This is a genomic window from Canibacter zhuwentaonis (assembly GCF_018531145.1).
Lineage (GTDB): Bacteria > Actinomycetota > Actinomycetes > Actinomycetales > Microbacteriaceae > Canibacter > Canibacter zhuwentaonis.
Genome location: NZ_JAHDSZ010000004.1, coordinates 1 through 164,841 on the forward strand (window position 1 = coordinate 1; position 164,841 = coordinate 164,841).

The following is a 164,841-nucleotide window of genomic DNA, read 5'->3' on the forward strand; positions in this document are numbered from 1 at the left end:
GCTTACCCTGGCGAATAGCAAACCAGGCAATAACCGAAATGTTCATAAAGGTAAACGCGATTAGCGCACCGAAGTTAATAACCGACGCCACAGTATCTAGGTCAAGGAAAATCGCACCAAGGCTCACCAGACCAACAATCAGCACGTTGGTCAGCGGGGTGTGAGTTTTCGGGCTAACGTGACCAAAGACGCGCTTTGGCAGCACACCCTTGCGACCCATAACCATGAGCATCCGCGACACCGAAGCGTGTGAAGCAAGCCCTGAAGCCATCGTTGCCGCAAAACCAGCCGCAGTGAAGAACCACATAAACACGTCACCACCGGCAATAAAACCGAAGTGTGGCAGCGGATTGCCAGTGTACTCTGCAAACTCGCTCACATCTGGCCAGCGCTGCTGCGCAAAATAGCTGCCGAGCAGAAAAATAGCGCCGCCAATCAAAACTGTGATCAGAATTGCGCGCGGCATCACGCGCTGATCTTTCGCCTCCTGCGCATACACTGTGACCGCGTCAAAACCGATAAAAGAGAAGCATACGAGCGTTGCGCCGTAAATAATGTTGGTCATATCAAAATCAGTTCCCACAAACGGAGCACCGCTTAATAAACTACCTGTGCCACTTCCCTTAGAAATTTGCATCGAAATCAACACTGTGAAAATAACCATAACTGCCAGTGAATAGGCAAGCAGAATCTCGTTAAAATTAGAAGTACCGCGCATCGACAGCGCAACCGATCCCGTAATAATCACAGCGAACACCACCACGAACATCCACCCGGGCACATCCGGGAATACATATTCCATGTACAGACGCAGAATTAGCACGTTCGCCAGCGGAAATAGCAGGTGACCAAGCAGTGCTATCCAACCCACAAGGAAACCCACGTTCGGGTGAATTGCTTCGCGCGTATAGGTGTATGCGGATCCCGCACCCGGAAAAGCACGCACCAATTTACCATAGCTAATAGCCGTAAACGTCATTACAACGAGCGCCATAAGATATGCGGTTGGCACCGCGCCGTTAGTACGCTCAGAAACCAGGCCGAATGTGTTATAAACAACCATTGGGGTCATATATCCTAGACCCAGGAAAACAATCGCCCGAAGGTCGAGGCTGCGCTTCAGCTGCCCCTGTTGTGCTTGCTGTGACATCGTCACTCCTATTCTTGTAAACGCCTTTACCCTTTACTGAAAAGAGCAATTACCATTTTTCACCACAGCTAATAGTAGTACCAGATTCACGGACATTTCTTATCGTTTTTAAGAAAACTCTAAGTATAGTTTTTAATTTTTCAATCTACTATGAAGTTGGACGCGCTAGAGTTTATGCATTATGACAAAATTATTATCTTTAGCGGATGCTAACAGCCGCGGTTACACTCGCGGCACGGTCAAACAGCACCGGCAACGCTAAACCCAATCACGTACAATTGAGTTTAATAAGCGGATCACCCAGGCAGACTCCGTTTCCTAGTCGTATCACAGTAAATTGAGGGCGGTACGGAGTCGATGCGCAACAGCGGCTGGCGGATTCGCTCAAAACACCGTCTAACTACCACGCAGTGCCGGATACGCCGGTTAATGCTAACTTTCGGAGGATACAATGCGAATTGCAGCGCTGATTATCGGAACAGCTTGTGCTGCGAGCATCGCGTTCGGCAGGCACACCTTCGGTTTTGCGGGAGCAACAGCGCCCTTGTATTTTGCGATCGCCGCAGTGTATTTAGCGCTCACAATTATGCTCGTGTTGCGCCTGCACAAAAACGCTCGCGCGCAAATTAGGGCAAGGGGTCGCGCGCTAACAATCTGGCTGCTGATTTCGTGGGGGTGCGCGCTCGCTTTCGCCGTAACTGCGCCCGATGCCCAAGCGGATCAGACCCTCGCCACAATCACTGCCCCGCCCGGAGCGAGTGCTTTTGCGCTGGATATGTCAATCGCGTTCAGTAATCCCGCTGCAATTATCTCTTTTTCCGCAATAATCGGCGCGAATATTGTGGCGTATCTAAAAGGTCGCCAGGCGCAAAAACCGGGTAGCAATCTTTAAGTGGCGGAGGATAGGGGATTTGAACCCCTGAGGGCGTTAACCCAACACGCGTTCCAGGCGTGCGCCATAGGCCGCTAGGCGAATCCTCCAGGTGGCGCAAAAAAGCGCCTCTCCTATTTTAGCCTAGTTTAGCGCCGGACGCGATGTGACAGACACCACAGGGGCAACGTAGCAGGCGCGCAGATGCGATAAGAGCGCGTGCTGTAGGTGGTGCATCACAGCTCAGCGGCGATAACCAGCGCCACGGCTTAGATGTGACAACCAGCGCAAATTATAGACCCCACGGCGGCGGGGTAATCCACTACACAAAAAGGGAGCGGGGGCTTGCACACCGTGCTCACCCCGCTCCCTAACAGCGCTTAACTAGGCTTCGTCAGCAACCTTATTAAAACCGGTCACAGGCTCCGACTCATCAAAACCCTTAGGCTGTTTGTTGAAACCACCGGTGATAAACGCCAAGTAAATCACACCAACTCCCAGCCAGATAAAACCAACCGTGAGCGAGATTTCATCAAGATTAACCCACAGCATAACCGTGAGCAGCGTTGCGATAACAGGCATCACGATGTAGTTGAAAATATCCTTGCCGTTTTTATGCTTACCCTGGCGAATAGCAAACCAGGCAATAACCGAAATGTTCATAAAGGTAAACGCGATTAGCGCACCGAAGTTAATAACCGACGCCACAGTATCTAGGTCAAGGAAAATCGCACCAAGGCTCACCAGACCAACAATCAGCACGTTGGTCAGCGGGGTGTGAGTTTTCGGGCTAACGTGACCAAAGACGCGCTTTGGCAGCACACCCTTGCGACCCATAACCATGAGCATCCGCGACACCGAAGCGTGTGAAGCAAGCCCTGAAGCCATCGTTGCCGCAAAACCAGCCGCAGTGAAGAACCACATAAACACGTCACCACCGGCAATAAAACCGAAGTGTGGCAGCGGATTGCCAGTGTACTCTGCAAACTCGCTCACATCTGGCCAGCGCTGCTGCGCAAAATAGCTGCCGAGCAGAAAAATAGCGCCGCCAATCAAAACTGTGATCAGAATTGCGCGCGGCATCACGCGCTGATCTTTCGCCTCCTGCGCGTACATTGTGATCGCGTCAAAACCGATAAAAGAGAAGCATACGAGCGTTGCGCCGTAAATAATGTTGGTCATATCAAAATCAGTTCCCACAAACGGAGCACCGCTCAGCAGGGTGCCCGTGCCGCGTCCTTCAGAAACCTGCATTGAGATCAGCACCGTGAAAACAATCATTACTGCCAGTGAGTAAATAAGCAAAATGCCGTTGAAGTTGGAGGTACCGCGCATCGACAGCGCAACCGATCCGGTAACAATCACGGTGAATACTACCGCGAACATCCACCCGGGCACGTCAGGGAATGCGTATTCCATGTACAGACGTAGAATTAGAATGTTCACCAGCGGCAACAGCAGATAGTCGAGCAACGCGATCCAACCAACTATGAACCCCAGGTTTGGGTGAATTGCTTCTCGCGTATAAGTGTATGCAGATCCCGCGCTCGGGAAGGCACGCACCATTTTGCCATAGCTAATAGCGGTGAACGCCATTACAACGAGCGCCACCAAATATGCGGTCGGCACCGCGCCGTTAGTACGCTCAGAAACCAACCCAAACGTGTCGTAAACAACCGTTGGGGTCATATAACCAAGACCCAAACCAACAATAGCCCAGAGACCGAGATTACGCTTCAGCGACCCCTGCCGTACCTGCTTTGACATCAGCACTCCTAATCTCTTGTAGACGCCTTTACCCTTTAGTGAGAAGACAACTATTAGTTTTGCCCCACAGTCACTATGATACCGCCTACGCAAACGTCTCTTAACCAATTTTAAGAAAACTAAATATAGTTTACTTAATTTTTCCAAAATATATAAAGTTTGGCAGGGTATGATTAGTATGTTATGGTAAAATTCTCATCACTAGCGGATGCTAACAAGCACGGTTACACAATCACGCACGAGCCTGCGCAAAGTCGCTTTGCACTCTATGATCAGGCGGAAAACCTGCTCGGCGAGGCACACTACACGCTCCTTGGCGAAACTGAGATTGACTTCGATCACACTGTTATTTCCCCAAACCTACGTGGCACCGGGCTGAGCGCAATTCTAGCCGAGGTCGCAATCACCAGCGATCTTGCTAAAACTCACAAAATCGCGGCCAGCTGCTGGTTTATCGCAAAATATCTAAACCGCGCTACACAGCAAAATGCTGTCGCTGCGCCAAATCACGATACAGCGGAACGTTCTTAATCAGCTCGTGATGAGTTCCCGAGCCAATAACTCGCCCGCCATCTATTACGATAATTAAATCCGAATCCACAACCGTAGCAAGCCGGTGCGCAACAACCAGCACCGTGCGATCGTTTGCGACCGCATCTATCGCTTCACGCATTTTCGCCTCATTAACACCGTCAAGGCTAGCGGTTGATTCGTCAAGCAGCAGCACAGGTGTCTGCGCCAACAGTGCGCGGGCAATTGCCAAGCGCTGCTTTTCACCGCCAGAAAGCATAATTCCATGCTCACCAACCTCCGCGTTAAGCGCCTCAGCTATGCTCTCAGAACGATCAAGCAACTTACCCAAATTCACCTCACTCAAAACGCGCTCGCATTCTGCATCCGATGCCTTAGGATTCGCCAGCAGTAGATTCTCGCGCAGCGAGCCCGCCAAAACCGGCGCGTCCTGCTCAACATAGCCGAGCTGTGCACGCAAGTGCTCGCGCTGCAGGGCGCGGATGTCATAACCGGCAAAGCGGATTGTACCCGCATCGGGATCACTAAAGCGCTCGATCAGGTTTAGCACAGTTGATTTTCCCGAGCCAGACGGGCCGACAATAGCCACGCGCTGGCCTTTTTTAACGGTGAAGGAAACCCCGTGTAAAACGGCTGTTTCAACGATTTTAGGGGGAACATAGACGTTTTTGGCCTTCCGGTCAACGATTTTACGCGCATCCACCCGATCGGGGGCAGCAGAGCGGTATGTGAAGTACACATCGTCGAACTCGATCAGCGTCTCACCCGACCGCATCTGGTTCACAGCCTCCCACACATCGAGCTGCAGCACCTGCTGTGGCACTGGAGACCGCGCAACCAGCGGCGCGGGAGCAGGTGTCACGTCAGGCAATGCGTCCGTTGCAACCGGCTCAACTGGCTGCGGCACAAACTCGGTCGCCACCTGTGACCGCGCGCTGTAAATATCGGTGCTCGCGTTAATCGCGTCAAGTTCTGGCTCGGTTTGCAGTCTAATAATCTCCTGGATTCTGCCGAGCGCACCCAGCGCCTGGCTCACCGCAGCAACCGCACCAAAAATCTGCCCGAGCGGCACTATTAAAAAAAACACGAAAATAATAAAGCTCACAAGCTGCGCAATCGTAATATGCCCAGCGGCAACGCGATAACCTCCTAGTCCCAGCACCACAAGAAAAGAAAGCTGCAGTGCAATAAACGACACCGGCACAACAAGCGCCGAGAGTTTTGCAACCCGCAGCCCCAAAAAGTAAGCCTTTTCCGCCTGCCCGTAAAGCACTTCCGCCTCACGCTCGCCAGCTCCGGCGGCGCGAATCGTGCGGATTCCACTCACGGTGCGATCCACGCTCGCAGCAAGGTCACCAACCTGCTGCTGCGTTTGCGCCACCAGCGGGCGCATTTTAAGCGAAATCATAACAACCACGAGCGAGCCAAAAACAACCACGGCAATTGTGCTCGCAAACAGCGCCGGATCAATCACAGCCATCGCAATTAGCGCGCCAACCAGCAGCAACGAGCCGCCCAGGGCCTCCACAAGCCCCTGAGTTAGCACCGCGCGCAACAGGGTTGTATCACTACCGATCCGCGACACAAGATCGCCGTTGCGCCGCCTGTCAAACTCCGGAATCGGTAAAAACACGAGCTTGCGGATCAGCGAGCGGCGCGAATACAGCACCACCGCCTCACCCATCCGCTGCAGCAAATAGTGCTGAAACCCACTTAACAGTGCGCTGCCAACAACACACAGCAAAAGCGCCACAATCAGCAGCCCCAGCGCCTGCTCGTGCTGCACGCGCCTAATAACCTCGCCCATAATAAGCGGCTGCAAAAGCGACACAACTGCGCCAATAACGCCCAGCGCAATCGCCAGCACAAGCACCTTGCGCTGCACAAACAAATACGGCAGCAGCTCCCGTAAACTAGCCTTTAACAGGTCGGGGCGAGCGGATTTTCTGGCCATTATCAGCGCGCAAACTGTGCAATGTTTTTTAACGTGCCGACCAGGTGCAGCGCGGCTGCCGCCGCCTCACGCCCTTTAGCTTCGGCGGATCCTGACGCACCCGAGCGCGCCACCGCCTGCTCCACGTTGTCAACCGTGAGCACGCCAAAACCAACCGGTTTGCCAAAATCAAGCTGTACACGGGTCAGTCCGCCTGTCACCGCGTCGCACACGTAGTCAAAGTGCGGCGTGCCACCGCGCACAATCACGCCGAGACACACAATCGCGTCAAATCCTGCCTGCGCGGCTGCCTGCGCGGCGAGCGGCAGCTCAAACGAGCCTGCCACATGAAACAGCTCAGCTGTTGCCCCGGCTTCAGTAATCGTTGCGAGCGCATCCGCCACCATCGAATCGATAATGTGCGTATACCAGCTTCCCGCTATCACCGCGACATTCAAACCTGGCGCATGAACTTTCAACTCTGCCGCACCGGCACCTGACATAGTAGGACTCCCTAAACCGTTTTGTTTTACACCATAAATCTAGTGCCATTATTTTTATAAAGCCTGAGTTAATTAGACAGCCGGTGGCGCATTTTTTCACCCTTAACACGCAGGTAATCTAGGCTCTCTGGCGGGGCTTCAACGATTATCGGCAAACTCTGGGCAACTTTAATGCCGTGTTTTGTGAGCTGGTCTTCTTTATCTGGATTGTTTGTCATCAACCGCACCTCAAAAACTCCCAGGTTTGCGAGTATCGCAGCCGCCGTTTCGTAGTCGCGCCCGTCCACAGGAAGCCCCAGCTCCTCGTTTGCCTGCACGGTGTCAAAACCCCGCTCTTGCAGGCTGTACGCGCGCAGTTTGTTGCTCAGCCCGATACCGCGCCCCTCGTGCCCTCGCAGATAGAGCACGATACCGCCCTCGCTAGCAATTGTTTGCAACGCCGCGTCCAGCTGCCCCGCACACTCGCACTTTAGCGAGCCAAAAGCCTCGCCCGTCAAGCACTCCGAGTGCAGCCGCACCGCAGGCACAGCGCCAGATACAACCTCGTTAATAATGGCAACGCTGTCAATGCCGGTGCGCAAATCACGGAACGATTTCATACGCAGTTTGCCGTATTTTGTTGGCACTAGCGTATCCGCCTGCAGCGCAACCTTGCTGCGCAGGCGCACAAAATCAATATCGCTCACAGCCGCGACGACAGCCGGCTCGTTATCGCATAGGTAGGCGACCAAATCTTCAATAGTGATCACCGGCACGCCCTCTGCCGCGCCAAACTCCAGCAACTGCGGCAGGCGCATCATTTCGCCGTCCGCGCCCACAATCTCGGCAATCACACCAACCTCAGCAAGCCCCGCTAATCGCATTAGCTCAACCGCCGCTTCCGTATGCCCGGCACGCGCACGCACCCCACCGGCGACCGCGCGCAGAGGCAGAATATGCCCCGGCCTGCGCAAATCATCCGCTGTTGCCTGCTCATTAGCAAGCACATGCAAAGTTGTCATCCTGTCGTGAGCGCTAATGCCTGTTGTAACACCTCGGGCGGCGTCAACCGTGACCGTGTACGCGGTTTGCCTGGTGTCTTGATTGTGCTGCACCATCATCGGCAGATCCAAGCGATCGGCGATTTCAGCGCTCATCGCCGCGCACAGCAACCCCGAACTGTGCTTTACCATCCAGGCAATTAAATCGCGGCTGGCCAACTGCGCAGAAATTATAATATCGCCCTCGTTTTCACGGTCGGCGCTGTCAGCAACAATCACCGGATGCCCCGCAGCAATTTCGGCGATTGCCCGCTCAATTTTAGCAAGTGCCACTTATAATTCTCCCGTTTCTACTGAGTTTTCACGCGCTTTAAACCCCGCGAGCCGGGCCAAATGCCGCGCAAAAATATCTGTTTCAATGTTCACACGATCACCGCAGCGCAACTGTCCCAGGGTGGTCGCGGTCAGGGTCTCTGGAATCAGTGCAACCTCAAACCACTGCTCTACCAATTCTGCTGCGCCGCCATTTTTTGGCGGATCAGCAACCGCCGCAACGGTGAGCGAAACACCATCAACGCACACCGAGCCCTTATCAACCAGCAGCATACTAATTTCGGGCGCAACCGCGAAGCGGATAACCTGCCATTGATCTCCGAAGCGCACCTTACGCACCCGCGCTATGCCGTCAACGTGACCCTGCACAATATGCCCACCCAACCGCGTGTCAAGCTGCATTGCGCGCTCCAAATTCACACTGTCACCGACGGTTAACCCGCCAAGCACCGACACGTCAAGGGTCTGTTGCATAACATCAGCACTAAAACACTCGCTATCGTAGTCAGCGACCGTGAGGCACACTCCAGAAGTTGATATTGAGTCACCACGCTTCACCTCCGCCACAATCTCCGGCGCTTGCACGGTTATCCGCGCGCCGTCACCTGCGGGCACAATCTCAACAACCCGCCCTATTTTTTCAACTAATCCTGTAAACATAATTCCCCCGCTAGTGAATAACTCTAGAGCACGAACCCTCTAATAAGTTCATCACCGTCGAGCAGTGTACGCTCAACTCGCTGCAGCCGCAGCATTTCAATGATACTGGCAACCCCGATGTCTGTGAGCGCCGTGCCAGCGCCGCCGAGCAGGGTGGGGCTCTGGTATATCAGCACCTCCGAAACCAGATTTTCCCGAAAAAACGCGCTTATCAGAGCCGGTCCGCCCTCGAGCAGCACTGAGTTAATGCCGTGCCGCTGCATATCTTGCAGGTGTGCGCGCAAATCTGCACCGCTATACTGCAGCGGATCTGCCGCTCCCGCGATGGTTTTAAGCGCCGGATGCTCTCGCACCCGAGCAGTTGCGGGGATTTTGGTCGCGCTGAAAACAACCGGCAACGGCTGCTGCCGCGCCGACACCAGCAGTTCACCGGCGCTGTTTCTTGCCGTTAGCGCCGGATTATCTGCGCGCAGCGTGCCACCACCAACGGCGATCGCGTCAAAGCGCGCGCGCTGCTGGTGCACGTTAGCGCGCGCGGCAGCACCCGTTATCCACTTGCTGCTGCCATCCGCCGCGAAAACCCGCCCGTCAAGACTCTGCGCCCACTTCGCCGTGACCTTCGGCAGTGTAATATTTTTGGCGAGCCACTGCTGCCAGTTGGCCAGCAGCGAGTCTGTTTGCACGCTTAAAACACCGCCCTGCGTTTTAATTCCGGCGCGTTGCAGGGTTGCTGCCCCGCCACCTGAGCGCCGCCCGGGGTCAGTGCTGCCGTAAACAACCCGCGCCACACCGGCGGCTATCACCGCATCCGTGCACGGGGGCGTTTCACCGTGATGGTTGCACGGCTCCATCGTCACAACCAGGGTCGCGCCGGGCGCTTTGTAATCAAGCAGCTCGAGCGCCTTAATTTCCGCGTGAGCCGTTCCCGCCCCGGCGTGATATCCGGTCGCCAGAGTGTTGCCCTGCGCGTCTAAAATAACGCACCCCACCTGCGGGTTTAGCCCTGCGCTTGGACCCTTAGCGGCCGCAGCGAGAGCATCCCGCATCGCAGTCTCTAACACGCAGTCTGGCAATACTATCTCGCTTGTTTAAGCAAGTCCCATTGCTTTGTACACCCGGGTTACAGTCGCCGCAGCAACCTCGTTAGCTCGCTCTGCAGCACACTCGAGCAGCTTGTCAAGCTCTGCCGGATCCGCCAGCAATTCGGTTGTACGCTCTCGTGCCGGCGCAAACTCTGCTTCAACCACTTCTGCAACGTCTTTTTTGAAATCGCCATAGCCGCGCCCCGCGTACTCGTTCTCGAGCGCATCGATGCTCTTACCGCTGAGCGCCGCATGAATTGTGAGTAAATTAGAAATACCCGGTTTTTCTTGCGGATCGTATCGCACCTCACCATCGGCGTCTGTTATCGCGCGCATAATTTTCTTACGATTCTTTGCCGGATCGTCGAGCATATTAATAAGCCCGGCGTCACTCGCGGCAGATTTTGACATCTTAGAAGTCGGATTCTGCAGGTCGTATATTTTCGCTGACGCCTCCTGAATCTGCGCTTCTGGCACCACGAAAGTCTGCCCAAAACGACTATTAAAACGGACTGCGAGGGTGCGGGTCAGCTCCACGTGCTGCCGCTGATCCTCACCAACAGGCACAAAATTGGTGTTGTACAGCAGAATATCGCTCGCCATCAAAATTGGGTACGTGAAAAGCCCCACGGTTGTTGCGTCGCTGCCGTAACGCTGCGATTTGTCTTTGAACTGCGTCATTCTGCCAGCCTCGCCAAACCCGGTCAGCGTGTTTAACGCCCACGCGAGTTCTGCGTGCCCGGGCACGTCTGATTGCACGTACAGCGTTGCTAGCTGCGGATCAATCCCCCCGGCAATGTACTGCGCCGCAGTGCGCCGGGTACGCGCACGCAACTCTTTGGGATCCTGCGATACGGTAATTGCGTGTAGATTAACAACGCAAAAAAAGCAGTCGTTTGTTTGCTGTTTTTTAACCCACTGTTGCAAAGCGCCAATATAGTTACCCAAGTGCAGAGAGTCTGCGCTAGGCTGCATTCCAGAAAAAATTACGGGTTTTATGCTCATTATTTAAGTCCTGCTTTAGAAATTAGATTTTATAGTCTGCTATCACCGGAGCGTGATCTGACCAGCGCGCATCATAGTTTGGATATCGTGCAACTTTATAGTCAACAACCACCGCCGCCAAAGCGGGAGTTACCACGTGATAGTCAATTCTCCAGCCGGTGTCGTTATCAAATGCCTGCCCGCGATTTGACCACCAGGTATAGGGGCCGTCTACTTCGCCAGCGTATTTACGCCCCACATCGGTGTATCCAAGCCCCGTTTTCACAGTTCCGTCTACGCACGTTATGTCTTCGCCTTTTGCACCAAAAAATGCGTCAAAATAGCTTCGCTCGGCAGGCAAAAAGCCACTTTTTTTGCAATTTCCGCGCCAGTTTTTAATATCAAGTTCGCGGTGCCCCACGTTTAAATCACCAACTATCGCAACGTAATCTGTAACACTGTAAAGCTCATTCAAGCGTGCAGTCATCGCCTCGAACATCGCCCATTTTTGCTCCTGCCTTGGTGTATCCACCTCACCAGAGTGCATATAAACGCTCACAACCGTTACCGTTTTATCACCTATTTGATAATCCGCCTCAAGCCATCTACCACCCGCTGCCGCCGCTTCACCACCAATTCCACGTCTTACAAGCAGAGGTTTTGTTTTGCTTAACAACGCCACTCCGGCACGACCTTTTTCCTCAGCTTCATCGTGTTCAATATGCCAGCACGAATTAACTAATTCAATAAGCTGCTCCGTTGTAGCACGCACTTCTTGTAGCGCAACCACATCGGCTGCGCATTCACTAAGCCAATCTGCCATGCCTTTGCGGTAGGCGGCACGCACACCGTTAACATTAACCGAAGCTAAACGAAACTGCTCTGACATACGGTTAATTCTACCCGTGTCTTGCTTGAAAAAAGAACAAGAACCGCTTATGTTTCACGTGAAACATAAGCAATGATTTCTAAGTTGTTATCTGCGCTCTGGTATTAATTCACCCACACAAAAAGTCCACCAACCACAAACCCCTGAAAACACCTAATCAAACAGCGTTTGCAATGGTTCAATATCTGTCACACACCGCGCATCTGCTAAGACTACCCACCCAGCCACTTGAGGGAGATAAATAGCTCCCTCAACGTTTCCGCAGCAGAACAGCAGCGACCGCGCAGCCGACACCCAGCAGCACCAAGGACACAGTATTCGCGAAACCGGTTATATCACTAACCACGTGCCGAGACCACAGCAGCCCAAAGACTCCTCCCGCGAGCAAAAACAACACCGCAACACCCAACAAAATTTTTGAAATTTTTGACATGGCTTCCCTATTCCTACTTCCCAATCTCAATCAATCCTTGCCGCGACAGCCACCGCAAAACAAGTATAAAGCACGCCACAGTCGCAAGCACCGCAGAACCTGTAACGGACACAAGCACAATGAGTGATACACCCTGGGGCGAGTTAGCAAAACTGTTGACGCTCAACATAGAAAGACAGAATGCAACGAGCAGAGCTGTAGCGTCATTACTCCAGAAGACACCTGCCAGCAACGACAACAGATACAGCGCCGAAGCCAGTAGCCCGGTAAGCCCCGCAGCCACCACAATCATCACCACAAACTCGCTTTCTGCCTGCAGCACTGTGAGAATCACCGCAGAGCCGCCCATTAACACGAGCAGGTTGGTCAACACGGAAGGCCAAGCTACGCTCATAACATCACGCGCGACGTAGTACCCAGCAGTGCGCGGATACGACAGATACATTGACCGATAACGCTTGTGATACAGGGTGAGTATGCCTTTGCGCTGCCAGAAAGTATCGGTAACCGTGAACACCCAGGCGCAAATGGCAAACGAAATAAACCAGGCTAACGGAGCAGTGACAATATTGCTCTCTGCTGCAAGCGAAAGCACCACACCAAAAAAGACAATCGCGAAGGCGAACACCCCAAGGCGCAGGGCAACCATAATTATCAGATGCTTGCGTGTCAGCCGCATCGGATAGGTGATATTCATGTGCGCTCCCTCACTGAAGTGTTGTCAATCATAAAAGTTGTATGCCTCACGCCCGCAAACATGGTTGGGTCATGCGTAACGATCAGGCTAATCCGACCTTCTGCCGCGTGGCTGTCAAGTATTTTAACAAGCAGTGTTTTGCTCTCAGCGTCTAGGGAATTTTCTGGCTCGTCAAGCAGCAACAGGCTTGGGGAATTAATCCATGCGCGCGCCAGCGCCAAACGCATCCGTTGTCCTGCAGACAGGCTTTCTGTCGCAGTATCAATCTGCTGTGTAAGATCAAAACGCTCAAGCGTTTCTGCTACTGAAACGCGCTGAGAAAAATGCGCCGCGTGATATTCTAGAGTTTTACGACAGGTCATACCTGGATAAAACACCGGATCACCAATCAACGCACCCATATCCTCACGCGGATATCTCAATGGTGACTCTTTGCTAGGTGCCGCAGGCGATACCGCAAACGTGACGCGACCTGCGCTTGGTCGCAACATACCCGCAACAACTTTCAAAAGAGTCGTTTTGCCAGACCCGTTCGCCCCGGTAAGCAACACAGTATCACCAGCAGACAAAGAGAGAGAAATATTCTTTAAAATCTGTTTGCCATTTACCGCACAAGACAAAGAGTCAACTTCAACACGTCCGATCATTCTCTCTTCCTCAGTCTACTAATAGCTAACACAAAAGGCGCAACAAACCAGAAAAATAGAACGGAAAAGTCTCGCCATAATTCTGTATAGGTAACGTTTAATAATCCCTGAGACCATTCCAGAACTCGTAAACCAGGATAAAACGGTAGTAGCCAGTGAATTAAAACTAACCAATCAGGAAGCCTGTCGGCCGGATACAAAAGCGGCGTAAATAAAAATGCGATCAGGGCCAACGCTTGACTAAGGAGCTGAACAAGCCCAAGTTTAAAATAGAGAGCCAACACGATACCAAGACCTACATAAATACAAACCAAAAGCATCGCGAATAGAAATGACTCTAAGCGAATTGGTGGAAGATTACGAAACTTTAACATAGCCACGAAAAAGCTAATGACAAATCCAAGCGATGACATAATTAACCAAACAAAAAGCTCAGATAAAAAGATCGTAGATCGACGAACAGGCAATGTTTTTACATAATCTACGTATCCGCTCAAATTGCTTTCGGAAATAATTTGGGGGCAAATAGAAAGACCGATTATTATTGAGCTCAGTAACCAGACAGAACACAAAGTCTTACCACTGGTAATTGGTGATGAATCTTGAGAATGACCAGCAATTAAAGGTAATCCCCAAAAAACTGCAAGACTAAAAAGTATTTGAACACCGGGGAGTACAACCCATAAAGCTTTGTATCGTAGGAAAGTAAACCATAGGATGCCCACGATTTGGTTGGCTGAAGTCATTTTTCCAGCTCCCTTGTATTGAGCGCCTGCAAGCTTTCATAAATGTCGGCAAATCGGGGAGTAAAAGCAGCATTAAAATCGTGGATAGTTCCGGCGGTCATTTGATTCTCTATGGATCCCAAAAAAGAAATGATATCTTTTCGAGGAACGATATAAACAACTTTGTTTCCGACAGCCTCGGAGATATAATTCTTAGAATAATCCGGAATAAACCGAGTGTCGTAGACCACCTCAAAACGAACGTTATCGGTAAGTTTAGAAAGACTCTTTGTTTGACCGGAATAAACCAACTCTCCGTTATTAAGAACCAGAACATGGGAGGAATTAGCATCAATTTCATCCAAGTTGTGAGAGGTGACTATAAAAGTTCTCCCTTTATCGGTTTGAGTTCGCAAGAAATCCCACATTAAGGAACGTCGCTCAGGGTCAACATCATTAGTTGGCTCATCCAAGAGGGTGTAAGAAGCCCCTTGGATAAGAGCCATTCCCAGTGACACAAGACGAAGTACGCCCCCGCTAAGGCTCTCTGAAGGAGATTTTGCCCAAGCGTCAAGTTTAAGAGCCTCGAAATATTCTGCAATGTTGCTTCGTGCTTGATTTCGAGATATTCCCCGAATCATAGCAGCGCTCATTAGAGCTTCCTGGGGCGTGACTCCACGCAAATAAGCATAGCTTTGAGTCATAAACGCGAAAGTTTCACGACATTTATTTGGGTGGCGCAAAATATTTTGTCCAGAATCTATACGAACTTCACCGTAACTGGGTTTGATATTTCCTGAGAGGATTCCCATCAAAGTCGATTTGCCAGCCCCATTATGTCCAGTCAAACCGATAATGTTACCGTCCTCACTCGACCAGCTGACTGAACGTAAGGCATATTTTCTTGATAGCCTGTAACGCTTACTAACCTCAAGTATCTCTAGAGCCATCTGAAACCTCCTTGGGGTAAATCAACCAGGAGCGGAAACACCCAGCAAGCAAGGTAAATGGTATCACAAAAAATAGCAAGACCAGATCTAACACGCCAATCTAACCTATGCAGAAACCCCTCGGGCTTGTCTAACAAAAAATTAATTGTTAGTGCAACATCTCGTTTTGCAAAAATATTGAATTGCCATAGTATTCGAAAGACTAAAACTGACCAAACAAACAAGGCAAATTGGATGCCTGTAGTTAAAAAGAATAAAACAGCGACGCCCGCCAAGGCAAAGTCCAGAGCTATCCCCAAAAGCAATGCGTCTATAGCACAGAGTTTAGGCCACGACCAAATATGATTAAGCTTTGTTCGCATTACAAAAGTTATAAGGTTACTAGACAGATGTATTGATCTTCCAAAAATCATGTGCATCAGTTCATGCGCCACTGTGCTCACAATAGCCACCAATACAAGTAATAAGAAACTAATCAGTAGACTGTGGTCAAGCGAAGCCCATATCCTCGCTGAAGGCAATATGCTATGTGATAAAATAAATACCAATGTTAGGCAAAGACCTGCCGTACCGAGCAAACGAACAAGTAGGCGTGATATTTCCCAGAATATGCCTTCGGGTTGTCTAATGTCCTGGCTTTCATTCGCATCACTGTGAGAATGTTTCCAGTTGTTCCAATCCTCTAGACTATTAAAAATAAGCGGAGTCAACGATGCGTTCGTCACTACCACGCGACCATCTTTGAGAGTACGAAAACGCATCAATACCTCTAGACATCCTCGTTATAGTACGAAAATATCTCCCAGTCTTCATACCTCCCATGACCGCATGTTGGGCATTTATCAAATTTTGACCAGTCGGGATGTGAAAAACTAGTGTAATTCACGTAATCTATTTCATGCTGGTGTCCCAGAGTTTTAGGTTCAGCAAAGTTTGTTACCAGCCGAACACACTCATCAACCATAACGGATGCAATCTGCCATATTGAAGGACCATAAGCAATAGTTGGAGGCGTAAATCCAGATTCGTGAAAGCCTCTGAACTGAGCTACAAAATTTGCATCATTTTTCGAGTAGTATAGATTCAGGCAATCGAAACAACCAGTATTCCCCGGGATTATTGTAAAAACACGACCGTGCGTAAGTTGTGTAGCTCCAAAAACGCAGGGCTTATTTAGATTCACAATTGCTTTATTAACTCTCCGTTGAGCCACAAACGGCGGCTCGTCAAGCGCGCATATAACTATATCTGCATCGCTTATAACTGCTTCAACATCACCCACTGAACTGATTCGCTTATTTACGCCTTCTACCTTCAAATCAGGATTCATATCGTTTAAAGCCGCCACAGCTGCTTCAACCTTTAGCTTTCCTATATCAGAAGACCGATATAGGAATTGTCTTCCCAGATTCGATAACTCAACTTTGTCATAATCCACAAGAGTTACCTTACCAAATCCAATACCAGAGAGGAGTGTTGCGATGTTAGACCCACCGCCGCCAAGACCCAGCAACGCTACTGTAGTTCTAGCTAATGTCTTATGCGCTATTTCTGCTTTTAAAGAACTCCCACTAGGCTGCGCCGCGTAATATTCAACATTTGATAAATATCGCTCCGGGATGCTATCATACTCATGCTTGTCGTCTAATAGTCCGTACTGGGCGAGTATATCTAGCCCCTTGATAATATCTTGTGAAGATAGATCTGGGTGGACTAATTGGACTCGGTTAATCACATCACCTACTGAAGATCCGTCTAAAGCGTTCACGAGAGTTCTCATCTGACCTTTTGGATCTGTAAATTGTGCGGTAATGCCCAGCTGTGCCCCTATACGAAACACAGTATCCGTTAAATCATAAACAGGTAATGATTTCTTAATAAGCGGATTAGAATACATAACAGTCCTTTATAACAGTAAGTACGGGTGTCCAAAAAAGTGAACCCGTACTTACCCTTTTAATTAGAAGATGATCCACCATGCGGCGGCTTCTACCTCTTCAGCGCGTTCAACCTTCACGTCCATTTTTCCCTCCTTCGTTTACTACTTTTGATAGGGGATTGGGAGCTTTTGCAACTCCCAGCTTTATGATATCAGCCTACACAGAATTGGCGCAAGCATTATTTTAATTGTCAACGTAGGGAGACTTTTGCCTAATTTGACTAGTGTGTCAATTGTTACAATATCCCGGCCATGCACTTTGCCATCACAGAGCGGACTGGAACTGTCTGTTGTGCAGAGGTAGTTCTTAGTTAGTTGCCTGACAAAAGGGTTTTTAAGCGACTTGCTGCTTAATTATTTTGCTTCCTGTTTCTAGGCGCGTCCGTAGAGAGCGCATCCGTTCTTGCCCAGTTCGATCACTGTGTGCTGCTCAGCCACTTTGAGCACATGAAAAGTGTACCGATTTACACGATCGAAGGCATGGGTATGCCAGGAAGCATACGCATACTTGCACCCCACCGCCCAGCATCTAAAAGAATATGTGCTAAAATAAGAAGTAGCTCATCAGCCAGGTACTGAAGGAGTATCTGGAGTCGTCCTTTGGTGCGACTCTTGCTGTTCCTGCTTGCTCCAGTACGCATCATACTCAGCTTTGAGTTTTCGTTGACTGTGAGCGTACTCAACGTGCTACGCGGTGACAAGTACCGCGTAGCTTGGCTTTTCGTCAACAATTACCACATAACTAAAATCATCGAACGTAAGCAAGTATCGTCGCGTATTTCCACGTACTCGGGAACTAACCCACCAGAGAATCTCGTGTTTACGGGAAAATTGCAATATTTTTTACCCCCTAGACACAAAAACACTCTGGCACATAAATATATTAACGCCAGAGCACAACCAGTGGACCCTGGGAGAATCGAACTCCCGACATCTTGCTTGCAAAGCAAGCGCTCTACCAACTGAGCTAAGGGCCCGTGTTTTACAACAACAAACACTATAGCAGGACATCTTGCAGAACACAACTCAAACTAGAAAAATTATCCAGCCCGGCTCGAGTTAAGCACGGCTTCGGCAACAACGCTCGCTTTTAATAGCATCTCTTCGTATTCCGCTGTTGGCTCAGAGTCCAGCACAACCGCGCCGCCCGCGCCGATCTCACAACTGCCATTCTGAATTACGGCGGTGCGAATTACGATATTGAGATCCGCTGCGCCGTTAAAGCTGAAAAACCCGAGCGACCCGGCGTAAACACCCCGCGCACGCCGCTCCAGATTTTCAATAATTCGCATTGTGCTGATTTTCGGCGCGCCGGTCATAGAGCCTCCCGGAAAACAAGCCCGCGCAGCAGCGGGAGCGCTCACATCCGCTCGCAATCTACCGGTTATCGTTGAAACCAGCTGGTGCACCGTCGCGTACGATTCAACCCGCATAAACGCGGGCACCTGCACGCTGCCGCGCTCGCAAACACGGCTCAAATCGTTACGCAGCAAATCCACAATCATTAGGTTTTCTGCGCGCGTTTTCGCGTCTGCGCCAAGACGCGCGCGCAGTATTTCGTCTTCTGCTGCGGTACGCCCCCGCCTCACAGTGCCCTTAATCGGCTTGGTTTCGCACTCACCAAAAGCGCTGATTTTCAAAAAACGCTCCGGCGATGAGCACAAAACGCGCAGACCGTTAAGCTGCAAAAACGCCGCGTACGGTGCCGGATTCAAACTGCGCAAGCGCCGATAAGCCCGCCATGCAAACTCCGCCTCGTCGTATCCTGTTTCGTTATATCCTGCCGCATCCCGACCTGTGGCAGCACAACCTGCCGCACCAGTAACGGGCATTTTAATCCTGCTGGTGAGGCACACTTCGTAACTGTCACCCGCCTGCAACACCCGCTGCGCACGTTCCACCAGCGCGGTGTAAGTTTGAGCGTCATGCTCCACCAGCGCAGCTGTTGCAAGCGGATCGCGCCCGCCCGGTGCATCCGACCCGGGTGCACCAGGCTCAGCGGTAATTGACCCAGCAGAAACCTGCTTAAGCGCAACTCCCTCAAGCATAACCGACTCGGACAATAGCCCCTCGGGCGCAACCCTCGCTGTTTCACCCGCACTGTGCGAGTCTCTCAATGCGTCAGTATCATACAAGCCACAAATCGTGTTTTTAGCGTTACTAATCCACTGCTCCGCACTTGCGATGTGAGCTGACCCTGTGAGCACTAAAATCCACAACTCGCAGGCGGCATGATCGTACACAAAAGTATGCGTTGCACGCACCCACACCGAGTCTTGCTCGGACGCCTTGTATTCATTAGCCGATCCACATTCAGCCTTCAACCCGTAGCCTAAATAACCAACGTATCCGCCCGCATAGTCAAAAGGAAACTCATCTCTTTGCGCAACTTTTGTTGTCGCGATTCGATGCTCCAAAACGCTGAAAATATCACCCTCAAGCGCAGTCGTTGCCGTGCGCTCACCCGCGCCGGTGTGACACAGCACCACCCCGCTACCGGCTCTGGCAGTCAGTGTTTCAGCAGCGTGCCCGATGCTGTGCCCCATTATGCTGAATTGCGAAAGACCCTCTATAACCCGGCTGCTGTCCAACCAGAACGCATTTTCGCTACCCCTAAAGAATTTTTCAAACAGCAGCTCGAGATTACCGCTGAACTCAATTTTAGAACTCACCAGCTCAAAATCGCACCCGCCCGGAGCGCGACCATCACTAAGCACAACAGCGCCGCGCGTATAAGCATCACAAAACTTTTTAAACCGCTGCTTATTAACGAAAACCCCGTAATTTTCACCCGCAGGCAGCAGCCCTACTCCCGTGAGCGCCTGCTCTCCAAGCCCGGACGCCCAGTTTTCAAGCTGCGACGCCAGTTCCCAACTCGTAAACGCCCCATTTTCGCCGGCGCGAGACCGGTTTTCGCTCACAGGCTTCCGCTCCCAAACCGCAGGGATCTCCTCCGCACGCCCGAGCACCCGCTCTGCACCCGCAGGCACGGCAACAGAATCAGCAAATTCACCGCAAATCTCCGTCACAACACGAATTCCGTGCAGAGCGTTCACAATCCACACCTCGCATTCGCGCAGCTCGTTGAGCGTCACCCACTCCCGAGCGACTTTATACCCAAGCAACAGCGCGATATCCGCCACCGCCGCAACGGTCGTACTCGCCAGTGTTTTACCCGGAGGCACGCAGCAGAGGGTGTCACCGCGCCACCACAGCACAGCAGCGGTTGTTGTTTCGAGCACGCGACCATTTTCGCCCACGAGCAGGGCATCATCAGCGCCCCGCGCAGCAGCACGCCCACGTATTTCCGCCAGGGTTGCTAAATCTGGGCCCTTGATCGTGGGCTGCGTGCGCACATCAGCGCCCGTATACACCCAAAGTTTCGCACCGGTTTTAAGCGCCGGTGCCGGACGCAGCCAGCACGCCAACCGCGCAGCATTATCAGCTAGCGGATACGCCTCCACCCGCGGAAACCAGCTCCCGTTTTTAGGCAGCAGCTGCCAAACAGCGTCCCAAAACTGACGCAGCTCACTGTTTGTGATACTCGCCCCGAGCTGATTTAGCCCGGCACAAAACCTCTCTTCGTGCGCCTGTTTGCTGTGCACTCTGCCGTTTTGCACGAGCAGCGACTCAACAACACAAATGCTGCTTGTAGGCGGCACACCCTCACGCCAACAGTAATTGCTGCTCTGGCGCGGCGGCTGCTTTGCCGCGAATCCACGGTGTGTTTCATACAGGATAAAATCCGAGGTCCGTGACCAAAAAAGACGCTGCAAGGTGGATTCACTCCCCGTGATATTTAGGTAATAAGCTTAGCTAAAATCGATAGTACAGCAAATACTCGCTGCGGTATCCGATTTGTCCAAAACTAAAAATTAGTGTACCCTTGATAAAGATCTGGGGCTATAGCTCAGGTGGTTAGAGCGCTTCACTGATAATGAAGAGGTCCCTGGTTCAAGTCCAGGTAGCCCCACCAGTTATTTTAAGCTTACTTACGCTTATCTCCTCTATTTTATTTTTAAGCTCTGTTTAAGTATAGGGCAAATAAAAGTCCTATATTGCAGTGGCTAGAATCTCCCGCGTTATTTTATTATTACACTAACGCTTGAAGTTCAATCACAAGCCGCTGTTTCAAACCCAAAAACGCTAAAGAATAAGCCCTAGCAAAACCGCTAAGCGTTCATGTATTCAAACCAGATAATTAAGACCGACTAGATCACAGAGCATATACCAACGCCCGGAAACCAGCGCGCAAAAACCCGCCGAATAGGTACTACAGCTCGCCGCGCACAAGCGTATACAACGGCTCATTCACCTCTACCGCCGGACGAATCACAATATCGGCAAGAGCCGCGCCGCCCTCGCACGCAATGTGTTCACGCTCCTGCTTCCCCCAGTGCTCCCAGTACGGCGCGTAAATATCTCCTCCGGCGCGCTGCTCCAAAGCCCTTTTACGGCGCGCATTATCATCTGTAACCTCAACCCAAACGCGCAGCGTTGACAGGGGCGCGGATCTTCTATTTAGCGCCGCAGAACCCTCAACTACAAGCCCCTGATCCGGCCGCACAAGCTGCCAACCGGCGGAAGCATTATTGTTCCAGTCCCAGTGCTCAGCTCGCCCGGTAACACCGCGACTTAACGGCTCTAAAAGATGGAGAGCGATGTGCTGCCCCGCCGCGACCAAACCATCCCAGCTGGCATAAACGTGATCCATCTGCACAAGCTCAGCACCCATAATTTCGGCGAGCTTCCTGGCGAGAGTCGATTTACCGCTGCCAGAAGGACCGTCAATAATAACGCGCGGGTGCTCATCATTCAGCGCCCTGCGCGCCAGCAGCTCCAGTAAATTTGGCGGATCAGAAACGGTAAACTTCGCACCGCTCTCAACATCTCCAACATCTGTGAAAATACTCGTATCAGCCATAATAAAACCTTATCAAGCCAGCGGCTTAAAACTATGCGGCTAACGCGGCTAGTATTTGCTGCTTTGCCGCGTGATCCGCTCCCTCTGCCTGCTCAGCAAGCCGCCGCTGCGCAGGAGGGCGGCTAATACGCAAAATAATTTCCGCGGGAGCGGTCCCCAAAACCAGCACCTCATCGGCGAGCAACATCGCCTCACTCACGTCGTGGGTGATCAAAACCGTCGGGCGTCCGTCTGCAACAACGACTCGAAGCAACCACTGCTGCAGGGAGTGCCTGGTGAGCGCGTCTAGCGCCCCGAAGGGCTCATCCAGTAGCAAAACCTGCTGCGGCATTAAATACGTGCGCAGCAGAGCCACGCGCTGTCGCATTCCGCCCGAAAGCTGGTCAGGGTACAGCTGCTCAACATCAGGACTCAAACCAAACTCTGCAAACAGCCCCCTAGCCCTGGCAGAAAGCTCCTTTTTGCGGGATGTTTCACGTGAAACATCTGACAGCCGCGCACCCAGTGTGATGTTATCTAGCACCCTAAGCCAGGGCAACAGTGCATCATTTTGCGGATGAAATGCAGCACTGCCGAGTTTCCCAGAAACTGAAGTATCCCCAACTTTAACCTCGCCGGAGTCGGGTTGTAGCAGTCCCGCCGCAATCTGCAGCAGCGTGGATTTGCCACAACCCGATGCCCCAACAATAGCCGTTATTTGACCGTGCGGCACGGCAAAACTAATCTCATTTAGAACCTGTTTTCTAGCAGACCCAGTTTTGCCCAAAAACCCTCGCTCTGCGGCATACGCATAGCTAACGCACTCAACCACAAGCGCCGGTTTATCCGCCACAGCATTTCTCCTTTAGGCTATCTCAACGTCTTAACTAGCGACTACTTGACTATGAAATCGTTGGTCCAGGCACCCTCAAGAGCTTTATTGTCTTTCAGCATTCCCGCTTTTACCAAAAACTCTGTGAACGGTGTCCAGTCTTCTGCTGCCATCTCGCCAAACTTGCCCTGCTGTTTAAACTTCGGAGCGTAGTAGCGCCCGGCCTCGTAAACCAGTTTCTCGTCAAGCTCAGGCGCAAGTTTCAAAAGCGCAGCAGATCCCGCATCGGGATCTTTCACAACCGCGTCATAGCCCTTGCTTGTCGCCTCCATAAACCGCTTTACCAGATCACTGTTTTCTTTGATCAGCTTATCGCTGGTTACAATAATCGGGGTGTACCAGTTTGGAATGCAGTTTTTATGGTCAGAGAAATTAACCGTTGCAACGTCTTTGCCCTTAAGTTTCGCTTCAACTCCGCTCCAGCCTTCAAAAACCCAGGTTGTGTCAAAGCGCTTCTGCTCCATGGCAGCCAACGCATCAACGTTGCCAACATCAACAAACTTCACCGTGCTCGGATCGCCACCGCCACACTCAACCAGTTTAGAAATAATCTCGGTCTCTAGAGCACCGCCAAACCCGGCGTATGTTTTGTTTTCAAGACTCTTTGGATCCGCCATAATGCCGCTGCTCTTAAGCGCAAGCAGCCCAGAATCATTGTCTTTCAAAATAGTTGCGATGGTTGTCACATCAAAACCCTCAGCACGAGCTGGCAAAAGAGATTCAGCCTGCGAAATACCAAACTCCACACGCCCTCTGGCGACGGCGTGATCCGCTCCCAGATCCGCCCCCGGCTCAATAATTTTCAGATCGATTCCGGCATCTTTATAGAGCCCGCGCTCTTTTGCGTAGTAAATACCCGCATGATGCGAGTTGGGTGTCCAGTTCAGCATGAGCGTAACCGGTGTCAGCTCGGGCTTAGACTGATTAGCCTCCGCCGCTTTTTGATCAGCGCTGCAGCCGCTCAAAACCAGCGCCGCAGCGGACACAACCGCGCCAACTTTTAGCGCCGTCTGCAACCACTTTTTATTGTTTTTCATCCTGTTACCTTTCGAGATGATAGTTGTCTAGTTTTACGTAAAATCAAGTTACCAATAAGAGAAACCACCGTAAACAGAATCAAGCCCGTTACGGCGATCAGAATAACCGCGGCAAACATCTGTGCCGTTTGGTACGACGCCTGCGAGCGCTGCAAATACACGCCCAGACCCGCGGTTGAACCCATCCACTCAGCTACAATCGCGCTAAACACGACATAACTAGCGGATATTTTAAGCCCCGCAATAAGTGCGGGGAACGCGCTAGGAAACCGCACCCACCAGAGCATCTGAAAGCGGTTAGCGCCCATCGCGCGCAGCAGGTTAATTTTCGCGCTGTCCGCGTTCCTGAGCGCCTGCGCGCCCCCGATCACAATTGGGAAGAACACCGTCAAAGCCACAACCGTGATTTTAGGATACACGCCGAATCCATAAAGGGTGATTACCAACGGCGCAATAATCACGGGCGGAATCGCCTGCGTTGCAACCAGCAACGGCTCTAGAGCGCGCCTGAGCGGATCAACCAACCCAAACAGCATTGACACCACAACCCCCTGTACCGCGCCTACAATAAACCCCGCAGTAGCAATAAACAGGGTTGATTTTAGGTGTGGCGCAAGCACCGCATAGTCTTCGTACAGCACCGCTGCAACTCTGCCGGGAGAGGGCAACAGATACTCTGGTAAATCAGAGAATCTGGTCACTAAATCCCACGCCAGTATGACGAGCAGCACGGCGACAAATGCGGGCAGGTACTGCCGCATAAACCGTTTCATTAATAAAACAGTTAGTCGATATTGCGTGCCGCGAGATCCGCCATTTTATGCTCTAGGGCGGGATCTTTTTTCTGCATAATCAAAAAGCTTGTGCTCACCGAGTTTGCCCCCGACTCAAGAGTCGCCTCGTGTAGTTTGCGCATCAGCGCCCAGCATTCGTCAGGATCCCCTTGAATGCTTGTGCCCAACGCTCCCACCATATAATCAAGACCGCTGGTCTCAATTATTCTCAGTGCAGCTTCAACGTGCTCGTACGTGCCGCGCTCGTCACCACTCGGTGACGGCTCGACGTGTGCTTGGATCAACATATGATCGCTTCCCTCCGCTCGCATTATCGAGATCAGGTCCGGGGTGGTCCGCTTCAATTAGCAGATCTCAGCCTCTTGGCCCCCCCAGCGAATTAACAATTGCAGAACAATCATAGCACAGCAAAAAGCGGTGTCGAGAATATCGCCACCGCTTGCCCGCTAATAAAAGGTTAGCTGCTTGTAAACCCGAGTTGGAAACCTCCGAGCGCACGCGCCAGCAGGTTATAAATCAAACTCGCAATAGCGCCCAGCGCGGTGCCAACAACGATTGTGAGTAAACCGCACACAACTGCCGCGCCTAGAACCTGCGGCAGGCCAACAATGCTAAGAATATTTAAGTCACCGCCTGCAACGTCGCTGAGCAGGGTGTTTAGCTGGTGCAAAACACCCGTCTGCAACAGAATCAAGTAAATCAGCAGCGATAAAACAACGTTCATAACAGCCAGGCACATTGAAACAACAAATGAAAACTTTACTGCTGACCAAAAATCAACGTAAACCAGTTTCAATCTAACCTGTTTTATGGGAGCTTTTCTACCTGCTTTGCGCTCGAGTTGTTCGGCAACAATATTTCTCATAGTTTCATTATATGCATCTAAGGTCGTAAATTGCCACAAGCAGGCGCTTGCCGCGTTAGAGATGCCCCTAAAACCTCTTGGTGGCGCTCTCTCACCTGTGCTGTTTCATTCCCCCGTCGACTCTGCTTCCGACGATCCCACAGGCTCAGCTGCCGCTGCGGACTCTGCCACCGCTGCTTACGCGTTATCGGCGGTAACTGCCGCAGCATCCGCCGTATCATCGCTAATCTCAAGGTTACGCTCCGGGTTGCGCGCAATGCCGATAATCTTATCTTTCGCATCAAAGCGCGCAAACACAACTCCCATTGTGTTGCGTCCCTTCGCAGGAACTCCGTTTACAGCGGATCTAACAACCTTGCCACTGGTAAGCACCACTAGCACTTCATCGCTTTCATCAACGATGCACGCGCCCACAAGATCACCGCGGGACTCATCGAGCTTGGCAACTTTAATTCCAAAACCACCGCGCTGCTGCACCCGGTACTCGGCCACCGCGCTGCGCTTAGCGTATCCACCCTCTGTGACAACAAAAACAAAGCCCCTATCGCTAACCGAGGACGCGCTCAAAAGCGAGTCCTGGTCGCGGAACTTCATGCCGCGCACGCCACTGGTAGCTCGCCCAAGCGGACGTAACGCCTCGTCTGACGCGGTAAACCGTACCGACATACCCTGCCGTGAAACAAGCAAAACATCATCGTCAGTGCCGATTACAAGCGCCGACACAAGCTCGTCAGATTCGCGAAGTCTAATTGCGATAATACCACCCGTGCGATTCGTGTCGTACTCCGCAAGAGCTGTTTTTTTAACAAGCCCGTCTTTAGTTGCGAGCAGCAGATATTTATCCTCGTGATAGGCGTCAAGTTCGAGAATCTGCGTCACAGACTCCTCCGGTGTCAGCGCCAGCAGATTAGCAAGATGCTGACCCTTCGCCTCACGACCGCCCTCCGGTGTCTCCCACGCTTTAGTGCGGTACACCCGACCCGTGTTCGTGAAGAACAGCAGCCAGTGGTGGGTTGTTGTGACAAAGAAATGCTCGATCACATCGTCAGCGCGCAAACTCGCGCCACGCACGCCCTTACCACCACGGTGCTGTGAGCGGTAGTTGTCAATCTTAGTGCGCTTAATGTATCCGCCGCGGGTAACGGTGATTACCATTTCTTCCTCGGGGATCAGATCTTCAATTGACATATCGCCGTCGTGCCAGCGCACAATCTCGGTGCGCCTGTTATCACCGTAGCGGTCAACGATCTCACCCAGTTCCTGCACGATAATTGCACGCTGCTGCATTGGATTCGCCAAAATCTGCTTAAAATCAGCGATCAAGTTTTGCAGCTTGGTCGCCAGATCCATGATTTTCTGGCGCTCAAGAGCCGCCAGCCTGCGCAGCTGCAACGCCAGAATCGCTTCCGCCTGCACCTCGTCAATATCGAGCAGGCTCATCAGCCCCCGCTTAGCCTCTTCAACCGTTGGGGAGCGACGGATCAGGGCGATAACCTCGTCGATTGCGTCGAGCGCTTTGAGATACCCCAGCTGAATATGCAGATCAGCGGTCGCTTTTTTGAGTCGGAACTCGGTGCGGCGCACAATCACGCTAATCTGGTGCGTTGTCCACTCGGTAATAAAGCCAGCAAGCGAGAGCGTGCGCGGCACACCGTCCACAATTGTAAGCATATTCGCGCTGAAATTATCTTGCAGCTGGGTGTGCTTGTAAAGATTGTTCAGCACAACCTTAGCAACCGCATCACGCTTCAGCACGATCACGAGTCGCTGCCCTGTACGCCCGGAGCTTTCATCGCGGATGTCTGCAATGCCCTGTATTTTCTGCTCTTTTACAAGATCGGCAATTTTAATTGCCAGATTATCCGGGTTCACCTGGTACGGCAGTTCTGTTACCACGAGACAGGTACGACCCTGAATTTCCTCGGTGTTAACAACCGCGCGCATGGTGATTGATCCGCGCCCTGTGCGATACGCCTCGCGAATCCCCTTGGTGCCCAGAATCTGTGCGCCCGTTGGGAAATCAGGACCGGGCACGCGCTCCATCAGCCCTTCAAGTAGCTCTTCGCCTTTAATATTGGGGTTTTCAAGATGCCATTTAGCAGCTGCGGCAACCTCGCACAGATTGTGCGGCGGAATGTTCGTCGCCATACCAACTGCGATACCAACCGATCCGTTAACCAAAAGGTTTGGAAACCTGCTTGTAAGCACTGTTGGCTCTTGGGTGCGACCGTCGTAGTTATCTTGGAAATCAACGGTGTCTTCTTCAATGTCGCGCACCATTTCCATTGCCAAATGAGCCATTTTTGACTCTGTGTAACGCGGAGCGGCGGCGCCATCATTGCCCGGGCTACCAAAATTACCCTGCCCGAGCACAAGCGGATACCTCAGCGACCACGGCTGCACAAGCCGCACCAGCGTGTCATAAACAGCGCTGTCACCGTGCGGGTGATACTGACCCATAACCTCGCCGACCACACGGCTTGATTTTGAGAATGATTTATCCGGGCGGTATCCGCCATCGTACATTGCGTAGATAACCCGGCGGTGCACCGGCTTCAAACCGTCACGCACATCAGGCAGGGCACGCCCCACGATTACGCTCATCGCGTAATCAAGGTAGCTGCGCTGCATTTCCGACTGCAGATCTACCCGTGAAATATTGCCGTGGTTATGCTCCGGCTCTGCTCTGCTGCTGTTGTTAGATGTCAAGGAATCGCACGTCCTTCGCGTTCTGTTGGATAAAATTACGGCGAGCTTCTACATCTTCTCCCATAAGCGTTGTGAAAATCTGATCCGCTGCTGCTGCGTCATCGATGCTAACCTGCATTAGAGTACGGCTTTCAGGATCCATTGTGGTTTCCCAAAGCTCTTCGTGGTTCATCTCGCCCAAACCTTTGTAGCGCTGCACTCCGCTATCTTTAGCCAGACGCTTACCATTGACAAGCCCCTCGCGCAGTTTTTCGTCACGCTCACTATCGCTAAAAACAAAATCGTGTGCCGAGTTTGTCCATTTTAGGCGGTAAAGTGGCGGCTGCGCGAGATACACATAGCCCTGCTCGATCAGTTTACGCATATACCTAAACAGCAGCGTGAGTAGCAGGGTTGTGATATGTTGCCCGTCGACGTCAGCATCCGCCATTAAAACGATTTTATGATACCGGGCTTTTTCAACGTTAAAATCTTCGCCTATACCCGCACCAAACGCGGTTATCATAGCTTGAATTTCAGTGTTACCAAGAATCCTGTCGAGCCTTGATTTTTCAACGTTCAGAATCTTACCGCGCAACGGCAAAATCGCCTGGGTTGCGGGGTTTCGCCCCATTTTCGCTGAACCACCGGCGGAATCACCCTCAACAATAAAAATCTCTGAAATAGTTGGGTCTTTGCTCGAGCAGTCAGAAAGCTTGCCCGGCATTCCACCAGACTCTAACAATCCTTTGCGCCTTGCTGTTTCGCGCGCTTTTCGCGCCGCTAAACGAGCGGTTGCTGCAGAAATCGCCTTGTTAATAATTGCGCGGGTTTCTGTTGGATGGCTGTTAAACCAGTCACCCAGCTGATCCGCCACAACGCGCTGCACAAAGCCTTTAGCTTCGGTGTTGCCAAGCTTTGTTTTTGTTTGTCCCTCAAACTGCGGCTCGCGGAGTTTAACCGAAATTACTGCGGTTAGACCCTCTCGTACGTCTTCGCCTAAGAGATTACTGTCTTTCTCCTTCAGCATATTTCGCTCGCGCGCGTACTTATTAACCAGGGTTGTTAAAGCCGCTCTAAAACCCTCTTCGTGAGTTCCGCCTTCGTGTGTGTTGATTGTGTTTGCGTAGGTGTGCACACTGTCTGAGTACGCACCCGTCCACTGCATTGCAATTTCTGCTGAAATAGTGCTGCCGGTATCTTCCAGCTCAAAAGCAATAATTTCGTTGTGCACAAGCTCTGTTTTCTTCGCAGAATTAAGGTACTCAACATAGTCTTTAATGCCGTTTTCATAGTAAAATTCATCATGTGGCGGATCAGGCATAACCAATTCCCCAGCAGCATTTTCTACCGCTTCTTGTGGACGCAGATCAGTAAGTTTGATCCGTAGACCCTTGTTAAGGAACGCCATTTGTTGGAATCTTGTGCGGAGTGTTTGGTAATCAAACTCAACGGTTTCAAAAATGTCGGCGCTCGGCCAGAAAGTGATTGTGGTGCCCGTTTCGTCACTGGCTTCTCCTCGCGACAGGGGCGCATCGGGAATACTTTTTGTAAACGACATTCCCCATTTATAGCCCTGGCGCTTAACCTCCACCTCAAATTTTTCAGAAAGTGCATTTACAACGGATGAGCCAACACCGTGCAAACCGCCTGAAACCGCGTATCCGCCACCGCCGAATTTACCGCCGGCGTGCAGCACCGTAAGCACAACCTCAACCGTTGATTTACCCTCGGTTGGGTGCATATCCACTGGAATGCCACGTCCATTATCAGTAACTTTAACCCCGCCATCAACCAGAATTGTAACGGTTATTGTATTGCAGTAGCCAGCAAGCGCTTCATCAACAGAGTTATCCACAATCTCGTAGACAAGGTGATGTAAGCCTCTTGGCCCGGTAGAGCCAATATACATACCGGGACGCTTACGTACCGCTTCAAGACCCTCAAGCACTTGAATTTCATTTGCACCATACTCGGTATTTGTTTTGCTGCTCTGTGAATTACCGCTCATCTGTTTTCCCCCATACTGAAGTCAGCACGAGGTAAGTGCTGCACACCAATAATTATCTAAGTTTACCAATAAACCCTAGGTCTTTCATGTTTTCCACACTATCCATAGGTATCACGCAGACCTCTGCCACCCTGCACGCGCCATACGCCTCTAGGAAAAGTTACATTACTAACCGGAACAAATTTAAAATCGTAAATCTTAGCTTCCGGATACTTCTCTTGGATAATACACAAATACTCGCTTTTTACCCTTCTTATTTGAGCTTGCCAAGCTGTTGTATCACATTTAATGTGTAATATCCCGTTTTGAATTCCTAAAATAGTTGTGTGCAAAGCAACGGTTTCGCCCACAATATTTGCCCATTCCAAAATTAACCTGTTCTGGCTAAGCTCTTTACCCCAGTTTTGTTCTCGAATAAACTGCTCCATCACCCAGTCAAGAGGTTTTGCATCTCTTCCCTTTGTAAAAGGGAGATTGTTTTTATTACTCCGACTTTTTAGGTTGCGTAAAACCTCCTCATAAGATTTGGATTTTGCCCCCCAGGATTGTTTATGTTCGTCAAGAATCTCAAATAAAAACTTATTCTGCTCTTTATCACTGCCGCTCACACTAAGCTCCTACTCGACAACATCAGAATTTACATTCTGGAAGAACTCTGTCGGATTTTCACTACTTCCAACAGCTATTAATTGACCCTTTTTAATCACGTAAATATGCCAGAGCTGATCTTTTGGAATATCATCGGCAACCGCTGCTGTTACCAGTATCTGTTCATAATCGGAAATAACGTTCATTAACCGTTTGCGCCGTTCGGTGTCAAGCTCCGCAAAAACATCATCAAGAATCAACACCGGATCTTCCGGAGCAAAATCTTTCCTGAGCAAATTAGCAAGAGCAAGTTTTAGCGCGAGCACAATCGACCACGATTCGCCATGACTCGCATACCCTTTAACGGGCAACGCGTTCAATTCAAGTTTCAAATCATCACGATGCGCACCGATTAAAGTTTGCCCCCGCTCTATTTCCGCTCTGCGTAGTTCTTGTAACCTCTCTCTGAAATCTTGCATCAGAGCAGTGGCAGATTCATTCCCCAAATGATCAAACGCAACACTTTCTGTTACAAAGGAGTTTGCAGCATATGTTTCACGTGAAACATTGCTACCTGTTTCATGTAATGCAAGCTTAGGAGCGTGATCCGCTCCAACAAGCAGAAAGTAAGCAAGCTCTAATTCTGGCTGCAATTCATCAATTAATTTTCGTCGTTCCGCCATAATTCTAGTACTGAAATTGGTGAAATTCTGATCCCAAAAATCTAATTCTTCGCTATTAATATCAGCTCTGCCCAATTTTATATTTTTAAGCAAAGCGGATCGCTGTTTTACAATCTGCTCGTAATCTTTATAAATAGCTGCAAATAACGGATTTCGCGTCACAATTGCCGAATATAAAAAATCCCTTCGTGCTCCTGGTTCACCACTCGCAATAAGCAAATCTTCGGGTGCAAACAAAACAGACGTGAAATATCTCGTAAGTTCTCTAGGCCTTACTCCGTTACCGTTTATCTGAGCACGCTTAGCACTCCCCCGCTTAAACTCCAGCTCTAAACTAACAGTTGCCTGTTTATTAATAACCCGGGATCTAACAACACTGCTCTGTTCATCAGCTTTTAATAATGGCGCATCTGCGCTTACTCTGTGCGATGATAACTCATTGAAATAAGCAATTGCCTCAACAAAGTTAGTTTTCCCCTGCCCGTTACGACCCAAGATCAATACTTTACCCGGTTTTAAATCCGCTTCTAACTCAGAATAGTTCCTGAAATTGAGGAGCGAGAGTTTATCTACCCTCACGCGAAACCACTATCTCATAAGCAGAATTGGCTGTTGCAGATACTTGAACGATTTTTCATCGTGTTCGTCTTTGCTGCGCTGACCAGTTACCAGAATAGCTCCTGGGCGTTTTGTATTGCTTTTGAAAAATGAAATTCTAATAAACTCGCTTTTTGCGCCGTTCAATCCGTCTTTCAGATACTTGGGAGTTAGCCCAACGGTAACCTCGTCACCGACCAGATTTGCAAAAACTTCGTCAGTAGCCTGTGAAGCCTCGCCGCCCTGCCCATTAAGTGTAATTTTGTTCTCTTGAAAAGTGAACTTAATTGCTGAATCGCCATCAATAACAGCCGACACAATATCAATTGTGCGGCGTAAATCATCGGTATTTACAACCGCATAGTGATCGAGTGGGATATTCTCAAAGTACTTATGCACGGGCGGAAAAATGCCAGAAATCAGCTTGGTTGTAATAATCTTATTATCACCGATAAAGCCGATAACCTGCTTATCATCCTCGTTTTTAATAACGAACTGTATTTTTTCAGCGTGTGAAAACTGCTTGCTCACATCACTCACAACTTTAGCCGGCACCAAAAAACTAACATCAGGCTGCCCGTTAAGCGGTTGCCAATTAATACCAGTTATTGCGATACGATACCTGTCAGTAGCGCTGAGAGTCATAATGTTATCTTTGATATCAAAGTTTATGCCGCGCAGAACCGGGGTCACATCATCATTTGATGCCGCTGCGTGAACCTGCAAAATAGCATTTACAAAGTCTTGCCCAACAACTTCGCCAGAAACCGTGTCAAGGGTCGGGATTTCAGGATATTCTGCCACCGGCATAGCTGGGAGTTTAAAAACAGCGGATCCGTTACGGATTTCCACCTGATTGTCACTGTCGTATTCATCAAAGCTAACCTCAACTTCTCTAACAGATAGCTTCTTAGCAATATTTGCAAGTAGTTTGCCCGGCACTAGCACTCGCCCTGGCTTACTGACATCAGCCGTGATCTGCATTTTGGCTGACACCTCATAGTTGAAAACAGTAAAGGTTACTTTATCTGAAATAGCTTCAATCAGCACCCCACTAAGAATCGGCTGCGTGGGTTTATAAAGCATTGACACAGTAAATGAAACTGCTTCATTAAAAACATATGGATTAACAGTGAATCGCACTGACAGGCTCCTTAGTAAAGGTGACAAAGTAGTATCATCAATCATCGCACATAATCTTTAATATCTGCTAGAAATTTGTTTTTGGTGCGAGACCTTAGCAATTTTTATAATTTTAAAATCTTTCTTATTATTTAAAACCTAATAACAATAAGAACTGTGGAAAATGTGGAAAACTTTGGAATGCGTTAAAATCATTAAAAACTACAGTTTTGTTATTTGTGAATTGCGATTTGGAAAAGCTGTGTACAGCATAATTACGCGGATGTAATTACAAAGTATGGATCAACAGCCTCGTTTGAGTTACTAACAAAAATTATTGGGTTATCCATAATTATCCACAGGCAAACTATTTTTTGCGTGAACTGTTGCGGCGCAACCGTTCAATTAACTCAGCTATCTGGTCGTACAGGTTTTTATCTGCTGTCAATAGTTTTTGTATTTTTTGAGTTGAGTGCAAAACTGTTGTGTGATCTCTCCCACCAAACAGGTTACCAATTTTGGGTAACGACAGATTTGTTAACTCTCTGCACAGGTGCATTGCAACCTGTCGGGGTAAAACAATGTTCTGATTCCTTGACTTGCCTGTGATATCGGTTTCTAAGATCCTAAAGTAATTGGCGGTTTCAGAAATAATATCCTCAGCTGTGATTTCCTGGTTGCTCTCATTCACTAAGAAATTTTTTAGCACGGTAGCAGCAAACTCCTGAGTGATTTCTTTTTTTCGCATATTTGCGTACGTTACTACGTTAAGCAAGGCACCTTCCAATTGTCGCACATTAGAAGTGCACTTAGTTGCTATGTATTCCAAAATTTTAGGCGGGATACTAATTTGATCGCGTTTAGATTTAAGCCGTAGTATTGCGATCCGCGTTTCTATGTCAGGGGCTTGAATGTCCGCAGAAAGTCCTGATTGAAAACGCGAGACTAGCCGTTCGGTGAGGTTCGTGAGGTTTTTTGCGGGCACGTCACTTGTTGCAACTATCTGCTTATTTCGGCTATACAGCTCATTAAAAATATTGAAAAAAGCGTCAATCGTGGATTGTTTATTTTCCAGAAACTGAATGTCATCAATTAGTAGAATATCAATTTTACACAGGTCTTCTTTAAACTTTGCAGCTGTGCTGGTTTGCACCGAATTAATAAATTGATTCGTGAACTCTTCAGATGTTATATACCTAACTTTAATGCCGGGGTGTAGTTGGATCGTGTAATTTCCAATCGCGTGTAGTAGATGCGTTTTGCCTAGCCCAGAATCCCCGTATATGAACAGTGGTTGATAGGCAGCGCCGGGCATTTCCGCAACTGCAACGGCGGTTGCGTGCGCAAGATCATTTGTGCCACCGGTTACAAAACCCTCAAAAACAAGCTTTGGATTGAGCATTGTAGTTTTGTTTACAACCGGAGTTCTGCTTGATAATTGCAAGCTGATATCAGAGTTTTCATAGTGTGAGCTATCAAAATAAGCAGCCTCTGTGTAAACAGGTTCCGGCGCATTCCGGTTTGTTAGCGGATCAACTTCCGGGTTTGTTAATGCTGTATTCTCATTTACCAGCGAATCCGCTTTCTGTTTTGTAACATTTTGTTCGGTTATTTCAGTGTAATTCTGGGGAGTTAGGATGTCGGGCTGCACAGTTTCATTAACTAGCACAACAAAATCACTAATATCGCTTGCCTCGGGGATTTGTTGCAGAGCGGAAATAATATTTTCGCGTAACTTGGTTTCAAGAAGTTGTTGGGTGTAATTGTGCGATACGGTTAAGTAAAGCAACCCGTTTATTATTTCGGCAGGCACAGTTATATTGAGCTGTGCACTGATACCGCTTGAAACGTTAGAATCGTTTCGCACAATCTGGGTGACACAGTCCCAAATATAATCATGTTTTGTCATAAGCCACCGGTGTAATTTCGGACAGGTTTGCACAATTTAAATTGCCTAATAAGCATACAGCACACGTCTAGATATTTACTTTTTGTGCGAATGATTTCACAGCTGTTGATAGTAGCTTAATAACTTCTGTGCTGTAGGGTGTTGAGTGCAGTAACTTTGCGCAGAGAGGGTAATTCGGGTAAAGTGTTAAAATCGTATGACTGCACTGTGTGTTAGTCTTAATTGTTTGAGCGGAATAGCCGCAAGTGAATATTGGAGAATATAAATGAGTAAACGTACTTTCCAACCAAATAACCGTCGTCGCGCTAAGAAACATGGTTTTCGGTTGCGGATGAGGACCCGTGCCGGTCGTGCGATCCTTGCTGCCCGCCGGCGTAAAGGGCGTGTAAAACTTAGCGCATAGTTTTGCTTTGATCTAAAGTAATCAAACAAAATTGTCGGTATGAGGGCAATAAATCGTGTCAAACGTGGTGCTGATTATCGCTATATTGTAAAGTACGGCAAATGTGTTTACAGTAAGCACTGCATTGTGTATGCGATTAAATCTGAGGTTTTGGATTCCAGCTGTGCGGATTCTAAGTTCGGGTTTATTATTACCAGGGCAGTTGGTAATGCGATTGTACGTAACCTAATGAGAAGACGGTTTAAGGCAATTGCACGTGGTATAATTAACTCCGGTTTAACCGGAGTATGTGTTGTTGTGCGTGTTTTGCCAGCAGCAACTGCTACAGATTACCAAGAGTTAGAAGTCACTGTTTTGCAGCAGCTTAAACGGATACGTGAAAAACTTGAAAATGCTTAATTATTTATTGTTGTTGCCACGTAATATTGCGATCGCGGTTTTGCGCTGTTACCGCTTACTTATCTCCCCTTTTTACGGGGAAGTTTGTCGTTATTATCCAAGTTGTTCTAGGTATGCGTTAGAAGCATACCAAAAAAGATCTTTTACCGTGGCAACATTTCTTGTTATATGGCGTTTGTTGCGGTGTAACCCTTTTACATCCGGTGGCATTGATGATGTTCCCCAACCGGTAAAAAACACTTCAAAACTAACTGATTGTGGTTATATGCGTCCAATCAAATCCGAAAGGTAATCAGCCATGGAGAATTTTTTCGAACTTATTTTATGGCCTTTGAAATGGGCGATTGAAGCGTTACTTGCGCTGTGGCATAACCTGTTTACAGGGCTTGGGCTTGAAACAAACAGCGGCGCTGTGTGGGTGCTTTCTATTCTGGGTGTTGTGCTTGTTGTACGTGCGGTTTTGATTCCGCTAACGATTAAGCAGATTAAGAGTCAGCGTAAAATGCTGGAGGTTGCGCCGAAGATTCGTAAAATTCAGGGAAAATACAAGAACAAAAAGGATCAGTACTCGCGCGAGGCGATGAACCGCGAAGTAATGGCGATGTACAAAGAAACGGGCACTAACCCGTTTACTTCCTGCCTGCCAATTCTTGTGCAGATGCCGGTGTTCTTTTCGATGTACTTTGTTTTAAAAGGTGCTTCTGAGGGGCAGAACGGAATTGGGTTTCTAACTCACGAGCTTGCTCAAAGTTTTAGTGAGGCGGTGTTTTTAGGCGCTCCTATTCGGATGACTTTTAGTCAGGGAATTGAAACGGGTAATGTGCTGGTGGCAATTTTTCTTGGTGTGATTATGGCGCTGATGGTTGTTTCGCAGTTCTTTTCGCAGAAACAGATCCTGTCTAAAAACATTTCTGATGAAACAAAACAGTCGCCTATGTATCGGCAACAGCAGATGCTGATGTATATTTTGCCTTTTATGTTCTTAATTTCGGGCTTTGTTTTTCCGCTGGCGCTAAATATTTACTGGCTGCTTTCAAATATGTGGACGATCGGGCAGCAAGCAATTGTAATTAACGCTATGCCGAACCCGGGTAGCGAGGCCTGGCGTAAACGCGAGGCACGGCTAAGGGCCAAGGGTAAACTACCCGCAAACACTGCTGAAATTGCTGCTGGTGATACTGAGCAGCAGGTTAAAAGCGGACAGCGGCAACAGCCGGTGAGTGGTAAACGAGCTAAGAAGAAGAGGGATAAAAAATAATGGGTGAGAGCGAAAAATCAGTTGCAGATCTAGAACGCGAAGGTGATATTGCGGCCGACTATCTAGAGGGGTTTTTGGACCTGGCCGATCTTGATGGAAACTTGGATATTGGAGTGGTTAACGGTCGCTCTAACGTTGCAATCACGGGTGGTGGCGAAGACCTCAATCTGCTAGGAGTTGCGGTCGTTGTTAATGCGCTCCAAGATCTAACAAGGCAGGTGGTGCAACGAGAGACCGGGCAATTTTGTAGGCTGATTCTTGATATTGAGGGCTCACGCAGTTTACGAGAACAGGAGTTGCGGCGTGAAGTAGATCACGCTATCGCGCAGCTTATTGCGGGACGCGAGAGCATTAAGTTGGCACAGATGTCATCCTATGAGCGCAAAATCGTGCATGATTATGTTAGCGAGCGTGGGTTTAGCTCGGTTTCCTTCGGTGAGGGCATAAATCGACGGTTAGTTATTTCAAAATCAGAGTAGTGTTTCACGTGAAACATTGCGGTTAGAGTTATTTTGAACAGTGTAAATTGCGAGGCAGCGCCGGAGTATATCGCCGATTTTGCCGGTGACAATCTCGGCAAACTGAGGCTATTTGCTGACGCTCTTGTGGCGCAAGGAACAGAGCTCGGACTAATCGGTCCGTTTGAATTGCCGCGGCTCTGGACTCGACACATTGTTAATTCCGGGCTGCTTGCACCCTTGCTGCGACCGCAGGCTAGCGTTGTTGATATCGGCACGGGTGGCGGGTTCCCCGGTATTGTGCTTGCGATTATGCGTCCGGATGTTACAATTAAAATGATCGAGCCGATGGAAAGGCGATGCACCTGGTTGCATGGGCAAATAGCAAATTTGGAGCTGAGCAATGCGCAGGTTATGCGCGGTCGTGCCGAAGAATATCACGGAGCGGTTGAAGTTGATCAGGTTACTGCGCGAGCGGTAACGGCACTGCGCAAACTAATTCCAATCACAGCCCCGCTGCTGAAGCCCGGCGGCGAAATGCTTTTTCTGAAGGGTGAAAGTGTTGAAGCGGAAATTGAGGCGGCCTTAAAAGTAATCAGGAAGTATAAAATAACTAATTACAGAGTAGCTGTTTTGGGTGCGGATTTTACCGAGCCAACGCGAGTTTTTATTGCGGGATAACAATACTTTAACAATAGGAGAATTTGACGCGAGTTATCCACAGCTTGTGTTACGCTCCAGGCATTTTAAGTGCATTCTTAGTAGTATTGATTTATTGATTGTAAGAAAGGCGCGGTGTGAGTAACACTCCTCTAGCGGTAGAAATTGCCGAAAAAATTGAAAGACGTAAAAAATTAGAGCGTACGTCAACACCGCTGCCTGAAAATACCCGTATTTTAACGGTGTCTAATCAAAAAGGCGGGGTTGGTAAAACCACAACAGCGGTGAATCTTGCCGCTGCGTTTGCGCGGCGTGGTGCACGAGTGCTGGTGATTGATCTTGATCCGCAGGGTAATACGTCCACCGCAATGGGGGTTATGCGCCGCGAAGACACTGAGAGTATTTACGAGGTGTTACTTGGTGAGTGCACAATTTCTGAGGCCATTCAACAGAGCACAGATCACGAAAATCTCTTTTGTGTGCCTGCCACGATTCACCTTGCGGGCGCAGAAATTGAGCTGGTTGCCGTTGCGGAGCGTGAAACACTTTTGCGGCAGGCGCTGTTTGAGTTTTTAGAGGCGAGCGATAAGCCGTACCACTACGTGATTATCGACTGCCCGCCATCGCTCGGAATGCTCACAATCAACGCCTTTGTTGCGGCAACTGAAGTTTTAATCCCGATTCAGTGCGAATACTACGCGCTTGAGGGGCTGTCGCAGCTGATTAGCAATATTGAGCTGATTAGAAATCACCTAAACCCAAATCTTGTGCTGAGCACACTGCTGTTAACAATGTATGCGGGGCGCACGAATCTTTCTGCTGAGGTTGCAAAAGAGGTGCGAGATCATTTTCCAGAACAGACGCTTAGCACAGTAATTCCGCGTTCTGTGCGGATTAGTGAGGCTCCGAGTTTCGGACAAACCGTGCTTGCTTATGACTCGTTGAATGTTGGAGCGCTGGCATATTTTGAGGCGGCGCACGAAATGGCAGAGCGTTTTGAAGCGGCAACAAACGCTGCAACTTCACGTGACGAGGTTATAGATAGCGGAGAGGAAAGCTAATGGCTAAAAAAAGAAAAGGTTTGGGTCGGGGGATTAGCGCGCTAATCCCGCAGGCAAGCAATCAGGCAAATCGCCCTGTTGATGTGTTCTTCCCGACTGGGAATAAACAAAAAGACAGTGAGCAGGGTGCTAAAACTCCAGAAAGCGCTCCTGAGACTGTTTTTACAGGAACATTCTCATCTGGTATCGAAAATAATGCAAACGCGTCTCAGATTGGCGCACAGGAGCCCAGCTTTTCCGGTGACGAGCAGAAAAATATGGGTGTTGCCGCAGTGGTGGCTGCAGCGGCTAAAAACTACGCTAAGTCCGTGCAAGCAAACAGCGAGCAGACCTTGCAGCAGGTGCCTGGCGCGTATCTCACGGAACTACCGGTTGCAGAAATTTGTGTAAACAGGGTTAACCCTCGCACTAATTTCGACGAAGACGCGCTCGCCGAATTAACTCACAGCGTTAAAGAGTTTGGTGTGCTCCAGCCGATTGTCGTCAGAAAGCTGAGTGACACAGAGTTTAACACTGCGCTGGGAGTTAAATACGAAATAATTATGGGCGAGCGTCGTTTTAGAGCGAGCAAAGGCGCCGGGCTTGATTTAATTCCGGCGATTGTGCGCGAAACAGATGACGAAAATATGCTGCGTGATGCGCTGCTTGAGAATTTGCATCGGGTCGATCTTAATCCGCTTGAAGAGGCTTCTGCTTATCAGCAGTTGATGAGTGATTTTGGCATTACTCAGGAAGAACTCTCTCAAAAAATAGGGCGTAGTCGTTCGCAAATAAGTAACACCGTTAGGCTCTTGCGATTGCCCGAGACTGTGCAAGAGTTGCTCGTTAGCGGTGATTTGAGTTCGGGTCACGCAAGGGCAATTTTAGGCTTGCAGGAGCAGAGTGCGATGCAGGAGCTGGCTCAAAAAACCATTGCGCAGAACTTAACCGTGCGTCAGGTTGAAGAGCTGGTTGCTGGAAGCTATAAAAAACCCCGACATAAAAGGCGGCTGGGTTCGAAGACAATTAAACTTGACGCGGTAGCTAAGCGCCTGAGTTCTCGTTTTGAAACCAAAGTTCAGATCAAACTAGGGGTTAAGAAGGGTCAGGTGATCATCGATTTTAATAACATTGCGGAGCTCAACAGGGTTCTAAGCGAGCTGGGTGACGAAGGATACAGCTTATAAAAGGGGAATGTTTCACGTGAAACATTTTGGGAAGGATAATAGTGTTAGAGATTAAAAATATCACTAAAAAATACGGTAATAAAACAGTCCTTGATGACGTAACTTTCACCGTTCAAGATGGCACGGTTACGGGTTTCTTGGGTCCAAACGGCGCCGGTAAATCGACAACCATGCGAATCTTGCTCGAGCTGGAATCAGCGAATTTTGGCGAAGCTTTCATTGATGGTAGAAAGCACAACCAGAGCGGATCTCCAATGCAGAGTGTTGGCGCTTTGCTAGACGCTAGAGCGGTGCATCCAAAGCGCAGCGCTGTAAACTATTTGCGCGCGCTTGCTTACACGCACAGGATGCCCCAGAAGCGTGTTGATGAGGTGCTGGAAATAGTAGGTCTTATTGATGTGGCAAAGAAGAAAGTGAAATCATTCTCGCTCGGTATGTTACAGCGCCTGGGAATTGCGGCGGCTTTGCTCGGAAATCCGCGTAACGTAATTTTAGATGAGCCGATTAATGGTTTAGATCCCGAGGGTGTTATTTGGGTGCGTAATTTAGCTCGAACTCTTGCAGCGGAAGGGCGAGCGGTTTTGATCTCGTCTCATCTAATGAGCGAGATGGCACAGACGGCCGATAACCTTGTCGTTATTGGTAAGGGTAAGCTGCTAGCGCAGAACTCTATGAGAGGCTTTTTAGAGAGCTCAGGGGTTCGCAGAACACTCGTGCGTACTGATAAACGTGAGCTGCTGGCACAGAAACTTGCGGCCGTAGGTGTGCAAAGCACGATATTTGAGCATGATGGGTTACTGGTAGATCAGTTAGAAGGACCAGATCTCGCTGTTTTTGCCCTGGAGTCAGGCGTGATTTTGTATGAAATAACGCCGCAGCTGGCAAGTCTGGAGCAGGTTTATATGCAGATGACAAATGAATCTCTAGAGTATGTTTCTAAAGATTTTGACTCATCTGCTGCTGCCACGGAGTCGAATCCCACACCGCCTTTAGCAGTGAATAACTAGGATAATTAAGGATATTTCATTATGAACATTATTGAAACTATGCCACATATACAGTACAAGCTGTCTTTCTGGGGTGTTCTGCGCTCAGAAACATTAAAGTTTAGCTCCTTTATAAGCAACTGGGTTCTCCTCGTGATTGTTTTAGCTATGGGTATTCTCTTTAACTTCGCTGTGCAATTTACTATTAATGAGCCTTTGAAAAAAGCTGAAACTCAGGTTAATGAAGAGGGTCTAGGAAAGTTTATTGAGTCTGATATCGTTCCCAATGTTTATCAGTCAGTGGGATCTTTGCCAATCGGTGTTGTGGCAATGTTGTTAATGCCTCTTGCAGTGCTCTTTATAACAAACGAGTTCACCAGCAGAGCAATTATGCCGGCTTTAATCACTGTGCCTAATCGTACCGTTTTCTACTTTGTAAAATTGCTGGTGATATCTCTTGTATCGTTTATTAGCGGGGTGATTATCAGTGTGATTACGTACCTTGTGCTTTTGCTAATGATCGACAAAAGAGTGGTTGCAGAACTAGAGCTCCCAAAAGAACTTATATTCAACTTCCTGCTAGTGGGGCTTGTGTTTATGCTCCTGTGCTGGATTGGATACGGGGTAGGCGCAATCGTTAAAAACAGCGCAGGAGGCATAGTAGCAGTGCTATTTCTGACATTTGGTATGTACCTTATGTTAGGAATTCTGTCGAATTTCTTTGATTGGGCAGTTAATATTGCTAAGTACTTGCCTACGGAGCTGGCTCAAAAGGTAATTTCCTACGAGCTGATAACGGGGGACACTCTCTCTGAACATCTGGCATCCACCGGGATTTTAGCGGCTCTGTCTGCGCTAATTGTTGTGCTCGGATACATCCGATTCAGAACAACAACGGTAAGCTAACACACTAAAAAAAAAAAGGGGGGGGGGCTTAAGGCGTAACTGCCTTAAGCCCCCCCTTAGTAACTATAAATTACTTGGTGTACTCGCTAAGCTCGTTTAGCAGGTGCTCTTTCGAGCCACTGGCTATTTCACGAGCCACGCTGCCACCCTTAATAACTTTAAGGGCAGGAATGGATGTGATTTTGTACTCCGCTGAAAGATTAGGGTTCTCATCAACGTTTACTTTTACAACGCGAACTTTGCCCTCTAGCTCACCGGTAATCTCATCGATAACAGGACCCAGGGCGCGGCAAGGACCGCACCACGGTGCCCAAAAATCAACGAGAACAGGTAGTTCGCTTTCAAGAACTTCGCTCTTGAAATCAGCCTCTGTTACATTCTGTGCGTTTGACATATTTTCCTTTCATGTTATGCAGTTTATGCCAGATACAGGCCGTAAACGCAACATTACCGATAGATAACGTTTCCATTGTAAATACTAGTGAGTAAAACTAATTATTTTCTGCGAGATAGTGCTCAGCATCAAGAGCGGCAGCGCATCCGCTTCCTGCCGCTGTGATTGCTTGCCGATACTTAGAGTCAATAACGTCCCCGGCGGCAAAAACCCCTGGAATGCTTGTGTGCGAGGAGCGCCCCGCAACTGCGATTGTGCCTTCCTTAGTTAGCTCAAGCTGCTGGTGCACGAGGTGCGTGCGCGGATCATTGCCAATTGCAATAAAAAGCCCGTCTAGCTTAAGCCTGGTGTGCTCTCCGCTCTCAAGATTACCAACCGTGACAGCGCTGAGCGCGTCGTCACCGTGCAGCTCGGTTATTTCTGAGTTCCAGATAAACTCGATCTTCTCGTTGGAAAAAGCGCGTTCCTGCATGATTTTTGAGGCGCGCAAGCTGCCGCGCCGGTGAATAACATAAACCTTTTTCGCGAATCTGGTCAAGAATGTGGCCTCTTCCATGGCAGAATCACCGCCGCCAATAACCGCAACGGTTTTGTCGCGGAAAAAAAACCCGTCGCAGGTTGCGCACCAGGAAACCCCGTGCCCGGAAAGTCGGTCTTCGTGCTCAAGATTCAGCTTGCGGTAGGCAGAGCCGGTCGCGAAAATAACCGCATCAGCTTCGTGCTTGCCCGAGTTGGTGGTGATGACCTTGCGGGCATCGCTCAACTCCAGCTCAGTAACATCCTCATAACGGATCTGCGTGCCAAAGCGCTCTGCCTGCGCCTGGATTTTTTCCATCAGTTCTGGCCCCTGAATACCCTCGGGGAAACCTGGAAAATTCTCAACCTCCGTGGTGTTCATAAGCTCGCCGCCGGGGGTTATCGAGCTTGCAAAAAGCACCGGTTCAAGCCCTGCTCGTGCCGTATAAATTGCGGCGGTTAAAGCCGCCGGGCCTGAGCCAATAATGGCTATTTTATGATTCATAGTTACTCCCAGAACAAAATAAGTGTCACATTAATTTTTGTGCCTTACTTTGTGTGTTTACTGTGTTTTAGCAGATATTTGGGTTTGTGCGACCTTAGCTTGTCACCTGCGCGGGTTTACTTCTCTACTATTTAGATTCGTGCGGATTCCCAGGCAGGTTTAGCTCGCCGCTATTTAGGCTTGTGTGTGACCTTAATGCCATTATTCGGGCTACGTGGTTCTTTTTCGCTGTGCGTGGCTCTGATCCGCCGCCTGTGAAACTCTAGCCCGTCGCCTGCGCACACTGCGATAAACCCCAAAAACAATAAGGGAAGCCGCGATCAGAGAGAAAATAATAATGCCGAAAGTTTCCACCGTGCTGGAAATAAAAAGCCTAATAGTTGCCGTGTGCAGCGTGTGTTTTTCTGTGACATCGGTGATATTCAGCACTATGCTTGAGTCGGCGTGAGTGATTCTGCTTTGCAGTGGCACAATAACCGTTGAGGTTTGCCCCGGCGCAAGATACTTCTCCTGCACTTTCTCGCCCTGCAGCGCAATTGCCGGCGACCCGGCGGTGGCGTGGATGCGTATTCGTGCCCCAAAAGGTAGATTATTGTGCAGTTGCACGGGCAGATTTGTGCTGCTCCCAAAAAGATACGTGTGCGTGGCAGAAACCACCGTCACAGAGCTGCTGAGCTGGTTGTTGTAGTTTTGAAAAGTGGTTGCAACGCTCTTGTAGTTTGTGTGCTGCGCGTATTTTGCGCTCATTAGGTTAAGAATTCGCGCGCGCTGATAGTGGGAGAGGTATTGCGGATCGGTAAGTATCGTGCTGCCGCGCAAGATTGCGGCTTCCTGATTGAGCGCCCTGGTTGCGCTTGCGGCGCGTAATTCCAGGTTTTTTAGCTTTGTATTATTTTGCTGATGGCTGCTCGCGGGTTGTAGTTGCTGCGTGAAATGCGGCTGCGCGGTTTCTGCGCGACCTGTTCCCTGATTCGCCCGCACAAACTCAACGTGCTCCAGAATGGCTAGCTGGTGCAGCAGATTTACTGTTTCTGTGCCGTCTGCGGCTCCGCTGCGATCGAGCGCAAATATTGTGTGCCCGAAACTTTTCGCCCTGATTGCAAGCTCGTTGATAATCCGTGCTAGCGCGTGCGCCCGCTGTTCTGCGGTGCCTGTTGCGGCGCGTTGTGCGGCATCTGTGAGCGCGCCGTTTAGCAGGGTTGCGTTGAACTGCGACAGCTCTGCAACGCTAACGCCGTTTGTGCTATCTGCGCTGTTATTCTGTGAGCTATCTTCGCCGCCACTCTGAGAGTTAGGCTCGGTAATGCTGCTGTCTGCGAGAAAAATATTTTTGTAGCCGTGATTCGCTAAAAATTGTAGTGTCTCGTTGTTTGTTGTGGCAGAATCAAGCCATGCCGTGCGCGCGCTGGCATCGATCGCGGTGTTAGAAATGTTGGGAATAGCGGTGTTTTGCCACGCGGTGAGCTTCTCTATGCTGGGAACTTTTGCGGGCTTTAAGTTTTGCCCGAGATCTGCTCCGGCGACGAGATTGCTCAGAAAATCAGAGTTGTGCGCCGGTTCGGGAGCGGGAGCGGTATTGTTAAAAGAGGGCGAGCCTGTGAAACTCGCGCCGGGGCTTGCCAGCGGCGATGGCACTTTGATTTTCGCCTGCAGCCCCAGATCCGCATCGGCATACTGCAGCAAAAAACTGGGAAGGGGGCTGGTTTCGAGGCGATCCAAAAACTCCCGCGCGACGGGTGGAGTGTTTGCGCCGTAGCAGCGCAGGGCGATCAGGATTCGCGGATCAATTGCGAGCGTGGCATCTAGCGCCTCTGCCGCGTATAACAGCTGCGATAGCGGGCCTGTGACCCTGAAGATTTCTGCTGTTTCTGCGAGGCTCGGGATGGTTTCTGTTGTTTCGGGCAGCAGCAGCGGCACGATTATGCCCAGTTGCGCATTTGTTGTGGGGTTTCCGAAGGTTACTGTTGTTGTTGAGTAGTTGTCGGCGGGTAGGGTTTGCGCGCTTGTGGTTGGCTTGGCAGCGCTGCCGCCCGGGCTAAAAACGGCCTGAAACAGGTATGTTGCGCCGCCCAGTGTTGTGGCATCAGTTATTCCTAGTTGCGCGAGCTGCTCGACCGGGACGGTTACAGTCTGGCGTGTTTGCGCGTCGGGCTCGAGCGCATCGATGCCTATGGTTTTTAAGAGGAGCGGATTTTCACCCACCCCGCGGTTTAGCAGGTCAGGATCGAGCACCGCTTCGGGTCGCATAAACAGCTTCACAGTCCCGACCGGCAGGGTTTGTTCGCCCCTGTTTTTAATATATACGGTAAAAGCCACTTCGCTAGCGGTGTGTTTTTGAGGGGTGTCGGGGCTTAGTGTAACGATGGCTTCGCTGTTTTGGGTCGTGTTTGTTTGCGCGCGCGCGAGGGGGTTTGCGCGGTTGCTTGTGTCTGCCTGCGCGTTTGTGAGATTGCTAGTTCTTACCTGGGTGTTTGGCTGATTTTGTGCGTGACCGGTCGCATCCGCTGGCTTGTTTTGTGCGGTTTTCGCGTGGCTGTTTGTGCTCGCCTGTGTGTTTTGCGCATTTTTTACGAGAGTGGGCGGGCTAATAGCTGCGCCAAAAATATTTAGCAGCAGTGCACAGCTGAGTGCGGTGCTGCTAATTAAGCGCAGTTTTTTCATACGATAAGTTTAGTTTGGGGTTATTGGAGATTAACTAAAAATAAGTAAATCGCGATAGCCTGGATTATATGGTTTCTATCGCGCAGGCAACGGTTGAGCTCTCCCGAATCGCAGAATCTCCAACAGTGGCTACCCTTTCTCGAGCCTTTGCACAGGCGGGGTATGAGTTGGCTCTTGTTGGTGGCTCTGTGCGAGATGCGCTGCTGGGCAGAGAGGTTACCGATCTTGATTTTGCGACAAACGCTAGACCCGACAAAACCCGCGAAATACTGCAAACTATTACCTCAAACACCCGGGATTTGGGCGTTAGATTCGGCACTATTGCAGCAAAGGTTAAGGGCGAAATGGTTGAGATAACAACGTATCGCGCAGAAATATACCGCAGTACTTCACGCAAACCCGAGGTGACATACAGCGACGCTATCGAAAATGACCTGGTGCGGCGCGATTTCACGGTGAACGCGCTTGCGCTGATGCTCCCCGAAAAGAAACTCGTTGATGTTGCCGGCGGGGTTGAGCACCTGCTAGCCGGGGTGCTAGATACGCCAGATACCCCTGAAAAGTCGTTCACAGATGATCCGCTGCGCATGATGCGTGCGGCTCGATTTGCTGCGCAGCTGGGATTCACGCCTGTGCCCCGGGTAATTACCGCGATGCGGGAGTTGTCTGCGCGGTTGGAAATAATTTCGGCAGAGCGGATCCGCGATGAACTAGTGAAAACTCTCGCCAGTGATGATCCTGTGTCCGGAGTGCGGCTGCTTGTTGAAACCGGGCTTTGCGGTCGGTTTTTGCCCGAGCTTACAGCGCTTGTGAAGGCTCAGGACGATCAGAACCGTCACAAGGACGTTTACGAGCACAGTTTGACGGTTCTGGCGCAGGCAATTGAGCTGGAGAATGCGCGCCGCGCGGCGGGTGTCGCGGCTAACCCCGACGTGGTTTTGCGCTTGGCAGCGCTGCTGCACGATATTGGGAAGCCGGCAACTCGCAAATTCGAGCAGGGCGCGGTTACTTTTCACAATCACGATCTGGTGGGCGCGCGGCTCGCGAAAAAAAGACTGCGTAGTTTGCGGTTCGATAATGACATGATTAATCAGGTGACGCGCCTAATCGAACTGCATATGCGGTTTTTTGGCTACAACGAGGGTGTTTGGAGTGACTCTGCGGTGCGCCGATATGTGCGTGATGCGCAAGATCAGCTGGAGCAGCTGCACATTCTCACGCGCGCTGATGTTACGACCAAAGATCGCAGAAAAGCCGTGCGTCTTGCACGCGCCTACGACGATTTGGAGCGGCGGATCGAGGTGCTCGCCGAGCAGGAGGAGCTGGCGGCTGTGCGACCCGAGCTGAACGGTGAGCAGATTATGCAGATTTTGGGCATTAAGCCGGGGCGGACGGTTGGAGCCGCATATAAGTTTCTGCTGGATTTACGGCTTGACGAGGGGGAGCTCGGGCAGGAAGAGGCAACCCGGCGACTACTTGAGTGGTATCAAAAGTTCTAAAATCGAGCCGTCTTAATTTAGTTTAGGTGCTCGCTACGTCCCTGCTGTGAGCTTGTTGGGCGCTAGCTGTGCGCGGGGAGAAGCTGATGAAGGGGTGGATGTTTCACGTGAAACATCCACCCCCGGTGCTTATCTTGTTATCTCTTGGCGCGGGCGTACCGCGATATCGGTGAGCTGAGTGTCCGCAGGAGCGTCCACAACAAACCGCACAACCCGCGCAATTGTTGCGGGCTGGATGTACTGATCCGGGTGGTAGTCTTCGGGTTTGAAGGACTCGCGCAGCATTTTCGTGTCGGTTGGTCCGGGAGCAACTGTGACAACGCGAACGCTGTGGGCAGACTCGTCAATGCGGAGCGTGTCAGCCAGACCCTTTAGTGCGTGCTTAGTTGCTGTGTAGAGCGCGCTTCCGGGTGATGGTTTTGTGCTCGCCCCGGAGCCGATGAAAATAATTGTGCCCTGGCTCTTGCGTAAGAGCGGAAGCGCGGCGCTTGTAATCATGCCGTGCCCGATAACGTTCACCGAGAAATATTTTTCCCAGTGTTCAGCGCTTGCGTTATCAACGCTGTAGCCAAGCCCGATTGCGGCTCCGTTCACAAGCACGTCAAGGCTTTTAAGCGCGGCAACTTTTGTTTGTAATTCTGCGTAGTCGGTAATGTCCTGCTGCCACGTGATAGCGCCGAAATCTGCTGCAAGAGCGGCGAGCTTCTGTGCATCCCTGCCAACGACGATAACCTGATGGCTCCGCGAGAGATCGCGCACTATTTCATAACCCATCCCGCCTGTGGCGCCGGTTACAAGCGCAACTGGTTTAGCTGTGTTTTTCAAAAGAATCTCCTTCTTATTTGTTTCAGGCAACAAATCCTGCCGCATTTTGGTTCTGTGCCGATCTTAACGAATCGGCAGTAAATTTTGCTGAAGTTTTGCGCGGCGCGGCTGTTGCGTGGCGGTGAAGCTGGGCGGTGCTGTTGTTAAACAGCACTATTTTCAAGCAACACCATTTTTAGGCAGTGCCATCCGCAAACTCTGCCGCAGCAAACGCAACCGCGAGTAGACTTTGCGCAACCGCATCCGTTTCGCGTAGCATCGGAGGGTTAGCCCCCGGCATCGGGCTAATAATTGTCTCGTGCCGGGTTGCATCCAGCGGAATCCCTGCAATGTGAAAGCGTTGATCCGCTCCCCGCTCCCCGCGCAGCCTGCCCGTTGCCGCCTCAATATCAAAGCCCGTGGTTGCAACTTCGGTGCCGTCGTTCGCCCGCACGGTGAAGGGTCGCGCGCGCTTGGCTGTCACCAGCGATTGGGTTAGCGGATCGGCGCTCTGCGCAACACTGTGCGGATGCATCCAGGCGTCGATAAGCGCGGTTGCGGTTATTTTTGACCCGTGCACGACCGGTGATTCCGCCACAAAACCGGTCTGTGTGACGGTGACTGAGGATGCCGGACCGATAAACTTAACAAGCCTGGCATCTGCCAGCGCGAGCAGTTGTTCACTGCGGAAAGCCGGCGGCCCCGACCCGAGCATCGAGCCTAGTGAGGCTAGTAGGGCGTGTCCTGTGGCGCGAGATTCCGCAGTAAACGCGCCCATGGTGCCAATTCCGTTAGCAACTGCGCGGGCGGCGCTGATCGACCACAGCATTGCTTTTATTGCGCTTTCCAGACCTTTATTTGCCTCTGCAATATCGCTAGCAACCCGCGCAACAACCCACTCTTGGAATGATTCTGGGTTGCTGAACTCTAACCCCGCGGCGGGGTTTAGCTCGGCAGTGAGATTAAACCTGTGTTCAGCGTTTGCCACAAAACGCATTGTCGCCGCGGTTATTTCAGCTGTGGTTTGCCGCAACAGCGCGTGACCCTGCAGGTCTTTGGTCGCGCTGGTAGCGGTGTTGTTCACAACCTTTTGCACTGCGTCATTAATTGCGGTGTGAATTACAGTAACGCTTGCAGTTAGTGCGTTTGCCGGATGTGTTTGGGCATAGGTGGTGATGAAGTCGCGGCAGGCGTCGCCGATGATCCGAGGCCATAACTGGCGGTTAAAATCAATCGGGCGCGGTGCTTGTGATTGCGCAAATTCGCGCAGCAGTTTTTGCGGCGCGCGCGGTGGAAGCGCGTGATAGCGTGTTTTTGCGCGGTAGGGCACCCCGCGGTGGCTTGTGACGTATATAACCGGTTCTGCGCCGCTCGGTCTGTACCGCAGACCGTGCGGTATGGCGTTACCTGCGACAAACTCGCCGCCGCGCCCGATTGTGAGCAGAGCCATTGTGTCAAAAAACCCCATTCCCATACCCCGCACAATTACGGGCTTACGCGGCTTAATTTCGCTGAGATCTTGATCCGCTGGGCTTGCTGGCGGCACCCACACCAGTTTTTGTGCGGATGCTTTAATTTGCCCGCTGAGCTGCTCTTCTGCCTGGGTCTTTTGGCGCGGCAGCCAGCCGGCCGCGTAGACTGTCGCATCCGCTGTTATTTTGTCGCCGTTATCGAGCGTTAGCTCGTCTGAATCGCCCCGTTCAGTAACGCTCAGCACCTGCGCGCTGTGCTGCACAATGGTGGCTTTTTGTGCGAGCTTAGCTATTGCGAGGTTGTAGCACCAGCGGATATACTCCCCGTAGAGTGCCCGGCTTGGGTGAGATTCTGGGCGCATTTGCGTGATTTCCGCCGCGTATTTAGCGATGCTGGGCTGCGGTTTTTGCTGTTCAAAAACTTTTGCGATATTCTGCGCGACGGTGAAGTTTGTTACGGTAGTTTTGGGTGATACCCGAGTGAGCGCGAGTTTTGCCCACTGGTACAGGTTAGGTCCGGGTCTGATCGGGCCTGTGATCTGGCACGAGCTGTCGGTGAACAGCGTGACTGCCGCAGCAAGGGTGTTCATGCACAGCTCGCGGTGTTGGTTTGTGCGCCAAATTGCGCCCGCGCCGGGCTGTGATTTCTCGATTATATGGATCGTGAGAGCTTGTTTGCTGCTGTGCTGTGTTAGGCGCGCGTTGATCCGCTCGAGAATGCTTGTGCCGCGCGGGCCGGCTCCGATAATTGCGATGTGCCGGCTGTTTCCCTTTGGTTTTAAGGGTTCTTGGTGTTTTCCGGTGCCCGTGTGAGACATAATTTTCAGCCTAAACTTTCAATTTTGTTAATTCAGGTATAACATTATCTAATGTTAAACTATTATCGCGTAACATCATCTAAACACACAAGGAGAAAAATGAATAAGCGATTTCATGTGTTACTGGCTGCACTAGTAGCTGCGACGATAACCTTGACTGGTTGCGCCACAGAAAAAGGCGAGGCGGCGAGCGCCAAAAGCGAGGCTGGCGGAACAGTAACCTACCTAGAGCCACAGACCTGGAAAACCCTTTACCCACCAGCCGGAGGCTTCTACCCTAACGGTGGCGTGATCAACCAGATCACAGACAGGTTACTATACCAAAACCCGGAAACGCTAGAATTAGAACCGTGGATCGCGAGCGAGCTGCCACAGATTAACTCTGATGCGACCGAATACACTTTTAAGATCCGTGACGGAGTGACATACTCTGATGGCAGTGTGCTAGATGCTGCTAACGTTGCAAAAAACTTTGATCTTTTTGGAAAGGGCGATAAAGACCGCACACTTAACAAGTCTGAAGCTATTACAAACTATGATCACAGCGAGGTTATTGATCCGCACACTGTAAAGTTTTACTTTAGTGCGCCCGCGCCGGGATTCACGCAGGCTGTTTCAACGATTAACTCGGGACTGGTTTCAAACGCAACCCTTGACCGCACCGGCAATGAGTTCGGTCCGGGCAATGCCAAAGAAATTATTGGCAGCGGCCCGTTTGTTGTGAGCGATGAGAAGCTCGAAACCGAGCTGCACCTTACCGCGCGCAAAGATTACAACTGGGCTCCTCCAAGTAGAAAGCACCAGGGAGCGCCGCTGATTGACGGCGTGAAATTCATTGTTTCCGGTGAGGCTAGTGTGCGCGTTGGCAGTGTCGTTGCAGGACAGGCGCACATTGCCCGGCAGATTGATGCGCCAGATGAGAAACAGTTCGATAAAAATGGGCTGCAGTTGCTTGCGGCACCAACCAACGGCGTTACCAACAGCCTGAGCTTCCGGATCGAGCATCCGCTGCTGCGCGATGTGAGGGTGCGGCAGGCACTGATTGCCGGCATTAACCGGAACGAGATTGTTAACACCCTGTTCAGCAAGAATTATCCGCTGGCTACCGGCATTCTCGCGAAAACAGCGCTCGGATACACCGACACTTCGAGCTACTACAAACACGATCCAGCGCGCGCGGCAAAACTGCTTGACGAGGTCGGATTTGTTCTGGGAACTGATGGAATCAGAGAAAAAGACGGTCAGAAGCTAAAGCTCACCTTCAACGAGGCACTGCCACAGCCGCGCTCAAAAGAGGTTGTAACGCTGATTCAGCAGCAGCTGAAAAAGATCGGTGTGCAGGTTGAAATCTTCAGCGGCGACCAGACCGCGCAAGACAGCGCTCGCAAAGATATTAACTCTATCCAGGTGTATCACTCAATGGTTGGACGCGCGGATTATGACGTGTTGAAGTCACAGTTCTTCAGCACCAATCGCAACGCGCTGCTAAATTACAACCCGGAGACAAAAGAGCTGGTGGATCCGAAACTCGACGAGCTAATGCAGCTCATCGCGTCGGTGGCAACCGAGGCTGAACGCCAGGCAGCAAGTGCTGATGCGCAAAAACAACTGGCTGATAATGCCTATGTTTTGCCTTTGTTTGAGGAGCCACAGGTGTTTGGTTACAGCGCTAAACTCCAAAACTTCAAAACGGAATCCGTCGGGCGTCCATCATTCTACGAGGTTAGCCTAACCGAGTAGCAGCTCATATGAGCGTAAGCGGCGGTGTTTACTCGGCTGAGTAGGTGTCGCCACTTACGCACCCTAGACCATATTTTTGCAGGAAAGAAAATCATGTTTTTGAGCGGATTCAAACGCTTTGGGCAGGCCCTGTTGGTGTTGTTAAGCGCATACACAGCAGCATTTCTATTGCTCGCCGCGCTTCCCTCTGACGGAGTATTAGCGCGCTACGGCAATCCCGAGCTGGGTTTAAGCCCTGAGCAACTGCAGGAGATCCGCGCGGTTTATGGCATAGATGAGCTGCTGTCTGTGCGGTATCTAAAATCTTTCGGTTCTTTTTTGCAGGGCGATCTGGGCTATTCTGTGCAGTCGGGGGTGAAAGTGGCGGATCTGCTAGCGCAGGCGCTGCCGGCAACGCTGCTCCTGGCGGGGCTCGGTTTGCTTGGCGCGCTAGTGCTGGCGCTGATAATAGCGGTTGCTGCTAGTTACAACCGCGGCGGTATCGTCAGCAGTTTTTTCCGCAACCTGCCCCCGCTTTTTGTGTCGCTGCCCGTTTTTTGGGTGGGAATTGTTTTTATTCAGATTTTTTCTTTTAAGCTGGGGCTGGTGCCGGCAATCGGAGCGACAGAAACGCAGGCGCTGGTGCTGCCCGTGCTCACGCTTATGATTCCAATAGCTGCCCCGCTGGCGCAGGTGTTTTTGCGCAGCATTGACGATGTTAATCGCCTGCCGTTTGTGCGGGTTGTGGAAACCCGTGGCGCAACCCAAAGCTGGGTGCTGTGGCGAAATGTGATTCCGAACGCGCTGCTGCCCGTGCTCACGGTTGCGGGCGTGCTGTTTGGTGAGCTAGTTGGTGGCGCGATAGTCACAGAAACGGTGTTTGGCCGCACGGGACTCGGCAGTCTCACTGCGCAAGCTGTTGCAAATCGGGACACTCCCGTTTTGCTCGCGGTGGTAGTGATAGTGGCGGCTGTTTACGTTGTAATTAATTTTTTGGTTGATTTAATCTACCCGATACTCGATCCGCGATTGCGCAATTCCGCAGCTAACAGCAGAGATGCCGTGCAAAAACCGATGCCCATCGCGGTGCCCGGGGAGGAGCTTGCTTAGTATGAACAAGCAGAAGAACACGGCGCGCGCCGATTTTAGGAGTAAACTTTTTATTTTGCGGCGGATCGGGATGGCCGCTGCCGTGCTGGTTTTAGTGACCGTGTTTTTGTGGGCACTGTTTCCGGGGCTGTTTACACAGTTCAGCCCGACCGAGTCGGTTGGTGCGTCACTGCAGGATCCCAGCGCGGCGCACCTGTTCGGCACCGACGCAACCGGGCGCGATCTTTTTACGCGCGCTGTTTACGGTGCCGCTAATTCGCTTGTTGCTGCGGTTGTTGCTGTCGCTGTTGGTTTCACCGTTGGAGTGAGTTTGGGTGTTGGTGCTGGCGCGGCGGGCGGCTGGTTTGACACTTTGATTATGCGGTTGGTTGAAGTTCTGCTTGCCGTGCCGAGCCTGTTGCTGTCGCTAAGTGTTGTAATATTGCTTGGGTTTGGCACTGTGAACGCGGCTATTGCGGTTGGTGTTACCTCGGTTGCGATCTTTGCGCGGCTGGCGCGGGCGCAGGTTTTACAGGTGCGCGCAAGTGAGTATGTGGAGGCGGCCTACGGTTCCGGTGGAAACTTTCTAGGGGTGCTCTGGCGTCATATTCTGCCAAACTCAATGACACCCGTTGTGGCGCTTGCAACACTGCAGCTGGGATCCGCTATTTTGCAAATATCAACGCTCGGGTTTTTGGGCTATGGCGCGCCGCCACCAACACCCGAGTGGGGTTTGCTGATTGCCGAGGGGCGCGATTATGTTGCTACTGCGTGGTGGCTTACGGTGCTGCCGGGGTTGTTGGTGGTTGCGGTGGTGCTGGCAACCAATAAGTTGAGTCGGGCTATTGGAGGCGAGAATAAAAATGAGCAATAACGCACAAGAATCGACCAGATCACTGCTTAGCATTAAGGATCTGGGGGTTTCGTACGCGAGCCGTGACGGTCTGACCGCAGCTGTTAAAAACGTTAGCTTCACGGTGCGCCGCGGCGAAGTTACTGCGTTGGTGGGCGAGTCGGGGTCGGGTAAATCAACCGTTGCAAACACGGTAATGGGGATTTTGCCGTATTCCGCGCTGGTGCAGGGCGAGGCACTATTACAATTGGACAGCGGATCGCTTGCTCTAAACCGCCTTGGTTTGCGGCAGCTGCAGCGTGTGCGCGGTCGGGAGGTGGCGCTTGTGCCGCAGGATCCGGGCAATTCTTTGAACCCGGTGAGCACCGTCGGAGGCAGTATTGCCGAGGCGATGCGCGTGCACGGTGTGCGTGATAAGAGAAAACTACGCACCCGGGTTTTAGAGCTGCTCGAGCTGGTGGGCATTGACAATCCTACGCGCCGCATTGAGCAGTATCCGCACGAGTTTTCAGGAGGTATGCGGCAGCGGGTTTTGATTGCCGCGGCGGTTGCTAATAACCCTCGCCTGCTGGTGGCGGATGAGCCGACGAGTGCGCTGGACGTGACAGCCCAGCGCACTGTGCTTGATCTGCTTGATAGCTTGCGTCTCGAGACTGGCATGGGCGTGCTTTTAATCACGCACGATTTAGCGGCTGCGGCGGATCGTGCAAGTAGTTTTGTTGTGATGCGAGCCGGGCAGGTTGTTGAGAGCGGCGCTGCTGAGGAGGTTATAGGCAACCCCCAAAGTGATTACACGCGCCAGTTACTGGCGGATTCCGGGCTCGGGTTTGCACAGAAACTACATGGTTTGCAACGCATCGAGGTGAGCGCCGTGACGGATGTTTCACGTGAAACATTCGCGCTGCCTGTGCTGCACGCGCAGGACTCAGTGCGACCCATGCAGCTTGCCTTGCCTACCCATGAATCTGCGCAATTTTTGATGGTTGAGAAGCTGCGCCAAGAGTATAAAATCCGTGGTCAAAAAGAGCCGTTTGTTGCCGCTGATAACATTTCATTCAGTGTTGCGCGGTCTAAAACGCACGCAATAGTGGGCGAATCTGGCTCCGGCAAAACAACGGTCGGCAGAATCATTGCGGGCTTTGTTGCTCCGGTTGCGGGCAGTGTGCGACTTAACGGTGATCCGCTGAGCGGGTTGCACAGCGCAGATTTGGCGCGAATGCGCCGGCGAGTGCAGCTCGTGTACCAAAATCCCTATGGTTCGCTCGATCCGCGAATGCGAATCGGCAAAACCCTTGCCGAGCCGCTGCGCAATTTTAAGCTGTGCAAGTCTGGCGAGATTAGCGAGCAAGTTACCGAGGCGCTTGAACGTGTAGGCCTGCCCGCCAATTTTGCTAAGCGTATGCCGCACGAGCTCTCCGGCGGACAGCGACAGCGGATCGCCATTGCCCGTGCGCTGATACCAAATCCCGAGTTGGTTGTGCTCGATGAGGCTGTGAGCGCGCTGGATGTGACCGTGCAGGCGCAGATTCTGCGACTATTGCAGCGGTTGCAGCAGGAGTTTGGCCTGACCTACGTTTTTATTTCGCACGATCTCTCGGTTGTGCATCGCATCGCGGACACGGTTTCTGTTATGCAGCATGGGCGGCAGGTTGAAACGGGGAATGTGGCGGATATTTTTGCGCGCCCGTCTCACGCCTACACAAAGCAACTGCTGGAGGCGATTCCGGGCAAAAACCTTGCTAGCTATGCTGTCGCTAGTTAGTGTTTGTTGCGCTACTTCTGCGAGGCATTGAACCGCGCGGGGTATGCTGTGCGACGCAAAACTGCGCGACGGCAGCCAGCTGGCGGAATACGCCGTTTTGTGCTACGATGTTGATGTTGTATGCCCTATATAGGCTATTAAGCAACAGGCACATTTGCCCTCCTGTCACGGAGATACCGTGGCCGTAGAGTCCGAAGGAGGTGGGTCTTAGTGCATCCATACGAGTTAATGGTAATTCTCGATCCAAGCACTGATGAGCGCACAGTGCAGAGCACAATAGAAAAGTACCTTTCTGTTGTGACTGCTAATGGCGGTTCAATTGACAACCTAGACATCTGGGGAAAGCGTCGCTTGGCTTATGAGATCAAGAAGCAGAGCGAAGGTATTTACGTTGTGGCTGAGTTTACAGCTACTCCTGCTGCTACCGCAGAGCTAGATCGTCAGCTTGGTTTGCTCGAGTCGGTTTTGCGCACAAAAGTTTTGCGTAATGACGAACTTTTGGCACAAAAAGCATCGCGTCGCAATCGTGAGCAAGTGAAGGCTTAACTACTATGTACGAACCTCAAATCACAGTGGTTGGAAACCTTGTTGCTGATCCAGAGCTACGTGTTTCTCAGGGTTCTGGCAATGAGTGGGTTACTTTCCGTGTTGCGGCAACACCGCGCATTAAAGATCGCCAGACTCAGGCTTGGACTGACGGCGAAACATTATGGTTAGGATGCCGTGCATACGGTGAAATGGCTCAGAATATCGCCAAGTCGATTAGAAAAGGTGATCGCGTACTAGTTCAGGGTCGCCTCAGCGCCCGCACCTACACCGACAGCCAGGGGCAGCAGCGTACCAGTCTTGATCTTGATGTTGACGAGATTGGTCCGTCACTGTGGCGTGCAGTTGCGCAGGTAACTCGCATTAAATCGGGCGGTCAGTCCGGGCAGTTTGGTGCTGCACCGGTGAATCATATTCAGCCACAGGGGCAAAGCGGGTGGGTTGCAGCTGAGAGCACTCCGTGGAATCCCTCGGCTGGTGGAGCTATTCCGCCGCAGCGGGCACAGGGTGATCTTAACGGAGCACAGTCGGGTGGTTTGAATTCCGACCTTGATTTTTAGATAGCTCGTCAATTAGGCAGGCTAAATAGGTTCAATATGCCCATTTGGGCGCGATTAGAAAGATTTTAAAATGGCAGGAAAAGCAAGCGGAGCCCGAAAGGGTCGCAGTAAAGCAGCTAAGCTGCTTGCACCAGTAAAAAAGCAGACTGTTGGCGTTATTGATTATAAAGACGTTGCAATGCTAAGGAAGTTCATTTCAGAGCGCGGCAAAATTCGTTCACGCCGGATTACAGGTGTTTCGGTTCAGGAACAGCGTCTGCTCGCAAAAGCGATTAAAAACGCTCGCGAGATGGCATTGCTCCCATATTCAGGCTCAGGTCGCTAAGGGGGAGATGATCATGGCGAAAATTATTCTTACAAACGAAGTACAGGGTCTCGGTTCAGCCGGTGACGTTGCAGAGGTGAAGAACGGCTACGCGCGTAACTATCTTGTGCCGCAGGGGTTCGCTGTTATGTGGACTCGCGGTGGTGCAGCGCAGGTTGAGCAGATCTGCAGGGCTCGTGAGGCACGCGCCCTGGCGACTGTTGAAGAGGCTCAGGAGCTCAAAGCTAAGCTTGAGGCTCAGAAGATTAAGCTCTACGTTAAAACCGGTGCTGCTGGGCGTATGTTTGGCTCTGTAAAACCTGCTCACGTGGCGGGCGCTGTTACGGAATCCGGTATCGGCGAGGTTGATAAGCGTAAAATCACCGTGCCAACTATCAAGCGGACTGGCGACCACAGTGCTGTTATCCACCTCCATGAGGGCGTGGATGCAAACATTGTGCTGCAGGTAATTTCAGCTAAATAACGGCTGTAACGCTACATTAGGGGTACTTGCGGGGTTTCCATACGCACCCAAGTACCCCTTGGCTTAAATTACGTCGTTGTGGTGCTTGCTGTGATTGCAAAGCGGATCGCGAGTGCTGGGACGCTGGAGTACTGGGCAAACTCCGGAGCGCGGTCGAGCAGCCGCTCTGCACCGGCAGGTGTGCATCGTCGCGTATTTAATTTGCAAAACTATCGTGTTTGATGTTAAACTGCTTTAGTTGTAAAACACGCGCCCCGATAGCTCAGTGGTAGAGCACTTCCATGGTAAGGAAGGGGTCGCCAGTTCAATCCTGGCTCGGGGCTCCAGGTCTTATTATTTAATAATTTAGGCTTATGCGGCTGAGTAGCTCAGGTGGTTAGAGCGCACGACTCATAATCGTGAGGTCGCGGGTTCGAGTCCCGCTTCAGCTACGGCTTAAAAGCTTGATCTTGCAGAGAATTTAGGGTTTCTTTTCATTTTCTTTTGCTAGTAGTTGCCTTAAGGAATCCCAAATATATTCCTGCCGCTCGCTATCATGTATTCGACCGCCACTTCAGCAGCTGCTTCGTGTAAAGAAAGAGGTAATAAAGCGACACAAGCATTAGCATCGTTACTAAAACTCAACTCCAGGCTTGCTCCTAATTTTTGCAAATAATCCCCCAAGCAAAGCCATATAAGACCAGTACTTCACAAGCTCTCGGTTGGTTCGGTTAAGGTTTTCAAGGTAGCACCTCCTATGAGACTAAGAATCTTGTTAAAATCCTGTCCGTATCTACCTATTCTTAGAATACAGCGGATTTTTTTGCGTGTTTATCATAACCAATGATTGCGCTTCTGCGGGTTGCTAGTTTTTCTTAACCACTTGAGATTTGAGATAGATCTGACCCACACCTGGTATTTTGGCTTCAATATCGTGACCGTTGACCGGGGTTGAGAGCAGACGAATGCCGCGCACTTTTGTGCCGGCTTTAATTGAGTCTGAGCCTTTTAGTTTTAGTGATTTTACAACCGTGACACTGTCGCCGTCGCGCAGTTCATTGCCCACAGAGTCGCGCAGCGTATCCGCTTCCCATTGCAAGGCAGAGCCGGTTTCGACAGCGCCCTGCGGTATCCACTCGTGCGCGCACACGGGGCAAACTAGGAGTGCGCCGTTTTCGTAGGTGTAATTCTCGTGGCACTCGGGGCAGGCTTGCAGGGTGGTGGTGTCAGACATATAATCTCGTTTCGTTCTAATCCATCATATCGGCGGGATTTAGAGCTCCCAGAACTGTTTGCACGAGTGCGTGCCGCTGCGCTTCTATGAGCTCATTTTCGCTGCGTTCGGGCAGCTCTAGCGCGGCCGCTTCGGCCCGTGCTTTTTTGCCGATACACGCGATAAGAGTTGTCTCTGGCCTGTTAGCGAACTGTTTTGCTACCTCACGGGCGATTTGCGGGGACGAAATCAGCAGGGCGTTTATTTCACCTTTGGCGATATCCTCGCGGATGTGAATGGACGCAGGAACCCCCACAGTGCGATATGCGACCAGCTGGGTTACGTCGTGCCCGCGCTCTATTAAACCGAGTGACAGCACGGGTTTTGCGGCGTCTGAGCGCAGTGTTAGAACCCGCAGGGTTTTGGTTTGGTTGATTTCGGGCCAGGATTTCAACAGCCCTTGTGTTGTGGGGTCAGAATCATCGGTTGTGCGTGCCACCTCGTAGCCGGCCTCAACAAAAGCGGCGTGGGTTGTTTCGCCAACAACGGCAACTTGTGTGCGCTTTGCGATTTTAATGTTGTGATGGTTGAGAATATCTACAATTGTCGGGTTTGTTGCGGTGACCCAGTCAAAATAGCCGGCCTCTAGTTTTGACAGGCTTTCACGCAGCCGCTCTTGCTCGCTCGTGTGAGCAAAATCAATCAGGGGTGAGATAACCGGTGCGGCGCCTTGCATGCGAAGAGCTTTTGCCACCACATGCCCCCATGCTCCGCCACGAGGCACAAGCACGCTCAGTCCGGCGAGGCTAGTATCTTCTTGTTTAGTCATAGACTCCACTTAGTTTCCAATAAACAAGACCAACAAAACAATCTGCAAAAGATGATTTTGTTGGCCTCGGTGCACAAACAGATGCTCTGCTATTTTCGTTTGTTATCGGAAAATATGCAAATAAGACATCGCTAACATCGTAAATGTTTAGTTGAGTTTCTCAATTATTGCTTTGATCCCAAAACACATGGCAACTGCGGTTGTAACAGCAGCAGCCCCAATCAGAGCTGTAAATCCGAGCGGATTTTTACGGCGAAAATCAATCACCTGCTGTTTTCTGTGAGCAATTTCTTGATCGATCCGCTTTGGAATATCAAGGCGCTGCTCGAGTAAATTGAGGGTTTGCTGCAGATCCATATGCGCGGCGCGTGCCTGTGCTAGATCTGAAGGTGATGTTTTGTTCTCTGACATTACTCCCAAACTCCTTTATTGCCCGGTTTTGTTCCGGCCTTGCCCGGCTGAGTGAAAACCTGTTCGGCGCTTGCTTTAACGTTTTTTGCTGCCCGCAGGTCTTGTTTAACGCGCGCGATTGTTTGATGCGGTACGGGATTGCCCTTTTTGAGCAGCAGAATCCCGACTATTACGAGGACGACAACCGTTAAGAAGCCGGTGCCACCGATAATCAACGCTGCTAGCCATACCGGTAGCGCCTCGCTAATGCCCGCAACCGCAGACGCAAGAAGCACTGCTGTGCTCCAGAAAAGCACCACGAGCGAAATAATAAACAGCACTAACCCGATAACAAGGTTGCGCATACGACCAGAAACCTCGGCTTTAGCGTTTTTTGCTTCGGTCTCGATGATCCGCCCGATTTGACCCGGAAGGCGCGCAAGAAGTTTAAGCGTGCTAGGTGATTTTTTAACCACGACTAATCCTTATTGAAATTTGTTGAGGGCTGGTCTATTACGATTTGCGGCTGGTTTTGCGGGCTTTTTTGGGGGTGCGCGGCGCAGCTATCATATCGTCGATTTTCTTGCCGATTAGGCGTCGTACATCGTCAGTGCGATCGAGCGCAAACTCTTGTGCTTGATCTACGCTGCCCTGCACGATTTTTGTCTGCCATACTTTATTAGCTGCGCTTTTAATTTGCGCATAGCGTTTTTCTCCAGCGCGTGCTCCGAGGATGTACCCCACTGTAAGCCCTGTTAAAAGGGTTAATTTGCATCTCATTTTATGCTCCAAATCGTTAAAATGCATTTATGATTAAAATCTTAGTGGTTTTTTCTGTGCACTAAATACACAAATTGGCAGAGGTTATGAGCATAAGAGTTCTTGCGGTGGGCAAGAAGCATGAAAGCTGGGTTAGCGGTGGAATCTCCAGGTACGAGAGTAGGCTGCGCAAACCCTGGCTCGTGAAGTGGGAGTTTATGGCGCATTCGGCGCTGCAGAAGGAGCAGGCGCGTGCCTTTGAATCACGCCGCTTGCTGGACAAAATCACAGTAAATGATTGGGTTGTGCTACTCGATGAGCGCGGTAAAAATATGACCTCGCCGCAGCTTAGCGCGGTGCTTGCAAAGGAGCTCGCCGGCAGGCAGGTTGTGGTTATTATCGGCGGTGCATACGGGGTTGATGAGCACGTTAGAGCACGCGCAAACTTGGTCTGGTCGTTATCTAATCTTGTTTTTCCGCACCAGCTTGTGCGCTTAATTCTTGCCGAGCAGATTTATCGCGCGCAGGAGATTTACGGCGGCAGCCCGTATCACCATGGGTAAGTGACCTCTCGTGTTATAGCAGATAAGCTGCTGCCTGTGCCGCCAAACATAAGTGTCCGCCCGTAACGCCATGGATAAGCCGTTGCCTGCACCGCCACGGACAAGTTGCCGCCTATATCGCTGCGGATAAGCGGTAATACGCAGGGTAAAATTTTTAGTGTCCCACCCCCGTCGTATGCTGTTTGGTATGAAACTACAGCACTTATTTTTAATTTTGAAGCCGGCTAGTTTACTGGCCTTTCTGAGGCTCGTCAGAAGCGCGCACACGGATTCTTCGCGGATTACGGGCACAGCTGTCTACCAGTCCCCTTTTGCAACCTTGCGCGACGCAACAGGCGAGCTGAGGGCGGTTGAGAACGCCACCGCGGAGCCACTCTCACAGGTGCGATTAGCGGTTGCCGGTGACTTCGCGTTTGCGCAGTCACTGCCGGTTGATCTGCACCCCGGAGAAAGACTCCGCCTCTGTCGGCACAGCGTCTCGCGGTGCCAGTTTGCTGACACTGCGGTGTTGCGCTGGTTTGATAAGCAGGGCGCTGAGAGGCTGTGGGCGGTACCTGTGCGTTAGTTCTTGTTTTTCAGCGCCTGCTGTTTTTCTATAGCTTCTATCAGGTGGCGAGCTGTGATCCTGCGATCCTTTGGCGAGGTGTACTCGCTAGTTATGTACTTGGTTAAATCAGACACGGTGGTGTTGAGCGCGTTAGCTATCCGGGTTAGTGTTTCAAGATTCGGATTGGTTTTACCGCGCTCGATCCGCCCGTAATTGCTGATATCGATGTTCGAGAGGTGGGCAACATCCTGCTGGGTTAATTGTAGCTCGTGGCGTACTTCTCGGATGCGCTTACTTAAGGGCACTGCTGGTGATAAAACTTCATCCATACATTCTATGCTCGCAAGCCTGCGGATTTTCCGCCACGTGCTAATACACCCTGGGCTTAAAAGCAAGGGCATAAACACCCTATTCGGGTGGTAAATGCGACACGCCGAGCTTGTGGATAACGACTTTTTTCGGCTGTGGATAAAGAATGAAATTGTCATGTTTTTTGGGAGGAGAAATGCTTGTTTGTTCACAATCTGCGGATTTTCTTGTTGATAACTACAAACTTGTAATTATCTATATGTTGTGGTCGGGTATGATTGTTATCACTACATATAGTGATTTGCCAGTTTACGGCGAGCACTGTGTTTATTCTAAGCAAACAGCACAACGAGAAAGAGCCCAAGATGACAGTTACTGTTTACACAAAACCATCGTGCGTGCAGTGCACCGCGACATATCGTGCGCTTGATAGTCAGGGTATTGAGTATGATGTGCTTGATCTGTCACAGGATGAAGCTGCGCTCGCCGCTGTTAAAGAGCTTGGTTACCTACAGGCGCCGGTTGTTGTTGCCGACGATGATCACTGGTCAGGTTTCCGGCCTGACAAAATCGCAGAACTAGCTGCACGTGGATAATTCTCCGCTAGCGCCACTGCTGTGGCTGCCTCTGTAAAGAGGCAGCCACAGCAGTGAGGGGGCAACTTTACTCAATTTAAGTGGAGGCATACTGTATGTCCGGGCTTGTTTACTTTTCAAGTGTTTCAGGTAACACCCACAGATTTGTTGAAAAACTTGGGTTACCCGCGCAACGCATTCCGCTGACTCGCGTAGCGGATTCGCTTGAAATGAATGCCCCCTTTGTGCTGATTGTGCCCACGTACGGTGGCGGACCAGAAACAAAAGCGGTTCCTAAACAGGTTATTAAATTTTTAAACAATCCGACTAACCGACAGCACCTGCGCGGGGTTATTGCCGCAGGAAACACTAACTTTGGTGACGCTTACGGGTTGGCGGGCGATATAATCGCTAAGAAGTGCAGCGTGCCTCACCTTTATAGATTCGAACTTTTTGGCACTTCCGATGATGTTACAAGGGTAAAACAAGGACTGGAGAAATTTTGGAAAAATCAGTAGCAAAAACTCAGCACGACTCTTCGCGGGTGAGCGAAACTGATTATCATTCGCTTAACGCGATGCTCAATTTGTACGATGATAAAGGCAAGATTCAGTTTGACAAGGATCGCGAGGCCGCACGCCAGTACTTCCTGCAGCACGTCAATCAGAACACCGTGTTTTTCCACGATTTTGATGAGCGTCTCCGTTTCTTGATCGAAAACGAGTACTACGACAAAGATGTGCTTGATCTGTACCCGCAGGGTTTTATTGAGGAGCTAACCGACTACGCTTACAGCTTAAAGTTTAGATTCCCCACATTTCTCGGAGCGTTTAAGTTTTTTACTTCGTACGCACTCAAAACCTTTGACGGCGAGCGCTATTTAGAGCGCTTTGAAGATCGCGTTGTGATGGTTGCGATTGCGCTTGCGCAGGGCGACCAAGAGCTGGCAACAACCTATGTGAAAGAAATAATTTCGGGACGTTTCCAGCCTGCAACACCAACATTTCTAAACGCGGGCAAAGCGCAGCGCGGCGAGTTTGTGTCGTGCTTCCTGTTGCGCGTTGAAGACAACATGGAGTCCATTTCGCGCGGCATTAATTCCTCGCTGCAGCTTTCAAAACGTGGCGGCGGTGTTGCGCTGTTGCTTTCGAATATCCGCGAATATGGCGCGCCGATTAAAAAAATCCAGAACCAGTCTTCCGGCATTATTCCGGTTATGAAACTCCTTGAGGATGCTTTTAGCTATGCGAACCAGCTGGGTGCGCGGCAGGGCGCGGGAGCGGTGTACCTATCCGCTCACCACCCCGATATTCTGCGCTTTCTTGATACTAAGCGCGAGAATGCTGATGAGAAGATCCGCATTAAAACCCTGTCTCTCGGTGTTGTCGTGCCAGATATTACATTTGAGCTGGCTAAGCGCGGGGAATCTATGTACCTGTTCTCGCCGTACGATGTTGAGCGGGTTTACGGCGTGCCGCTGGCGGATATCTCAATCACAGAGCGTTACTACGAGATGGTGGATAATCCTGCGATCCGCAAAACCAAGATCGGCGCGCGCGAGTTCTTCCAGACGATAGCCGAGCTGCAGTTTGAATCGGGATACCCCTACATTGTTTTTGAAGATACTGTGAACCGTGCAAACCCGATCAAGGGGCGGATCAATATGTCGAATCTATGCAGCGAGATTTTGCAGGTAAACACCCCAACAACATACAACGCTGATCTGAGTTACGACAAAATCGGTAAGGATATTAGCTGCAATCTCGGGTCGATGAACATCGCCAAAATGATGGACGGGCCGGATTTTGGGGCGAGCGTTGAAGTTGCGATCCGCGCTCTAACCGCGGTTAGCGATATGAGCCATATTAGCTCTGTGCGCTCTATTGAAGACGGCAACGACAAGTCGCACGCAATCGGGCTGGGGCAGATGAACCTGCACGGGTATCTTGCGCGTGAACGAATTTTTTACGGCAGTGAAGAGGGTGTGGATTTCACAAATATCTACTTCTACACCGTGCTTTTTCATGCGCTGCGCGCGTCTAACAAAATCGCGATAGAGCGTGGTGAGTTGTTTGAGGGATTTGCCGATTCAAAATATGCAAGCGGTGAGTATTTTGACAAGTACACAAATCGCGTGTGGCAGCCGGAGACTGCAAAAGTGCGGCTTTTGTTTGCAGAAGCAGGAATTGAAATTCCAACCCAGCAGGACTGGGAGGAGCTGAAATCAAGCGTGCAGCAGCACGGTTTGTACAACCAAAATCTGCAGGCCGTGCCGCCAACCGGATCCATTTCGTATATCAACAATTCGACCTCCTCTATTCACCCGATAGCGTCGAAAATTGAGATTCGGAAAGAAGGTAAACTCGGGCGGGTTTACTATCCCGCACCGTATTTGACCAACGATAATCTAGATTACTATCAGGATGCGTATGAGATTGGTCCCGAGAAGATCATTGACACTTACGCGGCAGCAACTCAGCACGTTGATCAGGGGCTTTCGCTGACTCTGTTCTTCCCGGATACTGCAACCACGCGCGATGTTAACCGTGCGCAGATTTATGCGTGGCGTAAGGGCATCAAAACGATTTACTACATTCGTCTGAGGCAGATGGCGCTTGAAGGAACCGAAGTTGAAGGCTGTGTTAGCTGTATGCTGTAGTGCGTGCCGCTTGTCCGCCGTAATCAAAGATTAGAAAGAAGCAACTATGAATTCCTACGAAAAATTGCCGCTGATTCGTAAAGTTGAGGCGATTAACTGGAATCGCATCGATGATGAAAAAGACGTTGAGGTGTGGAATCGGCTGGTTAATAATTTTTGGCTGCCCGAGAAAGTGCCGCTTTCAAACGACGTGCAGTCGTGGCGCACGCTAACGGAGTCAGAGCAGCAACTCACAATGCGAGTTTTCACGGGGCTTACGCTGCTCGACACGATTCAGGGCACGGTTGGCGCGGTTTCTTTGATTCCTGACGCGCTAACCCCGCACGAAGAAGCTGTTTACACCAATATTGCGTTCATGGAGTCTGTGCATGCAAAGAGCTACTCGTCGATTTTTTCCACGCTGTGCTCGTCACCAGAGATTGACGAGGCGTTTCGGTGGTCTGTAGAGAATGCGTATCTGCAGCGCAAAGCCCAGATAGTTATTGACTACTATCACGGCGATGATCCGCTAAAGCGCAAGGTTGCTTCAACCCTGCTCGAGTCGTTCTTGTTCTATTCCGGTTTTTATTTGCCAATGTACTGGTCAAGTCGCGCGAAACTCACCAACACAGCGGATCTGATCCGCCTGATTATCCGTGATGAAGCTGTGCACGGGTACTACATTGGGTACAAGTTTCAGAAGGGACTCGAAACTGCAAGCCAGCAGCGCCGCGACGAGCTGAAAGAGTACACGATCAGTCTGTTGTTTGAGCTGTACGAGAATGAGGTTAAATACACTCAGGACCTGTATGACGAGGTTGGGCTCACAGAAGACGTGAAGAAGTTTTTGCACTACAACGCGAATAAAGCCCTGATGAACCTCGGGTATGATGCGATGTTCCCATCCAGTGTGACGGATGTGAACCCGGCTATTTTGGCGGCGCTGTCACCAAATGCGGATGAAAACCACGACTTTTTCTCGGGTTCGGGCTCGTCTTATGTGATCGGCAAAACCGAAGCCACGCAGGATGAGGACTGGGATTTCTAGTTTCCTGTGGGGCGTGCTTGCAATGCGGGTCATGGATACAGCGTCGCTCCCGTGACGCGTGGGCGGCGCAGGTTTCCTAGAGTGAGCTGAGCGTGTGGCATCTTTGAATGCGCGGTTGCACCGAGGCGCGGACGAGCTGCGGAGTTGAGTGTGCGGCTGCTTTGTGAGGATCGTCCGCAGCGCGGGCGGTGAGCACTCCGTCTATCCCGCGCCGCGCGAGAGTCGAGGGATTGATTCGTTTGTGATTCCTTATTGATAGTAAGAAGTGTTATTAATTGGGGACAGAATGCTGCCAATTTAAACTTGTTTGGTTATGCTGTAGTTATTGCTTAGGAAAACCTATTCAACAAGGAAGATTGAAACGAGGAGACAATGAAGGCAATCACATATTACGGCGATCACGACATTCGATTTGAAGAGCGTGAAAAGCCCAAAATCATTCATCCGACTGACGCGATTGTGAAGGTTACCAAAACCACAATTTGCGGCACTGATCTTGGCATCTACAAGGGTAAAAACCCCGAGATTGAAGAGACGGCTCGCAAAGTTGAGGGAGAGTGGAACGGTCGTATTCTGGGGCACGAGGGAATTGGCGTAGTCGAAGAGGTTGGCGATGCTGTGACCGGCATTAAAGTTGGCGACAAAGTGCTCATTTCCTGTATTTCGCGCTGCGGCATCTGCGATAACTGTCAGGAGCGGCTGTACGCGCACTGTCGCAACGGCGGCGGTTGGATCATGGGGTACATGATCGACGGCACGCAGGCCGAATACGTGCGCACGCCTTTCGCCGATAACTCGCTGTACCTGTTGCCAGAAGATCTTGATGAAGATGTTGCGGTGTTTTTATCAGACGCGCTGCCAACCGGTCACGAGATTGGGGTACTGAGCGGTGAGGTTAAACCCGGTAAAAACGTGTTGATTGTTGGCGCTGGTCCGGTGGGTATGGGTGTTTTACTAACGGCTCAGCTGTATTCGCCCGGGTCAATTATCGTGGCTGATATGAACGAAAATCGCCTCAAAATGGCTCTTGAGATGGGGGCAACTCACGTTATTAATCCGGCCAAAGATGATCTGGGCGAGCTGATTGCGCAGGTTACTGGCGGGCGCGGCGTGGATGTTGCGATTGAGGCCGTCGGGCTGCCAGCTACCTGGGAGCTTGCCGCCGCTCACGTGAAAGAGGGCGGTAATATCGCCGTTGTTGGTGTGCACGGCAAACCGGTCGAGTTGGAACTGCAAAAGCTGTGGATCAAGAACCTCACGATTACAACCGGTCTTGTTAGTGCGTACAGCACGGGCACGCTGCTGAAGGCCGTGCAGAACAGCGACATTCCGATCGGCACTCTGGCGACGCACCACTTTAAGTGGAGCGAGTTTGAGAAAGCCTGGGATGTGTTTATTAACGCTGACGAGCATAAGTCGATGAAGGTCGTTATTGAAGCTGAGTAGTTTGTAACGTTAAAACTTATAGAAGAGGGCTCTCAGAATCATGTGATTCTGAGAGCCCTCTAAGGAGATACCTAGAGTGCATCTCCTAGTTTGCGTTCCAGTTTAATTCGTTTCCGGTTTAGTCGAGCTAGGGTAAAGGTGTGCTGAGCGATGAGCTTGCCGATCTCTGTAAGCGATGGCAGGTGGCGGTTTGAGAGTTCTTGATCAATTTCTTCCTCACGCCCGTCTGCTTTCATCTCTTCAATCAATAATTGCGCTTTTTGCACAGAATCTTGCGATAGTGGATTAGCGGCGATCTCCGCTTTCACCGCATCCAACTCATCACGAAGCTGTGTGCTATCTTTCTTCCCAAACAATATCATCGACCTCTTATCCTTTGCGTATCTGGTCAGCTGTGCTGAGCGGTCTTATGAGTGTGCAAATTGGCATGGTCGCGCTCTTTGTCGCAATTGTTTCCATGATACTATGAAAGGGTCGCGGCACAACACCGATAAAATTCGTGGTACAACCCTGATATTTATCGGTGTCGACAATTTTCAGCAGGCTGGTAGGCTCGAAGAGCATAAAAAAACCGGACGATGTAGAAAGGTTGCGGTGATGAAAATGATCATGTTGGCACAGAAGAATGGTTCTCGTTTGCTGGCGCTAGCAACGGCTGGACTGTTGGGTTTGGGGCTAGCTGTCGTTCCAAGCACGGTTGCGCTTGCCAGGGAGCAAAAAATCAGTGGGGATAGCAGGGTTACGGTGATGCCTAGCCACGGTGACGTATTGTGTAGAATATTTCCATATTTTCCTATGTGCAAGAAGAAGTGATGCGTGAGGGAAAGCTCGAAGATTTTCGCCGTATCGCGCGTGCGCGGGCGAGGGGCTATAAGCTGACATATTTTCTTGTCGCTGCCATCATTGTGCTTTTCGAGCTGTTGTTCATTGCAGTCGGTGATTTGCCCCGGTTGGATACGGCGATTGTGCTGGCAGGATATGCTCTGGTATTAACTGTAGCTCCTTGGATCGGGCTTGTAGGGGATCTTCTTTATGTCACGCTTTTTGTGGGCATGAATTTATACGGCTATGAATCATCCTTTTCTTTTCCGGTGTTTGGCGTATTTCTGATTGTTGTGGTCTGGCTTATTAGGCATCATTCAATCGCGGCAATCTCACTACTCGCAGGAGTTTCTTTACTTGGGATTCTGCTCAGCGAAAATCCTTTGGTACGGACAGTGAGTGAGATTGTTGTAATTGTAATCGTGCTTAGTGTTGGATTCACGCTAAGAGTGTTTAATGATAGAAAAGGTATTTCTGAGCGCTCCCTCGCGACTGCTCGGCAAGAATCACGCAGAGCGCTGGTGTCTGTGCGAAGTGAGTTAGCCGCCTGGTTGCATGACACAATCGCAAAAGACCTTGCCCAAATGGCTATCTCGGCACAGAATCTTGCGGCAGCTCACCCCGAGCTCGCACACGAGATGGAATCGCTGACAACGATTGCTCAGGACGCTTCTCGCCGTCTGCGCCCGATGATTATGGATTTGAGGTTTTCCGTAGCTGCGCCGAGTTTGCATGCCGCAGTGAAAGAGTCTGCGTCCATGCTGCGTTCCCGCTCCATAGTGCTCAATGCAGACATGGTGTCCGATATTGACCTGTTACTTTCTCGGCAAGCTATGCTCACGGCGTCACTGTTTGTGCGCGAGACAGCTACAAACGCACTGAAATATGGGCAAGCGTCAAGTGCGATAGAGCTTTACGTGGATCTTAACGATGACGAAGTTGCCTTAATGATGAGCAACCAAATAAGCACAGAGCACACCAATCACGCTTTCACAGGAGGCTTCGGGCTAGCAAATCTGCAATCACGAATCGAGAGGGAGGGCGGACGCATGAGTTTTGCCTCTACCGGCACTCAATGGATTATTAACGCGACTATCCCCAACTTGCAAAACAGCACCGAAGGAAAAGACGATGAGTGAAAATATTCGCGTCCTCATTGCTGATGATGATCAGATTATTCGTGAATGTCTCGCCAACCTGTTACATCTACAAGAAGGCATCACCGTGCTAGCAGCAGTAGCAGACGGCAGTAAAGCACTGCGGATACTTGCCGATAAAAGCGTGGACGTGGTGTTACTGGATGTGGATATGCCCGTTCTCGACGGGATCAGCACCGCCAAAGAAATTGCGCGATTGTATCCCAGTGTTGATGTTGTGATGCTCACCTCCTTTGAGCATGAGGATTCGCTCGGGCAATCCCTAGCCAGTAACGTGCGCGGGTTTCTGACTAAAGATATCCCTATCGCCGAGCTTGCCCAGCTGCTTAAATATGCGCATGGCGGACAGCGGGTATTCGGACAGCGTCCCACCCAGATACTCGCAGAATCTTATATGGCATTGGGTAAAAATGATCCTGCTTATGACGATTTTCGGCAAAGAGTAGAGCAGTTACCTGATTATCTACGCGCCGTGTTTGATCTGCTCATCCAAGCCTTGCCCAATAAGATCATCGCTCGGAAGCTTGGAATTACTGAAGCTACTGCACGTTCTTACATTTCCGAACTCTTCATCGCCACTGGCTTTACCAACCGGGGTGAACTCACCATCACTGCCATCAAAGCAGGATACTAAAGCATACGAGTTGGCGGGTACAAGACAACTTGAACCCGCCAACTAAAGAAGAAACAACAGATTTAACTCCGAGACTTAGCCTGTTCTTTCCAAAGTATCAATGTTTTGGGAATGGCCAATACCGCTGCTGCCAGCATGATGAACTCGGCATATTGGATACGACAGAGAACAAGGATCAGACCAAAGAGTAGTAACAAACCTGGTGCTATGTACCCGTACCTTTTAATCATTATCGCTATTCTCCCAAGCCACAAGCTGCCATCACTGCAGTGATTCCGAACAGTTCAAGCAATGCTTTTTTAACATCGGATCCAGCAGCCTTGGCTCCTCCGTTAATAGCTTGTTTAAGTGCTGCCGATTTGCTCATTTTTGCAGCACGTGCTTTTTTATAGATGTTCCAAGCTGTTTTTACAAAGGGGATAGCACCTCCGACTGCTTTAATCGCTGATTTGACTTTCAGGATTTTTGCTGGTGTAAAGTTTGTGATAATCGCATATCCGATAGCAGATCCGCATGCTAGCCAATTGACTCTTGTCGTAGGTAGATCGTCATACCATTCGAGTAGAGCTTGCTGGTCACCAGACAAAAGAACGTCATCCGGGATGTTCTCGATGAACTGCATTGCTCGAGCTAGTTCCGTTTCATTGAAGAAGAGTTCTTCAAATTCTGGCTCGTAATTATTCTCTGCTGCAATGGTTTGCGTGCTGTTTGGCTGATACTCTACGGCAGAAGCAGCGCTCAAACTTGTAAACGAAAGAGCTAATGTAATTGTTCCCGAAAGTAGGGTGTTCATTGATTTTTTTATTGTTATCTCCTTAACATTTGTTTTGAAGTGTAACGGTGGGTGTGCGGTCTGTTTGCTGTTGTTTTGTTTGTGTAGAGCAAAACAACTGGACTCATCTATAGCCACTACAAGAAAAACACAACTACGGTGCTGAGCATCACCGACAAATGTTGGGATGTGACCCTGATATTCGTCAGGGTACGCTAGATAACCAGCAGCTCACGTTTGTCATATACCGATTCGGCGGGTTCACTCCCGTTGCGGATCGCACGATCAAGCGCCATAATCAATGCGATGATGCCATCGATTTCCTCGGTGGATTTGGTTTTGTCGGGTTTGATGTTTTCTGCTGGGTATTGCTGGACAGTGATGTTGTCTGTCATCCACGCCAGCACCGGATGCCCAGCACGCGCGAGCCTCCCATCCAGCGCGAGTCGCATTAGTTCTTTGCTGGCGGGGCTCATGTTTTTGAAGCCTTGCTCGAACGGCACGACCGTAAACCCCAGACCTTTGAGGTTCTGCGACATCTGCACCGCACCTCAACGGTCGTAGGCGATTTCCTGAATGTTGTAGGACAGGCTGAGTTGTTCGGTGGTGTGCCGTAATGCACCACATTGTTCTCAGTGGTCTCCAGGAGCCCTTGCCGGCGCCACAGGTCATAGGGCACAACGCAGGTCAAGGGTGTCTAGCGCACTTCCTGCTTCACCCACTGATTGAGCCGCAACTGCCGAAACGCGTTCTCCTCGGCCGGATTCTATTTCGTGGACTCGCACGCATCCCGCACATTCTGTATGGGCACGGTCACCCCGAGGGACGGGGGTTGGCTTTCCGCCAGGTTGCGTGCGGCGCCGGAACCTTTGGTCATCACGTCAAACAGTTTCCGGTTTGGTTAGATGAGTAGATAGAGGTTAAGCTGGCGCGGACAAACTATGAGATTTGGCGGGCTCGTTACAGTGAGTTTGGGGATAGCAGCGGTAAGAGGGATAAGCAGGAGCAGGTTTCTCTGCGCGGAAAAAACTAGGCAACCCCGGAACGAAAGTGCCCGCAGACAACAAAACCCCGCGCGCACCATAAGCGTGCATAAGCGATAAAGCACACGCAAAAACAAAAACATGAGTGAACTTGACTCAAGTTTAACCCAGCTGTAAACTTGAGTTATATTGACTAAAGTTTACAGCGCAGTGCGCTGTTTCGTGGAAGGTGCAAAATATGCAAAACAGCACAGAGCAGACAGCTCAAGAAGAGCGCGCGCTGCAAAAGTTCGGGGTTAACCTAACTCAGAGCGCGCGTGAAGGGAAACTAGATCCGGTAATCGGCAGAGACCAGGAAATCAGGCGACTAAGCCAGATTCTCGCGCGCCGCACCAAGAACAACCCGGTTTTAATCGGCGCACCGGGCGTCGGTAAAACCGCTGTTGTTGAGGGTCTAGCGCAGCGCATTGTTGCCGGTGATGTGGCAGAATCACTGCGTGATCGTGAGCTTATTTCGCTGGACATAGCCGGGCTAATAGCAGGTGCTAAATACCGTGGCGAGTTTGAAGAGCGCATGAAACAGGTGCTCGCAGAAATAAAAGAGGCCGACGGTAAAATCATCACTTTTATTGATGAGCTGCACACGCTGATGGGCGCGGGCGGCGGCGAAGCGTCGGTGGGCGCGGCGCAAATGCTCAAACCGATGCTGGCGCGGGGCGAGTTGCGCCTAATCGGAGCAACAACCCTTGATGAGTACCGCGAATTTGTTGAAAAAGATGCCGCCCTAGAGCGCCGCTTCCAGACCGTTTACGTGGGCGAGCCGAGCGTGCTCGACACAATCGCAATTTTGCGCGGTCTCAAAGAGCGCTACGAGGCACACCACAAAGTCACAATCGCGGATGCGGCGCTGGTGGCGGCCGCAGAGCTGTCACATCGCTACATCCCAGCCCGCCAGCTGCCCGATAAGGCAATCGACTTAATTGACGAGGCGGCAAGCGTGCTGCGCATGGAAATTGATTCTGCCCCGCGCGAGATTGACGAGCTGCGCAGATCGGTTGATCGTATGAAAATTGAAGAGCTCGCGCTTAAAAAAGAGAAAGATATGGCATCGCGAGAGCGCTTACAGCAGTTGCGAGCGGATATAGAGCAGCAGAGCGCTCAGCTTGCGCAGCTTGAAACGAGCTGGCAAGAAGAGCGTAAGGGGCTCAACAGAATCGGAGAGATCCGCAGCAAACTCGACAGCCTAAAAGTGGCGGCGGATCTGGCGCAGCGCGAGGGTAAATTAGAGCGTGCCTCAAAACTGCTGTACGTGGAAATTCCGGCGCTCGCGCAGGAGCTGCAGCAGCTCGAAGAGCAACAGGAAGAATCGCAAAACAAGCAGGGGCGGATGGTTAATGAGCGAGTTAGCACCGCCGATATTGCCGAGGTTATTGCGTCGTGGACGGGTATTCCGGTCGGCAAACTGCTGCAGGCGGAGAGTGAAAAACTGCTGAATCTCGAAGCGGATCTGGCGCGGCGCGTTGTCGGTCAGGAAACTGCTGCACGCGCGGTTGCTGATGCGGTGCGTCGTGCTCGCGCCGGTATCGCTGATCCGCTAAAACCTACCGGCTCTTTTTTGTTCTTAGGTCCCACAGGAGTTGGTAAAACCGAGACCGCGAAGGCGCTGGCGCAGCTGCTCTTTGACGATGAAAAATCGATTGTGCGAATTGATATGTCAGAGTACGGTGAGAAGCACTCTGTTGCGCGGTTAATAGGCGCGCCTCCCGGGTATGTGGGCTTTGAGAGCGGCGGGCAGCTTACCGAGGCGGTGCGGCGGCGGCCGTATTCGGTTGTGCTGCTTGACGAGGTTGAAAAAGCGCATCCGGAGGTGTTTGACGTGCTGCTGCAGGTGCTCGACGAGGGCAGGCTGACGGACGGTCAGGGACGCACGGTTGATTTTAGAAACGTGATTTTAATTTTGACCTCTAACACGGGCAGCCAGTACCTAATCGACCCTGAGCTAGACTGGGTGCGCAAAACCGAGCTTGTGCACGAGAGTTTGCGGCACATTTTTAGGCCGGAGTTTTTGAACCGGCTCGACGAACAGGTTATTTTTGCCCCGCTCGAGCAGGGAGCGCTGGCGCAGATAGTTGAAATCGCGCTCGGCAAGCTGCAGCAAAGGCTCGCCGCGCGGCGCTTGCGCCTGCGCGTAACCGAGCAGGCGCGCAACTGGCTTGCGGAGAGCGGATACGATCCCGCATACGGCGCGCGCCCATTGCGCCGCCTGATTCAGCGCGAAATTGAGAACCGGCTGGCGCAGCAGCTGCTCGCGGGTGAAATAGGTGACGGTGACACGGTGATTGCGGATCTTGTGGCGGGCGAGATTAGCTTGCGCACCGAGAGCACCCCCGCGGTCACATAGAATATACGTATGAATTATGACATCACCGCCATTCTTGCGGCCGCCGGCTCGCACCACGAGGTTACAACCGCGGGGGTTGGTCCCTGGCCGGGCGAGTGGCCGCAAGAGTCGCACTATGATCCGGAGCTGCTTGCAAACGGTGACAGTCGTAATGTTATTGACCGCTACAGGTATTGGAAACTGGACGCGATTAAAGCCGATCTCGACAGAGACCGGCACAGTTTTCACGTTGCGATAGAAAACTGGCAGCACGATATGAATATTGGCTCTATTGTGCGCAGTGCTAACGCCTTTGGCGCAGACACCGTGCACATAGTGGGCAGGCGCAGGTGGAATAAGCGCGGTGCGATGGTGACGGATCGCTATCAGCACATCCAGTATCACGAGGATATTGCCGCGCTTGCGGCGTGGGCGTGCGGCGCTAATCTGGAGGTTATTGCGATTGATAACCTGCCCGGGTGCGTGCCGATGGAAACTTTTAACTGGCCCAAAAACTGCGTTATGCTGTTTGGGCAAGAGGGTCCGGGCTTGAGCCGTGAGGCGGTTGAGGCGTCGCACAGCATTGTTGAAATCACGCAGTACGGCTCAACGCGCTCACTGAACGCGTCTGTTTCTGCCGGAATCACAATGTTCAGCTGGATTCAGCAGCACTCGCCGCATATGCCGCGGTAGCGGGAAGCGGATCCCCGGCGCGTGTGGGGGCTTGTGTTTTAGTTTAATATCGGGTACTCTTATAGAGTTAGCCGCTAGCGTGCGCCCTTAGCTCAGCTGGATAGAGCGTCTGACTACGGATCAGAAGGCCAGGGGTTCGAATCCCTTAGGGCGCGCAACATTTTTAACCTGTGCCGCAAGCTAGCGCAGCACTGACTCGCTATTTGATTTTGAGACTTTGTTATTGACTCTGAACTTAGAGCAACGATTCCGGGCGGTCGCAGGGAGCTGAGAGTCACCGATTTTCGGTTTAACCCTCGTTATTGATTGCTGCAACCTTGAAAATTAACGGGGATTCTTAACAGCTTGTAAAATAGAGCTGTGACTGCAAAAATACTGCTTTATTATGCTTTTCAACCGGTGCCAGATCCTGAGCTAACCAGAATGTGGCAGCGCGAACTCTGCGAAAAACTGGGTTTGCGCGGGCGGATCATTATTTCCAAGCACGGCATTAACGGCACCGTGGGAGGCGAAATAGACGCGTGCAAAGCCTACCTAAAAGCCACAAAAGCTAGATTTCGGCTGGATGTTAAGTGGAGTGACGGCACAGCACTAACCACCAAGCCGCAGTTGGTGCACGGTGTTGACCGATCCGCTCCCTGGTTGCAGGTCACGGATTTTCCAAAACTGAGCGTTAAAGTGCGCGACGAGCTGGTGGCCTTTGGACTGCCAGACGAGTTGCAAGTTGGTGAGCGTGGCGTTATCGGCGGCGGCAAGCACCTTAAGCCCGAGCAGGTAAACGAGCTGATGGCAACGCGCAAAGACGCCGTGTTTTTTGACGGTCGCAACGCCTGGGAGGCGGAGATTGGGCGCTTCAAAAACGCGATTGTGCCAGATGTTACAACCACCCACGATTTTGTGCGCGAGATAGAATCAGGCAAGTACGACAGCATTAAAGACAAGCCCATTGTCACCTATTGCACCGGCGGTATTCGCTGCGAGATTCTTTCGGCGGCAATGCGCAAGCGCGGGTTTAACGAGGTTTACCAGATTGACGGCGGCATTGTGCGCTACGGCGAGATGTTTGGCAACGACGGGCTGTGGGAAGGCTCGCTCGCGGTTTTTGACGGTCGCGAGGTGATGGATTTCGCGCCTGAAGCTAAGGTTATTGGTGAGTGTATAGTTTGTAAAAGCGCGTCAAACAAGCTTGCGAACTGCGGTGAGCGCAGTTGTCGTGAGCGGTTTGTAACCTGCGTGGAGCACACGGATGCAAACTGCGCAACTCACAACAGGCTGCGCGAAATACCTACCAGATAGTAACGCGCTCTGCCGGGTCTAGCCAGAGTTTATCGCCCGGCTTTGTGTTAAACGTTTTGTGAAACACATCAATATTGCGCACAATCTGGTTGCACCTAAACTCGTTTGGTGAGTGCGGATCAATTGTGAGCAGGCGCTGCACTTCTGCCGGGCGCACTGCCTGTTGCCAAGCCGCCGCCCAGGCGTAGAAAAAGCGCTCTGCCGCGCTCATCCCGTCAATCACTGGCGCATCCGCGCCGTTGAGAAACCTGTTATAAGCTAGCCACGCGATTGACAGACCGCCCAGATCGCCGATATTTTCGCCGATCGTAAACTCGCCGTTAACAGTTTTACCATCCGCGCCCTCCGGTGAGAGCTGGTTGTACTGCGCGATTAGTGATCCGGTGCGTTGTTCAAAGGCAGTGCGATCCGCTTGCGTCCACCAGTTAGTGAGCTTACCGTCGCCGTCGTAGCGAGAGCCCTGGTCGTCGAAGCCGTGACCTATTTCGTGCCCGATAACAGCTCCGATAGCGCCGAAGTTAGCGGCCATATCAGCGTTTTTATCGAAGAAAGGAGGCTGCAAAACGGCCGCCGGGAACACAATTTCGTTAAGCGTCGGGTTGTAGTACGCGTTAACTGTTTGCGGGGTCATAAACCACTCGTCACGGTCAACCGGCTTGCCCAGCTTGGCAAACTCCCGCGCCGTTTCAAACCGCGCCACGACCCGTGCGTTCTCGAGCAGACTATCATTGACCTTCAGCGCGCTGTAGTCGCGCCATTTCACCGGGTATCCAATTTTCGGCACGAACTTTTCGAGCTTTTCAAGCGCCCGCGCGCGGGTTGCAGGGCTCATCCACTCCAGCGAGTTGATTGAATCGCGGTAGGCATCGATGAGATAGGCAACCAGCTCGTGCATGCGCTCCTTGGCGGTTTCGTCAAAGTGCTTGCTCACGTACAGCCGCCCCAGAGCCTCGCCCATTGCGCCCTCAGCAAAGCCCACACCGCGACGCCAGCGCTCGCGCTGCTGTGTTGCGCCGGTTAGTGCGGTGCCGTAAAACTCAAAGTTTGCGGCGGAAATTTCAGGGCTTAAGAACTCTGAGCTGCCCGCAACAAGATGCCACAGCAGCCAGTTGCGCCAGTCTGTGAGGCGCTCTGCTGTGAGCAGCTGCGCAAACTCTGCTACCGCGCTGGGCTGGCACAGCACAACCTCCGCCGGGAGTGTTTGCCCCAGCTCGTCAAAGTACAGCTGCCAGTTAATGCCCGGCACTGTTTCTTGTAGCTGAGCTAAGCTAATAAGGTTGTAAACCTTTTGAATATCGCGGCTTGCTACCCTGTCCCAGTGGTGCTTGGCAATATCCGACTCGAGCCGCATTACGCTGTGCGCGCGCTGCGCAGCATCGTCAATGCTCACGAGCTCAAACATTTTTTGAATGTGAGCTACATACTGATCGCGCAGTTGTGCATATGCTGCTTCGCGATAGTATGACTCATCTGGCAGACCCAGGCCGCCCTGTGCAATAAACAGCACGTAGCGGCGCGGATCTCCCGGGTCGTTGTTAATAAACATACTCACAAGCCCGGCAATGCCTGCTTTATCAAACTGCGCGGTTAAACGCACAAACTCGGATATTTTGTTAATACCCAGTATCTTCCGGATATCTGGTTGCAGCGGCTGCGCGCCCAGCTCGCGCAGTTTTGCTTCATCCATAAAGCTGTTAAAAAGGGTGTTTATTTTAGTCAGATCCGCTTTATCTGCGGGATCTTCAAATCCAGCAACTTTGCCGGTAATAATATCTCTAACAGCGTCTTCCGCATTTTCTGCGAGTATCGAGAAAGCGCCGTAACGAGCCTTATCCGCCGGAATTTCAGTGCGGGCGAGCCACTTGCCATTAACGTGCCGGTATAAATCATCTTGGGGGCGCACCGCGCTGTCGAGCTCTGCTTTATTAATTCCTGAAGTAGCCATAACTAGATAATATATAAGTGTTCTGTAAAGTTACTTTTATTGTTTTTGCCGCCTGTATACGCAAGAATTAAAGGGTGTCAAAAAATTACCAAGCTGCCACGCCCCGCGCGCTGTTAAGCAGCAGGGCTTTGAACAGAGAGATTCTGCGCCTCACCCTGCCCGCGCTGGGCACGCTCGTGGCAGAGCCGCTGTTTAGAATCCTCGACACGGCTATGGTCGGGCATTTGGGGGCGGATATTCTAGCCGGGCTCGGGGTTGGCAGCACGATTTTGACAACCGCGGTTGCGCTGATGATTTTTCTGGCGTACGCAACAACTCCCGCAGTTGCAAGATATGTGGGCGCGGGCAGAATGGGCGAGGCAATTCAGGCGGGCATTAGCGGGATTTACCTGGCGGCTTTAATCGGTGTGCTGATTGCGCTGCTGCTGGCGCTAATTCCGGGGTTGCTGGTGGGTTTCTTTCTGGATGGGCAGAGTCTCGCGGGCAGATCCGCCCACACCTATTTAATTATTAGCAGCGCCGGTGTGCCGGCGATTTTAATAACCTTCGCAGCCAGCGGGCTGGTGCGCGGCCTGCAAGACACGCTCACGCCGCTGCTTATTTCTGGCGCGGGTTTTGCGTGCAATGCCGTTTTGAACGCGATTTTTATTTACGGGCTCGGTTGGGGCATTGCGGGTAGCGCCACTGGCACGGTAATTGCGGAGTGGGGCATGGCTGCGGCGCTTGTGTGGCACATAAATAAAAAGGCGCGCGCGACCAGGGCGAGCTGGCGCCCGAGCCTGCGGGGGATTAAAGCCAGCGGTATCGGGGGCTCGTGGCTGCTGCTGCGCACGCTCACCCTGCGCGTTTGTACGGTGCTCGCGGTTGTCGCGGCGACTCAGCACAGCACGCAGGCTGCCGCCGGATTTCAGATTATCAACAGTGTTTTTATGCTGCTCGCTTTTATTTTTGATTCTCTAGCAATTGCCTGTCAGGCGCTAATCGGTAAAACGCTTGGCGCGTCTGATAAGGTTTTAACGCAAAAAATAGTGCGCCGGGTTGCGCTCTGGGGTGTTTACAGCGGCATTATTGCGGGCGTGCTTGTGGCGCTGGGCGCTAATTTTCTGGGCGCTATTTTTACAGCGGATCAGGCTGTGCTAGTGATTCTGCCGCAGGCTTTTATAACGCTGGCGATTTTGCAGCCGCTCTGTGCGATCGTGTTTATATACGACGGGGTTTTAATTGGCGCTGGTGATAATAAATATTTGGGGCTGGCGGGTATTTTTAATCTCTGCTGTTACTCCCCAGCTTTTGCGCTGCTTGTTTATAATTTACAGCTTGATGCGGGTTACTATTTATCGTTTAATATTTTAGCTATTATGGGCGTTTATATGGTTTCGCGCCTTGCGACGCTGGGGCTGCGGGTGCGCTCTGAAAAGTGGCTTAAGTTTGGGATTGTTCGTTGATTTATGCGCGCTTGCGGGGGTTGTAATTTGAGGCGGCGCGGTGGCTTGTTGCGCGGCCGGTGCTTTTAGCGGTTTCAAATCGGGGCATTTCGCTGAAATGCTGGCGTTCTTACCGGCTTCAAGTCGGCATCTCCCATTAAATTGCTGGTACTCTTAAATGCGTGAAAATAATAATCGCCAAGTGTTCTGTTGATTATACGGGAAGAATCACATCCCATCTGCCGCTTGCAGCTCGGATGTTAATTTTTAAGGCTGATGGCAGTGTGCAGGTGCACTCCGATGTCGGGTCTTATAAACCGCTCAACTGGATGAAAGCGCCGCTGACACTGTTTAGGCAAAAACCAGATGAAAAACAGGCGGCAGACGGGGTTTCTGAGATTTTGCGTGCTGAGCCGCGCAGGGGCAAAGACTTACTGCTTATTTATATTCATCACGTATACGAAGAGCTCGAGTACGATCTTGGTGATGCGCCCGCGCTTATCAAAGACGGTGTTGAAAAACACCTGCAGGAGTTGCTTGCCGAGCAGATAGAGCTGCTCGGGGAGGGGTACTCGCTGATCCGCCGTGAGCATTCTACGAGTATTGGACCCGTGGATATTCTGGCGAAAGATGCCAGCGGGCAGACTGTTGCTGTTGAAATTAAGCGGCGCGGTGAGATTGACGGGGTGGAGCAGCTGACACGCTATCTTGCGCAGCTTAACAAAGACCCGCTGTTTGCGCCGGTTAGCGGGATTTTTGCGGCGCAGGAGATTAAGCCGCAGGCGAGCACGCTCGCGGCTGACAGGGGGATTCGGTGCGTGGTTTTGGACTACGACAAAATGCGCAATATTGAAGATGTGAACGCGCTTTTTTAGCGGATGGATTTAATGAGCGGATTTAGTGCGTTGGTTTAGCGGGTGGTTTTAGCTGGTAGATTTAATTATTAATGAGCAAATTTAGCCGGTTGATTTAATGAGCGGAGAAAATATGCACGATGCAAAGCAAGCGGCGGAGCGGTTAAACCTCGAATCGGTTACCGAGCAAGCAACAGACAGCATAGACCCCGAAACTGCACCCGACTACTGCAACGAGAAAATCGTGGCGGCGCTTGACGTACTGCAGCAGCGGGCAGATTACGAGGCACTGGCAGAGTTTCTGAACTCGCTGCGGCAGGGGCATTTAATCGTTGACGTTACCGGATGGAGCAGCAAAAAAGCCGGCCCCAAAGCGCGCATTCTGCGCACGACCCGCGGGCAGGCGGTGCTGCCGCTGTTTACCTCAATGAAGCAGCTGCGCCTAAGCGCTGGCGGTGAGCGCGCCAAGGGCGCTATTCTGCCCGCGCGCGATGCGCTGCTGCTGATTAAAAGCGCGCCTTTTGTGGCCGTCGAGTTTGACCCCGGTGGCGCAAAACAGGTTGTGCTGCGCAGATTTATTGAGCTGGCCGCGGGAAATGATGAAATAACTGCGGCAACGCTCGCTAAAAAGTAGCGGCGCTGTGACACATCAGATCCGCCGCATATAACAGCATTTAACAGTCTTTAACCATATTTAATAGAAAAGAGCACAGGTGATTTCCCAGCCACAGAGCGTAGCCGATTTACAGCACAATTTAGAGCTGGTGCGAGAGCGGATCGCGGCGACCTGCGAGAGGAGCGGGCGTGATCCGCAAGATGTGCGGCTGCTGCCCGTGAGTAAAACCGTGTCCGAAGAGGTGCTGCGCAATGCCGTGGCGGCGGGGGTTGTGATGTTTGGCGAGAATAAGGTGCAGGAGGTCGTGCGCAAAAGCGAAAATCTGGCAGACACCGGGGTGAAATGGGCTGTTATTGGGCATCTGCAAACCAACAAGGCAAAATATGTTGCCGAGCTTGCCAGTGAGTTTCAGGCGCTGGACAGTGTAAAAGTCGCTGCGGCGCTGCATAAGCGGTTGCAGCTTGCCGGGCGCGAGCTTGATGTTTTTGTGCAGGTTAACACTTCTGGTGAGGCATCGAAGTTTGGGGCGGATCCCGCTGCGGTGCCGGCTCTTTTAGAGCAGCTTGCGGGGTATGCGAGTTTGCGCGTGCGCGGGTTTATGACCATGGCGGCAAACACCGATAACAGCGCGGAGGTGGCGGCTTGTTTTGCGCGCTTGCGTGGTATTCGCGACTCGGCCGTGCGTGATTTTGGTGAGAACGTGTGCGGCGCGGAGCTGTCAATGGGAATGTCGGGCGATTTCGAACTCGCCATTGCGGAGGGTTCAACCTGCGTGCGCGTTGGTAGCAGTATTTTTGGGAGCAGAAATTAGGTGCTTTTAACCGGCGTTTAGTTTAGTAGCTCTATCGTGCGCCGCAGCTATAGATGCGTTGTGTGTGACGGTAATAACAGTGCTGCCAAAATCCTGATTCAGGTTGTGCAAAAGCTGCATAATACGCGCTCTGTTTGCCTCGTCTAGAGAAGCGGTTGGCTCATCGGCGAGAATAAGCTGTGGGTTTAGAATTATGGCTCGGGCGAATACAGCCCTTGCCTTTTCTCCTCCGGAACACTCAAGCGGTTTCTTTTTGATAATAGAGCCTATTTCTAAATGTTGCACAATCTTATCAAACCTCTTGCGCCAGTTGTGCGGCTGAGGTTTTGCATAGAGCAGCGGCAGGGTGATGTTTTCTGCGATGCTCAGGGAGTTAATAAGCGCTGATTCTTGCAGCACGAATCCGATTTTCTTGTTGCGCCACCGCGCTAACTCGGTTTCTGAGAGATCTAACACTTGCTCGCCGAGTAGTCTGTAACTGCCCGTGAATTTACGATCGATTAGGCCCAAAATGTTGAGCAGTGTGCTCTTGCCAACACCAGACTCGCCAACGACAGCAACTCTCTCTCCGGCTGTTACGGTCAGAGAAAAATTGCCAAGAGCTGTTACGGGAGATAGCCCTTTTTTTATACGCCTTGTGCTTAACGCTGAGTTCAATAAGATTATTTGTCACTGTAAAATTCCAATCGAGATGGGGACGCGTTTTATCCTCCAGGTTGTGACCTGTGTTACCACAGTTACTAAAATAATATTGACCAGCAGCGCGGATAGGAGAGCCATCCAATCCATGGAAATTAATCCGCCGCCGAAGCCGTAGGTTATTAAATCGGCATCTTTTTTGAGCCAGCTAGCATACCTCGAGTATGCAACTAGGACGGTCAGAGCGGATGTGGTGAGCAAAGCCAGCAAAGCGTAGTAGGTGGCAATGAGCCGCCGGAACTTTTTATAGCTCAGCCCGGCGAGGATGCTGATTGTAAACTCGCGCATCATAATTTTCACGCCGGCCAGTGAGCTGTAAACGGACAGGGCAACAATTAGGAGCACAAGCAGGGTTGTAACCAGCACAAGCGTGAACATGGCGGATCCGAAGTGCTTGTTGTAAAAGTTGATATTATCCTGCTGGCTGAAAAAATTGAACTTGAGCGAGATTAGCTGCTCTATGTAGGTGCCCAGGCTTGTTACCTCTGATCTGGTGGTATTAGTCAGGGTCAGATCCATTAGTGCGTTGATTTTAAAAGCTGTGCCCGTGCTTTTAATGTACGACTCGGTTACGGGCACAACCACTGAAAAGTTGTAATACTGCTTAGAATCAAGCGCGTACAGGTTTGAATGAGCCGAGTTTGTGGCGAGGATACCGGAAACAATGTAGCGCAGAGTTCGGTCTGTTGCCGGGTCGAGCATTGAGAACTTTGCGCCCACAGGGTAATCGGCGGCGAGACCTTTGCCCACCAGTACCGGGATCTCGTCAGATTTATTAAAATCGGGGCTAAAACTTAGCCCGGAGCCTTCGGCGACGGTAAATCCGTTTAGCTCGTTGTATTTTTGATTCATATACGCCACAGGAACTTCGATTTTGCGGCTGTTTGGCAGATCTGTTATATAGCCATCGGTAAAGAGCGCGTATTCATAGTCTGCTGCTAAGCGGTTATAGACGCTCTGGAGTGAATCTGTTGAAATATCGTTCAGGTCGTTTTTAGCAGCGGGATCAAGGTTTGCGATAAAAGTTCCCGGCGCTTCAAAGCGAGCGACCTCTTGACGCCCTTCTGCCGTGGAAACTACTGTGCGAGCCACTGTAAAGGTGGTGTAATTTGCGATGAAGAGCAGAATAAGGGTGATCGCGGCAAGCAGCGGTTTGCGCAGAAAAATACGGGTTAAGAAAAAGCGGAAAGGTTTCATGTTTTTACTTTGATTAAAAGAATGCTCGCGAGGATGTACGCAGTAAAAGTTGCTAATAGATGCAGGGAATTGACGGTGTTAAAACCCATCGCCAGTTGCACTAATATTGCCAGCGCAAAGCACACCGCCAGCGTTAATAAGCAGCGGACTGCGTATTTCGTGCGGATCCTGAGGAGCGTATCACCGACAAGTAGACGGCAGTGAATCTCGGTTTTGGAGTTCACTAAAAGCCGATAGTGAAATATGACAGCTATTGTCGATAGGCTGAGCAGAAAAGGTGTTTGATTAACGAGAATAAACTTAAGAAACCTCATTAAAACATAGGATTCAGCGGATCTCTGTTCAAGATACACAAGATACCCCGCAAGGAAAAAGCACCCGGAGTATAAGCACGCCAGCTCAATAAAGTTAGGTAGCCGCATTAGAGACTTGGGTGCCGGGTGGCTCATGGTTGCGTTGCCTTCTCTGTTACAAAGCTAGTATTTCTAAGATCTAGGGGTAAATTTAGCTTGTTGGATAATCTTTGTCAAGATAGACAAATCTCACTGTTTCCTGTATTCTGAATAATGATAGATCCCCGATCGGCCCACTGACTCGCGAGAGTTATGCATAAATGGTCGGGGACATCTTTTTAATTAAGCGTGCATATTATAATAAACAAATGGTGGTAGAGAAGGAATTCCTGAGCTATAGTGACCAGGTCAATTTGCTTCGTAAAAGAGGGCTTAGCATTGATGATCAAGACGAGTGTGAAAAGTTTCTATCTCGGGTTAACTACTATCGACTGTCGGGTTATTTTCGTTACTGGCAGGAAGATCCTAGAAACGGTGACAATAGATTTATGAAGGGTTCTTCCTTCGTTACGATTCATGGCCTGTACATAGCGGAAGAAGAATTTAAGGTCGCGTGTTTTCTGCTTCTGCAATCCTTGGAAGTGCTCGTTCGCACTCGCTTCGCCTATTACTATGCTCACCGGGTTTCACCAAAAGGCTTTTTTGCCAAAGGCGTTGGATTCACGCAGCTACCGAAGAAGGCGAAGGGGCGTCCAGTAGAAGAAGATATTTTACGTAGTCTTAATCAGAGCAAAGAACCCTTCATTAAACACTACCGCACATGCTACCTCAGCGGCGAAGGAGAACGTTGTTGCCTTCCAAAGGCTTATGAGGATATGCCTATTTGGGTCGCTGTGGAGGTGCTCTCGTTTGGAGTTATATCTAAAATGCTTAAGGCTTCGGAAGAATCGGGAGTGCTTAAGGACGTTGCGGAATCAATGTCGGTATCAAAAAAGATTTACCCAGTCAGATACGCTCTTTTGTATACCTGCGTAATCGCATCTCCCATTGCGCGAAACTATGGAATCACGCTGTACTCGATAAACCTGCTTTACAGCCAAAACAGGTTCATAAAGCGAGAGAGGTGCGGTGCTTTGATGATATATCTATTTACAAAATATTGATTGCTGTGGACGCGATGGCGTGTAAAACGGGCATAGCGCATAATTGGCTTGAGGAGACTATAAATCCAATCTTAAAGCGCTCACCCTTCTTAGAAGCAGGAATAGCAACCCCGCGAAAGTATGGAGAAATGCCCAAAAACCTTCTTGTTAGCTAATTTTTGGCTAATAGTCGCTTGTTCTCCAATATCGCATCTTGTGCTTCGGCACGTTGAATACGTTTTATTGCTGCCGAAATTAACTGTGTTGATGCATTTAGGTTGAGCCGCTGCAAAGTAGCGTCTGCTTTATCCCATAGCACTACATCAGAATACTGTGCCCTGACTCCGCCAACTGTCGCGCAATCTGGTGCGTATTCTGTGCGATACCCGATTTCCCGGCAATGATCCAATGATAATTGCTCAATCACCGACTCATTAATCTTGTTCACGGTTTTTTCTTGCGATAGCTTGCTGCGCAGCAGCATTGAAAGCGTCAAAATCCGATACGTGGTTAGCGTCTTGCTCTATCCGAAACTTATCATATTCTTTAATAGCGTGCTGATGCGCAATCTCTTTTGTGATCTTTCCAGCGTCTACGAGAAGCTCACGCGCGTCTAGTTTGATCACCCTATCGAGAAACGCAATCCACTCTTCCATCGTGGTTGGTATGTGACGTTTCGCGCGCGACTCTCCAAGGTTAAGATAGGCTTCTACGAGATGATCAAGATCCGCTAGCTCATCTGGTGTGAGATAGTTTTCCCCAATTGTCACATCAGATCGTATAATCTTCCCATCGGGCGCGTTTTTCCAAGAGGTGAGTCCCATATGCGGCTGGTCAGCATTGGCGCGCTGCCTAATAACTTCAGCGGCTGTGTGACCGTGTACCGCAAAATGAAGTTTGTTTTGCATCAGGGTAAAGAATTTTCGAGTGGTTGGCGCATCTTTGTCATAGTCTACTGCTGTGGCGTAGATGTCTGTGACCTTCTGATAGAAACGTCGTTCGGAAAGGCGGATCTCGCGGATCTCTTGGAGTAACTGCTCGAAATAATCGACACCGAGGATTTCACCCTGCTCCATACGCTCGCGATCGATTACGTAGCCGCGCAGCGTAAAATCGCGCAAAATACGAGTAGCCCACTGGCGGAATTGGGTAGCACGTACGGAGTTCACGCGGTAGCCAACAGAGATAATAGCGTCGAGGTTGTAGTGCTGAGTTAAATATGATTTGCCGTCTTTGGCAGTTATCCGGAATTTCCGGATAACTGAATCTGCAGCGAGTTCTCCCGAGCGAAAGATATTGCGGATATGCTCGTTCACGGTGCGGAGATTAATGTCAAAAAGCTGCGCCATCAGTTTTTGCGTTAGCCAAATTGTGTCGGCTTCGTAGCGAATTTCAATATCGAATTCTTCGTTCGCCGTGAAAGTGAGAAACCGGGCAGAAGAGTGCTTAATCAGCTTCCTTGAATCGAATGACCTGCTCATGGATGCTCCTCTACGGGTTCATCTACATCTTGGCTTGTGGCTTCGGTGACGGTTCTCTGTGCTTTAGCCACCCGAAGACGACGTGTTTATACCTTGAGCCGTGCAGTTGTCTGCCGCCTCCCATAGCGTCTGCTGGAGCGCTTTCGTGCTGTTTTTAGCGACCATTCGGTTTTCCTCAGTTATGTTAGATACCGTTGCAAAAAGACTGTTAGCTAAACTTTCTAGTTTAATAATTTTATCATGCGCTCTAGCTTTCCTGCTTTATTATCTTGCCAACTGCGGCGCTGTATGAAAATATCGCTAGCCCGCTAAAAGCAAGCAGAGCTAAAACGTACAGGGCGACCCTGGTCATTAAACCGTTAAAACGTTCAGTCTGATCCGTTGCAAGATAGCTTGGAACCAGATACAGCTCGCTTGCCCGCGCGGTCTTCAAAAACTGTTGCATAACGTCAGATTCCGGGTCTAAAAGCACCGCCGCTGTGAGTAGCTTTTCCCGCTCGTACTCGTCTAAAATCTCGAACTGATCCGGCGCGAGAACAAGTATTTGAAAAGAATCAAGATTGAGCCCCGCAGCGTTCGCGTCAAACCATGTAGCACCGCGCGGCAGCGATCCGCCCTGTTCTATTTGCGTGCCACGAAACACCAGCGGATCAACCACCGCGTCGAGCGCGGCTCCCCGCAGCACGCAGGGGGCCGTGCAACCACGACCAAGACTTGGAAACATCTCAAACGCCCTGCTGCCAACAACAGCTATTGTGCGCGTGGTGCCGAATAGCTCTGGTTCGGTGACGGTCAGGTTGCTTGTTATTGAGGTGTAGGCGCGGTGCGATTCAATCTGGTTACGGAGCAGTTCAAGGCTGTCTGGAGAGGTTTTTGACACCGTTTGCGGAGGGTACACCGGCGTGAACACTACGGCGTTTGCCTGTCTTAAATTGCGCCCGCCGCGCAGTGCTTCGGCCTCGGTTAGCACATCCGTTAAAATTAGCGCCATCACCAGGGTTACAAGCCCAAAACCGCCGTGATGCTCAGCGTATGAGGTCGTCTGCGCACGGTCAGAGCGAGATGCCTTGTGGTTATGCGGATGCGTAATTTTGATTCAAATCCTTGTCTGCGGGTTTTCCAGAAAACAGCGGCACAAAATAGCCCACCGGCGAAAAGCCCGCCTGAAATCATGATCGGCCGATTTTGCGCCAGTTCTAGCCACAGAGGCGGTGGGGTTATAGCGCGGGTATCAAATTCGCGCTGCTCAAAAATCTGCGTTATTTTCGAGAGCACAACAGGATCTTTGCTCGTTAGAATAATGCGAGCCGAGATAAGAGGAGTTGATATACCGGGAACAAGCGCGTACTGATGGTAGCTGACTCCTGCGGGAGGGGCTATGACAGCGGTAATTTCGCTGTTTGGCGGCGTCAGCTCACACGCGCCCGTTTGAGCGTAGGCGCTTGCGCAGAACGTGTTTTCAAAGATATAGACTCGCTCGGTTTCGCCTGGTTCTGCGCGGGCAGAAGTGGCACTGTGCTGGTTTAGCCAGGGCAATATTGCAAGCGGATCAACCACCGCTAACCCGGGAAAACCATCGCCTTCGCCGTCTATGATAAGCGCTATATTGTGCTCTTGCGAAAAGCGGTTTAACTGCTGGTATAAACTCTCATGGTTGCCGTCAGCAAGCTGTTTGACGCGAATCGCTGAAGACTCGCTACCAGAGTTGAAGATCAGAGCATTTCGCTCTGTTATGCCCCAAGTAATAGCTAGCCCGGTAGAAGCCGCAAGAATACTTACGAAGAGCACAATTGCAAAGTAAGCGAAGTTTTTATTTCGCATGATTTTACGTTTTCTTAGGCTTCGCGGTTACATCCTTTTGAATGCTCGGGTTTGTTGTGAATCATACAATTTTAAGGCATTGCGATGAAAAGTGTACACGCTCAGCGTAGCACTAGCAGGTGTGAGTTTCCGCAGTCACGCGCCCGGGCATACGTCAGAGTTAAAATTGGCGCTTGCAAGTTTTATCGCATATACTTAAATTAACCGTTCAGCCCGCCTTGATTATTGTGTCGAGTGTGGGCTGGATTTCTGTCAGGGCAAGATTTACATTTAAAACGCTGACTCAGAAGTAATCTAAGCCAGCATTTAATCTGTGGCGAGTGAGGGATTCGAACCCCCGAAGTCGTTGACAGCTGATTTACAGTCAGATCCCTTTGGCCGCTTGGGTAACTCGCCGCGTTACGCAACAAATTTTAGCAGCATTTAAGCAGGCACGCAAATAAAAGCAGTGGCACGAGGCTTGAACCCCGTGCCACTGCTTGTTTAACGGTTTTAAGCGTTCTGTTTGCGACGTGACGCAACTACCAGAGCTGCGGCTCCCACAAGCGCTGAGAGAGTTGCGATACCCATTGGCAGCACGCTGTCAGCCGCGCCGGTGCTAGCAAGTTCTTTTTTAGCGCCGGTTGATTTTTTAGCGACGCTAGCTGCAGTGTCAGCCGGAACAGGTTTTGCGCTCTCCGGAGCGATCACAGTAGCCTTTATCGAGGTGCTGTTTTTGGTGCCCTTGAAGTTGAAGGTGTGAAGACCCAGTTCAAAATCTTCTGGAACAGTCCAGAGGTAGCTCACATCACCGTCTAGGTTTGCGCGGGTTGTAGTGATATGCACAGGAGTGCTGTTAACCCAGATCTCAACCGTTTCGTATGGATCGAAGCCGCTTGCTTTAAGCTCAACCTCTTTGCCAGCCACAATTTGCACATCTTCGCTCTTGCCGTTAACGGTGGCGCTGGTTTTAGGATGAGTGTGTGTTGCAGGAGGAGCGGTTGAATCAGCTGGTTGGTCAACTGAATCCGCAGCTTTCTTGAGGGTGAATGACACTTTCAGGGGGTCGAGCTTGGTGTTAGGCTGATAGAAAGAACCTGTGAAAGTGCGACCAGCTTCTGTAATAGTTACGTCTGAGGCGCTAATGGTCAATTTGCCGCGATCGATGCTCGGCATTTTTGTAACTTTAAACTTTGCAAATTCTACAGCCTTAACGTCAAAAATTTCTCCTTTTTCGGTGAAACTTTTGAACTTTAGACCTTTAAGGTCTAGTAATAGCACGCCTTCTGTTTTAGATGTGAACTTAACAACCGGGTTTGAGAATGTTAGATCGAGTAATCCTTCGTGCGCTTTGAAATGCACTCCGCCAGAAAATGCGATACTGCCAGACGGGTTTGCGCCGTAGCTATATTTACCCTTGCCGTTTGTCCAGTGGAAGGTTTTGCCCGGGGCTGTAATGTCTGTATCAGCGGTAACGCCGCCGACGGGTGTTATTGTGCCTTTTGCTAGAGCAGGGTTTGTTACGTAGCTGCGGAAGGAATCTCTAAATCCCCAGGAAAAAGCCCCGTCGTCGATTACGTAATTGGTTGTATTCCCGGGTTCTGCGTTTGCAACTGTTGGAGCGAGAGCAAAGCTTCCCGCGCCAACTAGGAGCGCGAGTGCCGCTCCTACAAATTTGTTTCTAGACTTCATATTTCACCTTACAAGTTGTCTGAATCGCTACTCGTGTAGCTGCTTACCCCAATAGCGTATCATCTGATGTGCAAAAAGGCTAGACGTTTTTGCGCAGAGCGGATCAGATGCTGCTGCGCAAAGAAAGTCAAGGGAAGGCTGTTTAAGGCGACGTTTTGAGCGGATCTTTTCCACAGATGAAATAAATCCGCAACTCTAAACCTGTAGATTAAGGTTGAAAGTTTTTCTCCGTGTGGAAACTAAAATCCCAGGTCAAAGCGCTATTGTCCGACAACAAACAAGCGGTTATCAACAAATCCACAGGCCGCTTGTTGATAACTACCCGGCGTTTTGCGAAGTTATCCTCAGAGTTTTCCACAGATAGAATTTGCTCCTCGCACGGCTATCATCTATTTTTGTCAGGGCATAAAAATATTTGAAAGTGAGAGTTATGAGCGAGGCGGTCTATCCACCGGTCCACGATCCTGGGCAGGGTGAGTTGCGCGTGCCGCCACACGAAATATCCGCAGAACAAACGGTGCTCGGGTCGATGCTAATTTCCCCCGAGGCAATCGCAATGGTTATCGGCATCTTAAAAAGCACAGATTTCTACGTGCCCAAGCACGAAATTATCTACGCCTCAATTCGTGGTCTCTACGAAACCGGCGACCCCGTCGATGTTGTAACCCTCATCAATTACATGACAAAACAGGGCAAACTCGGTAAAATTGGCGGGGCTGACTACCTGTACGAGCTGATGAACTCCGTGCCAACGGCCGCCAACGCTGACTACTATGCCGAGGTTGTGCAAGAAAAAGCCCTGTTACGGCGGATGATTAACGCCGGTACAAAAATTGTGCAGATGGGGTACGCGCAGGAGGGCGACCCGGTTGACCTGGTGAACGCGGCGCAGTCTGAAATCTACCGAGTCACAGGAGACGGTCAAGCAGAAGATTACGTTTCGCTCGACGTTGCGTTGGAAGCCGCAATGGAAGATATTGAGCTGGCGTCAAGAAACTCAGACGGCATGACTGGTATCGCCACGGGCTTTGCTGAGCTGGACACAAAAACAACTGGTTTTTCCGGCGGTCAGATGATTATTATCGCGGCCCGCCCGGCGATTGGTAAATCAACCTTCGCACTAGACGTTGCGCGCGCGGCAGCGATCCGCTCGAACAAAACCACAGTGTTTTTCTCGTTAGAAATGGGACGCAGTGAAATTGCAATGCGGCTGATATCGGCGGAGGCGAGTGTGCCGCTGGGCACGCTGCGCAGCGGCCAGCTCGACGATCGCAACTGGGCAATGGTCGCCGATGCGCAAGCTCGCGTGAGCGGTAAGAAGCTGTTTATCGACGACAGCCCGAATATGTCGCTCGCGGAGATCCGCGCAAAATGCCGCCGCCTCAAACAGCGCGACGGGCTGGAGATGGTGGTTATTGACTACCTGCAGCTGCTCTCGAGCGGGAAGCGGAGCGAGAGTCGCCAGCAAGAGGTGAGCGAGTTCTCACGGGCGCTGAAGTTGCTCGCCAAAGAGCTGGATGTGCCAGTTGTTGCGCTGAGCCAGCTCAACCGTGCCTCTGAGGCGCGGGCTGATAAGCGCCCAATGATGAGCGATCTGCGCGAGTCCGGCTCGCTCGAGCAGGATGCCGACGTTGTGATACTGTTACACCGTGACGCTGATCCTAAATTGGATCGTTCGGGCGAGGCGGATATTATCCTCGCAAAACAGCGTAACGGCCCGACGGGCACGATTCATGTCGCTTTTCAGGGAATGTACTCGCGCTTTAGGGATATGCCGCAGGAAGTTGTTGCGCCGTAAACTGCGGCTGGGTGCTGTACGTGTGTCGGGAGCGCCGCGTGTTGTGCAGCGTATTCAGCAGCTGTGAGACGTAGTAGGCGGCGTGCAGCGTGAGCTGGCTGCGTGTTGCACGCGGCACGCGCAGCGCGAGTCGAGCGCATATTGCGCACCGCACACCCAGCGCGTCGAGCGTGTGCGTGCTACGCGCTAAGATAATATGGTGGCGCAAAAGGGGTGGTAATGAATCATGCACAAACACAGCTAAACGGCGCGGCGCGGGTGTATCCGGCACTGGCGCTGGAGGCGGCTTTGCACCTGGTGAGTGGGCTAACCGTGCTGTTCACCGCGGTACTGCACGAAAATCTCACCGCTAACCGCGCAATATTCGCCGTTAGCTTGGCGGTTTTCGCCGTCGCCCGGCTGCTTGCGCAGGTGCTTATTAAGGCGGATCAGAAACAGCGCAGGCACCATTTCCCGCTCGCTATTATTGACGCGCTCGCGGTCTTTATAACTTTCCTGCTTGCCAGCAGCGTTGCCGTATTTAGCCTGACTGTGATTTTGTGGGCGCTCGGGGTGTTTTTTGCGAGACTTTCGGTGCTGGTTAAGTTGAAAAACTCAGCGCCGCGTGATCGTAACTTGCTGCCGTTAACGGCGATTTTGGCAGGAATGCTGGCAGTTTTTGTTTTCATAGTAAGGACCGATCAGGTTAGTGTAATCGGTGCGTTTGGCGGCTACGGAGTTATTATCGGAATTTTTGGGTTAATCGCCGCTTTTGACACGCACACAGCAGAAAGCGATACCGTTTAAGTATGGAAAACAATAATCAACCCTCACGCAAAGAGCGTCTGAAGCCGTTAGAACTGGTCGGTTTTTCAGCAGTCCTCGCGATTTTTGCCGGTGTTGTGGTGATGATTGTAACCCGTGACATTGTTTTGCGAGTGCCGGTAACCGTGGGCGTAGTTTTTATTGTTGCGCTGCTTGCGCTATCACTGCTGGGGTTGAGCGTAAAACCCAACCCGGAAGACGCTGCGGTTATGCGCAAGCTACGCGAGGGTGACGCCCAAGAGGGCGACAGCACAGAGGGCAATATCCCCGGTAACTGGCACTAATCCAACTGTTTGCTCAGCTGCGCCGCGATGCCCGTGTATTTAGCGGGCGTGAGCGCCAGCAGGCGTGCTTTGGCGTGCTCACCAATATCAAGCCCCGCAACAAAATCGCGTAGTTGCTCGCCTGTGACGGTGCGACCGCGGGTCAGTTCCTTGAGCGCGGCATAGGGGTCACTAATCTGGGAGCGCCCGGCTGTCACCTCGGCACGAATCACGGTCTGAATTGCTTCCGCAAGCACCTCCCAGTTGGCGTCAAGATCGGCCGCGATAACCTCGGTCGCGGCGGTGATCTGCCCCAATCCGCCATGAACATTGTGCATTGCAAGCACGGAATGCCCGAGCGCCACGCCGATATTGCGCTGCGTCGACGAGTCGGTAAGATCGCGCTGCCAGCGGCTGGTCACCAGCGTCGCCGCTAGCGAGTCGAGCAGCGCGTTAGAAACTTCAAAGTTCGCCTCGGCATTTTCAAAACGGATCGGGTTTACCTTGTGCGGCATTGTTGACGACCCGGTAGCCCCGGCAACTGGAATCTGCTTAAAGTAGCCAATAGAAATATAGCTCCAGATATCGGTTGCGAGATTGTGCAGAATTCTGTTTACGTGCACAACGCGAGTGTACAGTTCGGCCTGCCAGTCGTGTGACTCGATCTGTGTTGTGAGCGGGTTAAAACTCAGCCCCAGACCGGTCACAAACTCGCGCGCGAGCTGCTGCCAGTCGGTGTCCGGATCCGCGCTCAAATGCGCCGCAAAAGTGCCCGTTGCACCGCTAAACTTGCCCAAATAGGGAATGCTGTCGAGCTGCTGCAGCTGTCGATTCAGGCGGTGCACAAACACCGCGAGCTCCTTGCCGAGGGTTGTGGGAGTTGCCGGCTGTCCGTGAGTGCGGCTCATCATTGCTAGCTCGCCATACTCCGCAACCTGCTCGCGCAGCCGCTCGATCACGGCAAGGAGCCGCGGTCGCCACACGGTTTTGATCGCGCCACGCACGGTTATTGCGTAGGCGAGATTGTTGATGTCTTCGCTAGTGCAGCAGATGTGGGTCAATTCTGCGATGTGTCCCAAATCGAGCTGCTGCAGCTGTTTGCGCACCAGATATTCAACGGCCTTCACATCGTGGTGAGTGACCGCCTCGATTTCGGCCAGCTCGGCTATTTCTGTGTCGCCAAAATCGGCCGCCCACTGGCGCAGCTGCGCCAGTTTTGCGGGTTCAATAGGACTTGCGCCAAACAGCCCGCGCGCGGTGAGGTGCGCAAGCCACTCAACCTCGATAATTACGCGCGCGCGGTTCAGCCCGGCTTCGCTCAAATACTCGCCAATTTCTGAGGTGGTCGCGCGGTATCTGCCGTCTAGCGGGCTGATTGGCTGCTGTGAAAAATGTGGCATCGCGACTCCTCGTTAAGGGGTTGATAATGATTCTATTTATATCCTAATCACCTATTCTGCATCACATACGAGATATGCAAGGTGGCGGCACTAAAATGTATTAGATGGAAGCAAAAAATCCGCCAATTATTGTGCGCCCCGATGTGCTGGCTGTGCCACCATATAAGCAGGGCAAAGCGCTTCGCGGCAAAGGGTTTAAACTTTCAAGCAATGAAAGCCACGAGCCGCCGCCGCAGCGGGTGCTGGCAGCGATTGCGCAGCATCACGAGCTGAACCGCTATGCTGACCCTAATTTCAGCCTGCTACGTGAGCGGATCGCGGCAGAATACGGCGGCGTAGTAACAAGCGACTGGGTGCAGCTGGGAGTCGGATCTGCTGCGCTGCTGTACCAGCTGGTGCATGCAACCGCGGGCGGGGGAGATAATTACGTGCACGCCTGGCCGAGTTTTGAGGCGTATCCGCTGTTGGGCGTTGCCAGCGGCGCGAAAGCCGTTGCGGTGCCACTAACATATGAGGCAAAACACGATTTGCCAGCGATGGCCGAGGCTATTACCGCGCGCACCCGCGTGGTTCTTTTATGCACGCCCAACAACCCGACCGGTCCGATTATTACGCGCGCAGAGTTTACGGAGTTTATGCGCGAAATGCCGGAGCGCGTGCTGGTTATTTTAGATGAGGCGTATGCCGAATATGTGACCTGTGGTGAGGCGGTGCGTGGCACACCCGAACTGCTTGTGCAGCACCCAAACCTGTTGATTTTGCGCACTTTTTCTAAGGCAAAAGGGCTTGCCGGTTTGCGTATTGGTTACGGTATTGCCGCTCCTGAAATCTGGCGGGCTGTTTTTGCGGTGCAGATTCCGCTTGCGATAAACAGTCTGTCGGCTATTGCCGCGCAGGTCGTGCTTGATGATGCAGAGGTTGTGCAAGAGCTTGTGGTGCGCAATGCGGCAACCATTAAATGCCGTTCGGAACTGGTAAAACAGCTGGGCGATCTTGGGTTTAGCGTGCCTCAGACCCAGGGCAATTTTGTGTGGTTGCCTGCCGCGCAGATTAGCGCGCTCGTAAAGCGGGCAAAGCAGCTTAGCTCGTTTGAAACGCTGGAAAACAGTGATCAGCTCGCGCCGGATGCCCCTGATTCAATGACGCTGGGTGATATAAAAGCCTCGACTGCGTTGGGTGACTCTGATATTGTGACTGCGTCGGGCGACCCCGCGACTGCGCTGGCGGATGCGCTGGTCGAGGCTGCAATAATCGTGCGAGCCTTTCCCGGTGCAGGAGTGCGCATCAGCGTTGGAGAGCCAGAAAGTATTGGCGCGGTAACGCGCGCGATTAAGAGTTTTTTAGAGCACGGTAACTGTGATGGTTTTGCGCCAACAGACAGCGTCCGCGATAGTTGGGGTGGAGGCGAGTGCGGTGCTAGCTAGTAAACTGCTTGAGATGCAAGATCCGGAGCCGATCCGCTTTTTAGATAAAAACGGCGAGTGGAATCCCTCTGAGAGTGCCGCCGTATACGCCATCGCGCTTGAGGGCGTGACTCTCGACGATAAACAACAGTGGTTTAGTGATATGAGCGTTACGCGCGCCTTTGATGCCGAGTGCACGAATCTGCAGCGGCAGGGACAGATGGCGCTGTGGGTGCCGAGCCTCGGGCAGGAGGGCTGCCAGGTGGGCTTTGCGCACGCGGCAGATGAGCGTGACTATATTTTTCCGGCGTATCGTGAGCACGCGCTCGCCTATGCGCGGGGCGTTGAGCTGTACGACATCGGCAAGACCTTCCGTGGGATTAGTCACGGCGGGTGGGATCCGCACGACCCTAAAAACGGTAATGTGCACCCTTACACGCTGGTGCTGGGTGCACAGGCGCATCACGCGGTTGGTTACTCGCTGGGGCAGATGCTCACAGAAAAAGCCAAGCACGGAGATTACAGCCTCGACCCGGGCACGCCAGGAACGGCAACGGATCGCGCCACGATCGTGTTTTACGGTGACGGCACAACAAGCCAGGGTGACGCGAATGAGTCAATGGTGTTTGCGGCGAGCTATCAAACCCCTACGCTGTTTATTGTGCAGAATAACCAGTGGGCTATTTCTGTGCCGGTTGCACGGCAGTCACGCACCCCCATTTACAGGCGCGCGCTGGGCTTTGGAATTAATGCTGTGCAGATTGACGGGAATGATCCGCTGGCAGCCTACGCGGTGGCGAAAACCATGCTTGGCATGGCGCGCGGCGGTGGCGGTCCGCAGTATATTGAGGCGCTCACGTACAGAATCGGGGCGCACACAACTAGCGACGATCCGACCCGCTACCGTGACAGCGTGGAGCTTGACGAGTGGCGTCTGAGTGACCCGGTTAACCGGCTGGCGGCGCACTTGCGTGCGGCAGGGGTTGGTGAGGAGTTTTTTGAGCAGGTTACCCAAACCGCTCGCGAGAAGGCGCAGCAGGTGCGCGAAAAACTGCTTGCGAGTGTTGCGCCGCACCCTGACACGATGTTTGCGCACGCATACGCTAGCGCGCCGCACGCGCTGCGTGACGAGCAGCGGCGATGGATGGCGGAATATGAGGAGTCTTATCAGACGGACGTGAGTGGTGAGGAGCGAGTTTAGCTAATGAGTGACAAGAAAAATACTAAGGTTATTGCCCACGCGCTCAATGCGGCGCTTGCTGACGCGATGGAAGCGGATAAGAAAGTTATGCTTTTGGGCGAAGATATCGGCAAGCTCGGCGGGGTTTTTCGGGTTACCGACAAGCTCGAAGCGCGGTTTGGTTCGGCGCGGGTGCTTGATACACCGCTTGCCGAGTCTGGGATTGTGGGAACGGCTATCGGGCTCGCGATGCAGGGCTGGCGGCCGGTTGTGGAAATTCAGTTTGACGGTTTTGTTTACCCCGCGTTTAACCAGATTGTAAGCCAGCTGGCAAAGTATCGCAGCCGCACAGCGGGCTGTGTGCCGCTGCCGGTTGTGATCCGCTTGCCTTATGGCGGGCATATTGGTGCGGTTGAGCACCACCAGGAAAGCCCGGAGGCGTATTTTGCGCACACTGCGGGGTTGCGGGTTGTTGCGCCGTCGAACTCTAACGATGCTTACTGGATGCTGCGCGAGGCGATTGAGTTTGATGACCCGGTTGTGTTTATGGAGCCGAAGGCGAAATACTGGCAAAAGGGTGAGGTGGATTTTACCGCCGCGGTTGCGTCGATGACGGCAAGCCGGGTTGCAAAAACCGGGGCGGACGTAACGGTTATCGGTTTTGGTGCAATGGTCACAACGCTTTTGGAGGCAGCTAAAATTGCCGCTGCCGAGGGAATTAGTCTTGAGGTGATTGATATCCGCTCGCTCTCGCCGGTTGATTACGGTCCGATTTTTGAGTCGGTGCGAAAAACCGGGCGGGCTGTGATCGCGCAGGAGGCACCCGGTAATGTTAGTTTGGGTTCTGAAATTGCCGCGAGCGTTGCAGAAAACTGTTTTTATTCACTGGAGGCTCCTGTTTTGCGGGTTTCGGGGTATGACGTGCCTTTCCCTGCGGCGAAGCTTGAGGGAGTGTATTTGCCCGATACGGATCGAGTGCTCGAGGCGGTCGATCGCGTGATGAGCCATTAATGAGCGGAAATAACATGAGCGGAAAACAAGTTTTTAATCTCCCGGATGTTGGCGAGGGGCTTACTGAGGCCGAGCTGGTGAGCTGGCAGGTTGCTGTTGGTGATGAGATCGCGCTGAATCAGGTTGTGTGCGAAATTGAAACCGCAAAATCGCTTGTTGAGCTGCCGTCGCCTTTTGCCGGTAGGATAACGGATCTGCTTGCGCAGCCGGGGGATACGGTGTCTGTTGGCGCGCCAATTATGCAGGTTGCCGCAGCCGGTGCGATTCTGGAGGGTAACAGCCAGGCGGCGGATAGCAGCGTGGCGGATGGCAGCGTGGCGGCGCAGGCAGCGCCCGAGATAATCGGCGCAGCAGTTGCGGGTACTACTGGGGGCGCAGCAGCCGCAGCAGAGCTTACGCATAGCGATTTAGTGCAGCAGAGCGTAACCGATGCGGATGCTGCGGTGAGTGAACCTAAAAAGAATGCGGTGCTTGTTGGGTACGGCACAGCGGGCGCGGTGAAGAGTCGCCGCAGAGGTGGCGCAAAAGTCGCTGCTCGTGATAAGGTGACGGCAGAGACCACAGCGGCGCAGGGCGGCGCGGCGATGGCTGTTTTGTCGACCGTGCAGAACAGTGTGCCAGCCGCACAGGCGCCGGTTGCGGCGCAGGGCACCCCGGCACAGCAGCCCACAACCCCGGTGCAGTCAGTATCACAAGCGCAGCAAATCGGCGCGGCGCGGGTGCTCGCAAAACCCCCGGTTCGTAAGCTCGCAAAAGATCTTGGTATTGATATTACTGCGGTTGTTGGCACGGGAAGCATCGGCGATATTTCACGTGATGATGTTATCCGCTACACAAACAGCGCCAGGGGCAGCACATCCGCCGCCCGCGTCGGAATTACCGAGGTGCTCGAGCGCGAAACCGTGATTCCTGTGAAGGGCATTCGCAAGCAGATTGCGAAGGCGATGTCACAGAGCGCGTTTACTGCGCCGCACGTTAGTGTTTTCACCGAGGTTGATGCCACCCGCACGATGGAATACGTGAAGCGGTTGAAGAACTCCAGTGATTTTGCGGGTGTTAGAGTTTCGCCGCTGCTGGTGTTTGCGAAAGCTATGATCTGGGCGGTGCGGCGTAATCCGCTGGTTAACGCGACTTTTACGGAGCATGAAATAACCGTGCACAATTATGTGAATCTGGGAATTGCGGCGGCGACCCCGCGCGGTCTGCTCGTGCCAAACATCAAAGACGCGCAGAATATGTCGATGCTGGAATTGGCAAAAGCTATTGGCGAGCTGACTAGCACTGCGCGGGAAGGCAAAACCACCCCGGCAGAAATGGCGAATGGCACGATCACAGTGACGAATATCGGTGTTTTTGGTATGGATACTGGCACGCCGATTATTAACCCGGGCGAGTCTGCGATCGTTGTTATGGGCACTATTAAGCAGAAACCGTGGGTTGTTGACGGTGCTATCGTGCCGCGTATGGTCACAACTGTTGGTGGATCGTTCGACCACCGGGTTGTTGACGGCGATGTTATTTCCGCCTTTGTTGCTGATGTTGCGGCTATCCTCGAAGAGCCAGCGCTGCTATTAGACTAGGTTTAGCCGCTATTGTGTTGTGCGCTGTGCAATATTATTGCGCCCTTGTTGTGTGTGCCCACTGCATTGGCTTATTGTGTGCGTTGCTGTGCGCGACGCACACAATAAGGGTCACTGCTTGCCGTTAATTTTTAAACTTGACGCGTCAATATTCGGGTTGAACTTGAAATCGGTGATTACCAGGAGATTGCGACCGCCAGACCCGGGTAAAACGTCAACAAGCTAGCTTTCTCCGGGAGCTAGATAAAACCTGGTCAACTCCAGCGGATCGCTCATGTGTAAAACCACCAATAAAAATAGATTGTTATCTGTATAGTAGTTTGTAACACATCCCTATTTATTTTAACTTTAATTACTAAACCTTAAAAATAATAGGGGAAATTAGAATAGGCGTAATTAAGAGAAAAATCTAGCCTGTCAAATTAAAAAATCGGGCGGGCTAGGATATAAATATTTTGTTTGCGGGTGTGGCTGTTGATTTATACGGAGTTATGCTTTTGTGCTGTGCTATCTGTGGCGGGTGCGATTGTCAGATTGTCGCCACTTGTAGATTCGCCGCTGCTTCCAGCATTTTCTTTGTGTTCTGGGCGCACAGTGCTCAGCACGGCGAGGTGACGTGCAATAGCGGTGATTTTGCGCTCCTGCTCGCGGTCGCGCCTTGTGGTTGCCAGCGCGATGCCAATAAACGCAACAACAAACGCATACAGCAGCAGATCAGTGCCTCTCCCAACACCAACAGCGGTTGCTAAATCGTTTACAGCTCCCGGGAAAATAACCGCAAAAATAACGCACAGCAAAAAACAAATAATACCGATTGTACGCAGAGCCTGGCTTCGAGCCGAGCGGGCGCTGTTAAACAGCGCCAGGGCAAACGCAATAAACGCTGTGATTAATATGATTTTAATAATTATTTGCTGTTCCACAAAGACCTACTTTACAAAGAGTTCGCCGAGAATATTAATTGAGTTCCACATTGACTGCCCTTTAGCGCGGGAATAATCGGTGTAGAGAATGTGCACAGGGTGCTCAGCGTAGCGCAGTTTATGCTGTCCAATAAGCGAAACTATTTCGCTGGCGTGAGCCATCCGGTTTTGCGTTATTTTAATTTTTGAGACAGCGTTTAGATTTAACGCGCGCAGCCCGTTGTGAGCGTCGGTGAGTTTAACACCGGTGCCTATCCGCTCAAAAAGCGCTGCCATTCGCAGAATGATTTTTTTGAGGGCATCCGCGTTGGTTCGTCCGTCAAGAAAACGAGAGCCCAGTAGCACATCGAGCGGCTCAACGCGCAGTCGCTCAACCATCGCGGCAGCGTCAGAAACCTGGTGTTGCCCGTCAGAATCAAAGGTTACAAAATACTTTGCCTGCGGTTGCGCGGCGGCGAACTCAAGCCCTGTTTGCAGCGCGGCTCCCTGCCCGAGGTTAACCGGGTGGCGCAGCACAACAGCGCCTCCCGCGAGCGCGGCAGCTCCTGAGTTGTCGCGGCTGCAGTCGTCAACGCACACAATATTTGGAAATGTTTTAAGCGCTTGGGAAATAACATCTCCAACCACCTGCCCCTCGTTATAAACGGGCACAATTAGCCAGGTATCGTTAAAATTACTTTGTTTCATGCGGATCTTCCTGAGTGTTTTGAGACAGAACCTCCCGGCATATTTTAAGGTATTGCGCTGCTCGTTTTTGCCACTTCCAGTCTATAAGATTTTGTTGCTGCCAGGGTGCAGGGTTTTCATGCCAGATTTTCCTAACGCCTGCAACAAGAGCTGCAGGATTTTTACCCTCGGTAATCACGATTGGCGCGCCATCTGCAGACAGCTTAAGTGTGCCCGGTGCGGGGTAAGTCACGATCCTGCCTTTGTTATCAAGGGCTTCAAGCAATATTGTTTGAAACCCCTCGGCGAGCCTGGTTGGGTTAATCAGGGTTGCGCCGCGCAACATTTCCTGCACCTCGGGTTGTTTAACGTGACCGTGCAGGTGGACGGTGTCTTTCAGTCCCATTTGCACGATGGCTGCGCGCGCGGCTTCAAAATCTAAGCCGTCACCGATAATATCTGCAGTGAACTCTTCGCCGGCTTCTTTGAGCTGCTGCGCCATGAGCAGAAAATCAATCCACCCTTTTACTTTTATAAGCCGCCCTAAAAATACGAGGTGTTTAGGTCTGTCAATAATTTTTGTGGGCGCTGTGATGCCGTTGATAGCGTTGTAAAAAACCTCCGCATCAACGTTGCTGAGTCGTTTTACAAAGTCGCACGATGCCTCAGAAACCCCGAGCACTTTTGTTGCGTTTCGGTGCGCGTATTTGCCGAGGGTGAGATCTACAATACGACTTGCGAGCGCAATCGGCTTGGAGTTGCCAAACACAAAATTGCTGCCGTGCTCGGTGAGAATAGTCGGGATGCCGTATTTTTTGCCCAGGTAGACTCCCAGTATTGTGAGTGGGAAAAATCTCGTGTGCACAGAAATCAGAGATATTCGTTTGACGCTTAAGATTTTTTTAATCTGCGATACTGCTTTAAAAGTAGGCACGCTGAATATGTCAGCCACGTGCAGAGTCGCTGGCAGGCTAATAATCTCAACGCTGTTTTCAACCCTGTTGCCAGCCGTGTTTTCTAGGGTTATTACAGTAACAGCTGCGCCCGCAGCAGCCATTTCACGCGCAAGTGCCTGCACGTGCAATTCAACGCCTCCCGAGTGCGGCGGGTAGTTGTTAACTAAAAATGCAACTCTCATAATGTCTTCGCGCTTATTTTACAGTGCAAATCTTGCGATTATGTTTGATGCTGTGTGCGCTCAAAAACCCGAGCACAGCCGTGCCGCGCACAAGCACCGCGACAGCAACAGCCCAGAATCCACCGCCGACCCCGTGCGCAGGAATTAGCGTTGCGCAGGTAATCAGCGCGGTTATCGCGGCGAGCGTATTCACAGAGAGCATTGTTGTGTAGCGGTTCGCAATGCTCAGTGCAGCTCCCGTAAAGTGTGCAAAGGGCAGCAAAACTATCGCGGTGACCAGCGGAATTGCAATGGTTGTTCCAAAAGCATAGGCTTCTCCAAAGAGCTGCGGATAGAGCCAGTACCCGGCAGTAACCCCCAATAGTGCGAGCGGAATAAACACGAGCGTCCATTTGAGCGTGGGCGATAAAATCCACCTGAACACGTTCTTTTTGCCGTAGCTGGCCTGCCCGCGAGGAATCCAAGCCTGCGCAATATTGCCCATGGTCAGATCCGCTATTGCGTACATATAGATGAGAACTGCAAAGTGGCCTGCGGCAGCGGCACCGGCTAGCGGGGACAGGAAATACTGGGGAGCAAACGACACCGCCGAGAGCACCGCAGTGGCAGTTCCGAGCGGAAGCCCGGCACGTAGCACCTTGAGAATAGACTTTTTTGCGCTCAGCTTTGTGACGGCAAAAATACGCCTGGCGGCGAGCTCTCGCCCGCGTAAATACTTCACCGGAAAGGCAAAAATAACAGCCACTATTATTGCGGAGCTAACGGCCAGCGCCAGCAGCGTGGGAATAATGCTGTTTGTTATGAGCATTATTGCTGTTGCCGCGAGCAGGCTTCCCGCGCCGACAAACATGGATCCCCAAAAAATGCGTGAGGTGCGGGAAACAGACTGCCACGCAGCAGACAGCAGGTCAATATAAGCGTCACTGGCCTTCACGATCGCCATAATCAGCACTATTGGGAGAATCTCGGGCACAACAATGCCTACAATTACCCCGGCAACTGCGGTTGCCACAACCACCGCAAGGTGCTGCGCCGCGAGGTGCGAGCTGAGCGGTTGCACGGGAATAACGGTTAGAAAAACAGTGCGGAGGTTCAACTGTGACAGCACAAAAATTGGGGTCACAATTGCCAGCGCGAGAGTGTACTGTCCAAAATCGTGGGCTGTGAGCGTGCGCGTGAGCAACAGCATAACGCCCAACTGCCCGAGATTGCGCACAATGCTCGCACCAAACAGGTGCGCGGTTACCTGCTGCACGGCTTTGCGTGAGCTCTGTCCGCTAACTATTGAAATTGGACCGGTGATACCAGTTTGCACCGCCGCTGTTGTCGAGGTTGCGGCAGCTGGAGTGCTGTTTAGCTTTGGCACGGCAGAACCTTGTAAAGAGCCGCATCTCCCTGCCGGTCAATTAGCTGAAAAGCGGGGGAGTTGCCTTCATCAAGCCCGGACTCTATTTCGCGCCCATCGATAACAGTCACCTTGCCAAAATCAAGGAAGTACTCGATGTTGAGATGCTTTACGGCTTGGCAGGCGCGCGGATCGACATGAGCTTGATCCATACGATCTTGCACAATGCGAATATTAGGGTCGTTTGCCTTGGTGTAGATGTGCGGGAAAAGCACCTTTCTACCCGAGAAAGTGTATGCGAGCGCGGTGCCCGTCCACGGGGAACCGGCTATGATAGCACCCGGCGGCACGTGCTCTGGCAGGCGCTCAAGAATGGCAAGTTCATCGGGCGTGAGCAGCTGTGATTTATTCGTTATATGGTAGGTGTTGCGGAAGTTTTCCTGAGTTCTATCAAGCCCAGCGCCCCAGATCGCCAGGGTTATAATGGTGAGCACAATTCCCGCGCCAAGCAGCGGGCGGATCTTGGGCACCACTGTTTGCGCCACAATACGAATTAGTGCGACCGCAGCAAAAGCGGCAAGGGGCATCACAAGAATTGTGAAGATAGCGGCGGGGCGTGGGAAGTCCCCGTACCAGAACTGGGTGAAATAGCGCAGGTGCTTAAAGGGAACAGCCTTTGCGATGAAGAAAAGCAGCATAAATATTAGCGTCATAGCGCTGATCACTAAAACTGCGGTGTGCTGCGGTTTTAAGAACCATTCAAAGCGGTAGGTGCTCAGCCCGCGACGACTGCGCCACAGGGTTGCCGTGCTGTAACCGATTGCGAACAGGAACAGCACGGTAACGACGATCTGCTGCCCATAGCTCAGAGGGGCCATTTTGAGCAGGTCAAGGAGCGTTTCGGCTGCAGAGCCGCGCACTCCCCAGGTGTCGCCGACGTTGAAGAAATAGGAGATTAAGAAGACCACGTTGCCGTAGAATACGAGCAGCAGTATGCGGCGTAGCTGCACAAGCGGTGCTTGTTTTTTGAAGTCTCGGAATGTTGCAAGAAAAGCTACGGGAACAGAAGCAAAGAGCGCTCCCAAGGCGGATCCGGGATGTGTTAGCAAAACTCCGCCAAAGGTTGCTGCGCTGATAATTGTGAGTTGCCAAATGGGGGCGATCCGCCCGCTGACACCCAGTCGTGCGAGCTGCAGCATCAGCGCTACCAGGAGCGGGAAGAAGGCAAGAGCCATAAAGAAGGGGTAGAGAACGCCGTAAATTAGCATTTCTATTGGGAAAGTTGTGAGAGTTGCCGCGAAAACGCCGACAAAAACTTCGGCTAGGCGTGATCCGCCAAGCTGGCGCGTAAGCAACATAATGCAGGGCGCGAAAATCGTGATGAGGGTGGCTATGCTGAGGGCGTTAATTGCGATCGGGATCGAGAAGTTGCCTGCCTCACTCACAATAGCGACGAGTGCATGCCATGCCGCCGGATAAAAATCTGGCTTATTGCCTGCCGCTGTTAGGCGCGTGATTTCAAGTGGCGAAGCGTTGAGACTTTCTTTAACATAGGTGATAATGTTGAGGTGGAAAACATTGTCGAAGGTTTGCGAAAAGTTACTGAAGCTGCCGATGCCGGTGAGCAGCACCGTGATGGTTATGCTCAACATAATAAATATACCAATAACGGTTGTGAGGTAGATTTTATGCGTTTTAGGCTCAGATTTAAGCTGAATGCCCATTGCCCGCATGATAAACCCAAAAACGAAGCTCAGTGCGATTGTTGCGGGGAAAACTATCCAGGCTTTCCACGGCACATTAACAAACGGGAAAATTATGCTCAACAGCGCCATGATCGTGATTGAGACCGCGGGCGCGAGCGAGTGCAGCCAGAGACCGCGGGCTTTAATTAGGAGCGCTGCTGGATACCCTGGAAGCAAGATAAACGCGATAGCTGTGAGGATCGCGCCAATACTCGTTAAAAAACTCAAGATTCTCCCGTTTTGTGTAAGATGAGTGGATTTTAACCGTTTCAAAGTCTACAGCAGTATTATGCTACGGATCTTTATTACAATTAGAGCGCTACTAAGTTGCCAGCTGATGTCCAAAATGATTATGTAATCTTAATGTAATGGAAATGAGGGTGGCAGCGTATGCGGTTATAGAGCGTCGCGGTGAACTGTTGCTGACACACTGGCGACGCGGATCTCTGCACGGCTGGACGCTGCCCGGCGGCGGTGTTGAGTCGGGAGAGGATCCGCGCGACACGGTAATTCGTGAGGTGCGCGAAGAAACCGGGCTGGCAGCGCGTACGGGCAGGCTGCTCGGTGTGGACTCGCGCATTATCAAGCGCGAAGAAACACTCCCCGAAGATTCACGTGAGCTGCACACGATCCGCATTGTCTATCGGGCGAGCGTTATTGAGGGGTTGCTTGTTAACGAAGTTGGCGGCTCAAGCGACGAAGCGCGCTGGGTGCGGCTCGACGAGCTGGGTCAGCTGCGTAAATTGTCACTCGTTGATACCGCATTGAAAATGGCGCGGATCACTCGCCGCAGCAGCCAGCAGCGGGTGCATACAAGCCGCAGGCGTAATATCCGCCGATATTTGGGCACTCCTGGCGGGAGCGTTAAGCCTTCACGAATTCTATTGCCTCGGCAATAGGACCGTCAAAAATCATTGTCCCGTGCTCTAGCACAATACCGCGTTCGCACAGCTCTTGCACCTGGTGCGCGTCGTGACTGACAATAAACATTGTTTTTCCCGCGCGCTGCATTTCGTGTAGTTTGCGGTGGCATTTTTCACGGAACTGGGCATCACCCACCGAGAGAATCTCGTCTACTAGCAGAATGTCAAGCTCGGTGTGGATCGCCACAGAAAATCCCAGGCGGGAATACATACCCGAGCTGTAAAACTTCACCTCGGTGTCGATAAAATCTCCGATTTCGCTGAATTCGAGAATCGACTCGAAGCGGGCATCGACCTCGACCTTGCTCATCCCCAGAATTGCGGCGTTGAGATACACATTTGCCCGCCCGGTTAAATCCGGGTGAAAACCCGCGCCAACCTCGAGCAGCCCAGCAACTCTGCCGCGGGTGCGGATCCACCCCTGATCGGGCGGCATCACTCCCGAGAGGAGCTTGAGAGTTGTTGACTTGCCTGATCCGTTGCGCCCGAGCATAGCCACCGACTGCCCCTCGGGCACTATGAAGCTGATGTCTTTGAGCGCATCAAATCTGGTTGAGAGCTGTTTGCGCCGTAGCATCGCAATAAAAGTTTCTTTCAGCGAGTGCGTGTGTTTGATGTCGAAGCTTTTTGTGACGTTTTCAATCACGATCGCGGGCCGCGGATCCCTGCCGAGTTTGGGCTGTTCCATCGGGTTTATGCCGTTATTAGAGCCGCTGCGCAAAAGTGCCCTCCAGTTTTTTGAATACCAGCTGTCCGATTAGCAGGGCGCAAAGCGCTATAGCGGATGCGATTAGTGCGTATGTGAGCAATCCCGTAGGCCGTTCTGAGTGCGGCGCTAGCGGCAGCCAGAAAGTGTTGTGGAACAGCTCGACGCTTGCCGTCATTGGGTTTACCATGTAGATCTGATAGAGCCATTCTGGGGCGCGATCGCGCACCATCGCGAAGCTGTACAGCACGGGACTGATCCACGTTGCAAACATTAGAATCATGTCGACGAAGTTTTTAGCGTCACGATAGACCGCGTTGATGGCGCCAAAAAACAGCCCGAGCCCGAGCGCGAAGCAGAGGATCAAAAACACGCCCACAATAAAATATATTATTTGCAGCCAGCTGACTGTCCAGCCGGAAAAAATCGCGACTATTAGCAGCAGTAGCGCCTGCGGCAGAAAGTGCACTAGCGCGACCCCGCACGCGGACACTGGGAATAGCTCGCGCGGCAGAAATATTTTACGCACGAGCTCGCGGTTGTCAACAATCGCGCTGGTTGTGTTGTGCAGGGTTTCGGTGAAAAAATTAACGGCAACAATGCCAGAAAAAAGATAGATTGGAAAGAAGTCGATATCACGGTTAATACCCATAATAACGCCGATAACGATGTAGTACATTAAAAACTGTGTGCCGGGTTTTACATACGACCACGCCCAGCCCAGAGCCGAGCCGTAATAGCGCGTGGCAACACCTTTTTTCATTATTAAGCGCAGTAAATAACGGTGCTGCAGCACGTGCAATAGCCCGTAGCTTTTGCCTGGTGTGGCATAGTCAGGATCTTTACGATATTTTTCGATCGTGCGCGTATTCACGGTATTTAGCTTACACTGCCAATTTTAGATTGCCACTGCTACTAGCTATCTTTGAGGTTGAGAGTGTACTATTTTTTGTTCAGTATATTTATCTCGGTTATTAACACAGGAGCGATTGTGTCAGGAAGCCTAAACAGTAAAACGCGGAGTCTAGACTTTGGTGTCGTCATTAAAAAGATGACGGTGTTTGTTGTGGTGCTGGCAACCGCGTTTGCAGTGCTGAGCGGGTTTAGCGCGGAGCGCGCGCACGCCGATAATATAACCGACGGGTTTAACCCGGGCAACATTATTGCTGACGAGGTTTTTTACAACGGGGGCGGATACTCTGCGCAGGAAGTGCAGGAGTTCCTTGATAGCATGGTTGCCAGGTGTACGCTCGGGGATCCCGGTAGACCAGCTGGCGGCACAACCTTGCGGGGCACGCTGCTTGCTCACGTGTGCCTGAAAGATTTCAAAATGGATACGCGCTCAAGAAATGCGGATGCGTACTGCAAGGCGTACCCGGGCGGACGGAATGAATCCGCCGCAGAAATTATTGCAAAAGTGGGCAAAGCTTGCAATATTAACCCTAAAGTTTTGCTTGTGATGCTTGAAAAAGAGCAGTCGCTTGTGACAGACGACTGGCCATCACAGCGGATGTACAACGTTGCAATGGGGTACGCTTGCCCTGACAGCGGACCTGGTCACTCCGCAAACTGTAACGAGGAGTTTTACGGGTTCTTCAACCAGATGTACTACGGCGCGCGGCAGCTGCAGCGCTATCGAGCGCACCCTGACCGGTGGAATTATCGCGCCGGGCGGGTAAACACAATTCAGTATCACCCAAAGTCCGAGTGCGGTACGTCGCAGGTTTATATTGAGAACGCAGCAACTGCGGGGCTTTACGTGTACACACCGTACCGCCCAAATCAAGCGGCGCTCGATGCCGGTTGGGGCACAGGCGATGACTGCTCAACATATGGCAACCGTAACTTCTACAACTTTTTCAAAGCCTGGTTTGGCAGCACCCAATCAAAGTACACGGTTGCGAGCAAATTCAGTGACTACTGGATCAAGAACTCAGACTGGCTGGGAGCACCGGTTGACTCGGTTGTAGACACGGGCGCTGGCGGCGGTCTCTACCAAGAGTTCAGGGGCGGTGTTATATTTGGCGCGCACGGATATTCAGTCGTTGGGCTGCGCCAAAACAGCCCAGAGCTTGTGGCGCTGCGCAAAAACGGTTTTGTGCAGGGTGTGTGGGGGTATCCGCTAGAAGATCCCGGTGCTGGCAAGCCGATTCGCTTCTACAGGGGTCTTGCCGGTGTGAACGGTGACAGTGTTTATTTGATTCCGAACGAGCTTGTGCAGGCATGGCAGGAGTTTGGTGGATATGAGGGGGCGGATTATTCTCCCGGTGCGCCAGTTGGTGACGCGGTGCGTGCTAACGGTAGTATTCACCAGGAGTTTAGCCGGATCTCGTTGGTGCGAGATCCGAACGGCAAAGTTTGGTCTTTGGACAAGCGCTTTGTTAGATTCTGGCTCGATGCTGGCGGAGTTCACAGCGAGCTTGGTCACCCCACGGAAAACGTGCGGGCGATTGCCGGGGGCGCAAGCTGGAAGCTGAGTAAGCACACGCTCTATATGAACGCGGATCGCAGGGTGTTCAGCATCCCTAACGGGCACTATAACGACGCCTATTGGGTAACTGGCGGTCCTGCAGGTCCTGCAGGGCATCCTGTTGGTGCAACTGAATGCGATGCGTCTGGCGTGTGTGTTACGCAGTTTGAGCGTGGCTATGGCGTGTGGTCGGCTAACACCGGCTTTATTCTGCTGGCGGCAGAGGAGTACAAAGCCTGGCAACGCGCAGGGCGGGAAGGTCTGGGTCTTCCTGTGACGCAGGCTACCCAGGTTGCGCCGGGCGTTTTTGTTGTGCAAACCGAGCGGGGCAGCATTTACCGTTCAGCGCGCGGCGCGTACGCAATTGCTGAGGGGCAGTTAAAAGAAGCGTGGGAAGAGCAGGGCGGGCTGCAGCAGTTTGGCGTCCCGCTGTCGGATATGAGCTGCCAGGGTAACGGCGTGTGTGCGGTGCGCTTTAGCGGTGGGGTCTTCGGTTATCACTTAGAAAGAGGTGGGTTCTTTAACCGCTCACCGTACGCGAGCCTGGAAAATCCGGCGACTGATAAGCCTAATAAGCGTCTGGGGGGTGAAGACCGCTTTACAACTGCGGTGCTGATCTCGCAGGATAACTTCAAGAGCGCTGACACCGTTGTTTTGGCAACGGCAAAAGGGTTTGCGGATTCGCTAGCTGCGGCTCCTTACGCGGCAAAACTTAATGCGCCGCTGTTGCTAACGGATCCCGGCGAGCTCAACGAGGTAACACGCAAGGAAATTGCGCGGCTTAACGCTAAACGCGTTGTTATAGCCGGTGGTAGCACGGTCGTCCCAGAGCACATTGTGACGCAGCTACAGCAGGAGTTTGCGGGTTTAGAAGTTGTTCGTTTTGCGGGAGAAGACCGGTATGAAACCTCGGCTATGATTGCCAAAGCAGGCTGGAGTGGAAGCCTGTCAGCGGTGTTTATTGCTACAGGAGAGCAGTTCGCGGATGCGCTCGCCGCCGCTCCTGCCGCAATTGTTAACGACGCGCCGGTTGTGCTGGTGCCCGGCGGGGAAGCTGCGACTCCTGACTCTGTACGGGAGTTTTTGAGCCGGCAGCGTGGCGCAACACTGCATTTTGCAGGCGGTGAGAGTGCTATTCGGCAGGAACAGCGCACTAATCTGTGGCAGCTCACTGGGGGACACACTGTGACCTATGGCGGAGTGGATCGATACGACACCGCAGCGCAGATTGCGCGCGCCAACTTTAGCGCCAAAAACGCGGCCCCGGTTTATTTTGCGAGCGGTACCGGATACGCTGATGCGCTCAGCGGCGCGGTTATTGCCGGACTGAATAAAGCCCCGCTGCTGCTGGTTGACGGTGAATGCCTGGTGGCGGATACCGAGGTTACCGCGATGAGCTTGTTGCCAAGTTACCGGGTTATTCTGGGTGGGAATGCCGTGGTTAGTGACGGGATTGCGCGTGGCAGGGTGTGCGGTTAGGCGCGTAGCGCGATCCGCCCTCGCGCGAGTGCGCTGTTGTTGCAAATGCCCACTTATTGGCTGCTTAGCGGGCGTTGTGGGCTGCCGCAGTAAGGCGCGCCACGGTTATATCCGCCGCTGATTTAAGCGAGTAATTTTGCGCTGTCCACTCTGCCAGTTCTTGGCGTTGCGCAGCGGTGAGTGGGTTGCGCGCTATTTTCTGCATTGCGGCGGCAATTTGCTGCGCATCATACTGCGCAACCACGCTCTGCGAGTCGGGGTTGTTAGCGATAAACTTTGCTGTTGGCCCGGGACCTGCAAACAGGGTTGGGCATCCGCTCGCCAGTGACGAGTAGATTTTTGTTGCAAAAGCAAAGCTGTATTGCCCGTAGGGATTTAGCGTTGCCAGCGTAGCAACCGCGCTGTTAAGCTCGCCCGCCAGCTGATCGGGTATTACAGCGGGCTCAAAGGTAATCTGCGAGCTGATACCGTATTGGTTGACCTTGTGCTGCATCTCTGCTTTCACATCGGGCGTTGAAGTGCCAATAAAGCGGAGTTTATAGCCCGGGTTTTTGTCGCTAAAAATCTTAAAGGCGTCAATTAGCACGCTCGCTCCGTGCAGCTCGGTGTAACTGCCCGGGTAAATAAATTCTTTGCGCTGCGGCACGCTGCGATAGTTAAAAATATTGGTTTCTGCGCCCACTCCGGCGATAGTTGTTTTGGTTTTAACGCCTAGTGCGCGCACCTGTTTGGCAACGCTTGGATACATAGCAATTAGCTCGGTGGCGTTTCTGAGCGCAAACTTTTCAACATATTTCAGCAGGCACAATACGATTTTAGAGTTGGTTGCGTGCTTAGCAGCCTCTGACCAGACATCTGCCGCCCTGTAAACGTAAGGGATTTTGCGGAGTTTGCTGATAATGCTTACAACCGCGCCGGTTGTTGGCGGAGCCTCAACAAAAATAATATCCGGTTTTGGGTGTACCGCAAGTCGCCAGAGCAGAGGCAGATCGAAGCTTAAATACTGCAGATATCCGCGAATATAACCCTGCGCGTTACGCAAAACCGACGCTAAAACCAATTTTTCGCCCGGTATTTTGCGGTATTTTTGCGCCACTTCCGGAGTTGGTTTGGCGCCTATAACGGTAACCTGACCCCCTGTTTCGATTGTGGAATCGGCAACAGCACCTAAAAAAACTGCGGCAGCGCCAGGCTCTGGTCGGTAAACTCTGCTGACGATCCATAAATGCATTGCGCCTAAAAATATACCGCATTTCTTACGGGTGGTAAAATTAAGAACATCCTAATCGTTAAAATTAAGGCTTAATCTGTGAAAAATATTTGGCGCACACTCTGGGAACTGTGCGGTGTGCTGCCCAAAGGTGCGAAGTCTTTTTATATCTGGTACTCAATCATTACGAGCTCGCTCACTCTGCTAGACACGGCGGCGCTCGGTCTAATTGCGCTTACAGTAACCCCGCTGATTGGCAACCTTACGGTGAAACTGCCGGTAATAGGTGAAATTCAGCGTGAGCACACGGTGTGGCTGCTGCTCATAATCTGTTTGTTGTTTGTTATTAAAGGGGCTTTTGCTGTTGCCCTGCACTGGTATGCAACCCGGCGTTTTGCCAGCTACGAACTGGCCGTTGGGCAGCAGCTGTTTGACGCTTATATCCGCGCCCCGTGGGCTGAGCGCTCACGCTACAGCACCGCAGAGGTAACGCGCATTGTTGACGGCGCGATGGCGAATGCAAATATGCAGTTTATTGTGCCGTTGTCGCACGTGCCGGGCAATTTTTTTACGTTTATGGGCGTACTTTCGGTGCTTATAATAACCCAGCCGATTATCGCGCTGCTGAGTTTTGTGTATCTCGCGCTAATCTCTCTGGTTATGCTGCGCGTGATCTCCAGGCGCTCGGGGCTGGCTGGCGAAACCAACAGAAATATTAGCTACCGGGTTGCCACTGTGATGACGGAGATGGTGCAGGCGCTCAAAGAGGTGACTCTGCGCGGCAAGCTCAATCACGTCGCCGAAGTTGTGCGTGGGCAGCGCCAGAGTGCAACCAAGGCGCGGGCGGATCTGTCATTTTACGTGGCGATCCCTAAACATATGCTTGACGCGGCTTTAATTGGCGGCTTTTTGCTAGTTGGTGGGGCTTCTTATTTGCTGGGCGGAGCCGAATCAGCCGTTGTTTCGCTCGCGATGTTCGCGGCCACGGGATTTAGAATGATTCCCGCGCTGAACTCGATTCAGGGCTCAATTTCGCTGGCAAAGGCTGCTGAGGTGTATGCGCGCGACGTGATCACCGAGTTAAAGCGCGCTAACATCTCTCGTGGCGTGGTGGCAGCGGATGCAAACGCGAGCGCAGATACCGCGCTAATGCCGCAAAATCCACAGCAACTGCGGCTGCGGAACGTTAATTTCAGGTACGCTGGTGCCGATAAAAACGTGCTTAGCGATATTAATTTAGAAATTCCTTTTGGCAGCAGGGTTGCCATTGTCGGCCCGAGCGGAGCCGGTAAATCAACCCTGGTGGATATTTTGTTGGGGCTGAGCGTGCCAACAAGCGGTAAAATAACGATCGATAATATTTCGCTCAATTCAATTCTGCAGGAGTGGCGCAGCCGGGTTGGCTACGTGCCACAAAAGGTTGCTGTTTTTGACGGCACAGTCGCGCAGAATGTGGCGCTAACCTGGGGCGAAACTCACGATTCAGAGCGGATTCTGCGGGTTCTGGCGCAGGCTGAGCTGAGCGATATTTGCGATCGCCGCGACGGCCTGAACGCTAAAATGGGCGAAAACGGAGCGCAGATTTCAGGCGGGCAGCAGCAGCGCCTCGGCATTGCGCGGGCGCTGTACACCGATCCGCTAATAATGGTGCTAGATGAGGCAACGAGCTCGCTCGACACTGAAACTGAAAAGCGGGTTATGGAGGCAATGAACACGCTGGCGGGCGAGGTTACTTTTATAACGATCGCACATCGCCTTGCGACAGTGCGCGACTACGACCTGATTTGTTACGTTGCGGACGGAAAAATCCGCAGTGTGGGAAGTTTTGCTGAGGTTGCAAGGGCTGTTCCCGAGTTCAGAAAACAGGCAGAACTGGCTGGACTGGGCGGAGAGTTGAGCTAGTGCGTGGTATGTTGACCGCAATTATTAGGTCGTCACTGTTAGTCTAGAAGCGTGAAAATAGCGGTTATAGGTGCTGGGAAAATCGGTCTTCCCCTTGCAACACAGTATGCCTCGCGAGGTCACAGTGTTGTTTGCGTTGATATTAATGAAAATGTTGTTGCGCTAATAAATCAGGGGCGCGAGCCGTTTCCGTGCGAGCCTGGGATGCTGGAATTCTTAGCGGATCAGGTACCCGCTGGGCAGCTTAGGGCGACGAGCGATTACAGCGCGGCAATTCCTGGTGCGGATGTTGTTGTTGTGGTTGTGCCGCTGCTGGTTGACGAGAGCACCTGGGAGCCAGATTTCACCGCGCTTGATAGCGCAACTGAGGCTCTTGCACCGCACCTGAGTAAAAACGCGCTGGTGTGCTACGAGACAACGCTGCCCGTGGGAACAACCCGGAACAGGTTTACTCCGCTGATTGAAGAAATATCTGGGCTACAAGAGGGTGTGGATTTTTATGTCGCATTCTCGCCTGAGCGTGTTATGACCGGGAGCGTCTATAAAGACCTGCGCCGCTATCCAAAACTTATTGGCGCGCTAAATGCGGAGGGCAGTCGCCGGGCACGCGAGTTTTATGAAGCGGTGCTCGAGTTTGACGTGCGCGATGATTTGCCGCGCGCCAACGGTGTTTGGGATCTTGGCTCTGCAGAGACCGTAGAAATGTCTAAGCTGGCGGAAACAACCTACCGAGATGTGAACATCGGGCTCGCAAATCAGTTTGCGCGCTTTGCGCAAAAAAACGAGATTGATATTTACAGGGTTATTGAGGGCTGTAACTCTAAAAAACACAGTCACATTCACACGCCTGGAATTGCAGTTGGCGGACACTGTATTCCCGTGTATCCGCGGCTGTATCTCGCGAACGACCCGGACGCTGATATTGTACGCACAGCGCGTGTTTTCAACGCAACAATGCCCGAGTATGTTGTGCAGCAGACAACAGAAATTATTGGCGATTTGGCGGGTGTAAAAGTTGCTGTGCTGGGCGCGTCATACCGCGGCGGGGTTAAAGAAACCGCGCTGTCAGGGGTTTTTGCAACGGTTGCAGCACTGCGCGAGCGAAATGCCGATGTGAGTGTGCATGATCCGTTGTACACAGCTGAGGAGCTTGCTGTTTCCGGCTTTGCTTCTTACCAGCTGGGCGAGCCGGTTGAAGTTGCGATTTTGCAGGCGGATCATCCGGAATATAAGGATTTAACGCCCGCGCAGCTGCCTGGAATTAAGCTTTTTGTTGACGGCCGCAATCACACCAGCCCGGAGAACTGGCGAGGTGTTGCGCGGTTTGTGATCGGGTGCGGCTAGCACCGGGTTTGTGATTGGGCGATAAATTGTCATTGTGTAGTCAGAGACTCTGTGCCAGTATGGATTAAGAGAAGTTTTTGTGACCAATAGGTTGTAGTTTACAACCGGATAGGTGTTTCACGTGAAACGAAAAGTAATTGCTGGTGTTGCCGCAGGGGTTGTTACCGCCGTTTTAACCGCTGGCGGGCTGTTTTTTGCGAGCCAGAGCGCTTTTGCGGAGGACGCGCCGGATATTGATGCAGTGGTCATGGCTGCAGAGAGCGCACCGACTGCAGAGGGTACGCAGGCTGCAGAGAGCGCATCGGCTGCAGATATTGAGCCAAAAGAAACCGAGGTTTTTCTTGGTATTAGCGACAGAAAAATTATTGACGGGCAGCAGCTCAGAGTTGGCGCGTTTGCAAAAGAGCAGGCGCCCGGCAAGTTCGAGTTTTTTGTCAATGGCATTGCTGTTGATCCAGCCGCTGTTAGCACCTCAGATGGAAAAACCGAGCTGGCGTTTACGCCGCTGGCGGGAGATCACGAAATCAAAGCGGTTTTCACGCCGGATAACTCGGCAGACTTTAAGCCTGCCGAGAGCGTTATTCAGGTTTCGGTTGTGTCAAGTCCGCTCACTCCCGCAGCGCCCGCAAGCAGCAGCGAACCTGTTGCACTGCCGCAAGGTCTGGGCGATTAACCGGTGACGGTTGGGCAAACCCCGCACATTGAAGTTGAGCTAAAACTTGAAGCGTCGTTAACTGCCAAGCTGCCTGAGTTTTTTGGTCACGATCTTGCTGTGCTGGCGCGCGAAGAGCACGTTTTGCGCGCGCGGTACTACGACACTCCGGCGCGCGATTTGGCACGGGCACAGCTTGCTGTGAGATACCGCGAGGGCGGTAAAGATGCTGGTTGGCATCTGAAACAGCGGATAACTAGCGCAAAACAGGCAGAATACAACTGGAGCGGAGCAAAAGATGAGCTCCCGCGTGATGCGGCGGATGCTATTAACGGTTTTGTGCCCGGAGCGGTCGCGCAGCTTGAGCCGCTCGCCGAGATTGTGACGCTGCGCAAAGTTCTGGTGCTCGGCACACCCGAGGGTGCGCCCCTTTATGAGATAGCGGATGACACCGTGCACTCTCAGGAGTTGTGCACGGGTGTTGTCCGTGCTTGGCGAGAGTGGGAGATTGAAGCACTCACTGAGAGTTGCGAGCAGCTGCCGTGGCTGCGCGAGACGCTTGCTGCAAACGGCGCTTATGATTCTTTGGCGGGCTCAAAAATCGCCCGTGCCGCGGGAGTTCTGTTGCCCACAGCGCTGACCAAGCAGGAGTCGCCGCAGCTCATTGCGGCGCTTGCGCTGCAGGAGGTTGCTGACCTGTGGGCTGGCAGGATGCCGCAGCTTGATCTCGTGCCGTGGTTTGACGCTGCGGCGGGAGCGTATCCGCTAGCACCGCAGCAGGAGGCACAAATTGCGGCGCTGCGCGCGCACGTTCAGCAGTTATTGGAAAAAGGCGAGTAGGGTTGCCTGCGTGACAAACAAGAAAATTAATCTTCCGGATGCTGCCCGCGTGAAACAGCTTGTGCTCGGGCTTGTTATGGGGCTGATTGTAGGCGCTGTGCTTGGTGCGCTGACCGGATTTTGGCTTTGGCTGGCAGCGGGCGTCACGTTCGGGTTCGCCGTTGGCGCGCTCACTAAGCCGCCAGAGCGCGACGCTAGGTAGGTGATCCTGCGGTTCTGAGCAGCCAGCTCGGGGGTGTTAGATAACTAAGGTAGACGCCCCGGTTTGTTTAAGCGCCGGGCGGTTAAATAAGACTCGTCTGTGATTTTGCGCGGCACTTACCAATTAAAAAAATCTGTGCTGCTGCCTTTCACCCGGTGAATTTTGTGAGTGGTGCTGTTTGGAGGGCGTGCGGTGCAGTAAAATAGCTGTGATTAAAGTACTATAGCGGGAGAATTATGGCTGTTTGGAAACTGCACGGCAACGGAAAAGATATCGCACCGGATGCGATTGTGCTGCCGGAGGAGCGGCTCGGGTGGGTGCGCACCCTTGGGTTCGGCGCGCAACACGTTGTGGCGATGTTTGGTGCTACCTTCTTGGTGCCCATTATTACCGGGTTCTCGCCAACGGCGACACTGTTTTTCTCGGGGCTTGGCACAATCTTGTTTCTACTGATTACCGGCAACCGGCTGCCCAGCTATCTCGGCTCATCGTTTGCGTTTATCGCGCCGATCGCGGTTGCAACGGGCGTGCAGGGTGATCTGGGAGTTGCCAGCTTTGGTATTTTGATGACCGGTCTGCTGTTGTTTGTTGCCGGTTTGCTCGTGCATTTTCTCGGCATCTCCTGGATTAACACGCTGATGCCGCCGGTTGTGATGGGCGCGATAGTTGCTCTTATCGGCTTTAACCTGGCGCCGGTTGTGCGTGATAATTTTAGCCAGTCACCCGTTATTGCGCTTGTCACAATTATTTCGGTATTGCTGGTAACGGTGCTTTTTAGGGGTATTCTGGGCAGGCTCTCAATCGTGCTCGGTGTGATCGTTAGCTATTTTGTGGCGTTATTTACGGGCAATGTTGACACCGTCGCGATTGAGCAGGCCGCGTGGTTCGGGCTTCCCGAGTTTCACGCGGTTTCAAATCCGCTAGACAATCCAGCTCTTTGGGGTCTGCTGCCCTCGTTCTTGCCGGTTGTGCTGGTGCTCGTGGCAGAAAACGTGGGGCACGTGAAAAGCGTCGGGCTGATGATGGCGCGCGATACCGATCCGCTGATGGGGCGTGCGCTGGTTGCGGATGGTGTTGCGACCGTGTTTGCCGGTTTTGGTGGTGGATCGGGCACAACAACATACGGCGAAAATATCGGTGTGATGGCCGCGACCAGGGTTTTTTCAACGGCGGCTTACTGGGTGGCGGCGCTGTTTGCCATTTTCTTGAGCTTTTCGCCCAAGGTTGGCGCTGTTATTAACTCGATTCCTGCCGGAGTGCTGGGCGGTGTGACGGTGGCGCTGTACGGATTGATCGGGCTTATTGGCATTAAAATATGGATCGATAACAGAGTTGATTTCAACCTGCCGATTAACCAGTTCACTGCGGCGGTTGCTCTGATTGTGGGAATTGCTAACTTCCTGATTGACACAGGCACATTGCTGTTTAATGGTATTGCGCTGGGCACGGTTGCGGCGGTTGCGGTGTACCACTTTATGCGTGCGGTGCAAAAGGTGCGCTGTCGTGAGCAGCGCGTCGTGAAGTACTAAACTCAGGGGCTAATAATTATGAAGTCGGCGAGCTGTATGCTTTATTTCAGACTAAAGGCATAATCTAAAAAGTATGTGGAATCCTTTTAGGCGTAACTCAGGCGGTCGCGGCAAAACCTTGGCAGACTATGAAAAAGAGTCTTACGAGTTAAACCAAGACTACCAGATTACGGCTGCGTATGACACCGTGGATACGGGAGATTACGCGGAGGGCGCAGATCACGAGGACATTTTCTACGCTGTGTTCGGCAACAACGAGCTGCAAGAGCAAAATGTTTCACATGAAACATTAGCTGCGCAGCACTCCTTTGTAACCGAACCTATCGAGCAAGCAGTGGATCAGGCGGCACAGTCGCCAGCGCTGCCTGTAAAGCCTGTGAAATCCGTAAATCCCGTAAAACTTGAGATTGAGCCGGAAGAGCTGATTGATGACAAGGAGATTATTGCGGGTTGGCGGCGTGAAATAAGCGAAATTGGTGGCAAAAACGGGCTGCTCTATTTTGAAGACACACAGGCTAACAGAATCGAGCTTTCTGCGGCTCATCCGAGCGGCACAGCGCAGTTTATTGCGGGGCAAAAAACCCTGCTTAGTTCGCTGATCCGCGATAATATTGCGCTGCGTCGGGCGAAACAGGCCGCGAGCCGGGTTACCGATAAGGCAATTGAAATGCGCAATATGCGCGGTTTGGAAACCGTGCATTTGGGTATTGGAATTGTGCAGTGGCGCTCCGATGGAGTGGATTTCTGTGCGCCGTTGCTGTTGCGCCCGCTCGCAATACGGCGATACGGGCACGACTTTGAAATTAAATTAAAATCATTGACCGCCGTAAACCCGGAGCTGATCAGAGCGCTGCGCAAACAGTTCGGAATTGCCCTTGATGCGTGTACACTGATTGAGCTTGCGCAGCAGGAGGGCGTTTTTAAGCCGCAACCCGTTATTGACAGGCTGCGGCAGATGGTTGCTGGCGTGGCAGATTTCAGCGTGCAACCGCGCTTGGTTGTGTCGTCTTTTGGCTCGGTGGCTTATGAAATGCAGCACGATTTGGGCGAGCGCATTGATTCAACGGTGCTCCGCGCGGTGAGTGGTGATAGTGTGGCGACCAAAAAACTGCGCCGCGACTATCGCCCGGTGAACCCGATTTCACCTAACAATCGTGCTCCCGAAACCGATCGTAGCCTGTACGACTCTGATTTTGAGCAGGACGATGTGATCGCGCAAATAGCGGCGGGGCATTCCCTGGTTGTGCATACGTTGCCGGGCACGGGAGCAACGCAGACGGTTGTTAACGCGCTCGGGGAACTCGTTTGGGCTGGTAAGCGCGTGCTCGTTGTGTCGCCGCGCTACGCAACTATTGACGGCATTTCGCACCGGCTTAATCGTGTGGGGCTTGAGGGGCTGCTAACAACCCCGCGCAGGCTTAGGCGCTCACTGATTGAGGGGATTCGCCGCAACGAAGCCAGTGAGCCTGTTGATTCCGCAGATATTGGGCAGGCGCTATTGCGGATCAGGCAGGTGCTGATTGATCACCGGCAGGCGTTATCTGCCATTGATCCAGAGCTGGGCGTGTCGGCGATACAAGCGATGCGCGAGCTGGTGAAACTGGCACGGCTCGAAAATCCGCCGCAGACTGAGGTTAGGCTTAGTGATAACGCGCTGCTTTCGCTGGCGATGGAGCGTTCGGCGGTCGCGGAAGCGTTAACCGAGGTGGCTCGGCTCGGGCAGTTTGAATACGGCCCTGCGGATTCGCCCTGGTACGGGGTTTCTTTTAACAGCACGGAAGACGCGCGCAGAATCTACAACCTGGCCGTTGATGCGGCAGAAACAAAACTGCCGCGACTGGTTACGTTGAGCGGGCAGATGCTGAAAGATCTTGCGCTGCGCCCCTACAACAGCGTGCACGAGCTTGGTATATACCTCAATCTCTTAAACGGCATCGGTCGCACGCTGGATCGCTTTAACCCCGAAGTTTACGACCGTCCGCTAACAGAACTGATCACCGCACACGCGCCACACACTCCTGATGAGGTGATGACAAAGGCGAACAAAAAGCGCCTTAAAAAACTCGCGCAGGAGTATGTGCGCCCTGGTGTTCACGTGACGGATATGTACGCACAGCTAACGGCGATTCAAAAGCAGCGGCAAATGTGGCAGCGCTATTGCACTGTGCCGGGCGCGCGCCCAGAGGTGCCGCTGGGGCTGTCGGCCGTGGCAACCGCGTTCACAACTCTGCAGCAGGATCTTGAGAGTCTTGACGCGGTGCTGCTGCCCGAAACTGACGCTGCAAAAATGATGCAGCTGCCAATTGACGCGCTGAAACAACGGCTCGTGCTGCTGGCAGAGCCGAGCGAGATTCTTAAAAATATTCAAGAGCGCACTGCGATCGTTGAAAAAATGCGTGAGGCTGAGCTTGATGAGTTGCTGACGGATCTATCCGCCCGCCATGTGCATGCGGATCAGGTCGCCACTGAGCTTGAGCAGGCGTGGTGGAAAACCGCGCTGAGTAGAATGCTCGAAACAAATCTCGACCTGCGCGGCGGTGACACCGCGGTTGTGGAGCGCTTAGCAATTGACTTTAGGCTTGTTGACGAGGCATATACGAGTCGCAACGGGGCACACCTTGCCGCGAAACTGGCGGATGCCTGGCATATTGCGCTGCTTGACAACAAGGCGGAGGCTGAGCGTCTGCACAGCGCGCTTCACCGCGACAGGGCAACAGCGGAAATGCTCTGTGAGCAGGCACCAAATATTATGAACGCACTCACCCGAGTGTGGGCGGTTTCGCCATACGAGGCGCACCTTTTGCCAGACAATCTGTTTTTTGATACAGTTTTGCTGGTGGATGCGGCCGCCTTTAGCCTGGTGGAAGCGGTGGGTGCGATCCGCCGTGCTGCGCAGGTGGTGGCATTCGGCGATCCCGTTATTCAAAACCCGAGCCGATTCAATATCGCAGTTACCAAGGCAGAATACAGTGGCATTAGTTTGCCTGCGGAGGTCGCAGCCGGGCAGAGCGCCTATGACGCGCTGCAGCAGGTTTTACCGCGGCTGAAACTCACGCGCAGCTATCGTGCCGGGGGTGCGGATCTCACAAGCCTTGTAAACATTAAGTTCTATAACGGTGAAATCGCAACTCTGCCGTGGGCTGGCACTTTCTTGGGTCGCTCGAGTCTGACCCTTGATTTTGTGCGGCAAGGGCAGGGCGAGCTTGACCGGCAAACTGTGACGGTTGAGAGCACAGCAGCAGAGGTTGCGAGGGTTGTTGAGCTGGTGTTGGAGCACGCGGCAGAACGTCCCGGTGAGTCACTGATGGTGATCACTGCGAGCCGAAAGCACGCTGTGCGTGCCTGGCAGGCGGTGCTGGCAGAGTTTGCGAAGCATCCGCAACACCGTGATTTTATTCTGGGCGAGCACGCAGAGCCATTCACTGTTGTCACTCTCGAAGAGGCCGCCGCGCTGAGCCGTGACCGGGTGATTTTCTCGATTGGATTCGGGCGTACTCCGCACGGCAAAGTGCTTTCTAATTTCGGAATGCTGAGCACTCCCGACGGAGACAGGTTAATCGCGGTTGCTATGACCCGCGCGCGCCGCGGCATGGTGATAGTGAGCTGCTTCAGTTTTGAGCAGCTGGAGGGTATCAGAGAACACGGAGTAGAGCAGCTGGCGGCGGTTTTGGGATCTGAAACAAGCGTGGAAATACCCGAGGCGCAGATGCCTGCGGAAATTGACCCGATGATTCTTGAACTCGCTGATTTGCTCGAGAAAATGGGGCTGCGGGTGGTTGTGAATTATCAGCACGCGATTCCAATTGCGGCGGCTCTGGGCGATCGGGCAATTGCTGTTGATATTGATTTCAGTGGCGATGAAGACTCGCTCAGGCACGTGCTTCGGCTGCGCCCGGCGGTGCTGCGGCGTTTGGGCTGGCACTATCAGCGCGTGCAGAGTTTTGATATGCTGCAGAACCCGTACGCTGTTGCGGCAAAAATAGCCGAGATTATAGGTTACGAAGAGGGTGTTACTAATGCCGGTGCGGCTGGCGTTGCTGATGCTGATAATGACGTTGCCGGGGCGGTCGATGCTGGCTCTGGTAATGCCGGTGTTGGTGTGACTGACGCAGCAGAGACCTCGGCAGCGGATAACCCTGACAATGACACCGCAGCAGCGCAATAGCACCGCTAAAGAAGCGCGGCGGGTTAAGCGTCGCGCCGATTTTGAGGGCGAGCTGCAAGAAGCTGAGAGCGTAACGACAACGCTGCAGGAGATTACCGCAGAATCTTCCAGGCGCGGTAGCTCCGCAGCAGACGCTCGCAGTGCAGTTGATAGCGCAGCAGAGCGATTGCTGCGTGAAAAACCCCCGCACTGGGCTTAGCCGTCTAAAAACTCGGTTATTTGGCGGGGGATTCGCTGCGAACGCCGCCAGGGCTGGCGTTCTATTCTGGCAACTCGGCGCACTCGACCCATTTCCTCGCCGCGCGCGCTAACAAGCACCGCAACAATCGCGGCCTGCTCGATGGCGCTAACACCGGGGGTGCGGAAGGTGAAATCAGCTGCTTTAAGGGTGTTATCCGCCGGGTTCGCGGCGCGCTTAGCAGTATCGCGTTCAAAAGCGCTCTGCGGCGCATTAGCAGCGACACCGCATTTCACGGGTGTGGATTTTTGTTTCGGGGTTGCCGGTGAATTGTGCTTTGTCATTTTAAAGCGGGATATTACCGTGTTTTTTGGTTGGCATTTCACTGCGCTTGCCGCGCAATCCGCGTAGCGCCTTAATCACTGCAAGGCGAGTGCCTGCGGGTTCTAGTACGTTGTCAATTTCACCGCGCTCAGCAGCCAGGAACGGGCTTGTTACCTCCGCATTGTATTTTGCGGATATTTCAGCGCGCAGTTTTGCAACGTCTTCCCCAGCTGCGGTCGCGGCGGCAATTTCCTTACGGTAGAGAATACTAATTGCGCCCTGTCCGCCCATTACTGCTATTTCAGCTGTCGGCCACGCGATGTTGAAATCCGCTCCCATTTCTTTTGAACCCATCACAATGTAGGCGCCGCCGTAGGCCTTGCGCGTAATAATTGTGACCAGCGGCACCGTCGCTTCGGCGTATGCGTACAGCAGTTTTGCGCCGTGTTTAATTATGCCTTTGTGCTCCTGATCGACGCCGGGCAGATAGCCGGGTACGTCAACGAGCGTCACAATCGGAATTGAAAATGCGTCACAGAATCGCACAAACCGTGCGGCTTTCTCGCTCGCATCAATGTTGAGCGTGCCCGCCATCTGGTTTGGTTGGTTCGCAACTATGCCGATTGTGCGACCCTCAACGCGCCCAAAGCCGACCAGAATGTTCGGGGCAAAAAGCGGATGCACTTCTAAAAACTCGCCGCTGTCAACAATGGTCTCGATAACCGTGCGCATATCGTAGGGCTGATTTGCGCTGTCTGGAATTAGCGAGTTCAGCTTGCGGTCGCGTTCGGTTATTTCGTAGGCGGTGTCACTGTCGTAAATCGGGGCTTCCGCGAGGTTATTATCGGGCAGATAGCCGATCAGGGTGCGTGCATAATCCAGGGCGTCAAGCTCGTCGCTCGCAAGATAGTGCGAGACCCCGCTTGTTTGGTTGTGTGTGCGACCGCCGCCAAGCTTCTCAAAGCCAACATCTTCGCCCGTTACGGTTTTAATTACGTCAGGACCGGTTACAAACATATGGCTGGATTCATCCACCATGATCACAAAATCTGTGAGCGCAGGTGAGTAAACAGCGCCGCCAGCAGAAGGCCCCATAACAATAGAAATCTGAGGAATTACGCCTGAGCTCATCGTGTTTCGCTTGAAAATCTGCGCGTATTTGCTGAGCGAGATTACGCCCTCTTGAATGCGCGCGCCACCAGAATCGAGCAGACCGATAATAGGCACGCCAGTGCGCAGCGCAAACTCCATAACCTTCACGATTTTTTCACCGGCAACTTCGCCCAGTGATCCGCCAAAAGTCGTGAAATCCTGCGAGTAGACCGCAACCTGGCGACCGTGTATTTCACCCGCGCCTGTGATCACACTGTCACCAAAGGGGCGGTTTTTCTCCATGCCAAAGCCGTGCGAGCGGTGGCGCACATACTTGTCAAACTCAACAAAGCTGCCGGGATCTAGCAGCTCATTGAGCCGCTCGCGGGCTGTCATTTTACCGCGCGGGTGCTGCTTCGTGGCGGCCTGAGCGTCACGCTCAACCACGGCTTCGTGATACTTCTCCCGGTGGTCGGCGATCCGTCCTGCCGTTGTTACAAGTTTCTCGTTAGCGTTTTGATCAGTCACAGTATAGATACTACTGGGCTTAACTTTATGTAGGGTCATATTTTAGACAGATACAATAACTTTAATGATTTTTGACACCGTTTCCAGGCTCGTGACAACGCACTACCTGTCAAGCTGCGGCTCCACCAATGCGGAGGCGTTTGAGCTTGCCAGGCTGCAACCTGTGCCAGCAGAATTGCTGGTGGTGACAGCGGATCAGCGCGCTGGCCGTGGCAGAATGGCGCGCAATTGGAGCGATACTGCGGGAAAGAGCCTGGCGGTGTCGTATTTTCTGCCGGATCACCTGTTTGCGGCGGTTAATCCAACGTGGGTGCCGCTGGTTGCGGGTTATGCGATGTGCGGCGCGCTAAAAAACCTTGTTGCGGCTCAGCTGAAGTGGCCAAACGATATTATTTTGCCCCTTCTAGATGATGTGCAAGATGAGCTAGCGCGTGCTCGCGGGGGCGCGAAGCTGTGCGGGATTCTCTGCGAGACGGCGCACAACGGCATTATTATTGGCGCAGGTCTTAATATGTTTACCGCGCTGCCAGAGCTCGTGCCGGGCGCGATTTCACTTGCCGCAGCTGGGGCGGCAGAGGCGCGGCATCCGGATATTACTGCGCCGGGCGCGACCGCGTTGGCGGATAAAATAATCGCGCAGTTTGTCACAGGAACGCGTGACGCGCTGGAGCTTGTGGCGCGCGATTTTGAAGCTTTTAAGCGTGAAATATCCGTTTCCACAGCGACCATTAACAGGCGTGTGCGTGCGGAGCTGGTAAGCGGTGAAGTGCTTGAGGGGGTTGCTGTTGAGCTCGGTGACGCGGGCGAGCTTTTGCTGCAAACGGACGCGGGCGTGTTGCGCGCGATCACCAGCGGTGAAATAACGCACTTGCGTGCCGCGCGCAATTAGAGTGGTGTGAATATTTGCGTGCGGTTTTATGTTTCGTGCATCGCGCATTCCGCGAGTGGTTCATCGCCAGCGGCGTTATAGCGCGCTCGCAGCGTGCCTTCCCGCGCAGCGCCTTCGCATCCGCCAAATTCCCCTTAAATTAAGGGCGCAGAGTGTACCCGACACCGCGCACAGTATGAATTATTTTATCTCCGCCTGCAACCTCTAGCTTGCGCCGCAAATACGAGATGTACAGCTCAACAACGCTGGTTTTGCCCTGGTAATCATACGACCAAACCCGGTCGATAATCTGTTCTCGCGAGAGCACTTTGCCGGTGTTGCGCATTAAATACCGCAGCAGCTCAAACTCGGTTGTTGTTAGTTCGATGTTCACGCCGTTGCGTGTTACCTCGTAGGTGTCTTCGTGCATCACAATATCGGCAACCTGCAGGCGTTGCTCTGGAGCTGCCGTGCTGTGCGCCTGTGATCTGCGCAAAAGCGCGCGGATTCTAGCAATCAGCTCTGCCACGCTAAAGGGTTTGGTGACATAATCATCGCCGCCGGCGGTGAGCCCTTTAATTTTATCGGTGACCTCGTCGAGCGCGGTTAAAAACAGCACTGGCTGAGTATGCCCGGTCTCGCGCAGCTGCGCGACTATTCCGATGCCGCTAATTTCGGGAAGCATAATGTCGAGCACGATTAGATCCGGGTTGTGTGCTGTCACCTGCGCAAGGGCGGCGGATCCGCTCCTCGCGGTGCATATCTGCCAACCTTCGTGTCGCAGCGCGATCTCAAGCATATTGAGGATTGCGCTGTCGTCTTCAACAATCAGTATTTTGGTGGATTTTGCGGCGGATGTGCCGCTCGGTGCGGGAGTGCCCCTCGGTGCGGGCGCAGGCGAATTTTCTGGAGGCACTCTATCTTCGACAGTCACTAATTTGTTCCAAAGTTTAGTAGGGCATTGATTGCGCCGGATACGGGCTGCCAACCGCGCTGGTGTCGTACTGCTGCGCTGCAAAAAAGCTGTGCTGCGATCTGGTCTGTGCGGCATAGCTGCTGGCAGCGAGCTGCTGCAGAATTTCGGTCACATCACGCACGCCCGGCACGTTCGCGAGCACAACATTCGATGCGGATCCGTGCAGCGAGACGGTAATATTGCCGCTGCCAAGCATCCGCTGCAAAATATTCCGTGAAGTGCTGATTGTGCGCACCTGCGCGACCTGCAGTTCGTGCCGCCGCCGCACAAACACGCCTTCGCGTATGATTACGCGCTGTGTTGTGATGGTTGTGCGGCGCGCGAGCCAGCTCGTGTAGGGCGCTAAAAACCCGCCGATCGCCAGTGCGCACACGCCGACTGCAGCCAAAATATTTAGCAGCGGATCCGTGAAAGACCCAAGCCAGCCTCCTGTGATCAGTGCGGCAACGAGCAGGCACAGCACCGCGCCGGTGAGCCTGCTGGCGTGCTGGCGAAATCGCAGCAGCGCGCGCTCGTGCTGTGGGTCGCTCGCGTGCAGTGTCGTTGTGGCATGCGGATAGTTCATAGTATATTAAGGATACTCCGGTGGCGGCGGCATCGCCAAGTGTGCGGCTGTGTACGAGTTGCGCGTTGACGCAAATTTCTGCTATATTTGTCACTGGCCAAAGACCGCCGGTTACGGGTTTTCCGTGTAACTTGCATTTTGCAAACCTGCGCAGGCGCGATTATATTCCTTTTGAGGTTTAGCTCCGTGCCCTGCGCCGGAGCTTTTTGTTTGTGCGGCTGCCTCTGGTTGCCCGCTAACAACCGTTAGCGGGGTATCGATCAAGCTTATAAGGAGCGCCATGGCGACGAAGGATGCTACGGTAGTTGATCTTCAAAAGAAGTTTGAAGAGTCAAACGCCGTTCTGCTGACCGAGTACCGCGGTCTTAGCGTAGGCCAGATGCGCGAATTGCGCAACGGCATTCGCGAGCACGCGTCGTACGCCGTGGCGAAGAACACGCTTACTAAACTTGCGGCAAACAAAGCTGGTATCACCGAGCTAGATGAGCACTTCACCGGTCCAACCGCTGTTGCGTTCATTGACGGTGACCCGGTTGCTGTTGCTAAGGGTCTGCGTGACTTCGCTAAGGCAAATCCTCAGCTCGTAGTTAAGGGTGGCTATTTCGATGGCAACCCTCTTTCTGCGGATGAGGTCAAAAAGCTTGCTGATCTGGAGAGCCGTGAGGTTCTGCTTGCGAAAGCTGCAGCAGCTATGAAGGCGAAACTGTTCAGCGCAGCTTATATGTTCAGTGCACCAGCGTTAGGTCTTGCCCGCGCTGCAGGTGCATTGCGCGACAAAAAAGAGCAGTCAGACCAGTAAGGTTTTTCAGCTTAATCAAATGTCGCTCGTGTGCACGAGCAAAAAACAAGGAGATAAACAATGGCTAAGCTTTCAACTGAAGAGCTTATTGAGCAGTTCAAAGAGCTAACCCTTATCGAGCTTTCTGAGTTCGTTAAGGCTTTCGAGGAGACCTTTGAGGTTTCTGCTGCCGCACCTGTTGCTGTTGCAGCGGCTGCGCCAGCTGGCGGAGAAGCAGAAGTTGCTGAAGAGAAAGACGAATTCGACGTAATTCTTGAATCAGTTGGCGATAAGAAGATCGCTGTTATTAAGGTTGTGCGCGAGCTCACCGGACTCGGTCTTGGAGAAGCTAAGGCACTTGTTGAAGAGGCTCCAAAGCCTGTTCTTGAGAGTGCAAAGAAAGAAGATGCTGAGGCAGCTAAAGCTAAACTTGAAGAAGCTGGCGCTGGCGTTAAACTCGCATAAGTTTCTTTTTACGCAGTTGGGGGTGGATGTTATTTTATATCCGCCCCTATTGTGTTTTAATTTTGTTTCAGGGCAATCCCTTGCGCAACTGTGGTATTAATTTTAACGCAATGCCTCTCCTAATTTTAGGGTAGTATTAAACTGTTGTTACTACCAGTACAAATTAAAGATGGAGATATGGTTACCGTATTTGCCCACAGAGGTTTGTCGAGTCAAGCTCCTGAAAACACCCGCGCAGCTTTTAAGCTTGCGCACAGCATTCCGGGCGTGCGGTGGATAGAGTTTGACCTCGCAATTACGGCTGACGAAGTGCCCGTTATTATTCACGATGACGAGATGGATCGCACGAGCGATATGTGCGGCGAAGTTAGTCAGCTTGCTTATTCTGACATTAAAAACGCTTCCGTTGGGGCGTGGTACGACGTTAAGTTTGCGGCGGAAAGAATTATGACCCTGGCCGAGATGGTGGATTTCTCCAATAGCACCGGCATGAACCTTAATATTGAGCTCAAAGGAGTGACTGGCAAGAACGGTTACGCGCTTACGCAGGCGATGATCCGCGAACTAAAAAAGGAGCTTGCTCGGCTTAACCGTGAGATTCAAACACTGATTTCAAGCTTCAATTTTACGCAGCTTAAACTAGCGCAGCAGCACCTGCCAGAGATTAGTCGCGCGGTGCTGTTTGAAGCGCACACTTTCTATAATGACTGGCGCACAATCGCGGAATACTGCGGCGCGCAGGCGATTAACCTGGAGGACAAAAAAGTCACCCGGGCGCTGGTTGCTGAAATAAAAAACGCCGGATACCAGCTTAATGTGTGGACGGTGAATAACAGGGTTCGGGCGAATGAGCTTAAAAACTGGGGTGTGGACGGTATTTTTACCGACTTTGCAAACGAACTTTCTTACCTACAATAAATTGACCAAAATACTATCGTGAAAGGTAAATGGCAGTGCAAAAAATAATTAATAAGCTTGGCTTAGAGAACAGAAAGGCTCTTGTAGGGTTCTTATCTGTGATCACAGCCGGACAGCTTATATACTCAAGCTTTGAGGCGTTCAAAGGCACCTTTTATAACCTGTTGCTTGATGTGCTGCAGGTTAATAACGAAGAGCTGGGTATTATTTTTAGCCTTATTGGTATTTCAATATTCCTGTACATTCCGGCGGGTTGGGTAAATAACCGCTTTTCTATCAGGTCTATTCTGATTACAGGTTTAATTATTCGCTTTGCGACCATGTCGATTATTATTTTCTTCACTCCGCCGTTTGATGTGCTCAAAATTATTGCGTTCACATGGGGTGTTGTGGATGCAGTATTCTGGCCGGCAGTGCTTAACGGTATTGTGTTTTTCATAGATAAGAGCAAGAGTGGCATGGGCTTTGGTCTGTTCGAATCTGTGCGTCGCTTACAAGAAACGCTGATGAACCTGCTGATTGTGGGCGTTATGGCGGTTATGACCGCCGTCAGCGGTATCGTTGTGTTCAAGGGCGGGATGCTTGCCTACAACCTGTTGATTATTCCGCTTATCCTTTTGATTCTGAAGTATGTGCCGAAAAACGGCATTGCGGCTGTTCCTGAGGATCGGATAAGCGAAGAATTGGTAACAAAAAACAAGTCGCTTGAAGCGCTTGTCGGTCTTTTGAGCGTGCTTGCACGACCGCAGGTTTGGCTCGCCGCGGTTAGCGCAATGACTGTTTACTGGGGTTACATAATTCTTATTTACAGCGTGCCGTATATGCAGAATGCGTACGGGCTTTCGACCGCTCAAACCGCTCTGTTTGGTATTTTTAATACCGCTTTTATGGGTGTGATAATGGGTGTGACCTCAGGTTTCATCTCTGATTTTGTGTTTAAGTCATCGTCAAAAATGATTTGTGCGTCACTTTTGCTTTCAGCGATTGTGCTTGCGGGTGTTGTGCTTATCCGCGAAAACTTTGTTGTGACAATGGTGCTTTTGATCGCGTTTTCTGCGGCGGCTTTCTTGGCTAAGAGTGTTATTCTCGCGCCCATTGCAGAGCTTGATATTCCAAAGAAATATGTGGGCGCAGCGATGAGCGTTGGCTCGTTTGCGGCCTATGCGCCAATTTTCTGGGTTTATTTGACGAACGGTAAACTGCTTGACGCGCACGAGGGTAACGTTGTTGAAGCCTACAACATTATTTTCCAAATTGGAATTGTTGTTGCTTTCTCGGGCAGTATTTGCGCGCTGGCTTTGGTGCTGCTTAACCGCAAAAATGTAAAGAATAATAAGCCCGTGGAGGAAGTTGTAGTAAACTAACAAGAGTATAGAAAAATGGCGGTTGCTGTATTGCAACCGCCATTTTTTATGGTTTAGTTCGGATTACACACCCCGAAAAAGGTTATGAAATACGAATCTGTTATAACGCTATGGTTTATTTATTCCCTAAGTTTTGAGGCTTCCGCGTCGGCTACGTGCAGGGCGTTGTCGATAATGCTGAGTCCCAAACGTAGATCCGCTTCAGAAATGACTAGCGGCGGCGCAATTTGCAGCCTGTTGCTAGCTGCGAACGGCCACAACCCGCCCTCTTTACAAGCGGATACAACACTGTTCATAGGCGCTGCGGCATCGCCTGCGGCATTGAAAGGTATCAGCGGCTCGCGCGTGGATTTGTTGGCGACTAGCTCGATAGCCCAGAACAGCCCGCGGCCACGCACCTCGCCGACGCTCGGATGCCGCTGTGCGAACTCCGCCAGGGTGGGAGCGATCACGCGCTCGCCCAGATCCTGCACGCGCTCCAGAATGTTTTCGCGCTTGAAAATATCGAAGGTTGCCACACCAGCGGCGCACGCTAGCGGATGCCCGCTGTATGTTAGCCCGCCAAAAAAGGTATTTTCGGTGAAGCTGTTGTGCACATCTGCCGACAAAATCACGCCTCCGAGCGGCACATAGCCGGAATTAACGCCCTTTGCGAACGTTACAAGATCGGGTGTTATGTTGAACTGCTGGAAGGCAAACATTGAGCCGAGGCGGCCGAAACCAACCATAACCTCGTCGCAAATAAGCATTATGCCGTGCTTGCGCGTGAGGGCGCGAACCCCCTCAAGATAGCCGGGAGGCGGCATCAGGACGCCGTTTGTGCCGGTTACGGTTTCGAGGATAACTGCGGCGATCGTGTTTGGGCCCTCAAGCTCAATGGTGTGCTCGAGATGGCGCAGTGCGCGTTCTGCTTCCTGCTCGGCGGATTCGGCATAAAACTCTGAGCGATACTGGTACGGCCCGAAGAAATGCACAATATTAGGGTCGAGCGTGCCGTTTGCCCAGCGGCGTGGTTCGCCGGTGAGTGTTATCGCGGTTGCGGTGGAGCCGTGGTAGCTGCGGAAACGAGACAGCACCTTTTGGCGGCCCGTGTGATGGCGGGCCATTCTGATTGCGTACTCGTTGGCCTCCGCGCCACCGTTTGTGAAGAACACCGAGCGGGCGTTTTCAAAACTGCTCTCAACGATCCGCTTTGCGAGCTCGCCGCGCGCGTCATTGGCGAAACCCGGCTGGATGGTGGCGAGGCGATCCGCCTGGTCTTTAATCGCGGCAACCAGACCCGGGTGCTGATGCCCAAGATTGAGGTTCACCAGCTGTGAAGAAAAATCGAGGTATTCTTTGCCGGAGTAATCCCAGAACCGCACGCCCTCGCCACGCGCAACAGGCAGCGGATCGATCTTGTTTTGGGCAGACCAGGAGTGGAACACGTAGCCGCGGTCGAGCTCTCGCACCTCGCGCTCGCTGGTCGCGTCGCCGAAGCTCTTGGTTTTGCCTGCTAGGTCGGTGTAGTCATTCATTATGACTCCTCTGTCTCAAATGGTTTACAGTAATATTTATATTTTAGCCTATTTTGGATATTGTGAAATACGCGGATATGATTTAAGGGTAATCTCTCTTCGGATAGTTCAGCATTTTAAGAAAGAGGTGAAATAGTGGAAAAACAGTTCGACAAAAAACGAGCTTTGAAAGAATTGCGAAGTCGCTATCAAAAAGCCGAAGCCCTGTTGAAAGATGATTCCAAAATGGAATCTTTTCTTGAAAAGCTGGACAAAAAGGTGAAGTGGATTCCTTTTATGCGGCAGGAATTAAAAATGATACCGATTCTAGTCAGCATGGTGCGCAGTTATTGGAAGAAGGATTATGCTCGTGTTCCAGGAAGAAGCATTTTGGCTATTGTTGGCGCTTTAATCTACTTTTTGTCTCCGCTTGATGTGATTCCAGATTGGATTCCGATTTTAGGGCAGGTGGATGATGCCCTTGTTGTTGCGACGTGTTGGAAATTGGTCAGTAAAGACGTTCAGAACTATCGGCGGTGGCAGAAAGAACGCAAGAGTTCTGCCAGGGGCGATAGGGAATAGAATTATTAATTAGGTGTTGGAGAAGAACTCTCAAGCTATTTTAGGTTAATCAAAAGTTACGGAGAAAACATGAACTGGAAGCTAGAATCAGATGTGAATGATTGGGTTAAAAAACGGTTGGAAACAATCGGTTTAACAAAACACAAAGATTACAACGAAGAATCATCAATGAGTGAATATATGAAAGAAGCGCTTAGCGGTTCAGCTAAAACAGCTTCTAAAACCAACTTTGGCAGACCTGATTTTCATGTTGAGAGATATCAGCGTCCGGTCATTTTTGAAAATAAATATTCAGTTAAAAAATTAATTTCAGAGGCGAAAGACGGTGTTAAACAAGACGATAAATCAATTAGTGATTTTGCTGTTAACGGAGCTCTTTACTATGCTCGCAGCATGATTGCATCAGGTAAGTATAGTGAAGTTTTCGCTATTGGTGTGGCCGGTGATAATGATGACAATGTCACAATCAAAGTTTATTACGTCTTTGGTTCGGCTTTGAACGCTTATAAAGAGTTGACAGCTGTTCGTTCTCTAGATTTTCTAGAAAGTGAGCATACTTTTAAGACTTTTTACAATGAAGCAGTGCTAACAGAAGACGAAAAGCACCAGCTCCTGATTGATAGTCAGGCAACCTTGCAGGGTTATGCTAAAAAACTCAATCGCCTTATGCACAATCACAATATAACAGCTCCGCAACGTGTTCTTTATGTGTCGGGGATGCTTCTTGCCATGCAAGAGGTTGTAAAGAATGACGGTGATGAGTTGCAGAAACTCGGCGATGGTCTAACTCCAGCTGATCTTCACGGGAGTCAATTAAGCGGAAATCGTGACGGCGAAAAAATTGTGAGTCACATCGCTAACTTTTTGACCGTTAGTGGACTTAGTGATACCAAGCGTAAGCTCATGCTCGCCTCTTTTGGAGAAATTTCTAAAGACAGCCAACGTGATGAAGTGACAGAGCTTGACAGGGAAGTAGCTAAACTCATTGATGGAAAATCGAGTGTTACTAAACAAATCTTTACTTTTATATACGAGTATATTTTTAAATCAATTGATGGTCTCGGCGGGCACATCGATATTATGGGTGAGATGTACTCTGAGTTTCTCAAGTATGCCCTGGGTGATGGCAAAGAGATCGGTATTGTCTTAACACCACCCTGTGTGACTAGTATGATGGCGCAGCTGCTCAATATTAAAAAAGACAATAAAGTTATGGACTTGGCGACAGGTTCGGCAGGTTTTCTTATCTCTGCTATGGAGTTGATGATTGATGATGCTAATGCGACTTTTGGTAAATCAACAACTCAAGCTAATGATGAAATTGCAAAATTGAAGAGAGATAATCTTTTAGGTGTTGAGCTTAACGCGGAGATGTTTACCTTAGCTGCGACCAACATGATTTTGCGAGGTGATGGCTCTAGCCGTATTGAAAAAGGCTCTGCTTTTAACCGTCCAGAAAGTCTTTTTGAAGATTTTAAGGCTGACCGACTGCTTCTTAACCCTCCTTTTTCTTATGAGGAAAACGGTCTTCCTTTCCTCGCTCACGGTTTGGACAAGATGGAAAAAGGTGGCCTGGGAGCAATTATTATTCAGGATTCGGCCGGTTCTGGAAAAGCGACCAGGACGGCGCAGTCTATCCTGCGGAAACACACCATGCTAGCCTCTATTAAGATGCCCGTTGATTTATTCGTTCCAATGGCTGGTGTGCAAACGTCTATTTACATCTTTGAAGCTAAGAAGCCTCACGATGTTGACAAGACTGTAAAGTTTATTGACTTTAGAAATGACGGCTATAAACGCGCCAAACGTGGCGTTTCTGAAGTGGACAGCCCCGTTCAACGTTACCAAGATATTATTAAAATATACAAAGCGGGTAAGCAAGCCAAAGTGAACGCTGCCTGGGATTTAGAAGCCACTTATATCGAAGATTTTATCACTGCTAAAGGAAACGACTGGAACTTTGAGCAGCATCAAGTTATTGATACTAAGCCAACCTTAGAGGACTTTAAGACAACGGTTGCTGACTATCTATCTTGGGAAGTGACCCAGCTGCTAAAACAAAAAGGAGAAGACCGCTCAAAAAAAGCCTAAGCCCAGCTTTGCAGAAGTTGAAAGACGACTTTACAAAAGCTGGGGGAGAGTGGAGAGATACGAGGGTAGGAGACTTGTTTGAAATACGCCCTACAAAGAATTATGGATTGACTAATCAAAGATTGTTTGAAACAAAAGGTAATACTCCAGTTGTAGTTAATTCAAGTCTGAATAATGGAATAGGTGGATATGTAAACTTAGAGCCAACTGAAAAGAGGAACACTGTCACATTTTCAGACACAACAACATCAGATAGTATTTTTTATCAACCGAATGATTTTATTGGTTATTCTCATGTTCAAGGAATGTTTCCCTTTAGAAAGTGGTCTAAACTTTCGTTACTTTATTTTGTTATCTCATTTAGAGCAGCAACTCGAGGTAAATTTGATTATGGAAATAAATTTAATCGAGATAGGGCAAAAGAAGTTATCGTAACTATCCCGTATAAAAAACAAGGTGTTGCATTTTCATATATGGAGGCTTATATAAGCGAGCTTGAAGCGGCTTATGTAAGCGAGCTTGAAGCGGCTTATGTAAGCGAGCTTGAAGCTTATCTGAAAGCAAGCGGGCTAGACAATTATGAACTGTCTAACGATGAGCAAGCAGCCGTAAAACTGGTTTCAGAGAACAAAATCAAATGGAGCAAGTATAAATATAACCAACTTTTTAAAATTGAACCCATTAAATTAAAATTAACTAAAGAAAATTTAGATACAGGAGGCAAAATTCCGGTTTACTCATCTATTTCTGGAAATAATGGGATAATGGGATACACAAAAACATCCGCCACTTATAGAATAAACGAAGAAACATCATTTTATGTTGTATTTGGAGATCATACGAGGAGCTTTAATATAGCAAGTGCCGATTTCTGTGTAATGGATAATGTAAAAGTCTTAAAACCGTTACAAAATTATACACTTAAACAATTACTTTTTATTATTTCTTCATGGAAAAAAGGAATAGTAGATAAAGGATATTCAAGACATTGGAGTATAGCTAAAGATTTAAAAATCCAGCTCCCAACAAAGAATGGTGAAATTGATTTTGATTTTATAACCACCCTGGTTGTAGCGATTCAAAAGCTTGTTATTAAGGATGTGGTGCTTTATGCAGAAATGAAAATAGCGGCAACAAAAGAAGTTATAGGACAAAATTAATTAGGAGTAGTCGTGGTAGGCGGTTCTAACAATTAGGTGGTTTGTTATGCCTGCAATTCCATGTCAATGTGTGGTATGCCGCCCATTAAGTAAATGTTAGATGTGGTTTTGAAGCCAAAAGAGGAATAGAACAATTTTAAATAGGCTTGCGCCTGTGCGTGTACTGTGGCGTTTGGGAATTTAAGCTGACATTCTTTTAAAGCAGTCTGCACCAGCTCCCTCCCTAAGCCCCTATTGCGAAAAGAAGGGGCTACTATAACTCTGCCCAGGTGAATACCATCTTCTTTTGGGATCAGTCTAAAATAAGCAGCTAATTTACCATTAACCCATTTCATCCCGTGTAAGCATACTTTATCGTTGTCATCCACTTCTTGATGATGGCACTCTTGTTCAACGACAAATATACTTACTCGCAGCTTGTAAATCTCGAACAGGTCATCCGTCGATAGTTCATCGAACTTTTTTATGCTCCACACGTTTGCCTTCTTTCTATTAGGATGTGTAATAATATTACAGATATTACTTCCCAGGGTTCTATGATGATTTCAAGGACGATATGCGCTTTTGATGTTGAGGGTTTTAAACAACTTGCTTATCCATAGTTACCTTCTTCAAATATTTTAAGAATGTTTTTTGGCGGGCTTTTACGATTCGCCTGTAAAACGTGAGCCCTTGTGTGTTCCTGCAGTTAGGGCATCTTGCAGGGTGGCTTTTTGAAAGGGTGTCAAAACGTGACTTTTTAGCAATCGTGCAACATCATCGTTGGTTAGTTTGGTTTCTGCGTTTTGAATGACTTTGTAAAGGTAGCGGAACCACAAGTCACCGTCACTGCCGGCGTGCTCGCTGGCTTGTATCATGTAGTCATACTATGTTGTCACTGTCAGCCCCCTCTCTTGTGATTATAATATCGTAAAACGCTGATTGTACTGAAGCTTTGGCGTGTTTGTAAAGGCGGAGTAGTGACTGTGATCCTTGTCTTGAACCGAAACGCAAACGTGAAGTTTTAGCAGCGGGTTTTCGCCCTGCTAGAATATTATATTACAAATACTCTTTAACTTAAAGATATAAAAGCGCAAATGTAAAGGAGGCTGATTTTATGAAGGAAAGATATTTTTTAGAAAATAACATTGTTACAAACAAACAAGCGGAAGAGATGGGTGTCCAAAGGCACGTTTTAGCTTCGCTTGCTCAAAGAGGCGAGTTAGAGAGGATTAAAAACGGGGTTTACAAGAGAAAAGACGCATTGGACGATGATTTTGCAAATATCTACCTTAAGAATCAACAGGTTGTTTTTTCTTTCCACACAGCTCTGTACCTCCATGGTTTTAACGATAGAACTCCAAACACTTTTCATATTAGTGTTCCGCAGGGGTATAACGCCGGGCACATAAAACGGAAATTTCCGCTTGTGAGAGTTCACTATATAGAGCGAAAACTGTTTCCTGTGGGTATCATCCAAAAAGAAACGCCAGTTGGCTCTGTAGTTAGTTGTTACAACATGGAGAGGTGTATATGTGATATTGTTTTGAAGCGGAAATATATTGATAAACAATTATTCACTGATGCCATCAAAGGCTATTTTGGCAGTAAAAATAAGAATGTTAATGAATTGGTTAAATATAGCAAAATTTTGGGCATTGAAAACGAAATAAGAAAATATGTGGAAATTATGTAAGGTATATTCTGCGGATAATAGTTAGGGGGGGGAAGTGGATTTTCTAGCTTTTCAATCGGCCGAGCGGGATTCCGTCCTTTGTTTTCCAGTGATCTTTTGCGTTCACACTTGCTCCGCTCACAAAACATGCCGCTTGGTAAGGGCTGCCGAGGAGCACGCTGTCAACCAGCTTGCCATTCGCATCGATTTTCTCAGCATGACGTTCTCGATTTTTATGCACATTAGCGGACGCACTCGGTGTCGGTTTAGGCGAAATGCGGCTGCCCTCGAAAACAACGAAGCCTTCGTCCGTCTGCTGACTCGAGGCATCTGCCTGACCGTATTTGAGGTGAAGAACAGGTTCATTGCCGGTAGATTCTGACTCCGACTCTTGCTCTTGCGCCTGAGTCTGTTCTAGAAGGGGTTTAAATAGTTTATAGCCCAAAGCGCCCATAATAATTTCGGCGTATTCGATATACTCTTCTAATTCGCTTTCCTTCTCCTCGGTGATGTTGCCAGGGTTTGGATCATTGCCATTTTTTGTCTGATAGCGCCGAGCCTTTTTCGCCATGTTATAAAAGCGATTTTCTAGGTAGCTAATCTCCGTGTGACCAAAACTATTATTTGAGGTTGTAAAGACAACGACCGTCGTCCATCAAGCACCTTCAGCATCCCTTTTCCACTCCTCTAGGCGACCGAGAACCCCTCGCTCGGTCTTGCGAACGCCCGCCTGGTCAATATAGCACTGAGGCTTGCCCGTTTTTTCATTTTCACCAAACAGGAAGTAGACACCTGACTGGTTGAGAAAATTAATATTCTTTGCATCGCCAAGAAGGATTTTAGGTATCTTATAGACCACTCCTGTCCAAATTAGCTAAGATGCACTTGATGCGTCTATTAGGATCGCCATCCATCAGGTATAAATTTATAGCTTTTCCTCTTGCCATAAGTTAGTCCTTTTATCGCGTTGTATGCATTATTACTCGCTATTTTACCATTGTGACACGACTATTTTGTTTGCGTGACAGCAGGCACACCGTCTCAAAATGATGCGTATGCGGGAACATATCCAACGCGCTGATTTTAGTGAGGCGGTGGTGTGCTTGTAAAAGGGGGACTGGTGGTTATAATCGTTGCCGGGGGGGGGGGGGTATTGGTTTGTGTAGGGTAGTAAAACGTAGTAAAATTTTTCTCTTTCATCAGATCTATCGCAGACTAGAGACCTAGTGATTCATACGTTTAAGAAGATGGCTGATGGGTGCTTCTATCGCAGACTTCCGCGAGACGGTAAATTGTTTGAACGCGGTACTCATAGTTCGTTAATAGCAACTGGAGGAATCTACGCGTAAATGCATGAGGTGTAGCAAAGGCTATCGCGAAGAGGCTTAATGTCGGATACCCGAGTGGCGGTAGTTGAAATTTTTGCAGAGATGTGAGCCATTGCTGTGATACTGGTGGAAGTTGCAGAACAGCTGTTTCCCTAGTGGTCTAATTGATTCATTGTCGCACGCGCTAGCTCGTTTGGGTTTTATGACGTGACTAAAGGTTGAGCGTGTAATATTGCGAGGGGTCTTTCGTGGAAGTTCCATGCCATTCCAATATGCCTTTGTTTTTAAGAGTTTTAAGCAGTTTGCCGCAAAAACTATTACTTTTGCCAATAAGACCTATTGCTTTTTTAGTGGTCATTGTTTCTCCGCTATTAAACATGTAGGAGATTACTAACTTTTCGCTTTCGTTTAATTCGTCAAATATTTTTTCGGGTAGTGTATTTTTTGCTTTATCTAATGCCCTCAGAATTCTGTTTAAAATATTATTTTCTAAGGTTAGGACAACGTTGCCATTCGGTTCGGTATATTCTGGCTGCTTTAAAAACAATTTTTCCATCTCGGAATAAATTCTCTTAACGCCCTCATTCATTTCTTTAACCCATCCGAGTTCACATAGAGTTCGGGCTATTTGAGGGTTTCTTGAGTATCTCTGATGCAAAATATTGCCTATCGTTACAACATTAGGTAATGGTCCTGGATTAATTATTTCCATCCGGTCATCGAAAATTAGAACTTTAATATGTTCTCCACGAACCGCATAATTGCGGTGAGTGAGAGCATTAACTATACCCTCAAACCACGCAAACTCGGGATATTCTGGCATTGTCTTAAATTTTCCATCTTCATCTAAATACTGAAAATCACGTAATTGTGTATTAATAAAATCTTTTGCGTTTTTAATAATACTAGGGATAGCTCCGTCAAAGGTTTTCTCTTTGATGATATTTATATCTGTGCCTACTTTTTGGTAGCTTCCATCGTATTTAATAACTCTCAATCTTGCTTGAGGTAAAAATTTGGATGGATTCTTGCCAAAAAGCAGGATGCCGGCATTCGTTAATTTCCCGTTAATTATTAAATTTCTGGCTTTCAATACCTCTTCAGTGGTCTTTTCGGGAACGTTCAGTAGAGATTTATAGGAATTAATTAAATCTTCGTCAACTTCGCTTAGATCCGATAGTTGGACTATTTCCTCCTCAAAAACTCGTTGCCCTCTATCGTACTGTAAGTGGTGAATCTGTTCGAAATTTAATTCTTTAGATTTATCCTGCTGTCTAAGAAAAACTTTACCGTCGTATGATTTGATAACTCTGTCAGACGAGATATCTACAGAAATGATTAATATTTTGTCATCCTCATTGTTTACATTTTTAACATCTAAAGTGTCAAAGATCGTATTTACAGGAGTGTCTTTTAATTCGGTTAGAGATATGTTTTTGTAGTCGTTGATATCGTGGGCTGTTCCATAGTTGAATCCAGTAATTTCTCCAGTGTCTTCAATGCCTATAACTAGCTGCCCGCCCTCTGCGTTAGCGAAGGCAACTAGATGCCGCAGAATATCTAAAGGTTTGATCCTTGCGCTTTTTCTGTCAAAAAATTGGTTTTCAGGTTCAGAGCAATAGAAATACAAATCCCTCAGAATGCGACCGGACATTATCACCCCTCCTAAAGTTAGATACTTATAAAATAATAACCTAATAGCTATAGATTATTTGGAGTGTTCAATATCACAGGTTGCTATAAGGGGCAATTCAATGGCTGCATTATTATAAATACTCGACAGCAGTGCTTCAATTTAACCTGGATAATAAACCGACCGTCTCAAAATGGCTCGATTGTTCAATGAAAAACATATTCAACCCCTCCCGTATTGGGGAATGGTGGAATACCTATTTCACCCTTAAAATGGTTATATCGAACTGATACGAGTGTTGATTTGTCTTATTGTTCGTATAAGCAAATAACTATAAAAGAATATCTTTTAATGCCTTGCTCATCAATTGCTGACGTTTCTCTATAAACTCTTCAAAGTTAGAAAGTTCATATGAAACATCTACAGGAAGATATTTAGCATTTTCACTATTTTCAAGAACTTTTAACCAATTGACTAATGGAGTAGCATTCTTTACTTCGTTCTCACGTCCCTCAAGTAATTGAAGGTTTGCTAAAGTATTCCTTCTTCTTCGCCAATCTTCTTTAGTAGCATCATCAATCACAGTTCCATCCGGCAATACTAGACCCTTGATTTTGCTCTCTTCAAATCCAGTATGTGGGTGCATATGATCTTGATGAAATCCCTTCTGACTATATTTCAAATTAGGGTACAGAAGTGATAACAGCATAAATGTATAAGAACCTATCTCATATGTATCAAACATTGAATCAATCTCATCTTCTGTGTATCGAAGAGATCTATCACCTGTAAATCTAATTCCATTAAGATTTGCCATACTAAACGAATTAGCTGTGGCAGCTTTCAATGCCTCTCGAATGCTTGTTAGTGCAGAAATTTGATGCAGTACCAAAAATCTGTCTAACCTGTGTGATTACAATATACTTTCTTAATTCCGCTTTGCTACTTGCATCGAAATTACCACCCTTGTATCTGTAGTAGACCATAGGAGAAACAGCCACATAAGAAATCATGTTTTCTGAATTGAATCCGAACTCATTTAGTAAATCAACGGTATCCTTGATAGCTTTTCGGATTGCATCCCAGTTTTCTTTTATTTTCAATACGCTGGCTTTCTTGAAAGTTTCAACTTTTAATGCTACAGACATGTCTAAAAGATATAAACAAGTACGCATAATAAAGTCATTAGAAAACTTGAAACCTTCGCCCTTCTTATTTATCTCTGAAAGCAGCTTATCAATTTCATCTCTTGCCCTATCCTAATGAGAAACAATAGTCGAGAATAACAAGTCACTTTTTGAAAGAACAGTTCCGCCAGAATTAACTCTAACGAAAATATCCAATACGCTGTCAATCGAATCTTTTTCTACTTCAAAGTAATTGATGATTTCATCAGTAACAAATCTTGTATGTAAAAGTGAAATATTTTTTGTCGCAACTTTATCAGTTGCCCAGCCGTTTGAAATGATGACTTCTGTTAATAAGTCTTCAGCTGAATACTTAAGGATATCTTTTACTAAATACCAAATCTTATCATCCTTATTCTTTGCAGCTTCATTCGCTGTTAGAAATCTGAATTCATAGGAAATATCCTCGTCATCAGTTTTCTCACTGTGCAAATCAAAGTACAATTCCTTCTTAGGGAAAGCATCATCGTTCTCCCATCTTTTGTTTGGAAGTTTTCTACTCATACTTCCTTGTAATGCTATGTACAAAGAAGTCAATCTCTGCTGACCATCTAAAACTGCCCAGATTGTTTCATCCTTACTACCAATTGGAAACGGCTGTGGTGCAACAGGATTCTTATACATATCTCTGCCATGATAATCCTTTATAAATTCGTATATTGAATACTCTTTTTGGTTTACTATAGTTTTCTTAACTTTCCAAAGAAATGTTCCAATAGGGTATCCTAACGTGATAGAATCCATAAACCTTGTAATTTGTAAATCTCCCCACACATATTTCCTTTGAATAGCTGGAAGGTATACTCTCCTGCTATTTACATCATCTATTATTGCTCTAATACTTTTCTTTTCGTATACCATAATATACCTCACTTATTGCTCGTTTTTATCTGTTCTCCGTCCGGGAAGATAAATGACTGTTCAAAGGAAACACCCATGACATCAGCTATTAGTTTTAACTCCTCAAGAGTCACAGTATCTCTTTTTAGTTTCTTGCCAAAGTTCTGTGGTGTTTGACCTATCCTTCTAGCAAGTTCAGAAACGCTTATATTCTTTTTATTACATAATTCTTTAATCATATCGGATGTTTTCATCTTAAGCCTCCATATTTAGAGTACATCTATACACATATATTATAAACCAAATGGTTGATGCTTTTTAATCCATTTAACTATATATTAAACGATAAAACACCTCGCATTGCTGCAAGGTGTCCATATCATATTTTCTATCCAATTATCTCTTTAGTTCTAATGTCATTCCAGACTTGAATTCAAATATGAGCTTACCATCGTAGACGGTTATCTTTGATATAGGTCTTCTTACCAACTGCTCATCATATTCTGTTATTCGGTTTGTCTGCGTCTGTAGAAAGTGTCTCATCTCATTGATTAGCTTTCTCAACATTTCTCGTGCAGCATCACACCCTTGCTTCGGTCCCTTTTCAATTCGGCTAGCGCATCTACATTTATTGTAGGAAGCTCCTCTCGCTTTCCAAGCCACTCTCCTGAATAAATCGCCACACTCCCCACAATAGACAATACTCGATAATGCATATTTGCTATATAAACTCTTTTAGTTTTACCATTCTCCGTTTTAAGATGTGCTCTGCGTTGCAATTCTTCCTGTGCCTGCATAAATAGCTGTCTTGGAATAATAGCCTCGTGATTATTCTCCACACAGTACTGAGGAACGATTTCATTATTAGATACTCTCTTTTTGGTCAGTACATCAACCGTATAGGTTTTCTGTAAAAGGGCATCGCCCATATGTGATAATCTTTCTAAAATATTCGTCTTACAATAACTGCTTGTTTTTCATTGTAAGAAATGTTCTTTGTAAATCATCCTCACGAATATATTTCATAGAGCATGCCTTAGAATTTTCAATATGTCTACTGCAACACCATAATGCGTATGCGGGAACATATCGAGCGCGCTGATTTTAGTGAGGTGGTGGCGTGCTTGCAAAAAAAATGGGGGGGGGGGGGGTAGTTTGTGTAAGGTAGTAGTAAAACAGAGTAAAACAGAGTAAAACAGAGTAAAACAGAGTAAAACAGAGTAAAACAGAGTAAAACAGAGTAAAACAGAGTAAAACAGAGTAAAACAGAGTAAAACAGAGTAAAACAGAGTAAAACAGAGTAAAACAGAGTAAAACAGAGTAAAACAGAGTAAAACAGAGGGGCTAATTTAGGATTTAAAAAACTTGAAAAAACAATGTTTTTGCGGTAGTCTTTCCTGTATATAGTATAGGAAAGAGGCGACATGATGCATGGCGGCCCGAGAGAAGGCGCAGGCAGGAGAGCCGTTATCCAGAAGAGAAAGGCTTATACTGTATATCTGAGCGAGGAAGATTATAAAAAGATAGACAGTCTACCACTCCCCAGTAGTTCAAGTTTCTCTCAAAAGTGTAGAGAGTTAATTGGTGCTGGAATAGATAAAATTGAAAATGAGCTTAGTAGCAAAAGCGGCGAAGTGGCTTTTATAGATCTATTTAGCGGACTAGGGGGGATTAGAATTGGTTTTGAGCAAGCGCTACATGAAAATGGGTTGGTGGGAAAATGTGTATTTTCCAGCGATGTTAAGGCTGCCGCAATTAAAGCGTATGAAAAAAATTTTGGTCATAATGCTGAATGCGATATAACAAGGGTAAATCCCTCAAACTTACCAAACTTTGACTTTTTGCTAGCCGGCTTCCCCTGCCAAGCTTTTTCTCAGGTAGGATTAGGTCTTGGTTTTCAAGACACAAGAGGGACATTGTTTTTTGATATTGCAAAAATTTTGTTGGAAAAAAAACCTTTGGGTTTCGTTCTGGAAAACGTAGAAGGGTTAGTCACCCACGATAAAGGAAATACTTTTAAGGTTATTACTCAGACGCTCTTGGATTTAGGGTATTCGATTAGCCACAGCATTTTAGACGGGAAAGATTTTGGGCTAGCTCAGTCTAGAAAAAGAATCTACATAATTGGTTTTAGGTCTAAAAATATAGAGCAGCTTGAAAACTTTGAATTTACCCATTCTGTTCTGGAAGATGTTATTGATTCAAACACGCCTCCTGTCGAAAGTGAATTTTCAAAAAAAATTACTTTCAAAGTATAAATTAAAAGATGTTTACGGGAAAGCAATTAAAGATAAACGGGGCGGGAAAAATAATATACACAGCTGGGATATAGGCCTTAAAGGAGATATAACAGAAGAGCAGGTAGCTTTGCTGGATAGTTTATTGAAACAGCGAAGAAATAAAAAGTGGGCTGAAATTATCGGGATTCAATGGATGGACGGAATGCCGTTAACGTTGGATATGATTGCCACATTTTTTGACTCCCCTAAACTTGCAGAAATGCTAGACGACTTAGTAAGTAAAGGATATTTAAGTTTTGAATACCCTAAAAAGCTTGTGGGGAATAAACGAGTTTCCGATAAGACCTTAGAAAAGGGGTATAATATTACAACCGGTAAGCTTTCTTTTGAATTTACAAAGATTTTATCCCCTTATGAGACAACGCCCACTCTAGTGGCTACAGATGTGCGTAAGCTTGCCGTTCCTGTTAGCAACGGGATTCGCCCTTTGACGGTGAAGGAGGGACTGCGGCTATTTGGGTTTCCGGATAACTATGAGCTTAGTTTCTTAAAAGAAAATGAAGCATTTGACTTACTTGGCAATACGGTTTGCGTACCTGTAATTAAAGCCGTTTCGTCTAAGCTGTTAAAAACGTATAAAGAAAATAGAGGATGATAGAGCATCGCCCGCTATTTTTTAAATTATAAATAGAGACACTACTCTGTCGTGCCATTCATCCGGTGTGAAAGGCAGGAAAGAAATAGATTCAAAGCGCCTGTAAGTTTTTGTTACAGCATCTATAAAATCTAGAATATCAGCAAAATGAGCGTCTTCGTTTCTGTAGAAATTGCAAGGCCTCATTGCATAAGGAGCCCTACGTTTTACCTGTAGACCGATAGGGTAGTTCTTAGAGGCAGCAGTAATTTCCCAAATGTGCTTAAGATAAACTTTTTCCACAACGAATCCTTGAGAAAAACCGTCATCCGCTGGTCAATATCCTAAAATGAAATAGTGCGCATTTAATTTACCGGGTTCACTAAAGGTGGATTCAAGAAAGCTATAAAAATTAGCAAGGTCAAAGCTTGGTGCATTGTTAATATTCCAGGCTTTCACTTCTATATCATGGGAAACGCCGTCAAAATCTGCTACGAAATCTGGAAATTTTTGGGTATGCCCACCCGCCCGGATATTGATTCCTAGAAAAGTAAACCAGTCTGGTAGCCATTCTTGTAAGCAGTTCCCAATTACATCATTTCCAGAATATATGTGACTTCTGTTAGCAAATGTTATGGAAACCGCTCTATGCTCACCTACGAGTTTGTTTTGCGTTAATAAAAAAAGTTCTTCAATGTTGGCTATCTTGGTCACAGAGTTGCCCCCCTCTAGTTATAGATTAGATTTTTTATTTCCGTCATCAATTATGCAATATAGCGGTTTATTTAAGCTTGGTTAGCAATCCGACGTACTCAAAGTGCAACGAGCTACAAGGATTGATGTCCTAGGTTTTCTGAGTATACCCGCTACTGTTGCAGTGCCTATTTACGTGTATGGAAACAACTCTAGCGGAAAAGCTCGTATGCGGAAATCGGTCGACAATTTCTACTCGTTTGTGGAAACAAATCCATACGCTTTGCCTGTTTGCGGAAATAGGTCGATGCAGTATGGGCGTTTGTGGGAACTGGTCAATATATTCATCAATCCCAATCTCCATCGACAATAACGGCTATTGGCTTTTCAGTTGACCAAGCGACATTCCGCCCTCTGTTTTCCATATGGCGTTACCACTGAGACTTGCGCCACCTACAAATGCCGCAGCTCCGGAAGGACTAGAGAAGAGCAAGTCAGCAAGCAAGATGCCTTGTGAGTCTATTTTCTCGGCATAACGCTCTCGACGTTTACGGGTCCCATTGCCTACGCTCTTGTTCAGTTTAAGTGAAATACGACTGCCAGCAAACACAATGAAACCCTCTGCTGTGCGCTGACCTGTAGCTTGCGCTTGACTGTACTTGAGATACAGTACGGGTTCATTGCTAACGAACTCTGGCTCTTGTATTTGTGCTACAAGTTTTTCTCTAAGGGGTTCAAAGAGTTTATAGCCAAATGCACCCATCACAATCTTGGCGTAATCGATGTACTCTTCTAGTTCGTTTTCCTTCTCCTCGGTGATGTTGCCAGGATTAGGATCTTTGCCATTTCTGATCTGGTATCTCCCAGCCTCCGCTGCCATGTTATAGAAGCGGTTCTCTAGGTAGCTAACCTCCGTAGGACCAAAGCTATTGTGTGAGGTTGTGAAGGCAATGGCTGTAGTCCACCAGCCCTCTTTATCAGACCTTTTATGTTCATCGAGCCGGCGATGAATCCCTCGACCATTCTTACGAACACCAGCTTGACCAATATAACACTGAGGGTCACCAGTAGTTCCATCCTCACCAAACAGGAAGTAGACGCCTGTTTGGTTGAGGAAGTCAATGCGTTTTGCTTGAGCAAGAAGGGTGCGCGGTATCTTATAGGCAAGCCCTGTCCAATTGGCTAGGGTGCACTTGATGAGCCCACTTGGAGTACCATCCATTAGGTATAAATTTAGACTTTTACCGCGTGACATAAACTAGCTCCTCATTCCCTTCTTGATAATATTGCTCAATCCGAATCCAGTCATCCATTGAATTAGTAATACGCCGTACCAGCGAAGCTTTTTGCGCTCACAATCTGTCACTTTTCCAAGTGTATAGGATTTATACTGCTCCCACTCAAATATACTACATAGTTTTTTAGGAATACCATGATATCATCAAATACAAGTTTTCCATCAACTGGTTCTGGGTAACAGAATCCTTCCAGAATAGCATTTTTAAGATTCTGTGTTTAGTCTGCAGAAATATTGATGTCGTCATCCGGGGAAAGACGCTTTGCTTTCAAATCAGATTTGATTTGCTCTAGCGTCTTTGATATCCCTGCGGATATTAGAAGATCCATACACCGTTTGGTATGACGGCGTAGCTAGACCAGGCAGGTGAAGCAAATGAATAGCATCACTTTCCATCCGTCTCAAACAAGTGCACTAGTTCTTCATCGGTAGTGGCTTTCAAAACCTTGTCTCTCACGCTAGACATTGACATGTCCAAGCGTTTAAAACGCATTTTGCCTGCTGCGTCTTTGGCTTTTCGAATAAGCTCAATTCTACCTACACCTGGATTCTGCCGTGCATATTCAGCAAAGCCCTTAGCTTTCCCTAAATTGTCATTAAAGGCAGGGTTATGTGGTTCTAATACGTCGATGATGAACTGTCCTTCCTGCAATGGATCTTTCCTAATCACGATAAAATCCGGGTAGGTCGGCTTAGTCTCGCCGTCTTGCTCGTAGGGAATGCACAGTGACCAAGAGGTTCTCGGTGGGTTTCTGAGCCAACAGACAAAGTCTTCACGAGTTTCCTCTTCCTCAAGTACCCCTTGCTCCCAGTCATTTAGCCTCACTTGAGCAAAGCTCTCATCATTGACAAACAGATGGTTAAAGTACTTCTGCCCTCCAGCATCGTGCGCTACGGTAATCGTTTCAGGCAGTCGGAAGTTATGCTTACTGATGATGTCTCCATCAGAAACGATGCGGTCGTATTGCTTACGATAGCTTTCTGTAAGTTTTGTCATGTATCTGCGGTAGCGGTCATTAAGCTCATGGAATTTTTGCTTGGCATAAGCATTGAGTTTTGCGATACATTCATCGTCAGTCGCAAAAAGAATCACATCGATTTTCAGGGATACCAAGTCGAATGATTCGAAATAAGCGTTCAAATACTCATTTCCAATACCTTCAGAGCCAAGTTTGGTCTCTGCCGCTCTAAACTGACGGTCAATATCCGCATTAGTAGAGAAGAAAGAAGCCGGTGCATAGTCAGATGTAATCGATTGTCCGAACACATCAAATACTTGCGTGGAGAGCTTAAATTCTTTTGCTTTTTGTGATAGTGCCTCATATTGACCAGACGATTTAAGCGACCCTATATAGTCAGTAATGAGTTTAATAACACCAGCATGTACTTCCTTATATACTGCGCTATCCATATTCGTCTGCGCTAACAGTCGCGTTAGTGCAAAAAGCGACTTCAAATAATCGTTAATACGAATTGAACGCACATCGTATGTCAGCAACCCAGAGTCGTTGATTGCTTTTACAATCTTCTCACGGTCAATCTCAAGCTTATTGTCTGTAGCGCCTATCTCGACTTTTCCCGGAACAGCAGCATTCTCCTCATCGTTGGAAGAAGGAGCATAGTTACTATCATGGATATCTGTTTTAGCCTCATCAACAGAAGCTCGTGGATATTCAACACTGGCTGGTGATGACTCCGCATTTGCTTTGGAGCTTACATTATTCGAAATGTTAAGTTTAGCAGGTGGTACTACTGCTGCTGGATTGAACAGCGAATTATCGTAGGTTGACGGGTCTTCATGCGAAGAAGAACTTGCGTCACTTCCCAAGAAATCGTCCATTGAGTATTGTCCCGGTATCTGCTTAGGGACACGTGGCGCGGTATACATTGGACGGACGGTGAGTGTTTCAAGCTTTTTATGCTCGATAGACTCACCGTAGATATCTGTCGGTAGATTGCCGCCCTCAGCAGATTGCAAGGCTTCGATAACATCCTCAACGGTGTTCTTTTCAAAAAAAGGCAAGAACAGGTGCACATCATTTAAGCTGTCATCTATCTGTATATGCATCTGCATAGGTGTTCTAACCATACGCCCCAAAAGCTGTGCGATATACGTTGCGTCTTTTGCCCTACGGAAACTCATCATGGTTTCCGCGCGTGGACAGTCCCAGCCGGTAGATAAATTCTCTTTGAAGAACACTATCTTAATATTTTTATTGTCTTGGATTCTAGAAGGCTCCTCATATGGAACTTCTAATCCTGAAAGGATCAATGCCGAGTCAGTTTGGCCAAAGGTATGAACAACTTCTCCTTTGGAAAATTTGAACCCAGTTCTGCCTTCAATCTTTTGTAGACAGTCAGCTAAATCTGTAGCCGAGATTTCTGTTGCGTTGCCGTTTTCAACCTGCACCACGAAAACAGGATTCACGTAGGCATAGTGCTGTTCAAAGCAATACTGTTTCCAGTGCTCCTACTTATCCTTCCAGTCATCCGCTGCAGCTTGAAGCACAGCCATTGCCTTATTGACAGATGACTCCTCAGAATACGAAATAACAATCCTGTCTTTAAGCAAGCCAGAGGATCTAACCTCATCTGAAGTAACGACCACTTTATGAATCGTGGAAGAGGTGCCCTCAACCAGTTTATTAAAGCGCTCAGAGGTCGCAGACATACCTATAACAACAGGCATAGGATCTAGTTTTTCAGCATCGCTTCCTTTAAGAAACTTCTGCATGATACTCGTAGCTTTTCCAGCTTCACGTCCCTGCATGCCACGATGAGCTTCATCGATAATGAAATAAAGGCGGTCAGATTTCTCGATAGCAGTGTTTCTTAGCGTCTCCCAAATGGTGTATTGACGAGCGTCACCTTCTTTGGTTAAATTACTGGATTTCCCGAGTTTCTGCGTGTTAAGGAAATAGACGTGGCCATCTTCCAAAAGCTCTTTATCAAAACTCTCATCGGTGATGGTTACACATTGGCCTAAGCGAATCTGCTCAGCCTTGGTGTCGATTTTTAATTTGGACTGTTCGTTGAGCTCGGGTGAGTCAGATAACCAAACAAAGATAGCATCTGTCTGTTCAGGATACGACTCATCACCAAAAAGCACAGCTTCAATAAAGGCAGAAATGATGATGGTTTTACCAGTTCCGGTTGGTGCCGTAAAGGAAATAACCTGAGGTGTGTGAGTACGCTGGTATGCGCCAAGAGCTTCTGCTGTATTGAGCCTTAATTGTTTGAGTGCTGTTTGTTGGAATGGAAATAGTGAAACTCTCATGGCTTATCTCCCTATATTAATGCGGAAATTATCGAGGTAGTCCCGATACATTTGGTAAACATTTTCTGCCTGAAGATGCGAAGCCATCTCCTTAAATCCACCAATGGAATCTGTCACGATAAAGATATGTTCAACAGCATCCTCTGCGTTAACCTTGTCTATAAATTCAGGAAAGATTAGTTCGTCTAGCAGTATAGCAAAACCGTTTTCTGGAAATACCAGTATTGATGGAAGTTCGTCTGAATTAAGTCTTGGGCAGGTGCCTACACAACCTGTTTTCATCCATAGCACAGGCAGCAATTCTTTGAATTGCCTACCTAGAGCAACAGCATTTTTATCGAGGAAACCAAGCTTAAAGAATGCAGCATTAGCCTCAAAGCCATCTGCCATAGACCGCTCACTATCAAGATAATTACCTTTAAGCGGATTGCCACTCACATCGTGTCCTTCGATAGAGCATACCGTACGTGGCCACGTCACATACTGTGCTATTCCTAGAGACTCCCATTCAGGATCACCTGGTTTAAAACCGTCTTTCTTTAGACGTTTAGATTCCTCATCAGAAACCTCGTTGTTCGTAACCATAATACAGCGACGCTGTCCACCGTCTTCGGCATTGAGCAGATTTACAGCATGTAGTGTCGTACCTGAGCCTGAGAAAAAGTCTAAGATAAGCGCATTTGGCTTATTTTCTACAAAGAAACGCATGGCATCGTGGACGGCATAAATAGACTTAGGATAAGGAAAGGAACCTTCTAATAGAATTGCATCTAAAAGCTTGGTTCCATGCCACCCTGCATTATGAGATGTTTTATTCCAAACAGTTTTTGCAGTTCTCTTTATAGACCTATGTGAGGTATCTATGATTGCGGAACCATCATTCTGATAACCGCAAATAGTCAATTCCCCTTTACTAATGGCATCGATAGTTCCTTGGTTCAAAGTCATCATAGAGTATTGACGACCTCTGAGGCTCTTTCCTGCTCGAAGGAATCCAGACTTTGCACGATTTCTAGCTACTTCAATCCCTGTTCTCCATCTGCCTTCAAGTCCTTTCGAAGTAATCGGCCAAACTGCAATAGTGCCTTCAGGTGCAGTAACAGACTCAATAGATTCATTAATTGGTAGAGGATCCCCTACGCTATTAAGTGATCCATCTTCATTAATGAAAAATGGATAAAACAAGTTCGGGCTGTCTTCTCGTAGAGCACCTTTTCCAGTTCGGATGAATTGAAACCAAACGTGATCCTTATGCTTTTCCGATGCCTCCGGATTAAGCATATCGTCTGAAGTTTTTTCGGCACGAGCTTCACCGATGAAAACAAAATAGATATACTCATTGCTTCTGGTAAACATACCCTCTCTTACAGAGCCCTGAACACTAATGACAGAACTCACCATTTGCATTTTAGCTTCAGGAAATAGTTCTTCTAACAAGCAACCAAGATGCAAATACTCCTTCTCATCTATAGTAACAATAAGAACAGAATCTTTAGGATTAAGTAGTTTCTTCGCTAATCTAAGTCGTTTTTCCATCATGGAGAGCCACTTACTGTGGCGATAAGCATCGGAAGAGTCTACGTAGTCATTGTTGTACTTCCAGTCGCGGGCGCCCGTATTATAGGGTGGATCGATGTATATGCAGTCAACCTGCCCGGCATACAGATACTCCAATAGCTGCAGTGCATGATAGTTATCGGCCTCAATTAAAGTATGCCAAAGACTGCTGTCTGGCGCATTGCAAACACTGTCGACTAGCTCTAGGTAAGGATAGATTGGTTCTCCAAATTCAGCGATACAAATCAAATCCTCTAACGGCAGTTCAATTTCGCACTGTGTTACCTTGTCATAGCACTGGACTTTCGAGTCAGATAAGCCTTTCACTTCATAGATGGTGGTAATCTGCTTATCTTTTAATGCAACCTTAGAACCAACACGAATAGGAGCATCGTATAAGGCAGTGCACTCAGGCATGTGCTCTTCGTACACGAGTCCAAATTTCTTTTGTTTACTAAGTTTATTAACCTCAGCCTGCAAACGGGCACGTAGTTCTTGGTCTTGCACCTGATTGATTAAATCATTAATAGCAGCCATTTGTTTCTATCTCCCTTTACGCAGCAGTCGGGAAAACCGATTGCCATATTGCACTATTTAATCATCTACTTTACTCGCATCAGCGTCTGCTGCTCCATCTGAACGAGCCCATTCATCAACCTCAGATAGTTGGAATTTCCAAAGTCTGCCTACTTTGTATGCGGGCATATCTCGTTTTGAGATTTATTGCAGAATCGTTTCACGATCTATACCGAGATACCCCTGCACGTCTTTCAGGTTGCCCCATTTCTCAATCTTATCAGCCATTTTCCGACTCCTACTCAGTGGTCAGAGCAAATACAACATTAACTCTGTAGTAAAACTTTTCTTTTCTGGGAAAGCAGTTATTGCCATCCGAATCTTGCATTTCAAATCGACACCGAAAATAGCCTTCGGAGCCGCGTGCATCCATCTCAATCGTTGCCCTAAACGTTCCTTTGGGATTGACTGTCGTAGGTAAAGCAATTACATCCTCTCCAACTGGAAGAGGACCAGATGTGCTTGGTCTTTGATACACGAGGCGTCGATTCACCCACGGGACGCTTCCTGTATTCACAATGTCAAGTTCGATAAAGAACTTCTGATAGGTATTCACATCCTGTACGCGTGGGTTTGAATAATTTAATACTTCATCACCAGGATAAAGAGGTGCGTAGTAATCCGATACGGTGTCCGAATCTCCCAACCAAATACGCTCATATTCTTCCAAGATGACGTTCTCGACTTCTGATTTGTTTGCTTCGAAAATCAGGCGAAGTTGACGTGCTATTGCCAAACAAAAGTCATTTTTATCCACTTTGGTATTGGCATTGAATCCGTATGCCGCTTTTAATAGTTCGATTTTATCGTTATTGATGTTTTAAAGAAAAAAAAATCAGCCAATGCTTCGGTCTTAAATGGGTAGCTTACCCTTTTCTTCATTTCATCCGTAAGCGGCCTTTTCCCTGAGCATATATTTTGTGGATATTCAACATCCGAAGTGTGCGAAAAAAAAGTTGCTGCCGAGTACATCGAAAATGCCGCGGACAAGCTTTGCTTGACTGCTCAGATTAGGTTTACATACTTTCAATAATGGCAGGCAACAATCGGAAAAGTTCATCTACTTCCCCCGCTCTTGAAAAGCCCCAGAATTTGCCCCATAAGCCCCAGAATTCAAAACTTCATGCCCCATTTTGTAAGTGTACTTTATAGATGAAGGCAATCAACGGACCTCTACTAAGGATTATAAGGCGTAAATCATCGTCATTCAACGAAAATACGCGCTAATCCTTCTAAAAGTTCCCTGTAAAATGTCTTCAAATATAAACCAACGAAAGGAGCTGACAACAATGGCAAAAAACACCAAACAGACCAGCCACAAGGTTGCGACTAAAGCAGCACGCATCTTGAACGACGGTCGCTATTCCAAGAATAGCAAGTCAGTAGCTGGTAGCGCACTCGCGCAAACCAAGCCTAGCAAGCACAGTAAGTAGCGTTTGCACCACTGGCGGATGGTGACCTGTTTTCAAGAGTGAACAACCTGTCCGCCAGCCCTTCGGGGCATGAGAATTTCGGGACAACGTCCCATCAACAATTGTAAATCTAAGCCTGATTTCGAATAGGGCGAGGGTTTGAAAAGAGTCTCGTTTGGTTCTAGTGACCAAGCATGGGCACTTTTTACACCTTCTCTTTTGTGCGCCCTGAATCAGGCTTCATTTCAAGAGTCGGTGTAGTCATTATACCGGCTCTTTTTCATTTCCTCGCTCCTTATCCGCAGGTCAGGCTGAAAAGGAGCCAAGAAATGTCCAACAAAGCAAATGATCGATGACCTCACGCGCTGGACAGATGACATCAAAGAGTACGTCTTAGGGCGCGCTATATCAGGCAAAGCACGGTCTGGCTTCAAACTGGTCGAAGGCAGGTCAAACCGCAAGTACACCAACCTTGATGCCGTCGCCGATGCCGTCAAGCAAGCTGGTTTTGACCCATACGAGCAAAAGCTCTTAGGTATCACAGCCATGCAAAAACTCTTAGGCAAGACACGATTCGATGAGCTTTTAAGCGCATGGATCGAAAAGCCCGCAGGAAAACTCGCACTTGTGCCCAAGGACGATAAGCGTACAGCACTATCCACCGCCAAAAACAAACACTTGCTATCACCGACTTTAACGAAACCCTCGCGCGCAGACTCATCGAATCCATTCTCATAGACGATGAAGGCTATACCGTATCTTTCAAATCAGGCACAAGCCTACACATCAACTAAAACCAATCCCGAAAAAACCTAACGGTCGCTCCCAATACAGGATGCGACCGTTCTTTTATGCCACTACAAAGCAGATGACCTTATGTTATCAACCCTAAACACTCAGCAAAGCAAAATATCAATCTTGCACACTCGAGGTCACACAACACAAAATCGAGAGCCAAGCACCTAAACTAGACTTGTTCCCACAAATACACGCTGTGCGTGAAAACGCTACTAGCCACAACCTGTAGAACAGGCATTCTAGCTGGATACTACCCCTTGTGCGACAGCAAACACACCGTCTCAAAATGATGCGTATGCGGGAACATATCGAGCGCGCTAATCTTAGTGAGGTTGTATCCGCCAGCAGATAACAGCTGCACATCGCGGGCAAATGCAACGGGGTCGCAGGCAACGTACACAATGTTCGCGGGCGCTAGCTCGAGCAGGTTTGCGCACAGCGCAACACCCAGGCCGGTGCGGGGCGGATCCGCTATCACCGTGGCGCGGTTGAACTTAGCGCGCACGCTCGCTGGCGCATTAAGCATATTTTTGAGATAGTGTTCGCACCGTGCTGAAATGGGGCGCGCGCCACTAAACGGAGCAAGGTTTTCGGCCGCGAGATCGGTTGCAGATTCAACAAATTCCACGCTCGTGATGCGCGCTTTAGAATCGGTTGCGTGAATAAAAGCGGCGCTCAACAATCCCACTCCGCCGTACAGGTCAAGGTTGTTTGCCTGCGGATCGACCGCATCGCCAAGCTTGGCAACAATATCGGCAACCTCGCTAAAAAGCCGTTCCGCGGCGGCATAGTGCACTTGCCAGAAATCGCCCGCGCGCACTTGAAACGGGGTTCCGAGCACGTTTTCGAGCACGGTGTCAGCAGCCCCGGCGGTTTTTTCGCCGGCGTAATTAACCAGCATTCGCGGATCATCGGCGCTCGGCGCAAACAGATCAACACTGCTCGCCCCGGGAAAGTTTTCTTGCAAAGGCGCCATAGAGTTTATTTCCGCAACAGCCAGGGGCAGGGATGCAACCGGAATAACAGTGTTACTGCGTGCGGCATAGGGGCCGAGCTGCCCAGTTTCCCTGTCCACGTGCAGTCTGACGCGGGTGCGCCACCCCAGCTCGGCAGGGTCGTCAGTTAGCGGCATAACTGGCACAGTGGGTAGCTTCTCGGCCGGTATTTTGCCCTGGCGCGTGAGCGCATCCGCCAAAATATCGGATTTTAGCGCCCGCTGGTGGGCGAGCTGAATATGCCCAAATTCGGCGCCTCCAACCCTCTCGGCTGGGTCGCGCAGCACGCTCGCCTCGACCCAGATATGCTCCTGGCGATGCGGCGACGGTTCGAGCACTCGCACAGTTGTGGCGCGTGCAAACTTCTTTTTAACCTCGCCCACGCGCGCGGTGACGGTTTCGCCCGGAAGCGTGTCGTGCACGAAAAAAACGCGTCCGTCGTGCCGCGCGATGCTCACCCCGCCGTGTGCTATTCCTGTTATTTCAAGGGTTAATTCGTCGCCTACCAGGGGGGATGTGTGCTCTGTCATCCTCTAATTTTCGCATTTGCCGCTGAACGCGTGCCTTAAAGCCGCCTTTGTAGTACAGTTACAATATAATTGTGAAATTATTTTTAGCCTCGACCTCTGCCGCGCGTAAAGCGGTGCTTAAAAGCGCGGGAATAATTCCCGAGTGCTGTGCTCCCGACTGTGACGAGCCCGCAGAGGTTTTGCGGGCGGAGCAATCACTGCGGCGCAAGCTAACTGCGGCAGAAACTGTTGAACTGCTCGCACGCTTGAAAGCACACAGCGTGATCGGGCAGCTGCCCGATCGTAGCGGGCTGGTGCTGGGCGGTGACAGCGTGTTTATGCTCGATTTTGAGGTGCTCGGCAAACCGCACACAGCGGATGTTGCGCTGCGTCGTGCGCAACAGCACCGCGGGCGCACGGGTGTTTTGTATTCGGGGCATCACCTGCTCGAGGTGAAAAACGGTGAAGTTGTACAAGAAATATCACTCGTGGACACCGCAACCGTGCGGCTCGCCGCGGATCTGACAGATGCCGAATTGCGCGCATACATTGCAACAGGAGAGCCGCTTGAGCTTGCCGGGGGCTTTGCAATCGACGGTCTCGCAGGAGCCTTTATCGATAAAATTGAGGGCACACCCAGTTGCGTTATGGGGTTATCGCTGCCTGCGCTGCGGCAGATGGTAAACAAGCTGGGCTTAAACTACACCGAGCTGTGGAACGCGTAGCGCGGTTTTTGTGCGTGGTCAAATAACAGCTGCGCGGATGCGCACGGCCTGGCTGCGGGGACGCTAGCACCTGCGCGGTTACGCCCCACACGAGCGCGTGAATGCTAGCGCCTGCGCGATATCGCAGAGCCTGGGTGCGAGCTACGCAAAGTGCACAGCAACAGTTGCACGATCGCGCTAAGCAGGGGCACCAGCGGCACAAACCGGCAAATCCGCAACAAAAAAGCCCGTTAAAACACCTCAAAATTACCGGTCACGCGGGTGCGTCTAATAAAGAACTTCCACAGCACAAGAGCGGCCAAAAACCACCCGCTGCCCAGCGCAATTGCGAGTGCCGTTTCGTTCCAGAACTCGGGCATCGCGGCCAGGGCAAGATGCCTGCCGGCGGCAACTATGTGAGTTGGCGGCAGCGCCAGGCAGAGCGCCTGCAGTGGCGCGGGAAACACGCTCACCGGGGCGATCATGCCGATCATAATCGGGAGCGCAAATTCTGCGACGTTTGAGACGGTAAGGCTGTTTTTAAGCCACATACTGAGCGAGCCGAGACACGCGCCAAATCCCGCCGCGCTAAGCGGCGCAATCACGATAAGCAACGCAATCAGGGGCAGGCTTTGCCAGTTAAAATTCACGCGTGTCACCGCCATGCTCACCGCAAAACCAAGTAGCGCGGTTGCCGAGCTAATTCCGGCGACAACCGTGTACCGCCCAAGCCAGCTGAGTGCTAAATTACCGTGCGCGGTGAGCAGAAAAACGGTTACGCCCTCAAAACGGTCGGTTGCAACAAGAGACACGATTGAAGTTGCGGCAACTATCGAGCTTACGCCAAGCGCAACGGCAAAGGCTGATTCGAGCGAGGGGCTGGCGGATCCGCCGCTAGATAGCGCCAGAAAGAACAGGGTCAAAAGGCAGGGCAGGATCACAAATTTAACGGCTATTGTGAGGCGTGTGCTGGCTTCGGGCAGGCAAGCGCGCGCTATTTTAGCGGAGTTGAGAAATACACTGATCATGCGAGCCCTAGCGTGCCGTCGCGGTGAGCGGCCAGCAGGGCGCGCCTGAGCAGATATTTTGAGGCCAGCAGGTAGATTGCGCAGACGCACACCACGTGCAAAACCCAGAGGGTGGCAGTTTGCACGGTAGCGGCCGATAGAATATTAACCGCCCCGGTTAGCGGGTGCAGCAGCGCCAGCGGTTGCAGCCAGCCGGGCAGCGCGGTAAACGAAATTACAAGCCCGGTTAGCATCCACACCGGCGTTAGCAGCAGCGGCTCAAACACGATCGCGTTGCGACTGCGCACAAATATTGAGGTGAGAATAATAGCGGATGCGGCACAACTTAGATATGCCGTTGCAAGTGACACAAGGCTCGCGGCAGTGACGGTAACGCTGCCCAGCAGAATAAATTCGCAGCAGATACTGATGGGAATACCCAGCAGCCCGATCGCGGTGGCCGCCAGGCAGAGCGAGCTAAAAACCGTTGCCGGTGGCAGCGGGCTTATTGCCAGATGCTCCAGAGTGCCCTGAAAGCGCTGGTAGCTGATAATGCCCATCGCGCAGATTGTGCTCGCCCACAATCCGGCAATTGCCGAGTGCAGCCATAGCCCGTGCTGCGGCGCAAAATCGTTTGCGAGCGCCGATAAATAGAGAAACATGAAGAACGCCAGGGGAGCGAGCGCCGCTTGCTGCACAAAAAATCCGGTGCGCATCAGCACCTGCAGCTGAAAACTGATTAGTTTTAATAGCATGATTAGGCACCCGTGTTTTCTGCCTCTGGCGGCGCGCTGTGCTGGGCTGTGTCGGCCTGTGCCCGGTTGGTATCTGTCTGTGCTTGGGTTGCATCGGTCTGTGCCTGAGCTGCATCGGTCTGCTGCGCCGCGCCCGCCTGCTCCCTGTCAATAAATGTCAGGTAGGCTTCTTCGAGGGTCGCCGCCCGCGTGTGCACAGCCAAAATACTGCCCGCAAAAGGCGCATCGCCAAAATCATAGGGAGCGGTAATTCCGGGCGGCCAGGTTAGATCCGCAGTCCAATACCCGGGCTGTTTTGCGGTGCGGATAGTTTCCGCCCCTAATTTTTGCAGCTCCGGCAGCGGATCCGCTGTGCAATCCAGATGCAAGCTGGTCACTTCACCAACTCTCGCGTGTTTTTTGATCTCGGATACCGTGCCTTTTGCGAGCATCCTGCCGCCGGCAATAATCATAACGGTGTCGGCGAGCTCGTCGGCCTCTGCCATTTGGTGGGTGGTTAGCAGTGTGCCGTGCCCTAGCCGGACTGTTTCGCGCACCAGCTGTTTTAGCTCGAGTGCGCCCTGCGGGTCGAGCCCGTTTGACGGCTCGTCGAGTAGCAGCAGTTTGGGTTCTGTGATAATTGCGCGTGCTAGGTGCAGGCGTTGTTTCATACCGCGCGAGAAGGTTTCAACTTTACTGTTTGCGACGTGCGCAAGCCCAACCTGTTCGAGCAGGGCGTGCGCGCGCTGTTTGAGCTGTTTGCCGCTTAGATTTTGTAGGTTGCCAAAAAACATTAGGTTGTGCGCGGCGGTTGTTCTGAGATAGAAGCCGCGATCTCCTCCGAGCGTGAGCCCAATTTCGCTGCGCGCGCGTTTTGTTTCTTTTACCGCGTCGTATCCGGCTATTGTGATTGACCCGGCGGAGGGCTCTAACAGTGTTGATGCCATTTTAACGGTTGTGGTTTTACCCGCGCCGTTTGGACCCAGTAGCGCAACAACCTCCCCGTCGCCGATGCTAAAACTTAAGTCTGTGACGGCGTATTTTTTATTCCCGGTGTAACGTCGGGAAACCCCCTCAAAAACCAGGGGATATTCAGAAGTGCGTGTTTCAGACAATGAGAAATCCTGAATCTACTTGTTGTGACAGAATCGGTATCTAGCTCGCGTAATTGCGCGTAAACAATATCTAACTTATTATTGCGCGAAAATGCGCAAAACGCAACGTGGGCGAGTGTGGGAATTTGTTATTTGGCGGTGGTGTGACGGGTGCTGCGGTTTCGCAGTGTTTAGGTGTTTACAGCGGGGCGGTGTACGGGGTGTTTGCCGGGCTGCGTGTGCTGCGGCACTATAGCGCCGCGTTTAGGTGTTGATCCGCTTGCCGCGCTGTTGCAGCATCTTGTTGTATGCGTTTAGCTCAGCATCGCCGGAGCGCTCTGCCGCGCGATCGCTCCGTTTTTGCTCACGCTCGTCGGAGCGCGCCCACTGAATCGCGACTATCAGCACCAGCAGCAGTGTCGGCAGCTCTCCAATGCCCCAGGCGATTCCACCGCCAGACTGCTGGTCTGCGAGGGGGGCAAGCCCCCAGGTGCGACCCATCGCGCCAAACCAGTCGGCCGCGAGCAGCGATGTGCCAGTCATCAGGGTCACTCCGAAAAATCCGTGAGAAGCCATGGTTGCCAGCAGAATAATAATGCGCACCGGGTATCCCGGACGGTGTGACACCGGATCCACTCCCACAAGCGAGAGCGAAAATAGGTAGCCGGTTATTAGGAAGTGCACGATCATCCACTGGTGTCCGAGGTGCGATTCCATCGCCCAGCGCAGTATTGGCGTGTAGTAGAACAGCCACAGCGACCCGGCAAACAGCGCCGCCGCCACAACCGGGTTTGTGAGCAGCCTCGCGTACGGCGTGCTAAGCAGCCAGAGCACCCACTCGCGCGCACCCCAAGAACCGTCTTTGCGCTTTGGCACCACACGCAGCAGGAGGGTGACGGGCGCTGCGAGCACAAGCAGCAGCGGAATCAGCATTGTAAAAAGCATATGCCCCATCATGTGCACACTGAAAAGATATGCCTCGTAGGCGTTTGTGAAGCCGTTTGCGACAAAGCCGAGCACGAGCATTCCCAGCACAAAGCTGATCGTGCGCAGCGCGGGCCAGCTGTCACCGCGGCGGCGCAGCTTCACAACGCTGGTTATGTACAGTGCTGTTGCAAGCACTGCAACCATGCTCCACAAAAGATCGAATTTCCAGACGGTTAGAGCTGTTTCAAAGTTCAGTTCGGGAGGCAGCGGATCCCCTGTGAGATATTCCGCGGGAGTAATTTTTGCGCCGGAGTTTCGGGCAGGCTCGATTGTGACCGGTGTGCGGGTGCGCCCGAGTGCGCCAGAAAATCCGCTAGCTACGCACATAACCGCGATTTCTGTGAGCAGCAGCCAAATATAGCGGCGCTGCCAGGCGTGCGGGTTTTTGGTAATGCGGTTAATAAAAAATAGGCGTTGCGCGGCCCCGTAGCCAAGCAGCAGCAACAGGGCTGCGCTTTTGAGCAGCAGAATTTGCCCGTACCCTGTGGTGAGCAGATCCGCGGGGGAAGACAGGCGGATAAACCCGTTCACGATCCCCGAAAAAGTTACCGCGATGGCCGCGAACAGCGCCAGTGTGGAGTATCTGCGCATCAGCGGCGCAACGCGCGGCGGTTGCACCACGGGCAGCAGCACTGTGACGGCTATTAACGCGCCAACCCAAACAGCCGCACCGCCGATGTGCAAAAACATTGAGTTTACTGCGAGGCTGTGACCGCTCGCTCCCGCCGCGTGCCCCTGCGCGGCGAGCGGTAAAATCGTGAGAGTGGCGGTTATGAGCGGCACTAAAAGCAGCTTGCGGGAGCGGATCGCAAAACACAACACGGTTGTTACCGCGGCCAGCAGAATGAGCAGCAGCCACAGCTGCCCGAGCTCAAACTCGGTTACGAACTGCGCAAAACCAGCGCCGAATTTGGCATCTGCAGAAAACGCCTGACTGCTCACGTCGACGTATGTTGTGATGAGGGTAACTAGCCCGGATATTGTAAGCACTGCCGCACTGCCCGCGGCTATGTTGAGCGCGCGGATCCACTCCGGCTTTTTAGGATCTAATGCCCACAGTGCGATAATTATGCCCCCGAGCATAATCGCCAGCGACATATTTACGGTTAGCCTGGCTGCGGGGTTGAGATACCGCACAACCGCCCCGGGATCCAGCAGCTGTCGGGGAGCGGCGGCGCCACCTATTGTAAGAGCTGCCAGCAGCGATAGCGCAAGGGCGAGCAGCAGCACAACGGCTGCCGGGGCTAAAATATGCGCGCTTTTATTCATAATTAATAGTGTACTTTTTTCTAAAGGCCCAGAGAATAATCTCTGAGCCTTTAGAAGGTGTTAAATAAACGCTTATTTAACAGCAGCTTTTAGCTTGCTGCCAACTGTTATCTTAACGCGCTTGCCGGCAGGAATCTGAATTGCTTCACCTGTTTGTGGGTTGCGGCCGGTGCGTGCAGCGGTCTCGGTTGAATCGAACGAGATCCAGCCCGGGATAGCTACTTTTTCGCCCTTTGCAAGGCTAGCTGCTACCGTTTTGAACAGTGAATCCACTACTGTGCTTACGGCGCTCTGTGTTTCGCCTGTTTCAGCAGCAATTTTTGCAACAAGCTCAGTTTTGTTCAGTGACATTTGTCATCCTTTCTTTAGCGATACTGTCGCTTAATCTAGCGGACTTTGCTGCACCCTTTCGGGAGCGCGGAACGTATCCGCCCGCAAAGCGATCAATCTTGATCTAGTCGATAGGTTACCTGAAATATCCTGAATTTTTCACGGTTTTTAGGGTGTTTGTCATATTTTTAGGCGGAATTTCATGTTTTTGGGCGATTTCGGGTGTTTTGTGAGAGGTGCTGTGGTGTGCGGATCAGGTGTGGCGGGTGGTTTTGAAGGCTGTGCTGTGGGCGTGCTGCTGGTTGTGTGGCAGGCGTTGTAGGTAGTGGGTTTGGTGCGGGTGTTGGTGGTGTGTGGTGGGTTGTTTGGTTTGACTTTTCCGGGGGGGGGTAGTTTTAATGGTGGTTTATTTTGGATGCTAGGGTCTGAAGCTCTTAATAGGGAGGGGTTTTAGGGGTGTTTGTTTGGAGGTTGTTTTGACTGGTGTGGTTTCTTTGCTGTTGCAGGCACGGGGTGTTGTTTCAAACATTCTCACACTAGCGCTGGTGTTCAGCACACTAGTTAGTGCGCAAACAGGGCAAACCGTTGCT

155 protein-coding genes, 7 tRNA genes, 2 pseudogenes and 1 riboswitch are annotated in these 164,841 nt (G+C 50.5%); of the genes and pseudogenes, 73 read left to right on the top strand and 91 right to left on the bottom strand.

The window, feature by feature from the left end:
• The coding region (locus tag KJY78_RS02960) for an APC family permease (protein ID WP_214337127.1) at positions 1-1,150 on the bottom strand (1,150 nt) is incomplete at its 3' end.
• Positions 1,151-1,601: 451 nt separating this feature from the next.
• Between KJY78_RS02960 and KJY78_RS02965 the strand changes: the two genes are divergently transcribed.
• Entirely contained in the window at positions 1,602-2,042 is a 441-nt protein-coding gene (locus KJY78_RS02965; protein WP_214337128.1) for a hypothetical protein, read from the top strand.
• Between the two features lies 1 nt (position 2,043).
• Here KJY78_RS02965 and KJY78_RS02970 read toward each other — a convergent pair.
• Together KJY78_RS02970 and KJY78_RS02975 are read right to left on the bottom strand one after the other, a co-directional pair.
• Positions 2,044-2,131, bottom strand: a tRNA-Ser gene (locus KJY78_RS02970).
• Between the two features lie 274 nt (positions 2,132-2,405).
• Entirely contained in the window at positions 2,406-3,788 is a 1,383-nt protein-coding gene (locus tag KJY78_RS02975) for an APC family permease (protein WP_214337129.1), read from the bottom strand.
• Positions 3,789-3,971: 183 nt separating this feature from the next.
• Here KJY78_RS02975 and KJY78_RS02980 point away from each other — a divergent pair, with 183 nt between their 5' ends.
• Complete coding sequence (locus KJY78_RS02980; protein WP_214337130.1) at positions 3,972-4,319, top strand: GNAT family N-acetyltransferase; 348 nt, start codon at positions 3,972-3,974, stop codon at positions 4,317-4,319.
• Here KJY78_RS02980 and KJY78_RS02985 read toward each other — a convergent pair.
• The 16 genes from KJY78_RS02985 to KJY78_RS03060 all read right to left on the bottom strand — a co-directional run bounded on the left by KJY78_RS02985 (position 4,264) and on the right by KJY78_RS03060 (position 20,736).
• Positions 4,264-6,273, bottom strand: coding sequence for an ABC transporter ATP-binding protein (locus KJY78_RS02985; RefSeq protein ID WP_214337131.1), 2,010 nt, complete (start codon positions 6,271-6,273; stop codon positions 4,264-4,266). The two genes, KJY78_RS02980 and KJY78_RS02985, sit on opposite strands and share 56 nt — an antisense overlap.
• Positions 6,274-6,275: 2 nt before the next feature.
• Positions 6,276-6,755 carry a 6,7-dimethyl-8-ribityllumazine synthase gene (gene ribH / locus KJY78_RS02990; RefSeq protein WP_214337132.1) on the bottom strand — a complete coding sequence of 160 codons (480 nt, stop codon included), beginning with the start codon at positions 6,753-6,755 and terminating at the stop codon, positions 6,276-6,278.
• A gap of 68 nt (positions 6,756-6,823) precedes the next feature.
• Entirely contained in the window at positions 6,824-8,068 is a 1,245-nt protein-coding gene (ribB, locus tag KJY78_RS06780; RefSeq protein WP_214337133.1) for a 3,4-dihydroxy-2-butanone-4-phosphate synthase, read from the bottom strand.
• Positions 8,069-8,728 carry a riboflavin synthase gene (locus tag KJY78_RS03000; protein WP_214337134.1) on the bottom strand — a complete coding sequence of 220 codons (660 nt, stop codon included), beginning with the start codon at positions 8,726-8,728 and terminating at the stop codon, positions 8,069-8,071.
• A 23-nt stretch (positions 8,729-8,751) separates the two neighbouring features.
• Entirely contained in the window at positions 8,752-9,774 is a 1,023-nt protein-coding gene (gene ribD, locus KJY78_RS03005; protein WP_214337135.1) for a bifunctional diaminohydroxyphosphoribosylaminopyrimidine deaminase/5-amino-6-(5-phosphoribosylamino)uracil reductase RibD, read from the bottom strand.
• Between the two features lie 42 nt (positions 9,775-9,816).
• Entirely contained in the window at positions 9,817-10,815 is a 999-nt protein-coding gene (trpS, locus tag KJY78_RS03010) for a tryptophan--tRNA ligase (RefSeq protein WP_214337136.1), read from the bottom strand.
• A 22-nt stretch (positions 10,816-10,837) separates the two neighbouring features.
• A complete protein-coding gene (locus KJY78_RS03015; RefSeq protein ID WP_214337137.1) occupies positions 10,838-11,683 on the bottom strand; it encodes an exodeoxyribonuclease III in 846 nt (281 codons plus the stop codon).
• A gap of 250 nt (positions 11,684-11,933) precedes the next feature.
• Entirely contained in the window at positions 11,934-12,116 is a 183-nt protein-coding gene (locus KJY78_RS03020; protein WP_214337138.1) for a hypothetical protein, read from the bottom strand.
• Positions 12,117-12,129: 13 nt separating this feature from the next.
• Positions 12,130-12,813 carry a hypothetical protein gene (locus tag KJY78_RS03025; protein WP_214337139.1) on the bottom strand — a complete coding sequence of 228 codons (684 nt, stop codon included), beginning with the start codon at positions 12,811-12,813 and terminating at the stop codon, positions 12,130-12,132.
• Positions 12,810-13,460, bottom strand: a complete 651-nt coding sequence (gene ccmA / locus KJY78_RS03030) for a heme ABC exporter ATP-binding protein CcmA (RefSeq protein ID WP_214337140.1) — start codon at positions 13,458-13,460, stop codon at positions 12,810-12,812. Before ccmA ends, KJY78_RS03025 begins: the two co-directional genes overlap by 4 nt.
• Positions 13,457-14,206, bottom strand: coding sequence for an ABC transporter permease (locus tag KJY78_RS03035; RefSeq protein WP_214337141.1), 750 nt, complete (start codon positions 14,204-14,206; stop codon positions 13,457-13,459). The genes ccmA and KJY78_RS03035 overlap by 4 nt, the downstream gene beginning before the upstream one ends.
• Positions 14,203-15,135: an ABC transporter ATP-binding protein gene (locus KJY78_RS03040; protein WP_214337142.1), complete on the bottom strand. Its 933-nt coding sequence runs from the start codon at positions 15,133-15,135 to the stop codon at positions 14,203-14,205. The genes KJY78_RS03035 and KJY78_RS03040 overlap by 4 nt, the downstream gene beginning before the upstream one ends.
• The gene (locus KJY78_RS03045; protein WP_214337143.1) at positions 15,126-15,866 is read right to left on the bottom strand and encodes a hypothetical protein; all 741 of its coding nucleotides are present in this window, start codon (positions 15,864-15,866) and stop codon (positions 15,126-15,128) included. Before KJY78_RS03045 ends, KJY78_RS03040 begins: the two co-directional genes overlap by 10 nt.
• Positions 15,867-15,904: 38 nt before the next feature.
• Positions 15,905-17,032 (bottom strand): ThiF family adenylyltransferase, encoded by a 1,128-nt coding sequence (locus tag KJY78_RS03050; RefSeq protein ID WP_214337144.1) that lies wholly within the window; start codon positions 17,030-17,032, stop codon positions 15,905-15,907.
• A 946-nt stretch (positions 17,033-17,978) separates the two neighbouring features.
• A tRNA-Ala gene (locus tag KJY78_RS03055) sits at positions 17,979-18,051 on the bottom strand.
• A 63-nt stretch (positions 18,052-18,114) separates the two neighbouring features.
• Positions 18,115-20,736 (bottom strand): chorismate-binding protein, encoded by a 2,622-nt coding sequence (locus tag KJY78_RS03060; protein WP_214337145.1) that lies wholly within the window; start codon positions 20,734-20,736, stop codon positions 18,115-18,117.
• 237 nt (positions 20,737-20,973) lie between these two features.
• On the opposite strand from KJY78_RS03060, the gene KJY78_RS03065 reads away from it, so the two are divergent.
• Positions 20,974-21,050 (top strand) — tRNA-Ile (locus tag KJY78_RS03065).
• Between the two features lie 297 nt (positions 21,051-21,347).
• Here KJY78_RS03065 and KJY78_RS03070 read toward each other — a convergent pair.
• The 12 genes from KJY78_RS03070 to dnaA form a co-directional block, all read right to left on the bottom strand.
• Positions 21,348-21,998 carry a (d)CMP kinase gene (locus tag KJY78_RS03070; RefSeq protein ID WP_214337146.1) on the bottom strand — a complete coding sequence of 217 codons (651 nt, stop codon included), beginning with the start codon at positions 21,996-21,998 and terminating at the stop codon, positions 21,348-21,350.
• Positions 21,999-22,029: 31 nt separating this feature from the next.
• Positions 22,030-22,830 carry an ABC transporter ATP-binding protein gene (locus KJY78_RS03075; RefSeq protein ID WP_214337147.1) on the bottom strand — a complete coding sequence of 267 codons (801 nt, stop codon included), beginning with the start codon at positions 22,828-22,830 and terminating at the stop codon, positions 22,030-22,032.
• Between the two features lie 41 nt (positions 22,831-22,871).
• Complete coding sequence (locus tag KJY78_RS03080) at positions 22,872-23,906, bottom strand: ABC transporter substrate-binding protein (RefSeq protein WP_214337148.1); 1,035 nt, start codon at positions 23,904-23,906, stop codon at positions 22,872-22,874.
• Positions 23,903-24,679 (bottom strand): ABC transporter permease, encoded by a 777-nt coding sequence (locus KJY78_RS03085; protein ID WP_214337149.1) that lies wholly within the window; start codon positions 24,677-24,679, stop codon positions 23,903-23,905. Before KJY78_RS03085 ends, KJY78_RS03080 begins: the two co-directional genes overlap by 4 nt.
• Before the next feature lie 11 nt (positions 24,680-24,690).
• On the bottom strand, positions 24,691-24,987 hold the full coding sequence (locus tag KJY78_RS03090) for a thiamine-binding protein (protein ID WP_214337150.1): 297 nt from the start codon (positions 24,985-24,987) through the stop codon (positions 24,691-24,693).
• Positions 24,980-25,083, bottom strand: a riboswitch (TPP riboswitch). Its footprint overlaps the gene before it by 8 nt.
• Before the next feature lie 74 nt (positions 25,084-25,157).
• The gene (locus KJY78_RS03095; protein ID WP_214337151.1) at positions 25,158-25,565 is read right to left on the bottom strand and encodes a DUF3566 domain-containing protein; all 408 of its coding nucleotides are present in this window, start codon (positions 25,563-25,565) and stop codon (positions 25,158-25,160) included.
• 177 nt (positions 25,566-25,742) lie between these two features.
• Complete coding sequence (gene gyrA, locus KJY78_RS03100; RefSeq protein WP_214337152.1) at positions 25,743-28,274, bottom strand: DNA gyrase subunit A; 2,532 nt, start codon at positions 28,272-28,274, stop codon at positions 25,743-25,745.
• Complete coding sequence (gyrB, locus tag KJY78_RS03105) at positions 28,264-30,264, bottom strand: DNA topoisomerase (ATP-hydrolyzing) subunit B (RefSeq protein ID WP_214337153.1); 2,001 nt, start codon at positions 30,262-30,264, stop codon at positions 28,264-28,266. Before gyrB ends, gyrA begins: the two co-directional genes overlap by 11 nt.
• Before the next feature lie 98 nt (positions 30,265-30,362).
• The gene (locus tag KJY78_RS06785; protein ID WP_214337154.1) at positions 30,363-30,872 is read right to left on the bottom strand and encodes a DciA family protein; all 510 of its coding nucleotides are present in this window, start codon (positions 30,870-30,872) and stop codon (positions 30,363-30,365) included.
• A 9-nt stretch (positions 30,873-30,881) separates the two neighbouring features.
• Positions 30,882-32,114, bottom strand: coding sequence for a DNA replication/repair protein RecF (gene recF / locus KJY78_RS03115; RefSeq protein WP_214337155.1), 1,233 nt, complete (start codon positions 32,112-32,114; stop codon positions 30,882-30,884).
• A 9-nt stretch (positions 32,115-32,123) separates the two neighbouring features.
• Entirely contained in the window at positions 32,124-33,275 is a 1,152-nt protein-coding gene (dnaN, locus tag KJY78_RS03120; protein ID WP_214337156.1) for a DNA polymerase III subunit beta, read from the bottom strand.
• 346 nt (positions 33,276-33,621) lie between these two features.
• The gene (gene dnaA / locus KJY78_RS03125) at positions 33,622-35,163 is read right to left on the bottom strand and encodes a chromosomal replication initiator protein DnaA (protein ID WP_214337157.1); all 1,542 of its coding nucleotides are present in this window, start codon (positions 35,161-35,163) and stop codon (positions 33,622-33,624) included.
• A 265-nt stretch (positions 35,164-35,428) separates the two neighbouring features.
• Between dnaA and rpmH the strand changes: the two genes are divergently transcribed.
• The 10 genes from rpmH (at position 35,429) to KJY78_RS03175 (ending at position 42,460) form a co-directional block, all read left to right on the top strand.
• Entirely contained in the window at positions 35,429-35,566 is a 138-nt protein-coding gene (rpmH, locus tag KJY78_RS03130; protein WP_214337158.1) for a 50S ribosomal protein L34, read from the top strand.
• 39 nt (positions 35,567-35,605) lie between these two features.
• A complete protein-coding gene (gene rnpA / locus KJY78_RS03135; protein ID WP_214337159.1) occupies positions 35,606-35,965 on the top strand; it encodes a ribonuclease P protein component in 360 nt (119 codons plus the stop codon).
• Positions 35,958-36,257, top strand: coding sequence for a membrane protein insertion efficiency factor YidD (yidD, locus tag KJY78_RS03140; RefSeq protein WP_214337274.1), 300 nt, complete (start codon positions 35,958-35,960; stop codon positions 36,255-36,257). Before rnpA ends, yidD begins: the two co-directional genes overlap by 8 nt.
• 6 nt (positions 36,258-36,263) lie before the next feature.
• A complete protein-coding gene (yidC, locus tag KJY78_RS03145; protein ID WP_214337160.1) occupies positions 36,264-37,223 on the top strand; it encodes a membrane protein insertase YidC in 960 nt (319 codons plus the stop codon).
• Positions 37,223-37,702: a Jag family protein gene (locus tag KJY78_RS03150; protein ID WP_214337161.1), complete on the top strand. Its 480-nt coding sequence runs from the start codon at positions 37,223-37,225 to the stop codon at positions 37,700-37,702. The genes yidC and KJY78_RS03150 overlap by 1 nt, the downstream gene beginning before the upstream one ends.
• Before the next feature lie 33 nt (positions 37,703-37,735).
• Complete coding sequence (gene rsmG / locus KJY78_RS03155; RefSeq protein WP_214337162.1) at positions 37,736-38,362, top strand: 16S rRNA (guanine(527)-N(7))-methyltransferase RsmG; 627 nt, start codon at positions 37,736-37,738, stop codon at positions 38,360-38,362.
• A gap of 116 nt (positions 38,363-38,478) precedes the next feature.
• Entirely contained in the window at positions 38,479-39,402 is a 924-nt protein-coding gene (locus KJY78_RS03160; RefSeq protein ID WP_214337163.1) for a ParA family protein, read from the top strand.
• On the top strand, positions 39,402-40,568 hold the full coding sequence (locus KJY78_RS03165) for a ParB/RepB/Spo0J family partition protein (RefSeq protein WP_214337164.1): 1,167 nt from the start codon (positions 39,402-39,404) through the stop codon (positions 40,566-40,568). The genes KJY78_RS03160 and KJY78_RS03165 overlap by 1 nt, the downstream gene beginning before the upstream one ends.
• Positions 40,569-40,609: 41 nt before the next feature.
• Positions 40,610-41,575: an ATP-binding cassette domain-containing protein gene (locus KJY78_RS03170; RefSeq protein WP_214337165.1), complete on the top strand. Its 966-nt coding sequence runs from the start codon at positions 40,610-40,612 to the stop codon at positions 41,573-41,575.
• Between the two features lie 21 nt (positions 41,576-41,596).
• A complete protein-coding gene (locus KJY78_RS03175; protein ID WP_214337166.1) occupies positions 41,597-42,460 on the top strand; it encodes an ABC transporter permease in 864 nt (287 codons plus the stop codon).
• Between the two features lie 70 nt (positions 42,461-42,530).
• Here KJY78_RS03175 and trxA read toward each other — a convergent pair whose 3' ends face one another.
• From trxA to KJY78_RS03190, 3 genes are all read right to left on the bottom strand, one after another.
• Positions 42,531-42,854: a thioredoxin gene (trxA, locus tag KJY78_RS03180; protein WP_214337167.1), complete on the bottom strand. Its 324-nt coding sequence runs from the start codon at positions 42,852-42,854 to the stop codon at positions 42,531-42,533.
• Between the two features lie 97 nt (positions 42,855-42,951).
• On the bottom strand, positions 42,952-43,875 hold the full coding sequence (gene trxB, locus KJY78_RS03185) for a thioredoxin-disulfide reductase (RefSeq protein WP_214337168.1): 924 nt from the start codon (positions 43,873-43,875) through the stop codon (positions 42,952-42,954).
• A gap of 210 nt (positions 43,876-44,085) precedes the next feature.
• A complete protein-coding gene (locus tag KJY78_RS03190) occupies positions 44,086-46,536 on the bottom strand; it encodes a DUF6049 family protein (protein ID WP_214337169.1) in 2,451 nt (816 codons plus the stop codon).
• Between the two features lie 68 nt (positions 46,537-46,604).
• Here KJY78_RS03190 and KJY78_RS03195 point away from each other — a divergent pair, with 68 nt between their 5' ends.
• Complete coding sequence (locus tag KJY78_RS03195; RefSeq protein ID WP_214337170.1) at positions 46,605-48,035, top strand: CCA tRNA nucleotidyltransferase; 1,431 nt, start codon at positions 46,605-46,607, stop codon at positions 48,033-48,035.
• A 129-nt stretch (positions 48,036-48,164) separates the two neighbouring features.
• On the opposite strand, the gene KJY78_RS03200 is transcribed toward KJY78_RS03195, so the two are convergent.
• Positions 48,165-48,860, bottom strand: a complete 696-nt coding sequence (locus KJY78_RS03200) for an SDR family oxidoreductase (RefSeq protein WP_250544130.1) — start codon at positions 48,858-48,860, stop codon at positions 48,165-48,167.
• Positions 48,861-49,035: 175 nt separating this feature from the next.
• Entirely contained in the window at positions 49,036-51,129 is a 2,094-nt protein-coding gene (locus KJY78_RS03205; protein WP_214337172.1) for an FAD/NAD(P)-binding protein, read from the bottom strand.
• Positions 51,130-51,228: 99 nt separating this feature from the next.
• Here KJY78_RS03205 and KJY78_RS03210 point away from each other — a divergent pair, with 99 nt between their 5' ends.
• The 10 genes from KJY78_RS03210 to KJY78_RS03255 all read left to right on the top strand — a co-directional run bounded on the left by KJY78_RS03210 (position 51,229) and on the right by KJY78_RS03255 (position 58,877).
• Positions 51,229-52,869, top strand: a complete 1,641-nt coding sequence (locus KJY78_RS03210) for a TIGR04028 family ABC transporter substrate-binding protein (protein WP_214337173.1) — start codon at positions 51,229-51,231, stop codon at positions 52,867-52,869.
• A gap of 93 nt (positions 52,870-52,962) precedes the next feature.
• Positions 52,963-53,958, top strand: a complete 996-nt coding sequence (locus tag KJY78_RS03215) for an ABC transporter permease (protein ID WP_214337174.1) — start codon at positions 52,963-52,965, stop codon at positions 53,956-53,958.
• A 1-nt stretch (position 53,959) separates the two neighbouring features.
• Entirely contained in the window at positions 53,960-54,811 is an 852-nt protein-coding gene (locus KJY78_RS03220) for an ABC transporter permease (protein ID WP_214337175.1), read from the top strand.
• Positions 54,801-56,552 carry a dipeptide ABC transporter ATP-binding protein gene (locus KJY78_RS03225; protein ID WP_214337176.1) on the top strand — a complete coding sequence of 584 codons (1,752 nt, stop codon included), beginning with the start codon at positions 54,801-54,803 and terminating at the stop codon, positions 56,550-56,552. The genes KJY78_RS03220 and KJY78_RS03225 overlap by 11 nt, the downstream gene beginning before the upstream one ends.
• A gap of 210 nt (positions 56,553-56,762) precedes the next feature.
• Positions 56,763-57,098, top strand: a complete 336-nt coding sequence (rpsF, locus tag KJY78_RS03230) for a 30S ribosomal protein S6 (protein ID WP_348771182.1) — start codon at positions 56,763-56,765, stop codon at positions 57,096-57,098.
• Positions 57,099-57,103: 5 nt separating this feature from the next.
• Entirely contained in the window at positions 57,104-57,658 is a 555-nt protein-coding gene (gene ssb, locus KJY78_RS03235) for a single-stranded DNA-binding protein (RefSeq protein WP_214337177.1), read from the top strand.
• A 70-nt stretch (positions 57,659-57,728) separates the two neighbouring features.
• Positions 57,729-57,983 (top strand): 30S ribosomal protein S18, encoded by a 255-nt coding sequence (gene rpsR / locus KJY78_RS03240; RefSeq protein ID WP_214337178.1) that lies wholly within the window; start codon positions 57,729-57,731, stop codon positions 57,981-57,983.
• 13 nt (positions 57,984-57,996) lie between these two features.
• The gene (gene rplI / locus KJY78_RS03245) at positions 57,997-58,446 is read left to right on the top strand and encodes a 50S ribosomal protein L9 (RefSeq protein WP_214337179.1); all 450 of its coding nucleotides are present in this window, start codon (positions 57,997-57,999) and stop codon (positions 58,444-58,446) included.
• A gap of 251 nt (positions 58,447-58,697) precedes the next feature.
• Positions 58,698-58,772 (top strand) — tRNA-Thr (locus tag KJY78_RS03250).
• 31 nt (positions 58,773-58,803) lie between these two features.
• Positions 58,804-58,877, top strand: a tRNA-Met gene (locus KJY78_RS03255).
• 413 nt (positions 58,878-59,290) lie between these two features.
• On the opposite strand, the gene KJY78_RS03260 is transcribed toward KJY78_RS03255, so the two are convergent.
• From KJY78_RS03260 to KJY78_RS03280, 5 genes are all read right to left on the bottom strand, one after another.
• Entirely contained in the window at positions 59,291-59,659 is a 369-nt protein-coding gene (locus KJY78_RS03260) for a zinc ribbon domain-containing protein YjdM (protein ID WP_214337180.1), read from the bottom strand.
• Positions 59,660-59,675: 16 nt separating this feature from the next.
• Complete coding sequence (locus tag KJY78_RS03265; protein ID WP_214337181.1) at positions 59,676-60,467, bottom strand: uroporphyrinogen-III synthase; 792 nt, start codon at positions 60,465-60,467, stop codon at positions 59,676-59,678.
• A 147-nt stretch (positions 60,468-60,614) separates the two neighbouring features.
• Positions 60,615-60,878 carry a hypothetical protein gene (locus tag KJY78_RS03270; protein WP_214337182.1) on the bottom strand — a complete coding sequence of 88 codons (264 nt, stop codon included), beginning with the start codon at positions 60,876-60,878 and terminating at the stop codon, positions 60,615-60,617.
• Positions 60,878-61,333: a phage holin family protein gene (locus KJY78_RS03275; RefSeq protein WP_214337183.1), complete on the bottom strand. Its 456-nt coding sequence runs from the start codon at positions 61,331-61,333 to the stop codon at positions 60,878-60,880. Before KJY78_RS03275 ends, KJY78_RS03270 begins: the two co-directional genes overlap by 1 nt.
• A gap of 37 nt (positions 61,334-61,370) precedes the next feature.
• On the bottom strand, positions 61,371-61,637 hold the full coding sequence (locus KJY78_RS03280; RefSeq protein WP_214337184.1) for a hypothetical protein: 267 nt from the start codon (positions 61,635-61,637) through the stop codon (positions 61,371-61,373).
• An 86-nt stretch (positions 61,638-61,723) separates the two neighbouring features.
• Here KJY78_RS03280 and KJY78_RS03285 point away from each other — a divergent pair, with 86 nt between their 5' ends.
• Positions 61,724-62,179 (top strand): 23S rRNA (pseudouridine(1915)-N(3))-methyltransferase RlmH, encoded by a 456-nt coding sequence (locus KJY78_RS03285; RefSeq protein ID WP_214337185.1) that lies wholly within the window; start codon positions 61,724-61,726, stop codon positions 62,177-62,179.
• Positions 62,180-62,366: 187 nt separating this feature from the next.
• Positions 62,367-62,744 (top strand): hypothetical protein, encoded by a 378-nt coding sequence (locus KJY78_RS03290; protein WP_214337186.1) that lies wholly within the window; start codon positions 62,367-62,369, stop codon positions 62,742-62,744.
• Here KJY78_RS03290 and KJY78_RS03295 read toward each other — a convergent pair.
• Positions 62,741-63,055: a helix-turn-helix domain-containing protein gene (locus KJY78_RS03295; protein WP_214337187.1), complete on the bottom strand. Its 315-nt coding sequence runs from the start codon at positions 63,053-63,055 to the stop codon at positions 62,741-62,743. The genes KJY78_RS03290 and KJY78_RS03295 overlap by 4 nt on opposite strands.
• Before the next feature lie 345 nt (positions 63,056-63,400).
• Here KJY78_RS03295 and nrdH point away from each other — a divergent pair, with 345 nt between their 5' ends.
• The 5 genes from nrdH (at position 63,401) to KJY78_RS03320 (ending at position 68,742) form a co-directional block, all read left to right on the top strand.
• Positions 63,401-63,631: a glutaredoxin-like protein NrdH gene (nrdH, locus tag KJY78_RS03300; protein ID WP_214337188.1), complete on the top strand. Its 231-nt coding sequence runs from the start codon at positions 63,401-63,403 to the stop codon at positions 63,629-63,631.
• A 95-nt stretch (positions 63,632-63,726) separates the two neighbouring features.
• Positions 63,727-64,128, top strand: coding sequence for a class Ib ribonucleoside-diphosphate reductase assembly flavoprotein NrdI (gene nrdI / locus KJY78_RS03305; RefSeq protein WP_214337189.1), 402 nt, complete (start codon positions 63,727-63,729; stop codon positions 64,126-64,128).
• Positions 64,113-66,269 carry a class 1b ribonucleoside-diphosphate reductase subunit alpha gene (nrdE, locus tag KJY78_RS03310; RefSeq protein ID WP_214337190.1) on the top strand — a complete coding sequence of 719 codons (2,157 nt, stop codon included), beginning with the start codon at positions 64,113-64,115 and terminating at the stop codon, positions 66,267-66,269. The genes nrdI and nrdE overlap by 16 nt, the downstream gene beginning before the upstream one ends.
• 46 nt (positions 66,270-66,315) lie before the next feature.
• A complete protein-coding gene (gene nrdF / locus KJY78_RS03315) occupies positions 66,316-67,296 on the top strand; it encodes a class 1b ribonucleoside-diphosphate reductase subunit beta (protein WP_214337191.1) in 981 nt (326 codons plus the stop codon).
• 372 nt (positions 67,297-67,668) lie between these two features.
• Positions 67,669-68,742 (top strand): zinc-dependent alcohol dehydrogenase family protein, encoded by a 1,074-nt coding sequence (locus KJY78_RS03320; protein WP_214337192.1) that lies wholly within the window; start codon positions 67,669-67,671, stop codon positions 68,740-68,742.
• 71 nt (positions 68,743-68,813) lie between these two features.
• Here the strand turns inward: KJY78_RS03320 and KJY78_RS03325 are convergent, their stop codons facing one another.
• Positions 68,814-69,098: a hypothetical protein gene (locus tag KJY78_RS03325; RefSeq protein WP_214337193.1), complete on the bottom strand. Its 285-nt coding sequence runs from the start codon at positions 69,096-69,098 to the stop codon at positions 68,814-68,816.
• 456 nt (positions 69,099-69,554) lie between these two features.
• Here KJY78_RS03325 and KJY78_RS03330 point away from each other — a divergent pair, with 456 nt between their 5' ends.
• On the top strand, positions 69,555-70,703 hold the full coding sequence (locus KJY78_RS03330) for a sensor histidine kinase (protein ID WP_214337194.1): 1,149 nt from the start codon (positions 69,555-69,557) through the stop codon (positions 70,701-70,703).
• Positions 70,696-71,355, top strand: a complete 660-nt coding sequence (locus KJY78_RS03335; RefSeq protein ID WP_214337195.1) for a response regulator transcription factor — start codon at positions 70,696-70,698, stop codon at positions 71,353-71,355. The genes KJY78_RS03330 and KJY78_RS03335 overlap by 8 nt, the downstream gene beginning before the upstream one ends.
• Before the next feature lie 235 nt (positions 71,356-71,590).
• Here KJY78_RS03335 and KJY78_RS03340 read toward each other — a convergent pair whose 3' ends face one another.
• Together KJY78_RS03340 and KJY78_RS06550 are read right to left on the bottom strand one after the other, a co-directional pair.
• A complete protein-coding gene (locus KJY78_RS03340; RefSeq protein ID WP_214337196.1) occupies positions 71,591-72,265 on the bottom strand; it encodes a hypothetical protein in 675 nt (224 codons plus the stop codon).
• Between the two features lie 77 nt (positions 72,266-72,342).
• A complete protein-coding gene (locus KJY78_RS06550; RefSeq protein WP_250544131.1) occupies positions 72,343-72,666 on the bottom strand; it encodes a terminase TerL endonuclease subunit in 324 nt (107 codons plus the stop codon).
• 682 nt (positions 72,667-73,348) lie between these two features.
• Here KJY78_RS06550 and KJY78_RS03350 point away from each other — a divergent pair.
• From KJY78_RS03350 to trhO, 4 genes are all read left to right on the top strand, one after another.
• Entirely contained in the window at positions 73,349-75,511 is a 2,163-nt protein-coding gene (locus KJY78_RS03350; protein WP_214337197.1) for an ATP-dependent Clp protease ATP-binding subunit, read from the top strand.
• Positions 75,512-75,520: 9 nt separating this feature from the next.
• A complete protein-coding gene (locus KJY78_RS03355; RefSeq protein WP_214337198.1) occupies positions 75,521-76,183 on the top strand; it encodes a TrmH family RNA methyltransferase in 663 nt (220 codons plus the stop codon).
• 81 nt (positions 76,184-76,264) lie between these two features.
• Positions 76,265-76,338 (top strand) — tRNA-Arg (locus KJY78_RS03360).
• Between the two features lie 205 nt (positions 76,339-76,543).
• Positions 76,544-77,479, top strand: coding sequence for an oxygen-dependent tRNA uridine(34) hydroxylase TrhO (gene trhO / locus KJY78_RS03365; RefSeq protein ID WP_348771183.1), 936 nt, complete (start codon positions 76,544-76,546; stop codon positions 77,477-77,479).
• Here trhO and KJY78_RS03370 read toward each other — a convergent pair.
• Positions 77,469-79,424: a M13 family metallopeptidase gene (locus KJY78_RS03370; RefSeq protein WP_214337199.1), complete on the bottom strand. Its 1,956-nt coding sequence runs from the start codon at positions 79,422-79,424 to the stop codon at positions 77,469-77,471. The two genes, trhO and KJY78_RS03370, sit on opposite strands and share 11 nt — an antisense overlap.
• A gap of 128 nt (positions 79,425-79,552) precedes the next feature.
• Between KJY78_RS03370 and KJY78_RS03375 the strand changes: the two genes are divergently transcribed.
• The 4 genes from KJY78_RS03375 to KJY78_RS03390 all read left to right on the top strand — a co-directional run bounded on the left by KJY78_RS03375 (position 79,553) and on the right by KJY78_RS03390 (position 83,129).
• The gene (locus KJY78_RS03375; RefSeq protein WP_250544132.1) at positions 79,553-80,869 is read left to right on the top strand and encodes an MATE family efflux transporter; all 1,317 of its coding nucleotides are present in this window, start codon (positions 79,553-79,555) and stop codon (positions 80,867-80,869) included.
• Between the two features lie 161 nt (positions 80,870-81,030).
• Complete coding sequence (gene nucS / locus KJY78_RS03380; protein ID WP_214337200.1) at positions 81,031-81,723, top strand: endonuclease NucS; 693 nt, start codon at positions 81,031-81,033, stop codon at positions 81,721-81,723.
• Positions 81,724-81,820: 97 nt separating this feature from the next.
• Positions 81,821-82,336 carry an SseB family protein gene (locus tag KJY78_RS03385; RefSeq protein WP_250544133.1) on the top strand — a complete coding sequence of 172 codons (516 nt, stop codon included), beginning with the start codon at positions 81,821-81,823 and terminating at the stop codon, positions 82,334-82,336.
• Between the two features lie 79 nt (positions 82,337-82,415).
• Positions 82,416-83,129 (top strand): YggS family pyridoxal phosphate-dependent enzyme, encoded by a 714-nt coding sequence (locus KJY78_RS03390; protein WP_214337201.1) that lies wholly within the window; start codon positions 82,416-82,418, stop codon positions 83,127-83,129.
• Positions 83,130-83,135: 6 nt separating this feature from the next.
• Here KJY78_RS03390 and KJY78_RS03395 read toward each other — a convergent pair whose 3' ends face one another.
• Both KJY78_RS03395 and KJY78_RS03400 read right to left on the bottom strand, forming a co-directional pair.
• Positions 83,136-83,786, bottom strand: a complete 651-nt coding sequence (locus KJY78_RS03395) for an ABC transporter ATP-binding protein (protein ID WP_214337202.1) — start codon at positions 83,784-83,786, stop codon at positions 83,136-83,138.
• A gap of 12 nt (positions 83,787-83,798) precedes the next feature.
• Positions 83,799-85,025: a hypothetical protein gene (locus KJY78_RS03400; protein WP_214337203.1), complete on the bottom strand. Its 1,227-nt coding sequence runs from the start codon at positions 85,023-85,025 to the stop codon at positions 83,799-83,801.
• A 613-nt stretch (positions 85,026-85,638) separates the two neighbouring features.
• Between KJY78_RS03400 and KJY78_RS03405 the strand changes: the two genes are divergently transcribed.
• Entirely contained in the window at positions 85,639-86,481 is an 843-nt protein-coding gene (locus tag KJY78_RS03405) for an Abi family protein (protein WP_214337204.1), read from the top strand.
• 151 nt (positions 86,482-86,632) lie between these two features.
• Here KJY78_RS03405 and KJY78_RS03410 read toward each other — a convergent pair whose 3' ends face one another.
• The 6 genes from KJY78_RS03410 to KJY78_RS03435 all read right to left on the bottom strand — a co-directional run bounded on the left by KJY78_RS03410 (position 86,633) and on the right by KJY78_RS03435 (position 91,433).
• Positions 86,633-86,908 (bottom strand): hypothetical protein, encoded by a 276-nt coding sequence (locus tag KJY78_RS03410; protein WP_214337205.1) that lies wholly within the window; start codon positions 86,906-86,908, stop codon positions 86,633-86,635.
• Positions 86,895-87,941 (bottom strand): virulence RhuM family protein, encoded by a 1,047-nt coding sequence (locus KJY78_RS03415; protein WP_214337206.1) that lies wholly within the window; start codon positions 87,939-87,941, stop codon positions 86,895-86,897. The genes KJY78_RS03410 and KJY78_RS03415 overlap by 14 nt, the downstream gene beginning before the upstream one ends.
• A 247-nt stretch (positions 87,942-88,188) precedes the next feature.
• Positions 88,189-88,932 carry a hypothetical protein gene (locus KJY78_RS03420; RefSeq protein WP_214337207.1) on the bottom strand — a complete coding sequence of 248 codons (744 nt, stop codon included), beginning with the start codon at positions 88,930-88,932 and terminating at the stop codon, positions 88,189-88,191.
• An 8-nt stretch (positions 88,933-88,940) separates the two neighbouring features.
• Positions 88,941-89,762, bottom strand: a complete 822-nt coding sequence (locus KJY78_RS03425; protein ID WP_214337208.1) for a hypothetical protein — start codon at positions 89,760-89,762, stop codon at positions 88,941-88,943.
• Between the two features lie 314 nt (positions 89,763-90,076).
• Positions 90,077-90,158 (bottom strand) — tRNA-Tyr (locus KJY78_RS03430).
• 96 nt (positions 90,159-90,254) lie between these two features.
• Positions 90,255-91,433 carry an HtaA domain-containing protein gene (locus KJY78_RS03435; RefSeq protein ID WP_214337209.1) on the bottom strand — a complete coding sequence of 393 codons (1,179 nt, stop codon included), beginning with the start codon at positions 91,431-91,433 and terminating at the stop codon, positions 90,255-90,257.
• A gap of 430 nt (positions 91,434-91,863) precedes the next feature.
• Here KJY78_RS03435 and dnaB point away from each other — a divergent pair, with 430 nt between their 5' ends.
• A complete protein-coding gene (dnaB, locus tag KJY78_RS03440) occupies positions 91,864-93,231 on the top strand; it encodes a replicative DNA helicase (protein WP_214337210.1) in 1,368 nt (455 codons plus the stop codon).
• Here dnaB and KJY78_RS03445 read toward each other — a convergent pair.
• Positions 93,197-93,463 carry a hypothetical protein gene (locus KJY78_RS03445; protein WP_214337211.1) on the bottom strand — a complete coding sequence of 89 codons (267 nt, stop codon included), beginning with the start codon at positions 93,461-93,463 and terminating at the stop codon, positions 93,197-93,199. The two genes, dnaB and KJY78_RS03445, sit on opposite strands and share 35 nt — an antisense overlap.
• Here KJY78_RS03445 and KJY78_RS03450 point away from each other — a divergent pair.
• Both KJY78_RS03450 and KJY78_RS03455 read left to right on the top strand, forming a co-directional pair.
• A complete protein-coding gene (locus KJY78_RS03450; protein ID WP_214337212.1) occupies positions 93,451-94,017 on the top strand; it encodes a hypothetical protein in 567 nt (188 codons plus the stop codon). The genes KJY78_RS03445 and KJY78_RS03450 overlap by 13 nt on opposite strands.
• Positions 94,018-94,019: 2 nt before the next feature.
• On the top strand, positions 94,020-94,319 hold the full coding sequence (locus KJY78_RS03455) for an ABC transporter ATP-binding protein (RefSeq protein ID WP_214337213.1): 300 nt from the start codon (positions 94,020-94,022) through the stop codon (positions 94,317-94,319).
• On the opposite strand, the gene purB is transcribed toward KJY78_RS03455, so the two are convergent.
• Positions 94,316-95,698, bottom strand: a complete 1,383-nt coding sequence (gene purB / locus KJY78_RS03460; RefSeq protein WP_214337214.1) for an adenylosuccinate lyase — start codon at positions 95,696-95,698, stop codon at positions 94,316-94,318. The two genes, KJY78_RS03455 and purB, sit on opposite strands and share 4 nt — an antisense overlap.
• 104 nt (positions 95,699-95,802) lie before the next feature.
• On the opposite strand from purB, the gene KJY78_RS03465 reads away from it, so the two are divergent.
• From KJY78_RS03465 to KJY78_RS03480, 4 genes are read left to right on the top strand one after another with little or no spacing between them, the layout of a single operon-like run.
• Positions 95,803-97,122 carry an aminotransferase class I/II-fold pyridoxal phosphate-dependent enzyme gene (locus KJY78_RS03465; protein WP_214337215.1) on the top strand — a complete coding sequence of 440 codons (1,320 nt, stop codon included), beginning with the start codon at positions 95,803-95,805 and terminating at the stop codon, positions 97,120-97,122.
• Complete coding sequence (locus KJY78_RS03470) at positions 97,112-98,302, top strand: thiamine pyrophosphate-dependent enzyme (protein ID WP_348771184.1); 1,191 nt, start codon at positions 97,112-97,114, stop codon at positions 98,300-98,302. The genes KJY78_RS03465 and KJY78_RS03470 overlap by 11 nt, the downstream gene beginning before the upstream one ends.
• Positions 98,303-98,305: 3 nt before the next feature.
• Positions 98,306-99,292: an alpha-ketoacid dehydrogenase subunit beta gene (locus tag KJY78_RS03475; protein WP_214337216.1), complete on the top strand. Its 987-nt coding sequence runs from the start codon at positions 98,306-98,308 to the stop codon at positions 99,290-99,292.
• Between the two features lie 14 nt (positions 99,293-99,306).
• Positions 99,307-100,872 (top strand): dihydrolipoamide acetyltransferase family protein, encoded by a 1,566-nt coding sequence (locus KJY78_RS03480; RefSeq protein ID WP_214337217.1) that lies wholly within the window; start codon positions 99,307-99,309, stop codon positions 100,870-100,872.
• Between the two features lie 479 nt (positions 100,873-101,351).
• Here KJY78_RS03480 and KJY78_RS03485 read toward each other — a convergent pair whose 3' ends face one another.
• Genes KJY78_RS03485 through KJY78_RS03505 form a run of 5 tightly spaced genes read right to left on the bottom strand, consistent with a single transcriptional unit; the run spans position 101,352 to position 106,917 of the window.
• The gene (locus KJY78_RS03485; RefSeq protein WP_214337218.1) at positions 101,352-101,795 is read right to left on the bottom strand and encodes a DUF2304 domain-containing protein; all 444 of its coding nucleotides are present in this window, start codon (positions 101,793-101,795) and stop codon (positions 101,352-101,354) included.
• A gap of 6 nt (positions 101,796-101,801) precedes the next feature.
• Positions 101,802-102,482, bottom strand: coding sequence for a glycosyltransferase family 2 protein (locus KJY78_RS03490; RefSeq protein ID WP_214337219.1), 681 nt, complete (start codon positions 102,480-102,482; stop codon positions 101,802-101,804).
• Positions 102,469-103,599 (bottom strand): glycosyltransferase family 4 protein, encoded by a 1,131-nt coding sequence (locus tag KJY78_RS03495; protein ID WP_214337220.1) that lies wholly within the window; start codon positions 103,597-103,599, stop codon positions 102,469-102,471. Before KJY78_RS03495 ends, KJY78_RS03490 begins: the two co-directional genes overlap by 14 nt.
• Positions 103,600-103,612: 13 nt before the next feature.
• Positions 103,613-104,965: a lipopolysaccharide biosynthesis protein gene (locus KJY78_RS03500; protein WP_214337221.1), complete on the bottom strand. Its 1,353-nt coding sequence runs from the start codon at positions 104,963-104,965 to the stop codon at positions 103,613-103,615.
• Positions 104,953-106,917: a DUF6541 family protein gene (locus KJY78_RS03505; RefSeq protein WP_214337222.1), complete on the bottom strand. Its 1,965-nt coding sequence runs from the start codon at positions 106,915-106,917 to the stop codon at positions 104,953-104,955. The genes KJY78_RS03500 and KJY78_RS03505 overlap by 13 nt, the downstream gene beginning before the upstream one ends.
• A gap of 146 nt (positions 106,918-107,063) precedes the next feature.
• Here KJY78_RS03505 and KJY78_RS03510 point away from each other — a divergent pair, with 146 nt between their 5' ends.
• The gene (locus KJY78_RS03510) at positions 107,064-107,588 is read left to right on the top strand and encodes an NUDIX hydrolase (protein ID WP_250544135.1); all 525 of its coding nucleotides are present in this window, start codon (positions 107,064-107,066) and stop codon (positions 107,586-107,588) included.
• Here KJY78_RS03510 and KJY78_RS03515 read toward each other — a convergent pair.
• Together KJY78_RS03515 and KJY78_RS03520 are read right to left on the bottom strand one after the other, a co-directional pair.
• A complete protein-coding gene (locus KJY78_RS03515; protein WP_214337224.1) occupies positions 107,554-108,300 on the bottom strand; it encodes an ABC transporter ATP-binding protein in 747 nt (248 codons plus the stop codon). The genes KJY78_RS03510 and KJY78_RS03515 overlap by 35 nt on opposite strands.
• 16 nt (positions 108,301-108,316) lie before the next feature.
• Positions 108,317-109,192 (bottom strand): ABC transporter permease, encoded by an 876-nt coding sequence (locus KJY78_RS03520; protein WP_348771185.1) that lies wholly within the window; start codon positions 109,190-109,192, stop codon positions 108,317-108,319.
• A gap of 117 nt (positions 109,193-109,309) precedes the next feature.
• Between KJY78_RS03520 and KJY78_RS06790 the strand changes: the two genes are divergently transcribed.
• Complete coding sequence (locus KJY78_RS06790; protein WP_214337225.1) at positions 109,310-112,267, top strand: cell wall-binding repeat-containing protein; 2,958 nt, start codon at positions 109,310-109,312, stop codon at positions 112,265-112,267.
• A gap of 64 nt (positions 112,268-112,331) precedes the next feature.
• On the opposite strand, the gene KJY78_RS03530 is transcribed toward KJY78_RS06790, so the two are convergent.
• The gene (locus tag KJY78_RS03530) at positions 112,332-113,498 is read right to left on the bottom strand and encodes a glycosyltransferase (RefSeq protein ID WP_214337226.1); all 1,167 of its coding nucleotides are present in this window, start codon (positions 113,496-113,498) and stop codon (positions 112,332-112,334) included.
• A 78-nt stretch (positions 113,499-113,576) separates the two neighbouring features.
• Here KJY78_RS03530 and KJY78_RS03535 point away from each other — a divergent pair, with 78 nt between their 5' ends.
• From KJY78_RS03535 to KJY78_RS03570, 8 genes are all read left to right on the top strand, one after another.
• The gene (locus KJY78_RS03535) at positions 113,577-115,379 is read left to right on the top strand and encodes an ABC transporter ATP-binding protein (RefSeq protein WP_214337227.1); all 1,803 of its coding nucleotides are present in this window, start codon (positions 113,577-113,579) and stop codon (positions 115,377-115,379) included.
• Between the two features lie 51 nt (positions 115,380-115,430).
• Positions 115,431-116,723, top strand: a complete 1,293-nt coding sequence (locus KJY78_RS03540) for a nucleotide sugar dehydrogenase (protein ID WP_214337228.1) — start codon at positions 115,431-115,433, stop codon at positions 116,721-116,723.
• A 121-nt stretch (positions 116,724-116,844) separates the two neighbouring features.
• Complete coding sequence (locus KJY78_RS03545; RefSeq protein WP_214337229.1) at positions 116,845-117,396, top strand: hypothetical protein; 552 nt, start codon at positions 116,845-116,847, stop codon at positions 117,394-117,396.
• A gap of 3 nt (positions 117,397-117,399) precedes the next feature.
• Positions 117,400-118,215 carry a CYTH domain-containing protein gene (locus tag KJY78_RS03550; protein WP_214337230.1) on the top strand — a complete coding sequence of 272 codons (816 nt, stop codon included), beginning with the start codon at positions 117,400-117,402 and terminating at the stop codon, positions 118,213-118,215.
• A gap of 10 nt (positions 118,216-118,225) precedes the next feature.
• A complete protein-coding gene (locus KJY78_RS03555) occupies positions 118,226-118,417 on the top strand; it encodes a hypothetical protein (protein ID WP_214337231.1) in 192 nt (63 codons plus the stop codon).
• A 236-nt stretch (positions 118,418-118,653) separates the two neighbouring features.
• Positions 118,654-119,946 carry a uracil-xanthine permease family protein gene (locus KJY78_RS03560; protein ID WP_214337232.1) on the top strand — a complete coding sequence of 431 codons (1,293 nt, stop codon included), beginning with the start codon at positions 118,654-118,656 and terminating at the stop codon, positions 119,944-119,946.
• 73 nt (positions 119,947-120,019) lie between these two features.
• On the top strand, positions 120,020-124,111 hold the full coding sequence (locus KJY78_RS03565; protein ID WP_214337233.1) for an AAA family ATPase: 4,092 nt from the start codon (positions 120,020-120,022) through the stop codon (positions 124,109-124,111).
• The gene (locus KJY78_RS03570) at positions 124,089-124,310 is read left to right on the top strand and encodes a hypothetical protein (protein WP_214337234.1); all 222 of its coding nucleotides are present in this window, start codon (positions 124,089-124,091) and stop codon (positions 124,308-124,310) included. The genes KJY78_RS03565 and KJY78_RS03570 overlap by 23 nt, the downstream gene beginning before the upstream one ends.
• On the opposite strand, the gene KJY78_RS03575 is transcribed toward KJY78_RS03570, so the two are convergent.
• Positions 124,307-124,633, bottom strand: a complete 327-nt coding sequence (locus KJY78_RS03575) for a hypothetical protein (protein ID WP_214337235.1) — start codon at positions 124,631-124,633, stop codon at positions 124,307-124,309. The genes KJY78_RS03570 and KJY78_RS03575 overlap by 4 nt on opposite strands.
• A gap of 1 nt (position 124,634) precedes the next feature.
• Entirely contained in the window at positions 124,635-126,242 is a 1,608-nt protein-coding gene (locus KJY78_RS03580) for an acyl-CoA carboxylase subunit beta (protein ID WP_431732327.1), read from the bottom strand.
• A 55-nt stretch (positions 126,243-126,297) separates the two neighbouring features.
• Between KJY78_RS03580 and KJY78_RS03585 the strand changes: the two genes are divergently transcribed.
• The gene (locus KJY78_RS03585) at positions 126,298-127,122 is read left to right on the top strand and encodes a biotin--[acetyl-CoA-carboxylase] ligase (RefSeq protein WP_214337237.1); all 825 of its coding nucleotides are present in this window, start codon (positions 126,298-126,300) and stop codon (positions 127,120-127,122) included.
• A 139-nt stretch (positions 127,123-127,261) separates the two neighbouring features.
• Here KJY78_RS03585 and KJY78_RS03590 read toward each other — a convergent pair whose 3' ends face one another.
• Both KJY78_RS03590 and KJY78_RS03595 read right to left on the bottom strand, forming a co-directional pair.
• Complete coding sequence (locus tag KJY78_RS03590; protein WP_431732324.1) at positions 127,262-128,035, bottom strand: response regulator transcription factor; 774 nt, start codon at positions 128,033-128,035, stop codon at positions 127,262-127,264.
• Between the two features lie 16 nt (positions 128,036-128,051).
• A complete protein-coding gene (locus tag KJY78_RS03595) occupies positions 128,052-128,642 on the bottom strand; it encodes a PH domain-containing protein (RefSeq protein ID WP_214337239.1) in 591 nt (196 codons plus the stop codon).
• A gap of 280 nt (positions 128,643-128,922) precedes the next feature.
• On the opposite strand from KJY78_RS03595, the gene rplJ reads away from it, so the two are divergent.
• The 4 genes from rplJ to KJY78_RS03615 all read left to right on the top strand — a co-directional run bounded on the left by rplJ (position 128,923) and on the right by KJY78_RS03615 (position 132,167).
• A complete protein-coding gene (gene rplJ / locus KJY78_RS03600; protein WP_214337240.1) occupies positions 128,923-129,441 on the top strand; it encodes a 50S ribosomal protein L10 in 519 nt (172 codons plus the stop codon).
• Positions 129,442-129,501: 60 nt separating this feature from the next.
• A complete protein-coding gene (gene rplL / locus KJY78_RS03605) occupies positions 129,502-129,885 on the top strand; it encodes a 50S ribosomal protein L7/L12 (protein WP_214337241.1) in 384 nt (127 codons plus the stop codon).
• A 177-nt stretch (positions 129,886-130,062) separates the two neighbouring features.
• Entirely contained in the window at positions 130,063-130,803 is a 741-nt protein-coding gene (locus KJY78_RS03610) for a glycerophosphodiester phosphodiesterase family protein (RefSeq protein WP_214337242.1), read from the top strand.
• A gap of 29 nt (positions 130,804-130,832) precedes the next feature.
• Complete coding sequence (locus KJY78_RS03615) at positions 130,833-132,167, top strand: MFS transporter (protein WP_214337243.1); 1,335 nt, start codon at positions 130,833-130,835, stop codon at positions 132,165-132,167.
• Positions 132,168-132,286: 119 nt separating this feature from the next.
• Here KJY78_RS03615 and KJY78_RS03620 read toward each other — a convergent pair whose 3' ends face one another.
• Positions 132,287-133,684, bottom strand: coding sequence for an aspartate aminotransferase family protein (locus tag KJY78_RS03620; RefSeq protein WP_214337244.1), 1,398 nt, complete (start codon positions 133,682-133,684; stop codon positions 132,287-132,289).
• A 135-nt stretch (positions 133,685-133,819) separates the two neighbouring features.
• Here KJY78_RS03620 and KJY78_RS06795 point away from each other — a divergent pair, with 135 nt between their 5' ends.
• From KJY78_RS06795 to KJY78_RS03635, 3 genes are all read left to right on the top strand, one after another.
• Positions 133,820-134,245, top strand: a complete 426-nt coding sequence (locus tag KJY78_RS06795) for a YkvA family protein (RefSeq protein WP_214337245.1) — start codon at positions 133,820-133,822, stop codon at positions 134,243-134,245.
• 69 nt (positions 134,246-134,314) lie between these two features.
• Positions 134,315-136,336: an HsdM family class I SAM-dependent methyltransferase gene (locus KJY78_RS03630; protein ID WP_214337246.1), complete on the top strand. Its 2,022-nt coding sequence runs from the start codon at positions 134,315-134,317 to the stop codon at positions 136,334-136,336.
• Positions 136,279-137,496: a restriction endonuclease subunit S gene (locus tag KJY78_RS03635; protein WP_214337247.1), complete on the top strand. Its 1,218-nt coding sequence runs from the start codon at positions 136,279-136,281 to the stop codon at positions 137,494-137,496. Before KJY78_RS03630 ends, KJY78_RS03635 begins: the two co-directional genes overlap by 58 nt.
• A gap of 44 nt (positions 137,497-137,540) precedes the next feature.
• On the opposite strand, the gene KJY78_RS03640 is transcribed toward KJY78_RS03635, so the two are convergent.
• Positions 137,541-137,972 (bottom strand): GNAT family N-acetyltransferase, encoded by a 432-nt coding sequence (locus KJY78_RS03640; protein ID WP_214337248.1) that lies wholly within the window; start codon positions 137,970-137,972, stop codon positions 137,541-137,543.
• Between the two features lie 620 nt (positions 137,973-138,592).
• Between KJY78_RS03640 and KJY78_RS03645 the strand changes: the two genes are divergently transcribed.
• Entirely contained in the window at positions 138,593-139,171 is a 579-nt protein-coding gene (locus KJY78_RS03645) for a type IV toxin-antitoxin system AbiEi family antitoxin domain-containing protein (protein ID WP_214337249.1), read from the top strand.
• 43 nt (positions 139,172-139,214) lie between these two features.
• Here the strand turns inward: KJY78_RS03645 and KJY78_RS03650 are convergent, their stop codons facing one another.
• The 9 genes and pseudogenes from KJY78_RS03650 to KJY78_RS06875 all read right to left on the bottom strand — a co-directional run.
• Complete coding sequence (locus tag KJY78_RS03650; RefSeq protein ID WP_214337250.1) at positions 139,215-139,721, bottom strand: DUF4357 domain-containing protein; 507 nt, start codon at positions 139,719-139,721, stop codon at positions 139,215-139,217.
• 968 nt (positions 139,722-140,689) lie between these two features.
• Positions 140,690-142,132, bottom strand: coding sequence for an ATP-binding protein (locus tag KJY78_RS03655; protein ID WP_214337251.1), 1,443 nt, complete (start codon positions 142,130-142,132; stop codon positions 140,690-140,692).
• A gap of 310 nt (positions 142,133-142,442) precedes the next feature.
• Positions 142,443-142,958 carry a hypothetical protein gene (locus KJY78_RS03660; protein ID WP_214337252.1) on the bottom strand — a complete coding sequence of 172 codons (516 nt, stop codon included), beginning with the start codon at positions 142,956-142,958 and terminating at the stop codon, positions 142,443-142,445.
• Positions 142,939-143,259, bottom strand: a complete 321-nt coding sequence (locus tag KJY78_RS03665; protein WP_214337253.1) for a hypothetical protein — start codon at positions 143,257-143,259, stop codon at positions 142,939-142,941. Before KJY78_RS03665 ends, KJY78_RS03660 begins: the two co-directional genes overlap by 20 nt.
• A 111-nt stretch (positions 143,260-143,370) precedes the next feature.
• Positions 143,371-144,159 carry a DUF262 domain-containing protein gene (locus KJY78_RS03670; RefSeq protein ID WP_214337254.1) on the bottom strand — a complete coding sequence of 263 codons (789 nt, stop codon included), beginning with the start codon at positions 144,157-144,159 and terminating at the stop codon, positions 143,371-143,373.
• A gap of 8 nt (positions 144,160-144,167) precedes the next feature.
• On the bottom strand, positions 144,168-144,377 hold the full coding sequence (locus tag KJY78_RS03675; protein ID WP_431732325.1) for a helix-turn-helix domain-containing protein: 210 nt from the start codon (positions 144,375-144,377) through the stop codon (positions 144,168-144,170).
• A gap of 157 nt (positions 144,378-144,534) precedes the next feature.
• Positions 144,535-144,801, bottom strand: coding sequence for a hypothetical protein (locus KJY78_RS06870; RefSeq protein ID WP_431732326.1), 267 nt, complete (start codon positions 144,799-144,801; stop codon positions 144,535-144,537).
• On the bottom strand, positions 144,699-145,088 hold the full coding sequence (locus KJY78_RS03680; RefSeq protein WP_431732328.1) for a recombinase family protein: 390 nt from the start codon (positions 145,086-145,088) through the stop codon (positions 144,699-144,701). Before KJY78_RS03680 ends, KJY78_RS06870 begins: the two co-directional genes overlap by 103 nt.
• A 7-nt stretch (positions 145,089-145,095) precedes the next feature.
• Positions 145,096-145,203 (bottom strand): annotated as a pseudogene (locus KJY78_RS06875) (Ogr/Delta-like zinc finger protein); the annotation flags it as partial.
• A gap of 359 nt (positions 145,204-145,562) precedes the next feature.
• Here KJY78_RS06875 and dcm point away from each other — a divergent pair.
• Entirely contained in the window at positions 145,563-146,396 is an 834-nt protein-coding gene (dcm, locus tag KJY78_RS03690) for a DNA (cytosine-5-)-methyltransferase (protein WP_250544137.1), read from the top strand.
• A complete protein-coding gene (locus tag KJY78_RS06800) occupies positions 146,362-147,033 on the top strand; it encodes a DNA cytosine methyltransferase (protein ID WP_214337257.1) in 672 nt (223 codons plus the stop codon). The genes dcm and KJY78_RS06800 overlap by 35 nt, the downstream gene beginning before the upstream one ends.
• Before the next feature lie 21 nt (positions 147,034-147,054).
• Here the strand turns inward: KJY78_RS06800 and KJY78_RS06905 are convergent.
• The 6 genes and pseudogenes from KJY78_RS06905 to KJY78_RS03730 all read right to left on the bottom strand — a co-directional run bounded on the left by KJY78_RS06905 (position 147,055) and on the right by KJY78_RS03730 (position 155,169).
• Positions 147,055-147,726, bottom strand: a pseudogene (locus KJY78_RS06905) (NgoBV family restriction endonuclease).
• 355 nt (positions 147,727-148,081) lie between these two features.
• Positions 148,082-148,960, bottom strand: a complete 879-nt coding sequence (locus KJY78_RS03710) for a GIY-YIG nuclease family protein (RefSeq protein WP_214337260.1) — start codon at positions 148,958-148,960, stop codon at positions 148,082-148,084.
• A gap of 427 nt (positions 148,961-149,387) precedes the next feature.
• Entirely contained in the window at positions 149,388-151,430 is a 2,043-nt protein-coding gene (locus KJY78_RS03715) for a hypothetical protein (RefSeq protein ID WP_214337261.1), read from the bottom strand.
• A gap of 42 nt (positions 151,431-151,472) precedes the next feature.
• Positions 151,473-152,279, bottom strand: a complete 807-nt coding sequence (locus KJY78_RS03720) for a DEAD/DEAH box helicase family protein (RefSeq protein ID WP_214337262.1) — start codon at positions 152,277-152,279, stop codon at positions 151,473-151,475.
• Between the two features lie 3 nt (positions 152,280-152,282).
• Positions 152,283-154,373: a site-specific DNA-methyltransferase gene (locus KJY78_RS03725; RefSeq protein ID WP_214337263.1), complete on the bottom strand. Its 2,091-nt coding sequence runs from the start codon at positions 154,371-154,373 to the stop codon at positions 152,283-152,285.
• Positions 154,374-154,650: 277 nt separating this feature from the next.
• The gene (locus tag KJY78_RS03730; protein WP_214337264.1) at positions 154,651-155,169 is read right to left on the bottom strand and encodes a hypothetical protein; all 519 of its coding nucleotides are present in this window, start codon (positions 155,167-155,169) and stop codon (positions 154,651-154,653) included.
• A gap of 532 nt (positions 155,170-155,701) precedes the next feature.
• On the opposite strand from KJY78_RS03730, the gene KJY78_RS03735 reads away from it, so the two are divergent.
• Both KJY78_RS03735 and KJY78_RS03740 read left to right on the top strand, forming a co-directional pair.
• Complete coding sequence (locus KJY78_RS03735; protein ID WP_214337265.1) at positions 155,702-155,845, top strand: hypothetical protein; 144 nt, start codon at positions 155,702-155,704, stop codon at positions 155,843-155,845.
• 324 nt (positions 155,846-156,169) lie between these two features.
• Complete coding sequence (locus KJY78_RS03740) at positions 156,170-156,562, top strand: DUF2800 domain-containing protein (RefSeq protein ID WP_214337266.1); 393 nt, start codon at positions 156,170-156,172, stop codon at positions 156,560-156,562.
• A gap of 310 nt (positions 156,563-156,872) precedes the next feature.
• On the opposite strand, the gene KJY78_RS03745 is transcribed toward KJY78_RS03740, so the two are convergent.
• Positions 156,873-158,147 (bottom strand): class I SAM-dependent RNA methyltransferase, encoded by a 1,275-nt coding sequence (locus KJY78_RS03745; RefSeq protein WP_214337267.1) that lies wholly within the window; start codon positions 158,145-158,147, stop codon positions 156,873-156,875.
• 71 nt (positions 158,148-158,218) lie between these two features.
• Here KJY78_RS03745 and KJY78_RS03750 point away from each other — a divergent pair, with 71 nt between their 5' ends.
• On the top strand, positions 158,219-158,851 hold the full coding sequence (locus KJY78_RS03750) for a Maf family protein (RefSeq protein WP_214337268.1): 633 nt from the start codon (positions 158,219-158,221) through the stop codon (positions 158,849-158,851).
• A gap of 230 nt (positions 158,852-159,081) precedes the next feature.
• On the opposite strand, the gene KJY78_RS03755 is transcribed toward KJY78_RS03750, so the two are convergent.
• From KJY78_RS03755 to KJY78_RS03775, 5 genes are all read right to left on the bottom strand, one after another.
• Complete coding sequence (locus KJY78_RS03755) at positions 159,082-159,858, bottom strand: hypothetical protein (protein WP_214337269.1); 777 nt, start codon at positions 159,856-159,858, stop codon at positions 159,082-159,084.
• The gene (locus KJY78_RS03760; RefSeq protein ID WP_214337270.1) at positions 159,855-160,592 is read right to left on the bottom strand and encodes an ABC transporter permease; all 738 of its coding nucleotides are present in this window, start codon (positions 160,590-160,592) and stop codon (positions 159,855-159,857) included. Before KJY78_RS03760 ends, KJY78_RS03755 begins: the two co-directional genes overlap by 4 nt.
• Before the next feature lie 2 nt (positions 160,593-160,594).
• Positions 160,595-161,686: an ABC transporter ATP-binding protein gene (locus KJY78_RS03765; RefSeq protein WP_214337271.1), complete on the bottom strand. Its 1,092-nt coding sequence runs from the start codon at positions 161,684-161,686 to the stop codon at positions 160,595-160,597.
• A 243-nt stretch (positions 161,687-161,929) separates the two neighbouring features.
• Positions 161,930-163,921 (bottom strand): bifunctional copper resistance protein CopD/cytochrome c oxidase assembly protein, encoded by a 1,992-nt coding sequence (locus KJY78_RS03770; protein ID WP_214337272.1) that lies wholly within the window; start codon positions 163,919-163,921, stop codon positions 161,930-161,932.
• Between the two features lie 72 nt (positions 163,922-163,993).
• A complete protein-coding gene (locus tag KJY78_RS03775; RefSeq protein ID WP_214337273.1) occupies positions 163,994-164,272 on the bottom strand; it encodes an HU family DNA-binding protein in 279 nt (92 codons plus the stop codon).
• Between the last annotated feature and the right edge of the window lie 569 nt (positions 164,273-164,841).

Coding starts and splice junctions, on each gene's coding strand:
- KJY78_RS02965 (WP_214337128.1), top strand. CDS start 1,602: ATGCGAATTGCAGCGCTGATTATCGGAACAGCTTGTGCTGCGAGCATC.
- KJY78_RS02975 (WP_214337129.1), bottom strand. CDS start 3,788: ATGTCAAAGCAGGTACGGCAGGGGTCGCTGAAGCGTAATCTCGGTCTC.
- KJY78_RS02980 (WP_214337130.1), top strand. CDS start 3,972: ATGGTAAAATTCTCATCACTAGCGGATGCTAACAAGCACGGTTACACA.
- KJY78_RS02985 (WP_214337131.1), bottom strand. CDS start 6,273: ATGGCCAGAAAATCCGCTCGCCCCGACCTGTTAAAGGCTAGTTTACGG.
- ribH (WP_214337132.1), bottom strand. CDS start 6,755: ATGTCAGGTGCCGGTGCGGCAGAGTTGAAAGTTCATGCGCCAGGTTTG.
- KJY78_RS03000 (WP_214337134.1), bottom strand. CDS start 8,728: ATGTTTACAGGATTAGTTGAAAAAATAGGGCGGGTTGTTGAGATTGTG.
- ribD (WP_214337135.1), bottom strand. CDS start 9,774: ATGCGGGATGCTCTCGCTGCGGCCGCTAAGGGTCCAAGCGCAGGGCTA.
- trpS (WP_214337136.1), bottom strand. CDS start 10,815: ATGAGCATAAAACCCGTAATTTTTTCTGGAATGCAGCCTAGCGCAGAC.
- KJY78_RS03015 (WP_214337137.1), bottom strand. CDS start 11,683: ATGTCAGAGCAGTTTCGTTTAGCTTCGGTTAATGTTAACGGTGTGCGT.
- KJY78_RS03020 (WP_214337138.1), bottom strand. CDS start 12,116: ATGTCAAAAATTTCAAAAATTTTGTTGGGTGTTGCGGTGTTGTTTTTG.
- KJY78_RS03025 (WP_214337139.1), bottom strand. CDS start 12,813: ATGAATATCACCTATCCGATGCGGCTGACACGCAAGCATCTGATAATT.
- ccmA (WP_214337140.1), bottom strand. CDS start 13,460: ATGATCGGACGTGTTGAAGTTGACTCTTTGTCTTGTGCGGTAAATGGC.
- KJY78_RS03035 (WP_214337141.1), bottom strand. CDS start 14,206: ATGACTTCAGCCAACCAAATCGTGGGCATCCTATGGTTTACTTTCCTA.
- KJY78_RS03040 (WP_214337142.1), bottom strand. CDS start 15,135: ATGGCTCTAGAGATACTTGAGGTTAGTAAGCGTTACAGGCTATCAAGA.
- KJY78_RS03050 (WP_214337144.1), bottom strand. CDS start 17,032: ATGTATTCTAATCCGCTTATTAAGAAATCATTACCTGTTTATGATTTA.
- KJY78_RS03070 (WP_214337146.1), bottom strand. CDS start 21,998: ATGGCTGATACGAGTATTTTCACAGATGTTGGAGATGTTGAGAGCGGT.
- KJY78_RS03080 (WP_214337148.1), bottom strand. CDS start 23,906: ATGAAAAACAATAAAAAGTGGTTGCAGACGGCGCTAAAAGTTGGCGCG.
- KJY78_RS03085 (WP_214337149.1), bottom strand. CDS start 24,679: ATGAAACGGTTTATGCGGCAGTACCTGCCCGCATTTGTCGCCGTGCTG.
- KJY78_RS03090 (WP_214337150.1), bottom strand. CDS start 24,987: ATGTTGATCCAAGCACACGTCGAGCCGTCACCGAGTGGTGACGAGCGC.
- KJY78_RS03095 (WP_214337151.1), bottom strand. CDS start 25,565: ATGAGAAATATTGTTGCCGAACAACTCGAGCGCAAAGCAGGTAGAAAA.
- gyrB (WP_214337153.1), bottom strand. CDS start 30,264: ATGAGCGGTAATTCACAGAGCAGCAAAACAAATACCGAGTATGGTGCA.
- dnaA (WP_214337157.1), bottom strand. CDS start 35,163: ATGACAAAACATGATTATATTTGGGACTGTGTCACCCAGATTGTGCGA.
- rpmH (WP_214337158.1), top strand. CDS start 35,429: ATGAGTAAACGTACTTTCCAACCAAATAACCGTCGTCGCGCTAAGAAA.
- rnpA (WP_214337159.1), top strand. CDS start 35,606: ATGAGGGCAATAAATCGTGTCAAACGTGGTGCTGATTATCGCTATATT.
- yidD (WP_214337274.1), top strand. CDS start 35,958: ATGCTTAATTATTTATTGTTGTTGCCACGTAATATTGCGATCGCGGTT.
- yidC (WP_214337160.1), top strand. CDS start 36,264: ATGGAGAATTTTTTCGAACTTATTTTATGGCCTTTGAAATGGGCGATT.
- KJY78_RS03150 (WP_214337161.1), top strand. CDS start 37,223: ATGGGTGAGAGCGAAAAATCAGTTGCAGATCTAGAACGCGAAGGTGAT.
- KJY78_RS03165 (WP_214337164.1), top strand. CDS start 39,402: ATGGCTAAAAAAAGAAAAGGTTTGGGTCGGGGGATTAGCGCGCTAATC.
- KJY78_RS03175 (WP_214337166.1), top strand. CDS start 41,597: ATGAACATTATTGAAACTATGCCACATATACAGTACAAGCTGTCTTTC.
- trxA (WP_214337167.1), bottom strand. CDS start 42,854: ATGTCAAACGCACAGAATGTAACAGAGGCTGATTTCAAGAGCGAAGTT.
- trxB (WP_214337168.1), bottom strand. CDS start 43,875: ATGAATCATAAAATAGCCATTATTGGCTCAGGCCCGGCGGCTTTAACC.
- KJY78_RS03190 (WP_214337169.1), bottom strand. CDS start 46,536: ATGAAAAAACTGCGCTTAATTAGCAGCACCGCACTCAGCTGTGCACTG.
- KJY78_RS03195 (WP_214337170.1), top strand. CDS start 46,605: ATGGTTTCTATCGCGCAGGCAACGGTTGAGCTCTCCCGAATCGCAGAA.
- KJY78_RS03205 (WP_214337172.1), bottom strand. CDS start 51,129: ATGTCTCACACGGGCACCGGAAAACACCAAGAACCCTTAAAACCAAAG.
- KJY78_RS03210 (WP_214337173.1), top strand. CDS start 51,229: ATGAATAAGCGATTTCATGTGTTACTGGCTGCACTAGTAGCTGCGACG.
- KJY78_RS03215 (WP_214337174.1), top strand. CDS start 52,963: ATGTTTTTGAGCGGATTCAAACGCTTTGGGCAGGCCCTGTTGGTGTTG.
- KJY78_RS03220 (WP_214337175.1), top strand. CDS start 53,960: ATGAACAAGCAGAAGAACACGGCGCGCGCCGATTTTAGGAGTAAACTT.
- KJY78_RS03225 (WP_214337176.1), top strand. CDS start 54,801: ATGAGCAATAACGCACAAGAATCGACCAGATCACTGCTTAGCATTAAG.
- ssb (WP_214337177.1), top strand. CDS start 57,104: ATGTACGAACCTCAAATCACAGTGGTTGGAAACCTTGTTGCTGATCCA.
- rpsR (WP_214337178.1), top strand. CDS start 57,729: ATGGCAGGAAAAGCAAGCGGAGCCCGAAAGGGTCGCAGTAAAGCAGCT.
- rplI (WP_214337179.1), top strand. CDS start 57,997: ATGGCGAAAATTATTCTTACAAACGAAGTACAGGGTCTCGGTTCAGCC.
- KJY78_RS03260 (WP_214337180.1), bottom strand. CDS start 59,659: ATGTCTGACACCACCACCCTGCAAGCCTGCCCCGAGTGCCACGAGAAT.
- KJY78_RS03265 (WP_214337181.1), bottom strand. CDS start 60,467: ATGACTAAACAAGAAGATACTAGCCTCGCCGGACTGAGCGTGCTTGTG.
- KJY78_RS03270 (WP_214337182.1), bottom strand. CDS start 60,878: ATGTCAGAGAACAAAACATCACCTTCAGATCTAGCACAGGCACGCGCC.
- KJY78_RS03280 (WP_214337184.1), bottom strand. CDS start 61,637: ATGAGATGCAAATTAACCCTTTTAACAGGGCTTACAGTGGGGTACATC.
- KJY78_RS03285 (WP_214337185.1), top strand. CDS start 61,724: ATGAGCATAAGAGTTCTTGCGGTGGGCAAGAAGCATGAAAGCTGGGTT.
- KJY78_RS03290 (WP_214337186.1), top strand. CDS start 62,367: ATGAAACTACAGCACTTATTTTTAATTTTGAAGCCGGCTAGTTTACTG.
- KJY78_RS03295 (WP_214337187.1), bottom strand. CDS start 63,055: ATGGATGAAGTTTTATCACCAGCAGTGCCCTTAAGTAAGCGCATCCGA.
- nrdH (WP_214337188.1), top strand. CDS start 63,401: ATGACAGTTACTGTTTACACAAAACCATCGTGCGTGCAGTGCACCGCG.
- nrdI (WP_214337189.1), top strand. CDS start 63,727: ATGTCCGGGCTTGTTTACTTTTCAAGTGTTTCAGGTAACACCCACAGA.
- nrdF (WP_214337191.1), top strand. CDS start 66,316: ATGAATTCCTACGAAAAATTGCCGCTGATTCGTAAAGTTGAGGCGATT.
- KJY78_RS03320 (WP_214337192.1), top strand. CDS start 67,669: ATGAAGGCAATCACATATTACGGCGATCACGACATTCGATTTGAAGAG.
- KJY78_RS03330 (WP_214337194.1), top strand. CDS start 69,555: ATGCGTGAGGGAAAGCTCGAAGATTTTCGCCGTATCGCGCGTGCGCGG.
- KJY78_RS03335 (WP_214337195.1), top strand. CDS start 70,696: ATGAGTGAAAATATTCGCGTCCTCATTGCTGATGATGATCAGATTATT.
- KJY78_RS06550 (WP_250544131.1), bottom strand. CDS start 72,666: ATGTCGCAGAACCTCAAAGGTCTGGGGTTTACGGTCGTGCCGTTCGAG.
- KJY78_RS03350 (WP_214337197.1), top strand. CDS start 73,349: ATGCAAAACAGCACAGAGCAGACAGCTCAAGAAGAGCGCGCGCTGCAA.
- KJY78_RS03355 (WP_214337198.1), top strand. CDS start 75,521: ATGAATTATGACATCACCGCCATTCTTGCGGCCGCCGGCTCGCACCAC.
- KJY78_RS03370 (WP_214337199.1), bottom strand. CDS start 79,424: ATGGCTACTTCAGGAATTAATAAAGCAGAGCTCGACAGCGCGGTGCGC.
- KJY78_RS03385 (WP_250544133.1), top strand. CDS start 81,821: ATGAGCGGAGAAAATATGCACGATGCAAAGCAAGCGGCGGAGCGGTTA.
- KJY78_RS03400 (WP_214337203.1), bottom strand. CDS start 85,025: ATGAAACCTTTCCGCTTTTTCTTAACCCGTATTTTTCTGCGCAAACCG.
- KJY78_RS03405 (WP_214337204.1), top strand. CDS start 85,639: ATGGTCGGGGACATCTTTTTAATTAAGCGTGCATATTATAATAAACAA.
- KJY78_RS03415 (WP_214337206.1), bottom strand. CDS start 87,941: ATGAGCAGGTCATTCGATTCAAGGAAGCTGATTAAGCACTCTTCTGCC.
- KJY78_RS03420 (WP_214337207.1), bottom strand. CDS start 88,932: ATGGCGCTAATTTTAACGGATGTGCTAACCGAGGCCGAAGCACTGCGC.
- KJY78_RS03425 (WP_214337208.1), bottom strand. CDS start 89,762: ATGCGAAATAAAAACTTCGCTTACTTTGCAATTGTGCTCTTCGTAAGT.
- KJY78_RS03435 (WP_214337209.1), bottom strand. CDS start 91,433: ATGAAGTCTAGAAACAAATTTGTAGGAGCGGCACTCGCGCTCCTAGTT.
- dnaB (WP_214337210.1), top strand. CDS start 91,864: ATGAGCGAGGCGGTCTATCCACCGGTCCACGATCCTGGGCAGGGTGAG.
- KJY78_RS03450 (WP_214337212.1), top strand. CDS start 93,451: ATGAATCATGCACAAACACAGCTAAACGGCGCGGCGCGGGTGTATCCG.
- KJY78_RS03455 (WP_214337213.1), top strand. CDS start 94,020: ATGGAAAACAATAATCAACCCTCACGCAAAGAGCGTCTGAAGCCGTTA.
- purB (WP_214337214.1), bottom strand. CDS start 95,698: ATGCCACATTTTTCACAGCAGCCAATCAGCCCGCTAGACGGCAGATAC.
- KJY78_RS03465 (WP_214337215.1), top strand. CDS start 95,803: ATGGAAGCAAAAAATCCGCCAATTATTGTGCGCCCCGATGTGCTGGCT.
- KJY78_RS03475 (WP_214337216.1), top strand. CDS start 98,306: ATGAGTGACAAGAAAAATACTAAGGTTATTGCCCACGCGCTCAATGCG.
- KJY78_RS03480 (WP_214337217.1), top strand. CDS start 99,307: ATGAGCGGAAAACAAGTTTTTAATCTCCCGGATGTTGGCGAGGGGCTT.
- KJY78_RS03490 (WP_214337219.1), bottom strand. CDS start 102,482: ATGAAACAAAGTAATTTTAACGATACCTGGCTAATTGTGCCCGTTTAT.
- KJY78_RS03495 (WP_214337220.1), bottom strand. CDS start 103,599: ATGAGAGTTGCATTTTTAGTTAACAACTACCCGCCGCACTCGGGAGGC.
- KJY78_RS03510 (WP_250544135.1), top strand. CDS start 107,064: ATGAGGGTGGCAGCGTATGCGGTTATAGAGCGTCGCGGTGAACTGTTG.
- KJY78_RS03515 (WP_214337224.1), bottom strand. CDS start 108,300: ATGGAACAGCCCAAACTCGGCAGGGATCCGCGGCCCGCGATCGTGATT.
- KJY78_RS03530 (WP_214337226.1), bottom strand. CDS start 113,498: ATGCATTTATGGATCGTCAGCAGAGTTTACCGACCAGAGCCTGGCGCT.
- KJY78_RS03560 (WP_214337232.1), top strand. CDS start 118,654: ATGGCTGTTTGGAAACTGCACGGCAACGGAAAAGATATCGCACCGGAT.
- KJY78_RS03565 (WP_214337233.1), top strand. CDS start 120,020: ATGTGGAATCCTTTTAGGCGTAACTCAGGCGGTCGCGGCAAAACCTTG.
- KJY78_RS03570 (WP_214337234.1), top strand. CDS start 124,089: ATGACACCGCAGCAGCGCAATAGCACCGCTAAAGAAGCGCGGCGGGTT.
- KJY78_RS03575 (WP_214337235.1), bottom strand. CDS start 124,633: ATGACAAAGCACAATTCACCGGCAACCCCGAAACAAAAATCCACACCC.
- KJY78_RS03585 (WP_214337237.1), top strand. CDS start 126,298: ATGATTTTTGACACCGTTTCCAGGCTCGTGACAACGCACTACCTGTCA.
- KJY78_RS03595 (WP_214337239.1), bottom strand. CDS start 128,642: ATGAACTATCCGCATGCCACAACGACACTGCACGCGAGCGACCCACAG.
- rplJ (WP_214337240.1), top strand. CDS start 128,923: ATGGCGACGAAGGATGCTACGGTAGTTGATCTTCAAAAGAAGTTTGAA.
- rplL (WP_214337241.1), top strand. CDS start 129,502: ATGGCTAAGCTTTCAACTGAAGAGCTTATTGAGCAGTTCAAAGAGCTA.
- KJY78_RS03610 (WP_214337242.1), top strand. CDS start 130,063: ATGGTTACCGTATTTGCCCACAGAGGTTTGTCGAGTCAAGCTCCTGAA.
- KJY78_RS03615 (WP_214337243.1), top strand. CDS start 130,833: ATGGCAGTGCAAAAAATAATTAATAAGCTTGGCTTAGAGAACAGAAAG.
- KJY78_RS03620 (WP_214337244.1), bottom strand. CDS start 133,684: ATGAATGACTACACCGACCTAGCAGGCAAAACCAAGAGCTTCGGCGAC.
- KJY78_RS03630 (WP_214337246.1), top strand. CDS start 134,315: ATGAACTGGAAGCTAGAATCAGATGTGAATGATTGGGTTAAAAAACGG.
- KJY78_RS03645 (WP_214337249.1), top strand. CDS start 138,593: ATGAAGGAAAGATATTTTTTAGAAAATAACATTGTTACAAACAAACAA.
- KJY78_RS03650 (WP_214337250.1), bottom strand. CDS start 139,721: ATGGCGAAAAAGGCTCGGCGCTATCAGACAAAAAATGGCAATGATCCA.
- KJY78_RS03655 (WP_214337251.1), bottom strand. CDS start 142,132: ATGTCCGGTCGCATTCTGAGGGATTTGTATTTCTATTGCTCTGAACCT.
- KJY78_RS03665 (WP_214337253.1), bottom strand. CDS start 143,259: ATGTCTGTAGCATTAAAAGTTGAAACTTTCAAGAAAGCCAGCGTATTG.
- KJY78_RS03670 (WP_214337254.1), bottom strand. CDS start 144,159: ATGGTATACGAAAAGAAAAGTATTAGAGCAATAATAGATGATGTAAAT.
- KJY78_RS03675 (WP_431732325.1), bottom strand. CDS start 144,377: ATGATTAAAGAATTATGTAATAAAAAGAATATAAGCGTTTCTGAACTT.
- dcm (WP_250544137.1), top strand. CDS start 145,563: ATGATGCATGGCGGCCCGAGAGAAGGCGCAGGCAGGAGAGCCGTTATC.
- KJY78_RS03710 (WP_214337260.1), bottom strand. CDS start 148,960: ATGTCACGCGGTAAAAGTCTAAATTTATACCTAATGGATGGTACTCCA.
- KJY78_RS03720 (WP_214337262.1), bottom strand. CDS start 152,279: ATGAGAGTTTCACTATTTCCATTCCAACAAACAGCACTCAAACAATTA.
- KJY78_RS03725 (WP_214337263.1), bottom strand. CDS start 154,373: ATGGCTGCTATTAATGATTTAATCAATCAGGTGCAAGACCAAGAACTA.
- KJY78_RS03735 (WP_214337265.1), top strand. CDS start 155,702: ATGGCAAAAAACACCAAACAGACCAGCCACAAGGTTGCGACTAAAGCA.
- KJY78_RS03740 (WP_214337266.1), top strand. CDS start 156,170: ATGATCGATGACCTCACGCGCTGGACAGATGACATCAAAGAGTACGTC.
- KJY78_RS03745 (WP_214337267.1), bottom strand. CDS start 158,147: ATGACAGAGCACACATCCCCCCTGGTAGGCGACGAATTAACCCTTGAA.
- KJY78_RS03755 (WP_214337269.1), bottom strand. CDS start 159,858: ATGATCAGTGTATTTCTCAACTCCGCTAAAATAGCGCGCGCTTGCCTG.
- KJY78_RS03760 (WP_214337270.1), bottom strand. CDS start 160,592: ATGCTATTAAAACTAATCAGTTTTCAGCTGCAGGTGCTGATGCGCACC.
- KJY78_RS03770 (WP_214337272.1), bottom strand. CDS start 163,921: ATGAATAAAAGCGCGCATATTTTAGCCCCGGCAGCCGTTGTGCTGCTG.
- KJY78_RS03775 (WP_214337273.1), bottom strand. CDS start 164,272: ATGTCACTGAACAAAACTGAGCTTGTTGCAAAAATTGCTGCTGAAACA.